Here is a 222,463-nt window from a genome sequence, read left to right on the forward strand (position 1 = left end):
AAGTGCTGCCGCATCTCGACGGCCGCTCGCTGGCGCCTTTCCTGGACGCGACGGAGCCGGACGCCTGGCGCGACGCGGCCCATTGGGAGTTCGATTTCCGCTCGATCGCGGATGGTGATGCCGAACGGTATTTTGGCATCGGTCAACGCCAGTGCAATCTCGCCGTCATCCGTACGGAAAAGTACAAATATGTGCATTTCGGCGGTGGCCTGCCGCCCTTGCTCTTCGACCTCGAGAAAGACGCCGGCGAGGTGACCAGCGTCGCGGACGACCCAGCCTATCGGCCGGCGCGGCTGGAACTTGCCGAAAAGCTCCTTGCCTGGCGGGCCGAGCATCTCGACCAGTCGCTGGCGCTCGCCGAATTGACGCATGACGGCGTTACCGGCCATGTCGCGGGCCTGCCTTTTGCGTCGACATGAGAAAGCCCGCGCCGTTGCCGGCGCGGGCTTACCTGTCGACTGAGATGCAGCTTACCGCATGATCATGCGCTGTTTGTCGCGGTTTTGCGCATAGCTGCCCTTGTCATAGGCGGCCTGCGCCTCGAGCTGCTCCTTGGTGAAGTTCGTGTAGAGATAGCGCTTGCCGTTCTTGTCGGTCATGAATTTCAGGTTGTCCATACCGACTGCCACCTCCTTCTCGCCGACGCCGAGGAAGCCGCCGACGTCGATGATGACTGCGTCGACCTTCTTGTCGCCGCTCAGCACGACGTCGCCGATCTCGCCGACATTGGCATCATTGGCGCCGTAAACGGTTGTTCCAACCAGATCCTCGGCCCGGATTTCGCCTATCGGCATTTCAGTCAGCGTCGACTTGTCGATCGAGCCGGTCTTGGTCTGGTCGGCCGCGGAATTAGCCGTGGGCGCCGGCGCCGGGGCATTTTGAGCCGTTTTACTGGCTTGGTCAGTGTTGCTGGTCGTCGCGGTGTTGCTGGCCGTCACGGTAGGCGTGACGGTGGCAGGCGCAGTAGCCGCGGCATCGTTCGACGCAGTGGTTGCCGGGGCCGGATCATAGGCCTTGCGGTTGAAGTCCGGCTGTGCCTGCAGCTCTTCCTTGGTCGTTTGCGCGACCAGCCAGCGATCGCCGTTCCTCTCGGCCCACTGCGCCTTGTCGAAATCATAGGCGACGTTCTTTTCGCCGATGCCGAGGAAGCCGCCGACACCGATGATCAGCGATTGCGCCTTGGCTTCCTTGTTGATGACGATGTCGTTCACGTCACCGATGTTTTGGGCGTCGTCGCCGGTGCCGTTATAGACGGTCTCGCCGATGATATTGGTGGCGAGATTGCCCTCGGCGCGCTTCACTGGCTCAGCCGGCGCGGCAGGCGCCGGGGTTGTATTTTGCGCGCTGGTGGAAGGGGCGGCAGGCGCCGCATTATCCGCCGAAGCTGGTGGCGGAGGCGGATCGTAAGGCCTCCGGTCGAAATCCGGCTGAGCCGTCAACTCATCCTTCGTCGTTTGCGCTATCAGCCAACGGTCGCCATTTCTTTCGGCCCATTGCATCTTTTTGTAGTCGAAAGCGACGTTCTTGGTTCCTATGCCAAGAAAACCGCCGACGCCGATGACGACGGATTTTACCTCGCCGCGCTCGTCGAAGACGACGTCGCTGATGTTGCCGATATTCTGGGCATCGTCGCCGGTGCCATTATAGACGGATTCGCCGATGATGTTGGTGGCAAGGCTGCCCTCGGCACGTATCGCCGGAGCGGTATCCTGGGCGGCGGGTGGTTGCGCCGGCGCCGGGGTCGTCGCCGATTGCGCAAATGCACCCGTCGCAATCAATGTTGCGACTGCTGTCGTGGTTAAAAGGGTGCGGATCATCTTAGTGTCTCCTCGTCGGTGATTTCGTGCACGCCCTGCCCGCCTGGCGTCACTGCGGGCGCAGCGTCTTCTGCATGTTCACAACGTTGTGACCACACTGTTGTTCCGAAAAAAGCCGCGGTGCACCCTGTGCGATGTCAATGGTTCTCGGATTCGCCGCGCTGGTCGAACGGAACATTTTCTCGGCCGCCCCGTTCCACTCCCGGCTGGGGCCCCGCCCCGGCCCGATAGGTGCTGGAAAATGGAACGGCCATGCGGTTTGCAGCGGTGCTGAACAAGGACGGGGGCACCCTGCGCACCATCGATCTTGAGGCCTTCGCCAGCCGGATGCGCGGCACGCTTGAGACTGCCGGCCACTCGATCGATATCGAAATCGTCGCCGGCAAGGATATCGTCGCCACGCTGGACGGCGTAGCTTCCAGGCGCGGCATCGACGTCGTGCTGGCGGGCGGCGGCGACGGCACCATTTCGGCCGCGGCAGCCCGTTTGATGAACGGGGAGAAGGCGCTGGCAATTCTGCCGGCTGGCACAATGAACCTTTTTGCGCGCGGCCTCGGTATTCCGCAGACCCTCGATGCGGCACTGAAATCGTTTGCGGACGGCGAGGTGATGGCGATTGACATTGCAACAGCCAACGGCCGGCCTTTCGTGCATCAATTCTCGATCGGCATGCACGCCAGGATGGTGCAACTGCGCCAGAAGATGGAATTCGGCTCGCGGCTGGGGAAGATGCGTGCCTCGGTGCGAGCCGCTTGGGCAACGATCAACAATCCACCGGCGATGAACGTAACGCTGACGGTCGGTGAGGCCGAGATCAGAACCCGGATCACCGGTATCGGCATCACCAACAATCTGTTCGGCGAGGGCCACCTGCCCTATGCCGACAATCCGGCAGGCGGCGTGCTGGGCATCTATGTCACCGTGGCACGGCGGCGCGGCGAATTGATCAGGTTCCTCTTTGACGTCGCCCGTGGGAAATGGCGCGGCAACGAGCATGTCGAAATCCATCAGGCAAACCGCGCCGTTTTGAAAATCCATTCGACGAACAGGAAAGTTCAGGCCGTCATGGACGGCGAACTGGTAAAGCTCGATCGCGAGACGACCGTCGAAATCCATCCGCGCGCGTTGAATGTTCTCGTCCCGGCGCGCGCCGCCGAGGCAAAGGTTGCCTGACGTGAGGTAGCGTGATGTGGGGTTGCGTGATGCGGGTTGGCACGAGAGATGGAGAGAGTCTAGCCGCTGGGTGTGTTGCCCTGCTCGGTCTTAGGCGTCTCGATCATCCAGCCGTAGATTTCGGCGACGCCCCAGGCGATAAAAGCCAGCAACAGCGCGGCGATCAGGATACGAAGGACATGCTGACCCCGCCGCCCTTGACGGGCTTTGTTTTCAGGAACGATTTTTGGCATGGTCTGGCTCCATATTTGGCGCCGGCAGGCGTAGCTAGCAGGGCATTGGCTGGTAACGGCTCCCCGCTGCGAAAGTTCCGGCTCGACAAGGCGGCAAACGGGCCGGTTGGCCTGATCAATCAGCGGGGCCGGCCACTGGGGGCGTAGTGGACGACAATAGCCAGACAAAGCCGGCCCTGCCGGTCGATATTCGCCATGTGGTGGGCGCTGCGGACCGCCTTGCCGTGCTGCACGGCCTCGACGCGCTGGATACGGCTGCCGACCCTGATTTCGACCGTATCAGCGGTCTTGCCGCTTCGGCGATGCAAACGCCTGTCGCACTGATCACGCTGGTCGATGCCGAGCGGCAGTGGTTCAAGTCCTGTATCGGCCTCAACGAGACCGAAACCGCAACCGAGACATCGTTCTGCGCCTATACCATCGCAGCCGGCGACGTGCCGATGGTGGTGGCCGACGCGGCGACGGATCCGCGGTTCAAAGCCAATCCGCTGGTCACCGGCGAGCATCATATCCGCTTTTACGCCGGCGTGCCGATCGTAGTCGACGGCGCACTGATCGGCACGCTCTGCGTGCTCGACCGGAAGCCGCACGCACGTCCCTCTTCTGTCCAGATCGACCAACTGTCGGCGCTAGCTGGCCTCGCCGCGAGCCTGTTCACGCTGAAGGATGCAACCCGCAGCGCAGCGATTGCCGAGGCCGCACTGGCTCGAGAGGAAAAGCGGCGCGCTATTGCGCTCGATGCAGCTTCGCTCGCCAGTTGGGCATGGGATATCCGCAGCGACATGATCGACTGCGATGTCCTGCTGTCCGAATTGTTCAACTTGCCCAAGTCGAACAGGCTGAGAGCGCGCGACATCCTGACCGCCATCGACCCGCGCGACGTTCATCAGACCGAAACACGCTTTCGCGACGCGCTGACCGGCAGCGACGATTATTTTGGCGAATACCGTGTCAAAGGCCTCGATCCGCCGCGATGGATCGCAACGCGCGGCCGCGTCATAGAGCGCGACGGCGAGGGCAAGCCGACGCTGATCTTCGGCGTCAACTACGACATCACCGAACGCAAGCTTGGCGAAGAACGTCAACGGCTGTTGCTGCGCGAGCTCAATCACCGCGTCAAGAACACTTTGGCAACCGTACAGGCGCTGGCGACGCAGACCGTTCGCCATGCCCGTCAGCCAAGCGAATTCCTTGAAGCTTTCAGCGCCAGGCTGCAGGCGCTGGGCGTTGCGCACAGCCTGCTGTCGGACCGCGAGTGGCGCGGCATCGGCATTCGGGAGTTGGTGGAGATCGAAGTAAAGCCGTTTCAAACCGCTGGACAATCGCGCATGGCGATCTCCGGCACCGATGTCCTGCTCTCACCCGACCAGGCAGTCGGACTCGGCCTGATCCTGCATGAACTGGCAAGTAACGCACTACAACATGGGGCGCTCTCGGTTTCTTCCGGAAAGGTCGATCTCAATTGGAAGGTGCAAGGCAGGAAGGGTGCACGACGTCTGTTGCTGGCTTGGCGTGAAAGCGGCGGCCCGCGGGTTGCGCCGCCCGAACGCCATGGCTTCGGCTCGATCCTGATCCGCCGCAGCCTGGCCAAGGTCATTTCCAGCGAGGTGACCCATGAATTCCGGCCCGACGGCGTAATCGCGGAAATATCGATGCCGCTCGACGATTTGTGACGCGAGGATTTTTCGACCGGGCGCCAGAATCGTTTGGGCCGAACTATCCGCTTCCGAACTATTTCCCTTTGCCGGTATCCGGATCGTCGGAGTCGGGCTTCACGTTCTCGCGGTAGATGGCGTAGGCTGCGAGTGCTATCGCCGGGCCGAGAATGGCGCCCAATCCGCCCTTCGCCACGCCACCTTTGCCCTTGAGCAGCGCCGGCAGCACGGCGAGTGCTGCGGCGATGCCGACCGCCTTCATGTCGGCGTTGCGTCGCTTCGCCCGGCGTCTGGCGCGCGAGCCGGCCGACATCCGGTAGACGAGCAGGATGAGACCGGCGATTGCCAGAAAGCCGATCCCGAAGCTCAACGACGCTGCCATCGGTCCATAGCGGGCCGCCGTCCAGATATAGGCTGCCCCGACTAGGAAGCCGAGGCCGCACAGCGCCGCGAGTGCTGCGACCGAATAGACCATCGCAGCGACGCGCGCGCGTTGTATCGCCGCAATGGTTTCGCCCGAGGCGAGGCCCGAGATCAGCGATGCAAGCATTCCCATGCGTGCAGAACTAGCGGCGCGCGAGGAGTGCGAAGAGGAACCCGACGCCTGCGGCGATCGCCAGCGAAGTCACAGGCTTTTCGCGCATATGGGCTATCAGCTGCGCCTCGATGTCTTTGGCGTTGCTGCGCAGGCTGTCGAAGGCTGCTTCGCCCTGGGTTCGCAACTGCTCGACGCCCTCGGCGGCGGCGCGCCGCGCAGCCCCGTAGCCATGTTCGCCAGTTTTGGCCAACAGCTTGGTAAGTTGGTCGATGTCGGCCTTCAGTTGTGCGATGTCGGCCTCAATATCGGAATTCGTGCGGGCTTCGTTCGCGGCCTTTCCTGCGGCAGTCGCCATTGCTTCACTCTCCTTGCTTTTGCTCGGTCGAAAACGCCCAACAGACCCCAAGGTTCCGGCACGAACCTCTTCTAACCCTATCTCCGGCAGCGCTCGTTGCAAATGCCTTGCAAGGGCCGCGGCCGACGCATCCGCCGGCATGTCTTTTTTAAATGACAGCATGCCAAATAGCGATCATGACTTCCCCGGTTTGAAGATAGAGACGCATTTAAGGAGATATTGCTGCGTGGGCCCATCGCTTGACGGTTTGCGGATTCTTATCCTGGAAGATGAGTTCCTGATTGCCATGGATATCGAGCAGCTTTGTCGCGACTACGGCGCGCTCGATGTGGTCATCGCCCGTGATCTGACTGAGATCGAACAGCAAGACGTTGCCGCGCAGTTCGACGTGGCCATCGTCGACCTCATGCTGAGCGGCGTTTCGACGCTTCAATTTGCTTCACGGCTGCGTGAAGCTGGCATCCCGTTCGTCTTCGCCTCGGGCCAGTCGGATATGGACGAGATCAAGAAATCCTTTCCCGGCGTCAGACTGGTCACCAAGCCCTATTCGGGAGACGATCTCGTCGAGGCAGTGGCAGCGGCCTGCAGGCGCTGAGGGCGCGGAGCGGCTCGAACACGCCCACGCTTCACGCTGCCGTCGACCCCGTTACCTGAGCCGAAATTGCGTCCGGGCCATACTCGTCTTCACCGGAGATCTTCAAGATTTCCTGCAGCCGCGTGCGGGCGCGGCTGACGCGGCTCTTGATCGTTCCGACGGCGCAGCCGCAGATCTCGGCCGCTTCCTCGTAGGAAAAGCCCGATGCGCCGATGAGGATAATGGCTTCGCGCTGGTCTTCGGGCAGCAACTCGAGCGCGCCGCGAAAGTCTTCGAGGTCAAGCTGGCCGTGCTGGGCCGGATGAACGGCAAGTCTGGCCGTCATGACGCCATCGCTGTCCTGCACCTCGCGGCCGCGCTTGCGCATCTGCGAATAGAATTCGTTGCGCAAGATCGTGAACAGCCATGCCTTCAGATTGGTGCCGGGCTGGAAGCTTTCATGCTTGTCCCAGGCCTTGACTAATGTTTCCTGCACCAGGTCGTCGGCCTTGTCGGCATTTTGCGTCAGCGACACGGCAAAAGCCCGCAGGCTCGGGATCGAGCCGAGCAAGTCGGTCTTGAAGCCCTGGGAGACGGCCGCCATGCCTCAGTCCTTCTTCTGTACAGGTTCGGCCTTTTCCAACTGGCTGAGCAGTTGTGCGAAGCGATCCGGCACATTGTCGGAGACCAGCTCGTCGTAATATTGTTTGAGTTTGCGGCCGATTTCCGAGTTCGGCCCAAGCGGGTCGCGGGAAGCAGCCCGGCGCCCGTTGCCAACGCCAGCCGTGGTAGCTTTCGTCATGTTCTTCATTTCGCCCTTTGTCCCAGCCTTAAGCCGCCCTTCAACACATAACGCAAGGCAAGCGGCAGCCTCGTCTGGTTGCCCAACCCCGCCCTAAACGCCAGCCCGCATACTTAGTTCCGCATGACCGGAACTTTTTCGCACAACCCGCGTTTTTAACTTTGGGCTTGCGAACCGTTTTTAGCTGTAACATGTAATCACGTCATATGAGGGAGACGTCCGATATGAGCCTATCAGCAACCATCGCTCCGCACCTGCCGTTCCTGCGCCGCTTCTCGCGCGCGGTATCCGGATCGCAGGAGAGCGGCGACGCGTTGGTCGCCGCAATGCTCGAGGCCATCATTGCCGATGTCGATATCTTTCCGGACGCATCGAACGACCGCATCGCACTCTACAAGGTCTTTGCCAAGCTCTTCACCTCGGTGGCCATTCGCGTTCCGCAGGAGCATGCCCAATCGGCATGGGAGCAGCGCGCCGCGGCCAATCTGAATGCAATCGCGCCTCGTCCCCGCCAAGCCTTTCTGCTGGTCGCCGTCGAAGGCTTCAGCGAAGACGAGGCGGCGGAGATTCTCGACGTCGACGAACAGGAATTCTCAGAACTTCTCGCTCAGGCGAGCAACGAGATCTCCCGTCAGGTGGCAACCGACGTGCTGATCATCGAGGATGAGCCGCTGATCGCCATGGATATCGAGGAAATGGTCGAAAGCCTCGGCCACCGCGTCGTCGGAACAGCGCGCACCCACGCGGAGGCGGTGGCGATGTTCGGCAAGGCGCGGCCAAAGATGGTGCTTGCCGATATTCAGCTCGCCGACGGCAGTTCGGGCATCGCGGCCGTCAATGAAATCCTGTCGTCCACCTCGGTGCCGGTGATCTTCATCACCGCCTTTCCCGAGCGGTTGCTCACCGGCGAGCGGCCGGAACCGGCTTTCCTCGTCACCAAGCCATTCAACCCGGATATGGTCAAGGCTCTTATCAGCCAGGCCCTGTTCTTTGACCGGCACGCGAAGGCCGCGGCATAAAACAGCTGGCGACCGAGTTGCGGCCGCCAGGGTGTGGGATAGCCACTCCCCTTGGACCGGATGGGGGCGTGACGCCGACTTAACACACGACAGCCAACTGCTGCCGAACCTGACGAGAACCTTTTCGCACACACCGCAGCAATTCGGGCCGTAACGATTTTCAGCATCGTCTTTTTCGGGAAATGGTGGAACAAACGGAGGCGAATCACGTTTTCACCGCAGCATTGGAAGGAGATGGATCATGCTTTACTGGGCGCTCGTATTTCTCGTCGTGGCGATCATCGCCGGTGCGCTTGGTTTCGGCGGCATCGCTGGCACTTCGGCCGGCATAGCGCAGATATTGTTCTTCATCTTTCTCGCCTTCCTGATCATATCGCTTATTGCCGGCCTGATCAGACGGGCGTGAATGCCAAGCGGCCATTCAAGCGAACACTGGAAGCCGCACCCCTCAAACGGTTTCCAGCCACCGCCGGGCAGTGTCCTCCAACGGGATGCCGCTCGGCGGACCGCTTTTTAGGGCTCGATCCGAAGCTCCTCCTTTTGGAACCCATTTTTCCGTGAGCCGTTCAGCCCGACGTGGGTTGAGCAAATTACCGATGCGTTCCAGAGTCGGAAAAATGAAAGACCGCGGCCAGAGGGATGAGATCATCGCTCTGCATCCCGCCGAAAGCGGAATGCAGCTTGGCCGAGCCCTTCTCCACGCCTTGCACAATGCCGGGATTTCCGTTCTATACCAGGATCGCGAGATGAAGACGGTGTGGGCGCGCAACATGCGCGCACCATGGACCTCTGATGCCTCCGACAACAACGGCATCTTGCCGCCGGCGCAGGCAGAGCGTATCGGCGCCGCCAAGCACGACGTCATCGTCTCCGGCAATCCTCAACATCTCGAACTCAGCGTGCCGGCCGATGATGGCGCCCGCTGGTTTCAGGTATGGATCGACGCCGACCGCAGCGAGACCGGCGCGGTGCAGGGCGTCGTGACCACCATGGTCGAAACAACCGAGCAGAAACGCCGGGAGCAGACGCTGAAGGCGCTGCTGCGCGAGGTCAGTCACCGCTCCAAGAACCTTTTGGCCATCATCCAGAGCATCGCCACCCAGACGGGGCGTTATTCCGGCAGCATTGACGATTTCCTGACGCGTTTCCGGGGCCGATTGCAGTCGCTGGCCTCCTCGCAGGACCTAGTTACGTCATCCAACTGGCGGGGAGCGGCGCTGCGCGAGCTGGTTTCCGGTCAGGTCGGAAGGTACGGCGCGGACCCCATGCACAGCCTGCGTTTCCGCGGCGCAAATCCATATCTCAATCCCAATGCTGCCTTGCACATCGGCTTGGCCATGCATGAGCTCGCCGTCAATTCGGTCAGCTATGGCGCGCTGTCGCGCAGCGATGGTTTCGTCGAGGTGACGGCCGATCTGACGGCCGCTTCCGCTGGCGAGCCTGCGCTGTCGCTGACATGGGCCGAAGTGATCGGAGCCAACGACAATCAACGCAGCGAGAAGCGTTTTGGCAGCGTCGCACTTGAACGCGTCGTGCCCACTTCGTTGAATGGAACGGCGACACTTGAGATCACCGGGAACCGCCTCGAATACCGTCTTGTCGTTCCTCACGGCAATTTCGAGACGGATTGAACGAACGGCGGCCGCAGGAAGAAGGCTGGCTGCATCACCCCGCCTTAACCGACTGTTCACCATAAAGTCCGATCCTGTCCGAACGTGCCGATTCAGCGGACATTGATTGAGTTTGGCACAATATGAAAGGAATGGGCCTTGACGGCTGCCGACTTGAACAGACTGGAACAGGCCGCTCGCGTCTCGATGGGCGGTTTTCAGGATCCCGACGTGTCCGCAGCGCCCGCGCCTCGTGCTTTGCCCCTTCGCTTCGCCGCCTTTGCGCTTATGGCCGCGATCGTCCTGACCGCCGCGTCCCAGTTGATCTGATCGAGCTCGCCTCTGCTTGATTCCTTTGAAACCGCGGCCGAGTGCACGGCGGCGCGCCCCCGTTCGCGGTCATCGACCGGCAGGGCCAAGCCCAACATGTCGGCGCCAAATGTCTTGCCGTCGATCCTGCGCTCGAGGACGGCTATGACAGGATTGTCTGGAATGTGCATCCCGACGCCACGCTCGATGCGTCCTTGGAGATTTCCGAGTTCGTGGTAGCATCGAACGGCGCACGTCCGAAAAGACTATCTTAATCAACAATGAAATCGTGCGCGCAGAGGCCGCACTTTCATGCTAGATGGCGGCTGGAGCTTGTTAAAGTGAGGACAAAGTGAGGATGACTCCATGCGGAAGATGATTATTGCCATGGTTGCCGTGGTTGCGGTCAGCGGCTGCACCACCACGGAAGAGAACGTGGGTATCGGCACTGTGGGCGGCGCGCTTATTGGTGGCGCTGTCGGCGGCGGCAAGGGCGCTTTGATCGGCGCTGGCGCTGGTGCGATTGGCGGTCTGCTGGTTCGCCGCCTGCAAAATGGCTACTGCCAATACAGAGATCGTCACGGCCGGATCTACACAGCTCGCTGCAACTAGTTTCGAGTTCCAGGCGAACAGCAAACGCGGAGGCAGACCACCTGTCTCCGCGTTTGCACTTCCAAAGCGCTGTCGCGATGCGGCTCACGAGACGGCGTTTCAAGCCGGCAGCGGAACCTTGATTTCCACGTTCAAGCCGTTTTCGTGAAAATCGCGCCTGATTGTGCCACGCAACTCGCGTGTGACGTTGAGATCGATCAGTCTGGTGCCGAAACCGCTCTTCGCCGGTGTCTCGAGCTTCCTCTGCCCGGCCTCGCGCCAGTTGAGAGCCAATGTCCGGGCTCCGCCGCGGCCTTCGAGCGACCAGTCGACCTTGAGCGCACCGACTGAATTGCCGGTTTCGCCATGCTTCAGCGCATTCGTCGCCAGTTCGTGAAAGACGAGGCCGAGTGCCTGCGTCGTCTTTTCGTCGAGAAGAACCTCCGGTCCCGACAACAGCCCTTCAGGAAGCTCGCTTCCGAACACCTGGCCAAGCTCGATGCGCAGCAGGTCGCCGAGATCGGCTTTCTGCCAGCGTGAGCGCGTCAGCATGTCCTGGGAAGCCGCCATCGCCTGCAGCCGAGCCGAAAATGATGCCGAGAACTCTTGGACGTCGGCGGTGTGCGATGCTGTCTGGCGCGCGATTGCCAGCACCCGCGTGATCGAGTTCTTGATGCGATGCTTCATCTCCTGCAGCATCAGGTCTTTTTCCAGCAGGCTCTTTTCGGTCGTTTCGTGAAGCAGCGAGACCGCCTCATAGGCCCGCTCCTGATAGCGGGCCACCAGCGCGATGGCGCCCGCAAGCAGTAGCCCGAACAATCCGAGCATCACCGGAATGGCACGCGAGGAAGGTTGCGAGAAAGCACTTGTCGGCCTGAACAGGACGACCCACGGCCGACCGGCAACGGTGATCTTGCGGGTGATCAGCAGCCTGTCGCCAAGGGCTGAAACAGGCGGCGTTTCCGACTGGAACAGCAGGTTGTCACTGTTCACAGCGCCGTCATAGATTTCGGTGTTGACCGGCAACAGAGGTGCCCGGCTGAGCGCAGCCTGGAACAGGTCCCGGGAGCGGAAGGCCGCATAGAGGAAGCCGGCAGTCGAAGATCTCGATGCGTTGACGGCGTCCGGCGCGGTTTCGACATTGAGCCGGACGAAGACGAGGAATCCGGTGAAGGTCTGCGCGGCACCCGTATCCTTGCCGAGCTGCACGAGCCCGCTGGCGTGCAGCTGGTCGTCGACCATCGCCTTTTCGATCGCCTCGCGCCGCACCGGCCCGGTGAACATATCATAACCGATGCTGGATTTATTGGACGGGTCCAGCGGCTCGAACAGCACGATGGGCGTACGCCACGGCAAGTTCGTGTCGGGATAGATCGGATGGCTTGCGCCGTGATCGTGCAGGATATCGCGCTCGACCGCCGCCTCGTTTTCAGTTTTCGCCAGGCGGAGGAAGCCGATGCCGCGCAGGCCGGCGAAATTATTGTCGATGTCGAGCGCGTTGAAGAAAGCCTTGAACTCGCCTTGCGAGATACCGCCATTGCGCGCATCGAACAATGCCCGGGTTGAGCGCAGCAGCGACAGGTCCAGGTCGATGCGGCTTTCGATCCGGTTAAGCGCGTCGTCCGCCGTCGCCTCGAATTTTATACGGGCGGCTTCCTGGGTGGCAAAATAGGCAAAACCCGCCATCGTCAGGCTGATCAGCGCGACGGCGATGAAAGCTACGGTCGGAAAGAGTTTCTTCAATTGCCGATACGTCCCGTGGACGGTTCGGCATCTTTATGGGCAACTCCCGACGCCAACACAATGGCGAGGCCAAAGCATGGTGACTGCTGGCACATTTTGGCGACTTGTGATTAGCCGGCTAATTCTCGTTCAGGCCGCGATCTTCAGGGCGCCCGGCCCTGGGATGGCGCCGGGCGGGCACTTGCCGAGGATGATCATACCGAGCACCTCGTCCTGGGTGACATCGGTCGTGCGCGCCGTGCCGACAACCCGACCGTTCTTCATGACGCAGACGCGGTCGGCAAGCTCGAACACGTCATGGATGTCATGGCTGATCAGGAAGATGCCGATGCCGTCGGCCTTGAGCTGCCTGACCAGTTCGCCGACCTGTGCCGTCTCCTGCGGCCCGAGTGCCGCTGTCGGCTCGTCCATGATCAGGATGCGGGCGTTGAACAGGATGGCGCGGGCGATCGCAACCGACTGCCGCTGGCCGCCCGAAAGCTTTACCACCGGCTCCTTGAAGCGTTGGAAGCGCGGATTGAGCCTGCCCATCACCTTGCGCGCCTCAGCCTCCATGGCGACGTCGTCGAGCGTACCCCAGCCGGTCATCAGCTCACGGCCGAGAAACAGGTTGGCAGCCGCGTCGACATTGTCGGCCAGCGCCAGCGTCTGGTAGATCGTCTCGATACCGTACTTCTTGGCGTCGCGGGGATTGGAGATCGAAGCCTCCTCGCCGTTGACGAAAATCTGGCCCGCATCGCGCTTGTAGGCGCCGGACAGGATTTTTATCAACGTCGATTTGCCGGCACCGTTATGGCCGAGCAAAGCCATCACCTCGCCCGGAAAAAGATCGACCGAGGCATCGTCGACGGCGCGAATGCCGCCGAAGGCGATCGAGATGTTGCGCATGTCGATCAGCGGCGTGCCCGTGGGAGCGGTCCTGTCTGCCATGCTCGTTCTCCTCACTAGACCCGTTTGCGATAGACGGTATCGAGCCACACCGCGACCACCAGCACGGCGCCGACAACGATGCTCTGCAGCGGCGAATCGATGCCGAGCAGCACCATGCCGGATTGCAGCGACTGCATCAAAAGCGCGCCGAGCATGGCGCCGAGCACCGTGCCGGAGCCGCCGGCGAGCGACGTGCCGCCGATCACGGCCGCCGCGATGACCAGCAGCTCGTCCAGGGTCCCCAGCGCATTAGTCGACGCGTTGAGGCGCGCCGATGCGATCGCCGCACTGATCGCGGCCAGCACGCCCATGATCATGAACACCTTCATGGTGACCCAGCGTGTGTTGATGCCGGCGAGTTCGGCCGCTTCCGGATTGCCGCCTATGGCAAAGACATAGCGGCCGAAACGGGTGCGTCTGGTGATGAAGGTCATGACGATGCCCGCGGCCACGGCCATCAGCACAGGTATGGCGATGCCGTGGGCGATGAACAACCCGCCCTCGGGAACGGTGATGCCGTTCTGCTGGGCATATTGGCGTACGATGCCGACCGGCCAAGGATAGGAATTGGCGATCCACACGGCGCCGAGGATGGCGGCGCAGGCTATCACGCCGAGCAAGCTTTCCGCCCAGACAGGGCGCAGCGGAAAGTTGAAGCGCTTGCGCTGCGAGCGGCCGTTGAAGAGCATGAAGGCAACGGCCGCGCAGGCGAGGACACCGACGATCCAGCTCCAGGTGGCGCCGATCGAGCCCCGTGGTCCGCCGCCCATCAGCTGGAAGGTCCTGTCCAGCGGCGCAACGGTGCGCCCGCTGGTGATCAGCCACGCCATGCCGCGCCAGACCAGCAATCCGCCGAGCGTCACGATAAAGGCAGGAACCTGGAGATAGGCGATGATGAAACCCTGAAACGCTCCGATAGCCAGGCCGAGCACCAGGCCGGCGGCCAGTGCGATGACCCACAGCCAGGGGCTGCCAAGCTGAAATCCCATGATGCGGACGAGGAATTCGGCCTGCGCCACGCCCATCACCATGCCGATCACGCCTTCCACGGAGCCGACGGAAAGATCGATGTTGCGCATCACGATGACCAGCACCATGCCGGTCACCATGATCGCCACCGACGAGGTCTGCACCGAAAGGTTCCAGAGATTGCGCGGCGTCAGGAAGAGCCCGCCCGACAGTATGTGGATCCCGACCCAGATGACCAGCAGCGCGCCGACCATGCCGAGCATGCGCGTGTCGAGTTCGGTTGCCTTGAGAAATCGGGCAACGACGCCGAGCTCCGATTCCCGCGCCCGGTCTGCCGTCGAGCTGTCGACCGGCGTGTTGGAAGTCGTGTCGGTCATGATGTTTCTCCCGCCGGGTTGCCGTCTGCCGCGGATGCCGGAAGCAGCCTAGAAGTTATCCGCCGGAAGCGGAAAAACAATTCTTTCTTGAAAAAACGCCGCGGCAAGCGGCCGCGGCGTTCGGACTTCTCGGAAACTCGGATCAGTTGCAGACCGGAACAGCGCCCGCCGCCACGCCCGCGCAGACCTCTTCTTTCTTGATCCAGCCGGCGTCGATGACGACGTTGAGGTTGTCCTTGGTGATGGCGACCGGGGTCAGGAACAGGGACTTTACGGTGTTGCCGCCGGGCGTGGTGAAATCCTTCACGCCGGCAATGTCGGTCATCTGCTTGCCGTCGGCCAATTGTGAGGCGATCTCGGCGGCGTTCTTGCCGAGCTCGCGCGCGTCCTTCCACACCGAGACCGTCTGTGTGCCGAGCGCGATGCGATTCAGCGCGGCGTGGTCGCCGTCCTGGCCCGAGACCGGAACCGATCCAGCCAACCCTTGCGCCGTCAGTGCGGCGACGACGCCGCCGGCAGTGCCGTCGTTAGCGGCGACCACCGCATCGACCTTGTTGTCGTTCGCGGTCAGGAACTGTTCCATGTTCTTCTGGGCGTTGGCCGGCAGCCAGCCGTCGGTATAGGCCTCGCCGACATTCCTGATCTTGCCGCTGTCGATGGCGTCCTTCAGCACTTCCATCGAACCGGCAAAAAGGAAATCGGCATTCGGATCGGCGCCCGAGCCCTTGATGAAGACATAGTTGCCTTCCGGCTTCACCTTGAACACGTCGCGGGCCTGCATGCGGCCGACTTCCTTGTTGTCGAAGGTCAGGTAAAAGACGTCCTTGTTCTCGATCAGCCGGTCGTAGCCGACAACCGGAATACCTTCGTCCAGCGCCTTCTGCACGGCCGGCCCTATCGCCGAGGCGTCCTGCGCCAGGATGATCAGTGCGTTGGCGCCCTGCGAGATCAGGCTCTCGACGTCGGTGAGCTGCTTGCCGGGGTTGGACTGTGCGTCGGCGGAAATATACTTGTCGCCTGCGGCCTCGATGGCCGCCTTCATTGCGGCTTCGTCGGTCTTCCAGCGCTCTTCCTGGAAGTTCGACCAGGAAACGCCGATGACCTTGTCCTTAGCCTGCGCCACCGACGCAAGCGCCAGCGTCATGGCGACACCCGCCAGAATGGCGGTCGTGAATTTCTTCATCATATCCTCCCTGCGCCGCGTACGGCGTGACCAATTGGCCCCAAAGGCCAGCTTAGAGGCGCTAATTTTTTCGAGCCTCGAAAAAATACTGGCCCGATCTCCCGCTGCTGTCAACATCGATTCTGATGGATTTTGATGTTGCTGCGAGTTTTTCGAGCTTCGGAATAAACGATGACAGCGCCACCTGCATCTGACACTATTTGCCTCATCTGACACTATTTGTCGGCATTACCGACGGCTTCCGGTTCATGAGCGGCCGCGGCAAACCGGGAGGAAAGCAAAACGATGTCGGTCGGAATCCGCCATGACGATTTGCGCCGGCGCAACCGGGCGATGGTGATCTCGGCCGTGCGCCGGGCCGGCCAGCCATCGCGTACGGAGATCGCCGCAACCACCGGCCTCAGCCATTCGACCATATCGGCGATCTCCTCCGACCTGATACGGGAAGGCATCCTCGCCGAGAGCAAGGCAAGCGAACCCGTTTCGTTGAAACGCGGTCGTCCGCAGGTCGGCCTCGCCCTCAATCCGGAAGCGGCGGCGGTGCTGACCGTGGTGTTGTCGCTGAATTTCCTGTCGGCCGCCATCATCGACTATGCGGGGCAGGTGGTCGCCGAGGAACAGCGCCGGCTGGACACGCTGACCATGCCGCGCGACGAACTGATCCGCGAATGCATGGCCATCGTCCGGCGCCGGCTGGACGATCCAGATCTTGACGTCCGCAGTGTCGCCCGCATCGCCCTGGCGATTCAGGGAATTACCGACTCCCCTGCACGCGCCATGCTGTGGTCGCCGATCACGCCGCAGACGGACATCGCCTTTGCCGACATGCTGGAAGATGAATTCGGCATCCCGGCCACGGTGGAGAACGACTGCAATATGATGGCGGTGGCTTTGCGCTGGCGCGATCCGGATCGCTATCGCGACGACTTCATCGCCATCCTGCTTTCGCACGGCATCGGCATGGGGCTGGTGTTGAAGGGCGAGCTGTTCACCGGCACGCATTCCTCGGGCGGCGAGTTTGGCCACATGATCCATCGTCCGGGCGGCGCGCTCTGCCGTTGCGGGCGGCGCGGCTGCATCGAGGCCTATGCCGGCAATTACGCCATCTGGCGCAACGCCACGCAGATGAGCGAAGACAGCCAACCGGTCGCCGACGTCAGCGACGCCGACATGCGCGCGCTGGCGGTTCGGGCGCGCGAGAAGGACGGGCCGGAACGCGAAGCCTACCGCAAGGCCGGCGAAGCGCTGGGTTTCGGTCTCGGCTCGCTGTTCGCGCTGATCGATCCGGCACCGGTCGCAATGGTCGGCGCCAGTGCCGCCGCCTTTGATCTGATCGAGCCGGCCTTGCGGAAGGCCATCGCCCAGACCGCCGGCGGCCAGCATTCGGGCTCGATCTCCTTCGATACCGAGCCGAACGAATTGCCGCTGATCCGCGAAGGCTGTGCAATGCGGGCGTTAAGCTTCGTCGACCAGCAGATTTTCGCGCCGGGCGCGCAAATGAGGCCCGGCGTCAGAAAGAACGTAGCCTGACTGGGCGGGTCAATCTTCCCTGATCGCGTAGCCGGCACCGCGGATGGTGCGGATGACATCAGGCATGCGGCCGTTGTTGACGGCTTTGCGCAGCCGCCCGACATGCACGTCGACGGTGCGTTCGTCGATATAGATCGTCTCGCCCCAGACATTATCGAGTAACTGGCTGCGCGAGAAGACGCGGCCCGGATGCCGCATCATGAATTCGAGCAGCCGGAATTCGGTCGGCCCGAGCCGGATCTCGGTCTTCTTGCGATACACCCTGTGCGATTCGCGATCGAGCACGATGTCGCCGACCTTCAGCACGCTGGACAGCACTTCCGGCTTGGCGCGGCGCAGCAGCGCCTTGACCCTGGCCATGAATTCCGGTGTCGAAAACGGTTTGACCAGATAGTCGTCGGCGCCGGTCGAAAGACCGCGTACCCGGTCGCTCTCCTCGCCGCGCGCGGTCAGCATGATGATCGGCAGCCGTTCGGTTTCGGGGCGCACCCGCAACCGGCGGCAGAGCTCGATGCCGGAAACCGCTGGTATCATCCAGTCGAGCACCAGAAGATCGGGCACATTCTCCTGCAAACGGATCTCGGCTTCGTCGCCGCGTGTCACCACCTCGACCTGGTAGCCTTCGGATTCGAGATTGTAGCGGAGCAGCACACCCAACGGCTCCTCGTCCTCCACCACCATTATGCGTGGTGCGATCATCGGCTGGGCACCCCCATCATGTCGCCGGTGCGGACATTGTCGTTTCGTCTTGCTTCGGACGATTGACCGGCAATTGCTCGCCGGTCAGCACATAATACGCATTTTCGGCGATGTTGGTGACATGGTCGCCGATCCGCTCCAGATTCTTGGCGCAGAACAGCAGATGCGTGCAAGCGGTGATGTTGCGCGGGTCTTCCATCATGTAGGTCAACAGTTCGCGGAACACCGACGTATATTTGACGTCGATGCGCTCGTCGGCGGCGCGTAGCTTGGCCAACGCGGCCGCATCGCCTGCAGCATACTCCTCGATGACGCCCTGCACCTGGATGAGCACCAGCTGCGCCATCGCATCGATGGAATGCGATAGGTCGCGCGGTGTGACGCTAAGGCCGACCGCACTCACACGCTTGGCGATATTCTTGGCAAGGTCGCCGATGCGTTCGAGATCGCCGGCCATGCGGATCGCCCCGACGACATGGCGCAGATCGTGGGCCATCGGCTGGCGCTTGGCGATCAGGGTGATGGCGCGGTCGTCCAGTTCGCGTTGACGCGCATCCATGATGGCATCGTCGGAAACGACGCGTTGCGCCAGCACGTTGTCAGAATTCAACAGGGCCTTGGTCGCCCCGCCGACCATCGAACCGGCGAGGTCGGCCATGTCGCGGATCAGCTTGCTGATCTGCTCGAGATCCTCGTCGAAAGAAGCGACTGTGTGTTCGCCCATGGTCCTGTCCTTATATGCATGATCGGAACGGCTCAGCCGAAGCGGCCGGTGATGTAATCCTGCGTGCGCTTCTCGCGGGGCGACGTAAAGATCTTCTCGGTCCGGTCGAACTCGACCAGTTCACCCAGATACATGAAGGCGGTCTGGCGCGACACGCGCGCCGCCTGCTGCATGTTGTGGGTGACGATGACGATCGTGTAATCGGCTTGCAACTCGTCTATCAGCTCCTCGATCTTGGCGGTCGACAGCGGGTCGAGTGCCGAAGCCGGCTCATCGAGCAGAATGACTTCCGGCTTCACCGCCACGGTGCGGGCAATGCAAAGCCGCTGCTGCTGGCCGCCTGACAGGCTCAAGCCGCTGGCGTTGAGCTTGTCCTTGACCTCGCCCCACAGCGCGGCCCGCTTCAACGCTTGTTCGACGCGGCCGTCCATTTCGGACTTGCCGAGATTCTCATAGAGCCTGACCCCGAAGGCGATGTTCTCGTAGATCGACATAGGGAACGGCGTCGGCTTCTGGAACACCATGCCGATCTTGGTCCTCAGGAGATTGAGATCCTGCGAGCGGTCGAGAATGTTCTTGCCGTCGAGCAGCACCTGGCCCTCGGCTGTCTGCTTCGGGTAGAGTTCGTAGATGCGGTTGAACACACGCAGCAGCGTCGATTTCCCGCAGCCCGAAGGGCCGATGAAGGCAGTGACGCTGCGCTCGGGCAGCGACAAGGTGATGTCCTTCAACGCCTTGCTCTGGCCGTAGTAGAAGTTGAGGTTCTTGACCTCGATCTTCGTCTTCTCGGCGACCGTTTCGGTCATCGTCATGTCCGGGGACAACATCTGTGTCATCTGTCCTCTCTGCGTCCGGTAAGGCTGCGGGCGAGGATGCTCAAGCCCAGAACCGTCAGGGTGATTATGAGTGCGCCGGTCCACGCCAGTTGCTGCCATTCCTCGTAAGGGCTGAGAGCGAACTGGAAGATGGTCACCGGCAGGCTGGCCATCGGCGCGTTGATATTGCTGCTCCAGAACTGGTTGTTGAGCGCGGTGAAGAGCAGCGGCGCCGTCTCGCCGGAAATGCGTGCTATCGCCAGCAATATGCCGGTGACGATGCCGGACAATGCGGCGCGGTAGGCGACCGAACGGATCACCACCCAACGCGGCGCGCCGATCGCGGCACCGGCTTCACGCAACGCGTTCGGCACCAGGTTGAGCATGTCTTCAGTGGTGCGCACGACCACCGGAATGACCAGGATGGCAAGCGCAACGGCGCCGGCTATGGCCGAGAAATGCCCCATTGGCCGCACCATCAACTCATAGACGAACAAGCCGATGATGATCGAGGGCGCCGACAACAGGATGTCGTTGATGAAGCGCACGACGGTGGTGATGCGCGAGAAACGCCCATATTCGGCCATGTAGGTTCCCGCCAGCACGCCGATCGGCGTGCCGACGACAACGGCGATGATCGTCATCAGCAGGCTGCCCGCGATTGCATTGAGCAGGCCGCCGGCCTCGCCTGGCGGTGGCGTCATCTCGGTGAAGACCGCGAACGAAAGCCCGGCTGTGCCCTTATAGACCAGTGCACCGAGAATGAGCGCCAGCCAGGCAAGCCCGATGCCGGCGGCGACGACGCAAAGCGCCATCATCACCGAATTCCTGGCTTTGCGGCGGCTGTGGAGCGATGAGGATGTCGACATCGGTCAGGCTCCCGTACGGGCGTCGATCCGCATCAGCATATAGCGGGCGGCGGCAAGGATCAGGAAAGTGATGACGAACAGGATCAGGCCGAGCGAAACCAGAGAGGAGGTGTAGAGATCGCCGTCGGCCTCGGTGAATTCATTGGCGATGGTCGCCGAGATCGTCGTGCCCGGCGCGAACAGAGAGGCGCTGATGCGGTGAGCGTTGCCAATGACGAAGGTCACCGCCATGGTTTCGCCGAGCGCGCGGCCGAGGCCAAGCATGACGCCGCCCATGATACCGATGCGGGTATAGGGAATGACCACGCGCCGGGTCACTTCCCAGGTCGTGCAACCGATGCCGTAGGCCGATTCCTTCAGCACCGCCGGCACCGTATCGAAGACGTCCTTGGTGATCGAGGTGATGAAGGGCAGTACCATGATGGCGAGGATCAGCGCCGAGGTTAGAAGGCCGATGCCGTAAGGAGGGCCGGCGAAAAGGCTGGATAGTCCCGGCACGCCGTGGAAGATGTTGATGATGAAGGGCTGTATCGTCGTCTGCAGGAACGGCGCGAACACGAACAGGCCCCAGATGCCGTAGATGATCGAGGGAATGCCGGCCAACAGCTCGACCGCTATGCCGATCGGGCGCCTGAGCGGGCGCGGGCAGAGTTCGGTGAGAAACACGGCAATGCCGATGCCGATCGGAACCGCGATCAGGATGGCGATGGCCGCCGTGACCAGGGTGCCGTAGATCGGCGCCAGCGCGCCAAATTTTTCCGTAACCGGATTCCAGCTCTCAGTCGTCAGGAAAGAGAACCCGAAGGACGACAGGGCCTGCCATGAGCCGGCAAACAGCGAGATTGCGACACCACCGAGGATGACCAGCACAAGAATTGCGGAAGCGCGGGTGAGTCCGCGGAATATGGCGTCTGTGAGCGCGAAGCGCCGCACCGTAGCTTCCCTGGCCCGGGCTGCAGATGATAGCATGGCATCGGAAGCGATGGTCATTGGGTCCTCGCGATTGAAGGCAACAGGGAGGGCGCCGTCGACGCCCTCCCTGGAGGAGATTACATAGCCGAGTAGAGCGGCTTGCCGTCGCTGCCGACGACTTCCTTGGCCCACATGGCCTTGACGCTCTCGACCACCTTGTCGGGCATCGGAACGTAGTCCAGCTCGCCGGCCATCTCGTCGCCCTTGTCGTATGCCCAGGCGAAGAATTTGAGCGCTTCGCCGGTGGTCGCGGCATCGTCCGGCTTCTTGTACAGGAGGATCCACGTTGCCGCCGTCATCGGCCAGGACTCGGCGCCCGGCTCGTTGGCGAGGATGACGCCATAGCCCGGCTGCGAGCTCCAGTCGGCATTGGCCGCTGCCGCCGAGAATGCCGCCGCGGTGGGTTCGACCTTCTTGCCGTCCTTGTTGATCATGTCGGTGTGGGTGAGCTTGTTCTGCTTGGCATAGGCGTATTCGACATAGCCGATCGCGCCGCCGGTCTGGGAGACGTTGTTGGCAACGCCCTCATTGCCCTTGGCGCCGATGCCCACGGGCCATTCCACGGCCTTGTCGACGCCGACCTTTTCTTTCCAGTCCGCGCTGACGTCGCCGAGGTAGTATGTGAAGTTGAACGTCGTGCCCGACCCATCAGAACGGTGAACGACCGCGATCGCCTGCGAAGGCAGCTTGACGTCGGGATTGAGCTTCTTGATCGCCTCGTCATCCCAGCTCGTGATCTTGCCGAGGAAGATGTCGGCCAGCGTCGGGCCGTCGAGAACCAACTCGCCCGGCCTGATGCCTTCGAGGTTGACGACGGGAACGATGCCGCCCATCACCATCGGGAACTGAGCCAATCCGGACGATTCAAGCTCTTCGCCTTTCAGCGGCGCATCAGAAGCGCCGAAGGTAACGGTCTTGGCTTTGATCTGCTTGATGCCGCCGCCGGAACCGATCGACTGATAGTTAAGCCCAATGCCGGTGTCTTTCTTGTAGGTGTCGGCCCACTTCGCATAGATCGGGTAGGGGAAGGTGGCGCCGGCGCCAGAGATGTCCGCGGCGAGCGCGGCGGACAGGGTGAGGGTAGTCGTCGCCGCAGCCATTGCAATCGCAACGGCCGCCGAGCGGATGAAATGTCTCATGTGGCCTGCTCCTGTTCGGAATATGGTCTCTCGGCGCCATTCCTCCGGCGCCCGCTGAGGCCAATAGCCCCCGATTATTACAGTCGCATGACAGTTTCATGTCGCTCCGGTAACGTCGTCCAGCCGGGTTAAGAAGGAACGGCCGCGGGCTTTGTCGGCATGGGCCGCGGTTTGCCGCTGGAATCAGCAGCTTGCGTGAATTCCGGCCGGCTTTGTCCGCTCGACGATAGCAGCCACTGACCTTGAGAAGAAAAAAGCCGGACGGGAGCGCGTTGCATGCAGCCAGAACGTGTCATGGCCGCGCCATCGCCGAAACAGGTCCGTTGGGGTAAATCTGACCCTGTTTCTTGCCGGCGGTCGCTGCTCCCGCCCGTAACTGGAGGAGCGGAACTTCGAATATCCCATTGTCGCGACTGAGCGCGCCATTGGGTATGGTGCGATCGCACCATGGCCTTACGCTGGAAGCGGTGACGAATCGCAAGGTTTTAACTCGCCTCGCGCTGGACCTCCATCCGCGCCCGACCCGGCGCTCGATCTTTCGAGCGGGGCCTTCGACTGGAAGTGCGACGATTTCTACTTCACCTTACCTACTCCCTCTGCACTATTCCGCCGGTTGTCGGTTGGGCCGAAGCAGCGTTATAAGCTTGCAGGGGTGTTGCTGATGTTTCGACGGATTCTGCCTGTCTTCCTGTGCCTGGCGCTGCTTCTGGGAACCGGCTGCGCGCGCAGCTATGACGGCACCGTGATCATTCCCAAGCCGCTCGATGTTCGCCGTTTCTGGGACCGGCCTTCTCCGCAGGCGCAAGCCGAACAGTCGCAGCTGGAGACCGATGTCTTTCCTGTGGCGCCTCAAACGCCGAAAAGGCCGGCGGTGCGCCGGAGCGCAGCTTCCGTTGCAGCGCCACGAAGGAAGGTCGCCAATCCGCCCATGCTGTCATCGGAGCCGGCGAAGCCGCTCACCTGCAGGAATGTCAGCCAGCCCGGCAAACGGGCCCGCATGGTCTGCGAATAACCAACCGGCCGTCGGTCGATGCGTGCGGCTGTAGGCCTTGAAGCGGCTATCCGGCCAGCCGTTCGCCGTCTCGGGACATCGCCTGCCTTGGTCAGTCCGCCGGGAAAAAGGCCGGCCCGACCACTCTCACCGGCCGCGCGCCGATCGCTCTTTCGACCGACTGATGCTGGGCAGCCCCTGGTACCTCGGCAACCGGCGTTTTTTCCCCTGCGAGAGCGGTACCGGCGGTTTGGATCCCGGATTCAGGAATTTCCGCGACGATGCCAAAATCCGGCTTTGCCGTCGGCAACGGAATGATGGCGTTGCTCATGTTGGCCGGTGTCACGGTTCGTGCCCTGAGTTCGGCGACGCGCTGGTAATAGCGCTTGACATCGCAGGCCTTGAAGTTCGCGTCGTCGCGGTACCTGAAGGCGGTCGCAAGCTCCACATAGGGCTTTTGCGTCTCGAGCGCGATCATCTCTTCGGTCTCGCGGGTGGCATCGCTCAGCGTATAGAGTTCGACGCCGGCATCGTCGCAGATATAGCGGCACTGATCGACCGTTTCCTTCAGATCGTCGTTCTTGGCGAACTGCGATTTTGGCGCGGGGAAGAAATATCCGTCCGACAAGCGAACGCAAAACAGCATCCGATTGCCACCCATTATTGCGCCTGCGGACTGAGGTTTTGGTGCTGTGCGCTGCTGTGCCTGCGGCTGGTTCTGCTGCGCCTGCTGCTTCTTGGCAGCGGGGGCGGCGCAGCCTAGCGCGACGAACCTGGCCTTCAGGCCGGAGGTGTCCCTGCCCGAATTCGACAGTCTGGCGATCTGCCGTTGCACCTCCGCCTTGCTGCTTACGAGGTCGGCGCAGGGGTTGAAGAAGAACCCGGCCGTTTTCGCCGTGCATCGGCGCTGTCTCTCCAGCCTTTGAATCGCGGCGAGTTGCCGGCGTAGTTGGGCAAGCTCGGGGCTGGTCCCGGCGCCACGCCCCGCCGAAAGCAATTGGCTCCTGATCGCGCCGCAGCTATCCGCATAGGAGGAGGACGTGCCGAGCGCAACGGCTATTGCCGACACCAGCATCAGAATCGTGAGAAGCCAGAAGCGTGTCATTGGAGCGACCATTGTCCTTGTTGCGCCGAGAATAGGATTTCTTTGTCGACTATGGTTAAGTACTGGCTAAATCAGTTTTACCTAATTGAAGTAGACCGCACCGCCACCAGAGACTTTAGTTCTAGTGTATTATATCCGCTGGCGTAAATTCAATATTACATTTTTATTTCAAGATTGAGACGAACCGGCAGCAACGCCGGCGAACTCGCGCCACGGCGAAGTTTGAAGCACCCGGCCGGTTCCGCACCGCGATCAATCCGGCGTTACCGGCCGGCCGTTGCTGAAACCTTAGCCCCAAGTTCGGCGTTGAGCGGCCAAAGGAGGAGACCGCAAAATGTCGATTCATTTCACTGTCGCGGGCCTGACCAGGAATCTGTTCCATTCACTTGGGCTGGACCATGAACGCACACCGAGGCCGCTCGACCACGAGCAGAGGCTTTTGCTGGAGTGCTATCTCGCCGGCCAGATTCCGGAATCGGCCTGGAGCGACTATGTCTTCGAAATGCCGGAACTGGCGCGACATGTCGAGGCCAGACGAAGCCGCCACTAAAGCGCATCGCGGTCGATGGGGCCTCATGCGACGCGCTTAGGTTCTTGTTTCATGCATGTCGTTGTCGCAAAACCGCTGCACACTTTTGCTCGACATGCGCTAGATCCCGAAAAGTGGAATCCGGTTGTCGGAAAAGATCAAGGCGAAGCCTGCACTCGCGTTGCAGGCTGTTTTTGTTTGGGCGAGTTGAATTGCAGAGTGAACACCTTGCCCGGGATGCCTTCAGCCAGCGCCGGTGAAAGGCTCAACGGCAGGCAGTGGTCCACGGCCGCAATCGCCGCATCGACAAAAGCTTGCCGCGCCTTCTCGTCGCCGGCCACGCGGATGGCAGTCGGCTTGGGCCGGCCGATCAGCGTGCCATTGCGCCTGAAGCTGAAGCTCAGGGTGACGGTGGAATTCCCGGCATTCGCTGGCGGGGTCCAGCACGCCTGGATGGCAGCCCCGACCTCGGGCATGGTGTTGAGCGTCGCTGCATTCGATTGACCGGCTGTGCCCGCCAGCATGGCGCCTGCAATCACCACCATTCCAGCAATGCTTTTCATGACAGGGCCTCTGTCCTTGAACCGCCCTCGAGGACTTGACTAACTTCGATGGTAGGGCCGACATCGGCGATGACAAGGTGCCAGCAACGCGCTTCATCAGCCATGCAGGCGTCGGGAAGCGCCGTCGACCGCAACTTCGGCAGGGCTGCAACAAGCAAAAGGCCGGCGAGCAGCCGACCTTTGCTTTCCATCCGCGCCAGTACATCCGTGGTCGCGGGCTGGAGGTGGATACAGTAGAAAGGGTTTCGGTTAACGAAACCTTAAGCTCCCCACATCGTGCAAACAGGGGAGAGTAAAAAGAATTACCCCAGATCGTTACCGGCTCCTGCAGAACGTACGGACGATCGCCGGCCTGCACGTGCCTCAGGCGTTGGCCTGCGACCGCACATAGGCGATATAGCCGCGCACATCGCCGGCCGGCTCGGCATAGGCCTTGCCGAGCTTCTTCTCGATCGCCGTCATATAGTCTTTTGCCCATTGGGGCAGCGCATAGTCGATGACGGCGAGGAACTCGAGCGTCGCCGCCAGACGGATGTCGGCGATCGACGGGTTCTTGCCGCCGATGAACGGCTTGCCGTTCCTGAAGAAGCTGTGAAAGACCTCCAGCGGCTCGGCAATTGCGGCCGCCGCGGCCTTCTGGGCTTCCGATTTTCTGTCGGGATGAGCGTCGCTGTGGCCGACCTCGCCGGCATATTGCGGGAAATTCAGTGCTGGATAGGTGGCGCGCGCCACATAGGGGTAGAGCGTGCCGATCAGGTAGAACATGGCACTGTCGATCATTGCCCGCTTGGCGGGTTCCTTAGGGTACAATTTTTCCAGCCGGTGCTTGTTGGCGAGGTACTGCATGATGGCGCAGCTTTCCCACAAGACACCTCTCGGCAGGCCCTTGTCCTCGATCATCGGGGTCAGGTGGGCCGGGTTTCGCGCCATATATTCAGGCGAGCGCGTGTGGCCCCATACGTCGGTCTCGGAATGGTCGAGCCCGGCCGCGCGCGCAAACACCCGTACGCTCATATTGTTGACGCTCGGCTTCAGCATGCTGAGCATCAGCGCGGGTTTTTTCGCTGATTTCGCTACGGCCTTCCGCGCGGACTTCGCGGATGCCTTGGCTGCAGGTTTTGCGGCGGCTTTCGTTGCCGACTTGGCGGACGCTTTCGACGCCTTGGCAGCAGGCTTTGTCGCGGCCTTGGCAGCTGGTTTCGGAGCGGCCTTGGCGGCCGGCTTCTTCGCACTCTTCGTTGTCGTCTTTGCCATTGTGTCCTCCCTTTGTTTGGCCTGTCGTCAGTATGGATCTTTCGGAGCGCGGTCTTCCGACAAGGTCGCGCGGGAGCGCTCGACAAGCGCCTGGATCGCGTCGGCGAGATGCACCTCGGCTATTGCGTAGTCGCCGCGCGCGACGCGGATCTTGTGCGCCTGCATCAACACGTCGGCATGGGTGAAGCCCGCCGGCGGCTCGAAACGGTAGGAGGCGAGCTCGATCAGCAGGCCGAGCGGATCCTCGAAGTAGATCGAGTCCATGAAGCCGCGATCCTTGACGCCGCTGTGCTTGATGGCGCGCTCGTCGAGCCGGCCGACCGCCTGCAAAAAGGTGACGCGCGACACCGCGAAAGCGATGTGATGGACGCAGCCCGTATCGGTTGGCGTGCGCCGCTTGACCGGCGTGCGGCTCTCGTCGGTGAAGACGGTGATCAGCCGGCCGTCGCCCGGATCGAAATAAAGATGGCTTTCGCTGGCTTTGTCGAGGTTGGGCTGCTCGAAGATGAAAGGCATGCCGAGCACGCCTTCCCAGAAATCGATGGAGCTCTGGCGATCGGCGCCGACCAGCGTGATGTGATGGACGCCTTGTGATTGCAGCTTCTGCATCTGACTCCTCCCGGCCACGCCGTCTTGCCGCCGAACGGAAGTTCGGATGCCCAGTCGCGCTTGGATCAGCGCCCGGCATGTGACCGCGCCCGGCCTCGCTCGCCTGCGCTCCGCATTCCGCATCCTGCAGGAGTGCGGCCGGAGCTTTGATGAACGGATGCTAATTCAATCCGAGGCGTTGCGCCAGAAGCGCTGAGTTTCAAGAACTCCACGCAGGCGCCAAGAGCGGCACCGGGATCGCGGACGCCTTCGCCGAGCTCGCCGAAACGATCCGTCGCCGGCAGCTGTAATGGTGCGGCAGCCCGCAGGTCGCTGGGTTTCCCGAGCGGCCGGTTTGGCGACGGCAGGTCAAAGGGGCCTCGTTGACGCATGCCGCGCCTGGTTCGGATTACGGGCATCCGCGGCCCTTAGATGAAAATCACATATTCTTCATCGGCACGTCGGGATCGACATGTCCCCCATCGGCAGTGATCTTCAGCCGTGAGAGGTAGTGCTCCCATCCCCTTCGGTGGCTGTCACGCTCCTTTGCGTTCGGCAGTCCGCTGTGCGTGAAGCGGATCAGTGTCCCCGCATCCCTCGCGATCAGGTCGATCTCGACATGGCTGGAGCCGGGCGGCACGGTCTCGTTGTCTTCCCAGCCAAAACTGTAGGCAAGACGGTGGACCGGGATCACCTCGGTGAACTCACCGCGGGCCATATGGCGACCACCGACATTGACGAGGAACAGACCGCCCGGCGATGCATCCAAATTCGCTTCGGTCCCGATCCATCGCACGATCTGGTCCGGATCCGTCAAAAGCGCGAACACGGTCGCTTGTGGCGCGGCGACCTCAATCTCTGTGTAAACCGATTCCGCCATCGCTCACTCCAGGTCACATCCGCATCGAATACCGTGCATGATTGAAGCGAATGTGGGGAGTTGCAAGAAGATGTTCGAGGCGTAAGCATAAGCCTGTGCCGAGTGACCTTCTGCCGATGCTTCTCGCAAACTCGCTTTCATTCCTTCTGGACGACGCCGCGCATATTGGCGACGGTGGGCGACTTCTATTGCAGCTCTCAACGCATTTGATGGAAGACGGCCTGCCGATCATCGCCGGCGCGCTGGCGCAGGATGCTCCCGACCCGATCATTTCACGCCGCATCTGGCTCTGGCGAGCGCCTGGGAATGAAGTGGTCGAGGCTTTGGGCATAGGCGCCGACCGCCAGAATGCCGATCCCCGGCTCGTGCTGCGGGAGTGGCTTGGCACGACGCGGGCGATGGTGTTCGACGAGCGAGCGGGCGGTGTCGCACCGACTTTGGTGTGGGCGTTCGATCATACTCCGGATGAGGCGCAGTCAGAGCTGCTGCGGCAAATCTCCCGGTTTGCTGCGGCTCCGATGACCGCACTCGCAGAACGGTCCGCGAAACGCGCATTGCTCGAAGCATATTTGGGAAAGCGCAGTGCAGCACATGTGCTCAACGGTCATTCTCGTCGAGTAAAGGGAGAGACGATACGGGCTGCGCTTCTGTGCGCGGACCTTCGAGGTTTCACCGATCTATCCGAGGTTCATGATGCAGACGAGATCGTATTGGTACTTGATGCCTGGTTCGATTGCGTCGCGGGCGCGGTGCACGCATTTGGTGGTGAGGTTCTCAAGTTTATAGGTGATGGCGTCCTCGCGATTTTCCCGATTGGCGAGCGCGATGCAAATGCCGCATGTGACGCTGCGGTACGCGCCGTGAAGGCCACGCGCGCCGGGATAGATCATCTCAACCAAACTCGGCGCCGCAATGGCGGCCCTGAGCTCGGATATGGCATTGGCCTGCATGTCGGCGAGATACTCTGGGGGAACATCGGCACTGCCGGCAGGTTGGACTTCACCGCGATCGGCAAGGCTGTAAATCTTGTCAGCCGCATCGAAGGGCTGTGCAAGCCGTTGGGACGGACGGTGCTCGCGTCGACAGTGTTCGAGGCAGAAACTACCGAGCCGATGATCGCCATGGGCAGTCATCCGCTCGGAGGAATAGCAGGCGCGCAAACACTTTTCGGCTTGCCGGAATAGATCGAATGGTTGAGCCCGCCGTGGATGTGTCGTTCGCAGCATATCTTGGTATCGTGCGAAGCCATGACTGAGAGAAATTCGAACGGCAAAGAAGCTACGATACTGCAACTGGAGTATGGCGCGTTTAGAGCCCAGCCATGCCGTCGGCATGCTTGCCGATCGCGTCGCCGGGGCCGTGGATAGTGCGCTGAGTCAAATCAGCCGGACAGCTTCAAACGGACGGAAGCCCGAATCCTCGCCAATCAGGCATCGGACATGCGGCGGGCAGCGTCACGGAACGGATAGTCGACACGGACGACGCCATCTTGTTTCCTGAGGACCCAATACTCACATATGTCGCCCCCGTTTCGGGGCCGGGATACTTGAGCTATATTTCAGGGAAGGAGAACAACATGGGTGGCGTTAAGGTGGCAATGAGGCGCTTCCCCGCTGCCGCTATCGCTGGCCCCGAGCCGTGCCATCGGATGAAAGCTGCATCCTTGCCGGTAATGTCCTTCACCGATTTCAACAGGGTTCATGGACCGCTCGAAGCGCCCGATAATGGTCGCAGGTAGGCGATAGCAGCGGCCGGACAATGCTCTTGTGAAGCTGAGGCCGTAGCGTTGGTTTCCCGCTAAACAACGCTACCAGACATTTAAGTACGACCGCGTAGGATCGATGGTCTTGCGAATTTTTGGATTCGGCAACGCGACAGCTACTCCCAGAGGGATATTCCCTCTTGCGTTAAGGCTCGTTGCACAGCCGCTCGCTCCTCCAACCGACGTGCATGAGAGGTCCAAGCGGGGTAGGTATTTCGCATGTCTACGGCCATGCGATTTCCCCACCTGTAGAATACGAGCAAATACGGATCAACTATTGAATAGGACTCTCCTACGGCCCAATCTCGATCCGTCAACTTGGATTCTATAAGCGCAAACGCGGAAGCCAAGTGCTCCTTTCCTTTATGAACCAAGGGCTCGTACATCGATTGATCCGGTAAGAAAAAGTCGGCGCGCCAGATCATTCGGACGGCGACCGCGTGAACCGCACTCGATAGCCAGTTAAACCATTCGATGGAACGGATGATGTTTTCTGCATTCGCTCCCAGGAGCCGCGCGTCTGGATTCGTCAGGCCCAGGTGAAATAAGATTGCCGGCGCTTCAGTGAGAGTGAAATTGTCGGCAATGAGAACAGGGATTCGCCCTTTCGGGTTTAAGCGGTGAAATTCGTCGGTCTTGGCTTCGGGATGACCTGGCGACATCAACGCCAGCGAATAGGGCCTTCCAATCTCCTCCATGACGATGTGAGGTGCAAAAGAGCAAGAGCCTGGCGCAGCATGAAGTGTGTAATGCATCAATTCCTCCGAAAACCGCATCTTACCTGTTTCAATCTGTACTAAGTTGCCAACGACGTCTTGCTGTTGTTTAGCGTACTTCCAACGCTACGGCCTCAAGCTCTTCCGCAGCCGCCATGAAGCGGTCGATCTCGGCCTGTGCAAGTTGCTTGGATGGTTTGGTTCTGGCCATTTTGCGATCTCCGTTAAGTGGATCGCCGCACCGGCGCAAATGAGGACCATATTCCTAATTCGACCGCAAGAGTTATTCTGCCAGATGGTCCTGATCGATCTTGGCAATTACCCCCTCAAGAGCCTGGACTGCGCGCCTCGATATCTCAACATGAGCAGCCGTGGTATCGACTTTTCCCTTGCCTGGCTGAACAGTCCAAATGCCCGTTTTCCCTGCTTCGGCATTGGTGATGAACCGGCGCTCCTCTTCGAGCTGCTGGCTAAGTTCTTCGCGGAAAGCCTTCCACTGGTCTTTCGTTGCGGCCATCGGGTCTCCTTCCTCGCTGCCTTTCGGCTGAAAGTGACGCAGCTCTGCCGGGCGCGCAAGCGCCCCTCAACGGTTTGCCGCCTCCCCGCGAAGGGAGTTAGACCAAGTGTGAGGACGACTCCGTTCTTGTTAGGTAACGATCGACGAAGCTGGGCTCTGCGTCGCCATACACAAATTTCTTCGCTGTGGAGATGGTGGAGATGTTCGTGGCGTCTACCACGCGCCTATCGGGCATCTTAGCGATGTTTTCTGCGATTGACCGCGCGTTTGTTGCGAAAAAGGCGTGACCAGGGGAGATGGGGAGATTTATGAGACATTTCGGACGGTAGAGGTCTCCAATGCGTTCAAGTGGGTCGTCGCCGAGCATGAGAGGCCGACTTGAATTGCTGACGTCGCGTACTGTCCACCAGAAGGAAAGCAGGCGCTCAATTGGCCGGCTCTCGCCGATCATCTTGGACAAGGTTTCCATGCCAGAATTGGCCAATGCACTAGGTGCGTGATTCTGAGCCCATTCGAGTAGGTTTCGTTCGGGTGCGGACCCTTTTGCAGCGTCGAAGTCTGCATCGGGTTCCGAAAGTATTTTTTGCTGCATCTCTTCAATGCGCTTTGATATCGACGCGACAACATGAGGGACACGCAGCAGCGCCGCGTTCAGATAGATCGCCCACCAGTATCGTTCTTCAATGGAGAGCGATTTTGCCCCTCGAACGACCATCTTCTCGAGGATGGGTGCTGCTTTGTCGTCTACGAAACCGAAAACCCGTTCTTCCACAAGGTGGACCTTGTCCGCGGGGACGTGCTCCAAAGCGTAAAGACCTGGGACGTATCCGGTGGCAGCAGGAGCTACCCCCTTTCTAGTCAGTTTTCCATTGTGCTTGATTCTGCCCCATTGTGTCACATAGCCAGCAGTGTCGGCCCACCGCCGGAGGTGAAACTGCGGCACATAGTGATGGTCCCCATCCTTGCTCAACGGTTTTGCTCAACTGCTTGCCAAGCGGCGCGGCTCACGGCGCTCTAGGCACCTCAAAAATGGATCCTACGAATGGCTTGTTTGACCGTTATTTGACGGTTTTACCTGCCGGCCCGCTAAGTAGTTGAAACGATTGGTACGCCCAAGGGGAATCGAACCCCTGTTCCCGCCGTGAGAGGGCGGTGTCCTGACCGCTAGACGATGGGCGCGTTCAAGAACCGGCGATATAGGCTGACGGCTGGGAAAAAGCAACTAGGCTTAAGGCTGCCTGTCGCGCCGGTGAAATATCCGCTGCAAGCCTAGCGTTTTGGCTCGATCAGGTCCCAGAGATTTCCATGGAGATCGGCGAAAACCGCGACCGTGCCATAGGCTTCATGGCGCGGCGCCTCGCGGAACTCGACGCCCTTTTGGAACATCAGCGCATAGTCACGGGCAAACTCGTCGGTTTCGAGGAACAAAAAAACCCGCCCGCCGGTCTGGTTGCCGACGGCGTGCCTTTGCGCATCGCCGGATGCCTCGGCGAGAAGCAGCCGCGCGCCCTGCCCGTTGCCCGGCGTGATCGTGACCCAGCGTTTGCCGCCGCCGAGATCGACATCTTCGGTGAGGACAAAACCCAGCCGGTCGACATACCAGGAGATCGCCTCGTCATAATTTGCGACGACGAGCGCGACCGTGGCAATGCTGCGGTGTTCGGCAAAACCGGTCATTTGTTCCTGATCGAAAAGCGGCCGACGATGCGGCGCTCAGTGGTGTCGTAGACGAAAATGGCGCGGCTGCCGTCGGCCAACTCGGCGTCGATCGACAGGCGATTGCCCGAGAGCGATTGGCTGACCACCCTGGCGCCGACCGGCAGCACGATGTCGCCACTGACCGGCTCGCCTGCCGACACCTGGATGTCGCTCGTCAACGGCGGGGCGGCAGGCGGTGCATTGCGCGCTTTGTAGACAAGCGCCGCGATCACCACCATAAGGGCGAGGAACAGCAGGCCGAGATTGATGGCGACGAAGCGGACGAGCTTCCTCCGCACCTTTTCGACCTCGGGGTCGAGCGGCTTTTCCTCGTCTTCGTCGGCAAGCGGCCGGGCCATGGCAGCAGATTCCGGAACTGTTTTCGATGAGCGCTCATAACGAAGAGGTCAGACAATTAATAGGGGCCAGACAGATCGTGCTGGAGGCCGGCGCCGATGCGGCCGGCCAACGGCTCGACCAATGGCTGGCGGCCAGGCTCGGCCCCGACATGTCGCGCAGCCGGGTGCAGATGCTGATAAAGCAGGGCGCGGTCAGGATCGGCGGCAGGCCAGCCAGCGAGACGAAGCGCAAGATGGCACAAGGTGACAGCGTGTCGGTCGACATGCCGGAGCCGGAACCGGCGGAGCCGCAAGGCGAAGATATTGCGCTGGATGTCCTCTACGAGGACAGCGAGCTGATCGTCATCAACAAGCCGGCCGGGTTGGTCGTGCATCCCGGCGCCGGCAACTGGACCGGCACGCTGGTCAACGCGCTGATCCATCATTGCGGCAACAGCCTGTCGGGCATCGGCGGGGTGAGACGGCCGGGCATCGTCCATCGCCTCGACAAGGAGACCAGTGGCGTCATGGTCGTCGCCAAGACCGATCGCGCCCACAAGGCGTTGTCGGAGGCCTTTGCCGACCACGGCCTGACCGGCGATCTCGAGCGCGCCTATCTGGCGTTGGTCTGGGGCATACCGGCAAGGCCGACGGGGATGGTCGACGCGCCGCTCGGCCGCGCCGCCGACCGGGTACGCCGCGCCGTGGTGCCGCAAGGCCGCGACGATGCCCGCCACGCCATAACGCATTTCACCGTCATTGAGCGCTTTGGCGAGCAGCAGCAGGAATTCGCCACGGCGAGCCTGGTCGAATGCCGGCTGGAAACCGGTCGCACCCACCAGATACGCGTCCACATGGCCCATATCGGCCATCCGGTGATTGGCGACCCCGAATACGGCCAGGCTTTCCGCACCAAGGCCAACCGGTTGCCTGCGCCGCTAACCAGCAAAGTGAAAGCATTTCCGCGACAAGCGTTGCACGCCCGCCTCCTTGCATTTCGGCATCCGGATACCCATTTAACGATGAGGTTCGAAGCACCGATACCGTGGGACATGGAGAACCTCGTCGACGGCTTCCGCAAGCTTTGAACCAACCACCTGAAAACCTGACCGGCGTTGTTCACTTCAGCGTGACACACTGTTTCGTGTTGAACAAATGCCTGTCTTTCTGGTTTTGTTCCTATATATGTCGGTTGGCGCGAATGTGCCTTTGGCATTCGCGCCACATGCCTGCCGCGTTTCGGGGGCATCACTCCAATAGAGAGGGGGCGCTATAATGGCCCAGTCACTACCCAGTATCGTTTCCGGCGAAGGCGGCCTCAGCCGCTACCTGGAAGAAATCCGCCGTTTTCCGATGCTTCAGCCGCAGGAAGAGTACATGCTCGCCAAGCGCTACGCCGAGCATGAGGACACCACGGCTGCGCACAAGCTCGTCACCAGCCACCTTCGGCTCGTCGCCAAGATCGCCATGGGCTATCGCGGCTACGGCCTGCCGATCGGCGAGGTGATCTCGGAAGGCAATGTCGGCCTGATGCAGGCCGTCAAGAAATTCGAACCGGAGCGCGGCTTCCGTCTCGCCACCTATGCGATGTGGTGGATCAAGGCCTCGATCCAGGAATACATCCTGCGCTCGTGGAGCCTGGTCAAGATGGGCACCACCGCCAACCAGAAGCGCCTGTTCTTCAACCTGCGCAAGGTGAAGGGCAAGATCCAGGCGCTCGACGAAGGCGATTTGAAGCCCGACCAGATTACCGAGATCGCCACCCGGCTGAACGTCTCGGAAGCGGAAGTCGTGTCGATGAACCGCCGTCTGTCGGGCGATGCCTCGCTCAATGCGCCCATCCGGGCCAGCGAAGGCGAATCCGGCGAATGGCAGGACTGGCTGGTCGACGATCACGAAAGCCAGGAAGAGATGCTGATCGAGCAGGACGAGCTGGAAAACCGGCGCGGCATGCTGTCGGGCGCTCTTGCCGTGCTCAACGACCGCGAACGCCGCATCTTCGAGGCGCGCCGCCTCGCCGATGAGCCGTTGACGCTGGAAGAGCTGTCGGCCGAGTTCGATATCAGCCGCGAGCGCGTGCGCCAGATCGAGGTGCGCGCCTTCGAGAAGGTGCAGGACGCGGTCAAGGCCGCAGCCAAGCGCCAGATGCAGGCGCTGCGCACCATCGAGGCGCAGCCGGCGGCGTAAAGCCTTCCGATAGAAACAAATAACGGCCGGTAGAAACAAATAACGGCGGCGTCAGGTAACTGGCGCCGCCGTTATTTTAGAAGGTTGCCAGTTCCGCGGCGCCTTCGCGGATGTCCGATCCACTGCCATAAACTGCTCAGTAGCCTCGCCATCGTGTCCGCAGACGATCCCATCGATAGCGGCATTATCGCAATTTTCCCCAAGCTCTGGAAACCGCAACGCTGCAAGCTGTGGCGGCAATGTTCCGGCGCCGACACGGGCTTCCGTCGCAAAATTCCACAAGGCGGCGCTTGCGGCAGGCGGGCGACAACGGGCCGCCGGGGCCGCGCCGGGCAGTTGAACTCGTCTGTTCGGAAACGAAAGGCGATATGACGATGACGATTTCTCCGTTTCTGACCGCTCTCGGATCCGAAGGTCCCCCAGCCGACCGAGCGAAAGACATGGACCTGTATGGATGGCTAATTGGAAGCTGGGAAATGGACACGGTCCACTACCTCGATGACGGGACAATCCAGAAATGGGATGGCGAATGCCATTTTGGCTGGGTGCTCGAAGGCCGCGCGATTCAGGACGTTTGGATCAGGCCCAAGCGCCCTGCGCCGTCGACGATGTATGGCACAACCTTGCGCATCTTCGATCCTGGGATCGATGGCTGGCATATCATATGGAACGACCCGCTCAACCGGGATCACTCGCGCCAGATCGGCCGGGCCGAGGGTAAGGACATTGTCCAGCTCGGCAATGACTCGCGCGGTCTGAAAACTCGATGGCGTTTCACTGAGATCACTGCAACAGCTTCCATTGGATTGGCGAGGAAAGATCTTCCGAGAGCGATCCTTGGCAAATCACGTATGAACATTTAGCCCGCCGAACAAAACCCTGACGCTGGACTAAACACTTAGCTGGCGTCTGCGCCGCTCCTCATCCGGCTGCCGCCACCTTCTCCCGTATGGCGACCTATCGGATTCACACATCGCAAAAATCGAATCAGGATCAATAACTTAATCAATAACTTAGATAACCATCTCGGAACGATGAGCGGGCGCCGAGTTTGAAATGGCATTTGTAGTGCCAGCGACCCATCTCCTCAGAGGCAATCGAGCGGAAATTTCAGATAGCGCCGCCCGTTGGATTCCGGTTCCGGCAGGCGTCCGCCATTCATATTGACCTGCAGCGCGTGCAGGATCAGCCGCGGCATCGGCAACGTCCTGTCGCGGGCTTGGCGGAGCGCGACGAAGTCGGCTTCCGTCTTGCAGCCGGCAACATGGATGTTGCCGCCTTTCTGTTCCGCGACCGTGCTTTCCCAGCGCGCTTCGCGGTCACCCGGCTGGTAGTCGTGACCGACGAACAGACGTGTCTCGTCCGGCAGTGCCAGGATGTCCTCGATCGAACGCCAGAGCCGCTCGGCGCTGCCGCCGGGAAAGTCTGCCCTTGCGGTGCCGCTGTCCGGCATGAACAGCGTGTCGTGGATGAAGGCGGCGTCGCCGATGACGTAAGTAATCGAGGCCAGGGTGTGGCCCGGCGAAAACAGCACTCTTGCCGGAAGGCCGCCGACCGAAAAAGTCGCGCCGTCGGCGAACAGCCTGTCCCATTGCGAACCGTCGGCGGGGAATTCCGGCCAGTTGTAGATCACCTTCCACAATTTCTGGACGTCGATGATCCTCTCGCCGATTGCCGTCGGCGCTCCGGTTCTCCCCCTCAGATAATGGACGGCGGACAAATGGTCGGCATGCGGATGCGTGTCGAGGATCCACTCGACCTCCAGCCCGCTTTCCCTGACGAAGTCGAGCAGGGCGTCGGCGTTTTTCGTTGCCGTTGCACCGGACCTTTCGTCGAAGTCGAGCACCGGATCGATGATGGCGCATTTGCGGGTCGCCATGTCGGCGACCACATACTGGACGGACCCGCTCGGCTTGTCATAGAAGCCGGTGACCTGCGACCTAGCCGATAATGCGTCCAATCCCAGCCCCCTTGATCTCTCACCGTGGCAGGAATGATTTTCTCAGCCACGGCAAATGAAAGGCATGGTTGTCCGTCAACCAGGCGTCGTCAAGCACCCCGTGCTCACACGGCTAGGAAAACCAAAAATTTCTCCGTGCCGCCTCTGCCTGCTCAGGCGGAAGGCTGCTTGGTTTTCCTGAGATATGGCAGGATTGTCTCGTAGGCGCCGAAGCGCTTGATGGCATCCTCATTCGAGACAGCAGCGGTGATGATGACGTCCTCGCCCTGCTTCCAGTTCGCCGGCGTCGCCACCTGGTGCTTGGCGGTCAGTTGCATGGAATCGATGGCGCGCAGGATTTCGTCGAAGTTGCGGCCCGTCGTCATCGGATAGGTGAGGACCAGCTTGATCTTCTTGTCGGGCCCGATGACGTAGACCGAACGCACCGTGGCATTGTCGGCGGGCGTGCGGCCCTCCGAGCTCTCGCCGGCACCCGCCGGCAGCATCTCGTAAAGCTTGGCGACCTTGAGATCCTTGTCGCCGATCAGCGGGTAGTTCACCGAATGGCCGGTCGCCGTCTTGATGTCGTTCTGCCACTTTCCATGGCTTTCGACGGGATCGACCGAGATGCCGATGATCTTAACGTTGCGCTTCCTGAACTCGCCTTCGAGCCCGGCCATCGTGCCGAGTTCGGTTGTGCAAACCGGCGTAAAGTTCTTCGGATGGCTGAACAATACCGCCCAGCCGTCGCCGATCCATTCATGGAAGCTGATCGGTCCTTGCGTGGTCTCAGCGGTGAAGTCCGGCGCGATATCGTTGATGCGGAGGCTCATGACATGTCCCTACCTTGTGAGTGCAGATCGCAGCCGGCGTTGACCGGCGCTGCTTTTGCCTTTCTACCACTCCGGCGTCATCCTTCAAACGGCTGTTGCGCCGGCATCGAGGCCGGCGGCGAAATATTTTCATTGCTTCTCGGCAAATGCAGCAGGAATTTTCGCTGCGCTGGCTCAGGCCTTGCTCACTGCTAACGTCGTCGTCAGGTCTTCCATGCGCTGGGCCAACGCGCCGAGCGCCCCGGTCAGCACGGAATCGTTCTTGTCGGCCTTGGTCAGTGCGTCGTCGCGCGTCTTGCGCAGCGTCAGCACTTCGCTTTCCATGCCCTTGACCCGCTTTTGCAGTTCTGAAAGCTCGTCCATGACCATGATGCCGGCCATCACGGTCAGCCTCTGGTCGCCGATCTCGCCAAAAGAATCCTTCAGATGCGAGACATAGCGGTCGAAGCGCTCGGCAAGATCGATCAGATGCTCTTCCTGGCCCTCGTCGCAGGCCATCCGATACTGCTTGCCGTCGATGGAAACCGTGACTTGTGCCATTGGCCTACCTGTCCAGTACCGCGCGGATGGTCTCCATGGCTGTCACCAGCCTTCGCGACACTTCCTTGTTGGCATCTTCCAGCCGTTCGGCGCGGGCCTCGGAATTGTCGAGTTCCTGCGCCAGCCGCGAGCGGTCGGCGTTCATCCGCTGCACTTCGGCCTCGGCTTCCGAATAGTCCCGCTCGTGCTCGAGCTTGGCCGCGACGGCGTTTTCCAGCCCTTCGATGGCCTTACCCAGCCTGGCAATGACTTCCTTGAGGGTCGTTTCCCCGGTCATGGCTTTCGTCCTGCGCCCTGCCCATCACCGAATCATCCACGTTCAGAACGCGTTATCCCTGAAACATTACGCGCCGTGTGAACCGCACGTCAATAAAGCGATCGCGACTGTCCCCTGCTAACGCTAATGTAAGTGGTGCATGGCCATCACAAGACCGGCAAAAGCACACCGATTTGTTGACTAAAAGGCCGCGCCTGCTATGTGTCGCGCACCCTTTTCAAGGGCTTTCCCAAGGCCCAAACCCCCATTTTGGAGGAAGCATGACCTCGCGCGAACAACATGACCGGATGGCCAATGCGATCCGTTTTCTCGCCATGGACGCCGTCGAGAAGGCAAACTCCGGCCACCCCGGGCTGCCCATGGGCTGTGCCGACATCGCCACCGTGTTGTTCACCCGCTTTCTCAAATACGATCCGAAGAACCCGCATTGGCCGGATCGCGACCGCTTTATCCTGTCGGCCGGCCACGGCTCGATGCTGCTTTACTCGCTGCTCTATCTGACCGGCTACGAAGACATCACCATCGACCAGATCAAGCAGTTCCGCCAATTGGGGTCGAGGACCGCGGGCCACCCGGAATACGGCCATGCCGCCGGCATCGAGACGACGACGGGCCCACTCGGCCAGGGCCTTGCCAATTCGGTCGGTTTCGCGCTCGGCGAGCGCATCATGAATGCCGCTTTCGGCAACGATCTCGTCGACCACTACACCTATGTGCTGGCCGGTGACGGCTGCCTGATGGAAGGCGTGTCCCAGGAAGCCATCGCGCTTGCCGGACATCTGAAGCTGAACAAGCTGATCGTCTTCTGGGACAACAACAACATCTCCATCGACGGCCCAGTGTCGCTGGCCGACAACACCGATCAGGTCGCCCGCTTCCAGGCGTCCGGCTGGAACGCCAGCCATATCGACGGCCAGGACCCGGAAGCGATCGCCTATGCCATTGAAGCGGCCCGCCACTCCGACAAGCCGACGATGATTGCCTGCAAGACGACGATCGGCTTCGGCGCGCCGACCAAGGCCGGTACCAACAAGGCGCATGGCTCGCCGCTCGGCGCCGAGGAAATCGCCGGCGCCAGAAAATTCTTCGGCTGGGATTATCCGCCGTTCGAGGTTCCGGCCGATATCCTCGACGCATGGCGTACCGCCGGCCGGGCCGGCGTCAAGGCGCGCACCGACTGGGAAAGCCGCCTTGCCAAGGCCGACACCAAATTGCGCGGCGAATTCGAACGCCGCATCGGTGGCACGCTGCCGGCCAACTTCGATGCTGTCATTGGCGATTACAAGAAGAAGCTCGCCGCCGACAAGCCGAAGGTCGCCACCCGCAAATCGTCGGAAATGGCGCTGGAGGTCATCAACGGCGCCGTGCCCGAAACCATCGGCGGCTCGGCCGATTTGACCGGCTCCAACAACACCAAGACCAGCCAGACCAAGAACATCACTGCCGACGATTACGGCCAGCGCTATGTCCACTACGGCATTCGCGAGCACGGCATGGCGGCCGCGCTCAACGGGCTGACGCTGCATGGCGGCATTGTCGCCTATGGCGGCACCTTCATGTGCTTTTCCGATTATGCCCGTCCGGCGATGCGGCTTGCCTCGTTGATGGGCATCCGCTCGATCTTCGTCATGACCCATGATTCCATCGGCCTTGGCGAAGACGGCCCGACCCATCAGCCGGTCGAGCATCTGGCAGCACTTCGCGCCATCCCGAACCACAATGTCTTCCGCCCGGCCGACGCGGTGGAAACCGCGGAATGCTGGCAGCTGGCCATTGAATCGGAAAAGACGCCTTCGACTTTGGCGCTGACCCGGCAGAACCTGCCGACGGTACGCAACGACTTCGTTGCGGAAAACCTCTCCAGCCGCGGCGCCTATGAACTTGCCGCCGCAAGTGGCGAGGCGGCGGTGACAATCTTCGCTTCGGGCTCCGAGGTCGAGATCGCCCTGGCCGCGCGCGAGGCGCTGGAAAAGCACGGCCATGCTACCCGCGTCGTCTCGGTGCCGTGCTTCGAATTGTTCGACAAGCAGAGCGCCGACTATCGCAGCAGGATGATCGGCAATGCGCCGCTCAAGATTGCCATCGAAGCCGGCATCCGTCAGGGCTGGGATTATTTCATCGGCACCGAAGGCATCTTTATCGGTATGACCGGCTTCGGCGCCTCCGGCACGATCGAACAGCTCTATCCGCATTTCGGCATCACCGCCGAAGCAACGGTGAAGGCGGCGGAAGCCCGTCTGCACGGCAAATGAAATTAAGCCCCGATCCGCAAAGGCTGGCATAGCGGTTTTGCCGGCCGGCGGAGCACTAATCGATTTAAATCCGAGCCTCGGCGGCTGGATTCTTTGCCCGTCCGCCGTTATGAAGCTGCGGACTTGATCTTCGGCCCCCAACTCCCAGGGAGAGAACAATGACCGTCAGAGTTGCCATCAATGGATTCGGCCGCATCGGCCGCAACATCCTGCGCGCCATCCACGAATCCGGCCGCAAGGATATCGACGTCGTCGCCGTCAACGATCTCGGCCCGGTCGAGACCAACGCGCATCTGCTGCGCTTCGACAGCGTGCATGGCCGCTTTCCGCATGAGGTGACGGTTGACGGCGATCAGATCATCGTCGGCAAGGAAAAATTCAAGGTCACCGCGATCAAGGATCCGACGCAACTGCCGTGGAAGGAACTCGGCATCGACATCGCGCTCGAATGCACCGGCATCTTCACCGCCCGCGACAAGGCCGCCGCCCATCTGACCGCCGGTGCCAAGCGCGTTCTCGTCTCCGCTCCGGCGGAGGGGGCCGACCTGACCGTCGTCTATGGCATCAATCACGACAAGCTGACCAAGGACCACATCGTCATCTCGAACGCCTCCTGCACCACCAACTGCTTGGCGCCGCTGGCGGCCGTGCTGAATGAGGCCGTCGGCATCGAGAAGGGCATGATGACGACGATCCACTCCTATACTGGCGACCAGCCGACGCTGGACACCATGCACAAGGACCTCTACCGCGCCCGCGCCGCCGCGCTTTCGCAGATTCCGACCTCGACCGGTGCCGCCAAGGCCATCGGCCTGGTACTGCCCGAGCTCAAGGGCAAGCTCGACGGCATCTCCATCCGCGTGCCGACCCCGAACGTCTCGCTGGTCGATTTCAAGTTCATCGCCAAGCGGTCGACCACCGTCCAGGAAATCAACGACGCGGTAATCGCCGCTTCGAACGGCAAGCTGAAGGACATCCTTGCCGTCACTCGTCATCCCAATGTTTCTATCGACTTCAACCACGATCCGCACTCCTCGATCGTGGCGCTCGACCAGACGAAGGTCATGGACGGCAATTTCGTTTCGGTGCTGGCCTGGTACGACAATGAGTGGGGCTTCTCCAACCGCATGGGCGACACCGCTGTCGCCTTCGGCAAGACCATCGCCTGATCGCAGAACCATCTTCTCGACTTGGACAACGCCCGGCTCAGTCCGGGCGTTTTTCGTTGCAGCACGCCCCCCCGAGGCAGCCTCCGCTGCTCGGAGGTGCCAAAACATTCGACTATCGGCAGCGTAGGGCGAAAAGCCGCGCTGCTGCCTTGCAGCGGCCATGTCTTCGCCCCACTCTCCCGTGATGCCGGAGCATATCGACTAGGGGCGACCAACGAATGGAGCATGGTATCTATCTGGTGACGCTCGTTGGCGCAGCACTTGTCGTTGCCGCCGCGTTTTCGAGCCTGATCGCCTTCCGTTTCGGCGCCCCCCTCCTGCTGCTGTTTCTCTGCATCGGCCTTGCCACCGGAACCGACGGTCTCGGAATCCATTTCGACAATGCCCGATTTGCCTATTTTGCCGGCTCATTGGCGCTGGCGGTGATCCTTTTCGATTCCGGCTTCGGCACGCCGCTCAATGCCTTGCGGCAGGCGGCCGGGCCGGCGCTGTCGCTGGCGACCTTCGGCGTCCTTTTGACCACTGGCCTGTTCGGCGCCGCCGCCTATTATTTGCTCGACCTGACATGGCTGGAATCCTTCCTGCTCGGTGCCGCCGTCGCCTCGACCGACGCCGCGGCGGTGTTCTTCCTGCTGCGCGCCGGCGAGATCAATTTGCGCGAGCGCGTGCGTTCGACGCTCGAGGTGGAATCCGGCACCAATGACCCGATCGCCATCTTCCTGACCATCACGCTGGTCGAGGTCATCGCCGCCAACACCCACCCCGAGGCCAAGGTGCTGGTTACCGATCTTGCCGTCGGTTTCCTTGTCAACATGGGGCTCGGTGCGGTCATCGGTATTCTCGGCGGCATGGCCATCGTGCGCCTTGTCGATCGCCTCAATCTAGATCACGGCCTGCTGCCGATCTTCGTGCTGACGCTGTCGCTGATGGTGTTTGCCGCCGCCGGCGCCGTCGGCGGCTCCGGCTTCCTGGCGGTCTATCTCGCGGGCCTGATCGCCGGCAATTCCGATATCCGGGCTGTCACCATCCTCAAGCGCTTTCAGGACGGGATGTCGTGGTTGGCGCAGATCATCATGTTCCTGATCCTCGGCCTGTTCGCGACGCCTTCGCAATTTCCGGCGATCCTGGTGCCGGCGGTGCTGCTCGGACTGTTCCTGATATTTGTCGCACGGCCAGTCGCCGTCTGGCTATGCCTGGTGCCGTTCCGTCTGCCACGCCCGGAAGTCGCCTTTGTCTCATGGGTTGGCCTGCGTGGCGCCGTGTCGATCCTGCTTGCTATCACGCCGCTGCTCGGCGGTCTTGAGAACGGCCGCCTCATCTTCAACACCGCCTTCATCATCGTGCTGGTCTCTCTGGTCATCCAGGGATGGACCGTCGGGCCGCTGGCGCGCCGCCTCGGCCTTATCGTGCCGGCCCGCCTGGGACCGCTCGACAAGGTCGAATTGGAACTGCCGGGCTCCGCCCATCATGAGCTTCTTGCCTACCGTGTGGCACCCGGCAGCCCGGTGGCGCGGGGCGAACGCATTCCGCGCTGGGCGCGGCCGTCGCTTGTGCTGCGAGACGGACGCTCGATGCGCTTCCAGGATATGGGCCGGCTGGCGGCTGGCGATCATGTCTACATCTTCGTGCCGGACCGCTATCCGCGCCTGCTCGACAAGCTGTTCGCCAGCCGTGCCGTGGTCGATCCCGAGGATGCGGATTTCTTCGGCGCCTTTGCCGTCGATCCGTCACGCTCCGCCGAGGAACTGGAGACCGCCTACGCGCCGGGCCTGACCGAAGCGGAACGCAAGCTCACCATTGGCGATCTGGTCACGGCGCGGCTCGGCGGCCACGCCGAATATGCCGACCGCGTGCTGCTCGGTCCGATCGAGCTGATCGTCCGCGACGTCGACGACAAGGGCAGGATCACCGGCCTTGGCCTATCCTTCGAGCCGACCGCGCCGGTGGCACGCGTTCCGGTGTTCCTCAGCGCCGGCGAAATCCGCGACCGTATCGCCGCCTTCATCCGCAACCGGCGCAAGCCGGCCGAAGCGCGAGCGGTCGAGGCGGTGGCCGAAATGGAACCGGTTCCGCAGCCCGTGGTGGAAAAGACAACTGGCGAAGGCTGACCGCGTCGACCCGAGCCGCGGAGCCCTGCCGCGAGGCTGAAGAATGGTTCGGCAACTGGCGTGGCGAGTCCATGTGGTCCGACATCGCCGGAAATCATCCCGATCGGCCGGCTGCGAGGGCATCTGGCCGAACAGTCGCCAATTCTCCGTGGCTGTACGGCGCGCCATAGGGGGCAGCTTAATTGTTGCGGGCCGCAACGAACTGCGCCGCTTGTTTCAGAAGCGCGGCTTGTTCGCCATAGGGCTCGAGCAGCGCATGAGCTTGGTCGACGAGGCCATGGAGCTGGTCCCGCGCCCAGTCCGGTCCGTGCAGCGCGACCAGCGTCGCCTTGCCGGCCGCGGCATCCTTGCCGGTTGCCTTGCCCATCTGATGCGCGTCGGCGGTCAGGTCGAGCAGATCGTCGGCAAGCTGAAAGGCAAGCCCGATCGCCGAGCCGAATTCGGCCAGCCTTTCGCGGTCGCGCGACGGCGCGCCGGCAAGGATGGCGCCCGCTTCGCAGGCAAAGCGGATCAGCGCACCGGTTTTCATCGCCTGAAGCCGGATGATGCCAGCCTCGTCCGGCCGGCTTTGTTCGGCCTCGAGATCGAGCATCTGGCCGCCGACCATGCTGCCGGCCCCTGCGGCGCGGGCCAGCGCCAGCACCAGCGCTGCCCTGCGCTCGGCCGGCAGCATTGTCGCCTCGTCGGCAAGGATGTCGAAGGCAAGCGTCAGCAAGGCGTCGCCGGCAAGAATGGCGGTCGCTTCATCGAAAGCCCTGTGCACGGTCGGCTGGCCACGGCGCAAATCATCATCGTCCATGGCCGGCAGATCGTCATGGATGAGCGAATAGCAGTGCACGCATTCGAGCGCCGCCGCGACGCGCAGCGCCGGCTCGACGTCGGCTGAAAACAGTGCAGAACTTTCCATGACCAGGAAGGGGCGCAGTCGTTTGCCGCCGTTCAGCACGCCATGTCGCATCGCGGCCATCAGGCGTTCCGGCCGCGCGATCTCGCCTGAAAGCGTGCGCCCGTCGAGCAACCGCCTCAGCAGCGCCTCGAGTGGAACTGCCCGGGCAATAAGTGCAGCCTCGAACGCCATTTGGTCGTCTTTCGTCATGGTCGGGAGCGGTAGCCGACACTCAGACATTGCGCAAGAAGCCAAGCGCCATTATGCCGGGGGCAGGGAGTAGCGCGGATTGGGTGGCTTGGCGGAACCGATCGTCGATCACGAAACCGAAGGGTTGGACATGGCGAGACCGAGACGCGGCAGCCGCATCGGTCTTCAACGCTGGGTCCGGCGCGGCATCGCTGTCGCCATCGTGCTGGCGCTGATGCCGGTGGTGCTGACCTTTCTGTACCTGCCGTCATTCGTGCACCCGGTTTCGACATTGATGCTGAAGGACCTGGCGACGTTTTCCGGCTACGATCGGCGCTGGGTTTCTATCGACGATGTGGCGCCGGTGCTGGCATATTCGGTCATCATGTCGGAGGACGGGCAGTTCTGTTTCCATCGCGGCGTCGATCTAGGCGAGTTGCGCGGCGTCGTCGACGATGCGCTCGCCGGCGAGATGACGCGTGGCGCCTCGACCATCACCATGCAGACGGTAAAGAACCTTTATCTATGGTCGCGGCCGTTGGGCTCGGTCCGTAAGGTCGTCGAACTGCCGCTGGCCGTCTATTTCGATGCGGTGCTGTCGAAACGGCGGATCATGGAGATCTACCTCAACATCGCCGAATGGGGACCGGGCATCTACGGCATCGAGGCCGCCGCCCAACATCATTTCGGCGTCTCGGCAAAACAGCTGTCGCGCCGACAGGCAGCGCTGCTTGCCGTCACCTTGCCGAACCCGATCGTGCGCAATCCGGCGAAGCCCGGGCCGGGACTGAGGCGGCTTGCCGCGTTGATCGAACGGCGCGCGGGCCGCGCCGGCGCCTATGTCGGCTGCCTGCGATAGTGTCAAAAAAAAACACCGCGACGCTGGCCAAAACGCCATCGGGCGTGTATAGGCAGCCGACTTTCTCAGATTCCGGCCCCTGACGTGGCCCTTTCACGAGGGCCGCCGGGGCGTTTTGACCATGTAGTGGAGCATATCCATGGCCGTTCCGAAACGAAAAACCTCTCCGTCGAAGCGCGGCATGCGCCGTTCCGCCGACGCACTGAAGGCCCCGACCTATGTCGAGGACAAGAACTCCGGCGAGATGCGCCGTCCGCACCATATCGACCTGAAGACCGGCATGTATCGCGGTCGCCAGGTGCTGGAGCCGAAGGAAAGCTGAGACAGCTTTCGACGGTTTATTATTGCAAAAGACCGGCCACTGGCCGGTCTTTTTGCGTTCGTCGACAACTGATCGTGTCGACCGGGGCTGACATTGTTGTTTCACGCCGTCTTTGTCCGTGTTTATGGGCCGCACGAAAATTCTTGACGGCGAACGCCGGGCGCACTCTACAAAGATCAGTCCAACCGGAGCCGCCACATGTTCGGTGCCATTCCGCTGCTGATCGTGCCTTTCATTCTCTACAATCTCGGGCTTCTGGGAATATTCGGCAGCGGCGACGACCCGTGGGCGACCGAAATGTTTTCGGTCCGGATGATGTCGGGCGGGGTGTTCTCGATGACCCTCGGCGATCTCATCGTGCTGATCGCATTGATCTTCTTGTTCGTCGAAGTGGTGAAGTCGACGCGAACGACAAATGCCTCGATCATGGACCACCTTTTGTCGACCTTCGTCTTTGTGGCCTATCTGGTCGAATTCCTGCTGGTGAAGGGCGCCGCCCATTCCGTTTTCTTCACACTGATGGTCATAGCACTGATCGACGTGCTGGCCGGCTTTTCGGTGTCGATGCGGTCGGCCAGCCGCGACATCAACATGAATTAAGGATTCCGGCTCAGCCCGGGTCGGCGGTGAAGCCAGCCGCCTCGATGCCAGCGATGGCTGCCGTTTCATCATTGTCCGACGTATCGCCGGAAATGCCGACGGCGCCGATGATCGTGCCAGCCTTATCGCGGATCAGCACGCCGCCGACGACCGGCAGGACGCGTCCGCCCGACACGTCGGAGACGCCGGCTATCAGATGCGGGCGCTCCTTGGCGAAAGCCTCCACCCGGCGCGAGCCCATGCCGATAGCGAGCGCGCCATAGGCCTTGCCGGCCGACATTTGCGGACGCAGGAACGAGGCGCCGTCCTGACGCTGGAACGAGACCAGATGGGCGCCGGCATCGAGCACCGAGACGCCAAGCGGCCTGAGCTTGAGCTCGGCACCCTTGGCAAAGGCGGCGGCGATGATCTCAAGGGCTTTGTCGAGCGTCAGTGCGGTCATGGCCGCCTCCTAAACGCGCCAGTTATCAACCGGCAGAACAGATCGCGGTGAAAACTGTTCCGCGTACGAAACGAAGCAATGCGATCCAAGGAGCGCCGGCTTATTTCTTCTTGGCGCGGGACTTCTTCACCGGCGCCGGAGGCGCATTGGCCAGGTCTTCCGCTTCCTTGGCGAGGCGCAGCGCCCGCAGCTTGTTGGTTTTGGCCTGGCGAGCGTCGCTCTCGGCGACATATTCCGCCATGGCCTTCTGGCGCACCGTGGCTGCCTCTTCCTGTTTCTTGAAACGCAAATCGGCCCGCGCACGGGCAGTGTCCTTAGAGTTCTCGACCAAGAGCGTTATCCAATCCGGTAAATTATCTTCAGTCCCTTGATAGCAGAGCCAGCCCGCAATTGGGAAAATAAGTTGGTCATGGCGCCGGATCGCACCCGACTCGCTCCGCATTGCGGGCGATCACCGCATCGTATGCGGCCTGCAAGGTCGCGCGCACGGTGGGTCCAGATGGGGCGGGAGACGCACCTAGATGCTCGTGGCGCAACTCGTTCATGAACTTATCCCACATCGGCGGGCCGCCTTTTTCCAGAAGCTCGGCACGGATAGAGAGCTCTTCGCTGACCGGGAGCCAGACGCGGCCCCAGGCGCCGAGATGCGCCAGGATCGGCACCAGCGTAATAGCCATTTCGGTCAGGCTGTAGATCGCCTTCTGCTTGTGGGAGGGATCGTCCGCCTTGGTCAGCATGCTGAGCTCCATCAGCCGTTTCAGCCGGTCGGCGAGGATGTTGGAGGCGATGCCCTCCATCGAGCCATTGAGCAGCTCGCGAAAGTGGCGTCTGCCGCCGAAGATGATGTCGCGAAGGATGATCAGGCTCCACCGATCGCCGAACACTTCGAGCGACAGATTGATCGGACATCCGGACCGGCGATCGATGTTCATGCGAATCTCCAAAAACCGGTTGCATTATCGTATCGGTTTTAATATCGTGCAACCGATTGCAAATTGCAATCAGATTCGCGACCCGAGGAGGAAAGCCATGAGAAACGCCGAACACCCCGAAATCGTATCCCAGACGTTCGGCGATCCGGCACATCCGGCGGTATTGTTGATCATGGGCGCCATGGCTTCCATGCTCTGGTGGCCGGAAGCGTTTTGCCGGAAGCTGGCCGGCGAGGGTCGCTTCGTGGTCCGCTATGACAATCGCGATACCGGCCGTTCGACGAAATACGCGCCGGGCGAGCCGCCTTATACATTCGACGACATGGCGGACGATGCCATCCGCGTCCTTGACGACCAGGGAATCCGAAAGGCGCACGTGGTCGGCATGTCGATGGGCGGCGTGATTGCGCAGCTCGTTGCGTTGAAATACCCGTCGCGTGTCACTTCGCTTACGGTGATCAGCAGCTCGCCCTTGGGCATTGATACGTCGCATCTGCCCGGAACCACCGAGGCCTACAGGAAACATTCGGACGAAGGCGCGAAGGTCGACTGGTCTGACCGTGGCCAGGCGGTCGATTTCATCGTCAAGGACGCGTATGCGCTCACCGGCACCGCACGCTCATTCGACGAGCAGCGCACGCGGGCTTTCGTCGAACAGGATTACGACCGGTCCGGCGGCTTTCTAAGCGCCACCAATCATTTCATGCTCAAGAGCGGCGAAGATGGGAGCGGCGAAGATCGGAGCGGCCAGCACTGGACGGGGCGGCTGCACGAGATGAAGATCCCGCTCCTCGTTATCCACGGCACCGACGATCCGATCTTTCCAGTCGAGCATGGCGCCGCTCTTGCCGACGCGGTCGCCGGCGCAAGGCTGGTCCGGATCGAGAGCGGCGGCCACGAGCTGCATCCCGACGACTGGGCCGCGATCATCGATGCCATCGTCACCCACAGCCAAGCCAAATAGTACCAAGCCTGACCTCAACACCGAATTTCCGCGAGACGAACCACCCAAGGAACGACAACCAATGTCCCTGACTATGCATCTTCATCCACTGGCCTCCTTCTGCTGGAAGCCGCTGATCGCGCTCTATGAGAACGGCACGCCATTCACATCCGTTGTCGTCGATCTCGGCAATGAACAGTCGCGCGCGGCGTTTCTGAAATTGTGGCCGCTCGGCAAGATGCCGGTACTGCGTGATGAAGCGCTGGATCGGACCGTGCCGGAATCGACAATCGTCATCGAATATCTCAACGCGTATTATCCTGGGCCGGCCGAACTGATCCCCGCCGATGTCGATCTCGCTCGCCAGACCCGGCTCGCCGACCGCTTCTATGACTTCTACGTCCAGGAACCGATGCAGAAGATCGTCGGCGACCGGCTGCGGCCGGAGGGCAAGACCGATCCGTTCGGCGTCGAGCAGGCGCGCGCCCAGCTGCGCAGCTCCTACGCCGTCATCGAACAGGACATGCAGTCGAGGACATGGGCGGTGGGCGGGAGCTTCACCATGGCCGACTGCGCCGCCGCCCCCGCGCTGTTCTACGCTAACAAGGTCGAGCCGTTCGGCGACAAATATCCTGCGGTGAGGCGCTATCACGACCGGCTGCTGCGGCGCCCGTCGGTTGCCCGTGTGATCGAGGAAGCGCAGCCCTATTTCAAGCTCTTCCCCTACAACAACGGCTAGAGAGTGGTTCATCGTTTCACGGAAACGCCGAACCGCTCGATCCTTTTGTTTTTTGCGCAATTCCGGACGGAAAACCGTTTCACACTTTTCCTGGAATTGCTCCAGGCCCGAGGCTGCACGAGCTGCCCGACGCGCGGACGACGCCTCTCAGCTTCCGGGTGAACCGAGCTGCTCTGCATCCCAGAACTGGTCGAGCCAGATGTTGAGCTTTAGGAAGCCGGCATTGCTGACCGTATAGACGCGCCTGGTGCCTTCCGGCTTGGCGTTGACCAGCCCGGCATCAAGCAGCACCTTCAGATGCTGCGAAACGGCCGGGCGGGACACCGGCAAGCCAGAGGCCAGTTCGTTGACGGTCTTCGGTCCGCGCCGGAGCTCTTCCAAGAGATAGCGCCGGTTGGGATCGGCAATCGCCATGAAGGCGTCGGAAAGCATCATGCCTTATTTGTGGGGCAAAGCGTCTCGAATCTCAACCGTCGGTTTCAGCTTTTCTGCGCGGGTCGAGCCGCAACGCTTCCGGCGTCACCGAGCGGTCGGCCGGCTGGGTCTTGAAGGCATCGCGGCCTTCGATTGGCACCGGCGCGCGACGGCTGATGCGCAGCAGCGTATAGGCGGCCAGGCAGAGATGCGCCAACGCAGTAGCCAGGAACAGCCCCTCGGGACGCATCCAGCCCATCAGGCCGGCGGCCAGCAGCGGGCCGATCATCGTGCCGAAGCCATAAAGCAGCAGCAGGCCGCCCGACACTTTGACGAAGTCTTCCGATCGGGCATGGTCGTTGGCATGCGCCACCGCGATCGAATAGAGCGTGTAGGCGAAGGCGCCGTAGGCGGCGGTGCAGACGATAACGAAGACGCCGGAGCGCGGTTCGAACAGGAAGATGGCGATGGCGAACAGCGCAGCGCCGAAAGCCGCGCCCGCCAGCACGAAACGACGGTCCGTCGTGTCGGAGAGCCGCCCGGCCGGAAGCTGCATGGCGGCGCCGGCGATGACCACCAGGCTCATCATGAGCGCGATCTCGGCCGTCGAGATGCCGATGCGAGCTCCATAAACGGCACCAAGCGTGCCCCAGGCGCCGTTGGCGATGCCGATCAGCACGCAGGCGATCGCCGACACCGGCGAATTGACGTAGAGCCCTTTGACGTCAAGCGACACGTCCTGCAGCGGCTTGGGGTGCGACGCCGTCGAGACCGCCGTCGGGATCAGTGATAGGCAAAACAGAATGCCGGTGATCATGAATAGCGACGCCGATTTCACATCGCCGCCGGCAACGATCATCTGACCGCCCATGATCGAGGCATAGGTGACCATCATGTAGAGGCCGAAGACGGTGCCGCGGTTTTCGTTGGTGGCCTTCTCGTTCAGCCAGCTTTCGATGACCATGAAAGCACCGGCCATGGTGAAGCCGGTGAAGGCGCGCAGCAGGATCCAGGTATATTCATCAATGATCAGGCCGGTGAGCAGTGCGACGATCGCTCCCGATGCGGCAAAGGCGCCGAAAGCCCTGACATGACCGGCGCGGCGCACGATGCGTGGCGCAAAGAAGCAGCCGGTGACGAAGCCGCCGGCCCAAGCCGTGCCCATCAGGCCGAGCGATGCGGTCGAGAAGCCCTCCACCTGGCCGCGCAGCGGCAACAGCAGCCCGTGCAGCCCGGATGCCGCCAGCAGGAACGCGGTGCCGCGCAGCAGCGAGAGGATCGGTCTGTAGCTTGCGAACATTGTTCAATCCGGCTGGGGTTCGGGGCACAGGTCTGGAGACAGCGGCATTCGGGCTTTTCGGCGGCGTGCCCGAGCTTTTGGAATTGCCCGCAGTACTATCCGCGGCGAAACAGCGCCTCTGCCGCCGACTTGGTGGAGCCCTTGGTCATGAGCTCGGCTTCCAGCCGGGCGATCTCGCCGCGCAGGATGCCGATCCGCTCGGACAATTCATCGACAGAAAGCAGCGACAGATCCTGCCCGATCTCGTGCGGGCGCGCTTTCTTCTTGGGTTCGTCGTCGAAGACCGCCATCGTCGCTCCTCCGTGATTGCCCATTTGCCTGATTTGCCAATGAGCATACATAGGGCAGGGGTATGGATGCAAATGGCCGGCAATAGCTGGCGCTAGAAACCGGCGAAACACGACGGGAAAATTCATGGCGAACGCACAGAAAATTCCGACCAGGATGATGGCGATCGCCATCTCGGAGCCGGGCGGGCCGCGGGTGCTGAAACCGGAAACCCGCGACGTGCCGGTACCCGGCCCTGGCGAGATCCTGATCCGGGTGCGTGCCGCCGGCGTCAACCGGCCCGACGTGCAGCAGCGCAAGGGCGCCTATCCGCCGCCGCCGGGTGCGTCGGATCTGCCGGGCCTGGAAGCGGCGGGCGAAGTCGCCGCCCTCGGCGACGAGATATCGCGCTGGCGCGTCGGCGACCGGGTCTGCGCGCTGACGGCGGGCGGCGGCTATGCCGAATATGTCAAGGTTCATGCCGGCAGCGTGCTGCCGCTGCCCGCCGGCTTTACCTACACCGAAGCGGCGGCGCTGCCGGAAAACTACTTCACTGTTTGGCACAATGTCTTCGAGCGCGGCGGCCTGAAGAGCGGCGAGACGCTGCTCGTGCATGGCGGCTCATCGGGTATCGGAACGACGGCGATCCAGCTTGCTGCCGCTTTCGGCGCTTATGTCGTCACCACCGCCGGCAGCAAGGAGAAATGCGACGCCTGCCTCAAGCTCGGCGCCGACCGGACGGTCAACTACCGCGAGGAGGACTTCGTCGCCGCGGTCAAGGAGGCAACCGGCGGCAAGGGCGCCAACGTGATCCTCGACATGGTCGGCGGCGATTATGTCGCGCGAAACTACGAGGCTGCGGCCGTGGAGGGCCGCATCGTCCAGATCGCGACGCAGGGCGGAGCGGTGGCGAGCGCCGATTTCTTCAAAGTCATGGCCAAGCGGCTCGTGCACACGGGTTCGCTGCTCAGGCCACGCACGGTGGAGTTCAAGGCGGCGGTCGCGGCTGCGCTGGAGGCGCAGGTTTGGCCGCTGCTCGGCACGCGCAAGGTTGCACCGGTGATGGACACGATCTTCCCGCTCAAGGAAGCCTGGCGGGCGCATGAGCGGATGGAGGAGGGTGAGCACATTGGCAAGATTGTGCTCGATGTCGCCTGACGGCCGGTAAACAGGCTGAACGAAGGCTTAATGGTGCAATGCAACAAACGCATTGCCGCCATGCAAAAGCGTCTGTTCAATTTTTCATCGCCGATGCCTATTTACGCGGCATCGAAACGATGGAGGACTACCATGAACCCGATCCGCGCTTTCCGTAACTGGCGCATGTACAACGAAACCGTGCGCGAACTGAACCGGCTGAACGCTCGTCAGCTCAATGATCTCGGCATCAACCGCGGCGACATAGAGAGAATCGCCCGCCAAGGGCTTTGATCTCGAGCACGATCCTGTCCGAAGACCGGGCGCTGCTTTTCCGCAACGCCGAGCCGCGGTTCGGGATCAAGCCTTAGAAGCCAGAGCCGTAGCAGACGGATTTCCGTCGCCGGTTCCGAGCCCGCCCGACCTTGGTCTGGCGGGCTTTGTCTTTTTGAAGCTTTCGACTGCATGGCTTCATGTGCCGACCCTTCGCGGTCTGCTGGTCGCGCCGCCATGCCGTCCTTGACGCGCGCCTGCCAAAAACATTGCGAAATGGCGAGTGAGCAGTTATATAGACCGCGATTTTCCCATTTTGGTGGCTGTAAACCACCGCCCGCGCGGGAACGCGGGCGAACGAGAAGGATTTTTGTAATGGCCAATACGCTGCTGATGCCAAAAGCGACCGCCGTCTGGCTGGTTGACAACACAGCGCTTTCCTTCGAGCAGATCGCGCAGTTCTGCGGACTGCATCCGCTTGAGGTCAAGGCGATCGCCGACGGCGAATCTGCGCAAGGCATCAAGGGTATGGACCCGATCATGACCGGCCAGCTCACTCGCGACGAGATCGCGCGCGCCGAGAAGGACCCGAACCACCGGCTGAAGCTCTCCGACCCCAAGGTGCGGGTGCCGGAATCCAAGCGCAAGGGTCCGCGCTACACTCCGCTGTCCAAGCGCCAGGACCGGCCCAACGCCATCCTCTGGCTGGTGCGCAACCATCCCGAGCTCAAGGATGCGCAGATTTCCCGCCTTGTCGGCACGACGAAGTCGACGATCGACCAGATCCGCGACAGAAAACACTGGAACTCCGCCAATCTCCAGCCGATGGATCCAGTGACGCTCGGCCTGACGTCGCAGATCGACCTCGACATGGAAATCAACCGCGCCTCGCGCGGCCGCGAGCAGGCGCAGCCGGTCGGCGATACGCTGCTGCCGGCCGCCTTGACCGAACGGCTGGTGCCGGCGCCGGAAAAGCCAAAGGACGAGGATCGCGAACTCGACGCCAACGCCGTCTTCGCCAAGCTCTCGGCGCTGAAGTCGAAGGACAAGGATACGGGCGAAGAGGAATAGAGGTCTCGCATCCAAAACAAAAAGCCCGCTTTCAAGCGGGCTTTTTTTTCGATCTTCCGTGTCAGCTTCGCGCCGCCCGGTCCGGTGCCATGCCGTAGTCCTCGCTGCGTTCCACCGCGCGGTAGAAATCGGCGAGCTGCTTGCCGCGCTCCGGCTTGAAGGTGCGGCCGGCGATGACCACGGAGGCGATGCGGTCGATGCGGAAGGCGCGGAAATCGCCGCGCATCTCGCACCAGGCGACCAAGGTCCACACCTTGCCCCAGAACCACAGGCCGAGTGGGCGGATGTCGCGCGCGGTGCTGCGGCCGGCCTCATCCGAATAGTCGATGGTCAGCACCTGACGTTTCTCGATGGACCGCTCAATCAGGTCGATGGCTTCGCGGGCGGCGTCGCTTACCACCCACATCGGCGTGTGGATCTCGGTGCGGGCGATGCGGTCCTTTTCGGCGTCGGGCAGCACGGCGCCGATCTTGACCAGCGCCTCGTCGGCGGCTCGCGCCATGGCCGCGCCGCCAAAGGCGCGCACCATGCGGGCGCCGGCGACCAGCGCGACGATCTCGTCACGCGTGAACATCAGCGGCGGAAGGTCGAAACCCTCCCTCATCATGTAGCCGACACCGGCCTCGCCGTCGATCGGCACGCCGGTCGACTGCAGGTCGGCGATGTCGCGATAGATGGTCCGCTCGGAAACCTCGAGCCACGTGCCCAGCTTCTGGGCGGTGACCAGACGGCCACCGCGCAGGTGCTGCACGATCTGGAAGAGCCTGTCGGCGCGGCGCATCGTATGGTCCCTCGGCGTCTATTGCTCTAGCCCTTCGCGCTTGCGCTGCGCGGCGACGGAGGCCGCGCCGAAGGACAGTTTCCTCGTTGTCGGCGTGCTTGCGTCGAGCACCCGCCAGAACGGCGCAATGTCGCCCAGCGCCATGCCACGCTCAAGATCCTCGTTGGCGGCCTCGGCGACGGTACGCAGATGATAGCCGATGGTGACCGGACATGTCACCTCGGCACCGTGCTCGATGGCGAGCGCGGTGCGCAAAGCCCGGATATCCATATCCATGCCTTCGGGGATGGCGCAGATGAATGCATCGACCTGGCGAGCTGTGGGAACCAGCATCGGCTGGCCTTCGACGACATCAGCGATGGTGCGTGGCGACGGTGTTATGCCGTTGATGCCAGGCGTGTTCAGCCTGTCGGTCCAGCTTTTCATCGATCGTCCTCTCGGCCGTCCGTCTCTGACGGCCATCCCACTATGGCACGAGCCTCCTGACACCATACTGTCAGGAGGCTTCAGCATGCCTGTTTATCGCCGGGCCGCATCCAAACGCCGGGCAGAAAGATTGCCTCAATTGCCGCCATTGTGGCGGTCGCCATACATGTCCGGCCAGCCAATATCCTTGCGGATGTCCGCCGGCAGGGTGTTCATGAAACGCTGGGTGCGGATCTCATTGCGCATCGTCCGGATCTTGTCGACATAGTGCTGCACGCTACGCAGAATGGTAAAACCGTTCATGGCTGGTCTCCTCTCTTTCGATGCAGGCACTATCGCACACCCCTACTGACAGCAGTCTGTCAGGAGGGTGCGGCTCTCGCGACCGGCGTTCCGATTTGTCCACCGAAGTGATCGAACAGTGCTGAAAAGAGGCGTGCCGCGGTGGAAAGACCGCGATCGTGGCGCCGCTTTGACAGCCAGCCGCGATGCTGATCAAAGGCTGCATGTCGAAACTTCTCGCGCTCGTCATCATCGCCATGATGGTCATCCAGCTCATCAAGCCGCTCGGCTGGCCGGGGCTGAAGCGGCGCAGCGATTTCTGGAAGCTGGCGCTGTTGGCTATGGCGGCGATTTCGGTTACGGCGGTGCTCGGGCACTGGACGTAATGCATGTCGCGCAAAAGGTGTGCAGCGGTTTTGCGCCGACGACATGCATAAAACAAAGAACCTAAAGCGCCGCCGCATGAGGCCAATCGAACGCGACGCGCTTTAGTGCCGGCAGCCGCTACGCGACGCCCGGTTCGTTGGCGAGCACCAAGCCGGCCAGATGTTCCGCCCAGGCGCGGTAGCCGGCTTCCGAAGCATGAAATCCATCCGACGCAAAGCCGGCCTCGGCGTCAGTGATCGGCAGGCGGGGCGCCGGTATGGCGCCGCGCTCGAGGCAAAGGCGCTCGCCCATCCGGTTCATCTCGCCGGCGCGGATCTCGAGGATCTTGCCGAGCAGCGGCGGCATTGCCGGCGCCCGGGTGAACTCCAGCACCGGCGACCACACCACGCGCGCCTCCGGCCATTTGGCGCGCAGCGCGTAGAGCAGGCCGCCAAAATCGCGCTTGAAGCGCGGTACCGAATGAAAATTCTTGGTGTCGTTGGTGCCGATGGCGAGCACGATATGCGTCCACGGATCGGCCGACAGATTGGGCAGCACATGATCGCGGATCTGGCCAGAGGTTGCCGAGTTGAAGCCGGCTGCCCGCCAGCGCACGGTGCGGCCGGTGCGTTGCGCAATTAGAACGGCCAGTTGCGCGGCCAATCCGTTTTCGGAATTGCCGATGCCGACTGAGGCGGCGGAGGAATCGCCGAGCACCAGCAGCGAGATTGCCGGCGCCTGGCCTGATATCTCGTGCATGACCGGACCTTGTGCCGGCAGTATGCGGGTGGTGCGGCGACGCACGCCAAGTCCTTGCCAGACATAGACCGGAAAGGCGAGCCAGGTGAGAAGGGTCGGAAAGCGCCGCATGGCAAATCCCTTTTAGGGCACAGCGAACAGCACTTAGCGCATGTTGCACTGAAGGTGAACGACCTTGCAGCGACAGCCTGTCGCCTCAATGGCAGCAGTCATGCGTCCCGGATTGGTCTTCATACTCGTCATGCAGCCGCACCCAGTCGGCGAGGCTATGATGCGGCCCGGTTTCGTTGCGGCCTTTCGGCGTCAGGTCGAGATAGTGATAGGCGCCGATCAGCGGATCGCCGCCTCTGGAGCGCGAGATGAAAGTCAGGAAGATGTCGCCTTTCTCGTCGCGATAGAACACGCTGGTGCCGGGAAGGTCCTTCGATCTCCGCGCGCGCCGCTCGAAATTGTAGGTCGTGTCGCCGGCCGCGATCTGCTTGTCGGTGAATGACACCTGCATATCGAAGTTGAAGTCCGAGGCGTAGGACGACACCCAGTCGAATTTCCAGCCCATGCGCTGCTTGTAGGGCAGAAGCTCGGCCAGCGGCGCCCGCGCCACCACGACAAGCGAAACATCGTGGTGCCTGAGATGCTGGTTGGCGCCGTCGATGTGGTCGGCAAGGAACGAGCAGCCCTCGCAACGATAATCGGCGCCCGGCCCGAACATGAAATGGTAGACGATCAACTGGCTGTTGCCGCCAAACAGGTCGGGCAGTTTCTTTGGCCCTTGCTCGGTCTCGAAGACGTAGTCCTTGCGGATCTTCAGCCATGGCAATTCGCGGCGTTCGGCGGCGACGCGGTCGCGAAAGCGCGTCAATTCCTTTTCGCGCGCCAGATGCGCCTTGTGCGCCTGGAACCAGTCTTCCTGCGAAACGGTCTTGTTGTTTGGCATAGGTCTGCTCCTCTTTTCACGGAGGACGTTCGGCAGCGAGGAATGCCGACACCGAGCTGCATTTCAGTTGCAAGAAAATTGCAGCCCTTGCTGCTTTCAAGCAAAACCCGGGCACGTGGCCCGGGTCGGGAGAAACGCAAGATGGATTCGGTTAAGCGGCTTGCTCCAGCGACGGCTGCCATTGTCCAAGCGCTGCCAGATGGTTCATGTGGGCGCGATGGGCGAAGGCGGCCTGCGCGGCGGCGACGTTCGCCGCCTTGCCGCTCCAGGCCTTCTGCGGAGCGGCCTGCAAGGCGCGGCCGTAGGAGAAGGTCAGCTTCCACGGATGCGGGCCGATGGCGTTGATGGCGTTGAGGTTGGCGGTCGCTTGCTCGTCCGATTGTCCGCCCGAAAGGAAGGCGATGCCTCCGATCGCGGCTGGCACCGTCTCGCGGAACAGTTTTATCGTCCTTTCGGCGACCTCGTCGGGGCTGGTGACCTTGCCCGATTTCTTGCCGGCGAGAACCATGTTTGGCTTCAGGATGGTGCCTTCGAGGACGACGCGGGCCGCATAGAGCTCGGTGTATAGCTTTGTCAGTGTCGCCTTGCTGATCTCGTAGCAAGTGTCGATGTCATGAGCGCCGTCCATCAGCACCTCCGGCTCGACGATCGGCACGATGCCGGCTTCCTGGCAAAGCGCGGCGTAACGGGCGAGCGCATGGGCATTCGAGCCGATCGAGGTGGCGGAAGGCACCCCCTTGGCAACATCGATGTCGATTACCGCGCGCCATTTGGCAAAGCGGGCGCCAAGCTTGTAATAGTCGGCGAGGCGTTCGCGCAGGCCGTCCAGGCCTTCGGTGATGGTATCGCCGGGAAATCTTGCCAGAGGCTTGGCGCCGGCGTCGACCTTGATGCCGGGAATGGCGCCTGATGCCTTGATGATGTCGACCAGCGGCGTGCCGTCGGCGGCCTTCTGGTGGATGGTCTCGTCATAGAGGATAACGCCGGAAATGTACTTGGTCATTGCATCGCTGGCGCGGAACATCATCTCGCGATAGTCGCGGCGGCTGTCGGCGGTCGACTCGACGCCGATGACGTCGAAGCGCTTCTTGATAGTGCCGGAGCTCTCGTCGGCAGCCAGCAGGCCCTTGCCGTTGGCCACCATCGCGGCGGCAATGTCCTCGAGACGTTCGCTCATCGTGCTTCTCCTGAAAGAATTGACCCGTACCCAGCAGACCACCAGAGCAACGCAGGTTCAAGTCGAACCCTTTCGTCGGAGAAGCGCGAATCGATTGAAAATCGCGAGCGCACTGCTTCGCGCTGTTATTAACGCCGCGCTCAGCGCTTCAAGACGTCGACGCCGGGCAAGGGCTTGCCTTCCATCCATTCGAGGAAAGCGCCGCCGGCCGTCGAGACATAGGTGAACTCATCCCTGACGCCGGCATGGTTGAGGGCGGCCACCGTATCGCCGCCGCCGGCCACCGAGACCAGCCTGCCGGCCTTGGTGCGCGCTGCCGCGTGCCTGGCCGTCGCCACCGTCGCATGGTCGAACGGCTCGATCTCGAAGGCGCCGAGCGGCCCGTTCCAGACCAACGTCGAGGCACGGTCGATCCATTCGGCAATGGTTTTCACGGTTTTCGCGCCGACATCGAGGATCATGCCGTCGGCTGGTACGTCTGCAATGGCGACGGTCTCGCTTGCGGCACCGGCCTTGAACTCCCTGGCAACAACGGCGTCGGCGGGCAGGATGATGGCGCAGCCGGCCTCGGCCGCCTCGATCATGATCTGCTTGGCGGTGGTCGCGAGATCGTGCTCGCACAAGGATTTCCCGACGTCGGTGCCGCGTGCCGCGAGAAACGTGTTGGCCATGCCGCCGCCGATGACCAGCGCGTCGACCTTCTTCACCAGGTTCATCAACAAGTCGATCTTGGTCGAGACCTTGGCCCCGCCGACAATGGCGACAACCGGGCGGACGGGATTGCCGAGGCCCTTTTCCAGCGCATCGAGCTCGGCCTGCATGGTGCGCCCGGCGAAGGCCGGCAGCACGTGCGCCAGCCCTTCCGTCGACGAATGGGCGCGGTGCGCAGCGGAGAAGGCGTCGTTGACGAAGATGTCGCCGTTGGCGGCGAGCTTTTCGGTGAAGGCCGGGTCGTTCTTCTCCTCGGCTTTGTAGAAGCGGGTGTTCTCGAGCAGCAGCACATCGCCGCTTTCCATGGCGGCGACGGCGCTCGCGGCCTTGTCGCCGATGCAGTCGGTGGCAAAGCCAACCGGACGGCCGAGCACGTCCGCCGTCGCCTTGGCGATCGGCTCGAGCGAGAATTCCGGCGCCGGTCCATCTTTGGGACGACCGAAATGTGCAAGCAGGATGACCTTGGCGCCCTTGCCGGACAGCTCGGCGATGGTCGGTACAATGCGCTCGATGCGGGTGGCGTCGGTGACCTTGCCCTCAGTGACGGGAACGTTGAGGTCGACACGCACCAGCACACGCTTGCCGCTGATATTGCCGATGTCGTCCAGTGTCTTGAAGTCGGCCATGCTGATCCCTTTCGCGAAAAATCGCGGGGACCTTACCCCGCATCAACGACGATGCAAGACCTGCCTGACGGTTCTGCTTAAGGGTTCACGGAAAATGTGATCGCGTGTCGAAGATGAAGCGCCCAGCGGGAGCGAGATGGGCAGCAACGGCGCGAAACGCGCCGACATATGGCTTTACCGGTTGCGCACCACAATGCATGCGCCGCCGACGCTGTGCAGCTTCTGGCAAATATCGTCGGCCTTGGCTTTGGTGTCGGCGCCGATCCGCACCGCATAGATGCCGCGCCTGCCGATCGGTGTGCGCACCCGGCTGACCACCGGATTGCGACCGCTGAGCAAGGCTGGAAACCGCCGTTTCACATTGCTCCACTGATTGAGCGCCGCGGCGCGGCGGAAATTGCCGGCCACCTGCACGCCCCATGGCTTGATGTTGATCGACGACATCGGCACGGTTCTGGACATGATCACCGGCAGCGTGCGGCAGGCGGCAGCGAAGCTCGCCTTCTTGTCGAGCGGCCGGATGACGCCGGCATACGCGGCATCGGTGAACCTGTCGGCCGGCTCGCCCATGACGTCCAAAACGTAGCTTTCGGTCTCCATCGGCAAGAAGCCGCCGGAATTCAGCCAGCGCGTCACCCGGCTCTCGCCGGCATTGTATGCGGCTGCGGCGAGGCCCAGATTGCCAAAGCCGGTCTTCATTTCGGCGAGGTATTTTGCCGAGGCCGGGATAGCCTGCTCGATATCGAACGAATTGGCGAGCCCGCGCATCTTGGCGGTACCCGGCATGAATTGGGCGATACCCTCCGCACCGACGGGGCTGACCGCATTGGGATCGAAGCGACTCTCCTTCCAGATCAGCCGGGCAAAGAAATCCCGGGGCAGGCCGTTCTGGTCGGCATGCGTCTCGATAAGATCGCAAACTCGATCGATCAGCTTCTGCTTGGCGGGCCGCGGCGGATCGGCCTGGACGGCTGTCGCCCAGCCCAGCCAGCAAATGACAACCAGCGTCGCCCCAAGCAAACGCCGCATCGAACTACTCCGCCGCGGCTTTGCCGTGTTGGCCAAACCGCCGTTCGATGTAGTCGGAAACCATTTTCTCGAAATCCGCGGCGATCGACGGGCCGCGCAGGGTCGCCGCCTTCTTGCCGTCGACGAACACCGGGGCGGTCGGCGTCTCACCGGTTCCGGGCAGCGAAATGCCGATATCGGCATGTTTGGATTCACCCGGACCGTTGACGATGCAACCCATCACCGCGACCTTGAGGTTCTCGACGCCGGGATATTGTTCGCGCCACACCGGCATGTTCTTGCGCAGGTCGGCCTGGATGTTCTGGGCAAGCTCCTGGAACACGGTCGAGGTCGTGCGGCCGCAGCCCGGGCAGGCGGCGACGATCGGCACGAACTGCCGGAAGCCCATGGTCTGCAACAGCTCCTGCGACACCTGCACTTCGCGTGTGCGGTCGCCGTTCGGCTCCGGCGTCAGCGAGATGCGGATGGTGTCGCCGATGCCTTGCTGGAGCAGGATGCCCATCGCAGCCGATGATGCGACAATGCCTTTCGAGCCCATGCCGGCCTCTGTCAGGCCGAGGTGCAGCGCATGGTTGGAACGGGTGGCGAGCTCGGTGTAGACGGCGATCAGATCCTGCACGCCGCTGACCTTGGCCGAGAGGATGATTTTCTCGCGCGCAAGGCCAATCTCTTCGGCCATTTCGGCCGACAGGATCGCCGACTGCACGATCGCTTCGCGCGTCACTTCCTGCGCGGTCAGCGGAAAGCCTTGGGCCTGGTTGTCATCCATCAGCCGGGTCAGCAGCTCCTGGTCGAGCGAACCCCAGTTGACGCCGATGCGCACCGGCTTGTCGTATCGGATCGCCATCTCGACGATCGCCGCGAACTGCCGATCCCTCTTGTCCTTGAAACCGACATTGCCGGGGTTGATGCGGTACTTGGCCAAGGCCTCAGCGCAGGCCGGATGATCGGCCAGGAGCTTGTGGCCGATGTAATGGAAATCGCCGACCAGCGGCACGTCGATCCCGAGCCGCTCCAGTCGCTCGCGGATGGCCGGCACAGCGGCAGCGCTTTCGTCGCGATCGACCGTTATGCGCACGATCTCGGAGCCGGCGCGATGCAGTGCCGCCACTTGCGCCACCGTCTGGTCGACATCGGCCGTGTCGGTGTTGGTCATCGACTGGACGACGACTGGGGCGCCGCCGCCGACCATCACGCCGCCGACGTCGACACCGACCGACCTGCGGCGCGGGAAGGGTGAGGAAAAATATCCGGTCATGCCGGCTGCCTTTAATCTTGAAGGTCCGGGCATGAGGTGGAGGAGCAAAGATGGCTTGTCAATGGCGACTGGCGCGCAGACCTAGCAAATCGGAAATGACAAGACGGCAGCTTGCCGCAAATCCATAAGCGTTTCCGGCAGCATAGAGACATGCCACCGGAAAGAAATCGCGCGCCAGGCGGCGCAGCTAGTCCTGGATGGGCGTCAGTGCGTCGTCGGTTTCGCCTTCAGTTTTTCAATCTCGTCCTTGAGCGCCAGCTTGCGCCGCTTGAGATTCACGATTTCGAGGTCGTCTACCGACGGATGGGTCATCGCATCGTCGATTTCGCGTTCGATGTCGCCGTGTTTCCGCTGCAGCTCATCAAGATGGGATGCAAGAGACATGATTGGTTCTCCCTTTCATGGTTTCCTCGGATTGCAGCCGTCATGGCACGTCCACCGCAGGCTCGCTTCTGTGACGGCATAATGACAGTGTGCCACCATCGCGCACCGATGTCGAATGCTGCGTGGTAGCATTCCACGACAATATGAAATGTGGTATGGGCTGCGCGCCGGTGCAAGAAGACCCCCGGTCCCGCCCAATCAGGCCCATAGTTTGGGCGCCGCAGACGTGCAGACGGTAAAAATGTCCGATCAGGAACAGGCAGATATCCGCCTCGAATATTCCCGGCTGAAGCAGGAACACGCCGATTTCGACGCGGCCATCAATGCGATGATCGCCATGAATTGCGACCCGCTGCAGATCCAGCGCATGAAGAAAAAGAAGCTTTTCCTGAAGGACAGGCTGATGGCGCTGGAAGACAAGATCATTCCAGACATTATCGCTTGAATGGACGCCGGCGCTGGCCTGCTGAAAAGGCGGCCTATGCCGCGATCGAAAGCCGCGCGGCGCGCTCGAGCAACAGCTCTATCAGGTCATCGGTCTTTTCGGTCGAGGTATCGATGGGAACCACCAGGCACATCGTCGCCTCGACCCTGCCCGGCGCCGAAAAGACCGGCGCGGCCAGGCATTTCGTGTAGGCATCGACAAGGCCGGAGGTGACGCAGTAGCCGGCCGACTTGGCCACCGCGATATCGGCTATGAAATCGTCGAGCTGCAACCTGCGGCCGTCCGGCAGTACGAGGTCGTCTTCCGAGACCATATCCTCGATCGCTGCCCTGTCGAAGCCGGCGAGGAGCAGCCGCCCGGAAGCTGTCCAGGGAAGCGGTATTTGCAGACCCGTCGCCGAGCTGATCCTGAATGGCCTGGTTCCCGGGCTTGAATGGACGATGGTGTAGCGGCCGCTTTGCAGCATGCACAGCTCCGAGGTCTCGCCGGACTCGCGTGACAGATGGTCGACTTCCTGCCGCCCTCGCCTGAGCAGGTCGTTGCCCCGCACATAGTCCATTCCGTAGAGATAGAGCTTCTTTCCAAAATAGACCCGATTGCCGTCTCCGGCCATCTCCAGCAGGCCTGCGTCGACCAGCGAGCGCACCAGCGTATAGGTCGTCGACCGCGGTGCGTTCACCCCTCTGGCAAGATCGCCAATGCCGATCGCGCGCTGGGTCGCGTGGAGAAACTCCAGAATCTGGAGGACCCGGTTGAGGCCCTTCTCCCGCGAGCCCGAATTCTTGTCTTCGTCCAGACCGGCGTCCGGTCGAGCGGCCAAGGCATTGCCTTCTTGCATTATCGATTCCTGATGTTAATCTGTCTTGTACAGAGTACAGGCGTCCCTTGTAAGGGACAATGACGTCAGTTGCAACCGATGCCTGCGCTGCTGGTCCAACGGGGAACACAACACGAAGGAGGTCGCCGTGAACGACACATCCAAAAGGCGTGAATTTCTGAAACTGGGAATGGCCGGGCTTGCAACGGCCGGAGTGATGAGTGCCGCCACTGCGGTCGATGTCCAGAAAGCTGCGGCCCAGGCAGCGCCTGACAGCCTGCTGCGCACCGTTCTCGAGCGCGGCAAGGTGATCGTCGGCACCGGCAGCACCAACGCGCCCTGGCACTTCGAGAACGATGCCGGCGAACTGGTGGGCATGGACATAACCATGGGTCGCATTCTCGCCAAGGGGCTTTTCGACGATCCGACCAAAGTCGAATTCGTCATGCAGGATCCGGCTCAGCGCATTCCGAACGTGACCACCAACAAGGTCGACATCACCATCCAGTTCATGACCATGACCGCCCAGCGCTCGCAGCTGATCCACTTCTCCAGGCCCTACTATGTCGAAGGCATCGCCTTGCTGACCCTTCCGAACGCCGAGAATAAGACCTTCGACAAGCTGCTTGCCGCCGGTTCGGCGACCCGGATTTCCATCCTGCAAAACGTCGATGCCGAGGCAAACGTGCGCATCGTCCTGCCGGAGGCGCAGGTGATGCAGATAGACACGCAGGCCAACGTGCTGCAGGCACTGGAATCGAAGCGATCCGACGCCGCCGCCGTCGATCTGTCGACGGTCCGCTGGCTCGCCTCGCGCAATCCGGACAAATACTTCGATGCCGGCAAGAGTTGGTTCTCGATGCTTTATGGTGCCGCACTGCGGCAGGGCGACCTCGACTGGCTGACCTTCGTCAACCAGACCTTCACCATCGCCATGTTCGGCCATGAAACGGCACTCTACGACGCTGCGTTCAAGGATTATTTCGGACAGGAGCCGCCGGCCCGCCATCCTGGATTCCCGGTTATCTGATCCATCAGGCGGAAGGATGCCTCCGGCGCCCTTCCGCCTCGTTCCCGGACTGTCGGCACTAAGCAGGACGCATGGGCTATACCCTCAACTTCAACCTGATCTGGCGGCATTTCGACAAGCTCTGGGGGGGGCTGCTGCTCAGCCTTGAGCTGGCTGTCATCTCCATCGCGATCGGCATCGTCATCGGGCTGCTTCTGGCGGTCTGGTACGTGTCGGCCGGGCGAGCGGTGCGGACCGTCATCGCGGGCTATGTCGAGTTCATCCGCAACGTGCCGCTGATCCTGCTCGTCTACCTGGTCTTCTACGGCCTGCCGACCGTGGTCGATATCGCCTACAGCGCGCAAACCTCGTTCATTGCCACGCTGTCGCTCTACAGCGGCGCCTATCTGGTCGAGGTATTTCGCTCGGGGCTCGAGGCGGTGCCGCGCGGACAGCTCGACGCCGGCAAGGCAATCGGCCTGACACCATGGCAAAGGCTGCTCCATGTGCGCCTGCCGACGATGCTGCGCATAACGCTGCCGGCGCTTTCCAACACTTTCATATCGCTCTTCAAGGACACGTCGGTGGCGTCGGTCATTTCGGTACCCGAGCTCACCTATGGCGCCCAGTGGATCAACTTCAACACGTTCCGCATTGTCGAGGTCTATCTGGTGGTGACTGCGATGTACCTGTTGACCGGCTACGCGCTGCTTTTCGCGCTGCGGCTGGTCGAGCGCCGGTTCAAGGCGGCGCGCTGACATGCTGAGCCAGATCATCTACGCCTTGCCGTTCCTCGCCCAAGGCTTTGCCGTAACCTTGTGGGTGTCGCTGCTGGTCGTAGTGTTATCGCTTATCGCCGGCGTGCTGATGGGTGTCGGCCTCGTCTATGGTCCGGCTCCGCTGCGCTGGGCAGTGCGCATCTTCAGTGACACCATACGCGGCATTCCGATCCTGGTGCTGATCTTCTTCGTCTATTACGGCCTGCCCGCGGTGGGACTGCATCTTGAGTCCTTTTGGGCGGCCGTACTCGCCCTCACCCTCTTCAAGACCGCACAAGTCGTCGAGTATCTCAGGGGCGCCGTCGGCTCGATTCCCAAGGGTCAGTCCGAGGCGGCGATGGCGATCGGGCTGACCTTCCGCCAGCGGCTGGCCTACGTCATTTTTCCGCAAGCGTTCAGGCGCTTCCTGCCGCCCTGGATCAACGGCGTCACCGACGCGGTGAAAGGCAGCGCGCTGGTCTCGCTGCTCGGCATCACCGACCTGATGCAAGCGATCAACCAGGTCATCGGCCGCACCTATGAGGCGATGCCGCTCTACCTCCTCGGCGCGCTCGTCTACTTCGCTGTCAACTACGCCCTCTCCTTGGCCAGCCGGCGGCTGGAGCGGCGTTTCTCCTTCATCCGGGAATAACAAGATGTCCAAAGCCTCGCACGCAAATCCGGCGCTTCTCGATATCTCCGAGGTCTCCAAAGCCTTTGGATCGGTCGAGGTCCTGCGCTCTGTAAGCCTCAAGGTGACACGCGGCGAGGTGGTGACAGTCATCGGGCCATCCGGCAGCGGCAAGACCACGCTGCTGCGCTGCGTCAACTTCCTGGAGAGCTATGATAACGGCTCGATCCGTATCGACGGTAAAGAGGTCGGCTACCGCGAGGCGGGAACACGCCAGCGACGCAGCGAGCGCGACCTGGCGGCGATGCGCGCCGAGACCGGAATGGTGTTCCAGAGCTTCAATCTGTTTCCGCATTTGACTGCGGCCGGCAACATCATGCTCGGCCTGCGCAAGGTGCGCGGCAAGAGCAATGCCGAGGCCCGCACCATTGCCGAGCACTGGCTCGGCCGGGTCGGGCTCGCCCACAAGGCCGACAGTCTGCCGGCCGAGCTTTCCGGCGGCCAGCAGCAGCGCGTCGGCATCGCCCGCGCTGTGGCGATGGAGCCGAAGATCCTGCTCCTCGACGAAATAACCTCGGCGCTCGACCCCGAACTGGTTGGCGAGGTGCTCGAGGTCGTACGCAGCCTCGCCGAAGACGGCATGACGATGCTGATGGTCACGCACGAGATGGCTTTTGCACGCGATGCATCGAGCCGCATCGTTTTCATGGCGGATGGCGGCGTCAGTGCCGTCGGACCTCCCGCCGAGATTCTGGCTGCGGACTTCGACAATGAACGCCTTCGCAGCTTCCTGGCGCGGTTTCGCGCCTCGCATTTTTGACACCGGACGGCGAAAGCTGTCGCAAGGAGCTTTTATGACGCCTTACATCCGGCTCGCGGAATTGGGCCTGACGCTGCCCGAGCCGCCGAAGCCCATCGCCAACTTCGTCACCTATGCCGAGAGCGGACGGCTGATCTTCCTCTCCGGCCAGGGGCCGTTGCGCGCTGATGGCGCGCTCTGCACCGGCAAGGTTGGCGAGGATGTCTCCGTGGAGGAGGCCTATGGGCATGCCCGTCTCACCGGCCTGAACCTGCTCGCCGTCATGCATGCCGCGGCCGGCGACCTCGGCCGCATCGTGCGCGTCGTCAAGCTGCTTGGCTTTGTCAATGCAACGCCGACATTCAGCGAGCACCCCAAGGTGGTGAATGGCTGTTCCGATCTTTTCGCGGCCGTCTTTGATACGCTTGGCGGACACGCCCGTTCCGCGATCGGTGTCGGCTCGCTGCCGGGCAACATCACAGTTGAAATCGAGGCGGTCGTCGAGATCGCCGCCTGAAAACAGGATCTACAGAGATGACGACCTATTCCGCTGACCGTTCCAATACGACAATCCGCGAACGGCTCGGCCTTCGCCCGATCATTAATGTTTCCGGAACGATGACGGCGCTCGGCGCTTCGATCATCGTGCCGGAAGCGATTGCCGCAATGTCGGAAATCGCCTCGCAATGGGTCGAGATGGACGATCTGCAGCGCGCCGCAAGCACGGTGATTGCACGCCTCACCGGCGGCGAGGCCGGCTTTATCACCGCATGCTGCGCCAGCGGCATAACCATGGCGATTGCCGGCGCGATGACCGGAACCAGCCTTCTTGCGATCGAGCGGCTGCCGGACGACACCGTGGGCCTCAAATCGGAGGTCATCGTCCAGCTTGGCCACATCGTCAATTATGGCGCGCCGATCGACCAGTCGATCCGGCTTGCCGGAGCCAAGGCAGTGCCCGCCGGCACGGTCAGCGTTACGCAGGACTATCATGTAGGCGAGGCGATCCAGGACCGGACGGCGGCAGCCCTCTACGTCGTCGCGCACCACACCGTGCAATACGGCATGCTCTCGCTCGAAGAGTTCTGCGAGATCTGCCACGCCAAGGGCGTGCCGGTGATCGTCGACGCCGCCTCGGAATACGATTTGCGCGGCTTTCTGGCGCGCGGCGCCGACATTGTCGTCTATAGCGGGCACAAATTTCTCTCAGGGCCGACAAGCGGCGTCGTTGCCGGCCGCAAGGATCTGGTGCGGGCCGCCTATCTCCAGAACCGCGGCGTTGCGCGGGCCATGAAGGTCGGCAAGGAGAGCATTGCCGGCACCATGGCGGCCCTGGAAGCCTGGGAACGGCGCGACCATGCCGGCATCCGCCAGCGGGAAGAAGCCGCACTGCATCTGTGGCAAACCGCATTGCAGGGCCTGCCCGGCATCGCAGCAAACATCATTCCCGATCCGACCGGAAATCCTCTCGAGCGCCTGCAGGTGTTTGTTGCGCCCGAAAGCCGGTTCACCGCCGCCGGGCTGGCCTCGGCACTGGCGGCGGGTTCGCCCCCCATTATCGTTCGCAACCACGAGGTCGAGCGCGGCCACTTCTTCCTTGATCCGTGCAATCTGCACCCCGGCGAGGCGGAGATCGTCGCCGAGCGCCTGCGGGCGGTGTTGAGCGCTGCTGAGCGGCCCGCGGATGCGATGAAGTCCGCTCGCAAGCAGTCTGCCGGGGCTTTGCGCTGGCCGGATTAGGTAGCGATGGCGCCATTCGCCCGAGTGCGGGAAGCTCCTATCCTTGCGGCTCCCCTCGATTTCCGCTAATGCGCGCGTTTGCCGCCGGGGAGCAGAAGCTTGGACAATCACCGCGCCGACGTCGCCATCATCATGGGCAGCCAGTCCGACTGGGCGACGATGCGCCACGCCGCCGAAACGCTTGAAGCGCTTGGCATCCCGCACAAGCGGCTGATCGTCTCGGCCCACCGTACTCCCGACCGGCTCTATGACTTCGCCAAGGGCGCCAAGGCCGCCGGCTACAAGGTGATCATCGCCGGTGCCGGCGGTGCGGCGCATCTGCCCGGCATGACGGCGGCGATGACGCCACTGCCGGTGTTCGGCGTGCCGGTGGAATCGAAGACGCTGTCCGGCCAGGATTCGCTGCTATCCATCGTGCAGATGCCGGCCGGCATTCCGGTCGGCACTTTGGCCATCGGCAAGGCCGGCGCTGCCAACGCTGCCCTTCTGGCTGCCGCGGTGCTGGCACTGAGCGACGAAAAGCTTGCCGCCCGGCTGGATAGTTGGCGCGCCGCACAGACCGCCAAGGTGGCCGCCGAGCCCGTGGACACGCCGTGAGCCTGCCCGCCGGATCGACCATCGGCATCATTGGCGGCGGCCAGCTCGGCCGCATGCTGGCGATGGCCGCGGCCCGCCTCGGCTACCGCATCGTCGTGCTGGAGCCGCAGCCAGACTGCCCGGCGGCACAGGTCGCCAACCGGCAGATCGTCGCCGCCTACGACGACGCGGCCGCGCTCGGCGAGCTGGCTGCGGCCAGTGCCGTCGTTACTTACGAATTCGAGAACGTTCCGGTTGCGGCCGCCGCGGCACTTGCCACCACGGTCCCGGTCTATCCGCCGGCACGCGCACTGGAAGTGGCTCAGGACCGGCTGGCGGAAAAGAAATTCCTCAACGGCATCGGCATACCGACCGCGGATTTCAGCCCCGTCGACAATGACGAGGAACTGACGGCCGCGCTGAAAAAGTTCAACGGCAGCGGCATATTGAAGACGCGCCGGATGGGCTATGACGGCAAGGGCCAGCGTGTCTTCCGCAACATGGAAACAGGCGGCTTTGCCGGCACTTGCGAGGCGATGGGCAACGTGCCGTTGATCCTGGAATCATTCGTCGCCTTCGAGCGCGAGATTTCGGTGATCGCCGCGCGCGGCATCGACGGTTCGCTCGCCGCCTACGATCCGGCCTGGAATGTCCATCGCAACGGTATTCTTCACAGTTCGACGCTGCCGGCCGGGGTGAAGTCCGACACGGCGGCTGCGGCTCAAACGGCGGCGGCCGAGATACTTGCAGCGCTCGACTATGTCGGCGTCATCGGCGTCGAATTCTTTGTCCTGGCCGACGGTTCGCTGCTGGCCAACGAGATTGCGCCGCGCGTCCACAATTCCGGCCACTGGACGGAGGCCGCCTGCACCATCTCGCAATTCGAGCAGCACATCCGCGCCGTCGCCGGCCTGCCGCTGGGAAATCCCGCACGGCAGTTCGACTGCGTCATGGAAAACCTGATCGGCGACGACATCCGGCGCGTTCCTGAACTTCTCGCCGAGCCCGATCTGATGCTGCACCTCTATGGCAAGGCCGAGGCGCGGCCCGGCCGCAAGATGGGCCATTTCACGCGCGTGAGCCGCCGCAGCTAGAGCATGATCCCGAAAAGTGGAATCCGGTTTTCGGGAACGATCATGCTCAAACAAAAGTTAGAACCTACGCTTACTGGATGTCGCCGCTCTCGTCCTCGTCGGGGCTGGCGCAGCTCACATCGCCTTCCGCGCAGGTCGAATCGGCGGTGAGCTGTTTGGTGCGGTCGTCGGTCAGCCGCGTCAGGCATTCCGATATCAGCATCGGATAGATCGAGCCGCCTTCGCTGTCCGCGGCGGAATAGCTGCATTCCGCGTCGCGAAAGGCGATCCACGCGCGCTGCGCCGTCTGCAACAGCTTCCTGGCTTTTGCATCGCTTGCGCTGATGAGCTCTTGGTAGGCCTTGTTGAGTTTGGCGTCGGCGGATTTGTAGTCCGCGTCGGCGCAGATGTTCATCATCTGCTGGCTGTCGTCGTTGCGGTCGCATTCCTGCGCATGGGCAACAGAACCTGCCGCAAGGACGGCAAGACAGGCGGACACAAGAATTCGGCGCATGATGATCTCCAATTCGCAACCGCATCATTCCAGCCGTCTCAAGCCCGCGCAATGCCGCAAGGCGCCGTTGGCGGGTATTTCGATGATACGAAACGGTCCGTATCGTTTAGGCAACGCGCTTGCGGTTGACACGGGCAAGGCTCCTCGTCTATGAGCCACGCACAGTTCAAAGGCGCGTCTGTGGGCGCGCCTTAATAGTTCGGCCCGGGACCGGGCCCAGACCGACGGGCAAGACCATGAAGATCAAGAATTCGCTCAAGGCGTTGAAGGCGCGTCACCGCGACAACCAGCTGGTTCGTCGCAAGGGCCGCGTCTACATCATCAACAAGACCGCTCCGCGCTACAAGGCGCGCCAGGGTTGAGTTTTTGACCGGAGGCTGCGCGCCTCCGTGCGCATGATACGCCTCTCACGCTAAATTCAGTTTGACGATCCGGCGTCGGGGGCTAGATTCCCGCGATGCGGATTCTTTTTGCATTTTTCACGGCTTTCTTCGTTTCCAGCGCTGTCTCGCTGCCGGCGTGGGCTGAAGATCCGACAGCAAATCGGCCGACAGCACCTCCGGTTGTGATGACGAAACAGGCGCGGCTCGATCAGCTGTTTGCCGATCTCAAGCGCGAACGCAACGAAAAGGCGGCCGAGCGCATCGCCGGGCGCATCGGCAGCGAGTGGTCCCAGTCGGGCAGTGCCTCGATCGACCTGATGATGCAATGGTCGCAAAAGGCGACTGAAAACCAGAAATTCGATGTTGCGCTCGATTTCCTCGATCAGGTGGTAACCCTGCAGCCGACCTATGCGGAAGGCTGGAACCGGCGCGCCACGGTTCATTTCATGATGAAGAACTACGGGAAGTCGATGTCGGACATCGACCGTACCCTGCAGCTCGAACCACGCCATTTCGGCGCGCTTTCCGGCCTGGCCCAGATCATGGCCGAAACCGGCCACAAGCAGTCGGCGCTCGAGGCCTGGCAGCGCGTTCTCGGCATCTATCCGATGATGCGCAGCGCCCAGGACCAGGTCGCCGCACTTTCCGAAGAGCTTGCCGGCGAAGGCATTTGAGACCAGTAAGGGAATAGGGGAGTAAGGCAGTATGTGAGTGGTGTAGATGCACTCCGGAACACATCCCCTACTCCCCTACTCCCCTACTCCCCTACTCCCCTACTCCCCTATCGGCCCGATCTATGCCGCTTGCTTCCGTGACGAGTTTCTCCACAAGGGCGGCGGCCGGCATCTCCCGCAGCTTCGCAACGCCCTGCCCGGCCCAAATAGGCAAGAAGTCAGCCCGCTTGCTTTCATCCTTTGCCATTGAAAGCGGCATGACCAGACTCGCCTGTAGCGGAAACGCCAGCGCAGCATCTTCCTCACCAGCCATTTCCATCACAAACCGGTTGCGCACCACGCGCGCTGGGCGGCCAGTGAAGCAGCGAGTCACCGACGTGCTCTCGTCGTTGGCCGAGCGCAATGCTACGCGATAGACTGGCTGCACATTGGCTTCAGGACAGGCCAGGAAAGCCGTGCCGATCTGCACACCAGATGCACCAAGTGCAAAGCTGGCAGCAATGCCGCGACCGTCGAAGATACCGCCGGCAGCAATTACAGGCACCCGCACGGCATCAACAATCTGTGGTACGAGGGCCATAGTGCCGGCTGTGCCGATAGCAGGGTCGCCAGTGAATGTGCCGCGATGCCCACCCGCCTCGTATCCCTGCGCGATAATGGCGTCCACCCCTCCTGCCTCAAGCTGGCGCGCTTCCGAGACGGTGGTAGCCGAACACAAGACAGTACAGCCGGCCGCTTTCAACTGCTGCACAATTGCGGTGTCGGGTAGGCCGAAGTGGAAGCTGACCACCTTCGGGCGCAGCTCGAGCACAATTTCGAGACGCTCACGATCGAAGGTGGGGAAGGGCTCGCCCGGCTCGGGTACCGGTCCGAGGCCGACCTCCTCATAGCGGCCGCGAAGGCGGTCGCGCATACTTTGGGCTGCCGCATCATCGCGTGCCGGCGGCGGGTGCGCAAAGAAGTTGACGTTGATCGGACGATTGGTGGCGTGCTGCGTCGCCGTGAGCTGCTCGCGGATAGCCTCCGCAGGCAGAATACCGCATCCGAGCGAGCCTAGTGCCCCGGCATTGCTGACTGCCGCCGCGAGTTCCGGTGTGGTGATGCCGCTCATCGGCGCCTGGATTATCGGGTGTTCAATGCCGAGGAGTTCCAGAAGATCAGTGCGCATCCACATTGGATCACCCTCCTCTTTCTCCCAGGAGAGATTACCTTAACTGACTTCCAGCTCAAGTCGGATAGGGCCTTCGAACCGCTTCACGGCCGGCCACAGGCTGATGCAAGCTGGCGGAGTTCGGCGTCGATCCTAACCCGACTGCGGTCGACGCGCCGGGCTGGCGCCGCGTTTACGACGCGCCATGCAGCCGGCCCATCCGGCAGCCGCAGCCGACATTAGCGGCCGACTTCCGATCCGACATAGGCGATGCGCAGCATATTGGTCGAGCCCGGCGTCCTCAGCGGCACGCCGGCCGTGATGATGACGCGGTCGCCGGGCTTGCCGAAGCCTTCGTCCAAAGCGATGCGGCAGGCGCGATCGACCATGTCGTCGAGGTCGATGGCATCGGGAGAAACGACGCAATGCGTGCCCCACAGCAGCGACAGCCGCCGCGCCGTGTTGAGGATCGGCGACAGCGCCACGATCGGCACTTGCGGCCGCTCGCGCGCGGCGCGCAAGCCGGTTGTGCCGGACGCGGTATAGGTGATGATCGCCGACAGCTTAAGCGTCTCGGCTATTTCGCGGGCGGCGAGCGAGATGGCGTCGGCTCCCGTCGCTTCCGGTTCCGAGCGCTGCGCGTTGATGATGCCGGCATAGGTCGGGTCGGTTTCGACCTTGGTGGCGATCCGGTTCATCATCGCCACCGCCTCGACCGGATAGGCGCCGGCGGCGGACTCCGCCGAAAGCATTATCGCGTCGGCGCCTTCAAACACGGCGATCGAAACGTCCGACACCTCGGCGCGTGTCGGCACCGGCGCGGTGATCATCGATTCCAGCATCTGCGTGGCGACCACCACCGGCTTGCCGGCACGGCGCGCGGCGCGAGTGATCTGCTTCTGGATGCCAGGCACGGCTTCGAGCGGCATCTCGACGCCGAGATCGCCGCGGGCAACCATCAGCGCATCCGAAAGTTCAATGATCTCGGCCAGCCGGGCGACGGCCTGCGGCTTTTCGATCTTGGCCATGATCAGCGCCCGGCCGCGTGCGATCTTGCGTGCTTCGGCCAGGTCCTCGGGCCGCTGCACGAAGGACAGTGCCACCCAGTCGACGCCGGTCGCCAGAACCGCGTCGAGATCCCGGCGGTCCTTTTCCGTCAGCGCTCCGACCGGCAGGTCGGTGTCGGGCAGGCTGACGCCCTTCTTGTCGGAAATGATCGTGCCGGCGACGACGGTGCAGACGATCGCCTTGCCGTTGCTGCTGACCGCCTTGAGCTCGAGCTTGCCGTCGTCGATCAGCAGGCGATGACCAGCCTCGACCGAACGCAGGATTTCGGGATGCGGCAGGTAGACCCTCGTCGAATTGCCGGGTTCGGGATTGTCGTCGAGCGTGAAGGTCTGACCGACGGTCAGCACCTCTTTGCCGTTGGCGAACTTGCCGACGCGCAGCTTTGGCCCTTGCAGGTCTGCGAGAACGCCGATCGGCCGGCCGACCGCCTCCTCGACGGCACGAATACGGCCGACGAGCGTACGCATCAATTCATGGTCGGTGTGGCTCATATTGATGCGGAACACGTCGGCGCCGGCTTCGAACAGCTTCTTCAGCATCTCCTCGGACGAGGAGGCCGGACCGATGGTGGCGAGGATCTTGACCTTGCGGCTGCGTCTCATTGACTGTTTGTTCCCGGGGCGGCTGGAGCGCCATCCGTTGCGGGCTCGTCAGTCAGCTGGACCATCCAGCTTGCCTGCTCGCCCGTGTCATATTCCTGGAATCCGGCGCGCTGAAAGCCCCGGGCGACGCAATCGGTAACGCCGGCGATCTTGAACTCTTTTTCGGCCACGCACATGTTGATCGGGCCATCCCAGCGTCCGCCGCGCTCGGCGTCTTCTGCATAAAGATAGTAAAACCTTGATGACAACGGTCCCTCGATCAGCGTCTTGCAGCTCGACCCTTCGATGTGCCACCAGCCTTCGGTGATCCAGCCAGCTTTGGCGCGATAGCCGATGCCGACACCGACCAGGTTCTGCGTGGCGTTGCAGACCCGGAAATCGGCCCGTGCCGGCGAGGCCGAAATCACCGCAAAAAGGCCCATGGCCGGTATCAGGAGCGGCATGGCCAAGGCATGGCGCACACGCAGCCTGCCGGCGAAACCCATCCTGAAACCCCTCAAGAACCACATTTGCATCTCTCAACGCCCCTTTTCGGAAAAGTCCGTACGCATGTCAACGCGCCGATCTATCCAATTCCAATCGATTTAGAAGGCTCTGGCGCGCTTACGGTCGCCCCTGCTCAGTTTTTTGGCAGAAACCGTGGCCAAACAACGGCATTGCGCGAGCGTTCTCTTCGTGGAATGACGGTACCACCCTCCCCGGAAGCCAGCGAACAGACCTTTCCCGCCAATGACCCGATCCACAGTTTTCGCGCCTTTCGACATCGTCGAAGGCGATCGCAAGCGCGGCATGGTGCTTTTGGCCGATCACGCCCGCCGCGACCTGCCGGAGGAGTATGGCAGCCTCGGCCTGCCCGCGGCGGAGTTCGACCGCCACATCGCCTACGACATCGGCGTCGAGACTGTAACCCGCGAACTCGCAAGTCTGCTCGGCGTTCTGGCGGTGCTTGCCAATTTTTCGCGACTGCTGATCGACCCCAATCGCGGCGAGGACGATCCAACGCTGATTCGCCAGCTCTATGACGGCACCGTCATCCCGGGAAATTATCCCATGGCGCCGGAGGAACGCGAAAGACGGCTGGATCGCTTTTACCGCCCCTATCATGACGCCGTCGGCGCCATGATCGCCTCGGTGGCGCAAGCGTCAGCGCAGGCGCCCTTCATTTTTTCGGTGCATTCCTTCACACCGACCATGCAGGGCTTCGTGCGGCCGTGGCATGTCGGCATATTATGGGATCTCGACGATCGCGTTGCGCGGCCGCTGATCGACATGCTCGCCGAGGACAAGAGCCTCGTCGTCGGCGACAACGAACCCTATGACGGCGCACTGCGCGGCGATACCATGTTCAGGCACGCTATCGTCAACGGCTTTGCCCATGCGCTTATCGAGATCCGCCAGGACCTGATCGCCGACCGGAAGGGTGCGCTCGCCTGGGCCGAACGGCTGGCGCCGATCGTTGACGCGATAGATCGACGTGCCGATATACATGCAGTGAAAATATTCGGCTCGCGCACCGGGCCGGCATGATGGAGGCCAAGGAGGCCAACAAGCCATGACCGAACTCAGCGACGTACAAAAGCGCGATTTCGAAGCCGCTGCCTTCCGCCGGCTGGTCGCGCATCTGCGCGAGCGTTCCGACGTGCAGAACATCGACCTGATGAACCTCGCCGGCTTCTGCCGCAACTGCCTGTCCAACTGGTACCGCGATGCGGCGCAAGCCGAGGGTGTCGAACTCAGCAAGGACCAGTCGCGCGAGATCATCTACGGCATGGCCTATGCCGAGTGGCAGGCACTGAACCAGATCGAGGCCTCCGATGCCAAGAAGGCCGAGTTCGAGGCAAGACGCCCCAGGGACCACTAGAGCAATTCCAGGAAAAGTGTGAACGGTTTTCCGTCCGGAATTGCGTCAAGACAAAAGGATGGAACGGTTCGGCGTTTCCGTGAAACGATGAACCGTTCCAGGGTCACAATCCATCGCACTGAACGACCTTCACGAATGGTTTTTGCCCCAAATGGGAGGACTGCCGTGCCTAAGATCGACGTCGCCGACGTACCCGGACGCAAGGGCTCATCCTATCCACCTCCGTTCGATGCACCCTGTGCCGAACGCGTGCGGCAGCGGCTGGGCAACGCCGGCGGGCTCACCGACTTCGGCATCAATCTCATGCGCCTGCCGCCGGGCAACTGGTCGAGCCAGCGCCACTGGCATTCGCACGAAGACGAGTTCGTCTACGTGCTCGAAGGCGAGCTGACGCTCGTCGAAGATGCCGGCGAGACGGTGCTGCGCGCGGGTGATTGCGCGGCCTTTCCGAAAGGCTCCGGCAACGGCCATCACATGATCAACAAATCGGGCGCAGTTGCGATCTATCTCGAAGTTGGTTCGCGTTGGCCCGCCGACGTAACCACCTGCTCCGACATCGACATGATGAGCACCAACGCCGACGGCCGGTTTGTGCACAAGGATGGCGCGCCTTATCCCGAGCCGTAGAGATTTTGGAGTGGACCACCGAGGTGGTTGGCCGACACGAGAGGACGTAGCGTCCACCGGCGCCTTGTGGCGCCGTCTGGTCCAAGCACTTTCGGCGAAGAGCGCTTGACTGTGAATTGAATCGATCTAATTTGCCGCGCAAAGCCATTTCCGGACCGGATTCTACCCGATGGACGCGCAGAAAATCACGCAAATCGCGATTCGTGGGCGCTGGGCCGTGGCCGGCATCTTCCTCGCCAACGGCTTCCTGACCGGCAGCTGGGCGCCGCAGATCCCGGTGTTCCTGACCCGGCTGGACATCAGCAAATTCACGCTCGGCCTGCTGATCCTGTTGTTCGGCGCCGGCGCCGTCACCGCCATGACCTGGTGCGGCCATCTGATCTCGAAGCATGGCTCGCGCACCGTGCTGCGCTGGTTCGGACTTGCCGGCAGCTTCGGTCTTTTGATGGTGGCTCTGGCCCCCAATGTGCCCCTGGCGGCCATCGCCATGTTCATCTTCGGCGGTTCGATCGGCGGCATGGACGTCGCCATGAATGCCAATGCGGTGGCGGTGGAACGGCGGCTGTCCCGCGCCATCATGTCGTCCTCGCACGGTTTCTGGAGCCTTGGCGGTTTCGCAGGCGGCGCTTTGGGCGGTTTCGCCATCCAGAACTATGGTCATCTCGCGCATGCGACGATGGTGACGGCGCTTGCCTTTGCTGTCATCGCGGTAGCGATCCGCTACCTGATCGCCGAGGACAAGCATCCGGTCGCCGAGCATCACAAATTCGCCCTGCCGGCAAACCCGCTTGTCTATCTGGTCGGGCTGATGGCGCTGCTGACGATGATCTCCGAAGGCGCGGTGCTCGACTGGGCAGCGCTGTATCTCAGGCAGGAGCTCGGCGCCGATCTTGCTATCGCAGGCCTGGCCTATGCCGCCTTTTCCGGCGTCATGGCCGTCATGCGCTTTCTCGGCGATGGCGTCCGCAACCGTTTCGGTGCCGTTACGACGCTGCGCGCGTCGGCGCTTGCCGCTGCAGCCGGCATGCTGGTGGCCGGGCTGGCTCCCTCGCCGTGGCTGGCCATTGCCGCCTTTGCCTTTTGCGGCCTGGGTATTGCCAATATGGTGCCGATCATCTTTTCGGCCGGCGGCAACCAGGAGCGCATGGCGCCCGGCACCGGCATGAGCGTCGTCACCACAATGGGTTACTCAGGCATCCTGGTGGCGCCTTCGGCGATCGGCTTCATCGCCGAACACTCGAGCTTCGGCCCGATCTTCGTCGCTCTGTCCGGGTTGCTGATAGTCGTGCTGTTGATGGCCGGGCTCGCTCACCGCGCCGAATTTGCTGCCGAGCCTGCACCGGCTGAATAGCGCTTGAACTGTTCGTAGAGGAAATCCGCGACGCGGCGGATGCGGACGCTGGTACGCACGTCGCGGTGCATGGCCAGCCACACCGGCAGCGTCGGCAGCGGGAGGTCCGGCAGCACGATTTCCACCAGTGCATCGCGCTCGGCCAGCGGCTGCTGGCCAAAGCCGATGCCGTTTCCCGCCCGCAGTGCCTCCCACAAAACTATGTGGTTGTCGGTCCTGAAGCGAAAGGCATTGCGGTTGAGCGGAACCCCGAATTGAGCGAAGCCGCGAATGATTTCATCGCTGCGATCGAAGCCGACCAGATCGTGCTCGGCAAGATCGCGGGCCTCGCGCGGACGGCCACGCCGGTCGAGATAGGATTTTGCCGCGCAGGCGCGGAGCGGAATGTCGGTCACCTTGCGCGCGACCAGTTCATTCTGCGCCGGCTTGACCATGCGGATGGCAATGTCGGCGTCGCGACGCAGCAGATTCTCGGCCTGGTTCGAAGCGACGATCTCAACCTCGATGCCGGGTTCCTCGACGGCAAGCCGCGCCGTCATCTCGGGTAGCACATAGGCCGCCACCACCTCGCTGGCGGCAATGCGCACCGTGCCCTCGATCGCTTCGACCGATCCCAGGGCCAGCAGCGAAAATGCGCTCGCCTGCTCGCTCACCGCGCGGCCCCGTTCAAAAAGCGTGCTGCCCGCTTCCGTGAGCGCATAGCCGCGCCGCCCGCGCCGGAACAAGGTGACGCCGAGCGCCTGCTCCAGCTCGGCGATGTGGCGGCCGAGTGTCGGCTGGCTTGCGGCAAGCTTTCGCGCGGCGGCCGACAGGCTCCCGGTCTCCGCCACCGTGACGAAACTCTTGATCAGGTTCCAGTCTATATCCATTCAAAATTGAATATCAGACCACCAGCTTTCGTCAATTTCCATTCGTTTGCGAGGAGATCATATTGGGTCATACGCAAACATGGAGACAAACAATGACCAAGATGGCAATTCTCGGCGCCAATGGCCGGCTCGGCCGCACGGTGGCCAAGGCCTTCATTAATGCCGGCTACGATGTCCGTGCCGTCACCCGCAGCGGCAAGGTGCCGGCGGAACTCAAAGGCGCCACGGCGATCGCCGGCGACGCGCTCGACCGTGCTGCGCTGATCCGCGCGACCGAAGGCGTCGATATCATTTTCAACGGCCTCAACCCGCTCTACACCGACTGGAGCAAATGCCTGCCGATGGCCGAGAATGTGATGGCTGCCTGCCGGGCGAATGGCGCACTGCATCTCTTCCCGGGCACCGTCTACAATTACGGCTCGCCGATGCCGGCGGTGATCGCCGAGGACACGCCGTTTCGTCCGACGACGGAAAAGGGCCGCATCCGCGTTGCCATGGAAGACCTGTTTCGCCGCGAGGCCGACGCGGGTCGGGTGCGCACCATCCTGCTGCGCGCCGGTGACTTCTTCGGCGGCACCGGCAGCGGATCGTGGTTCGATCTGGTCGTTGCCGCCAAGATGACCAAGGGCGTCTATACCGCCCCAGGGCCGGTCGATCTCGTGCATGAATGGGCCTATCTGCCCGACCTGGCCAAGGCTTTCGTCGGACTGGCCGACAAGCTCGACAAGCTCGGCTCCTACGAGGCGCTGAACTTTCCCGGCCATGCGGTGACCGATCTCGAGATCAAGGCGGCCGCTGAGAAGGCGCTCGGGCGCACGTTGAAACTGACGTCGATGCCGTGGTGGGTGCTGCGTGCCGGCAGCCCGTTTGTGGCGATGTGGCGCGAGATCGTTTCGATGTCCTATCTCCGCTTCGAGCCGCACCGGCTGGTTTCAGGCGGGCTTGAAGGCATTATCGGTGCGATCCCCCACACGCCGCTGGAAAATGCAGTGTCGGAAGCGCTTGAAGACATCGGTATCGCCACGGTGAAGGCAGCGCAGAAGCAATCTGAAAAAAGGCGGATGGCCTGACGGTCATCCGCCGCTTGTCGGGGACCAATGATTGCGGTCAGATCCGGCCCATCAACAGCAGCACCAGGACAACGATCAGGATGACGCCGACGATGCCGGATGGTCCGTAACCCCAGGACCGCGAATGCGGCCACGCCGGAACCGCGCCAATCAGGATAAGAATAAGGATAATGATGAGAATGGTGCTTATCGTCATCAGAAAATCCTCGCTTTGAGGTTGCAATGACGGAACAATGCAGAAGGCCGCCCATGGTTCCCGGGCGGCCTTTGCTTGATCAGGACGGCGATTCAGCCTCTATTCGGCGGCCTTCGGGAAGGCGATCGCCGGTTCGGCGCCCAGATCGGCCTCCAGGCCTTCCGAGGAGATCTCGGCCTTGCCGCGCCCGAACAGGCGACTGAACCAGCCCCGACGCGCACTGGGTTTTACTTTGGCGCGGGTGAACACCATCAGCATTGACGGCGTCACCACCAGCGTCAGCACGGTGGCGAAGGACAGGCCGAAGACGATCGCCGACGACAGCGAAATCCACCATTGCGTCGACGGCGCGTTGATCGTCGTCTCGTGATGGAAGATTTCGAGGCCGAGGCCGAAAGCGATCGGCAGCACGCCGAGGATCGCCGACACCGCCGTCAGCACCACCGGGCGGGCACGTTCGCGGCAGGTCTGCAGAACGGCTTCGTATTTGTCCCAGCCCTCTTCGCGCAACCGGTCATAGGTGTCGATCAGCACGATGTTGTTGTTCACCACCACGCCGGCCAGCGCGATGACACCGATGCCCGACATGACGATGCCGAATGCCTCTCCCGTCAGCAGCAGCCCTAGGAACACGCCGATCGTCGCCATGACCACGCAGGACAGCACCAGCCAGACGCTGGTGAACTTGTTGAACTGCGCCAGAAGCACAATGAAGATCAGGAAGATCGCGGCACCGAAGGCTTTGCTGAGGAAGGCCCCGGCCTCCGCGCTGTCCTCATTGGAACCGGCAAGCTTCCAGCGAATGCCGCTGCCGAGGTTCATGTCGGCGACAGCTTTGGTGACCTCCTGCTGGACGGCAGCCACCTGGGCGCCGGCAGCGACGTTGGCCTGGACGACCACCGTTCGCGCGCCGTCGATGCGATTGAGGATACCGACCGTCGGCTCCGGCTTGCGTACGACGAAGTTCGAGATCGGCACCGAGCCTTGCGCGGTCTGAACCCTGAGTTCGTCGAGCGTCGACAGCGTGCGCCGATCCTCGGGCAGGCGCAGTCTGATGTCGACGGCATCGTCGGCGCCGGCGGGGCGGTACTCGCTGAGCTTCAGCCCGTTGGTCACCAGTTGGACCACCGTTCCGACCGCGGTCGGGCTGATGCCGTACTGCGCCGCCTTGGCGCGATCGACCTCGAGCGCCCAATCGACGCCGGGCGGCGCCAGGCCATCGGAAATATCGATGACGCCGGGCACCTTGGCAATGCGCGCGGCGACGGCGCGGGCCTTGTCGTCAAGACCCTTCGGATCGACGGCCGAAAGCCTGATCTGGATCGGCTTGCCGGTAGGCGGGCCGGCTTCCGGCACGCGAACCTCGACGTCGACACCGGGAATGCCGGCCATCACGCCGCGCAGTTCGTCGAGGATTGAGTTCGCCGATTTGCGCTCGCGCCAGTCGACGAATTCGTACTGGATCACGCCGACCACGTCTTCCGGAACGTCCTGGCCGCCGCCCTGCGTCTTGCCGACACGGGTATAGACAGACTTCACGCCCGGCCAGCCGAGCAGCCGATTTTCCGCCGTCTTGGTGGCCGCGTCCATTTCGGCAAGCGAAAGATTGCCGCGGGCGTGGACATAGAGCAGGCCGTAGTCAGGCTCGACATTCGGGAAGAATTCGACGCCGGCGCCGAATTTCGAATAGGCGTAGCCCACGCCAAACAACAGCGCGACGGTAAGGACAAGCACGGTGATGGGATAATGCACCGCCTGCTTGACCACGGCCATGTACCAGCCGTCGCGATTGTCGTCGGGGTGATGAGCCGGCGCCTTGGCAAATATGGCGCCCAGCGTCGGCGCGAAGACCAGCGCATAGAGCATCGAGGCCGAGAGTGTCACGATCAACGTGATCGGCATGTATTTCATGAAATCGCCGATGATGCCCGGCCAGAACAACAGCGGCGAGAAGGCGGCAATGCGCGTCATCGTCGCGGCGATGACCGGGCCGGCCATGCGCTTGGCCGCAAGCGCGAACGCCTGTTCCTTCGGCATGCCCTCGCTCATGCGTCGCTCGGCGAATTCGGTGACGATGATAGCGTCGTCGACCAGCATGCCGACCGCCAGGATGAGGCTGAACAGCACGATCATGTTGATCGTGTAGCCCATCATCGCCAGCAACAGGATGCCGATCAGGAAGGATGAGGGGATGGCCAATCCGATCAGTAGCGAGGCACGGCCAGACAGCGCGTAGAGAATGACGATGAACACCAGGATGACGGCGATCATCACGTGGTTCTGAAGGTCGCCGAGTAACTGGTTCACGAAGACGGACTTGTCTTGCGTGTAGGTGACGTGCATGCCCTCCGGCATCGTCTCGATGAAGGCGTCGGACACCTCCCTGACCTTGCCAATCGTATCGATCAGGTTGGAGCCGATGCGCTTCTTCACCTCGATGGCAATCGCCGGCTTGCCGTCCAGGCGGGTAACCGTCTCGGCGTCCTTGAAGGTCGAGCGGATGGTGGCGATATCCTTGGCCTGCACCACCGCGTTGGGGCCGGCGACGACCGGAAGCGCCGCCACATCTTCTGGTGTCTCGATAAGCGAGGGCACCTTGACTGCGTATTTGCCCTCGGATCCTTCGATGTTGCCGGCGGCGACAAGACTGTTGGAAGCGCCGACCGCACCGATCAACTGGTCGAGCTGCAGCCCGTAGGACGAAAGTTTCATCGGATCGATGACCACTTCGACGAGGTCGTCGCGCGCACCCTGCAATGAGCCCTCGAGCACGCCAGGCACTTCCTCGATGCGGTCGCGCAGCTCGCGCGCCGCCGCCGTCAGCACGCGCTCGGGCACCTCGCCCGACAGCGTCACGACCAGGACGGGGAACTCGGAGATGTTGACCTCGGAGACCACGGGCTCCTCAGCCGCTTGCGGCAGGTCGGCCTTGCCGTCCTGCACCTTGCTGCGCGTGTCCTGCAGCGCAGTGGCGAGATCCGTCTGTGGCTGGAATTCGACCAGCACATAACCGCCGCCCTGGAAGGCGGCCGAGCGCATCTCCTTGAGGCCCTTCAGGCTCTTCAGCTTGGCTTCCATCGGCCGCAGCAGGAGGCGTTCGGAGTCTTCCGGCGAGATGCCCTGATAGATCAGGCTGACATACATCATCGGAATCGGAACGTCGGGTTCCGCTTCCTTCGGCGTCGACTGGTAGGCGACCGCACCGGCAAGGATGAGAAAGACCAGGACCGCAATGGTCAGCCGGGCATTGCTGATTGCAAGTTTGACGATGTCCATGATTACTGCGTCCCGGTCGTCGCTTCGCCCAACAGCTTTTGAATGGTCGCCTGGTCGGCCTCGACCGGCTTGACCACTTCGCCTTCCTTCACCAGCTCCTGGCCAGCGACGATGATGCGGGCGTCGGCCGGAATGCCGCCGAGCACCAGGCCGGTCGGCGTGTCGTCGACCAGGTCGATCGGGAAGAACACGACCTTGTCATCCTTGTCGACGGCGCGGATGCCGAGGTCGCCCTTGTCGCCGAGCGTCACCACCGATCGCGGCAGCATCACGGCGTCGGTCGGCTGGGCGCTGAGCGCAATTTCTGCCGTCATGCCGGCCGGTACGGACCCATCGGCATTGGGGATAGCGACTTCAACCCGGAAGGTACGGGTTGCCGAAGATGCATCCCGGCTGATGTAGCGCACCGTACCCTTGACGGTCTGGCCACTGACCAGGCGCACATTGGCTTCGTCACCGATCTTCAGATAGCCGAGATCGCGCTCGCTGACTTCGCCGCGGGCGATCACCGGATCGAGCTTCAGAATGGTCGCCACCTCGCCGCCCTGCATGACGGAACTGCCAAGCTCCACCGGCACCCGGTCGATGACACCGTCGAAGGGCGCCTTCACCTCGTTGCGGTCGAGTTCGGCTTGCGCGGCGTCCAGTTGCGACTTGGCCAGCGTCAGGTTGGAACGGGCCGTATCGAGCTGCAGCGTCGGCAGATTGCCGGTTTTCATCAACCGCAGGGCCGCAGCCAGCTCGGCCTCACGTTGCACGACAAGCTGCTTGGCGTTGTCGACCGCCGAGATTTTTTCCTCGGCGGCAAGCATCAGGATCAGGTCGCCGGTCTTGACGTGCTGACCCTGCTTGACCGGCAGCTTGTCGATGACGCCGGCGACGCGTGTCGCCAGGACCGCGCGCTTGTCGGCTTCGGTCAGTCCGGAAATGCGGATAGCGCGCGCATAGATGCGCCGCGGCGGGGTTATGATCGCGACCGTCCGCAAGGCCGCTTTGGGCTGTTCTGCCTCGGCAGTCCCCGGCTTGGCAGCCCCCTGTTCGCCAGTTTGGGGCTTGCCTGAGTCGGCGGCCTTGGGCTGCTCGACCTCTCCTGCCTTGGGCTTGTTGTCGGCGGACGCGCTGCCGACGGACGAGAATTCGCCTGTCGCCATCCAGCCGGCGAACCCGATGAGCACAACAATGGCTGCAAGCTTGTGAAACCTGAATTTCGGCATCGTCATTTTTTCCAGTGCGCGGGGTTCGGCCAGGCCGCATCTTCTACTTGGGGCGCGTCGCCGATATGGGTGCGCGCGAGGCCGTATTCAAATTGCCGTGATCGGCGAAGCGCGCTTCTACCTTAAAGTTGCGTCGCAATATAGTCAGAAAAGTTGATGGATTGTTGCTTTGTCCGCAAAGATGCGGCTGCAGCATCGGCTGTTGATCGCCAAAACAGCGGTATGGCAGCAAGTGTCAGGATGATTGGACAGATTGCGATGTCATCTGCTTTGCGGGGGAGCCAGAACAATTCCAGGAAAAGTGTGAAACGGTTTTCCGTCCGGAATTGCGTCAAAAAAGATAGAGCGGTTCGGCGTTTCCGTGAAACGGTAAATCGTTCTAGGCCGGACGGCGGGCGGCCTCGGGCTGCTTGCGCGCCGCAAGAAACTCCTTGACCCGCCGGCCCGGCGCCGGCCCGCGCACCGGCTTCAAGCCGTCGTCGAGCTCGCCGGACAGATCGATCGTCGGCCGCTTGCCGACGGCGTCGTAATTTTCTTCCAGCCAATCACTGGCTGCGGTGCGGCCGAGGTCACGCAGATAGGCAAGGAACGCCCATTCGGCATTGACCTTGGACGATGCCGACAGATCCTTGAACGCTTCGTCGGCATCGATGCGGTGCATGCGGATGTCGCGATATTCGCCGTGCGGCAATCGGCCGGCGGCGATCAGTTCCTTGACGAAGGCGATCGAGCGGAATTCGCGCAACAGCCCGGCATTGAAGGTGATCTCGTCGATGCGGTTCTGGATCTCATTGGCGCTCTTCGGCGTCCCTTCGCGGACCACCGGATTGATCTGCACCAAAAGCACGTCCTCAGTGGCCGCCGTCTTGAAGAACGGGAACAGTGCCGGGTTGCCGCCATAGCCGCCATCCCAATAGGGCACGCCCTTGATCTCGACGGCGCGGAACAATTGCGGCAGGCAGGCCGACGCCATTACCGTGTCGAGGTCGATCTCGCCGTCCGAGAAGACACGCAACTGGCCGGTCTCGACATTGGTCGCGGAAATGAACAGTTCCATCGACTTGCAGGCGCGCACATTGTCGAAATCGATCTCACGTTCGACCACATCGCGCAGCGGATTGATGGCGAGCGGATTGGCGACATAGGGCGAAAATACCCGCGACATCGTATCGAACAGGAAATAGCCGGGCGTGTTCTCGATCGACCAATTGCCCCAGGCGACGTCCCACGGCATGCGCTGCACTGGGCTGAAGCGGCCCTTTGCCGCCACCGCACGCCAGAAATCATCAAGTTTCCGCCGTGCGCCCTCGACGCCGCCGCGAACGAAGCCGTCGGCCAGCGCGACGGCATTCATGGCGCCGGCGCTGGTGCCCGAAACCGCCGTTATATCGAGGCGCCCGTCCTCGAGCAGCCGATCGAGCACGCCCCAGGAAAACGCCCCGTGCGAACCCCCGCCTTGCAGCGCGATGTTGATCTTCTTTGGCTCCTCCGCCTTGCCGTTTTTCGGCATGGCGTGACCCTTGACCGCTGGACGGCTCACTGAGCGGTCCAGCCGCCATCGACAGAGATGTGCGTGCCGTTGATCTGCGCTGCCGCATCCGAGCACAGGAACACTGCCGCCGCCGCAACCTGCTCGACGGTGACGAACTCCTTGGTCGGCTGCTTTTCGAGCATGACCTCGCGGACCACAGTCTCGCGGTCCATCTTGTTGGCCTTCATCTGGTCGGGGATCTGCGCCTCGACCAGCGGCGTCAGCACATAGCCGGGACAAATGGCATTGCAGGTGATCTTGTCGCGCGCCAGTTCCAGGGCGACCGTCTTGGTCAGGCCCATAATGCCGTGCTTGGCCGAGACATAGGCCGACTTGAACGGCGAGGCCACCAGCCCATGGGCCGAGGCGACGTTGACGATCCGGCCGCCACCGGCCTGTTTCATCAACGGGATGGCGGCGGCGATGGTGTGGAAGGCCGATGACAGGTTGATGGCGATGATCGCATCCCACTTCTCGATCGGGAAGCTTTCCACCGGCGCGACATGCTGGATGCCGGCATTGTTGACCAGGATGTCGACCGAGCCGAATGTCTCGGCTGCCTTCATGACCAGAGCCCGGCACTCGGCCGGCTTCGACATGTCAGCCTTGACATAGGCGGTCTGGACCTTGTGGTGTTTCGCAATTGCGTCGGCGATGGCGTGGTCGTCGGCGGTGTCGGAAAAGGAATTGACGACGATGTTGCAGCCTTCGGCCGCGAGCGCGTGGGCAATGGCCAGGCCGATGCCCGAGGTGGAACCGGTGACGATGGCGGTTTTTCTGGCGGTCAAGGCGGCTTATTCCTTTCGAGGCGGGCTCCCGCGGAACCATGCTGCACTGCAGCATATAGGCTCTCTGCCACCCAAGAACAGCGGATGTGTGGAGCAATGACATGAAATTTTTGTCATGAGGACCTCTCTCACCTTGACGAGAGAGTGTCTGGCACCGGCTGTAGCGGGGCCGGTTTCCGCAAAGCATGCGGGGGAAAATCCTTAGGCGACGAGGTCCGGCACCGGCCCGATATAGCGCGACTGCGGCCGGATCAGCCGTCCGCTCGTCTGCTGCTCGCGGGCGTGGGCGATCCAGCCGGCGACGCGCCCGGCAGCAAAGACATTGGTGAACGCCTCTTTCGGAAAGCCCGCGGCCTCCAGCAGAAGTGCTGTGAAGAACTCGACATTGGTCTGGAGCGAGCGCGACGGCTTGGCGATGCGAAGCACTTCAAGCGCCGCTTGCTCCACGCTTTCGGCAAACGCCAGCCGGTGGCCGGCTTCGCCCTCGGCGCCGAGTTGCCGCACCACCGCTTTCAGCACGTCGGCACGCGGATCGCGCACACGGTAGATGCGATGCCCGAAGCCCATGATGCGGCGGCCGCGCGCGATCTCGTCGCGCAGCCAGATGGCGGCGTCGCCATGCGCCTCTATCGCATCCAGCATCTCGATCACCGGACCTGGCGCGCCGCCATGCAGCGGCCCCTTGAGCGCTCCGAGTCCGGCCAGCACCGCCGAAGTAAGCCCCGCCTGCGTCGAGGCGACCACGCGCGTGGCGAAGGTCGATGCGTTGAGGCCATGGTCGCAAACCGTCACAAGATAGGTATCGAGCGCTTTCGCCAACTTCGGCGAGGCCGCCATGCCGGTCAGCATCCGCAGCATGTCGGCGGCATGATCGGCCTTGCGATCAGGCGCAATTGGGCTTTCGCCGCGCTGCAAGCGCAGCAAGGCCGGCGTCAGCACGGCAGGTGCCGCAACCAGCCTGAGCGCGTCCGGCAATTTGTCGCCGTCCGGCAGTAGGGCAATGCCGGCGCGCATCGCGCTGTAGATATCGAGGGATGCGAGAAACGGCAGCAAGGGTTCGATCCGCTCGAACACTTCACTGCGCGCCCGGCCGATCGCTTTCGCCAGCTCCTTTTCGCCGGGAAGATCGTCGAAAGAGCCGTCGAACAGCAGCCGAACCACGTCGGCGTATTTCCAGCGGCCTGGCAGTTCCGGCAACGAATGGCCCCGGATGGTCAGGCGGCCGCCAAGACCGTCGACATCGGAGAGCACCGTTTCTGCCACCACCACATCATCGAGCCCATTCGCCATTGGTTTTCTCCTTGACCCTTTCCGGGTCGTAGATAAGGGTTGGCGGCTGGACCATCAATCTTGATCAACCGAATCAACGTGCCAGGTTTACATGACTGAGTGGCTGACGCGGGACGAAGCCCTGGAGCGCCTCAAGGTGCGCGCCCAGACGCTCTATGCCTATGTCAGCCGCGGACGCATCGGCATGCGGCCGGATCGGGCCGACCCACGCCGCAGCCAGTATCGCGCCGACGACATCGCGGCGCTGGCGAGCCGCCGGGCGCGCGGCCGAAATCCCCAGGCAATCGCCGAAAGTGCAATTGCCTGGGGTGAGCCGGCGATCGCCACCACGATCTCGACCGTTTTGCACGGCCGCCTCGTCTATCGTGGCCAGGATGCGGTTGCACTCTGCGAGACTGCCACGCTGGAGCAGACGGCAAACCTGCTTTGGGCATCTGACGCACCAGTGTCGTTCGTGTCGGCGAGCCGCCATGGCAACGGCGCAACTGGCCGGCCGGCTGCCTTCGCGGAATTGGCCGCGTTGGCGGCCAAGGGCCGGCCTTCGCTCGGCCGCAGGGCGGCTTCGCTCAACCACGATGCGGCCGGCGCCATCGCCGCTCTGGCCCAGGCGCTCGGCGCGGTTCGCGGAATCGGTGCCGTGCACGAACGACTGGCGCAGGGCTGGTCCCTCGATGCAGCCGGCGCAGACTTGATCCGCCGCTCGCTGGTGCTGTTGGCCGATCACGAACTGAACGCATCGACCTTCGCCGCGCGGGTCGCCGCGTCCACCGGTGCACCTGTTTCGGCCTGCCTGCTTGCTGGCCTCGCCACGCTCTCCGGTCCGCGCCATGGCGGCGCCGCGGAGGCGGTCATGATGCTGGCGGAGGATGCGCAGAGATTGGGGCCGGATGCGGCTGTCGGACGCTGGCTCGGTCACGACAGGCCACTGCCCGGATTTGGCCATCCGCTTTATCCCGACGGCGATCCGCGTGCGGAACCGTTGCTGGCCGCGATCGATGTCGATGATGGGCTGTTACGGCTTTGCGATGCGGCCTTTGCGGCAACGGGCATGCGCCCGAACGTCGATTTCGCCTTGGCCGCGCTGACGCGCAGCCTCCGTTTGCCGTCCGATGCGCCGTTTCGCTTGTTTGCGCTCGGCCGCAGCATCGGCTGGGCCGCGCATGCCGTGGAGCAGGTGACAAGCAGCGGCCTGATCAGACCACGCGCCCGCTACCAGGGACCGCTGCCGGAGTTCCATTAGCTGGCGACGCAATCGCGGGCCCTTTTTTTGGGTGCTGGCGGATTAAGCTTTAGATGGAATGGTCATCCGGCTCATGAAAAGTCGGAGAGCCCGCTGCGCGGCCAGGGCTGGCGGCTCGGACGGATGCCATTCCCGGAAATGACCATCGATCGCCATGCGTGCCAACCCATAAACGAGTGCACGCGCGGCAAGCACAAGATGATCAAAGTCGGTGCCGGGAGCAAGCCGACCCTGTTGTTGCGCTTGCGTCAGCAAGTCGATCATCGTCCGCCGAATAGCCTCATTCTGATCACGAAGGCTGTCCGACCCTTCAAAATCAATCAGGGTTCGGGAACTGATGATCTGGAAATGCGTGGGGTTGCTAATTGCCCATTCCAGATAGCCTTGTCCGATTGCTTCGAAGGCCTCAATGGGATCTGCGCTGTCGATTTTCGACCGCGCCTTGGCAACGGCCTTTGTCAGCCGATCCATGGCCTGTTCGGCGACCGCGGTGAGCAGCGCTGTTTTCGATCGAAAATGCCGGAATGGCGCGCCGGGCGAAACGCCGGCACGTTTTGCGGCCTCGCGTACGGACACATGCTCGGCTCCCCGCTCCTCGATGATCTCCACGGTTGCCGTGATCAAGGCCTCGACGAGATTGCCGTGATGGTATCGCTTGGCATCTCCGGCTTCGTCGGAATCAGTTGTCTTGGTCATCTCAGTCAAATAGCACGAGAGCGGAATGTAATCACTGATTATTTCCCTTGTGTTCGAGCGCTGCGTATGTAATCAATGTTTACATCGCAACGGAGGTTACCATGTTTCGCATCACCGCAACGACTGCCCTCGCTTTCTCCTTATTGTCGCTCGTATCTGCCGAGGCCGAGGATCGGCCCACCCTGGAAGTCGTCTGGCCGACGGCGGGTTCAGTTGTCGAACTGGGCAATTCTCCTGAGAAGGCGATAGGCGTTGTCGTCAGGAGCAACTTCAGGCTGCTCACTGCGGGTGAGTGCGGGGAAATCAAGCAATGCGGCCACGTGCATATGAAGATCGATCCCAACGGAGACACCTGCAACATCCCCGGCAAGCCGTACAACAGCATGAACAGCGACTTTGGCGGTGATCTTATCAAGGCCCGTTTCGGCCATTGCCCGGATGCCGCCGGCAGACACGTGATCGGCGTGCTTCTTGCCGATGATCATCACCGGCCCATTCTAGTAGACGGCAAACCTGTTACCGCTCTGGTGACGGTGACCACGAAATAGGGCATGCCACGAAATAGAGCGTGCCACAAAATAGAGCGTGGATGACATCTTCACGTTCGAGGCGAAGATGTTTTCTGACACAGGCCTGCTGAGGGAAATTTTGGGCCGGCGCTTCGCCGGCCGGCAGTCACGACATCGTGTCGAGCTTGCGCTGCATCGCGGCGATCTGCTCCTTCAGCTCCTGAAGATCGTCCGGTTTTTCCGGTGTTTCTTTCCTGGCCTGTTCGGCCGGTGCTGCTGCCGGCGCAGACCCCGCAGGCGGGAACGGCGTGAACAGCCGCATGGCGTTCTGGAACATTTCCATGTTACGCCGAGTCTGCTCCTCCAGCACCTTGATCGGCGTCGCGATCTTCATCATGTCCATCGGCGACTTGCCGAGGGCATCTTTCATCTGCTCGCGAAAGCGTTCCTGCTCCTTCGAGAAGGCCAGCATCGACTGTTCGAGAAAGCTTGGCACGATCATCTGCATCTGGTCGCCGTAGTAGGCGATGAGCTGACGCAGGAACGGGATCGGCAGCATGTTCTGCCCGTCCTTGTTCTCCAGCTCGAAGATGATCTGGGTCAGCACCGGATGCGTGATGTCGTCGCCGGTCTTGGCGTCCTGGACAGTAAAGTCCTCGCCTTTTTTGACCATTTCTGCGAGATCCTCGAGCGTCACATAGGTGCTGGTGCCCGTATTGTAGAGACGGCGATTGGCATATTTCTTGATAACAATAGGTTCGTCTTTCGCGGCCATCTGCATCCTCCCCGGACACCGGCCAGCTTAAGTAAGCCGCCGGTAACGATTGCGCCTTGTTAAAGGATATGCGCAAAAGCGTCATGAATCCAAGCTGTTTGTGCAGTGCGGGAACATTTTATGCTGCGCAGCACGGATGGGCCGTCATCGCAGCGACGCGCGGCCTGCTTGCCGCGGAGGAACGCCATGCCCATTTCGGGTTTGACTCGGGTTGTGGAAAGGGCAAGAAAAGTCCCCGACGGCACCCGAAATCGCTCCCCGAAAGTCTGGAGAAGAACATGTCCGCTTCCAACGCCATCGTTGTCGCCAGTGCGGCGCGCACGCCTGTCGGCTCCTTCAACGGCGCCTTCGCCAACACGCCAGCTCATGAACTGGGTGCCGTCGCCGTCAGGGAAGCGCTTGCCCGCGCCGGCGTCGACGGCAAGGAGGTGGACGAGGTCATTCTCGGCCAGATCCTGACTGCGGCTCAAGGGCAGAACCCGGCGCGGCAGGCGGCCATGGCCGCCGGCGTGCCGCAGGAGGCGACCTCCTGGGGTCTGAACCAGCTCTGCGGCTCCGGCCTGCGCGCCATCGCGCTCGGCATGCAGCAGATCGCCCAGGGCGATGCAAAAATCATCGTTGCCGGCGGCCAGGAATCGATGTCGATGGCTCCGCATGCGCAGCATCTGCGCGGTGGCGTCAAGATGGGCGATTTCAAGCTGATCGACACCATGATCAAGGACGGCCTGACCGATGCCTTCTATGGTTATCATATGGGCAACACGGCGGAGAACGTCGCCCGCCAGTTCCAAATCACCCGCGACGACCAGGACCAGTTCGCACTGGCTTCCCAGAACAAGGCCGAGGCTGCGCAGAAAGGCGGAAAATTCAACGACGAGATCGTTGCCTTCACAGTCAAGGGCAGGAAGGGCGACACGATAGTCGACCAGGACGAGTACATCCGCCATGGCGCGACGATCGACGCCATGACCAAGCTCAAGCCCGCCTTCGACAAAGACGGCACGGTGACAGCAGCCAATGCTTCCGGCATCAATGACGGCGCCGCCGCCGTGGTGCTGATGACCGAAGCGGAAGCCGCAAGGCGCGGCATCACGCCGCTGGTGCGTATCGTTTCCTGGGCGACCGCCGGCGTTGACCCGCAGATCATGGGGACGGGACCGATCCCCTCCTCGCGCAAGGCGCTGGCCAAGGCCGGCTGGTCGGTCGGCGACCTCGATCTGGTCGAAGCCAACGAGGCCTTCGCCGCGCAGGCCTGCGCCGTCAACAAGGACATGGGCTGGGACCCGTCCATCGTCAACGTCAATGGCGGCGCCATCGCCATCGGCCATCCGGTCGGCGCCTCGGGCGCCCGCATCTTCAACACGCTGGTCTACGAAATGCGTCGCAGAAGTGCCAAGAAAGGTCTTGCCACGCTGTGCATCGGCGGCGGCATGGGCGTTGCCATGTGCGTGGAAGCATTGTGATGAGATAAGCGATACGAATAGGATACTGGCGCAAAGCGAGTAGGGAATAGAGGGCAAAACCTACCGCTTCAACGCTCAGTCATCTGCATTTCCCGGGAGGACACATGACAAAGGTTGCAATCGTCACAGGCGGGTCGCGCGGCATCGGCGCGGCGATATCGGTCGCCTTGAAAAGCGCCGGCTATTCGGTTGCCGCAAACTACGCCGGCAATGAGGAAGCGGCAGCAAAGTTCAAGGCAGCGACCGGCATCCCGGTCTACAAATGGTCGGTTGCCGACTACGAGGCCTGCGCTGCCGGCATCAAACAGGTAGAGGCCGATCTCGGTCCCGTATCGGTGCTGGTCAACAATGCAGGCATCACGCGCGACGCGATGTTCCACAAGATGACGCGCGAGCAATGGAAAGAGGTCCTCGACACCAACCTTTCCGGCGTCTTCAACATGACGCATCCGTTGTGGGGCGGCATGCGCGACCGCAAATTCGGCCGCGTCATCACCATCTCCTCGATCAATGGCCAGAAAGGGCAGGTCGGCCAGGTCAATTATTCGGCCTCGAAGGCCGGCGATATCGGCTTCACCAAGGCGTTGGCCCAGGAAGGCGCGCGCGCCGGCATCACCGTCAACGTCATCTGCCCCGGCTACATCGCCACCGAGATGGTCAAAGCGATGGACGGGAAGGTGCTCAACGAGCGTGTCCTTCCGCAGATCCCGGTCGGCCGTCTCGGCGAGCCGGAGGAGATCGCGCGCTGCGTCGTCTTCCTCGCTTCCGACGATGCCGGGTTCATCACCGGCTCGACCATATCAGCCAATGGCGGGCAGTACATCGCCTGACCGTTTATCTTTACGTTGAGATAGATACGCGCTTGGACGAACGGGCCTGCAAAACGGCCCGTTTCTATAGCGGTCTTCCCGTTGCAAGATCTCCCCCCAATCCGGCACGCAAAGGTTAACGGCCGCTGCGCAGCCTGTGCAAAAACTGCCCGGCAGCCTGTGGATTCTCGGTGGAAAAGCTGTTCACAACACAACATGTTGCGGTGAACAAACCAAGAAACTTTGCCTATCGCTGATTCGTCGCCGATTCGTTCCGGCTTTGAGCGGAACGTTAACGGCGAGAGCCGAAAACACCCTCGAAATGATTAAAGCGCATTAGGAAACATCAATAATTTCATAATGTTGGGCGAAGCAGATTGGCCGGCCACGATCATTCACCGGCAAAGGTTAACGGTGGTGCTCGTTTGAATGCCGCCTGCATGAATCGGGCCAGTTTCTGTGATTCAGCATGTGGTGAGACTCGCCGGCAGAAATCCCAGATGTAGCCGTGAACAAAACCTGAATCAGCGCGAGTCAGTGATTCGTCGCTGATTCGTTCCAGACTCGTTCCAACTGTTAATCGGGAACAGATTTCTGGCTTCGAACCGACCAATCAGCCTGCCCTCGGCACATTCCGCTTTCGCTTCGCGCCCGAAATCCCTATGTGTCGCCTGTCATACGCGGCCAATATGGGCGCGCTCCCGACAATGCGAGGCAGAGAGCCTTATTTCCAGGCCGATGAACATCCATCCGAAACACACTGAACCGCTGATCCTGTCGGGTCGAGACGTAACGGCCGTGCTCGGCCCGACCAATACCGGCAAGACCCATCTCGCCATCGAACGCATGGTGGCGCATGAGAGCGGCGTCATCGGCCTACCGCTCAGGCTGCTTGCCCGCGAGGTCTATACGCGCGTCTGCGAGAAGGTCGGCGTCCATAAGGTTGCGCTCATCACCGGCGAGGAAAAGATCCAGCCGGCGGGCGCGAAATACTCGGTCTGCACGGTGGAAGCGATGCCGCGCGAGACCGACGCCGCCTTCGTTGCCATCGACGAGGTCCAGCTCGCTGGCGATCTCGAACGCGGCCACATCTTCACCGATCGCATCCTGCATCTGCGCGGCCGCCAGGAGACGCTGCTGCTGGGTGCGGCCACCATGCACGGCATTCTGCAGCGCCTGCTGCGGGGCGTGTCGGTGGTGACCCGGCCACGGCTGTCGCATCTTGCCTATGCCGGCTCGAAGAAGCTGACCCGCCTGCCGCGGCGCACCGCGATCGTCGCCTTCTCGGCCGACGAGGTCTATGCCATCGCCGAGCTGATCCGCCGCCAGCAGGGCGGTGCCGCCGTCGTGCTCGGCGCGCTCAGCCCGCGCACCCGCAACGCCCAGGTGGCGCTGTTCCAGTCGGGCGATGTCGACTACCTCGTCGCCACCGACGCCATCGGCATGGGCCTCAACCTCGACCTCGACCACGTCGCTTTCGCCCAGAATCGCAAATTCGACGGCTACCAGTACCGCAACCTGACCGCGGCCGAGCTCGGCCAGATTGCCGGCCGTGCCGGCCGGCATCTGCGCGACGGCACCTTCGGCGTCACCGGCCAGGTCGATCCGCTGGATGAGGAATTGGTCAAGAAGATCGAGGCGCATGATTTCGATCCGGTGAAAGTGCTGCAGTGGCGTACCGCGCATTTCGATTTCGCCAACCTCGATGCGCTGAAGCGCTCGATCGAGACCAACGCCCCGGTCGAAGGCCTGACGCGCGCACTGCCGGCCGTGGACGCGCAGGCGCTCGAGCATCTGTCGCGCGACGAGGACATCCGGGCACTCACCACCGACGCCAGGCGGGTGGCGCTGCTGTGGGAAGCCTGCGCGCTGCCCGACTACAGGAAGATCGCGCCGGCCCAGCACGCCGACTTGATCGCCTCCATCTACATGGACCTTGCCAGGCACGGCCATGTCGACGAGAACTACATGGCCGAGCAGGTGCGCCGGGCCGACACCACTGAAGGCGATATCGACACGCTATCGCACAGGATTGCCCAGATCCGCACATGGACCTTCGTTTCCAACCGGCCCGGCTGGCTGGCCGATCGGGCACACTGGCAGGAAAAGACGCGCGAAATCGAAGACAGACTGTCGGATGCGCTGCATGAGCGGTTGACGAAACGTTTTGTAGACCGCAGGACTTCCGTCCTCATGCGGCGCCTTAGAGAAAACACGATGCCTGAAGCCGAAATCAGCCCAACCGGAACCGTCCTCGTCGAAGGCCATCACGTCGGCGAGTTGCAGGGTTTCCGCTTCACCGCCGACCAGAGCGCCGGCGGCGAGGACGCCAAGGCGGTGCGGGCGGCGGCGCAGAAGGCGCTTGCCGCCGAGTTCGAGGCGCGTGCCGAACGCTTCGGCGCCTCGGCCAATGGCGACATCGCGCTGGGTTCGGATGGCACGCTGCGCTGGATCGGCGCGCCGATCGGCACGCTGGTCGCTGGCGAAGACGCTTTGAAGCCGCGTCTCGTTCTGCTCGCCGACGAGCAACTCACCGGCCCGGCCCGCGACAAGGTTGCGGCGCGCGCCGAGCGCTTCGTCAATTTCCAGATCGAATCCCTGCTGAAGCCGCTGGTCGATCTCAAGAATGCCGAGCAGATCACCGGCATCGGCCGCGGCATCGCTTTCCAGCTCGTCGAGCATTTCGGCCTCATCAACCGTCGCGACATCGCCGACGAGATGAAGTCGCTCGACCAGGAGGGCCGCGCGGCGCTTCGCCGTCTCGGCGTGCGCTTCGGCGCCTACCATGTCTTCGTGCCGGCGCTGATCAAGCCGGCGCCGGCCGGGTTGATAACGATGCTGTGGGCGCTGAGAAACGACGGCAAGGACAAGCCCGGCTTCGGCGATGTCGTTCACGCACTGGCCTCCGGCCGCACCTCGGTGGTCATCGATCCAACCTTCGACAAGACCTTCTACAAGCTGGCGGGCTACCGCAATCTTGGCCGGCGTGCTGTACGCGTCGATATTCTCGAACGGCTGGCCGACCTGATCCGGCCGGCGACCAACTGGAAGCCGGGCCTCGGACCTCGCCCCGACGGCGCCTATGACGGTCAGTCCTTCATGGTGACGCCGCCGATGATGTCGATCCTCGGCGCCACCGCCGACGACATGGAAGAAATCCTGAAGGGGCTCGGCTATCGCGCCGATGCCAAGCCGGCGGCCGAGGTCAAGGCGCGGCTCGAAGCACAGGACAATGCCGCGCGTGAAGCGGCCGCTGCAAAGCAGGCGGCGGAAGAGGCAACGCGAGCCGAGCAGGCGAGGATGGCGGAAGCAGCTGCCGCGGCAGAGCCGCCGGCGGAGGTTTCGGCGGAGGCTTCGGAGCCTGTGTCGGATGCGGCTCCTGTTGCGGAGGCGGCCGAAGCCGTGACCGAAGCGGCGGCAGAGCCTGTCGCGGAAGACCAGCCGGAAGCTCCAGCCCCTGAAGCTGCGGCAGAAGTCACGCAAGAGACCCAGCCCGCCGCCGAAGCGGCTGCAGAACCAGCGGCTGAGCCAAGGACGGAACTTGGGGCGGAAACTGAGGCTACGGCACCGGCAGAGCCGCCGGTTTCCGACACTATGGAAGCATCGCCGGCCGAACCTGCAGCAACGGCGGAAGCCGTCGCCGGCGAAGCTGCCCCAGAAGCCGAGGAGCCAAAACCTGTGCTGTTGTGGCGGCAGGGTCGTTTCGACCAGCGCCCGCGTCATCGCCAGCATGACAACCGCCCCCGGGACAATCATCGGGACAGTCGCCCGCGCAATGGTCAAGCTGCGCCGGACGGCCGCAGCGATGCGCCGGTAGATGCCGGCGGGCAACCGACGCCGGGCGACCGGCCCGCCCGTCAAGGGCGCCACGATCAGCGCGACGGCGCCGGCAAGCCACGCTTCGACCGCAGCAAGTTCAAGCCCAAGCCGCAAGGCGAGGCGGCAGAGCAGCGCGCCGGCAAGCCGCAAGGCGAACGCCTCGACCGGCGCGAAAACCGGCCCGACTGGAAGGCTGGACGGCAGGACGGCAAAGGCGGCGCCCAAGGCGCAAAGCCCGCCTTCCAGCCAAAGCCGCGTGAGGAACGCCCGGTCCGCTTCGATCCGGACTCGCCCTTCGCCAAGCTCGCCGCGTTGCGCGACCAGCTGAAGAAGTAAGCTGTTCGTCCGATGGTCACTGATGCCCGCCAGCGCATCGACAAGTGGCTGTTCTTCTCGCGCGCGGTAAAATCACGCACGCTGGCAGCCAAGCTGGTCGTCACCGGACGCGTCCGCATCAATCGCGACAAAGCAGCGCAGGCATCCGATACGGTCCGGCCGGGTGACGTTTTGACCATCACGCTCGAGCGGCGGATCTTCGTCTGGAAAGTCCTTGGCACCGGCGCACGGCGCGGCCCGGCCGAAGAAGCCCGCCTGCTTTACGAGGACATGTCGCCGCCCCCCGCGCCCAAGGGCGAGGCGCTTCCGGATGCGGTGCCGCCGTTGCGCGAGGCCGGCAGCGGTCGCCCGACGAAGAAGGAACGCCGCCAGACCGACCACCTGCTCGGCGACGATTGAGCAAGGTCGAACTTCCGCTTTGCCGGGCCTCTGGAATTCCATTCCGGAAACCCCGGCACCGCTGGCAAGGGCTGCCCTTGCCAGCGGCGGACAAAGGCGTTACCTCACCAAAAAAGCCCAACAAAATGGGACGTCCCGGAGCCGACCAATGACCTATGTCGTGACCGACAATTGCATAAAATGCAAATACATGGACTGCATCGAGGTCTGTCCGGTCGACTGTTTCTACGAAGGTGAGAACATGCTCGTCATCCACCCGGACGAGTGCATCGACTGCGGCGTCTGCGAACCGGAATGCCCGGCCGACGCGATCAAGCCCGACACCGAGTCGGGCCTCGACAAATGGCTGCAGATCAACACCGAATATGCCGATAAATGGCCCAACATCACCGCCAAGAAGGAGCCCCCGGCCGACGCCAAATCCTTCGACGGGGAAGCTGGCAAATTCGAGAAATATTTCTCCCCGGAGCCCGGCGAAGGCGATTAACGAGAGCGCTGATTGCGGCAGCCTGACGCGGCGTAACAGACGTGATACATTAACTGCCTTGACAGGCGGCGATGGCGCATGGCCTTCGCGCGTGCAGCAAAACCTTGATTCTTCCGACTTTTTGTGTTATATCAGCCCAACATGCCGGTGACACAACGTCGATTTATGGCGCAAACGCCCCAAATCACTGAAAGGTGAATTTCTCAATCCGGACCAGAGCGATCTGGGGCAGGCGGTCGCAATGTTGCGATTTGCCGGTCCTGGCCTTCCGGTGAGTTCATCGTTGTGTGGCTAAGGACCGGTCACCCCGGTCGCACGAGTTCGGGCCGGCACGATGCCGGTACCACAACAAGGAGTTCAGGGCGTAATGGCAACGATCACCCCGCAGAAGAAGTCCACCGCAGCGCGCCACGGTTTCAAGACCGGCGAGTACATCGTCTATCCGGCGCATGGTGTCGGCCAGATCGTCTCGATCGATGAGCAGGAAGTCGCGGGCCACAAGCTGGAACTGTTCGTCATCGACTTCCAGAAGGACAAGATGCGCCTCAAGGTGCCAGTCGCCAAGGCGACCTCGATCGGCATGCGCAAGCTGTCGGAAGAGGATTATGTCGAGCGCGCGCTGAAGGTCGTGCAGGGCCGGGCCCGCGTCAAGCGCACCATGTGGTCGCGCCGCGCCCAGGAATATGATGCCAAGATCAACTCCGGCGATCTGATCTCGATCTCGGAAGTGGTGCGCGACCTCTATCGCGCTGACAACCAGCCGGAGCAGTCCTATTCCGAGCGCCAGCTCTACGAGGCGGCCCTCGACCGCATGGCCCGCGAGATCGCGGCCGTCAACCGCATGTCGGAGACCGAAGCGGTGCGCCTTATCGAGGTGAACCTCAACAAGGGCCCGAAGCGCGGCGCCAAGGCCGACAACGAGGAAGCCGAGCAGGAAGAGGCCGCCTGAGCCTTTTCGCCTTCGAATTCCGAAAAGCCCGGCCTCGCGCCGGGTTTTTATTTTTGGGATCGGCGAATGCATATCTAACCTTCGACACCGCCCTCCCTTTCCGCCTCCTGCTTCAGCGTGGCGATGAACCGCTTGGTCCGCTGGCGCTCCGGGTTGCTGAACAGCACCGCGGCCGGCCCTTGTTCGACGATGTTGCCGGCATCGAGGAACACCACTTCCCGCGCGATCTTGGAGGCGAGCCTCAGATCATGCGTCGCCATCACCATGGTCGTGCCCTCGCTGGCGAGCTTGCCGAGCACGTCGACCACCTCTTGCGCCAGTTCCGGATCGAGTGCCGAGGTCGGTTCGTCGCAGAGCAGCACTTTCGGCGACGGCGCCAGCGCCCGGGCAATCGCCACGCGCTGCTGCTGGCCGCCTGACAGCGTCGCCGGCCAGGCGTCGGCCTTGTGCGCCATGCCGACCTTTTCGAGCAGGGCGAGCGCCCGTTCGCGCGCCCTTTCCTTGGGCCATTTAAGCACCGTCACCAGCCCCTCCATGATGTTCTCGATCGCGGTGCGATGCGGAAACAGCTGGAAATTCTGGAACACCATGCCGGTCTGCAGCCGCAGCCGCTGGATATCCCTGGTCGAGACCCTGCCGCCGGGGTGGAATTCGAGTGCATCGTCGCCGATCCGCACCGTGCCTGAAGTCGGCAGTTCGAGCAGGTTGATGCAGCGCAAAAGCGTACTTTTCCCGCCGCCCGATGGCCCGACAAGCGCGGTGACGCTGCCTTCCTCGATAGTGACGGTCACACCCTTCAGCACCAAACTGTCGCCGAAACGCTTTTCGATGTTGGTGAGGCCGATCACGCACGCGCCTCCAGGAAGCCACCATAGCGGTTAAGCCGCGTTTCCAATCGGGCCTGCAAGGCCGACAGCACGGAGCTCATGACCAGGTAGAGAGCCGCTGCCTCGACATAGAGGATCAGCGGCTCATAAGTGGTGGCGACAATGCGCTGCGCCGCCTGGAACATCTCGGGCACGGTAATGGCGGCGGCGAGCGATGTATCCTTGACCAGTGAGATGAAGGTGTTGGACAGCGGCGGCACGGCGACGCGCCCCGCCTGTGGAAGAATGGTGCGCCGCATTGCCTGGGCCCAGGTCATGCCGATCGTATAGGCCGCTTCCCACTGGCCCTTCGGCACCGAACCAATGACGGCGCGGATGATTTCCGACGAATATGCGCCGATGTTCAAGGTAAAGCCGATCAGTGCTGCCGGAAAAGCGTCGAGCAGGATGCCGACCGATGGCAGGCCGTAGAAGATAAGGAACAGTTGCACGAGAAGCGGCGTGCCGCGGAAGATCCAGACATAGAAGCGGACCACGGCGACCAGCGGTTTGGGACCGAACAGCCGGACAAGCGCCACGACCAGGCCGAGGACAAGACCGAATGCAAACGACAGCAGCGTCAACGGCACGGTGAAGATCAGTGCAGCCCACAGCAGCGTAGGCAGGGATTCCAGCATCAATTGCAGCCAGTGCGGCACGAAGCCTCCTCCTTGCCAGATTGCCGTCGCTCATATCACGCGAAAGCGGCGGGCCGTCAAAGACAGCTCGCCGCGACATGAACGACGCGGGCCGGCATTCGGCCCACGCGAGAAAAGCCGTTTACTTCGAAACGTCCTGGCCGAAATAGGTATCGGCGATTTTCTGGTAGGTACCGTCGGCCTTGATGTCGGCCAGCGCCTTATTGATGGCGGCCACCAGTTCCGGATCGCCCTTGCGCGCGATGACGCCGGAATAGTCGGCGTTTTCTTCCTGCGCGGCAATCTTCACATTGGCGTCGGGCTTGTGCTTCTTGAAGTCGAGGAAGGACAGGCTGTCGTTGATGGTGGCGTCGGCGCGGCCGGTGAGAAGAAGCTGGATCGACTGGTCGAAGCCGTCGGTGCCGACGAGCTCGGCGCCATTGGTTTCAGCCAGCTTGCCGAAATTCGAGGTCAGCGACTGCGCCGCCTTCTTGCCCTTGAGATCGGCGAAACCCTTGATGTCGGTGTTGTCGCCGCGCACGATCAGCACCGCCTTGGAGGCGATGTAAGGATCGGAGAAATCATATTTGGCCTTGCGCGCCTCGGTGATGCCGACCTCGTTGATGACGGCATCGTAGCGGTTGGCGTCGAGACCGGCGATCAGCCCGTCCCATTTGCCTTCGAGGAACTGGGCTTTGACGCCGAGGCGCTCGGCGATGGCCCGGGCGATCTCGACGTCGAAGCCGACCAGCGCGCCGGAAGCATCATGATAGGTGAAGGGCGCATAGGTTCCTTCCGTGCCGACCTTGAAGACGCCGGACTGCTTGATCTGGTCGAGATTGGCGCCGGCATGACCGGCGGCGATTGCCAGAACCTGCAGCGTTCCGGCGATAATGAGCGATTTGAGCCATTTCATTTTTCTGTGATCCCGTCCTTGGCCGATGTCCGGCGTCGTTGCGAGTGCCGGAAAATGACAGATGCGCGATGCCACAATAAGAAACTAAATTTCAAAAATCTCGCGCCCTTGAAATCCCATTCTCAACCAACACCTCCCGGCGGCACCCGGCTGAGTCAAGGCCGATGGCGAATCGCCTGGAACAGCGCAATCGGCATGACAGTCCGGGGGAACATTCCCCCGCATCGCACGTTCTTGGCTGTTGTAGGGCGCGGCGCCGCCATTTCAACCATCGGCGCCAACTCACGATTCAGCGATTGCACCGCAACGCCTGAAGCAGGAGCGCGGCATGATGCAAGACAGTGCAGGACGGACCATGGTTCGCGCGGCGATGAAAGCCCCTTACCTGGAGCGCGACGAAGAGCATCTCCTGGCGCTGCGCTGGAAGGAGAACAATGACCAGCACGCGCTGCACCGCATCACCGTCGCCCATATGCGGCTGGTTATTTCCATGGCGTCGCGGTTCCGCCACTACGGCCTTCCCCTGGGCGACCTGATCCAGGAAGGCCATGTCGGGCTGCTGGAGGCCGCGGCCCGTTTCGAGCCCGAGCGCGAGGTGCGGTTCTCGACCTATGCGACATGGTGGATCCGCGCCTCGATGCAGGATTATATCCTGCGCAACTGGTCGATCGTGCGCGGCGGCACCAGCTCCGCGCAAAAGGCGCTGTTCTTCAACCTGCGGCGCCTGCGCGCCCGCCTGGCAAACGGCGCCGAGCAGACGTCGAATGCCACGCTTTACCGCGAAGTGTCGGCGGCTCTCGGCGTTTCCGAGGCCGATGTGGCGATGATGGATTCCCGCCTTTCGGCACCCGACAGCTCGCTCAACACGCCGCTTGCCGACGATGCGGGCGCAACCGAGCGGATGGAGTTCCTGGTTTCGGATGACCCGCTGCCCGACGAGGTCGTCGGCGACACGATCGATGTCGAACGCCGCTCTGTCTGGCTGAAGACGGCGCTCGGCGCGCTCAATGCGCGAGAACTCAGGATTATCGAGGAGCGCCGGCTGAGCGACGAGGGCGCGACGCTCGAAGCGCTCGGCGAGACGCTCGGCATCTCCAAGGAACGTGTCCGGCAGATCGAGGCGCGCGCCATGGAAAAGCTCAAGGCGGCGCTGGTGAAGCAGAACCCGGAATTTCTCGCCTGAATCGCGTCGGCTGCTATTTGTCGGTGACGATCTTGACCTTGTCGCCGGCCGAAACGGCGGCACCCGGCGACAGCGCGTTGAGCACCCTGAACAAATCCAGCTTGCGGTCGACGCCGACCATCTGTGCGGCCAGGGAGCCCATTGTCTGGCCGGGCTGCACCGTGACGATGCGGATACGCAGCGGCTTCAACGCCGCCTTCTCGGCAGCACTCAGGATGCGAAACGAGCCGCTGACCGAGCGCGCCACCGTGCTCAGCGAGGTGCTGGCCGAAGGCGCCGCGGTCAGCAAGCGGTAGACCTGGCCGCCGGCGCGGATCACCGCAATATCGAATTGCCAGCCATCGGCGCCGGCATGCGCGGTTGCCGCTTCGTTGCCGTTGATCGTTTCCTGGCGCACGCTGCTGTCGTCGAGGCCGGCAACCCAGCCGCTGCGGATGTAGTCGGTCAGCGAGCGGCCCTTGTCGATCGAAACGCCGTCGAAGCGGATCGCGATGTCGCCCGGGCCTGTCGCCGTCACCGCCGCTGCCGAATTGTCGATGATGAAGCCGTTGGGCACCGAGAACGACACGCCGAGGCCAGGATGCAGGAAAGTTTCGCCGCGCACATAGCCTTCCTCCGGTGTGTCGCCGTAAAGCAGCCCGTCTACGCCGGAAAGGAATGAATCGCGATCGCGCGACCCGACACCGGGCGCGCCGAACTGGCGGGCGTGGCGCTGCGCGAGGTCGATACGCTGCGGCGTGTTGGGGTGCGTCGCCAGGAAGTCGAGGCTGGCGTCGGTGGCGCCGCTGATCGAGCGGAAATCGGTATAGGCCGACATCGACTGCAAGAAGCGGCCGGCAGCGTAGGGATCGAAACCGGCTTCGCCGATCGATTTGATGCCGATGGCGTCGGCCTCCAGCTCCTGATTGCGCGAGAACTGGGCCAGCCTCAGCTTGCCGCGGATCAGCGCCGCCTTGGCCGTCGGGTTGTCGCCGAGCACATCCGAAACGACCTTGGTCGCCAACCCCTCTTCGGCTTCCAGCTGCTGCCGCTGCAGGCCGTGATTGGCCGTAACATGGCCCATTTCATGCGCAATGACGGCGGCAAGCTCGGCTGAATCGTTGGCCAAGGCAAGCAGGCCCCGGGTGATGTAGAGATAGCCGCCCGGCAGCGCGAAGGCATTGACGTTGGGCGAGTTGAGGATGGTGATGCGGTAGGTCTGGGTCGGGTTGGCCGACACTACGGTCAGTCTGCCGACGATCTTGGCCACCATGCGCTCGAGCTTGGGGTCGGAATATTCTCCGCCATAGGTGGCGAGGATGCGCGGGTGCTGCGCCTTCGCCAGTTGGGCGAGCTTGCCGTTGGCGGCGACGTTGTCGACCGTGATCGGCTTGTCTGAGGGCTGAAAGCCTGATTCCTGCACGTCGGGAGGCGTGAACATCTGGCAGCTTGCCAGCGCCACGGCAAGACCGGCCAGCGCCAGAAAGCGCGCCAGCGGTTTCACCCTCCGATTGTCGATGCCGGTCGGCAGATCGGCTTCCTTTCAAGTCCTGGCACGTGACCGCGAAAATCGGGCGCGATTTCCGGAAAGCATCACGCGCAAAATCAAGTGCTACGGCGTCCGACAGATACGAGGCAGCAAGGGCAAATCACGGTCTAAGCCGGACCAGCTCCTGGCGGACCTAGCCACACTACCTCGACCATGGCAAGCAAGCGCCGCTTCGCCTTCCGCCGGTTTGACCATAAATTATGTCCGCTTCCGGGCAACATCTCGTGATCCAGCCGCAAACGGACCCGAGCCGATATAGCGTCGGAATGCCTCCGGTCCAGCCCCGACGAAAAAATCGGCCGCGGTGCCCGTCGCGGCAACCGTGCCACCATCCAGGAAAACCATGTTTTGCCCGATACGGCGCGCATCGTCCGGCTGGTGCGTGACGAATAGCACCGTCATGCGCTGCTCCGAATGGACGTCGGCGACCAGGTCGAGCATGTCGTCGCGCAGTGCCGGTCCGAGCGAAGCGAACGGCTCGTCGAGCAACAACACCGGCCGGTCGCGCACCAGGACCCGAGCGAGCGCGACGCGCTGCCGCTCACCGCCGGAGAGTTCGCGCGGCAGCCGGCTTTCCTTGCCGGCAAGGCCGACGCGCTTCAGCGCTGCGGCGATTGCGGCGCGGTCAGCCTCGCTCAGCATGAGCGAAGGCGAGCGGCCGAGCCCGACATTCTGCTCGAGGGACAGATGGGCAAACAGGTTGTTTTCCTGGAACACCATCGATACCGGCCGCGCTGATGGCGGCGCAGTGCTGACGTCGGCGCCGCCGATGAGCACGCGGCCTGACCGCGGCGCTTCGAAACCGGCCACCAGATTGAGCAGCGTCGACTTTCCCGAACCGCTCGGCCCCATGATGGCGGTGATTTCCGACGCCGGGAAATCGACATCGAATATAAGCGGCGTTTCACCATAGCTGAACGAGACATTATCGAGCCGCACGGCCGCGCCTTTTTCGACCGAAATCGACCGTTCCGGGCTGATCGGCATCATGATTTCTCCCTCCTTCCCAGCCAGTCCGCGGTCAGCACAAGCGCCAGGCAGACAAGGCCGAGCAGCAGCGCCAGGCCGGCCGCATCCTCGGTGCGGTAGCTGCCCATGCGCGCCAGCAACAGATAGGGCAATGTCTGCACGGAATCGCTGCCGAACAGCGCAATGACGCCGAGATCACCGAGCGACAGCGCCATGGCGAAGGCGAAGCCGGTGGCGAGCGGCCGCCGCAGCGACGGCCAGTCGACCAGACGCAACCGGTTCCAGCCCGAGATGCCAAGCTGTGCACAGAGCCGTTCGTGGCGTTCGCTCGCCGCGTCATAGGCGGGGCGGATGGCGCGGATGGCGAACGGCATCGCCATCACCGCATTGACCACAACCACCATGACAGGGGCGATCGCAAAGACATCGCTGACGCTGCGCAGGAGCAGGAACCAGCCGGCACCGATGACGATGGGCGGCACCACCAGGACGAACCCCGCACCGGTGTCGGCCAGGTGTTCGAGCAGCGTCCGCCTGCCGGTCCGCCGGGTGAGCGCCAGCGCCCGGCGCGCCATAACCAGCGACAGCGACAACGCCAAGGAGAGCAGCGCCGATAGGAGGGAGAGCACGGCACTGGTCGCCGTCGCTTGCCGCACCGCGCTCTCGCCGGCCAGGCGGCCGAGATCGGCGCCAAGCCCGGCCGACAGCGTAGCCGCCATCGGTCCGGCGACAAACAGCAGTGCCAGCCCGATCACCAGTGCGTTCAGCACGGTCTCGGCCGCACCGGCTGAAAAATACCGGCGCGGGGCTACCGGCAGATTGGCGTCGCCGGTCATATTGGCGCCAAGCCGCGTTAGTGCCAGCACGACGACGAAGGTCAGGGCAATCTGCAACAAGGTCAGCGTCACCGCCCGCGCCGGGTCGAAGTCGAAACGCAGCGCCTGGTATATGGCAACCTCCAGCGTCGTCGCGCGCGGCCCGCCGCCGAGCGTAAGCACGATGGTGAAGGAGGTGATGCACAGCATGAAAACGAGCCCGGCAACGCCCGGCAGGGCCGCACGCAACGCCGGCCATTCGATCAGCCGGAAGGCCGGCGCAGCACCCATGCCAAGCTGGCTCGCCAGCCGCCATTGGTTAGCCGGCACCGTCTGCAACGCTTCCAGGAACAGTCGCGTTGCCAGCGGCAGGTTGAAAAAGACGTGGGCGACGAGAATACCCGATAGGCCATAGATGCCGGGCCAGTTCTGGCCGCCAATCGCACCGAGCAAGCCGGCGAAATACCCGGCGCGGCCATAGAGTGCCAAGACACCGAGTGCGGCAACAATGGCCGGCAGCGCCAGCGGCACGGCGAAAAGCTGCAGGACAAAGCCTCGCCCGAAAAACTGTGGATGCCGCGACAGCGCGCGCGCGACGAACAGCGCCGGTGCGACGGAGAGCAGGGTCGACAACAGAGCCTGCCAGAGCGTGAAGCGGGCAACACGGAGGAGATAGGAATCAAAGGCGGAGGCGGCGCCCGACAGGTCGCGCATGGCTTCGACGACGAGCCCGGCGAATGCCCCGCCGATCAGCAGCGCGATGGCGGCGAGCGCGACGATACCGGCAGCGACGCGGGTATCCGATGATGGCGCGCGTTGCACGCTAGACCACCAGATTCGAGATTCTTAGCGAGGATTGCGTTCCTTCGCGCGCCCCTCTGTCCTGCCGGACATCTCCCCCACATGGGGAGAGATTGGCAGGTTCAGCGCTCCGCTCATTCCGGCAATGTCGGAGATTGGCGAAAGCCGGCATGACGGCCAATTTCCCTCCTTGTGGGGGAGATGTCCGGCAGGACAGAGGGGGGCGCCGTAGGGCGATCATCTTTCAATCCGAGCTACTTGCTCATCACCGCCAGCCACTCGTCGACCCAGGCCTTGCGATTTGCGGCGACCTCTTCCGAGCTGAACAGCAAGGTTTTGGTCGGTTTGACGAGCTTGTCGAACGCCGGATTGAGCGGCTTGTCGGTCTTGCCGGCCGGGAACATCCAGTTGGTTTCGGGAATGAGATCCTGGAATTTCGGCCCGGTCATGAAGGCGATGAACTTTTCCGCCAGCGGGTTCTTCGCGCCCTTGGTGGTGATCCCAGCGACCTCGATCTGCAGATATTCGCCTTCCTCGAAGGACGCCGCCTGGTAGCGCGAGGTGTTTTCGGCAACCATGTGGTAGGCTGGCGAAGTGGTATAGGACAGCACCATCGGCGCCTCACCCTTGGTGAACAGGCCGTAGGCCTCGCTCCAGCCCGGCGTCACCGTCAGCACCTTTGCCTTGAGTTTGGCCCAGGCTTCCGGAGCCTTGTCGCCATAGACCGACTTGACCCACAACAGCAGGCCAAGGCCCGGCGTCGAGGTGCGCGGATCCTGGATGACGATCTTGTCGCCGGCATCGCCCTCGACCAATTCCCTGAGGCTCTTCGGCGGGCTCTTCAGTTTTTCGCTATCGTAGACGATAGCGAAATAGCCATAGTCGAACGGCACGAAGATATCGTCGCTCCAGCCACCCGGCACACTGACGTCCGTCACGGCGCCATGCGGCGAAAACAGGCCGGTTGCCTTGGCGTCCGCCGTCAAATTGATATCGAGGCCAAGCACGATATCGGCCTTGGTCGCGGCCCCTTCCAGCTTCACACGGTTGAGCAGTGCCACGCCGTCGGCGACCGAGACGAATTCGACGACGCAGGTGCACTCGGCCTCGAAGGCCTTCTTCACCGCCGGTCCCGGACCCCAATCGGCGGTGAAGCTTTCATAGGTATAGACGGTCAGCTTATCCTGTGCCGATGCCTGCCCCGGTAGGGCAAGCGCGGATGCCGCAAGCAGGATAATCGAGGCAAGAGAGTGGAAAAAACTGCGCATCGGCGCCTCCTTCGTTCGCGTTGAAAGGAATTGAGGCGTCGGGCTGTCCGAAACGTCTAATCCCTCCGCCGGTACAAACCGGATCAGGTTCAGCGGGTTGGCAGTCTTGCCTCTCAGCCGGTCCGCGAAGATCGCGTCCGGCACCCCGTTAGAGCGTTTCGACACATAGGCCCGGCCGAAGTGCTGCGCAAGCGGAAGTTTGCCGGGCATCCAAAGCGCGGCGTCCTGTTTCATCTGCCGTTTCATCTTCCGTTTCCGGGGCAGGGCTGGTAAGGGCCACGAGATATGAGCACATTCACCATCCTGCTTGGCGGCGATCTCATCCGCACGCCGCTGCTCGACCGCCAGGTCGAAGGCTCCCGCGTCATCGCTGCCGATGCCGGTATCGGCCATGCCCTTATGCTGGGCCTGATGCCGGAACTCTGGGTCGGCGATTTCGATTCCGTGCCTGCCGATTTGCCGGAGGATCTGGCCGCTGTGCCACGGCAGGTGTTTCCCGCCGAAAAGGACAAGACCGACGGTGAACTCGCTATCGCCGCCGCGCTCGAACGCGGTGCGACCAGCCTTGTGCTCGCAGGCGCCTTCGGCGGCAAACGCACCGACCACATCTTCCTGCATTTGGCGCTCAGCGTCCGGCTGGCGGAAGGCGGAACGGAAGTGCTTTTGACCAGCGGCGCACAGGAAGGCATTCCTTTGCTGCCTGGAAAGACTGGCTTCGATTATGTCGACGGTACGCTGTTTTCGGTGCTCGGCTTTTCGGATCTCGCCGGCCTGACAGTCACCGGCGCCAAATGGCCGCTCGCCCATGTCGAGGTTGCCTTCGGCTCGTCGCTGACCATTTCCAACGAGGTCAAGGGCCGGCTGGAAATCGCGCTGGCCAGCGGCCGCGCGCTGCTGCTCGCGCATCCTTTTCCCCTACCTGAAAGCTGACATGGCGCCGCCGCTTCTCAATCTCGACGGGATAAAGCTGACCTTTGGCGGCGCGCCGCTGCTCGACGGTGCCGCCCTGACGGCGTCAGCTGGCGACAAGATCGCCCTGGTCGGGCGCAACGGCTCTGGCAAGTCGACGCTCCTCAAGATCGCTGCCGGGCTGATCGAACCGCAGGACGGCGAAGTCTTCCGCCAGCCTTCGGCGACGGTGCGCTATTTGCCGCAAATGCCCGACATGGACGGTTTTGCGACCGTTCGCGCCTATGTCGAGGCGGGGCTCGGGCCCGCCGATGATCCCTACCGCGCCACCTATCTGATAGAGCATCTCGGCCTGACCGGCGAGGAACGGCCGAACGACCTCTCCGGGGGCGAGGCGCGGCGCGCGGCACTCGCCCGCGTCATGGCGCCCGAGCCCGACATTCTTCTCCTCGATGAACCGACCAATCATCTTGACCTTTCGGTTATCGAATGGCTGGAGGAGGAGCTTGCCCGCACCTCCTCGGCCCTGGTCGTCATCTCGCATGACCGCCGTTTTCTCGAACGCGTGTCACGCGCCACAATTTGGCTCGACCGCGGCCAGACCCGCCGTCTCGATAAGGGCTTTGCCTATTTCGAGGAATGGCGCGACACGGTGTTGGAGGAGGAAGAGCGCGAGCAGCACAAGCTCGGCCGCCAGATCGTGCGCGAGGAGCACTGGCTGCGCTATGGCGTGACGGCAAGGCGCAAGCGCAACATGCGCCGGCTCGGTGAGTTGCAGACCATGCGCCAGCGCTTTCGCGGTCATCGTGGCGCCGAGGGTGCGGCGACGATGACAGCCAGCGACGCCGCCGAATCCGGCAAGCTGGTGATTGAGGCCAAGAACATCGAGAAGAGCTTTGGCGATCTGACCCTGGTCAAGGGATTCTCGACACGCATCCAGCGCGGCGATCGCGTCGGTCTGGTCGGGCCGAACGGCGCCGGCAAGACGACGCTATTGAAGATGCTGACCGGCGAATTGAAGCCGGACGCAGGCACGGTGCGGCTCGGCACCAACCTGGAGATCGCCACGCTCGACCAGAAGCGCGAGGCCGTCGATCCGCAGGAGACACTGGCGCAGTATCTCACCGACGGACGCGGCGAGAACCTTGTCATCAATGGCGAGCAGCGCCACGTCGTGTCCTACATGAAGGACTTCCTGTTCAAGCCGGAACAGGCGCGCACGCCGGTGCGCGAGCTTTCGGGCGGCGAGCGGGCACGGCTGATCCTCGCCCGCGTTTTGGCGCGGCCGGCAAACCTGCTTGTGCTCGACGAGCCGACCAACGATCTCGACATGGAGACGCTGGAGCTGCTGCAGGAACTGGTCGCCGGCTTTGCCGGCACGGTGATCCTGGTCAGCCACGATCGCGATTTCCTCGACCGCACGGTGACCAGCATCATCGCGCCGGATGGCGACGGCCGCTGGATCGAATATGCCGGCGGCTATTCCGATATGCTGGCGCAGCGCGGCGGCACCAGGCTGGACGACCGCAAGGCGCGGCCGAAGGCAGAGACCGGCGAGGCGACGGCGGCAAGCAGGAGCGAAGCGGCCGCTAGCAGGGGCCTGGCCAAGAAACTGTCGTTCAAGCAGAAATTCGCGCTGGAAACCTTACCCAAGAAGATCGAGGCGGTGTCGGCCTCGATCTCGCGGCTGGAGAACAACATCGCCGATCCGGCCTATTATGAGCGCGACCCGGCGTCGTTCCAGAAGACGATTGCCGCGCTCGACAAGGAGCGCGCCACGCTGGAAGCGCTCGAAGAGGAATGGCTGGAACTCGAGATGCTGCGCGAAGAGATGGAGGGGTGAGAGGTTGAATGCACGCTCATATGCGCCTACATTATGCGCATAAATGGGAGCGGCTCCATGCCTCGATCGAATCCAAAAACCCAAAGAAAGTCGGTTAATACATCGATCGACTCCGGATTGATCGAGGACGCCAAGGCGTTGGGCATCAATATATCCCGCGCTGCAGAAGAGGGTATCGCCAAGGCGATTTCGGCCGAAAAAACCCGGCGATGGCAGGAGGAAAACAAGGAAGCGATCGAGAGTTCCAATGACTATGTCAGGCGCAACGGCTTGCCTCTGGCCAAGCACCGGCTGTTTTGATGGCGCGTTATGATTTCTACCAGACTGCCGAAGGCGACGGTTATCTTCTCGATCTCCAGTCCGACCTTCTGGGACGGCTCGACACCAAGGTAGTCGTCCCGCTGATGCCAGCCAATAAGGCTCCAGTGCCGGGCCGCCGGCTAAATCCTATCTTCACCATCAACGGTAAGGACCATGTCATGGTCACTCAATTCATGTCAGCCTTGATGACATCTGAATTGCCCATTGCCGAAGGAAATCTTTCTCGCCATCACGACGACATCGTGAGCGCAATCGACATGTTGTTCCAAGGCTTCTGAGCCAAAGAGGGGTTGGGCTGGTGAGCCGGCCTCAACCCGCCGTCTTGGTTTGCCAGGCCTTCAGCGCCTCGTCGAACACCTTCTCGCCCGGAATGCCCTTTTCCATCGTGAGCAGCGCCCGCCGCCCGGTCTTGTAGACGACCGGCACGTCGATCCAGTCCTGGCCCCTGAGCAAGGTCAGATTGGCGTCTTCATCTGCCTTGGTATCGTTGAGCGCAACCAGGAAGAAACCGTCGGCGATCTTGGCCGGGATGCCGATCAGCGGGCTGCCGGCATCCTGCTCGGAGCCCTTCATGGCGACACGCAGGATGTTGTCGACGCCGCCGCCCTCGAAGCCGTCAGGCGTCAGGAAGATCATCTCGATGATATGGCTGGCCGGCAGTGTCTGGTCGGTGTTGCGACGGATCGTCATGCGCAACTGGATATCCTTGCCTGGAATGGTCGCCTCGGCGCGGATCGCCGGCTCGGGCGGCAGGTCGCCGCCGGGCGATTCCTGCACCAGTGACCAGACGATATTGCCGGGCTCGGCCGAGCCTTGAGCGGTGCTGGTGCGCTCCTCGTAGAAGATCGCTTTCTGGCCGACGGCCAGCGCGGCTTCCGGCGGAACTACCGTCGGTGCCGCTGCCGCCACGGGCGGTGTGGCGGCCGCTGCAGGCGCTGGCGGGACAGCTGCAGCATCGGCCGGCGCTGCCGCCCCGTTGGCGGGCGGCGTTGCGGGAGTTGGTGCAGCGGACCCGTCGACTGCTGGAGCATTGGCCGTGGCTTGCGCGTCTGCGGGCGCGGCCGGTGCCGGCGCGGCGGGTACCGGGCTGGTCGGCGTTTGTGCGGCCGACGGCGGCGTGGTCAGCGCGGCGACGGATTCGCCTTCGCCGAGGCCCGCCTGCCCGGCCGCGGGGCCGGGATCGACCTCGTGGCCTTCGGGCGTCAGGCGCTGCGTGAACTTCGCGCCTTCGCCGGCCTCCGTCGGAGGCGCGGCGGCCGGGACGGCCGCATCGGCCACCGGCTTGGCCGGGGCTGGCTTTACCAGCGGTTCGGTGGCGACGGTTTTGGTCCCGTCGAGGCCGAGCATGCTGCCGAACGCATCCTTGTTCAGCCACATGCCGTAACCGCCACCGGCAATGACCAGCAAGGCGACGGCAGCGGCAATCACACCGCCATAGCTGCGCCTGCGCTCGGCAGGATGGAGCCGCTGGAACCTGTCCTCCGCGGGGTCGCCGTCGTTGGAAAAGTCATCGCCCCGAAAAACCCCGTCTTGGTCATCGGCTGTCGGAAGATCCATGTCGGACGGCGGCGAACCAGCGCGCTCCTGAGAAAGAGCGACGGGCTGCGGCTTTTGCCAGTTCGACGCCGGCTTGGCGGGCGTGGGCTGCCATGCCGGCCCAGTCTGTGCCGGCCCGGTCTTTGCCGGCTCGGTCTTGGCCGGCTCGGTTTTGGCCGGCTGGCGGACATGGCTGGGCTGGTTCTTGTTGCGGTCGATGGAGGAGAAGATGTCCTCCAGCTCCGCCAGCGGATCGGATGCCGGCGCCGGTTTGCCATACTCTCGCTCAATGCTTGCGATGGCATCTTCGAGTGCACGCTTCTGCCTGGCGACGTCCGACGGCGCAAGCGGTGGATCGCGTTCGGCAATCTTCTTTGCAATCGTCGAACGGGCCTTGTCGTAGACCCTGGCGCGCACCTCCGCCGACGGCTCGCCGAGATTGTCGAGCGTCTTTTTCAGAACAGAAACAAAATCTACCATGCTTCAGTCGACCTGCATTTTGTTTCTGGGCCGGCCCCCGCAAATCAGCCGCAATGCCCGGAAAGGCTGAGAAACTAGTCTTGAAACGGATCGGTCACAAGTATCGTGTCGTCCCGTTCAGGGCTGGTGGAAAGGAGTGCGACCGGCGCGCCGATCAGCTCTTCGATGTAGCGGACGTACTTCACCGCCTGGGCCGGCAGGTCGTTCCAGCTGCGCGCGCCGGCGGTGGTGCCTTTCCACCCCTCCAGCGTCTCGTAGACCGGTTCGACGCGCGCCTGCGCGCCCTGGCTGGCCGGCAGGTAATCGATCGCCTCGCCGTCGAGGCGGTAGCCGGTGCAGACCTTGATCTCGTCCAGCCCATCGAGCACATCGAGCTTGGTCAGCGCAATGCCCTTGATGCCGTTGACGGCGACAGCCTGGCGGACCAGCACGGCATCGAACCAGCCGCAGCGGCGCTTGCGGCCGGTGACGACGCCGAATTCATGGCCGCGCGTGCCCAGGAACTCGCCGATCTCGTTCTTCTGTTCGGTTGGAAACGGGCCTTCGCCAACGCGCGTCGTGTAGGCCTTGGTGATGCCGAGCACATAGCCGATGGCGCCCGGGCCGACGCCGGATCCAGCGGCGGCCTGGCCGGCAACCGTATTGGAGGAGGTAACGAACGGATAGGTGCCATGGTCGATGTCGAGCAGCGTGCCTTGCGCGCCTTCGAACAGGATGCGCTCGCCGGCGCGGCGCTTGTCATCGAGGATTTTCCAGACCCGGTCCATATAGGGCAGAATCTCGTCGGCGACCGAGATCAGCTCGCTCATGATCGCCTCATGCGTGACCTCGGCATGGCCGAGCCCACGGCGCAGCGCATTGTGGTGCGTCAGCAGCCTGTCGACCTTCAAGGGCAGCGTTTCCAAATCCGCCAAATCCATCACCCTGACCGCGCGTCGGCCCACCTTGTCTTCGTAGGCCGGACCGATGCCGCGACGGGTCGTGCCAATCTTCGTTCCGGAATTGGAAGCGGCGTCCTCGCGAAATCCGTCCAACTCCCGGTGCAGCGACAGGATAAGCGCGGTGTTTTCGGCTATTTTCAGGCGGTCCGGCGTCACCTCGACGCCCTGCGCCTTCAATTTCGCCACCTCCGCGACGAAAGCGTGCGGATCGAAGACGACGCCATTGCCGATGATCGACAGCTTGCCTTGCCGCACCACGCCGGACGGCAGCAGCGACAGCTTGTAGACCTTGCCATCGACGACCAGCGTATGGCCGGCATTGTGGCCGCCCTGGAAGCGCACGACAACGTCGGCGCGCTCGGACAACCAGTCGACGATCTTGCCTTTGCCCTCATCGCCCCATTGCGAGCCGACGACCACCACATTGGCCATGCTTCTTTTCCCTTGAGATGCCGCGCCAGGCAGCTTGAAACGGTTCGAAACGACAGGCCTCTATAGCGTCAAGACCGGGCGAGCGCGACCATTCTTTGCCGCCCAAAACGCTCCGAGGCACAACAATTTTCGCCTTTGACATCATTTACTTGCGCGAGCTGCCGCAATAGGCCCGCATCGACCGCGCATTTCTCTCCGCCTGGCCGGGACTTCACGATGCATCGAGCCGCCTATCTGTTCCTGCTGTTCACCACCTTGCTGTGGGGCGGCAACTCCGTGGCGGGGAAGCTGGCGGTCGGTCATATCTCGCCGATGACACTTGTCTTCCTGCGTTGGCTGCTGGCGGTTCTGATCTTGCTGCCGATCGGCTGGGCAACGCTGCGCCAAGATTGGCCGGTGGTGCGCAGGCACTGGTTGCTGCTTGGCGGGCTCGGCGCTTGCGGCTTCGCCTTCTTCAACACGATCTTCTACACGGCGCTCAACTACACCACGGCGATCAACGTCTCGATCGAGCAGGCGGCGATCCCGATCGTCATCATCATCGCCAATTTTGTGCTCTTTCGCCTGCGCGTCAATGGCGTGCAGGTCATCGGCGTCGTGCTGACCATCGCCGGTGTCGCGGTGACGGCGAGCCATGGCGATCCACGCCAGCTTCTCAGGCTGGATCTCAACTTCGGCGACGCCATCATGCTGGTCGCCGTGCTTTGCTACTCGTTCTATTCGGTGGGGTTGCGGCTGAAGCCAGTCATCCGCTGGCAGAGCCTGATGCTGGCGCTGTCGGTTGCCGCACTCATCACATCGCTGCCTTTCTTCCTGTGGGAGATTGCCGCCGGCAAGGTCATCGTCCCCGATGCACGCGGCTGGGCGGTCGCGTTCTATACCGCCATCGGTGCCTCGGTCATATCGCAGATCTTCTATATCAGGGGCAACGAGCTGATCGGCGCCAACCGGGCCGGCCTGTTCATCAACCTGGTGCCGATCTTCGGTACGCTGCTGTCGGTGCTGATCGTCGGCGAGACATTCCAGCTCTATCAGGCGCTGGCGCTCGCGCTGGTGCTCGGCGGCATCGGCCTCGCCGAATACAGCGGCCGGAAGACGGCGATATCCGCCGCTGAATGAAGTCGCTTGCCGCGACGTTTCACTGCGGTCCATCAACGACCGTGGAAGCGCCCCGCGTGCTGCTGCACACGGGGCGACCGAATTTCAGGCCACGCCGACGTCGAAGTGCAGCCGCTTGGCCGAGTCGATCGACTTGTGCGAGCGCACCTGCGCCAACACCTTTTCCGGGAACGGCGCATCGAGATAGAGCAATGCGATGGCATCGCCGCCCGGCCGGTTGCGGCCGAGCTGGAAATTGGCGATGTTGACGCCGTTCTCGCCGCAGACCGTGCCGAGCAGGCCGATGATCCCAGGCGCATCGGCATTCGTCGTGTAGAGCATGTGCTGGCCGACCTCGGCGTCGAGATTGATGCCCTTGATCTGGATGAAGCGCGGTTTGCCATCCGAGAAGCAGGTGCCGGCGATCGAGCGTGTCCTATGCTCGGTCTTGACCGTGAGCTTGATATAGCCGTCGAACACGCCGGATTTGTCGCGCTTGACCTCGGCGACGATGATGCCGCGCTCCTTCACCATGATCGGCGCCGACACCATGTTGACGTCGGAGACCTGCGGCCGGATCAGCCCGGCAAGGGTGGCGCTGATCAGCGCGCGCGTGTTCATCGTCGCGGTCGAGCCGTCGAACAGTATCTCGACCTCCTTGATTGGATCCTCGGTGACCTGGCCGACAAAGGCGCCGAGCACTTCGGCAAGCTTGACGAAAGGTTTCAGCCGCGGCGCCTCTTCGGCGGTGATCGACGGCATGTTGATGGCGTTGGAAACGGCGCCCTTGATCAGATAGTCGGACATCTGCTCGGCGACATGAAGGGCGACATTCTCCTGCGCTTCGGTGGTCGACGCGCCGAGATGCGGCGTCGCCACGACATTCTCCATGCCGAACAGTTCATTATACTCCGCCGGTTCGACCTCGAACACGTCGATGCCGGCGCCTGCCACCTTGCCGCTTTTCAGTGCCGCGATCAGGTCGGCCTCGACGACCAGCCCGCCACGCGCGCAATTGATGATGCGCACACCGGTCTTCATTTTGGCGATCGCCGCGGCATCGATGATGTTGCGCGTCTTGTCGGTGAGCGGTGTGTGCAGCGTGATGAAGTCGGCGCGGGCGAACAGCTCGTCGAGCTCGACCTTTTCGACGCCGAGCTCCTCGGCGCGGCTGTCCGACAGGAACGGATCGAAGGCGATGACATGCATCTTCAGGCCGACGCCGCGCGTAGCGACGATCGAGCCAATATTGCCGCAGCCGATGATGCCCAGCGTCTTGCCGGTGATCTCGACACCCATGAAGCGGTTCTTTTCCCATTTGCCGGCATGGGTCGAGGCGTTGGCCTCCGGTATCTGGCGGGCCAGCGCGAAGATCATGGCGATCGCATGCTCGGCAGTGGTGATCGAATTGCCGAAGGGCGTGTTCATCACGATGATGCCCTTGCGGCTCGCCGCCGGTATGTCGACATTGTCGACGCCGATGCCGGCGCGGCCCACGACCTTCAGCCTGGTCGCGGCGTTGATCAGCTTCTCCGTGACCTTTGTCGCCGAGCGGATGGCCAGCCCATCATACTGGTCGATCACCTCGAGCAGTTTTTCCTTATCCTTGCCGAGATCCGGCAAATAGTCGACGTCGATGCCGCGATCCCTGAAGATCTGCACGGCGGTGGTGGAAAGTTTATCCGAGACGAGAACGCGAGGCATTGGCTTGGTCCTTTGCGATTGGCGTCCCTCCTTGAGGGGAGGGTCGGCGCGAAGCGCCGGGGTGGGGTCGGTGCGGCCGGATGCGGCCGAATCTTTCTGGATGGTGGATCGTTGAGCTCGTGTCGTTGAGCGGGTGGAGGCGACCCCACCCGGCCCTTCGGGCCACCCTCCCCTCGAGGGGGAGGGATCAGGCCGCCGCTTTGAGCGACGCCTTTTGCGCGGCAAAGGCCCAGTCCAGCCAAGGCAGCAGCGCCTCGAGGTCGGAGGCCTCGACCGTCGCGCCGCACCAGATGCGCAGGCCGGGCGGAGCGTCGCGATAGGCGCCGATGTCATAGGCGACGCCTTCCTTGTCGAGCACCGAGACAATTGCCTTGGCGAACGCGGCCTGTCCGTCGGCGTCGAGTGCCGCGACATCCGGATCGGTGAAGGAAAGGCATACCGATGTGTTCGAGCGCGTCGCCGGGTCGGCTGCAAGATGGCCGAGCCAGGAAGATTTCCGGACAAAGCCATCGAGCACGGCGGCATTGGCGTCGGCACGGGCGATCAGCGCATCGAGGCCGCCGATCGACTTCGCCCAATGCAGCGCATCGAGATAGTCCTCGACGCACAGCATCGACGGCGTGTTGATAGTCTCGCCCTTGAAGATGCCCTCGATCAGCTTACCGCCGGAAGTGAGGCGGAAGATCTTCGGCAGTGGCCAGGCCGGCTTGTAGCTTTCCAGGCGTTCGACGGCGCGCGGGCTGAGGATCAGCATGCCATGCGCGCCCTCACCGCCCAGCACCTTCTGCCAGGAGAAGGTGACGACGTCGAGTTTCTGAAAATCGAGCTTTTGCGCAAAGGCCGCCGAAGTGGCGTCGCAAATGGTCAGGCCCTTGCGGGTGGCCGGGATGAAATCGCCGTTCGGCACGCGCACGCCCGACGTCGTGCCGTTCCAGGTGAAGACCACGTCGCGGTCGAAGTCTATTTTGGTCAGGTCGGGCAGTGCCCCGTAGTCGGCCTCTAACCTGCGCACATCGGCAAGCCTCAGCTGCTTGACCACATCGGTGACCCAGCCGGAGCCGAAGCTCTCCCAGGCGACCATGTCGACGCCGCGTTCGCCGAGCAGCGACCACAGCGCCATTTCGACCGCGCCGGTGTCCGAGGCCGGCACGATGCCGATGCGATAGTCTGCCGGAACCTGGAGGATTTCCCGCGTCAGCTCGATCGCTTGTTCGAGCTTGGTCTTGCCGATCTTGGCACGGTGCGAGCGCCCGAGCGCGGCATTTTTGAGCGCCTCGACCGACCAGCCGGGGCGTTTTGCACAGGGACCTGAGGAAAAATTGGGATTTGCCGGACGGAATCCGGGCTTCGTATGCGTCGTCATCGTGGTCTATCCTTCCAGATAGTGGCCCCTCGTTGGGGAGGGGTGGCCCACGAACGGCGATATGCGTTCAGGCTTTCGGCGTCAAGGGGAAAGTTTTTGTCGCTGTCAGGATATTGCCAGCGCCCGGGGCAAAAATGCGAACGGCGAGCCTACGACCCGCCATTGTTAACGCCTCGGCTTCGATCGAGCCTACCAGAGGTCGTAGCGTAGTCCGACTTTGACTTGATGATTGTTGATTCCTTTGCGGATCGGAAAAGAAGTCAGGCTCTCCGCAGTCACATATTCGGCGTCTGGCGCGGAAAAATACTGATAGCCCAGATCGACTGAGACGTTCTTGGACACTTGGTAGGCAAGGCCGGCATTCAGCGTGTAGGCGAAGGAGTATTGGGTCTTGTCGTCACGCAGGACGAAATCGTCGGCGGGGTTGGCGTTGTCGATGAAGTAGCTCGCCGAGAGGCGACGCTTGCTCTGGACGACACCGATACCAGCGCCGAGATAAGGTGTGATTCCGACATAGGTGCCAAGGTCGACATAGCCATTGAATATGCCTGAGAAGGCATAGTTCTTCAGGGTCGCCGATGCCACCGTCGTTCCGTCGTTATAGCCGACGTCGATCTTGTTGCCGGGAAGATAGCCGACATTGAGATCGGCCCGCAGATAGTCGTTGAAATGGTAGCCAAAGCCTATGCTGGCGAAGATGGGATCTTCCTTTTCGTCGAAGCTCGCGGGCGTGAAGGCGAAATCCTCATCCTTGAAGCTCTTCTGCACCAGATAGGAGACATCGCCGCGCAGATACCATCCCGAGCCAACCTCGACCGGTACATAGTCGGGCGCCTGGTCGACATAGACCGGCGGATCGTAATCGGCGCCAAGCGCCGGCGTGAGCGGCATCAGGACGACTGCTGCAAGCGCCAGCACTACAGGCGATTTGAATGTCATGGTCCCCGGCTCCCGACTTGGCGCATTCGCGATCGCGCGCGCCGTTTCAGAGAGCATTGTTAACCATAGTGGTTAAGTGCGGGTTAAGGATAACAAGGCGTTAGCAATTGATTTGATCCGTTTTCGCTCCTCGAGCTGGACGGTATTACAGAGCAACGCAGCATCTTTAGGCAGCCAAACGAAACCGCCCGGCAGAAGCCGGGCGGTCGACGAATTCTTCGATTTCGAAGCGACTACTTGGTGTAGACGGGCTCGGGTTCCGGAACATAGGGCTCCGGGGGCGGAGCACAGTCCGACCTGCCGAACTGGTAGCGCAGGCCGCCGCGCACTTCGTGCACGTTGATGCCTCGGTCATAACCTGGGCCGACATTGCTATCCGAAGCATATTCGAACATCTTGCCGCCGTTGATGTGGCTGAAGCGGTAGCCGACATCGAGCTTTACGCGGTCGGTCAGGCAGTAGGATGCGCCCGCCATCGCAGCATATGCAAAACGCCAGCCCTTACCGCCATGATGCTCGAACTCGCCGTCGTCATCGACGTTGTGCAGTTCATCCCACTTGACCCAGGCGCCGCCGATGCCCGCTCCGACATAAGGTGTGACGCCATGCCAGGTGCCGATATCGACATAGGCGTTGGCCAAGAGCAGCAGCGCCGAATAGGACGAGGTGTCGACGGATGTGCAAGGGGTTTGTAATACGCCGCAGAAGCCGTTGGTCGAGCCGCGGAATTTGGATTTGCTCATCCAGTCCAAGGTGAGATCGGTACGGAAATGCTCGTCGATCTGGTAACCAACACCGGCGCCGGCCGAGAAGGCGCCATCCAGCTTGCCTGTATCGAACTTGCCGGGATTCTGGGGCGCTACACCGTAGGTGATATAGTCGCCACCGCGAAACTTCGACCAGTGATAGTCGATATCGCCGCGGATATACCAGCCGCCATACTCGGCCGGCGGCTCGTAGGCGATCGGTGGCGGCGCCTCCTCGACCACCGGCGGCTCGACGAAATCGGCGGCGAATGCCGGCCCGACGCCGGCAAACAGCGCGGCCAGGAGAGCCATTCTTGCTGTGTTGAACATGCTTATCACCCCTGAGAACCCTCGAACGGCGAACGCGCCCGAAATATGATTGACCTCAGTTGTGGATAATGAATCGGAAAGGTTAAAAGGCGTTTAACCGTATCGATTAACCACGAATCTCTAAAATCCGAGGATTCTGGCGGCCGTTGCTGTTGCAGGACTGACAGGCGATCCAACAAAAAGCCCGCCGGCAAGGCGGGCTTTTTGAACTGATATTGGAGGGAGATCAGGCGGCGCTGCGCGTTTCCGAAATGACCTCGACGATGTCGTTGACCACGGACTCGACAAGCTGCGGGTCGTCGCCCTCCGCCATGACACGGATGAGCGGCTCCGTGCCGGATGGCCGGATGACCAAGCGCCCGGCCTTGCCGAGGCGATGGCGCGCATCTTCGATCGCTGCCTTGACCGGCGCCTCCTCCAGCGGCTTGCCGCCGGAAATATGCACGTTCTTCAACAGCTGCGGCACCGGCTCGAACTTCTTCGACAATTCGCTGACCGGCCGGTTCTGCCGCTTGATGCAGGCGAGCACCTGGAGCGCCGAGACGAGGCCGTCGCCGGTGGTCGAGAAATCGGACAGCACGATGTGGCCCGACTGTTCGCCGCCGACATTGAGCCCATGGGCACGCATGTGCTCGACGACATAGCGGTCGCCGACCTTGGTGCGATGCAACTGCAGGTTCATGTCGCCGAGGAAGCGTTCGAGGCCGAGATTGGACATCACCGTCGAGACGACCCCGCCGCCGGCCAGCCGCCCGCTCTGGTGCCAGGATTCGGCGATCAGCGCCATGATCTGGTCGCCATCGACGATCGCGCCGTTCTCGTCGACAATGACGACGCGGTCGGCATCGCCGTCGAGCGCTATGCCGATATCGGCGCGCACCTCGTGCACCTTCTTTTGCAGGCCGGCCGGATGGGTCGAGCCGCATTCCTTGTTGATGTTGAAGCCGTTGGGCTCGACATTGATGGCAACGACCTCGGCGCCGAGTTCCCATAGCGCGTCGGGCGCCACCTTGTAGGCGGCGCCATTGGCGCAATCGACGACGATGCGCAGGCCCGACAGCGACATCGAGCGCGGCAGCGTGCGCTTGGCGAATTCAATATAGCGGTCATGCACGCCGTCGACGCGTTTGGCGCGGCCGAGCCCATCAGAATCGGCAAGCGCCAGTTCGATATCCTTGTCGAGCATCCCCTCGATACGCTCCTCGATCTCATCGGACAGCTTGTAGCCATCGGGGCCGAACAGCTTGATGCCATTGTCGTAATAGGGGTTGTGCGAGGCAGAGATCATCACCCCTATATCAGCGCGCAGCGAGCGCACCAGCATTGCAACCGCTGGCGTCGGGATCGGGCCGAGCAGGAAGACATCCATGCCGGCGGCGCACAGGCCCGACACCATCGCGTTCTCGATCATGTAGCCGGAAAGCCTGGTATCCTTGCCGAGCACGACGCGGTGGCGGTGGCTGCCGCGCTGGAACGAGAGGCCGGCGGCCATGCCGACCCTCATGGCGACCTCCGCCGTCATTGGAAACTTGTTGGCGCGCCCACGAATACCGTCCGTACCGAAATAATGTCCTGCCATGCTAGCCAGCTTCCCGATGGTTCTTTCCGAGCATCTCATGCCATAAAATCGGCCGAGCTCTGTCATCACATTGTATGATTATGGACGACCAATCCTTAGAAAATTGTTGTCTTGTGTGTTTTGCGTCACGCTAATGTGTTGATTTTCAAGTTTCGAGCCCTTGTTGCGGCAGCAGCATCAGAAACGTCAACCTCAAACCTCATCTGGATCCTTTGGTTTGTGACAGTGTGGCCTTGAACCCGAATCCGCATCGCGCTGCTTCAGACAGAGATAGGCTCAGGTCCGTCGCACCCGCCGATTTGACTGGCTGTCATGCGACGCAGTGTACTCGCTGGGAACGAGCCATATGCGCGCTCTCCGTGCAATGCACCCGGACGAACTTGGCTGGGAAACAGTCCCGGCAACGAATTCATCACCTTAAAGAAAAGAATGCACTTCTAAATTGTCTCTACGCTACTTAGCATCTGGCGCAACCAGCCGTTGAGCGCTATTGCTGCACTGGGACATATCATGAACCGCCATAGGGAGAAAACGCATGCTCATCCATCGACTTGCCACTTTGACGGGCCTTGCCGTCGCGACCTTATTCCTGGCGGCGCCTGCCAATGCGCTGACCATGGCCGAGTGCAGCACCAAGTATAACGCGGCCAAGGATGCGGGAACGCTTGGCGGGCAGAACTGGAACCAGTTCCGCAAGGCCCAATGCGGCACCGATGCCACCGCCGCTACGACCGATCCCGCCCCAGCCAAAGCCACGGCCAAGGCCGCCGACACCACCAAGGCAGCCGCCGGCGACGATGCGGCGCCTGGGCTGACGGCGAAGGAGTGCAGCACCAAGTACCAGGCGGCAAAAGCCGCCGGCACGCTGAACGGCATGAAGTGGAACGATTTCCGCAAGACCCAGTGCGCCGCCGACGCGACGGCAGCCGCACAACCCGCCGCCACGACCAAGGCTGCGGCAGCCACCGCCGACGACGCTGCGCCGGGCCTGACGGCCAAGGAATGCAGCACCAAATACCAGGCCGCCAAGGCTGCCGGCACGCTCAACGGCATGAAATGGAACGATTTCCGCAAGAGTGAATGCGCCGCCGGCGCAACTGCAGCGGCACAACCTGCCGCGGCACCTGCCAAGGCGACGACAGCTGCCGCGACCGATACCGGCAAAGGCCTCAGCATGGCTGATTGCAGCGCCAAATATCAGGCCGCCAAGTCCGGCAATACTTTGAACGGCATGAAGTGGAACGACTTCCGCAAGAGCCAATGCGGCGCCGGCGCAGCCGACGACGACGACACCCTGCCGGCTCCCGATGCGAAGTACACCGGCGATCCGCAAGCGCCGACCATCACCGCCCCCCAGGGCGTGAAATTCCCGACGGCGATCTCCAAGAAATACGCTACCGAGACCCCGGCCAAGGGCCGCATGCACACCTGCCTCGACCTGTATTACGCCAACAAGGACGCCAACACGCTGGGCGGCCTCAGGTGGATCCAGAAGGGCGGCGGCTTCTACAGCCTCTGCAACGCCAAGCTGAAGAGCTGACCAGCGCCATCATCCGACGACATGAGCCCGCGAGCCGCAAGGTTCGCGGGCTTTTTTGTTGCTGCATGCTGCCGCGCGTTCCGAAGAGGCGGCATCCGCGCGCAGTCGGCCGCCGCTCTAGCGATCTCCCCCCTCGTGGGGGAGATGTCCGGCAGGACCCGGCAGGACAGAGAGGGGCGCTGTCCCGCCGACATCGATGGTCGGCAGCACGCGCCACGTTTGGTCGAAGGAGCCTGAAACAAAAAACCCGCCTCGGCGGGCGGGTCGTTGGAGCCAATTGGCACCATACGCAAATTAGTAGCATAGCTGCCGGGACAAAGCAAGAACAAAATGTGGCGCCGTCGGCAAAAAACTGCGAATTTCCTTCACCGGCGCGCCTTGTCGATCTTCCCGAAGTCGTCAACGAGGACGATAGAAGGCCGCGTTCCTTCGCGCCCCTCTCTGTCCTGCCGGACATCTCCCCCGCGAGGGGGGAGATTGGCCGTCATCGTCACTTTCGCCAATTTCCAGCGATGCAGGAAGGGTCGCATTCCCCAAAGAAAAACGCCGCGGTCAGAGCCGCGGCGTTTCGAAGTCGATCTCTCCTGGGCCGGAGCCTAGCTTGACGGCTGGGGTTCCATACCGCCTTCGGGCTCGGGGCCCTTCTTGCGGCGGCCGGACTTCGGCACGGCCGAGCCGCGGCTCGGCGGTGTGTCGTCGCCGAGGTCGCGTGCGGGCTTATTGCCGGCGATCAGCTGCTTGATCTCCTCGCCGGACAGCGTCTCGTATTCGAGCAGGCCTTGCGCCAGCGCGATCCATTCCTTCTTCTTCTTGGTCAGGATGGACCTTGCCGTCGAATAGGCCTCGTCGATCAGCCGGCGCACTTCGGCGTCGATGATCTGCGCCGTCTCTTCCGAGATATTCTGCGTGCGCGCCACCGAATGGCCGAGGAACACCTCCTCCTGGTTGTCGCCATAGGCGACATGGCCGAGCTTGTCGGAGAAGCCCCAGCGCGTCACCATGGCGCGCGCCAGCTTGGTCGCCTGCTCGATATCGGAAGAGGCGCCTGAGGTGATGTTCTCCTTGCCGAACTTGAACTCCTCGGCGACACGGCCGCCCATCATGATGGCGAGGCGCGAGATCATGTATTTGTAGCTCATCGAATAGCGGTCGCCTTCCGGCAGCTGCATGACCATGCCGAGTGCCCGGCCGCGCGGGATGATGGTCGCCTTGTGCAGCGGATCGGCCGACGGCACATTGAGCGCCAGGATGGCGTGGCCGGCCTCGTGATAGGCTGTCAGCTCCTTCTCAGCCTGCGTCATCGCCGACGAGCGGCGCTCGGCGCCCATCATGATCTTGTCCTTGGCGTCCTCGAATTCGGCCATGGTGACGAGGCGTTTGTTGCGCCGCGCCGCCATCAGGGCGGACTCGTTGACCAGGTTCATCAGGTCGGCGCCGGAAAAGCCCGGCGTGCCGCGTGCGATCACCTTGAGGTCGACATTGGGCGCCAGCGGCACGTTGCGCACATGCACCTTCAGGATCTTCTCGCGGCCGACGATGTCGGGATTCGGCACCACCACCTGGCGATCGAAGCGGCCCGGCCTGAGCAGCGCCGGATCGAGCACGTCGGGCCGGTTGGTGGCGGCGATCAGGATGATGCTTTCGTTGGATTCGAAGCCATCCATCTCGACCAGCAGCTGGTTCAGCGTCTGCTCGCGCTCGTCATTGCCGCCGCCGAGGCCGGCACCGCGATGGCGGCCGACGGCGTCGATTTCGTCGATGAAGATGATGCAAGGGGCGTTCTTCTTGGCCTGGTCGAACATGTCGCGGACGCGGCTTGCGCCGACGCCGACGAACATCTCGACGAAGTCCGAGCCGGAAATGGTGAAGAACGGCACGTTGGCTTCACCGGCGACCGAGCGGGCGAGCAGCGTCTTGCCGGTTCCGGGAGGACCGACGAGCAGCACGCCGCGCGGGATCTTGCCGCCGAGCCGCTGGAATTTCTGCGGGTCGCGCAGGAACTCGACGATCTCTTCCAGATCTTCCTTGGCTTCGTCGACGCCGGCGACGTCCTGGAAGGTGACGCGGCCATGCGCTTCGGTCAACAGCTTCGCCTTCGACTTGCCGAAGCCCATGGCGCGGCCGGAACCGGACTGCATCTGGCGCATGAAGAATATCCAGACGCCGAGGATGAGGATCATCGGCAGCCAGGAGATCAGGGTGCCGAACAGCGAATTGGAGCCGTCGGATTCAGGACGCGCATTAATGGTGACGTTCTTGTCCTGCAACCGCGAAACCAGCGACGGGTCCCCAGGCGAATAGGTCTGGAAGCCGTTGGAGCTGTCCGTGTAGTTGCCGGAGATACGGGCGCCGGCGATGGTCACCGACTTGATCCGTCCCGCCGCGACCTCCTGTAGGAACTGCGAATAGGGGACATCGCTCGAGGCTCCACGCGTCTGCGGCGTCTGGAAAAGATTGAAGAGAGCGATGAGCAGGACCGCTATGATCGCCCAGAGCGCGAGGTTGCGATAATTTGGATTCATCAATTGTCCCGTTGGCGCCCGCTGGGCGGACGCACGTCGTGAGAGGAAACTTGGCCCTAACATAGGGAGAGCGTCTCCCCTTGCCAAGCATAACAGCAGGTCTCGGTTAAGCTTTCGCCCGTGGTAGGCCGGCACTGTGGCCGCCGAATGGCGCGGCTGGAACCGGCGCCGCGCCAAGCAACGCGGCGACGGCATCGGCCGGCGCCAGATCGAAGGACGGCAGGAAACGGGCGAAGGGCGCGACTGCCGGATATGCGGCGACCGCCGCCGGCATCGGGCTTTCCTCAGGCAAACCCGGGCCTTGCCCAGGCAGACCAAGGCACTCGCCATCCCGCCATAGCGCTGGTTCGGCGGCCAAGGCGGCACGCACAAGGCTTGCCGGCGTGCCATGCCCGGCAATTGCCCGCTTTGCGGCAAGAGCCACCCCGAGCGGGGCAACCAACAGCGGCGCGATCAACAATGCACCTGAACTGTCGCTCAATGTGATCCGTCTGCGGCCGTCCCAAAGGGCATTGTCGGAAACCGCAACAGCGGGCGGCAGATCGCGCAACTCACGATGCAGAAAGATGCCGGTACGCCGGGCATCGACCACGCTCCGCGACAATGTGGCACAAAGCGGCCCGGCCCGGAGCCGGCCGAAAAGGGCTTCGCCGCGGGCCTGGTCGGGAAGGAAGGCGGTACCGCCGGTCGCCGCCAGCAGGATGCGCAGCGCATAAATAGCCGCCCGGCGGTCGGCGACCGTCGCAAAATCCTGATCGAGGCGGACGAGGCCGGCGGCCGGCCTGGAGGCCAAGCCGCGGATCAGCATGGCCGCGCGCTGTCCTAACTGCTCACGCTCGACCGCCGCCTTTCTGGCCAGCGCCATCGTTTCAGCCATGCGAAGCGCATCGTCGCCTTCAACAAGTGCTGCGCGGACGCGCGGGCGCTCGAAAGCAGTGTCGGCATTGGTCGGGTCCTCGACCCAAGCGACCTGTTCGCGCCGGAGGAATTCGCGCAGCGCCGCACGCCGCACGCCGAGCAGCGGCCGCACGATCCAGTACCGCCAGTCGTAGAGGGTTGCCGGCGCCATGCCGGCAAGGCCCCGCGGCCTCTCCTCACTTGGCACCTCGTCACGCGCTTGCCGCATCAGCACGGTCTCGGCCTGGTCGTCGGCGGTGTGGCCGGTCAGGATCAGCCCGACGCCTGCCGCTTCGGCGGCCTCGGCGAGCAGCCGGTATCGGGCTTCGCGCGCGGCGGCGGGCAGGCCGGTCGCTGGTTTGTGCCCCGACCAGACGACGATGCGATGGGCAATGCCGCGCGCCGCGCACAGCCTGGCCACGGCTTGCGCTTCCGCTGCCGCTTGCGGCCGCAATTGGTGATCGATCGTCACCGCCAGCAATTTCGTTGCCGGTGCGGTACGGTCGAGATGGGCTTTGAGGAGGAGGAGGAGAAGGGCGGTCGAGTCGCTGCCGCCGGACACGGCCACAACAGCGCCGTTGGAAAAGTCGATCCGCGAAAAATCCGAAAGATCAGGCTCGGTGTCGAGCGTCATGCATGTCGCCCAAAAGTGGGCCCGGTTTTGGGGCAACGACGTGCAACAGAAAAACTAGCACGCCGCGAGTGCCCTTTCCTGCTTGACCCGCTCCTTGAGCGCGCCGGAAATATCGGGGTAGCGCTTGCCGATCTCGCTGAAGGTGGCACAGGCCACGTCGCGCTGCTTCAGCCCGACCAGTGAGACGCCGAGCTTCAGCAGCATGTCTGGCGCTTTCTTGGCCTTGGGATAGTCCTTGCTGGCTGCGAGGAAAGTCTCGGCCGCATCGCGGTATTTCTGCTGGCCGAGCAGCGATTCACCGAGCCAGTAATGCGCGTCCGCCGCTTTGGCGTCCCGGGGAAACCGAGCGATATGGTCGCGGAAGCCCTGTTCGGCGGTGCTGTAGTCGCCCGACAGGATGAACTGGTAAGAGTTGCGGTAAAGCTCCTCCGGGTCGTTGGTCGAGGGGAGTGCCGCGACCACCGTATCGTCGGATTTGCCGGCCTTGTTGCCGGCTGCGTTGGCGCCGTTGGCTGGGGCCGTATTCTGCTCCGGCGCGTTCGCCTGCGCATTGCCATCGGCTTCGACGACATTGCCGTTTTTGTCGACGGTGATGGTGCCGAACGTCTTGGGCGGCGCGCCGGGGATCAGCTTGCCGGGATCGCCGTTGGGCGATTCGACGATGACGTCCTCGACGCTCTTGTCGCCGGCTGGCGGCGTGTCGGCAGCGGCCGGAGCCTGCGTTGCAGGCGCCTCCGCCACGTTACTGTCGCCGTTGGGGTTGTCGCTGTTGGGCGCCGCCTCGGACTTCTTCTGCTCGGCCGGCTGCTGCGCGCCTTGCGGACCGCCTTCCAACTGCTGGAAGCGGAATTCGTTGTCTTCCTGCTGCTTGCGGATCTGCTCCTGCATCTGCAGGACCTGGAAGTTGAGTTCCTCGATCTTGCCGTTCATCTGCCGGAGCTGTTCCTCCAGCGCCGGAGTGCCGGTGCCATCCTGTTGCGCGAGTTGAACCTGATCCGGCTTTTTCTTTTCACCGAAAATGCCGGGCAGTTTGATCGTCGGCAGATGGAAGGAAAAGCCGCTTTCCGATGACTGCTCGGTGCCGCTTGCCCCGTCAGCAAGTGCCGCGATACTTGATACGAGCAGCAGCGCAAGCGTGCCGCTCAAGACCGATCTGAAATGCATGTGCCTCTCGCCGTGAAACCGTTGTTGCGCGCCTCTCACTCGAAGTAGACCAGCCAACTGGGACTAGCCAGACGCTCTCGGCTCTTAACAGGACGTGAGACTTCGGCCAAATTTTGTTTGGAGCGGGCAGATATGAAAAAGGCGGCCCTTTGGCCGCCTTTCGCACCAAGTGTTGCATTTATGCCGATCAGGAGCCGGCGCCGCCCAGGGTGGTTACGGCGCGGCGGTTCTGCGACCAGCAGGAGATGTCGTCGCAAACCGCGACCGGACGCTCCTTGCCATAGGAAATGGTCTTCAGGCGCTGCGCCGAAACGCCCTTGGCGACCAGGAAGTCGCGGGTGGCGGCAGCACGGCGGGCGCCGAGCGCCAGATTGTATTCGCGCGTGCCGCGCTCGTCGGCATGGCCTTCGATGACGATGGCATACTGCTTGTACTGGTTCAGCCACTGTGCCTGGCGCGCCAGCGTCGTCTGCGCATCGGCGCGGATCGACGACGAATCGGTGTCGAAGAAGATGCGGTCGCCGATGTTGACGGTAAAGTCCTGGGCTGACCCGGGCGTTGCCGCACCAGCGCCGTTGAGGCCGAGATCGGCGGCGCTGTTTGGCGTCTTCTTCGAGGCGCAACCGGTGATCGCGAGCATCGCGACCAGCGCGATCATGACCGGGTTTGTGGTAAGTGCTGCGATACGGCCCATGCCGCCTCTCCTTCGCAATTCGAGTGATTTCATTGATCGTCCAGTAACCACGTTTGGGTTAACCGGCGCTCAAGAAACACGGTTAAAATTTGGTTTCGGCTGCCGTCCACAACCGTTCTGCCGAGGGCTACTCAAGGGCGACAATGAGCGCGGACCGTAGGCGGAAATGCGGCCAAAACATGAAAAAGAGGGAATTGAAGAATTGAAGGGTTGAGGAATTGAGGAAAGAGATCACCTCAGCTTCTCTCTGAGATTGACCAGCATTCCGTAGATGCGGGCATAGGATTGCAACCAGTCGTCGCGTTGCACCTGTGTGATATACTCGAGGTCGAACGCATACGAAATCCACGTCTCCACTTCACTGCATGACCCTATGGCCATCGAAATGAAGCGTGCGAATTCGGGCTTGGAGCGGGTCTGTTTGGCAAAACCCTCAGCCAAATTGGCGCAGATCGCCTTGCTGGAACGACGTAGTTGATCGGCGAGCGCGTATTGCTCCATTTTCGGAAAAGCAAGCGTGGCTCTGTGTACCCCAAGGGAAACCGCATAGGCGCGCTTATAGACTTCCAAATCCCTCGCGTGCTCGATGTAGGCCCCTGGCTTCTCCATTCTTCAGTTCTTCAACTCGTCAGTTCGTCAATTCCTCAGTTCCTCTATTCGAGCAGCGGCGACCAGGCCGGATCCGAGGCGAAGTTCGCTGTCGGGATCGACTGTTCGTTGCGGCCGGTGAGGTCGACCGACACAAGTTTTGGTCCGCCATTGGAATCGCGGAAGAACATCACCACCCGGCCGTTGGGTGCCCAGGTCGGCCCTTCCTGCTGAAAGCCGGTGGACAGGATGCGCTCACCCGAACCGTCGGTGCGCATGACGCCGATCTGGAATTCGCCGCCGGTCTGCTTGGTGAAGGCGATGAGATCGCCGCGCGGCGACCACACCGGCGTCGAATAGACGCCGTCGCCGAACGAGATGCGGGTCTGGCCCGAGCCGTCGGCGCCCATCACATAGATCTGCGCCCGGCCGCCGCGGTCCGAGGTGAACACCACCTTGCTGCCGTCGGGCGAGTAGGACGGTGAGGTATCGATGGCGGTCGAATTGGTAAGCCTGGTCGTCGAGCGGCTTCTCAGGTCCATGGCGAAGATGTTGGAATTTCCGTCGTCGCGCAGAAGGCTCATGATTACTTTCTGGCCGTCCGGCGAAAAGCGCGGCGCAAACGTCATGCCGGGGAAATTGCCGACCAGCTCGCGCTGCCCCGTCTCGATCTGCAGCAGGTACACCCGCGGCTGACCGCTCTCGTAGGACATATAGGTGATTTCCTGCCGGTTCGGCGAGAAGCGCGGCGTCAGCACGATCGACTTGCCGTTCGAGAGATAGCGGACGTTGGCGCCGTCCTGGTCCATGATGGCAAGCCGCTTCTTGCGCGCATTCTTGGCACCGGACTCGTCGATGAAGACGACGCGCGTGTCGAAATAGCCCTTCTCGCCGGTCAGCCGTTCGTAGATGGCGTCGGCGATGATGTGGGCGACGCGCCTGGTATTGGCGTCGTTGGCGAAGAACTGTTCGCCCGACATCTGCTGGCCGGCAAAGGTGTCCCACAGCCGGTACTGGGCGCGGACACGGCCGTCAGCCTCCTTGCCGACACTGCCGGTAACCAGCGCCTGCGCATTGATCACCTTCCAGTCTTCGAAGCGCGGCGTCGCATCAGGGTTCGAGATCTTTTCGATGAAGGCGCTTTTGTCGATCGGCGCGAACAGGCCGGAGCGTTTCAGGTCGGCACTGACGATGTCGGAAATCTCGGCGCCGAGCGCATCGCCGCCCTGGAAATCGGTGATGGCGATCGGCAACGGCTCGACATTGCCCTTGTTGACGTTGAGCTCAACGAGCGCTCGCGCCGGCAGGGTGGCAGCAACGGTCATGCCCAGCGCCATCGCTGCGATCGCCAGGAGCGGCTTGAGAATGGATTTCATGTCTTCTCGCTTCTCTTCAAGGATTCTATGGGGGCGCCGGCCTAGAGGCCCAGCATCTCCCTCGGATCGAAAGTGACCTGGATGTCGGACCAGATGTCCTGCTTGCCTGCGGGAACCTGCAAGCCAGCCATGTCGCATTTCTGAACCGCGCGAACGGCACTTTCGTCAAACGGGCGGTTTCCGCTCGACTTTTCGACAGTAGGCCGGCCATCCAGCTTGCCCGACGCGTCAAGATTGAAGCGGACCACGGCGACGAGATCCTCCGCGCCTTCCACTCCGACTGGCAGGGTCCAGCATCCTTGAAGCTGATTTTCCAGGGTTCCCATCTCCGATTTGGAGAGCTTCTGGCCCTGATCCTTGTCGCCGCCGAGCGAAGACTGTTGGGTCGAGCGCTTGGCGCCGCCACCGGCCGGCTTCCGCTTGTCGAGCAGAGCCGAAATCTCGTCGGCGTTGAATTGCTTGTCGTCCGATTTCGGCTTGGATGAGGCTTCCTTGACCGGCTTGTCGGCATCCTTGCGCTCCGGCGCCTTGGCGCTTTCGGCCTGGACCGGCTGCGGCTTCGGCCGAGCCTCAGGCGCGGGGGCCGAGTCGGGAAGCTGCGCCTCCTCGGTTGGCGGTTCCTTGGCAATCGCCTCGGCGACGGCGTCCGGCTTGACCTCGGGCTGTGGATCGATCGCGGCGGTCTTGTCCTGCGGCGGCGTGGGCGTCGGCTCCTTGGCCGGCGTCGGCTTGGGCTCGGTCTGCTTGACCGGTTCTGGCTTGACCTCTTCCTTCGGCTGCGGCACCGGCGCTACCTCCGTAGCGGGAATTGGCTTCGGCTCTTCCTTCGGCTTCGGCACGTCCTCGGGCTTGGGCTTTTCGACCGGCGTCGGCGCGGGTGGCGGGGCCGCCGTCATGTCGACTGGCTGGGGCTTGGGCTCAGGTGTCGGCGGCTTGTCGGTGTCGACGCTGTTATCGCCGACTTTCTGGGCGTCGGGAACGATGTCGGGACGCTGCGTCGGCACCGGCGCCGGCTTGTCGTGCATCACAGCCTTCTTGTCGCCTTGCAGGATCTGTGCCGTCGCTTCCATCGGCACGATCTCGACCGACACCGATTCCGCATCAGACGCGGGCATCGCGGGCGGCGAGGACAACGTGAACAGGCCGAAGGCCAGCGCCACCGTATGCAAGATCACCGATGTGGTGAGGCCGGTCCGCATGTTCTTGTCTACTGATCCTGTTCCTGCAGTGACAGGAGACTCATGTTCTTGTAGCCAGCGGCTTGGACATAGCCCATGACCTTCAGAGCCGCTCCATAATTGGTTGCCTTGTCGGCGCGAACGAAAATGCGCTCGTCATAGCCGGTCTTCGAAATCGCCTGCAGCTTTGCCACCAGTTCCTCGATCGGGATCTCGGTTTCCTGAATGAAAATCTGGCCGGCGGCATTGATTGATAGGGTAATCGGTTGCGTGTCGGCCGCAATCGGCTTGGCCTGAGTTTCCGGCAGATCGACCGGAACGCCGACCGTCAGCAACGGCGCCGCGACCATGAAGATGATCAGCAGCACCAGCATCACGTCGACCATCGGCGTGACGTTGATCTCCGATATCAGGGCGTGATGGCGGCCGCGCCGCCTGTGGCCGCGCCCGCCGCGTCCTCCGCCACCTGCGCTTACGGACATTCCCATGATCGTTCCTCAGGCCTTCTGCACGACTTTTTCATCGATTTGGCGCGAGAGTATGGCGGAGAACTCATCCGCGAACCCTTCCATGCGCACCGCGATCTTGCTCGCGTCGGACGACAGCTTGTTGTAGGCGATGACGGCAGGGATGGCGGCGAGCAGGCCGATGGCCGTCGCCAGCAGCGCCTCGGCGATGCCGGGCGCGACCACCGACAGGCTGGTGTTCTTCGACGCGGCGATCGCCTGGAACGAGGTCATGATGCCGATAACCGTGCCGAACAGGCCGATAAAGGGCGCCGCCGAGCCGGTGGTGGCGAGAAAGCCGAGCCGCCCTTCCAGCTTTTCCATCTCGCGGGTCAGCGCCAGATCCATGGCCTTGTCGATGCGGGTCTGCAGGCCGAGCGGCGATTTCGCGCCCTTCTCGAAGCTCTTCTTCCATTCGCGCATGGCGGCGACGAAGATCGCGCTCATGCCGGTCGTCTTGCGGTCGGCGAGCGTGCGGTAAAGTTCTTCCAGCGACTGTCCCGACCAGAACACCTGTTCGAAGCGGTTGAGCGCCAGCCGCATGCGGGCATAGGCGACGAGCTTGTCGACGATGATCGCCCAGGTCCAGATCGAGGCGCAGAGCAAGCCGATCATGACCAGCTTGACCACCCAACCGGCCTGCATGAACAAGGCCCAAATCGATAAATGCGCGCCCGGTTCGGCGAGAGCGATGTTTTCCATGTTACGTCCTTAAAGATTTTCCGGGCGTGGCTGGCGGCTGGCCCATGGGCATCCCTTGTGGTCCGTTCGCGTTAGGCTGGCGGAATAACCCCAAATGCACCGTTGGCGGCCTTTTCGGGGCAAATATTGGTGAAAGGAAGGCGCTTGGATTCTTCCAATCTTAACCAATCCCTTCATGGACCGTTATGGTTAAGGATGGGTTAGGACGTACAGCGCGGCGCATTGCCGCGCCCTGATAGGTCGCCCGGCGATTCTGGCGTGGACCGGAAGTTCCGGGATCGTCCGCCTCTGAATCTTTATTTGCGCGTTCTTGGCATGAAAGCTGCGATCCAGTCCTTGGGAAAGCGCCGCGGCCGTCCGTTGTCGCCGACGATCGCCGCTTCGACCCGCGCCTCGACCAGCACTTCGCTGCCGCGCTTCAATTGCTGCGCCATGACGATCCGCGCACCGGAAATCTCGTCGGTGCGCGTATCGATGGTCAGGATGTCGTCCATGCGGGCCGAACCGCGGAAATCGATTTCCATGCGCCGCACCACCCAGACTATTTTCTCGCCATGTTTGCCCTCGGCAAGCTCGGTGTGGTGGACGCCGGCCAAGCGCAGATAATCGGAACGGCCGCGCTCGAAGAACTCGAGATAGCGCGCGTGGTAGACGACGCCGGAAAAATCGGTGTCTGCATAATAGACCCGCGCCATCAATCGATGGCCGAATTCCGTCAGCGCGCCGGAAAGCCCGGCGGACAATGCCGATTCACGGTGATCGTCCATTGCTGTCCTTTTGGCCCGACGGGCCCTGTTTTAAGCAACACCTGTTTTGCGCATAGACCGGCGATGATCAAGACCTGGAGGGCGGGGCCGGGAACTGCCAGCACCGAAGCCATAAGCAGCGGAACTTACGGCTCTTCCTGGAATAGGCTGATCTGCTGCTGCGCCAGGTCCTTCGGCGCGTCGAGGCCGAGATGCCGCCAGGCATTGGCCGCCAGCACGCGGCCGCGCGGAGTGCGCATGATAAAGCCTTGCTGGATCAGAAAGGGTTCGATGATGTCCTCGATGGCATCGCGCGGCTCGGAAAGCCCAGCGGCGATGGTTTCGATGCCGACCGGCCCGCCGCCGAAATTCCGGGCGATCATCGACAAATAGCGGCGGTCGAGCGCGTCGAGGCCGAGCCCGTCGACCTCCAGCCGCGTCAGCGCCTCGTCGGCGATCTTGCGGTCGACATGGCCGTCGCCCGCAACGCTGGCGAAGTCGCGCACCCGGCGCAACAGCCGGCCCGCGATGCGCGGCGTGCCGCGCGCCCGCCGGGCGATCTCCAAAGCACCGTCGTCACCGAGCGGCATGGCAAGGATGCGGGCGCCGCGCCGCACGATCTGCTCGAGTTCCTCGACGGAATAGAAATTGAGCCGCACCGGAATGCCGAAGCGGTCGCGCAGCGGGTTGGTCAACAGGCCGAGCCGGGTGGTGGCGGCGACTAGCGTGAAGCGGGCCAGGTCGATCTTGACCGAGCGCGCCGCAGGCCCCTCGCCGATGATCAGGTCGAGCTGGAAATCCTCCATCGCCGGATAGAGGATTTCCTCGACCGCCGGGTTGAGCCGGTGGATCTCGTCGATGAACAGCACGTCGCGGTCTTCGAGGTTGGTGAGCAGCGCCGCGAGATCCCCGGCCTTGGCGATGACCGGACCCGAGGTCGAGCGGAAATTGACGCCGAGCTCGCGCGCCATGATCTGCGCCAGCGTCGTCTTGCCGAGGCCGGGCGGGCCGACGAACAGCACATGATCGAGCGCTTCGCTGCGGCCCTTGGCGGCCTCGATGAACACTTTGAGATTGGCCCGCACCGCCGCCTGGCCGACGAAGTCGCCGAGCGTCTGCGGCCGCAAGGTCTGCTCGGCGTCCTCGCCGCGTTTGTCGGGAGCAATGAGGCGTGGCGAAAGGCTCATGCGCATACCGCTCGAAGGAAAAAGTTCGTATCGACACGGATTAACGTCACCCGGCACCCTCTCGTTCGGCGTCTTGCTGCTCGCCAACAACCTGGCGGCCCACTGCATCCCTTACCACCGCGTCGATCTGTTCCAGCGTAGCGGGCCCGTTAGGTGGATCACCCAGAAATCCAGCGAGGTCGGCAAATTCGAGATTGCGCGGCGTTCCTATCAGGAGACCATCCACGACCGTCCAGGCAACAGTATCGCCTGACTTGAGCGACAACTCGTTCCGGACTTTCTTTGGAATCGTAAGCTGCCCCCTGGAGGTCAAGCCCGCATATCCGACCATGCTCTTGTTCCTAGTCGGAATTTATTTGTCGGGCAACATCTCACCGTGCCAGCTCCTTCAGCCCGAAGCGGATCAGCTTCGACGCGTCCGCTTCCTCGCCGGCCGTCTTCAACGCCGCCGCCACTGCGTTGGCGGCAGTGTCGCGAGAATAGCCGAGATTGACCAGCGCCGAGACTGCGTCGGTGATCGGCGCCGAAGCAACGCCTTCGCCGAGCTCCTGCTTCAGGCCGATGGTGCCGGAGGCAGCACCTGCATAGGCCGGCGCCTTGTTCTTCAACTCGGTGACGATGCGCTCCGCCACCTTCTTGCCGACGCCCGGCGCGCGGCTGACCATGGCGATATCGCGCAACGCAATCGCATTGGCGAGGTCGGCCGGCGCCAGCGTCGACAGGATTGCCAGCGCCACCTTGGCGCCGACGCCCTGCACATTGTTCATCAACAACCGGAACCATTCGCGCTCCAGCACCGACTGGAACCCATAGAGCCGCAGCATATCCTCGCGCACATAGGTCTCGATGAACAATATCACCGCCTCGCCGGGCGGCGGCAATGCGGCAAGCGTGCGCGCCGAGCAATAGGCGACATAGCCGACGCCATGCACGTCGACGATGCAGAAATCCTCGTCGATCTCGTCCAGCGTGCCTTTTAGCTTGCCGATCATTTGAGCTTGCCGATCATGCCGGGTGGGTTTCCGGAGAGATGATATCGAGGTCCGGGAAATAGCTGCGATAGCGCGCGGCATCGCGCGTCAGCAGGCGATGCCCAGCGACAACCGCATGGGCTCCAATAAAGAAATCCGGCAGCGTTCGTTCGCGGAGGCCGCCGGCGCGGCGATAGCGGGAGTGCGTGACACCAGCAAGGAAGGCCGCTTCCCACGGCAGGAATTCGCGATCCATCTTGAGCATGTCGACTGCTTGGCGAAGGGCCTGTTCGGTCGCGATCAACGGCGCGAGTTCGGACCAGACGATTGCATTGATTACGAGTGCGCCGTCGCGCCGGCATGCGGTAATTGCTGATGCCGACCATTTCGTCTCCCGTCCGGCAGGACCCCAAACGTCGATCAGGACGTTTGTGTCAATCAATGTCGAGGTCTTCACGCGGGCCCCTCAGCCATTCCACATATTCGTCCGCCGTCATGCCCCCCAGATCCAGCGTACCAGCCATACGGCCGAGCATCTGGCTGAATCTGCGCGAGGCTTCCTCCTTCGACATGTTTTCGTCGACCGCAATGACACGAGCACCGTCCTCGGTGGGGACGAACTCCACCTCCGAGCCCGGGCCGATACCCAGATGATCCCGTATTTCCTTCGGGATGGTCACTTGGCCCTTGGTGGTAACGCGCATGGTAATACCTCGTTGGTATTACTTATTGTTCACTGGAGAACAAGTCAAGAACAAACTTATTCGGCCAGCATCGCCATCCTGTAGGCGATGCTCTGCCTGTGATGCGCGTGACAGATGGCGATGGCCAGCGCATCGGCGGCGTCGTCGGTGTCGAAAGTCGCCTTCGGCATCAGCACCTTGACCATCATATGGATCTGCTTCTTGTCGCCATGGCCGACACCGATCACCGCCTTCTTGACGGCGTTGGGCGCATATTCGGCAACGGCAAGGCCGGCGCGCGCCGGCACCAGCATGGCGATGCCGCGTGCCTGGCCGAGTTTCAGCGTCGCCGCGGCATCCTTGTTGACGAAGGTCTGCTCCACCGCCGCCTCGTGCGGCATCGTGGCATGCAGGATCTCGGCAAGCCCGTCATGCAATTGGCAAAGACGCACCGCCAGCGCCGCCTTGTCGTCGGACCGTACTGTGCCGGAAGCGACGAAGCGCAGCGAATTGCCAAGGCTTTCGACGATGCCCCAGCCGGTGCGCCTAAGCCCCGGATCGATGCCGATGATGCGAATCGCTTCCCCCATCCGCCAAGTCTACCTTCGGCGGGCAGCGATGCCAGCGAAATGTGAACAAACCAGAAACGGGGCTCGTGATGTCCACAAAGCCTCTGAGACCGTTTCGAAAGGTCGCTCCGGCGAGTCATATGGTGGTGGTTTCGAGAACCGGAGCGCAGCGGACATTTGGGTCCGTGAGCCCACGCGTGATCCCGAGGGGATCATGCGCAATCAAAGTGCTGCAGCGTCCTTTGCGCGTCCAAAAGGACGCGGCGCTGCAGGTAAGCGGAGAAAACGCCGCCAGATGGCCGCTGGAGTAGAGTTTCCAAACGGTCTCTCAGCCGCGGGCGAAAGCCGTGTTGAGCAACGTGATCTGGTCGGAGACCGGATTGAGGCGACGGCTCGACTGAGGCACCTCGGCGAGGCCGCCATAGATCTCCTCGTCCATGCGGCGCACCAGCGCCTGCAGGCGCAGCGAGCGGTTGACGAGGTCGACGAAATCCGTCGGCAGCTCGGCCCAGCCGGGCGCCTCGTCATGCGCGGAGGCGGTGTCGAGACGCACCTTGGATTTTTCGGAAGCCACCTGATCGCGGGTCATCTCGCCGGAATTCGCCGCCCGCTGCAAAAGCAGCCACGAGGCGACCTGCATCAGCCTGGTGGTCAGCCGCATCGACTCGGCCGCATAAAGCGTCGCCGCCAGCCTCGACAGCTTCTTGGCCTCGGCGCGGCCCTTGCCGTCGAGATATTCGGCCGCCTGCTCGACCAAGCCCATGCCTTCCTGATAGAGCGGCTTGAAGGATTGGGAGAAAACCCGGCGCTCCGCCAGCTTGATGGTGTTCGCGCTCGCCTTCGAAGGCTCGTTCATCGCTGCGCCCCTGCACTTGCCTGACAGCCGGCCGATTCGGCTCTTGGCCGCCATATCCGGCAGCCTAAACGACTGAAGCTTGAAAATGCGCTTCGCTGCCGGCGAAGGCAAGCACATGTTTAACAAACAGTTAACGGCCGCATTTGGCCCAAGGGGCTCCATGCCGGCGAACAAAAAAAGAGCCGCGGATAAGGCGGCTCTCAGGAGTTTAACAGGGAGGCGTCAAACAAAGTGGCTCCAACCACTCGGTAAGAATCCAGATCACTGGATGGACATAGTAAACGCCTGTAAAGCTTAACAAAGCCTTAACGCAGGGCATATTTTTCGATCAAGCGCCCAGCATCTGTGCCGTAACAGCACAGATGGCCGGCTAAGCCGCCGCTCTCACCACCGGCTGGAAAGTGGGGGCGACGCGCTTGCGCCACGGTTCCTCCAGATCGTGACCGACATACCGAAACAGATCCGCTCGCCGCGCGACATCGTTCCGAAACAGGCGCCGCGCTAAACGCCCGCTCCTCGCAACGAGGCGGAGCAAAATTGCGCTCCGGCAATCATCAAAATTTCTCAAGGAGCGAACAATGGACTGGTACTCGGCCGTTAAATTTCTGCACATCGTCTCGGCGATCCTCTGGGTCGGCGGCGGCTTCACCCTGATGCTGCTTGCGGTACGCGCCGACCGCGCTGGAAACGTCGAAGGCATGTTGCAGGCGATGCGCGCCACTGGCGAGCTCGGTAACCGGTTCTTCGCGCCGATGTCGATGCTGACATTGCTCTTCGGCCTCATCATGTGCGGCTTCTGGGTCGGCTTTTCCGATTTGTGGGTGCTGATCGGCCTTGCCGGTTATGCGACGACCTTCTGCATCGGCATGTTCGTCTTCAAGCCGACTGCCGACCGCATGGCAGGCATGATCGCCAAGGATGGCGTGACGCCGGCGGTGCTTGCCCAGGGCCAGCGCGTCCTCAATGCCGCGCGCTTCGACTATTCGGTGATGCTGATGATCATCGCGGACATGGTGCTGAAGCCGACACTGCACGACATCACCATTCTTGGCTGCATGGCGTTCGTGCTGGCAACCGGCGCTGCTCTCGCGCTTGGCAGGACGCGGCCGCTGCTGCCGAGTGCCGCCTGAGGTTTAAGGAATCCGGCGGCGGCCGCCTGGGGCCGCCGTCTTACAGAAGGCCGGCGATGCCGTCCCACAGAAGCTTGACCGCGACGACCGCCACGGTCGCATAGGTGAAGGGATAGAACAGCTCCGGCCGCATCCGCCGCACCAGCCAGGCGCCGGCGATTGTCGACAGCGGCGCCAGCGGCATCAGCACCGCCGACGCGGTCAAATTGGTGGTGTCGAACTGGCCGAGCGCGAAATAGGGGATGAGCTTCAGTGCATTGGTGACGGCGAAGAAGATCGCCGCGGTGCCGGACAGCACCTTCGGATCCAGCCTGATCGGCAACGCATAGACCTGAAAAGGCGGGCCGCCGACATGGGCGACGAAGCTGGTGAACCCGGCAACGGTACCCCAGAAGCCGGCGGCAACGCGGTTGGGCTCCGCCGCGTGGCCGGCACCGTGGCGGAGTTCCAAATAGAGCCAGCGCAGCACGAAGATCAGGGCGACCGCGCCGACGATCAGCCGGACCATCTCTTCGGTTACAAGTGCCGCCGTCAGCCAGCCAAGGGCAATGCCGATCACGGCACCCGGCATCATGTCGGCCAGCATCTTGCGGTCGAAGATACCCCACCATGTCCACACCGAGACAATGTCCATCAGGCACAGAATTGGCAGAAGAATTGCGGCAGCCTGAACCGGCGGCATGGTCAGCGCCATCAATGGCACGCCGACAAAGCCGACGGCGCCGCCGAAGCCGCCTTTCGACAGGCCGACGAGGATGACGGCCGGCATGGCCGCGGCATAGAACCAGGGATCGATGAGCAGGCCTGACATGGGGAAAGGAGGCTGGAGGGAAAGTTGAACTCTGGAATAGACCAGAAATGGCCAGACCGCGACCGCAAATACGTGGGCCACGCCACCGGAGCCCGTCACATATTTGGCATGTCGAGCGGCGGCGGGCGTCTCCGGATCGGCTGCGCCTTGATGATGGCGGTGCTGGTTTCGGCCTTGTCGGCGATGCGGTCGAGAATCCCGTCGAGCTCGCCGATCGAGCGGACGAACAGCCGGGCGACGAAGCAGTCATCGCCCGTCACCTTGTCGCATTCGCCGAATTCCGGGATTTCCTCGATCAGCTTCTGGACGATGTGCAGCTTACCGGGCAACGGCCGGATGCGAACGATCGCCTGCAAGGCGTAGCCGAGCGCCTGCGGATCGATGTCGATGGTGAATGCGCGAATGACGCCGCGATCCTCAAGCCGCCGAAGCCGCTCCGAAACGCTTGGCGACGACAACCCGACCTGCAGCGCCAGTTCCTTCAGCGAGGTCCGTGAATCCCTGACCAGGATATCGAGGAGCTTTCTATCGAGCTCGTCCAGCATTTTACAATTCCAAGAAAAAGCCGATGTTTACCTAATTAAATTAGGTTCGTTCTGCATATCACCAGCTACAAGTCATGGAAAGGCCCATATCTGCCGTGGGATTATAGAATCTCAACGGGTTTCGGGAGCATCCATGGACAACACGGTACGCGGCACGATCGAAATGACTGCGGCGATGGCGATCCTCGGCACGATCGGCTGGTTCGTCGTCCTGTCCGGCCAACCCATCATGGACGTGGTGTTCTGGCGCTGCGCCTTCGGTGCGGTAACGCTGCTGGTTATCTGCACGGCGCTGGGACTGCTGCGCGGCAGGCTGTCGCTTCGCATTGTCGCGATCGCGGCTCTCGGCGGTGCTGCCATCGTTATCAACTGGCTGCTGCTGTTCAGCGCGTTTTCCCGCGCGTCGATCTCGATCGCCACGGCTGTCTACAATACGCAACCCTTCATGCTGGTCGGTTTTGGCGCGCTCTTCTTCTCCGAACGGCTGACGGTGACCAAGCTGACCTGGCTCGGCATCGCCTTCGCCGGCATGCTGCTGATCGTGCAGGCCGCGCCCGATGCAGGCGATCATGGTACGGATTACTTTACCGGCATTGCGATGGCGCTGGCCGCGGCTTTCTTCTGGGCCGTTGCGGCTATCGTCACCAAGAAGCTCAAAGGCACGCCGCCGCACCTGATCGCCCTGATCCAGGTCTGCGTCGGCGTTCTCATGCTGGCACCTTTCGCCAATCTCACCCACCTTCCCGCCGATGCGCGGAGCTGGGTCATGCTGGCGACGCTCGGCATCGTCCATACCGGCCTGATGTACATCCTCATGTACGGCGCCATCCAGAAACTGCCGACGCATCTGCAGGGGTCGCTGTCCTTCATCTATCCAGTCGTCGCCATCCTCGTCGACGTCGTCGCCTTCGGCCACCGGCTGCATCCGGCGCAGATCGCCGGCGCCGCCGCCATCCTGGTCGCCGCCGCCGGCATGAACCTCGGCTGGTCGCTTTGGAAATCGAAAGTGCCTGCGGAGAGCCCGCAAGCGACCAGGCGAGGAGAATTTCGGCCAACGGTAGTCATGCGCCGAGCCCCGATAGATCTAGCCGGCAATCGTGATCCCCCTGCCGCCTGTTCAATCCCCGCACTTTGCTCTATGCCGCAATGCAACCATCTTCGCCCGGCATAGGCGATAACCGGGACCGAACACCAATGAATGACGCAACGCCCCCCAACCGCTGCCGTATCGTGTTGATCGCGCCGCCGAACGTGCCGGCCGAGCGCATCGCCGCAGCCTTCGACGGCGGTGACGTCGCCTCGCTGATCCTGCCGGAAAACGGCATGGACGAGGCCGCCTTCCAGGCCTTTGCCGAGCAGATCGTGCCGGTGGCGCAAGCGGCCGGCATTGCCGTCATCATTGCTGGCGACACCCGCATCGCCGGCCGCGTCCAGGCCGACGGCATCCATGTCGAGGTCGGCAAGGACGAGCTCGCCGAAACGATCGAACACTTCCAGGCCAGGATGATGGTCGGCACCGGCGGCGCCAAGACCCGCGACGACGCGCTGGAACTTGGCGAGGTCAGGCCCGATTATATTTTCTTCGGTCGCTTCGGCTACGACAACAAGCCGGAGCCGCATCCCCGCAACCTGTCGCTCGGGCAATGGTGGGCGGACGTGATCCAGATCCCTTGCATCGTCATGGCCGGATCCGATCTTGCCTCGGTGGAAGCTGTCGCCGCCACCGGTGCCGAATTCGTGGCGCTTTCCAGCGCGGTTTTCGCCGGCGACGTCGATCCGAAGACGGCGGTTGCCACCGCCAACGCGCTGCTCGACGAAACCGCACCGCCCTTCGAGGACTGACGTGCTCTCTCGGACGATCCTTTTCAGCGCTTTTCTCGCAACGGCCGTAACCCAGGCGATAGCGGCGGAACCCGTTCCGCTGCCGCAGCCGAGGCCGGATTCCAGCGAGCCTGCCGACAAGCCGTTTCTCCCACCATTGCCGCAGCCCGCCACCACGGCCCCTTTGCCGTCGGCCGATACCATCAACCCCGACCGCTTCGGCGCAAAACCGTCCGACGCCGCCTACGGCGCCTTTCAGCGCGGCCTCTACAAGACGGCCTACAACCTTGCGATTTCCCGTGCTCAAAACGGCGATCCGGCGGCACAGACGCTGGTGGCCGAGATATTGTCGCGCGGCCTCGGCGTGCCGGTCGACGCGGCAGGGGCGGCGAAGTGGTATGCGCTTGCCGCCGAGCAGGGCATCCCGGAATCGCAATTCCAGTATGCGCTGATGCTGCTCGATGGCCGCTACGTCAAAAAGGACGAGAAGGAGGCCTATGCGCTGATGCAGGCCGCCGCCGAAGCCGGCAACCGCCTGGCGCAGTTTAATTTTGCCCAGCTGATGGTCGAACAGGAGCCCGGCGATGCCGGTATTGCCAAAGCCGTATCCTATTACGAGCGCGCCGCCGCGACCGGGCTTGCCGACGCACAATATGCGATGGCACAGGTCTACGCCAATGGCGCCGGCGGCAAGCCGCGCGACGATGTCCGCGCCCGCGGCCTGCTGGCACAGGCTGCGCGGCAGAACTACGACACGGCGCAGATCGATCTCGCCACCTGGATGATCGAGGGGCGCGGCGGCGCCCGCGACCTGAAATCGGGCTTTAACTGGATGAAGCAGGCCGCAGAAGGCGGCAACGTCGCCGCCCAGAACCGTCTCGCCAAGCTCTACATGAACGGCATCGGCACCGATCCGGATCTGATCCTCGCCGGCGCCTGGTATGTTGTCGCCCGCCGCGCTGGGCTCATCGACCAAGAGATGGATGATTTCCTGCAGGGCCTGACCGACGAGCAGACGCAGCAGGCGCTGCAACGGGCCAATCGCCTGCCCTGACTGTGATCTCGCGACTCATTGCACCCGGACTCGCAAGCGCGAGGCTCATTGCGTATGATCGAGCACGACCTTGCCGAAGGGCGAGCCGTGTTCAAGGTACCGAAAGGCTTCGGCGGCCTGGGTCCACGGTACGACCCGGTCGATCACCGGTCTCAATCGGTTGACGACAATGGCGCGGTTCATCGCCTCGAAGGATTCGCGTGAGCCCACCGGTATGCCTCGCGCCCTGACCTGCCGGCGGAAGATGTCGAGCGGGTTGATGGCGCCGTCACTGCCGCCGAGATAGCCGATGACGTTGATCTGGGCGCCGCGCGCCGCTGCCCTCAGCGATTGTGTAAAACTCTGCGGTCCGCCAACCTCGATGATATGGTCGGCGCCGCGCCCATCCGTCAATCCCAACACGGCCGATGCCCAGTCGGGGACGCTGCGATAGTTCACGCCATCATGCGCGCCCAGTTGCTTTGCCCGTGCAAGTTTCTCGTCGCTGCTCGACGTCACGATGACGCGCGCCCCGGCAGCGGCGGCGAATTGCATCGCAAACAAGGAAACGCCGCCGGTGCCGAGACAAAGTACGGTGTCGCCGGGCTCGACGCTGCCCTCTGTAAACAGCGCGTGCCATGCCGTCACGCCGGCGCAGGGCAGCGTCGCCGCCTCGAAGTCGCTCAGATTGGCCGGCGCCAGCACCGCCGCCTGTTCATCGAGCCGAGCAAATTCGCTGAGCAGCCCGTCGATCGGGCCGCCACGTTGATAGGAGGGCTCGGCCATCGCGAAACTGCCGCCGACCCAGCGCTGCCAGAACGTGCCGCAGACCCGGTCGCCGATCTGGAACCTGCTGACCTCGGCGCCGACGGCTACGACTTCGCCGACGCCGTCCGACAGCGGCACCAGCGGCAATGCAAACTTCGTGTGATAGCTGCCGCGGACGATCTCGGCATCGCGGTAGTTCAGCGCCGTCGCCTTCACCTTCACAATCATCTCTTGGCGCCCTGGTTCAGGCATCGGCCGCTCGACCATTCTGAGATTCTCGAGGCCGCCCGGGCTCTGCAATTCGATCGCTTTCATCGTGTTCCTTCTCTGCTGGTGCTGCCGGAGGAAAATCGCTTGCCATCCATCGGATTTCAAATTCATAATGTTCAGCATAATTATGCCTCTCTGACATGTTCAGGTGTCTCGTGCTCGAAGAACTGAAAACACTGGCCCTCTTTGCCGAGGAGGGTTCGATTCAGAAGGTGGCTCGACGCCTGCCGTTGACGCAGCCGGCCGTCACCCGCCAGATCCAGCGGCTGGAGGAGATGCTCGGCACGGAATTGCTCGACCGCCGGCTAAAGCCGTCGCGACTGACCCCGGCCGGCGTAGAGGTGCTGGCACGCGGCAAGGACATTCTCGCCGCCGTCGACGCGCTGCGATCATTCGCCAGGGGCAACGAGCCGGAGGGTCTGCTGCGGCTCGGCCTCGCCCATGGACTTTGCGACAAAGCCGTGGCCGCCGCCATTGCTGATGCCGTGGCGCGGTTTCCGAAGGTTTCGCTGCGTCTGAAGAGCGGTTGGAGCCTTGAGCTGGCCGACCAGCACAAGCGCGGACAGCTCGACCTCGCCTTCATCCTGGACGGCGGCAATTCCAAAACTGGCGACGGCGTTGTCGGAACCGAGCCCCTCGCCATCATCGCCGCCGAAAACACCGGCCGGCAAGCCGACGTCAAGACCATGCCCTGGGTTCTCAGTCCTGAACCTTGCGACGCGCGCCGGCGGCTGGCGGCTGCCCTTGCCGAGGGCGGCCACAGGTTGATGGTCGGCGCCGAGATTCAGGACAGCGCGCTGCAGATCGACTGGGTTCGTCGAGGCCAAGGCCTTGGCCTGCTGCCCAAGCGGCTGCTGCAGGAAAAGCTGCCGGAGGGCATTGCCCTGGTCGACGCTCCCGGCCTCGAGCTGTCGCTGCGAATTGTCGTCTTGCGTTCGCCGCACCTGCATCTTTTAACAGAGGTAGCCGACGCCATGAGCGCGGCCGTAACCGCCATCGTCAGGACGGACTGAGGCTGCCGCGCCGCGCTGCCGGGCGAGCTTCGTTCCCGCTTCATCGGAAGGCGCTCCTTGCCTCTGCTAGCGATTTGTGGTCTTGGAGGCGCCAAATTGCCCTTTGCGGCGATCATCTCATTTCCGGATCACCTCACCATGGCCAAGATCAATGGCAACGAAATCCGTCCCGGCAACGTCATCGAGCATGATGGCGGCCTTTGGGTGGCGGTCAGGACCAACACCGTCAAGCCCGGCAAGGGCGGCGCCTACAACCAGGTCGAACTCAAGAACCTGATCAACGGCACCAAGCTCAACGAGCGCTTCCGTTCGGCCGAGACGGTCGAGCAGATCCGGCTCGATCTGAAGGATTTTTCCTTCCTCTACGAGCAGGGCGACGCGCTGGTGTTCATGGACACCGAAAGCTACGAGCAGCTCGAATTGCAAAAGGAGTTCGTCGGCGATCGCGCCGCCTTCCTGCAGGACGGCATGATGGTGACGGTCCAGCTCTATGACGAAAGGCCGATCGGCATTTCGCTGCCCGACCAGGTGACGCTGACCATCACCGAGGCCGACCCGGTGGTGAGGGGCCAGACGGCAGCCTCGTCCTACAAGCCGGCGATACTCGAAAACGGCATCCGTGTGCTGGTGCCGCCGTTCATCGGCTCGGGCGAGCGTATCATCGTCGATACCAACGAAATCACTTACGTACGCCGCGCCGACTAAGGCGTGATCCCGAAAAGTGGCAGACTTTTTGGATAGGATCACGCGTCAAAGCAGATAGGCGCAGCGACAGGAAGAAGAGCAATGGCGCGTTCCGCGATCCTCAATGTCATGGTCCAGGCCGCAATGAAGGCCGGCCGCTCGCTGTCGCGCGACTTCGGCGAAGTGCAGAACCTGCAGGTCTCGATGAAGGGGCCGGGCGACTATGTCAGCCAGGCCGACCGCAAGGCCGAAGACATCGTCTTTGCCGAACTGTCCAAGGCGCGGCCCGGCTACGCCTTCCTGATGGAGGAACGCGGCGTGATCGAGGGCGACGACGGCCAGCACCGCTGGATCGTCGATCCGCTCGACGGCACCACCAATTTCCTGCACGGCATCCCGCTGTTCGCGATCTCGATCGCGCTGGAGCGCCAAGGCCAGATCGTCGCCGGCGTCATCTACAATCCGGCGATGGACGAGCTCTACACCGCCGAGCGTGGCGGCGGCGCCTTCATGAACGATCGACGGTTGCGCGTCGCCGGCCGCACCAAGCTGGTCGATGCGGTGATCGGCTGCGGCGTGCCGCATCTCGGGCGTGGCCAGCACGGCAATTTCCTTGTCGAGTTGCGCAATGTCATGGCCGAGGTCTCGGGCGTGCGCAGCCTCGGCTCCGCCTCGCTCGATCTCGCCTACGTCGCCGCCGGCCGCATGGACGGTTTTTGGGAAATCGGCCTGTCGGCCTGGGATATTGCCGCCGGCATGTTGCTGATCCGCGAGGCGGGCGGCTTCGTCTCCGATTTTGCCGGCGGCCAGGACATGCTGACCGCCGGTTCGGTCGTTGCCGGCAACGAACTCATGCAACGCGCGCTGTTGAAGACGGTGAAGAAGCCGCTCCCAGCGCGCTGATGTAGTCGCGCCGCGCTGAAGCGCCGCAGTCGCAAAACCGCAACCAAAGCTTGAAATACTGTCCCGCGGCCGCCCAGATAAGGCGACGCAGGATCATCGATGACGAACAGCCGGCCCACATCCCAGAGCGAATTATCCCAGCTCGACATCCCCTTCATGGGGCGCTGGCATTACTCGCGCGCCGAGATCATCGCCGACGGTATCGTCCACGCCGTGGGCATCGTGCTGGCGATCGCTGCCGGCTCGACGTTGCTGGCACTGGCCGCCTATCGAACCGGCCCCGGCGAATATGTCGCCGCCGCCTTCTATGTGGTCTCGCTGCTCACCGTGCTGTCGGTTTCGCTGGCCTATAATCTGTGGCCGGTATCGTCGCCGGCGAAATGGATATTGCGGCGCTTCGACCATGCGGCGATCTACCTGCTGATCGCTGCGACCTACACGCCGTTCCTTGCCCAGCTCGGCGGCTCGCCGCTGGCTGTTTCGATGATCGTCCTGGTCTGGATCGCCGCGACGGTCGGCATCGCCATCAAGGTCTTTCTCCCCGGCCGTTTCGACCGGCTGGCAATCGTGTTCTATCTCGCCATCGGCTGGAGCGGCATCGTTCTGGTGGAGCCGCTCCTACGGACGCTGCCGGCGACATCGATCGCCCTCATCGTTGCCGGCGGCATCGTCTATTCCTGTGGCGTGATCTTCTTCGCCTGGAAAGGCCTGCGCTTCCACAATGCGCTGTGGCACGGCTTTGTCGTCACCGGCGCCGGCCTGCATCTGGCCGCCATGGTCGACTGCCTGGTCATCAACCGGCTTTGACCTCCGGTCGCGGACAGTGGCAATATTGCCAAGCGCCATTCAATTTCGTCACAATTCCGTTTAGAGTCGCAAACACAATGTGATCGGCGGCGATGGCATCGGAAACGGGGCACGGATGACTTTACTCAGATCCTTCGGCATGGGCAGGCGCTCCGACGTTCTGATCTACGACCCGCACAAATTGTCGAGCCCGCAGGTCTTTCTGCTGACCATGGTGATCTTTCTGTTCATCGTGGCCTTTATCGCCGCCATCCTGACCCGCCAGATCTCGACCGCCTTCGTCACCAATCCCGGCCTCAACGGCCTGATCATCGGCGTGCTGGCGGTCGGCATCCTGCTGGCCTTCGTCCAGGTCGGCCGGTTGTTCCGCGAGGTGCGCTGGGTCAATTCGTTCCGCGCCGGTTCCGAAACCACCGAACCCGTGCTGCTGGCGCCGATGAAGGCGATGATCGGCCGCTCCTCGACGATTGCCTTCTCGACCAGTTCGATGCGCACCATGCTGGATTCGATCGCCACCCGCCTCGACGAAAGCCGCGACACCTCGCGCTACCTTGTCGGGCTGCTGGTGTTCCTCGGCCTGCTCGGCACCTTCTGGGGCCTGCTCAACACGATCGGCTCGATCCGCGAAACCATCGAGTCGCTCGATCCCGGCACCGGCGACGCAGCGGCCGTGCTCGAATCCCTGAAGCAGGGGCTTTCCGCCCCTTTGGCCGGCATGGGCACCGCTTTCTCGTCGTCTCTGTTCGGCCTGTCCGGCTCGCTGGTGCTCGGCTTCCTCGACCTGCAGGCCGGCCGCGCCCAGACGCGCTTCTATACCGAGCTCGAGAACTGGCTGTCCTCGGTCACCGACCTGTCCTCCGACATCGTCGTTGCCGACGCGGCCAAGAGCGAACCCTCCGATGAAATCCGTCTGTTGTCGGAAAAGCTGCGCACCCTGCAGGAGAATGGCGGCGGCTCCAATCCGCGCGTCGCCACCGCCATGGCCAATCTCGCCGACGGCATTTCTGGCCTGGTCAAGAACATGCGCTCGGAACAGCAGATCATGCGCGACTGGGTCGAGGCCCAGTCCGACGAGCAGAAGGCGATGCGCAACACCCTGGAGAAGATCGCCGACGCCTTGAAGAAACCTGGAGTGCATTGACGTGGCGTTGGCACGAGGCCGGCGCTCCGACCGCCGCATCGATTACTGGCCTGGCTTCGTCGATGCGCTGTCGACGCTGCTGTTGGCGATCATGTTCCTGCTCACGGTTTTCGTGCTGGCGCAGTTCCTGCTCGGCCGCGAGATCTCCGGCAAGGACACGGTGCTCAACCGCCTCAACTCCCAGATCAATGAGTTGACCCAGCTTCTGGCGCTGGAGCGCTCGACGACGCAGGACAAGGAGGACACCCTTGCCAATTTGCAGGCCTCGCTGTCTGCATCGGAGGCGGAAAAGAGCCGGCTCGAACAATTGCTGGCGCAAGGCGCTGGCGCCGGCGACGCCGCCAACCAGCGCGCAACGGCACTTTCCGGCGAGCTCGACAGCCAGCGCCAGATCAGTCAACAGGCACTGAGCCAGGTTGAAATCCTCAACCAGCAGATCGCGGCGCTACGCAGGCAAATCGGAGCGCTCGAAGAAGCGCTCAACGTGTCCGAAACGCGCGATCGCGAGTCCAACACCAAGATTGCCGATCTCGGCCGCCGCCTCAACGTCGCGCTGGCGCAACGCGTGCAGGAACTGAACCGCTACCGCTCCGATTTCTTCGGCCGCTTACGTGAAATTCTCGCCGACCGCGAGAACATCCGCATCGTCGGCGACCGCTTCGTCTTCCAGTCGGAAGTGCTTTTCCCGACCGGCTCCGAAGTGATCAACGATGCCGGCAAGGTCGAAATGAAGAAGCTCGCCGATGCCATCATCGAATTGCAGAAGGAGATCCCGCCGGAGATCAACTGGGTGCTGCGCGTCGACGGCCACACCGACAACAAGCCGCTCTCCGGCACCGGCCGCTACCGCGACAATTGGGAATTGTCGACGGCGCGCTCGACGTCGGTGGTCAAGTTCCTGATCGAGAACGGCGTCCCGGCCAACCGGCTGGTCGCCGCCGGCTTCGGCGAATTCCAGCCGCTCGACCCCGCCGATACCGAAGAGGCGCGCAACAAGAACCGCCGCATCGAGCTGAAGCTGACCGAGCGGTGATCTGCAAGCCTTTGGCTCGTTACATGCACCGGATCGAGCCGGCTCAAGTCGGCGGCATCTAGGGCACTGGTGCGGCAGCGGCAAGAGCTGAAAAAATTACCTTTTTTTAATTACACTTTGCCACCACCACCTTTTAGCCTTGGTCATGGGCCGAGAACCGCCGGCGGTGGAACCGCTCATCGCGACGCGACGGAACCTGACGGCCCGCGGCCGGAAGGCGGGCCCCTCCCAACCACCGCCTTCCCCAGTAAAGGAGACGCAACCATGCGCTTCTTCGCTCCCAGGAACCTCAGGACTGCTACGCTCGCCACACTTCTCCTCGCCGTTCCGTTTGCTGGCGCTTACGCCGGCCCGCGTGTGACGGCCTTGATCAATCAGATCCAGAGCGTGGAGACGGGTATCCAGGGCGCCATCCGGGCGAACAAGCTCGAGCCGGGCGAGGCGCGTGACTTGCGCACGCAGGTCGCTCAACTCGATCGGGCCGCCCAGAGGGCCGCGCGCGATGGAACGATGCCGAGCACGCAATATCAGCAGTTGCTGGCGCAGCTCGACGATGTCAGCCAAAAGCTACGCGCTGATACCGGCAGTGCCTTCCTCATCGGCAACGGCGGCGATGGCGGATACTATCCTAACGGCTACGGCCCAAACTATCCAGGCGGCTGAGATCGGCCGCAGCGCCCGGCGCTGTGGCAATTGATTTTGCGTATGATCCTTTTCCAGTTTTCGGTTCAGGGATCATGCGCTAGCCCAACGCCAGCGCAATCAGCGCCAGCATTGCCGGCACTGTCTGGATGAACAGGATTTTACGGCCCACCGTCGCCGCGCCGTAGAGACCGGCGACGGCGACGCAGAGCAGGAAGAAGACTTTGAACTGGAAACCGGCTTCGCCGAGGTAAAGCCCCCAGATCAGCCCGGCTGCGAGAAAACCGTTGTAAAGTCCCTGATTGGCCGCAAGCACTTTCGAGGCACTGGCGAATTCCGGCGTCAGCTTGAATACCATGTGGCCGCGCGGCGTGTCCCACAGCACCGTCTCCAGATAGACGATGCAGAGGTGGATCACGGCCACCAGCCCGACCAGCACATTGGCGATCATATCTCGTCTCCCCCATTGCGGTCTGCCGCCGCCGACGACATTGATCACGCACGCCACGCTTCCGCAAGATGCCGTTCGGCCGTTGCGGCCGGCAGTCAATGCATCGGTCGCAGACGGTCTTCAGGGGTTGCCAACACTTTTGCGTTGGTATCTTTTCCCGCCGTCAAATCAGCGGAACCCACCATGTCCTTTCAAAAACTCGACGACCTCGGCCACAAGCTCGAAGCGCTGGAACATGCCCTCGCCATTCTCGGCGCCGACGAGGCGACCCATATGGCGGTCGGCGGCGGCGAGAAGCGCGCCGAGGCGATGTCGGCGCTTGCCGGCATGCACCACACCCAGGCGACTGCGCCGGAGATTGCCGACTGGATCGCGGCGGCCGAGCAGGAGGCGTTGAACGAAGAGCAGCAGGCCGCGGTCAGGGAATTCCGCCGGCAGTACACCAACCTGACCTGCCTGCCGGTCGAGTTCGTCGAGCGCCAGACGACTGTACGCATGCGCTCCGAGCAGCTCTGGCGCGACCTGCGCGCCAAGAACGACTGGGCCGGCTTCCTGCCGGCACTCGAAGGCGTCGTGGCGCTGGTCCGCGAGGAGGCGACACTTCGCGCCGAGGTGCTCGGGCTCGAGCCTTACGACGCGCTGATGGAGCAATATGACCCGGGCAATCGCACCGCCGACATCACGCCGGTGTTTGCCGAGTTGAAGGCCTTCCTGAAAGGCTTCGTACCGGAGGCACTGGCCGTGCAGGAAGAGCGGCTGGCGAAACATCCGCTAAAGCCGCTTTCCGGCAGCTACCCCTTGGACAAGCAGCGCGAGCTTGGCCTCGCCATGATGGCGGCAGTCGGCTTCGACCTCACCCACGGCTCGCTGTCGGTTTCGCACCATCCCTTCTGCGGCGGCGTGCCGAGCGACGTGCGCATCACCACCCGCTACAAGACCTCGGATTTCCTGTCGGCGTTGATGGGCGTGCTGCACGAGACCGGCCATGCGCTGTACGAGCAGAACCTGCCGAAGGCGTGGGCACACTGGCCGCTCGGCAGAGCGCGCGGCATGGCGGTGCATGAAAGCCAGAGCCTGTTCGTCGAAAAGCAGATCGGCCGCAATCCAGAATTCTGGCGCTGGGCGCTGCCGGTGGTCGAAAGGCACCTCGGCGAGAGCTGGACGATCGACGACATCCTGCCGCATGTGCACCGGGTCGAGCGCGGCCTGATCCGCGTCGATGCCGACGAGGTCACCTATCCGCTGCACATCATCCTGCGCTACGAGCTGGAGCAGGAGCTTGTCTCGGGGCGGCTTGAGGCAGCCGACCTGCCCGAGGCCTGGGATGCCAAGATGCGCGATTATCTCGGCCTGTCGACATCAGACAATCCGGCTGATGGTCCGATGCAGGACGTCCACTGGCCGGGCGCCGCCTTTGGCTATTTCCCTTCCTATACGCTGGGCGCCATGATGGCGGCGCAGCAATGGGCGGCACTGACCAGAGATCATCCTTCAGCCGACGAAGACCTCGCCAAGGGAGATTTCGCCGCGATCAACGACTGGCGCCGCAAAAGGATCTGGTCGCAAGGCTCGCGCTGGTCGACGCCGGAACTGCTCGAACGCGCCACGGGCGAAAAGCTCAATGCCGTGCATTTCACCGATCATCTGAAGAAGCGGTACGGTAACTGAGTCGCTTCGTCTGTTCCTGGTTCTTGCTGCGGTGACTGCAGAAATCCGCGAAACTGGCCTTTACTTTGGCAGGAAAGCCTCTGAAAAAGGAGTTCTTCCAAGTTGGGCGAGCGTAGATGTCTGCCTGTTACAGTTTTCGTAGGATGAAGTCTTTCTGGCCCCGCTTGGTATTTTTCATCTTGTTGATCGGCCTGAGTTCTCCGGCCATGTCCGACGACATGGTTCTCAAGGGCCCCGCGGAAAGCTGGGTAATGCAGGTTGATATTCCGGCTGCCGATCCCACCCGATCGGATCAAATCAAGAATGGCGTTTCATGGCTGCTCTCGGACGACCAGATCAAGCATCGCGCCGGCGGCTATGTCGAGTACTCGCGCACAGTCTATAAAATCGTTGACCGTCCCGGGCTGGATCGGGGCGCGAGTATCGATCTGCAATTCGATCCGTCCCGGCACAAGGTCACGCTCAACCATCTTCACATCATCCGCGACGGCGCCGTTTTGGACCGGCTGGAAGACGTCGAATTCGACATCTTCCGCAGGGAAAGAGATGCCGAGAAAGGCGTCTTCGACGGCTGGCTGACAGCACATGTCAACATCGATGACGTGCGCGCCGGCGACATCGTTGATTACGGATCGACCTATGAGATAACGCCGCTCGTTGGCAAGGATCTCTTCTTCAAGAATTTCTCCACCGAATGGGAAGAGCCGGTAGCGCTTATCCGCACGAGCATCATTTGGCCTTCGGGCCAGCCGCTCGAGACCAAGACAAGGGGGACCCAACTCAAGCCTTCGATCTCGTCGACAGGGCCGGACACGACCTATCTGTGGGAAATTCCAAACCCGAAACCGGTCAATGTCGAGGACAACCTGCCCGTGACATATCCAGGCTGGGGCTCTATCGATGTCGCATCGACCGCGAATTGGCAAAGTGTGGTCGATGCTGTTGCGCCCTATTACAAGCCAGCGACCGTTTTTCCCTCGGCTTTTGCCGCAAAGCTCGACGACATCGCACTGCGGCATCCAGTGCCCGAAGACCGGATGGTCGAGGCAATGCGGTTGGTGCAGGACCAGATCCGCTATGTAAGCCTGTCGATGGGTGCCGGTTCCTACATTCCGCGTGATCCCGCGACCGTCATCCTGAGCGGGTTTGGTGACTGCAAGGACAAGGCACTGCTGCTGGTTTCTTCGCTTGTGCGGCTTGGCATTGCTGCCGAGGTTGCCCTGGCCGATCTCGACGAAGGGCGGGCCCTGGACCAGCATCTGCCGGCGCTTCGCGATTTCGACCATGCCATCGTCAAGGCGAGGATCGGAACAAAGACATATTGGCTGGATGCTACCGACTATCTTCAGGGCGGCAAGGCGCCCAATCTCGCACAGTCGGACTACGGCTTCGCGCTGCCGCTTTCCAGCACCGGCGGATTGGAGAAGATGCCGAGTCCTGTGCTTACCAGCCCATCGATCCAGATCGCCGAGGACTTCGATTTTCCGCGGAAACCGGGCGATCCCCTCGTGCTGACGGTCTTCTCGACATATCAGGACGCCGATGCCGATTGGATGCGCGGCAATTTGGCCAGCCGGTCGCTGAGCGAGGTGTCGGACGCCTACCTGAAATACTACAACAAGCAATATCCGGGCATCCAAACCGTCGCCAAGCCGGAAATCGTGGATCGCCGCGACGACAACATAGTGAGCGTGAAGGAAAGTTATCGCTTGCCGGCAGAGGCGCTGGCGGCCAACGATCTGGCAAAGAATTTCCCGATCCGCGCGGCCGATCTCGGCAACAACTCTCTTCCAACCCCGACAATCGTCGACCGAACCGGGCCAGTCTCCATCGGCCCCCAGTTCTACCGGCGTCACAAGATAACGGTGCGCAACCTCAAGGCGAGGTTTTCCGGCGAGTCGATGAAAAACGTCGTGACGCCCTATCTGTCTCTCAAGGCGTCCTGGTCCAACACGCCCACCGAATTTCAAGTCGAATGGAACTTTCAGAGCCTGGCAACTGAAGTGCCGGCCAAGGCGATTGCCGACTATCTGAAAACCGTCGATGACGTCGCGGACGAAATCCGGTGGCAGTACGATTTTACCTATGAAGAGCCGCCTGCCGATGTGCAGCTCAGCGATCCGGCAAAGGAGCAGCGACAGACCGTCGCCAGCATGCTTTTGTTGTCGTTGCTTGTCGGCGTTCCCCTGTTCATCGCCTATCGACGCGGCAAACGCCGAGCTTTCGGTAGCTGAAGAATCCCAGCGGTCGCTGGGGGACCTACTCGGCCGCGCCCCTGAAGGCATTCGCCCCGGTTTCGAACTGCAGCTTGGCCAGCCGCGCATAGATGCCGCCCTTGGCGACCAGGCTCTGATGCGTGCCTTCCTCGACGATGCGGCCGCCATCCATGACCAGGATGCGATCGGCCTTCAGCACGGTTGCCAGCCGATGGGCGATGACGATCGTGGTACGCCCCTGCATCAGCCGGTCGAGCGCCGTCTGCACCAGCGTCTCGCTTTCGGCATCGAGTGCCGAGGTCGCCTCGTCGAGCAGAAGGATCGGCGCATCGCGCAAAATGGCGCGGGCGATCGCCACGCGCTGGCGCTGGCCGCCCGACAGCGTCACCCCGCGCTCGCCGACCTGGCTGTCATAGCCCTTTTCGAGTTTCAGGATGAACTCGTCGGCAAGCGCGTCTTTCGCCGCCGCCTCGATCTCGGCCTGGCTGGCGCCAGGCCGGCCAAAGCCGATATTGTCGCGCGCGCTTGCGGCAAAGATGGTGACATCCTGCGGCACGATGGCTATGCGCGCGCGGATCGCGGCCGGATCGGCCTCGCGCAGATCGACTCCGTCGATGACGATCCTGCCGGCTTCCGGATCGTAGAAGCGCAGAAGCAGCGAAAACACGGTGCTCTTGCCGGCGCCGGATGGTCCGACGATCGCCACCGTCTCGCCGGGTTTGACCTGAAAGCTGAGGCCATGGACGGCGGCGCGGTCGGGCCGGGCCGGATAGGAGAAGGAGACATCGTCGAAGCTGATCGCGCCTCTCGCCTTTGCCGGCAGCGGCTTCGGATCGGCGGGCGCCTGGATCGCGGGTTTCTCGGCCAGGATCTCGGTCAGCCGTTCGGCAGCGCCTGCTGCCTGGGACAGTTCGCCCCAGACCTCCGACAAGGCGCCGAGCGCGCCAGCAGCGAACACCGAATAGAGCAGGAATTGGCCAAGCGTACCTGGCGACAGCGTGCCGTCGAGCACGTCGCGCGAACCGAACCACAGCACCGCCACCACCGAGGAAAAGATCATGAAGATGGCGAAGAAGGTGAGAAAGGAGCGGGCAAAGATCGAGGCCCGCGCCGCTTCGAACGCTGCTTCCACGGCGGATGAAAAATACCCGGTGACAAGCTTCTCGTTGGTGAAGGCCTGCAGGGTGCGGACCGCGCCGATCTGCTCGCTGGCATAGGCGGTGGCATTGGCCAGAGTATCCTGCGCCAGCCGTGACTTGCGCCGCACCGAGCGGCCGAAGGCGACCAGCGGCAGCACGATTAACGGAATGGCCGCGATGACCAGGCCGGACAGTTTTGGGCTGGTGAAGACCATCATCGCCACGGCGCCAAGGCCGAGGATGACGTTGCGCAAAGCCACCGAGGCGGTAGCACCCACGGCCGATTTGACCTGTGTCGTGTCGGCGGCGAGCCGCGAGACGATCTCGCCCGACTGGGCCGTGTCGAAGAAGGAGGGCGACAGCGTCGTGACGTGGGCAAAGACATCGCGGCGGATATCGGCAACGACGCGCTCGCCCAGCGTGATGACGAAATAGTAGCGGCTGGCAGACGCCGCCGCCAGCACGGCGGCCATCACCACCAGCATGGCGAAATATTCGGCAATGAAGCTGGAATCGGAAGCGGAAAAGCCGTGATCGATCATCCGCCGCACGGCCAGTGGCAGCGCCAGCGTCGTCGCCGCCGCGACGGCCAGCGAGATGATCGCGCCGATGACCATTTTGCGGTAATGGGTGATGTAGGGAAACAGGCGCTGCAGCGGCCTCAGCGAGCGCCTGCGCTCGTCTGCATCGCCGCTGATGTTCGCCATGACCGTGTCCTTTGGCCTTTTGAGGTTTGCGCCATCAATATGCGCTTGCCGCGGCCTTGTGATTCAATTCCGGCTGATGTATAGGCTCGCCGACCGTTTTAGAAGCCGTGGCTCCTCAATAGCTGCGGCTTCGAGTTTTAAAAAGGGGCGCATCGACGCAGGCTTCAGCCCGTCGGCAGCACCCGGCAAGCCAGGAACAGAACCATGAAGACCGACATCCATCCCGACTACCACACCATCAAGGTCGTCATGACCGACGGCACCGAATACATGACCCGTTCGACCTGGGGCAAGGAAGGCGATACGATGAACCTCGATATCGACCCGACGACCCATCCGGCCTGGACCGGCGGCCAGCAGACCCTGCTCGACCGCGGCGGCCGCCTGTCGAAGTTCAAGAAGCGCTTCGAAGGTTTTGGCCTGTAAGGTCGAAGAACGCTCAAGCCGCATTGGCTGCCTGCAGATAAAAAACCCGCCCTTGTGGCGGGTTTTTTATTCAGCGGATCGTCGCGCGAACGAAATCGCCCTTGATGACGATCGAGGGTTTGGCGCCGGCGGTGTTGGGAAGCGAACTGTCGACGAAGGACGCCAATGCTGTCACCGAATAGCTGATCGGAACCTGCTGGCCGAAGGACAGCGTGGCATCCAGCGCCTTGCCGGCAATCGCGATGTTTTCGTCCTGCCGGATGCTGCCATAGAAGAGATTGACCTTCAGCGCCTCGCCCTTGAGATCGATGCTCGAAGCATGCCCGTCGAGTGAAACATCGGCGGCCTTGCCGGCGATGGCGATAGTAGAGAAATTCCCCGCCGTGTTGGCTTGCAGCGCCGCTTGGTCGATCGACACGGAACTCTCGGGTTGGATGTTGGCGTTGATCTCGACCACGCAGTCCGAAGGATCCAGCCACGAGGAGGGAGCAACATCGATGCGTAGCGTCGAGGCCACCAGCTTCATGTCGCTGGCGGAACGGCAGTCACTGGCGAACCAACTCGAATACCAGCTCGCAAACCAGCCTTCACGGCGGCCGCTGATCGTCGCGTGGTAGGGTGCCGCGGACGAAGTGGTGAGCTTGACGGAACTGGCTTCGCCGGTGATGACGACGGCGCTCACCCCGACGAGATCGAGCGTCTTGGAGGCCTCACCGGTCGCCGGCGATGCCAGGGCAACGCCGGCAAAAGGCAGCAAGACGAGAATTGCGGATTTCATCATTGTCTCCGATCATGTTGGGCGGTCGCGACTGGACCGTGGCGTTGTCGAGATGATCTGAAACGTCGATTTCCGCGACCTTGATCGCGATCCGGGACGACCGCGAACGCAATCCGGGTCATTGTCGGCCGCTGCCCGCTTTGGAACCACGCTTGCGATCATGATCTTCATTCCCCTGCCATTCGTCGTTGCCCTGTTGCTGGTCATCCTGCTCGTGCAGATGGTCCGCCGAAACGAGGCCGATCTGCGTGAAAACATCGCCTTCATGCTGCTGATCGCCGCCTATGCCTTGCAGTCGGTGCTGATCGGCATTCGCTGGGGTTATGATGTCAGGGCAATCATGCCGTTCCAGTCGGTCCTGGCGACACTGATCGCACCCCTTGCCTGGATAGCCTTCAGCGGTTTGACAAAGGAACCGTCCGCGCATCGCCTGGCATCACTCTGGCCGCATTTGCTGCCGGCCTGCCTGGTTGTCCTGCTCCTGATCTTCTGGCGCGAGCCGGTCGGGCCGGTGATCATCCTCGTTTTCCTGTCCTATGGCGCCGCCCTTCTTTGGCTAGCGCTGGCCGGTCCGGATGTTCTTGTCGAATCGCGTCTCGACGGCGTCTTGCGGTCCTACCGATCGCTGTTGGTGACGGCGCTGGCGATCCTTGCATCGCCGGTCACCGACATCATCATCAGCTTCGACCTCGAATGGACAGGTGGCACTCATTCCGGCGCGGTGATTGCCGCCGCCAACGTCCTAGCGCTGATGCTGCTCGGCAGCGCGGCCGCTGTTGCCAGCGAAACCGCTGCTTCCGACGAAGAGGAAGAGGATGTGTCGCACGCCCAAACCACGCCACGGGTGACCAGCGAAGATTCCGCGGTCGCGGCGGCGGTCGACGCGCTGATGACATCGAAATATCTCTACAAGGATGTCGATCTCAACCTCGGGCGCATCGCCAGGCGGCTCGGCCTCCCCGCACGGCAAGTGTCATCGGCGGTCAATCGCGTCCACGGATCGAGCGTATCCCAATACGTCAACGGCAGGAGGATCGATGAGGCCCGCCGCTTGCTCGCGGCGACCGACGAACCGATCACCCGCATCATGCTCGACGCCGGTTTCCTCAGCAAATCGAACTTCAACCGTGAGTTCCTGCGCATCACCGGCCTGAGCCCGAAGGCATGGCGGCGGAAGTATCGGCCGCCGAAGGGCACGATGCCGGCCATCTCCTTGCCAGGCAAGGGAAAATGAATGCGCGCGGCGCCGGTCAAGCGCCGAGCAACTCTCGCAGAGCCATCCGCTTGTAGGCCGCAACCAGCCTGTCACCCTCTTGCCGGTCGACCGAAATCGCAAGCCGCATTGCGGCCTCGCCCATCTGCCAGATGAGAAATGCCGTGGTTTCCAGCGCTTCCGGATCGGCGGACGGCCGCAACCGCTTCAGCACCGTGGTGAGGAATTCGGCGTTGGCCCGGCTGTCGGCAAGCTCAAGCTCGCGCAATGCTTTGTCGGCCTGTGTCCCCGACCAGATGTCGCGCATCACCGGCTCGGCCAGGAATAACCGGTAGTAGATATCCACCAGCTCCGAAAACGCCTGGCGCAAGCCGTCGGCGTCACTGACGTCGGCGAGTGCCGCCGCGATGCAGGCCTGGCTTTCGGCGGTGTAGCGTTCGGCCAGCGCCCAAATGATTGCCCGCTTGTCCGGGAAGAACTGGTAGAGCGAGCCGATCGACACGCCAGCCCTCTCGGCCACCTCGCCCATGCGCATCGCATCGCTGCCTTGCTCGGCGATCAGCGCCGACGCTGCGGCCAGCATGCGCTCGACCCGCTCGCGGCTACGCTGCTGGCTCGGCGTTCGGCGCGGCGATGCGATCTGGCCATCCTGTGAATCCGATACGGCAGAGCCTTCCATCACTGTCTCCAGGCGAACAATCAACCAATTGGCTTGACTCGCAAAATACGAGGGTTTATCACGTTTGGCAAATGTGAGGATTGCTCACATTTGCAAACTGAGGAAAATCGACATGAACCCTACTGTAACGAAACCAACTTTGATCCTCGGCGGCACCGGCAAGACCGGCCGCCGTCTCGCCGAGCGGCTGACGGCGCGGGGCCTGCCGGTGCAGATCGGCTCGCGCTCGGGTACGCCGCCCTTCGACTGGGAAAATAGCACGACCTGGGAGCCCGCGCTTGATGGTGTCGGCGCCGTCTACATCAGCTACTATCCTGATCTTGCGGTGCCCGGCGCGGCCGACACCGTCGGCGCCTTCTCTCGTCTTGCCGTGGAGTGTGGTGTGCGCCGGCTGGTACTGCTGTCGGGGCGCGGCGAAACGGAAGCACAGCGCGCCGAAGAGATGCTCAAAGCTTCAGGCGCCGATTGGACGATCCTGCGCTGCGCCTGGTTTTCCCAGAACTTCAGCGAAGGCTTCCTCGTCGAATCTTTGCAGGAGGGCGAGGTGGCGTTGCCGGTCGGCAGTGTGGGCGAACCATTTGTGGATGCCGACGATATCGCGGAGGCCGCCTTTACCGTACTAACCCGGCAAGGACATGTCGGAGAGCTCTATGAGCTGACCGGGCCGCGGCTGCTGAGCTTTGCCGACGCGGTCGCCGAGATCGGCAGGGCCGCAGGCCGCGACATCCGTTTCAAGCGGGTTTCCCATGCCGAGTTCACCGCCGCCATAGCCGAGCACGAGTTGCCGGCCGAGTTCGCCTGGCTGCTCAACGAGCTGTTCACCGAAGTGCTCGACGGCCGCAACGAAACGCTGACCGACGGCGTCCAGCGCGTGCTCGGCCGCGCCCCAAAAGACTTTTCCACCTACGCAACCGAAACCGCCGCCACGGGCATCTGGAGGAACTGACATGATCATGAAACTGCTTCCCACCCTCACCTTCGTCGCTGCCATTGGCTCAGGCGTTGTCGGCGGCGTTTTCTTCGCCTTCTCCAACTTTATCATGCCGGCGCTCGCCCGCTTGCCTGCCGGAGGCGGCATCGCCGCCATGAATTCGATCAACATCACCGTGATTACGCCGGCATTCATGACCGCGCTATTCGGCACCGGGCTGGTCTGTCTTGTGCTTGCCGCCGGCGCTCTTATCGGCTGGAGCCAGCCGGGCGCGTTCTGGCTTCTCGCCGGCGCCCTGATCTATCTCGTCGGCAACCCGATCGTGACGATGATGTTCAACGTGCCGCTCAACAACGCCCTGGCCGCCGTCGATCCGGCAAGCGCCAACGGCGCCGCGGTATGGGCCACTTATCTCAAGGACTGGGTGATGTGGAACCATGTCCGCACCATCACCGCCATCGTGGCGCTGGGCTGCTTTATCTTCGCGTGGCGGTGAATGCCGGGGCAAGAAGACCCTCAGGCAGGGTCCTTCGACTTATGACCCTTGCGATCGGCATGGCCGAGATCGCGATCCGGATCGATGACGTCGCGAACCAGTTGCTTGAGCTTTGCGGCGTCGGGAAAACCGCCGTCACGTTTGCGGTCCCAGACCAGCGTGTCATTGCAGGAAATGGTGAAGATGCCGCCGGTACCGGGCACCAGCGTCACTTCGCCGAGATCGGTGCCGAAAGTGGACAGCAGCTCCTGCGCCATCCAGCCGGCCCTGAGCAGCCACAGGCACTGCGTGCAATAGGTGATGCGGACTGTAGGCAGCGCGTGTTGGGTCATGCCGCGCTGAGCTTCGCCAAGGTCTCCTCGTCGACCTCGAAATTGGCGTAGACGCTCTGCACGTCGTCGTCATCTTCAAGCGTCGCGACCAGCTTCATCAGCGATTGTGCCCGCTCCTCGTCAACCGCGATATTGGTCTGCGGCTTCCAGATCGGCTTCACCGATTCAGCCTCGCCGAGCGCGCCTTCCAGCGCCTTCGACACCTCGCCGAGATTCTCGAAGGCGCAGTAGATCGTGTGGCCTTCCTCGTCCGACTGGACGTCGTCGGCGCCGGCCTCGATCGCCGCGTCCATCACCTTTTCGGCGCTGCCGGCCGATGCCGGATAGTAGATCTCACCGACGCGGTCCCACATGAACGACACCGAGCCGGTCTCGCCCATCGCCCCGCCGGCCTTGGTGAAGGCAGCGCGCACATTCGACGCCGAGCGGTTGCGGTTATCGGTCAGCGCCTCGACGATCAGCGCGACGCCGCCCGGCCCATAACCCTCGTAGCGCACGGCCTCGTAGGTCTCGGCATCGCCCATCGACGCCTTGTTGATGGCGCGCTGGATGTTGTCCTTCGGCATCGACACCGCCTTGGCGTTCTGCACCGCAAGGCGCAGGCGAGGGTTCATCGATGGATCGGGCGTGCCGCTCTTGGCGGCGACGGTGATTTCGCGCGCCAGCTTGGAAAACATTTTCGATCGCACCGCATCCTGACGGCCCTTGCGGTGCATGATGTTCTTGAACTGTGAATGGCCAGCCATGGCACCCCTGTCGTCTTCTCGGCTAGAGCATCCGCGGCCTGGTGAACCACCCGGCGCCTTGCAAAGTGCTCGAATTCAAAATCTCAGAACGTCCTGCTGCGTCCGGACGGACGTACGGCGCTCTATGTCGGAATGGCCGGCTTATAGATAAATCGGCTCAATTCGTCCAGCCGCGCCGTGGCAGACGACACGCAAGGGCTTGAGACCCGAAAAGGCAGGCTTCGGCGGCCGTTCACCCCTCCAGATCGGACTTCAGCCGGTCGAGAATGCTGATCGCGTGCGTGGCATATTGGCTGATCCAGCGGTCGTGGATGTGCTTGATCGGCAGCGCGTTGAGATGGTTCCAACGCTCGCGGCCCTCGCGCCGCGCCACGACCATGTCGGCCTCCTCCAGCACTTTCAGATGCAGCATGATCGTGCAGCGGTCCATGTCGGGGAAGGCATCGCACAACATGCCGGTGGTCTGCGGCGCATCCTTCAGCCGGTCCAGCAACTCACGCCGGCGCGGATGCGCCAGCGCCTTGAAAACATTGTCGTCCCGCGAATGGCTTGACATGTTATGTTTCTATAACATATCGTTGAGCCATTCAAGGAAGGAGCTGTGGATATGTCTCTTGGATTCAGGGTTTCGGGCCGCATCGGCAAACCTGTCGCCGAAGTCTTCGACGCGGTCGTCAATCCGAAGAAGCTTAGCGGCTATTTCACTACGATCGGCGGCGCCAGCGCGCCGCTGGTGGCTGGTGCCGGTGTTGTCTGGTGGGGCAACGTCCCCGTCGAGGTCGACGAAGTGATCAAGGACAGCCGCATCGTGCTGCACTGGGACGCCTCCGATGCCGACGGCAAGCCAGCCTACAAGACCCGCATCGAGATGAATTTCGAACCGCTCGATGATGGCGGCACCTTTGTCACCATCGCCGAGACCGGCTGGCGCGAGGACGCGGTCGGCCTGAAGAAGTCCTATCTCAATTGCGAGGGCTGGTCGCAGATGCTGGCCTGCATGAAGGCCTATGTCGAATACGGCATCAATCTGCGCGACGGCTATTACCGCAGCGAGATGAAGGGCGAGCCGGCCAACGAGAACAACATCTGAAAAACCACCAAGATGACGGAGGCCTGCGATGAAGCAAGTGACGCCATTTCTGATGTTCGAGGGCAAGGCCGAAGAGGCAATGACCTTCTATTGCGAGACGATCCCCGACAGCAGCGTCCTTGACGTCACACGTTACGGCTCCGGCGAAGACGGCCCGGAAGGGACGGTCAAGCTGGCGCGCGTGTCCATAAGCGGTCTGGAAGTGATGGTCTACAACAGCCCCGTGCACCATGCCTTCACATTCACGCCGTCGGTCTCGCTGTATGTGGATTGCTCCACGGAGGCAGAGCTGAACGGCATTGTCGAGGCCCTGGCCAAGGACGGCAAATTTCTGATGCCGCTGGACAATTATGGTTTCAGCCGCCGGTTTGCATGGCTCAACGACAGGTTCGGAGTCTCCTGGCAAATCAATTTGGCATAGCGGGTTCTGGACCGAACCGGCCAATCGAACCTGAACACGGGAATGGAGCCAGCAAATGACCGCGAAGATCAGCGGCGGCATCAACATCGCCATGAAAGTGCCGCCACATCAATACCAGGCAACGATCGCCTTCTATCGCGACGTCATCGGCCTGAAGCCATTCACGGCCAAGGCGCCCGCTATCGGCTTTGAACTCGGTCCCAATCGCCTGTGGATCGACGAGGCGCCGATGCTTAGTCAGGCCGAGGTCTGGCTGGAACTGTTCACCGATGATTTTCCAGGCGCGGCGGACCATCTCGCCAAGGCCGGCGTCGTGCGCTGCGACGCCATCGAGGCACTGGGTGAAGGCTTTCGCGGCGGCTGGATCACCAACCCGGCCAACATCATTCACCTCGTGCGCGAACCCGATGCTTGGTGAACCGGGGCGGCGCCGTGGAAAGGAGGACGCTATGGAAATCCGTGAAACACCGACCGCCGAAGCCGGCATGCTGATAAGGCGGCCGGTCGCCGACGTGTTCGAAGCTATCGTTGATCCGGCGATCACGACAAAATTCTGGTTCCACGGCAGCGACAGGCTGGACAGCGGCAAGGAAATCCATTGGGAATGGCGCAGTATGGCGCCTCGACGACGGTAACGGTCAGCGAGATCGTGCCGAACGAGAAGATCGTCATGCAATGGAGCGATCCACCGACCACGGTGGTGTGGACTTTTACCGAGATGCCCGGCGGCACGACCTTTGTCGAGGTCCGCAATTTTGGCTTTGCCGGTAGCGGCGACGAGCAGATCAAGCAGGCGATCGACTCGACGGGCGGCTTTGCGCTGGTGCTCGCCGGCGCCAAGGCGTGGCTCGAGCAAGGCTTGACGCTTGGCCTGACCGGCGACCGCCATCCGAAGGGTTTGCCGGCGCAGTAAGGTCTTCGGGTGCCAAAAGCCATTCCGCAGCGATCCCTCCGTCCCGCCAACCTCTCAAAGGTTCTGCATGGCCGCGACGATCGAGACCGAGCCCTAGTTCTCTGCGCTGCCGGTTCGCTCCGCTGGACTCAGTGCCCGCCGCCCTTGGCCTTCTTCCGCCGTCGCGCCAGCATGTTGAGTCCTTCGACCAGTGCCGAAAAGCCCATGGCGGCGTAGATATAGCCTTTCGGCACGTGGTAACCCATGCCGTCGGCGATCAGCGTCATGCCGATCATCAGCAGGAACCCTAGCGCCAGCATGACGATGCTGGGGTTCCTGGCGATGAAATCGGCCAGCGGCCCGGCCGCCAGCATCATCACGCTCACCGCCACGATCACCGCGATGTACATGATCGCGATTTCGTCGGTCATGCCGACGGCGGTGATGATCGAGTCGATCGAGAAGACGAGGTCGAGCAGCAATATCTGGAAAATGGCGCCGGCCAGCGACAGCTGCAGTGTTTCGCCCATCATCGTGTCCTGGTGATCATCGAGATCGACCGTGTGGTGGATCTCCTTGGTCGCCTTCCAGACGAGGAACAGGCCGCCGGCAATCAGGATCAGGTCGCGCCATGAAAAGCCGTGGCCGAAGGCGGTGAATATCGGCATCGTCAACTGGACGATGATCGAGATGGTGGCCAGCAGGATCAGCCGCATCACCAGCGCGGCGGAGATGCCGAGCCGCCGGGCGCGGGCTCGCTGCGCTACCGGCAATTTGTTGGTCAAAATCGAGATGAAGATCAGATTGTCGATGCCGAGCACGACCTCCAGCACGATCAGCGTCAGCAGCGCGACCCATGCCGTCGGGTCGGAGACAAAGGCGAAATGCGGCGCCAGGAATTCGACTAGCTGCATGGAGGTCGTCCCCTCTACGATCTAGAGCAGTTTCGCCGGCAATTGGGTATTGCAAGCGTCCATATCAATGTCACGACCAGAAGGATGGAGCCGTTTCCTCCAGCCGCGGGCCGCGGCGAAACGGCGCGATCCGTTCAGTCAGGCCGCTACGGTCGGAAATGTCGACGCCGACGCCGCACAATGTCGCCGGTCCGGTCGACGCCTCGAAACGGCCTTTCGGCACCTTGGACAAAAACCGGTTGAGCGGCTCCTCCTTGTCCATGCCGAGCGAGGAATCGTAATCGCCGCACATGCCGGCATCGGAAATATAACCGGTGCCGCCATTGAGGATCTGGTGATCGCCGGTCGGCTGATGCGTGTGGGTGCCGACAACAAGGCTGGCACGGCCGTCGACGAAATGGGCGAAGCACATTTTTTCCGAGGTCGCCTCGGCATGGAAATCGATGACGGTCGCATCGGCCTGCTCGCCAAGCGGACAAGCGGCAAGTTCGCGCTCGCCGGCCTGGAATGGATCGTCGAGCTCGGGATGCATGAACACCCGGCCCATGATGTTGGCGACCAGCACGCGCGCGCCGTTCCTGGCGATGTAGACGCCCGAGCCGCGCCCCGGCGTGCCTTTCGGGAAATTGGACGGACGCAGGAAGCGTTCCTCGCGCGGCGCGAAAATCAGCGCATCGCGTTGGTCCCAGACATGGTTGCCGGTGGTGACGACATCGGCGCCGGCCGAGATCGTCTCGCGAAAAATCTCCTCGGTGATGCCGAAGCCGCCGGCGGCGTTCTCGCCATTGACGATGACGAAGTCGAGTTTGAAATCCGAGATCAGGCCGGGCAGTTGTTCCCACACCGCCGTACGTCCTGTCTTGCCGACCATGTCGCCGAGGAAGAGAAGTCTCATATAAGCGTGATCCCGAACCGAAGGTCAGCGAAGCAAAAAGCTGCATGACTTTCGAAAAAGACCATGCGTCCAGGAACTTATCTACAATTTCGGCGCGAACAGGCGCAACCCGCTCTCGGTGAGTATTTCCGGAATGATCACGTCATGCGGCTCGTCCGGCACCTGGGCCACCTCCTGGCAGTCGAAGGCAATGCCGATCAGCCGCAGCTGCTGCCCCTTGTCGGCCAGCCGCGCGATCGCCCGGTCGTAATAGCCGGCGCCGTAACCGATGCGGTGGCCGCGCGCATCGAAGGCGGCAAGCGGCACCAGCATCACCTGCGGATCGAGTACCTCGGCTTCCTCATGCGGCCCGACGGTGCCGAAGCCCATGTCGATCATTGGCGCGCCGCGCACCAGTTCGCGAAAAACGATGGTGGTCTTGTCGAGAATGGCCGGCAGGCAGAGCCTCGCGCCCTTCTCGCGCAAGGCAAACATCAGCGGCCGGACGTCGACTTCCGAGCGCATCGGCCAGAAGCCTGAGACGATCTGGCCCGGCTCGACGGTGATCTGGTCGCGCGCCGTCTCGGCCATTTCGAGTGCTGCCTCCACACGCCAGAACGGATCGAGCGCATCGCGGCGCCCGAGGGCTTGGTTGCGAAGATTTTTTTTCAGGTCTTTTGAGGAGGTCATGGAGCCAGGATAGAAAAAGTCGGATCTGGACGGGGTTTTGGGAGCGACGTTTCCTACCGCATGGCCCACTGAAATGTGAGTGACGATCCACACAACCGGTGGAGAGAGCGATCCCGGGAACCTACAAAGTAGGTGGGCGCCGTATGAGAAAACCCACGGGTCTTCCCAGGGACAGCTCCCTAGGGATCATTAAGGCCCCGGGGAAAATGTTCTCCTGCCGGGAAGCGCAGACCGTCCCCGCCAATATAGGCAGACGGCAGGCCCAGCGCCAGAGAGACGACACGCTTCGAGTCTTAAATCGACGCAGAACCCCTCAACGAGGTCAGCGCCGGCAAAATCCCCGCTTCGCCAGCAGCGCCTTGCACACCGAAGGCCGCGTCCTTAGGGTCGCGCGATGAACCCGGGAGCAAAAATGCGTTTCGAAGGCACGGCAGCCTATGTTGCCGACAAGGATCTGATGGTGGCGGTCAACGCGGCGATCGCGCTGGAGCGGCCGTTGCTGGTCAAGGGCGAGCCCGGCACCGGCAAGACCGAACTTGCCCGCCAGGTGGCGGCAGCGCTCGGTCTGGATCTGATCGAATGGCACGTCAAATCGACCACGCGGGCGCAGCAGGGTCTCTATGAATACGATGCCGTCTCGCGGCTGCGCGACAGCCAGCTCGGCGACGAGCGCTTCAACGACATTCGCAATTACATCAAGCGCGGCAAATTATGGAATGCCTTTGCCGCCGGCAAGAAAGTCGTGCTTCTGATCGACGAGATCGACAAGGCCGATATCGAGTTCCCCAACGATCTGTTGCAGGAATTGGATAGGATGGAGTTCTTCGTCTACGAGACCGGCGAGACCATCCGCGCCACCGTCCGGCCGATCGTCATCATCACCTCCAACAACGAGAAGGAATTGCCGGACGCCTTCCTGCGCCGCTGCTTCTTCCACTACATCCGCTTCCCCGACGTCGACACTTTGCACAAAATCGTCGACGTGCATTATCCCGGCATCAAGCAGAAACTGGTGCGAGCGGCATTGACCCAGTTCTATGAGATCCGCGACGTGCCCGGCCTGAAGAAGAAGCCGTCGACCTCCGAGGCACTCGACTGGATCCGCCTGCTGGTCGCCGACGACATCGCGCCCGAGGACCTGCGCGCCGACCCGAAGAATGCGTTGCCGAAACTGCATGGCGCGTTGCTGAAGAACGAACAGGACGTGCATCTGTTCGAGCGCCTGGCCTTCATGGCGAGACGGCAGGGGTGAGGGGCTGGTCAGTCGGAAGCCGACGAAAGCCCTCGGACAGCGGTTTCCCGTCGCTGGACCGTTGCCCTTGGTCAGGGACGGAGGCAGCTTCGGGTTGCCGAGTTCAGAGGGAAATGAAATGACCGAGATCACCGTCCGCCCATTGGCGCAATCCGACCATGCCGATTGGCGGCGTCTGTGGACCGCCTATCTCACCTTCTACGAAACCAAGTTGCCGGAAGCGGTTTACGCCGTCACCTGGAAGCGGCTGTTCACGGCGGGCGAGTTCGAGCCGAAAGGCTTCATCGCCACCCTCGACGGCAAGGCCGTCGGCCTGACGCACTATCTCTACCATCGCTCCTGCTGGTCGGAGATAAACAACTGCTATCTGCAGGACCTGTTTGCCGACCCCGATGTGCGCGGCAAGGGCGTCGGCGCCGCCCTGATCGAAGCGGTCAGGCAGGAAGCCGGCAAGATCGGCGTCAAGAACGTCTACTGGATGACGCACGAGACCAACACCACCGCACGCAAGCTCTACGACCATGTGGCGCGCAGGACCGGCTTCATCGAGTATGATCTGCTGTAGACCGTGAGATGTTCATCCCCTTCTTCCTCGAACTGAAGGCAGCGCGGGTTCCGGTCTCGCTCCGCGAATATCTGTCGCTGCTGGAGGGGCTGGAGGCCGGGCTGGTCGACTATGATGTTGAGGGCTTTTACTATCTCGCCCGCGCCGCTCTGGTGAAGGACGAGCGCCACATCGACCGCTTCGACCAGGTCTTTTCGCACATCTTCAAAGGTGTCGAGGCGCGGGCTGGCGAAAACCCGGTCGATGTCGCAAACATCCCGGAGGAATGGCTGCGGAGGCTCGCCGAAAAGCACCTGACCGATGAGGAGAAGAAGCTGGTCGAGGCGCTGGGCGGCTTCGAAAAGCTGATGGCGAGGCTGAAGAAGCGGCTGGAGGAGCAAAAGGGCCGACATCAGGGCGGTTCGAAATGGATCGGCACCGGCGGCACCTCGCCCTTCGGCGCCTATGGCTACAATCCCGAAGGCGTGCGCATCGGCCAGCACGAAAGCCGCAACCGCCGCGCGGTAAAAGTCTGGGACAAACGCGAGTTCAGGAACTTCGACGATGCCGTCGAGCTCGGCACCCGCAACATCAAGGTCGCGCTGAAGCGCTTGCGCCGCTGGGTGCGCGAAGGCGCCGAAGAGGAATTCGACCTGCCAGGGACCATCCACGCCACCGCCGAGCACGGATATCTCGACGTTAAGACACAACCCGAACGTCGCAATGCGGTCAAGCTGCTGATGTTCTTCGATGTCGGCGGCTCGATGGACGACCACATCAGGAGCGTCGAGGAGCTATTTTCGGCTGCCCGCGCCGAATTCCGCCAGCTCGAATATTTCTATTTCCACAACTGCCTCTACGAGGGCGTGTGGAAGGACAATCGCCGCCGCCATGCCGAGGTGATTCCGACCTTCGATCTCCTGCATAAATATGGCCCCGACTACAAGGTGATCGTCGTCGGCGACGCCTCGATGAGCCCCTACGAGATCGCCCATCCCGGCGGCTCGGTCGAGCACTGGAACAAGGAGGCCGGCGCCGTCTGGCTTGGGCGGTTGCTGCAGCAATGGCCAAATGCCATATGGCTCAACCCGGAAGCCGAGAAGAACTGGGGTTTTACCCATTCGATTGCCATGATCCGCGATATTTTTGACGGCCGCATGTTTCCACTGACGCTCGCCGGCCTCGAAGCCGCGACGAAGCAACTTTCAAGGAAGCACTGAATGGATCCACGCAAAACAGGAAGGTCGACCTGTTTCCTTTGCCTGCAATGCGGTGTCCAGTTCGCGGCGACAGCGACGCCGCCGCGACATTGCCCGATCTGCGAGGACGAGCGGCAATATGTGCGTTGGGAGGGCCAGGCCTGGACCACGCCGGAAGAGCTCGCCGCCGGCCATCGGCTCGCGATGAGAGACGACGCCGGCGTGCTCGCCTTCGGCATCGAGCCGCGCTTCGCCATCGGCCAGCGGGCATTGCTGGCGCAAACGCCGCACGGCAATGTGCTGTGGGACTGCATTTCGATGGTCAGCGACGAGGCGGTGGCCGAGATCAACCGCCGGGGCGGCCTCGCCGCGATCGCCATTTCGCACTGCCATTATTATTCGGCAATGGTCGAGTGGAGCGAGGCGTTTGGCGGCGTGCCGATTTATCTGCACGCCGATGATTGTCAGTGGATCATGCGGCCGCATCCGGCGATCATCAGCTGGCAAGGCGAGACGCGCGCCATAAACCCGTCGCTGACGCTCATCCGCTGCGGCGGCCACTTTGCCGGTGGCCAGGTGCTGCACTGGAAGCGCGACGGCGGCAATGCCATCCTGGCCGGCGACATCGTGCAGGTGACGCCGACTCGCCGCCATCTCAGCTTCATGTACAGCTACCCGAACTACATCCCGCTCAACGCTTCGAAAGTGCTCGGCATCAAGGCCGCGCTGGAGCCTTTCGCGTTCGACCATATCTATGGCGCGTGGTGGAACCAGAACGTCATCGGAGATGCAAAGGCGGCATTTTCAGCATCGGTTGCGCGCTATCTCGCCGCCATCGCCTGAGGAATTCTTCGCGACAGGATAGAAATACGGGCAAACGCGGTAACAAATCCCTATTTCAGGCGAAGTTGGGAAGGCAACCCAAATAGCGACCTAAGCTAAGAGGAGAAAATGGACAGCCACACCTACCCCGTTACCCGCACCGACGCCGAATGGCGCGCCCGGCTGACGCCTGAGCAATATGCGGTGATGCGCAACCACGGCACCGAGCGGCCGGGAAGCTGCGCCCTGCTGCACGAGAAGCGCGCCGGCACCTTCTCCTGCGTCGGCTGCGACCAACCCTTGTTTGAATCCAAGCTGAAATTCGAGAGCGGCACAGGCTGGCCGAGCTTCAACGATCCGGTGCCGGGCTCGGTCGAGACCACCGTCGACCGCAGCTACGGCATGGTCCGCGCCGAATGCCATTGCGCCCGCTGCGGCAGCCATCTCGGCCACGTCTTCGAGGACGGCCCGCCGCCGACCGGTCTGCGCTATTGCATCAACGGCGTGGCGCTCAAATTCGAGCCGGCCGCCTGATCGTCAGGCCACGACCACCAGGATCAGCCACAACGTGGCGCCAAGCGTCATCAGCGAGGCCTTGGCGCCACTTGATTTTCCGGCAGTTCGCCAAACGGCAAAAGTCAGGAAGATGTTGTAGGGCACCGGCGCGAAATGCACCGCCAGAACCAGCGCAAGCGGCAGCTTCAGCCCGAGCAGAATGAGCGCCACCACCGACGACGCGACGTTGATCGCTGTGCCGACAACAACCAGGTCGCGCCAGAACAGCCGATCGAGCGGCACGCCGCCGAGCCAGCGTGAGCGGAAGAAGGCGGCAACGCGCGACATGATCGTCATCGATCCACCGGCTCCCTCGCTCTGCTCACCAGCGCAACCCTTCCACAAGGATTGCGTCTGGAAACCCTGCTTTATTCCTGACCCAGAACTTCGGCAATCGCGCGCTCGAAACGCGAGGCTTCCGTCACCAGCCAGTCGGTCATCGCCGGCCAATTGTCTTCGGCAAAACAATTCACCCGCCACATCGAATTGATGCCGAGGCCGTCGCAACTTTGTTCTGGCCTGAGCTTCAGCCTGTCTTCGATGGCCGGCTGGAACGGCTTCAGCCGCGACCAGGCTTGCGTGGCACCGAACTTCTCGTTGCGGCCGAAGAAGACGCCGACATGATTCTGCGCAGGCGCGACGTACATGGAAAGGACCAATGCGAAGTCGGGCAGCCCACGCTGCCAGAACCACGGTCCACGCCTCGCCAGCAGAGCCCTTTCATCCGGATGCCGTTCCGCGAACAGCGTCCAGAAGCTGCGTTGGCGGAATTCAGAGGCGCGGCGGGCGCCAAAATCGAATTCGCTCATGGTTCGAACCGTCGAGGGGCGCCGCAACCGGCGCCCAAGGCTGTTATCGGCCTACACCATTCCAAGCGCGGCCTTGTACAGATCGAGGATGGACTCCTCTTCCTGCCGCTCGGCCTGGTCCTTCTTGCGCAGCCGGATGATCGACCGCATCGCCTTAGTGTCGAAGCCGGTGCCCTTGGCCTCGGCGAACACTTCCTTGATGTCGTCGGCAATCGTCTTCTTCTCTTCCTCGAGCCGCTCGATGCGTTCGATGAAGGCGCGCAGCTGGCCGGCGGCAACAGTCTGGCTGGTTTCGGTGATGTCGTCGGCCATATTCTTCACTCCGCGTCGTTTCTCGCCGCGACTCACGGGGACCCGAGCGGCGAATTGCAGCGGTTCGATGCCCGACCGGGCGCGGCGGGTCAAGGTGCTATCGATGCGGCATGAAGGGGCTGCTGCCAGGCGCCGACAAGGCTCTCTGATGCCGGCCTATTTCACCCGAACGCGATCAGCAGATCCTTGGCATCGATCTGGTCGCCGGCCTTGACCAGCACCTCGGCTATGGTGCCGTCGCGTTCGGCATGCAACGCCGTTTCCATCTTCATCGCTTCGATCGACAGCAGCACGTCGCCGGCCTTCACCGCCTGGCCGGCAGCGACCACAAGCGCCGAGACGACGCCAGGCATCGGCGCGCCGACATGCGCCTCATTGCCCGGCTCCGCCTTGCGCCGTGCCTTGGCAGCGGAGGCGCCATGCGCCCGGTCCGGCACCTTCACCCGGCGCGGCTGGCCGTTGAGCTCGAAGAACACGGTGACCATGCCCTTTTCGTCGACATCGCCCATGGCAAGGCAGCGCACCACCAGCGTCTTGCCTTTTTCGATGTCGACGAAAATCTCGTCTTCCGGCTTCATGCCGTAGAAATAGGTCGGCGTCGGCAGCACGCTGACCGGCCCGTAGGTCTCCTGCGCGGCGGCGAAATCCGAAAACACCTTCGGATACATCAGCCACGACGCGAACTCGAACTCACTGAGCTTGCGCTCGAGCTTTTCCTCGACCTCCCTGCGGCTGGCCGTGAGGTCCGCCGCCTTGAGCAGCGAACCCGGCCGCACCGTGATCGGCTTTTCGCCCTTCAGCACCTTCTTCTGCAATGGCTTTGGCCAGCCGCCCGGCGACTGGCCGAGGTCGCCGCGCAACATCGACACCACAGAATCCGGGAAGGCGATGTCCCGCGCCGGATTCTCGACGTCGGCGACGGTCAGGTCCTGGCTGACCATCATCAGCGCCATGTCGCCGACGACCTTGGACGACGGCGTCACCTTGACGATATCGCCGAACATCAGATTGACGTCGTGATAGGTCTGCGCCACTTCGTGCCAGCGCGTCTCCAGCCCAAGCGAGCGCGCCTGTTCCTTGAGGTTGGTGAACTGCCCGCCAGGCATTTCGTGCAGATAGACCTCCGATGCTGGCCCCTTCAGGTCGCTTTCGAAGGCGGCGTACTGGTTGCGCACCGCCTCCCAGTAGAACGAGATATTCCTGATCCATTGCGGGTCGAGGCCCGGATCGCGCTCGGTGCCCTTCAGCGCCTCGACGATCGAACCCAGGCATGGCTGCGAGGTGTTGCCAGATAGCGAATCCATCGCCGCGTCGATGCCGTCGACACCGCTCTCCACCGCTGCCAGCACGGTGGCCGCCGACAGGCCGGATGTGTCGTGCGTGTGGAAGTGGATCGGCAGGTCTGTCGCCTCGCGCAGTGCCTTGAACAGCACGCGGGCAGCACTCGGCTTTAGAAGCCCCGCCATGTCCTTGACGGCAATGATATGGGCGCCCGCCGCCTGCAATTCGCTGGCCAGGCCGACATAGTATTTCAGATCGTATTTCGCCCGCGCCGGATCGAGTATGTCGCCGGTATAGCAGATCGCCGCTTCGATCAGCTTGCCCTCGGCGCCGACCGCATCCATGGCCACACGCATGTTCTCGACCCAGTTCAGGCAGTCGAAGACGCGGAACAGGTCGATGCCGCCAGCAGCGGCCTGGTGGACGAAATGCTGGACGACATTGTCGGGATAGTTAGTATAGCCAACGCCGTTGGCGCCACGCAGAAGCATCTGCAGCAGAAGATTGGGTGCTGCCTCGCGCACCAGCGACAGCCGCTCCCATGGATCTTCGGTGAGGAAGCGCATGGCGACGTCGAATGTTGCGCCGCCCCAGCATTCGAGTGACAAAAGCTGCGGCAGAGCGCGCGCATAGGTGCCGGCGATGCCGGCGATGTCATAGGTGCGCACACGCGTCGCGAGCAAGGATTGATGCCCGTCGCGCATTGTCGTGTCGGTGACCAGCACCTCTTTTTGCTCGCGCATCCACGCCGCGAATTTCTCCGGCCCGAGCACGTCGAGCTTCTGCTTGCTGCCGTCAGGCACATTGCCGTTGAGATATGGCACCACCGGTGGCGCCGCATCTGCTTTTGGCTGCGGCCGGCCGCGCGTCTCGGGATGGCCATTGACCGAAACGTCGGCAAGATAGTTGAGCAGCTTGGTCGCGCGGTCCTGCCGCTTCACGCTGGCGAACAGTTCCGGCGTCGTGTCGATGAACTTGGTGGTGTAGGAATTGTCGGCGAAGCTCCGGTGATTGATGATCGCCTCGAGAAAGGTGAGATTGGTCGCCACGCCCCGGATTCGGAATTCGCGCAACGCCCGGTTCATGCGGGCGATGGTCTCGGCCGGCGTCGGCGCCCACGCCGTCACCTTTTCCAGCAATGGATCGTAGAAGCGGGTGATGACCGCGCCCGAATAGGCGGTGCCCCCATCAAGGCGGATGCCGAAGCCGGTGGCGCCGCGATAGGCGGTGATGCGGCCATAGTCGGGGATGAAATTATGCTCGGGGTCTTCAGTGGTGATGCGGCACTGCAGCGCGTGCCCGTTGAGCCTGATGTCCTTCTGCGTCGGCACGCCCGATTCCGCCGTGCCGATGGCAAAGCCGTCGAGTATGTGGATCTGTGCTTTGACGATGTCGATGCCGGTCACTTGTTCGGTGACGGTGTGCTCGACCTGGATGCGCGGATTGACCTCGATGAAATAGAATTTTCCGGTATCGGCATCCTGCAGGAACTCGACCGTGCCGGCGCCGATATAGCTGGTTTCGCGCGCGATCCTCAGCGCATAGGCGCAAAGCTCCTCGCGCTGCGACATTTCGAGATAGGGAGCCGGCGCCCGCTCGACCACTTTCTGGTTGCGGCGCTGGATCGAACAATCGCGCTCGAACAGATGCACCGCATTGCCATGCGTGTCGCCCAGCACCTGCACCTCGACATGGCGGGCGCGCTCGATCAGCTTCTCGAGATAGACCTCGTCCTTGCCGAAAGCCGCCTTCGCCTCACGCTTGCCTTCCATCACCTCGCGGGCGAGATCGGCCTCGGAGCGGATGGCGCGCATGCCGCGGCCGCCGCCGCCCCAGGACGCCTTGAGCATCACCGGGTAGCCGATCGTCCTGGCGAGTTCCTTCACCGCCGCCATGTCGTCCGGCAAGGGATCGGTGGCGGGAATTACCGGCACACCGACTTCGATTGCGAGATTGCGGGCGGCGACCTTGTTGCCCAGCCTGCGCATCGTATCCGGCTTTGGCCCGATGAAGATGATGCCGGCCGTGGCGCAGGCCTCGGCGAATTCCGGGCTCTCCGACAGCAGGCCGTAGCCTGGATGGATGGCATCGGCGCCCGAAAGCCTGGCGACGCGGATAACCTCCTCGATCGACAGATAGCTTTCGATCGGCCCCATATCCCTGGTCAGGTGCGGCCCGCGCCCGACCTGGTAGCTTTCGTCGGCCTTGAAGCGATGCAGGGAGTATTTGTCTTCCTCCGCCCAGATCGCCACGGTTTTGAGGCCGAGTTCATTAGCCGCGCGGAAGACGCGGATGGCAATTTCGGAGCGGTTGGCGACAAGGATCTTCGAGATTGCCAAGGACAGGGCTCCGGACACGGGGAAGGGAACTGCCGGACATGATTAGCGCGAAAATGCTGCAGTGCAAACAAAATCGGGCAGCGGCTAAACCGATTTAAATCAACTCGATACCGTCAAAACGGAAATGCCCGGCGCAAGCGCCGGGCATCTCCAAAATTATCGTCGTCGACAGGCTTACATCTTCTGGATGTAGGTGTACTTGCCGTCGTCGCCCTTCTTCCACTCGTACATGACGTAGCCGGGCAACGTCGGATCGCCCTTCGCGTCATAGGAGAGGTCGCCCAGAACGGTCTTGAACGGACCCTTCTCATGCAGCGCCTTGGCAACTTCCTGCGGGTCGTTCGACTTGGCAACGGTGGCTGCTTCGGCGATCGCCTGCATGGCGGCGTAGGAGTAAAGCGTGTAGGCCTCCGGTTCGAAGCCCTGCGCGCGGAACTTCTCGACGAGTTCCTTGTTCGTCGGGATCAGACGCGGATCCGGGCCGAACGTGTTCAGCGTGCCCGCAACTGCGTCGCCAGCGATCGAGGCCAGCTCGTTCGACACGATGCCGTCGCCGGAAACCAGCGTCGCCTTGAGGCCCTGGTCAGCCGCCTGGCGGATGATCAGGCCGGCTTCGGTGTGCAGGCCACCCCAATAGATGATGGAAACGCCGGCTTCCTTCATCTTGGCGATCAGCGCCGAGAAGTCCTTGTCGCCGACATTGACGCCTTCGTACATGACTTCCGTCAGGCCGGCTGCGTTCATCGCCTTCTTGGTCTCATCGGCAAGGCCCTGGCCGTAGGTCGTCTTGTCGTGGATGACCGCGATCTTGGCATCCTTGAAGTTCGCCGCGAGATAGGCGCCGGCGATGCTGCCCTGCTGGTCGTCACGTCCGCAGGTGCGGAACGTGTTCCACATGCCGCGTTCGGTGAACTTCGGATTGGTCGCGGCCGGCGTGATCTCGAGGATGCCGTTTTCCGCGTAGACTTCCGACGCCGGGATCGAGACGCCCGAGTTGAAGTGGCCAACCACGAACTTGACGCCGTCGCCGACGAACTTGTTGGCGACCGAGATGCCCTGCTTCGGATCGGAGACGTCGTCGCCGACCGAGAGCTTGATCTGCTCGCCATTGATGCCACCGGCCGCATTGATGTCGGCGACGGCCTGTTCGGCACCCTTCTGCAGCTGCGCGCCGAAGGCGGCATTCGGACCGGTGATCGGACCGGCGACGCCAACCAGGACGTCAGCCCACGCGCTGCCGCTGAACGCGATCAGCGCGGTCAGGGCGACGGCGGACAAAAGTGATTTTTTCATGTAAAACGCTCCCATTTACGGAGTGGGCGTTGGATGATGCTTTCATGCGATGCCCACTTTTACTCGCAGAAAACGTACTTTGCCGATTTTCAGGCACTTGTCACGCCGATTCATCCCCGAAACGGCGTTAATCATGAACGTCAACCTTTCGGCTTCCAGCTCAAAACCGATGCTCTTTCATAGAGCCAATTATACTGTGTCACCATCTGGTTTGTGCGCGTGTATTGATAGCCGATGAAGCCCAATATCATCAGTACGATCGTATCCACGATATAGTAATGCAGCGAGAACATCGTGCCGCCGAACAGCGCGTGATGAATGAACCTTACGCCAATGCCAAGGCCGAGCATGTAGGCGAACAATTGGAGGAAGCTGCGCCATGTCTGGGCGCTGGCCTTGCCGGTCATCCATGCCGCCCAGCCGCCGAGCAGGCAGGTGACGAAGAAGAACTGCCAGATCGAGGGTTCCTCGTAGAGAATGCCCTGCATGATGAAGTCTCCTGAACTCAGTGGTGGCCGCCTTCGAGATAGGCGGCGCGCACTTCCGGATTGGCGAGCAGCTCCTTGCCGGTGCCGCTCATCGTCACATTGCCGTTGACCATGACATAGCCGCGCGTCGCGAGCTTCAGCGCGCCGAAGGCGTTCTGCTCGACCAGGAACACTGTCAGCCCTTGGGTCCGGTTCAACTCGCGGATGGCGTCGAAGATCTGCTTCACGATCAGCGGCGCCAGGCCGAGCGACGGCTCGTCGAGCAGGAGCAGCTTCGGCCGTGCCATCAGCGCACGCCCGATCGACAGCATCTGCTGTTCGCCGCCCGACAGGGTGCCGCCGCGCTGGGCGATGCGTTCCTTCAGGCGCGGAAACAGCGTGAACACCTTCTCGACGTCCTCGTCGTAATGCTTGAGGCCGTCGAGGCTGGCGCCCATCTGCAGGTTTTCCATCACCGTCATGCGCGGGAAGATGCGCCGGCCCTCCGGCGACTGGGCGATCCGCATGCGCGCGATCTCATGCGTTGGCATCTGGGTAATATCGGTGCCGGCGAAGGTGATCGTGCCCGCCCGGGCCCGCGGAGCACCAAAAATGGTCATCATCAGCGTCGACTTGCCGGCGCCGTTGGCGCCGATCAGCGCCACGATCTCGCCCTGCCTGACGGTGACGTCGACACCGTTCAGCGCCCTGATGTTGCCGTAGTAGGTCTGGACGCCTTTGATATCGAGCAGCGTTGTGCCGGCCATCACTTGCGCCCTCCGCGCTTGCCCGCAGGTGCGGCAGCAGTCTTGCCGGCAACTGTTTTCGCAGTTTTCCCGGAAGCGTGGCTCGTTTCCACTTTCCCGGCGTCGACGCGGCGCGAAAATTCCGTCTCCTTGCCGGCGGCGAGAAGCTTGGCCTGACCAACCCAGTCCTCACGGGCGATGCGTCCGTCGAAGGCGAGATAGGCCTCGACGGCCGCGACGTCGGCTTTCTTCCATGCCGCGATCTGGTCGAAATGGAAGATGCCGTGCTGGTTAAGCTTCTTCTCGTTGACCGTGCCGATGCCCTTGATGCGGGTCAGATTGTCGGCCTCGCCGCCACGTGGCGCTGTGAGCCGGTTCGAAACGCCCGCGACCTTCGACTTGGCCGGCGCCTTAGCCGTGGAGGGTTTCGCGGTCGGCTTAGCTGCAGCGGGTTCCGCCTTGGCCGGGGGAGCGGCGGCTTGCGCTGCTGCCTTGCTTGCCGCGGCACTCGACTTTGCATCGAACTGCCCGGCTTTCGAGGCGCCTTTCGACACGGTCACGCGCTCGCCCTCGCTGTGGCCGATCGTATCGGTCACCGGTCCGGCGAGATACGAAGACGATGTGCCTGGGCCGTGCGCGGAATCGGGACCGGTGTCCAATTGCTCGATGACGTCCTCGTCGCCGACTTCGGTCAGTACCGTCTCGACTTCCTCGTCTTCGACGCCGAGATAGGCAGCGATGACGCGCGGGTCCGTGCGTACCGAATGCGGGCTGCCGTCCGATATCTTGCGCCCGTATTCGAGCACCACGACGTGGTCGGAAATCTGCATGACCACCGCCATGTCGTGCTCGATCAGCAGGATCGAGGTGCCGGTGTTGTCTTTGATGTCCATCAGCAGCGCGTTGAGCGCCATTGATTCTTTCGGATTGAGGCCGGCAGCCGGCTCGTCGAGGCAGAGCAACTCCGGACCCGTGCACATCGCCCGCGCGATCTCGAGGCGTCGTTGCGCGCCATAGGGCAGGTCGCCGGCCGGGTCGTCGGCACGGTCGACGAGATCGGCCTTCTCCAGCCAGTGCCTGGCCAGTTCGACCGACTCGGCCGATGCCTTCCGGTAGCCGCTGAAGCCGAACAGGCCGAGCACGGTGTAGCCGGACGCCTTCATCAGCTTGTTGTGCTGGGCTACCAGCAGGTTCTCGAGCAGCGTCATGCCCGAGAACAGGCGGATGTTCTGAAAGGTGCGCGCCACCTTGGCGCGTGCCGGGATTTCATGGTTCGGCAGGCGTTCGAGCAGATAGCTCGAGCCGTCGCGCCTATTGAGCGTGAGCATGCCTTCCGACGGTTTGTAGAAACCGGTGATGCAATTGAACACCGTGGTCTTGCCGGCGCCGTTCGGTCCGATCAGCGCGGTGATCTCGCCGCGCTTGGCCTGGAAGGAGAGATCGCCGATGGCGACCAGACCGCCGAATTTCATCGACAGATGGTCGACCTGCAGGATGGCATCGTTCATGGGAGATGGGTTCGTATCACTCATCAGCCGTGGCCTTCCTTGGTGAAGGAGCCGGATACGGCCTTGCTCTTCTTGAGGAAGGCTGTCGGTTCACGGCTGCCGACGAAGCCGCGCGGCTTCCACAGCATGACGATGACCATGGCCATGCCGAATAAAAGCATGCGGTAGAGTTCCGGGGTGAAGTCGGGGCCGAAGACCTGCTTCAGGAAATCGAGTTCGCGCAGCACCTCCGTGCCGCCGATCATCACCATGGCGGCGACGGCGATGCCAACCAGCGAACCCATGCCGCCAAGCACGACCATAGCCAGAATGATGGCCGACTCCAGGAAGATGAAGGATTCGGGGCTGACGAAACCTTGCCGTGCCGCGAAGAACGAGCCGGCGAAGCCGCCGAACATGGCGCCGGTGGCAAAGGCAGTGAGCTTGGTGGTGGTGGTGTTGATGCCGAGCGAGCGGCAGGCGATCTCATCCTCGCGCAGCGCTTCCCAGGCGCGGCCGACAGGCATGCGCCTTAGCCTTATCGTGACGAAGGCGGTGAGCAGGCAGAGCCCCAGGATCAGATAGTAGAGGAATATCTTGTAGTAGGCGCTCGATGTGGCGATATCCAACACCTTGGCGATATAATTCGGATCCGAAACGTTGAACGTCATCAGGCCGAAAAAGGTGACCTTGGGGATGCCGGAGATGCCGGCCGAGCCGTTCGTAACCTCGCGCCAATTGATCAGCACGAGACGAATGATCTCGCCGAAGGCAAGCGTCACGATCGCCAGATAATCGCCGCGCAGACGCAGCACCGGAAACCCGAGCAATACCCCCCAGAAGGCGGCCATGGCGCCGGCGGCGGGCAGCAGGATCCAGAACGACAGGCCAAAATGCGTGCCGAGCAGCGCATAGGCATAGGCGCCGACCGCGTAGAAGGCGACGTAGCCGAGATCGAGCAGGCCGGCGAGGCCGACGACGATGTTCAGCCCCCAGGCCAGCATCACATAGATCAGGATCTGGATGCCGAAATTGTCGACCCATTTCAGTGAACCCTGGAACCCGCCGGCCATCGACCCTGCGTACACGGCAAGCACCGCCACGACGATGATCGGGTAGAGCGCCAGTGCGGTTATGCCCAACGCCGAGAAATGGGCGAGGATGAAGGTGCGGAAATAGAACAGCACCGAGGCCAGCGCATAGATGATCGCCAGCGCCCGCGCGAAGCGCGCATAACCGGCGAGACCCGGCCCCAGCAAACCATCGAGCGAGCCGGCCAGCAGCGCCAGCACAGCCACTACGACGACGGCAGCAATGAAATACGGCAACCGGAAGAACCGCGTCGCCACGCTTTCCGGCAACAGCCCGGTGGCGATGTCGGCAATCTTCTGGTTGGCCAGGAAGGGCTGGCCGTAGGCAACGTAGAGAAAGCGGCCGAGCATGGTGGCGATCACCACGGCGGCGAGCAGGCCCCAGCGCTGTACGAGGATCAGCTCGTTGGAGATGTTCTGATCGGTCCGCAGGCCGATGAACAGCACGAACAGGCCGAGCGCGATGGCACCAGCATAAAGCGCCTCGCGCGTGGCGCGTTGCACTGGGGTGGCGACGACGCCGCGCTCCGGAGATACAGTGACCGCCATGACCTCAGACCTTTTCGACTTCTGGCCGGCCCAATATGCCGGAAGGCAGGAAGATCAGGACGATCGCCAGGATGGAGAAGGCGGCGACGTCCTTGTAGTCGATCGAGAAATAAGCCGACCACATGCTTTCGATGAAGCCGATCATCAGCCCGCCGAGCACGGCGCCGGGCAGCGAGCCGATGCCGCCGAGCACCGCCGCGGTGAACGCCTTCACGCCGGGCGTGAAACCGTCGGAGAAGGCGATGACGCCGTAATACATCAGGAACAGCGTGCCGGCGACGGCAGCAAGGGCCGCACCCATGACGAAGGTGATCGAGATGGTGCGGTCGACGTCGATGCCAAGCAACGCCGCCATCTTGCGGTCCTGCTCGCATGCCCTTTGCGCCCGGCCCAGTGAGGTCTTGTTGACCAAATACCAGAACAGCGCCAGCAGCAGCGCGGTGACGATGACGATGATGATCTGCTTCAGCGATACGCTGATGCCCTCGATGTTGTAGACCGTGGACACCATCGGCGGGATCGGCTTGTTGCGCGGCCCTTGCGTCACCTGGACGAAGTTCGACAGGGCGATCGACATGCCGATCGCGGTGATCAGCGGGGCCAGCCGGAACGAACCGCGCAAAGGCCGGTAGGCCACCTTCTCGATCGTCCAATTATACAGGCTGGTCAGCAGCATCGCGACGATCATCATGATCAGCAGCGCGATCACCACCGGCAAGGAATAGAACAATGCGCCGAGAATGAGGAAAACGATGAGGGCGGTGAATGCCCCGACCATGAAGATGTCGCCATGGGCAAAATTGATCATGCCGATGATGCCGTAGACCATCGTATAGCCGATCGCTATCAGCCCATAGATCGATCCCAGCGTCAGCCCATTGATAAGCTGCTGGACAAAATACTGCATGCTGTCGTGGCTCCCCTGGAATGTCGCCCATGCAGACGCATTCCTTTTCGTATTTCCCCTAGTCGTAAAGTTTCGAGCCCGGATTGCAACGTGATTTTTCGATGGCTATGCGTGTTTTCGCCGCACGCCGTCCGATTGCCCGTTTTATTCCCGTCCGGCCCCTGGACCATCGCGGACCCTACCATTGGCCTAACGCAATGTCTTTGACGATTCAACCGCACCATGCGCCTCGTTTCGAAGAAATCGCCGTCAAAATAAGTTGATGAGCGGGATCGTTGCGTCGTTGATCGCAATCCGTTTACGCTCTCTTTCTTCCCCTGCGTCAGCGTTTTTTCTATTTGACGACGAAGCCGTGCGCGAACGGGTCGCGGTCGTCGATGAAGATCGTGTTCAATCCGGTCATCCGTGCCCAGCCGCCGATCGACGGAATGATCGCCGGCTTGCCGGCGACGGTGACCTCTTTTTCCACCCTGCCCTTGAACAGCGAGCCGATGATCGATTCATGGACGAAGTCGTCGCCAACCCCAAGCTTGCCCTTGGCGTGAAGCTGCGCCATCCGCGCCGAGGTGCCGGTGCCGCAGGGCGAGCGGTCGATCGCCTTGTCGCCGTAGAAGACGGCGTTGCGGGCATCGGCTTGCGGGTTGGTCGGCGCACCGGTCCACAATATGTGCGACAGCTTGTCGATGCCGGGATTCTCCGGGTGGACGAAGGAATATTTCTCGTTGAGCCGCTGCCGCACCACCGGGCTCCAGGCGATCAGCTCGCCCGCCGAATGGTCGGCCATGTCGCGATAGTTCGTTTGCGGTTCGACGATGGCGTAGAAATTGCCGCCATAGGCGACATCGACGCTGATCTCGCCGAGCCCGGGGCATTCGACCGTCAGTCCCTCGGCATAGAGGAAGGACGGCACATTGGTGATGCGCACCTCCTCGACATAGTCGCCGACCTGCTTGTACTCGGCGACGACCAGGCCCGCCGGCGTATCCAGCCTGAGCACGCCCGGCGTCTTCGGCTTGATCAGCCCATGTTCGACGGCAAAGGTCACAGTGCCGATTGTGCCGTGGCCGCACATCGGCAGACAGCCGGAGGTTTCGATGAACAGGATGGCGATGTCGCAATCCTCGCGCGTCGGCGGATAGAGGATCGAGCCGGACATCACGTCATGGCCGCGCGGCTCGAACATCAGCCCGGTGCGGATCCAGTCATATTCGGCCAGGAAATGCGCTCGCCGCTCCATCATCGTCGAGCCGTTGAGCAGCGGTCCGCCGCCGGCGACCAGCCGCACCGGATTGCCGCAGGTGTGGCCGTCTATGCAGAAGAAGGAATTCTTGGCCATGCCGGCTCCCAACTGAATGTCTTCGATCTCAAAACCGTTGCGGACTGAACGGACCGAGATCGAGCGATGGACCCTGCCCGAGAACGAGCTCACGGATCAAGCGTCCGGTCGCCGCGGCCTGGGTCAGGCCGAGATGACCATGGCCGAAGCCATACACCACCGACGGCGTTTTTTGCGACCGCCCGATCACCGACAACGAATCCGGCAGCGACGGCCGGAACCCCATCCATTCGCGGCCATTGGCCGGATCCAGCCCTGGCAGGAATTTTTGCGCCTTTTCGAGCAGTGCTTTCGAGCGCGCATAATTGGGCGGCCTTTCGAGGCCGCCGAGCTCGACCGCGCCACCGACGCGAAGGCCGGTCTCGAGCGGCGTGATGACAAAGCCATGCCCGGAGAAGATCAATTGCCGCTTTACGTCGAACGCAGTCTTCGGCAGCGTCGTGTTGTAGCCACGCTCGGTCTCCAGCGGGATGCCGTCGCCGAGATGTCTTGCCAGCAGATGCGACCAGGCCCCGGCAGCGATGACGACATGCTTTGCCCGACGCGTCGTACCGTCGGCCATGGTCAGGATCGCGTCGCCCTGTCCCGCCTCGATACGCTCGATCCGGGCCTTTTCGAACCCCGCGCCCAACCTCTCGGCATAGGCCCATAAGGCCTTTCCAAGCAGCTTGGGGTCGGCGACGGTCTTCCACCCCGGCACGAACGTGCCCCTGGCGAAGCGCGGCGACAGGCCGGGCTGCAAGGCGGCGAGAGCGCTGCCTTCGACATGGTTGAAGCCGATGCCGAAGCGCTGCCTTGCCGCCCAGCCGGGCAGCGACGCCTTGAACTCGGCCTCGCTTTCGTAGAGTTCGAGCGAGCCGTCCTCGTGCAGCATCGGCCGTGTGCCGGAACGGTCGAGCAAGCCCATCCATTCCGCCTCGGCGAGCTTCATCATCCCAGCCTGCGCGGCAAGGCCGGCTTCATAGCGGTCGCTTCGGCCGGCCCGCCAGAAGCGGACCAGCCAGGGCAACAGCTTCGGCAGATAGGCGGGCGGAATGCTGAGCGGGCCTAGCGGGTCGGCGAGCCATTTCGGCAACTGCCTGATCATGCCCTTGTGAGCCAGCGGCAGCACATCGGAGAACGCCAAGGCAGCGGCATTGCCGGAGCTGGTTTCCTCGCAGATCCCCGTCCGATCGAAAATCGTGACGTTTCGCCCCGCCTCGGCCAGAAAGCCGGCGGCGCAGATGCCGATAATGCCGCCACCAATGATGGCAACATCGAGCGTAGCATTATCATTCATTGCCATGCGCCGCGCTGCACATCTGCAAATACCCTCGAAGGGACTGGATCAGAATGCCGGCAGCTCTGGCCGCACCGCCAGCGCGTCCCTGACGGTCTTTTCGACAGCCTTGCGCCGCTCGCCCGCCAACGGCTGACGCGGCATGCGCACCCGGTCATTGGTATCGATGGCGAAGACCTCCGCGAGCTTGATGTTCTGCACCAGATAGGTCGAGACGTCGAGGTCGAGCAGCGGCCGGAACCAGCGGTAGATTTTCAACGCCTCCTCGCGGCGGCCCTGTCTCATCAATTGATAGATGGCGACTGTCTCGCGCGGGAACGCGGTGACCAGGCCCGCCACCCAGCCAATGGCGCCGACCGACAGCGCCTCGAAGGCAAGATTGTCGACGCCGGTGAACAGGTCATAGCGGTCGCCGAGGCGGTTGATGATCTCGGTCGAGCGGCGGATGTCGTCGGAGGACTCCTTGATGGCAACGAAGCGCTGGTCCTTCGCCAGTTCCTCCATCTGGTCGACAGTGACGTCGACGCGGTAGGCAAGCCGGTTGGAATAGATCATCACCGGCAGGTCGCCGGCCGCGGCGACGGCGCTGAGTGCCGCGACCGTCTCCTCGGTATTGGTATGGTAGATCGGGCTCGGCACCACCATCAAACCGTTGGCGCCTTCTTTTGCGGCGCGGCGCGCGATCGTCGCCGCCTCGCGTGTGCCGGCTTCGTTGACCGTCAACAGCACCGGTTTGTTGCCGGCGATCTTCTGCGCGGTCTTCAGCACCTCGATCTTTTCGTCATGCGACAGCATCGGTCCTTCGCCAAGCGAGCCACAGACGATGATGCCGTCGCAGCCGGCCTCCATCTGCAGCGCAAAGCAGCGCTCCATCTCGGCATGGTCGAGGCGATCATCCTCGGTGAATTTGGTCGTAACGGCGGGGAAAACTCCGGCCCACATGTCGGTCGCTCCATCTGATATATCAGTCGTATATTTCTTAAGACGCCGGCTGTCAACGTTGAATCTGATATGATATATCAAAAATATATCAGGAGACGCCGCATTGGTATATGACAACCCAGGCTCCGAGCCGGCGACTGCGAAGGCCTACCGCAGGCTCGAGCATATGATCGTGACGCTCGAATTGGCGCCCGCGAGCTTCATCACCGAGGGGGCGCTGATCGACAGGCTCGGCCTCGGCCGCACCCCGGTGCGCGAAGCGATCCAGCGGCTGGCCTGGGAGGGGCTGCTCGAGGTCCGGCCGCGTGCCGGCATTGCCATTGCCCCGCTTCACCCTGGCGACTGGCTGCGCGTCCTCGACGCCCGCCGCGGCGTCGAGGTCGTGCTTGCCCGCTCGGCCGCCCGCTTCGTCACCCGCGAGGCCGCCGACCTGTTTCATGACGCAGCGCTGGCCATGCAAAAGGCCGTGATTTCGGAAAATGTTCTTTGCTTCATCCAAGCCGACAAGGCGCTTGATGAGGCGCTGGCGCTGGCTGCAGACAACCCGTTCGCGGCGCGCCTGGCGGCGCCCTTGCAAACCCACAGCCGCCGCTTCTGGTTCCGCTACAAGGCCGATACCGGCTTGGCCGAATCCGCCGAGCACCATGTCGCATTGATCCGCTCGATCCTCGCCGGCGACGAAGAGGCCGCGGCCAAGGACGCCAAGCGGCTGATGGCGTTGCTGCGCGGCCACGCTGAGGCAGCTGCTACGCGCTGACGCCGCCCGCTCCCTCATGAGTTTTGGCCGGGCAGGGCGTCCACGCTTTCCCAATTTTCGCCGGCTGCGACAATGCAGCTTCTGCCGGCGACGTCGGTCACGATGACCGTCCAGCTTCCGCTATCGGCGACAAAAACTTCCATGACCGCCTCCTGACCGATCAGTCCGAGAGCAAACTGTCTTTCCTGGAAATTCTCGGCCAGGTGGGCGACGAGGTCGCCATGTTCAACGCAGTATTGATATTGGGCGCTTGCGGCATTCGTACCCACCGCGAATAAGCCAGCAAAAGCTACGGTCTTCACCCATCCTAACAGCGATTTGCGTGCCATAGGGCACCTCCTTTGCCATCACGATCCGGCAAAGGGAGGTGATTGACGGCCTCATTTTGCCGGAGCGATCCAGGCCGGTTCCGACGTCATCATCGCGTCGCTCCTTTCCGTGTTCCGGTCTGCCGCCAGCGGGAACGATTCTGGATGTTCTCGCTATGTTCCATATATGGTATCGCTAACGAAAAATAGCAAGCCGTGCGCGCCTCAAGTGGGCGCGGGGAGATCCGTTTCAAGGTCGCCGAGAACAGGGCCGCAGCCCGGCTGTCGTGCCGAGGCTGCGGCCAGGTGAATAGGAAAGGCCTACTTCAGGTACCGGGCAGCGCCGCTATCGTCATCGCGCTCTCCCAGCCTTCGCCGACTGAAATCACGCAGCTTTGACCTTTTGTATCGCTGGCGAGGATGGTCCAGGTGCCCTTGTCGGAAACGAAGACTTCAAGCACCACATTCGGATTGACGACGCCAACCGCGCTCGGGTTTTCATGAAACTTCTCGCCGAGCGCCTTGACCATATCGGCGCGTGCCGCGCATTGCTCGGCAGCCATTGCCGGGATGGCGGAAAGCGCCGCCGTTGCCGCGCAAGCTATGATCGCCATGAGACGTGTCATCTGACATCTCCTTTGCGCCGGACGATATCCCCCGGAGCCGTCACCAGCGCCGTTGGTTGATCTGCCAGCTCCTCCTTCGCGGCAGGACTGCAACCTAAGAGGATTGCTGCCTTCTTGGTTCCATCACATTCGTGTTCATGCCGATGAAGACGGCGACAAAAAAGGCACGGGCTCCAAGCCCGGGCCTTTTCTTGCTTTCTGCGATTTGGATCAGTTCATCGTCGGGATGACGAACTCGGCGCCGTCCTTCACACCGGCCCGCGCGCCCGCAGCCGAAGCGAGGACGCGCAGACAGGAAACCGTCCGGCTAATTCATCGTCGGGATGACGAACTCGGCGCCGTCCTTCACGCCGGACGGCCAGCGCGACGTCACAGTCTTGGTCTTGGTGTAGAAGCGGAACGCGTCCGGCCCGTGCTGGTTGAGGTCGCCGAACGAGGACGCCTTCCAGCCGCCAAACGTATAGTAGGCGATCGGCACCGGGATCGGCACGTTGATGCCGACCATGCCGACCTGGACTCGTGAGGCGAAGTCCCGCGCCGCATCGCCGTCGCGGGTGAAGATGGCGACGCCATTGCCCATCTCGTGCTCGTTGGCAAGCTTGATGGCGTTTTCGTAAGTCGGCGCGCGCACCACCGACAGCACCGGCCCAAAGATCTCTTCCTTGTAAATGCGCATGTCGGCAGTCACGTTGTCGAACAGGCAGCCGCCCATATAGTAGCCGTTCTCGTAGCCCTGCATGGAAAAGCCGCGGCCATCGACCACCAGCTTGGCGCCTTCCTTGACGCCGGTGTCGACATAGGATTTGACCCGCTCCAGCGCCTGCGCCGTGACCAGAGGGCCGAAATCGGCGGAAGAATCCGTCGACGGACCGACCTTCAGGCTCTCGACGCGCGGCACCAGTTTTTCCATTAGCCGGTTGGCGGTGTCGTTGCCGACCGGGACGGCCACCGAGATCGCCATGCAGCGCTCGCCGGCCGAGCCGTAGCCGGCGCCGATCAGCGCGTCGACGGTCTGGTCCATGTCGGCATCGGGCATGATGATCATGTGGTTCTTGGCGCCGCCGAAGCACTGCACGCGCTTGCCGGCCGCGCAGCCGCGCGAATAGATGTACTGGGCGATCGGTGTCGAGCCGACGAAACCGATAGCCTTGATGTCGGGATCGTCGAGGATGGCGTCGACCACTTCCTTGTCGCCGTTGACGACATTGAGGATGCCCGCCGGCAGGCCGGCCTCGATGAACAGTTCGGCAATCCGCATCGGCACGCCCGGATCGCGCTCCGACGGCTTGAGGATGTAGGCATTGCCGCAGGCGATGGCCGGCGCGATCTTCCATAACGGGATCATCGCTGGAAAATTGAACGGCGTGATGCCGGCGACGACGCCGAGCGGCTGGCGCATCGAATAGACGTCGATGCCGGGGCCGGCGCCATCGGTGAACTCGCCCTTCATCATATGCGGCGCACCGATGCAGACCTCGACCACTTCGAGGCCACGCTGGATGTCGCCCTTGGCGTCGGCGATGGTCTTGCCGTGTTCGCGCGCCAACATCTCGGCCAGCGCGTCATACTCCTTGGCGACCAGCTCGAGGAACCGCATCAGGACGCGTACGCGCCGCTGAGGATTGGTCGCCGCCCAGCCGGGCTGTGCCGCCTTGGCGTTTTCGACCGCTGCGCGCAATTCCGCCTGCGAAGCCAACGCCACCGTGCCACGCACCGTGCCGTCCATCGGCTGCATGACGTCCTGCTTGCGGCCGCTGGTCCCGGCGACACGCTTGCCGCCAATGAAATGACCGTATTCGATCATGGTTTCTCTCCTTGGTTCGTGATGAGGCATTGTCCGCCTTTGCGGGAGCGATGGCAACGCGAGTGAAAACGCAACCGTTGTGCAGAAAATAGATAGCGGCGCGCGATTGTGCATCAAATGGCGCAAATGGTAGGGAGTGTACTCCTATCGCTTGGATTGCTGAGTTGAGTTTCTTCACACCCCCCTCTGTCCTGCCGGACATCTCCCCCGCAAGGGGGGAGATTGGCGACTTCGGCCTTACCGCCCTTTTTGCGACGTTGGAGATTGGCGAAAGCCGACCGGACATCCGATCTCCCCCCTTGCGGGGGAGATGGCCGGCAGGCCAGAGGGGGGTGGGCGGGAACACGGCGCTCTCTATCGAAACGGACCATCCCCATGAACTGGGATGACGTTCGCATCTTCCTTGCCGTGGCGCGCGCCGGCCAGATCCTCGGCGCCGCCAGGCGGTTGGAGCTCAATCACGCGACCGTCTCGCGCCGCATTGCCGCCCTCGAGGATGCATTCAGGACAAAACTGTTTCGCCGGCTTACCACCGGCAGCGAGCTGACGCCGGCAGGCGAACGTTTCCTCGAAATCGCCGAACGCATGGAGGGCGACATGATCGCCGCGCGCTCGACCGTTTCAGGCGAAGGCGACGACGTTTCGGGCACCGTGCGCATCGGCGCGCCGGACGGTTTTGGCGTCGCCTTCCTGGCCAGGCGCCTCGGCGCGCTGACCGCTCTGCACCGCGAGCTCACCATCCAGCTGGTGCCGGTACCGCGCTCCTTCTCTTTGTCCCGGCGCGAGGCCGACATTGCCATCACCGTCGAACGGCCGACGGAAGGCCGGCTGGTGGCGGGAAAGCTGGTCGACTACACGCTCGGCCTGTTCGCGTCGCGGGCCTACGCCGACACGCATGGCCTGCCCGGAAGCGCCGCCGAGCTGGGCCAGCACACGCTGATCGGCTACGTGCCGGACCTGATCGTCAGTCCCTCGCTCGACTACGCGGCCGAATTCAGCGCCGACTGGCGCACCAGCTTCGCCATTTCCTCGGCGCTCGGCCAGGCCGAAGCGGTGCGTTCCGGCGCCGGCATCGGCATACTGCACACCTTCGTTGCCCACTCGATGCCGGAGTTGGTGCCTCTCGATATCGTCGCACCCATCCGCCGCGCCTACTGGCTGGTCTATCATGAATCGGTCAGGCCGCTGCGCCGCGTTCAGATCGTCGCGAGCTTCATCACCAAGGCCGTCGAACGGGATCGGGGATTGTTCGCGTGAGATCTATCGGCCGCTGGCTGTCTTAGCTGCTGGGGGTCTTACTTGGCATATCGTCCCGGCCCGAGATCGCCGACGTCGATGTCTGGCACCCGGCTGGAGATGATGTCGGCCAGAACCTTGGCCGAGCCGCAGGCCATGGTCCAGCCGAGCGTGCCGTGGCCGGTGTTGAGATAGAGATTGGAGAAATCGGTGCGCCCGATCAGCGGCGGCCCGTCCGGCGTCATCGGCCGCAGCCCGCACCAGAAGGTGGCCGACCGCATGTCGCCGCCGCCGGCGAAAAGGTCGCCGACCGAATGTTCGAGCGTGCGGCGCCGCGATTCGTGCAGCCGCATGTCGAAGCCGGAGATTTCCGCCGTGCCGCCGACCCGGATACGGTCGCCGAGGCGGGTGATCGCCACCTTGTAGCTCTCGTCCATCACCGTCGAGACCGGCGCGGCGGCGGCGTCCTTGATCGGCAGGGTGATCGAATAGCCCTTGACAGGGTAGACCGGGATGGGCCGCTTCAGCATGCGCATGAACCGCGCCGAATAGCTGCCCATCGCCATCACATAGGCGTCAGCGACCATCCAGCCCTTGCTGGTGCTGATGTTGGTGATGCGATCGCGCTTCTTGACGACGCGCCGTATCTCCGTGTCGTATTCGAAGGTGACGCCGCGTGCCGCGCAAAGCTCCGCAAGCCTGTCGGTGAACATCTTGCAGTCGCCGGTTTCGTCGCCGGGCAACCGCAGGCCACCGACGAATTTCTCGCGCACGCCAGCCAGCGCGGGCTCGGCAGCAATGCAGCCGTCGGGGTCGAGGACCTCATAAGGGACGCCATAGGTCTTCAGCACCTCGACGTCGCCGCCGACGCCATCGAGCTGCTTTTGCGTTCGGAAAAGCTGCAGCGTACCCTTGGCGCGCTCGTCATAGGCGATGCCGGTCGCCTCGCGCAGCGCCTTCAGCGTGTCGCGGCTGTATTCGGCCAGCGGCACCATGCGCGCCTTGTTCAGCGCGTAGCGTTCAGCCGTGCAATTGCGCAGCATCTTGACCAGCCATATCCACATATGCGGATCGAGCGCCGGCCGCACCACCAGCGGACCATGCTTCATCAACAGCCATTTGACGGCCTTCAGCGGAACGCCGGGCCCGGCCCAGGGCGAGGCATAGCCGGGCGAGATCTCGCCGGCATTGGCAAAGCTGGTTTCCAGCGCCGGGCCTTTCTGGCGGTCGATCACCGTCACCTGATGGCCGGCCTCGGCAAGAAAATAGGCGGTGGTGACCCCGATCACACCGCCGCCCAGCACGAAGATCTTCATCGCTTAGTTCTCCGCAACGGCGTCTCGTCAGGGTTCGGGTCCGGGATCATCGCCGCCTTCTGTCTGCCGGATTCTGCGGCGTCCGCCAAGTGCCGATGCTGAGGGAAACGACATGCGTGAGGACAACAAGCTTGCGTCCTAGCCATTCACATAGCGCCGGTGGAAGCGGTGGCCGAGGCTGGTCAAGACCTCATAGCCGATGGTGCCGGCCTGGCCGGCTACCTGGTCCACGGTCTGCGACGACGGCCCGATCAGTTCGACGAGGTCGCCGGCCTTCAGCTTGCCGGGCGGCAATGCGGAAATGTCGAGGATGATCGAATCCATCGAAACCCGGCCGATGAAGGGCAGCCGCACATTTTCGAACCAGGCAGCGGAAGCGGCGCGTCGATGCCAGCCATCGCCGTAGCCGAGCGAAATCGTCGCCGCGGCAAGCGGGGCCTTGGTGTGGAAAGTGTGGCCGTAGCCGACACCGGCGCCGGCCTCCAGCATCCGCGTCTGGATGACCTTGGCTTGCAATTGCACCACCGGCAGCATCGGGTTGTCCTTCGCCGGCGTCGGATTGATGCCATAGAGAGCGGCACCCGGACGAACGAGGTCGTAGTGATAGCGCTGCCCGAGAAAAATGCCTGATGAATTGGCAAGTGACGCCGGCGCTCCCGGCAGCATCCGGCGCAGCCGTTCGAATTCCAGCCGTTGCTGCTCGTTGGCCGGTTGCTCGGGTTCGTCGGCGCAGGCGAGATGGCTCATCACGAAGGTCAGTTCGACACCATCGAAAGCCTGCGGATCCTGCGCGATGGCTTTCACCTCCTCGGGCGCCATGCCGAGCCGCGACATGCCGCTGTCGACCTGGACGGCGGCAGGCAATTTATGGCCCACCCGCCCGGCCATCTCGCGCCATGCCGCAAGTTGGCTGGCGCTGTTGACGACAGTGCAAAGCCCCGCCGCAACCGCTTCCCGTTCCGCACCTGGCGGAATGCCGTTCAGCACGTAGATGGCCGGGTCTGAGCCGAGCGCCTTGCGCAGCAAGACGCCGCCGGCCAAATGCGCGACGAAGAAAATATCACAGCCTTCAGCCATCAGCGCCGCCGCCACCGGCGCCGCGCCAATCCCGTAACCGTCGGCCTTGACCACTCCGGCACAGCTGACGCCGCCCAGACGCGCCTTCAGCCGCCGGTAATTCTCACGGACGGCGCCAAGATCGACGGTCAGGATCGCCCCCGCCGCCGCTTCGCTGATCGGCTCACTCGGGGCGCCGGCCTGCGGTAGAGAGACGGTCTGCGGAAGGGATTTGCTGGAGATGTCGGTCATGCCGACCTGTTTTAGCGGAAGGCCGGCGGCTACGCCACCAGGTGCCGGAACGCTGCCACCACGTCTTCGTAGACCTTGCGCTTGAACGGCACGATCAGACCGGGCAGTTCCAGCATCGGCCGCCACGCCCACCGGTCGAACTCGGCCTTGTGGCCACCCGGCGGCGGATTGATTTCGATCTCGCTTTCGTCACCGTGGAAGCGGAAGGCAAACCATTTCTGCGTTTGGCCGCGATATCGTCCCTTGAAGGCGACGCCGACCAGATGGGCCGGCAGGTCGTATTTGATCCAGTGCGGCGCCTCGGCCAGCAGCGACACCGAGCGCATGCCGGTCTCTTCGTAAAGCTCGCGCTCCGCCGCGGGCAGCGGCTCCTCGCCATCGTCTATGCCGCCCTGTGGCATCTGCCAGAGCTGCGTGGTTCCAGCGAATTCGCTGTCCGGCTCGGCAATGCGATGGCCGACCCAGACCATGCCATCGCCATTGAGGACCATCACCCCTACGCAGGGCCGGTAGGGCAGTGTCTCGGCGTCAACGAGCTTGTTCTTTGCCATGTCAGCCTTTTTCCGGATCTATGGCCACCGCCGAAATCGGCACGATCTCGATGCCGCGCTTCTTGGCCTCGGTCACCCAGGACGACACGGTATCGACTGTCAGGTCGAAGGCCGAGCCGATGCCGACGGCAAAGCCTTTCGCCCGTGCCGTCGCTTCCAGCCCATCCAGTTTCTTCAATATGGCGCCGCGGTCCTGCACCGCGTCGATCGCCGTATCGCCGCCGACGAACGGCACGCCGTCCTTCAGCGCCAATTCGGATGCCAGGCTGCGCGCCGACGAACCGTCGTCGACATAGGCCAGACCACGCTTGCCAAGCTCGGCCATCAACGGCCCCATCGCCGTCGCGTCGGCCGAAAAGCGGGCGCCCATATAGTTCATGACGCCGGTGTAGTTGGTCGTTCGCGACAGCGCCCAGCGTAAATTCTTCAAATTCTCGTCCGGCGCCGCTGCCACGGTCAGCGTGTTACGGCCGGGGTTGACGTTCGGATAGTCGAACGGCTCGAGCGGCACCTGCATGATGACCTCATGGCCGCCTTGCCGCGCCACCTGCATCCAGCGGCCGATGCTGTTGCCTTGCGGCGCGAAGGCCAGCGTCACTTCCGCCGGCAGCTTGGCGATGGCTGCCTGCGTGCCGGTCTGCGACACGGCAAGCCCGCCGATGACGAGCGCCACGCGTGCACCGCGTGCGCCGGACCACGGCCGCGCATAGACATCGAACGGGCGCCGGCCGTCGGCGGCGCGGATCGGCAGCGGACCGGTCTCGCTGGCCTCGATCAGCGCCTTGTCGGGAATGTGCGCGATCCTGAGGTTCTGGCCGATCGTCGAAGGGTCGCGGATGACAATGGCCGCCTTGGGCGGACCGTCGCCCTCTTCGGTCTGGACATGGATGATCTGCGGACCGCCCATCTTCCCGCTTGTCGTTTGTTCGCCCGTCTTCTGTTCGCTTGCGTTGCTTGGCGCTTCCGTTGCGGGCGTCGCCTTGGCCGGCGCCGCGGCGGGATCCGCCGCTGCCGGCATCTTCGGCGTCGAAACGGCGACTTCTTGCGGCTTGCGGAACGGCTTGTCGCGCAAGGCGATCGCGCCGGAAACGCCGACCACGGCCAGCACGACGAGCGCGGCCGCGACTGCACCGGCGCTGATCCTGCTGCCTGGGCGCGGCGCCCGGATCGCCTGTCCGAGAGGTCGTTCTATGTCCTTGCCGATATCAGCCAAGCCCGCACCCCCGGCGCGCATCTCCGAAGTGAAACCTCCGGAGGCGCAAATCCAAAATGTCGGCGCGTCCCCTCGCTTCACTGGACGCGCAGCATGCCGGCCGCGGCCCCGAATCAAACTGCCGGAGCCTCGCGGCCCCGGCAGCATCGCATCGCTTCGCTCAGGCAGCCAGACCTGTTTGGCCCGGCTTGCCTGCCCTTATTGGTTCAACACGGCCTTCTGCGGATTCGGTGGGAACGCCGGATCGGTCTTCTGGCCGCGCAGCAGCTGCTCGGCATAGATGAGCTGCAAATCGTCCTTCGGTTCCGGCGGCACATAGGCTGCCGAGCCCGAACCGGTCGTGCCTTCGTCGGCGCCCTTGATATGGCCCTTGAGGTCCGATTCGCCGCGCGTCAGGTCCCTGCCCTGCAGTTCCGCCGGCAGCGGCTGGTCGACCTTGATATCGGGCGTGATGCCCTTGCCCTGGATCGACTTGCCGGACGGTGTGTAATAGAGCGCCGTCGTCAACCGCAGCGCCCCGTTCTCGCCAAGCGGAATGATGGTCTGCACCGAACCCTTGCCGAAGGACTGCGTGCCGACCACCGTGGCGCGGCGCAGATCCTGCAGCGCGCCGGCGACGATTTCCGAGGCACTGGCCGAGCCGCCATTGACGAGCACGATCAGCGGCTTGCCGCCGACGTCGTCGCCGGCCCGCGCGTCGAAGCGGGTGACGTCCTTCGGATCGCGGCCGCGCGTCGAGACGATCTCGCCACGGTCGAGGAAGGCATCCGACACACTCACCGCCTGGTCGAGCAAACCGCCCGGATTGAGGCGCAGGTCGAGCACATAGCCCTTGAGCTTGTCGTTCGGCACCTGCTTCTTGATGGTGTCGATGGCATTCTCGAGGTCGTCATAGGTCTTTTCGGTAAAGGAGGTGATCTTCATGTAGCCGATGTCGTTTTCGACCCGGAACTTCACCGCCTTGACCTTGATGATGTCGCGCACGACCGTCAGTTCGATCGGCTTGTCGGCGCCCTGGCGCAGGATGGTGAGCTTGATCGGTGTGTTGACCAGCCCGCGCATCTTCTCGACGGCGTCGTTGAGCGTCAGGCCGCGAACCTCCTCGCCATCGATCTTGGCGATATAGTCGCCGGCGAGCACGCCTGCCTTGGCGGCCGGCGTATCGTCGATCGGCGTGATCACCTTGACCAGGTCGTTCTCCATGGTGACCTCGATGCCGAGGCCGCCGAACTCGCCCTTGGTCTGCACGCGCATGTCCTGCGCTTCTTCGGCATTCATGTAGGAGGAGTGCGGGTCGAGCGAGGACAGCATGCCGTTAATGGCATTTTCAACCAGCGATTTGTCGTCGGGCGGCGTCACATAATTCGCCCGCACCCGTTCGAAGATATCGCCGAAGATCGCCAGTTGCTTATAGGTCTCGGAGCCCGCAGCCTTCGCCGTCGAGCCGGGCGCGCCATAGACCAGGCTCATCGCCGATGCACCCATCAGCGCACCGGCAAACAGAAGCGACAGTTTCCGCATCATTCACGTCCTTCCAGAAAAACGGTCCGCCCACCATGGGGCCGGATCGACGGGTTTTCCATCCTTGCGGAACTCGACATAGAGCTCCGGCGTGGCATTTCCATTCTTCGATGCCGAGGTGCTCGCCACCCGGGCCTCTCCCATCGCGCCGACCGGCTCACCTGCGAGCACCGACTGGCCAGACGCGACGCTGATTCTGCTCATCCCCGCTAGGACGACATGATAGCCGTCACCCGCATTCAGGATCAAGAGTTGACCGTAAGAGCGGAAAGGCCCCGCATAAAGCACGTTTCCATCCGCCGGCGCTGTGACGATGGCTCCCGATTGTGTCGCAACCATGTCACCGAGCATCACCGCGCCGTTACCGTCGTTGGCCCCGAAGCGCCGCTTGATCCTGCCGGTGACCGGCAGCGCGATCTGCCCTTGAAGCGCGGAAAACGGCGCAGCAGCGGTGAGCCTGTTGCTCTCTGGCACCGGCAGCGAGGCCAGTTCCGTTGGCGCCGGGGCCGATGCCGGGCCCTTGTCGGCGTCCACCGTCTTTTGCTCGGCTGCCTTGGCCGCATCCGCCGCCTTGCGGGCCCTGTCGGCCTCGAGCGATGCGATCAGCTCTTTCAGGCTGCCGGCCTTGGCCGCCAGCGTCGCGGACCGTTGCTTTTCGGCGGCCAGCGCGGTTTGCGTATCGGCGGCGAGCTTCTGCTTGGCTTCGAGCAGCATGCCGAGCCGCTTTTTTTCCGCCGCCTGCTCGCCGACCGCTGCCGTCAGCCGCGCTCGCTCGGCCTCGATCGAGGCCGTCACCCGCGACTGCTCTTTGAGATCGGCCAGCAACATGTCGGTCTGCTGGCGCAGTTCCGGCACCACGGCACCGAGCAGGATGGCGCTGCGCACCGACGACAATGCGTCCTCCGGCTTGACCAGGATCGCCGGCGGCGGATTGAGCCCCATGCGCTGCAGCGCGCCGAGCACTTCGGCCAGAACGTCACGTCTGGCGGCCAGTGAGGCGCGTATCTTCTGCTCCTGCGCCTTCAGCCCTTCCAGCTTGCCGCCAATGTCCTCGATGTCCTGGCCGAGCTTCTGCTCGGTCATCGCCGACTGGATCAGTGCCGCGGTGATCGAGGCATGGTCCTTCTTGACCGCCGCTATGTCGGCGGCGAGCTTGGCCAGCCGCTCGGACGACAGCGTGATCTCTTTCGATACCTTTTCGTATTCGGCGCGGCTCTGGTCCGGGTCCGGCGCCAGGTCGAGCGTGTTCTCAGCCCGCGCGATCCCGAGCGAAACCGCGATCACCGCCGCTGCGATGCCGTAGCGCACGCGCCAGGAGCCCGTTCGTGATTTCCAGTCTTCAGACATTGAAGCCCAACTCTATGCGCGGCTTCGTTAACGAACCATCAACCATGTTCGAGCCCGGCCGCCATCCGCAAACCCCTATGAGCCCAAACTGTCGATGAGCATTGGGGCAGAAATCCGGGCGGCTGGCGTCAATTCGCTGATCGAACCGGCTTCATGAACGATGGTAGGGGTGGCCGGAAAGGATCGTGGCCGCCCTGTAAAGCTGCTCGCCCAGCATGACGCGGACCAGCTGATGCGGCCAGGTCAGCGCGCCGAGCGACACCGTCAGATCAGCCAAGTCACGCAGCGACTGGTCATGGCCGTCGGCGCCGCCAATGGCGATCACCAGCGCCTTGCGCCCGCCATCGCGCAGCAAGCTTATGCGGCCGGCGAAATCCTCGGAGGAAAGGTTCTTGCCGCGCTCATCCAGCAGCATCAGCGCCGTGCCCGGTTGCAAGTGCGTCTGCAGCTTCTGGCCTTCCTCGCGCCGGCGCTCATTGGCCGTCTGCGCGCGGCCTTCGGCAATCTCGGCGATCCCGGCGAATTCGAGGCCTACGGCAGGGCCGCTCTTGGCGAAACGCTCGAAATAGCGGTCGGCCAACTGCTTCTCGGGGCCGGCTTTCATTCGGCCCACGGCATGAACGGTAATCTTCATCCCTGCCTCGGAGAGCCGCTGATGCGTGTCGCACAACGACATGCATCAAGACGAATACGGCTCAGTGGAGGGTCTCTTCCTCAAGATCCGGCGCCTGCCACATCTTTTCGAGATTGTAGAAGTCGCGGACCTCGGGACGGAAGACATGGACGATGATGTCGCCCGAATCGATCAGGACCCAGTCGGCGCCAGCCAGCCCCTCGACGCGCGCCGTGCCGAGCCCGGCATCCTTGAGCGCCTTGAGGAGATGATCGGCGACAGCCGAGACATGACGGTGCGATCGGCCCGACGCGACGACCATGTAGTCGCCGAGGCTCGATTTCCCCTGAATGTCGATTGAGACGATGTTTTCAGCCTTGGAGTCTTCCAGACTGGCAAGGACTGTCTTGATGGCGCGGGACACGGCGTCGCTTACGCTGATCCCGGCCGGCGAAGGCACGATGTCGGCCTTCTTCCGCAGTGCTGTTCTCAGTGTATTTCCTTTCGCAGCAAGAACAACCAAATCACCTTTCAAATCAGGTGACACTGCTTAGATAGGCAGAGTTAGGTTGCAGTTTCAAGACACCGCTCGCAAGCAGAGGCCCGGTAACGGCCGAATATGCGGCTTTTCCGGGCCAGAAATTCGGAACCGCCTCGCCCCGCAGCGGTTATCGGCTCATCCACGAACCGGAATCCCGACATGCCGATCGATCCTCAGAACGCCCTCCTCACCGTGCAATCCGGCCTGGCGCAACTCAGCACGCTGATCGTCTCCTACTCGCTTTCGGCGGTCGGCGCCGTCATCCTGCTGGTCATCGGCTACATCGTCGCCGGCCTCGCCGAGCGTTCGATCTATGCCGGCCTCGGCCACGTTCACGGCTTCGACGAAACGCTCCGCCATTTCTTCTCGCAGGTCGTCCGCTACGCCATCCTCGGGCTTGTCGTGATCATGGTTCTCGGCCAGTTCGGCGTGCAGACGGCTTCGATCATTGCCGCCATCGGTGCCGCCGGCCTGGCCATCGGTCTGGCGCTGCAAGGCACGCTGCAGAACATTGCCGCTGGCATCATGCTGCTGGCGCTGCGGCCGTTCCGCATCGGCGAATATGTCGAGGTCGGCGCCATATCCGGTACCGTCGAGGAGATCGGGCTGTTTGCAACAACGCTGAGGACGGTCGAAGGTGTCTACGTGCTTGCACCTAACTCGACCCTGTGGAACCAGCCGGTCCGCAATTTCACCCGCAATGGTGTGCGCCGCGGCGACATCACGCTCAGCATCGGCTCGTGGAACGACATCGATTTCGCGCAAAAGACCATGCTCGGTGTCGCCGCCGCCGACCGGCGCGTCAGGCGGCAGCCGGCGCCGATCGCCTTTGTCGCGACTGTCGGGGACAGCACCGTCGCCATCACCTTGCGCTACTGGACGGCGGCTGCCGATTTCTTCGCCGCCCAGATCGACCTCACCAAGAGTGTCAAGCAGGCGTTCGATGCCGAAGGCCTTTCAATTCCGGCGCCGGCGCCGCAAGCGCCGCAGCCGGAGGCCTCAGCCACGCAGCAATAGAGCATTTGAAGCCAGCCCGCAGATGGCCCTCAAAGCTCTCCGCGCCCGCGCTGATCTTCGGGCGCGAAGGCGAGATCGACAGGCAACGGCGCCTGCGCCGTCATCGGCGCGAAACTGCCGGTCTCGGTGGCGGGCACGGGCCGCACCATGCCGACGCGCCAGAGAACGAACAAGCAGTAGGCGGCGGCAATGACGATTGCCACATAGATGAAGGCCTGCGTGCCATAGATGGCGGAAAGCCCGGTCACAATGCCGGGCACGACGAAGCCGGACAGCGACCAGGCAAACAAGAGCGAGCTCGACAGCGCCACCATGTCGTCCTTGCCGGCGCGGTCGCCAGCATGGGCGCTGGCCAGCGAATAGATCGATTCCGAGGCGCCGTCCCAGACCACGTAGATGACGAGCAGCGTCGCCAGAGCGCCACCGTCGAAACCCAGTGCAAACAGGCCCGCCGCGGCGGCAAGCGCCGACGCCGCGATCAGCACAAAGCGCCGGTCGGTGCGGTCGGAAATCCAGCCGAGGGGAATCTGCAGGATCAGCGTGCCGACCGGCATTGCCGAAAGCAGCAAGGCGACGTCGGCCTGGCTGTAGCCTCTGGCGGTGGCATGGATTGGCGCAAAACCCGAAATCGTCATCGACAGGCCGCCGACGGCAAGCATGCCGGCAACGCCGACCGGCGAGATTCGCCAGGCGCGGCCGAGCGCCACCGACGCCGCTTGCGGCGCCGGTGGCTGCGCGAGCCGCGTCAGCCCGACGGGAAGGATCGACAGCGCGGTGAAGGCAATGCCGATCAGCGGCGCATCGGCCGCGCGGATATCGATCAACGCCAGCGTCGAATAGCCGACGCCGAGTCCGGCGACATAGGCAACGTAGAAGATAGCCATGACCCGGCCGCGGATGGCGTTTGCGACGACATCGTTCAGCCAGCTCTGCGCGACAATGAACAGGCCGCATATGGCAAAGCCGTAGAGCGCCCGTGCAGCGATCCATGGCAATGGGTGCGGCCCGGCGCCGACCGCGGCGTTGGACAGCACGATCAGCGCCGACAGTACCATGAACACGCGGGCATGGCCGACACGCCGCACCAGCGGCCCGGTCAGGATGCAGCCAGCGAGGCCGCCAGCCGAAAGGCCGGTGACGATCAGCCCCGCCCAAGTCGGATCGAAGCCCTCGGCGCCGAGCCGGACTGGGATATAGGCGAACATGAGCCCATTGCCGACGGCGATCAGCGCCATCGACAAGAGGATGCTGGCAATAGCGATCGAGGGCGCCGGCTGCCCTAGACCGTTCTTGTCCTGGTCGCGCTCGAGAATCGTCATGACCGAGGATCGCCCATCAAGCAGGTCAAGGCAGCGGCAAATGCGACATGGCTGGACTTGCCTTCCGCCCGCTCAGCCCTTTGCCACATTGCGGATCGCGCTCGACGACAGCGACGAACGCGGGCCGTGGATGAAGGTCCAGGCCGGCGCGTTCATGCGGGCGAGCCGCGGTGCGTCGCCTTCGTCGACGCGGGCATAGTCGAAAGTCTTGGCGACCACGGACGACAGGAACGACAGCGTCGCACCTGGCCGGTCGACCACCGCGATCGGGAACGTCATCACGATACGGCGCCAGCGCTGCCAGCGGTGGAAGTCGCGAAGCGAATCGGCCCCCATGATCCAGACGAAATCGACGCCGGGGTTACGCGCCTTGACCAACGCCAGCGTGTCGGCGGTGAAGCGGACGTGGTGGGCCGCCTCGAAGGCGGTGACCTTGATCTTCGGGTTCTTGGCGATCTTTTCAGACAGCTGCAGCCGCTCGGCCAGCGGCGCAAGTTCACCAGCGTTCTTGAGCGGATTGCCGGGCGTCACCATCCACCACAGCTGGTCGAGAGCAAGGCGTCTGAGCGCGATCTCGGCGACCAGCGCATGCCCGGCGTGCGGCGGATTGAACGAACCGCCAAACAGCCCGACCGCCACGCCTTTCCCGGCATGCGGCATCTTGAGGTAACGGGAGGATATGGCATGTTCGGACAAGGCAAGCATGCGTCAGGCACCCCCCTCTGCCCTGCCGGGCATCTCCCCCTCAAGGGGGGAGATTGTCAGCTTCAATGACAGCTTGAATTCTGCCCGCCCGGCAATTGGCGAAATCGCGAACGAGAGCTGATCTCCCCCCTTGAGGGGGAGATGTCCGGCAGGACAGAGGGGGGTGGCTGGGCGCAAGGCTTCAGGTTCTTTGAACACAAAGCTTCAAGGCCTCACCTGTCCCGACCCGCGTACACGATATTTGAACGACGTCAGTTGCTCGACGCCGACCGGTCCGCGGGCATGCATCTTGCCGGTGGCGATGCCGATTTCGGCGCCCATGCCGAATTCGCCGCCATCGGCAAACTGGGTCGAGGCGTTGTGCAGAAGGATCGCCGAATCGACCTCGTTGAAGAACCGGTCGACCGCTGTGGCGTCCTCGGCGACGATCGCCTCGGTGTGATGCGAGGAGAACGTCTCGATATGCTCGATCGCGCCGCCAATGCCGTCGACCAGCTTCACAGCGATGATCGCGTCGAGATATTCGGTCACCCAGTCTGCATCGGTCGCGGGCTGGGCATCGGCATAAAGCCTCAGCACCTCGGCATCGGCATGGATTTCGCATCCTGCCGCCCGTAGGGCCTCGAGGATCGGCACCAGGTGCGTGACGGCGACGGCACTGTCGACCAGCAGCGTCTCGGCAGCGCCGCACACCCCGGTGCGCCGCATCTTGGCATTGACCGCGATCTTGACCGCCATGTCGAGATCAGCCGATCGGTCGATATAGAGATGGCAGATGCCCTCGAGATGGGCGAAGACCGGCACCCGCGCCTCCTTCTGCACACGCTCGACCAGGCTGCGGCCGCCGCGCGGAATGATGACCTCGAGATTGCCGGAAAGCCCTTTCAGCATTTCGCCGACGGCGGCGCGATCGGTGGTCGGCACCAATTGTATGGCATCCTCCGGCAGCCCGGCTGCCTTCAGCCCCTCGACCAGGCAGGCATGGATCGCGGCGGAAGAATTCGCTGAATCCGAGCCGCCGCGCAGGATCACCGGATTGCCCGCCTTGAGGCAGAGCGCACCGGCATCGGCGGTCACGTTCGGCCGGCTCTCATAGATGACGCCGATGACGCCTAGCGGCGTGCGCACCCGTTCGATGTGCAACCCGTTCGGCCGGTCCCATCCAGCAATGATTTCGCCGATTGGGTCGCGCAACTCGGCGATCTCGCTGATGCCGTCTGCCATGGCGCGGATGCGGACGGGATCGAGCTTCAGCCGATCCATCGACGCTGCCGATAGGCCAGCCTCCTCGCCATTTCTGATGTCGATTGCGTTGGCGTCGAGGATATCCTGCTCATGCCGAAGGATCGCCTGAGCCATGCCGACCAGCGCCTTGTGCTTGCGCTCGGCCGCTGCGATGGCCAGCGGTCGGGCCGCGGCATGCGCGCGGCGGCCGATATCGGCCATCAGCGCGACGGTGTCATCCCGGGATTTTTCATGCAGCGTCAGCATGGCTCATCCTCCGCTATGTAACCTGGTCACCGACTACTTGCTCACCACCGGCATGGCTCACCACAAGGTCGTCGCGGTGGATCATCGCCGAACGCGCCTCGTAGCCGAGCACGGTTTCGATCTCGGTCGTCTTCAGCCCAGCGATCCTTACGGCATCGGCGGCATCATAGGCAACCAGCCCGCGCGCTATCTCGCGGCCCTCGGGCGACAGGATCGCCACCGTGTCGCCACGCGCAAAATTGCCGCTGACCAATTTGACGCCGGCCGGCAGCAGCGACTTGCCGGAGAGCAGCGCGCCGATGGCGCCGGCATCGACGGTCAGCCGGCCAGCCGGTTCGAGCTGCCCGGCGATCCAGGTCTTGTAACCTTTGACCGGGCTGCTGCTCGGCCGGAAGAAGGTGGCGCGCTCGCCGCGCTCGATTGCCAGCAGCGGCGACAGCCGCGTGCCTGATGTGATGATCATGGCGGTGCCGGCGGCGGTTGCAATCTTGCCGGCATCGAGCTTGGTGCGCATGCCGCCGCGCGACAATTCCGAAGCGGCGGCACCCGCCATCGCCTCGATGTCGGGGGTGATGCGGTCGACGATCGGAATGAACCGAGCGTGCGGGTCACGCGCAGGCGGTGCCGTGTAGAGCCCGTCAATGTCGGAGAGCAGCACCAAAAGGTCGGCGCCCATCATGGTGGCGACGCGCGCCGCCAGCCGGTCGTTATCGCCATAACGGATTTCGGAGGTGGCCACCGTATCGTTCTCGTTGATGACCGGCACCGCCTTCATCTTGAGCAGCGTCGAGATCGTCGCCCGCGCGTTGAGATAACGGCGGCGCTCTTCCGTGTCGCCGAGCGTCAACAGGATCTGTCCCGATTTCAAACCATTCTTGCCGAGCGCATCCGACCAGGCGCCGGCCAAGGCGATCTGCCCGACGGCGGCCGCCGCCTGGCTCTCCTCGAGCTTCAGCGCCCGCTTGCCGAGACCGAGGATGGTGCGGCCAAGTGCAATCGCACCGGAAGACACAACGAGAATTTCGGCGCCGCCATTGGCCAGCACGGCGATGTCGTCGGCAAGCGAGGCCAGCCAGTCGCGCTTCAGGCCCGTCGTGCGGTCGACAAGCAGCGCCGAGCCGATCTTGACGGCAATGCGCCGATAATTTTTCAGCGATTGCGCGGCCATGGCTATGCGTTCCAGCGCGTCTCGACCGGCGCAGCGACAGCTTCGCGCGCCTCCGCCACCACAGCCATCAGCGCGCGCAACACCGCCTCGACGCCCTCGCCGGTGACCGCCGAAAGCAGCATCGGCGCGCGGCCGGCGGCGCGTTTCAGCGAGGCGGCCTTCTTTTTGCGTGCGTCGGCATCGAGTATGTCGACCTGCGAGAGAGCGACGATCTCGACCTTGTCGGTCAGCCCGTTGCCATAGGCGTCGAGTTCGGCGCGCACGGTCTTGTAGGCCTTGCCCGGATTTTCTTCCTGCGCCGAGACGAGGTGCAGAAGGACGCGCGTGCGTTCGACATGGCCGAGAAAGCGGTCACCGATGCCGACGCCTTCATGCGCGCCTTCGATCAGGCCGGGAATGTCGGCAATGACGAATTCGCGCCCGTCGATGCGGGCCACGCCAAGGCCTGGATGCAGCGTGGTGAAGGGATAGTCGGCGATCTTCGGCTTGGCCGCGGTGACGGCCGCCAGGAAGGTCGACTTGCCGGCATTGGGCAGCCCGACCAGGCCGGCATCGGCGATCAGCTTCAGCCTGAGCCAGATATTGAGCTCTTCGCCCGGCAGTCCGGGGTTGGCGCGGCGCGGCGCCTGGTTGGTCGAGGTCTTGAAATGCTGGTTGCCGAAGCCGCCATTGCCGCCCTTGGCCAACAGGAAGCGCTGGCCGACGACCGTCAGATCGCAGATCAGCGTCTCATTGTCCTCGGCAAAGACCTGTGTTCCGGCCGGCACTTTCAGCGTCACGTCGGCACCCTTGGCGCCGGTCATGTTGCGGCCCATGCCGTGCGTCCCGGTCTTGGCCTTGAAATGCTGCTGGTAGCGATAGTCGATCAGCGTGTTTAGTCCGTCGACCGCCTCCACCCAGACATCGCCGCCGCGGCCGCCGTCGCCGCCGTCCGGGCCGCCGAACTCGATGAACTTTTCGCGCCGGAACGACACCGAACCGGCGCCGCCGTCGCCGGAGCGGATGTAGACCTTGGCTTGATCGAGAAATTTCATCGGATTGTATGGTTTCTGCTATTGGCTTTGCGGGATTGCTCTAAAGCAAGGCGGGTCGAAGGGCGAGGGCCGTTTTTGCTACTGTAACGTCGCGCGTATCTCTGGACGCGTAGCATTTGGTTGACCCTTGCCGAAAATCGATCTTCGGCTTTCCAAGCGCGAGATGTCGGAATGAAGCTGGTAACTTACAATATCCACTACGGCATGGGCCTCGACGGCCGCTATGATGTCGGTCGCATCGCCGATGCGGTGCGCGGCGCCGACGTGATCGCGCTGCAGGAGGTCACCCGCGGCAACCCGAAGAATGGCGGCCGCGACATGGTGGCCGAGCTCGGCGAGGCGCTGCCCGACTATTTTGCCGTCTACGGCAGCAATTTCGAAGCCGACGCCGGATCGCGCCTGGAGAACGGCCGCGCCATCACGACCACCTTCCAGCTCGGCAACATGGTGCTGTCGAGAACGCCGATCCATCTGTCGCGCAATCTCCTTTTGCCGCGCAGCCGCAGTTTCGAGGCGATGAACTTCCAGCGCGGCGCGCTGGAGGCGCTGATCGAAACGCCGCTTGGCTTCGTCCGCTTCTATTCCACTCATCTCGACCATCGCAGCCCGGTCGAACGCCTGAGCCAGATCCGCTTTCTGCGCGAACGCCTGTTGAACTACCCGCTCGAGGGCGGTGGGCTCTCCGGCGTCGCCGAGATCGGCTTACCGGACTTGCCTTGTCCCGAAGCCTTCGTCGTCATGGGCGACTTCAACATGCTCGCCGGATCGCCGGAACACGTCGAACTCGCCGGCCAGCCTGACCATGAATTCGGCATGCCGGTGACCGCCGACCTCGCCGTCGATGCCGCCGCGCGCCTCGGCGCGGCCGGCGCCGATCTCGTCACCTGGGTCGACCCCAAGCGGCCGGGCGATGCCAGCCGCCACAAGCGCATCGACTACATCTTCACCAGCGCCTCGCTTACCAAATCGCTGAGGCGCCTGTGGGTCGACCGGCAAGCGGCCGGTTCGGATCACTTGCCGGTCTGGGTCGAGATGGCGTGAGCCGCATCCATCAAAAATGCACCCAATTCCTGAGGCTGGTCCAGGTCTTGCGATCGAGGCGGTAGCGCTCGACCGGCACCTGGCCGGCAACGATCGAATTCAGCATGCCCTGGCCGGCATACTGGAAGCCGCATTTGTGGATGACCCGGCGCGAGGCCGGATTGATCACCCGCGTCGAGGCGTGCAGCACCTGGATCGTGGTTCTCTGGAAGGCAAGGTCGACCAGTGCGTGCGCTGCCTCCGTCGCGTAGCCGCGTTTCCAGTACTGCTCGCCGATCCAATAGCCGAGCTCCAGCCCGCGATCCGTGGTGTTGAGCCCGGCACAGCCGACGAAGGTCTCGGTGCCGGCCAGCGTCAACGCATAGGCGATTCCGGCCCGGCGCGATGCCGTCATAGCCAGGAAAGCGCGTGCCTCGGCCTCGCCATAGGGATGCGGCATGCGGGCCAGCATTTCCGCGACATGGCGGTTATCGGCGAGCGCCACCAATTGCTCGATGTCGCTTTCACGCGGGGCCCGCATGACCAGCCGCTCGGTGACCAGGACCGGGCAATCTATCGCGTAACTTTCGTCGTCTGTCGCTTCCGCTTCGGCAACCATGTCAGTCCTCCAGGCAAGAAAAAGGGGAGATGGAAACCCATCTCCCCTGATCCATTTCCTGGCTTGGCCAGACACCGGTCCCGAGATGGGTGCCGGTGTTCTCTTGCGGAACCGGCTACTCCGCTGCCTTCGTCATCGGGTTCACCGATACGTAGGTTCGGCCATTGGCTTTTTTGTTGAAGGTGACTGCGCCAGCTTCCAGCGCAAACAGCGTGTGGTCCGTGCCAATGCCGACATTGGTGCCGGGATGCCACGTCGTGCCACGCTGACGAATGATGATGTTGCCCGGAATCACGGCTTCGCCGCCGAACTTCTTCACGCCGAGCCGCTTGGAATGGGAGTCGCGACCATTGCGCGACGATCCGCCAGCTTTCTTGTGTGCCATCTAACTACTCCGATGCGCCGCAAGGCGCCTAAACGATCTTATGAACGCGTTCGCGTTCCGTTTCAAGTCCGATCCGGCGACGATTGCGCCGGTTCGTTCTACTTCTTCGCCAATTCCTTGGCCTGCTCGCGCCAGTCCTTGATCTGGTCGGCGCTGAACGGCATGTGCTCGTCGATCTTGGCGACATCCTTGTCGGACAGCTTGGCGATCTGGGCGAAGGTGGTGATGCCCTGTTCGTTGAGCTGGCCGGCGGCAACCGGGCCGATGCCCTTGATCACCGTCAGGTCATCCGGCTCGCCCTTCGGCGCCTTGAACAACGGTGCGGCGGCTTCACTTGCCTCGGCCTTGCCTTCCTTCTTCGGCGCAGCCTCTGCCTTGGCTGCGGCCTTCGGCGCAGCTTCAGCCTTCGCCTCGATCTTGGCGGCAACTTCGGCCTTCGCTTCGGTCTTGGCGGCGGTCTTCTTCGCCGGCTTGGCGCCACCCAGCAGGATCTCGGCGATCCTGACAGTGGTCAAAAGCTGGCGATGGCCGATCTTGCGGCGCGAATTCTGCCGGCGACGCTTCTTGAAGGCGATGACCGTGCGGTTCTTGCCCTGCTCGACGACTTCGGCGGTGACCATCGCACCATCGACGAACGGCGCGCCGAACGTGACGTTCTCGCCTTCGCCATGCGCGAGCACATTGCCGATTTCGACGATGTCGCCGACATTGGCTTCGAGTTTTTCGATCTTCAGGAGATCGTTGGCGGCAACGCGATACTGCTTGCCGCCCGTTTTGATGACTGCGAACATTTTTTGCCTTTCGCTGTTCGGTCGGCCTTGATGAACCGCCTGAGGCGGTTCGGCCGTCTTTTTGTCAGTCTGCGGGTTCAAAAAAACAAGCGGCGCGGAAGATCCCTCCACGCCGATTGCGCGCTGTCCCTAACCGAAGGTTCGGCTTGAGTCAAGGCAAGCGCCGCGGGCAAGCTGCGAATGGGCTGAGCCCAGTCCGGCAAACATGGAACATCGGGCACCGCAGCTTTGAACGCAGCACGGACGGGAACCTGCGGCGCCGGGGCAGATTGGCCCTTGTAACCTGCCTGTCCAGCCGTTATCTAGTGCGCCGCGCCGGCAACGGCGGACCATGACCGCGGAGAGGTGGCAGAGTGGTCGAATGCACCGCACTCGAAATGCGGCATGGGTGCAAGCCCATCGGGGGTTCGAATCCCTCCCTCTCCGCCAGTGATACTAACTTCATTTTTTGATTTGGCCTGCCGAACTCAGCCATAAATGCTCGTGAAGCCGCGGAGCTCAATTGCAGCCCGGCGTTAACCCTTGGCCCGCTAGGTCGTTGACCAGCGAGCGGTGTTGCGGAAGGTTGTCGGTTCGCAATGTGGGTCAAGCGAGCGTCAGCTGGATCGTGTATTTGGTGATCGACCCGTCGCGAACCTACCCACGACCTCATCGATCACATGGAACGGAGCAGGAAACCACTTCCGTGGTCGCACTGGATGGCGGCTGGGTTCTGTTGCGAGCAGTTTCTGATCAAAACGCGGTGACTTGTGTCTGGGGCGTCAAGTCCACCAAAAATCAGCGAGCGATGCACTAACTGCTGGAGTGCGCCCCGCCTTCGACGTATAAATGGCGCTACATTCCGGGAGGAAGAGCCATGAATGCAGTGCCTCAATGGCGGCTCGCAGGCGACTGGTTCGACATCTGCAGCTGCGACATCCCTTGCCCTTGCGAGTTCGCCCAGCGGCCGACCGGCAATCACTGCCAGGGCGTGCTCGCCTGGCATGTACGCGAGGGTCAGTATGGCGACGTGAAGCTCGACGGCCTGTCGCTGGTGGCGCTCGGCGAGTTCGAAGGCAATCTATGGGCCGGCGAGGCAAAGGCCGTGATGGGCATGTACCTCGACGAGAAGGCGAACGAGCGGCAACGTGAAGCCCTGCAGGCGATCTTCGGCGGGCAGGCTGGCGGCTGGCCGGCGGGTTTTGCCGCCAACATCGGCGAGATGCGTGGCATGGAGTTCGTGCCGATCACTTTCGAGGTGGCGGGCGACCTTGCCACCTGGCGGGTCGAGATTCCTGGCCTCGTCGTCGGGCATGCGGAAGCGCTTTCAGGTCCCACAACACCACCCGGCAAGCGGGTGCAGACGATCAACCCGCCGGGCTCGGAGGTCGGCCCGGGCCAGGTTGCCACCTGGGGGCGTTCGGTCGAGGTGAGCACCAAAGGCTTCGGGCTCGACTGGACGGGCACGGCGCGCTCGAGCAAACACATTCCGTTCGACTGGACCGGCCCGAACTAGGGACGTGCCGATGCCTGACGCGTTCCCCGGGAAATCGTCGCGGCTCCGGAATTTGCGTGGCATGCCGCTCGGCCTTCTCGCATCGCTCGTCGTGCTAACAGCGGCGGCGTGGGCGCTGACCCTCAGCATGGATATGCCTATGGGCATTGCGGTGCGCGGCGGGATGGAGGGTATGGAAGGCATGGCCGGCATGGCGATGGCCGGAATTGCCGCCGACGGCTGGTCACTCGCCGGCGCCGCCGCCTTTCTTGCTGTATGGACGGTGATGATGGCTGCCATGATGCTGCCGGCGGCCGCGCCCATGATCTTTATGTTCGCGGCGGCGCAGGCCATGCGCGAACAGCACGTTGCCATCCCGACGTGGATATTCGTCGCGGGTTACATGCTCGTCTGGGCGGCGGCGGGCCTTCTCGTGTATGTCCTGGTCCAGTTCGGAAGCGAGTTTGCGACCAGCCTCGATCCGCCTCAGCGTTCGAAATGGGCGCCGCTCGCGCTCGGTATCACGCTTGGCGTCGCCGGACTCTACCAATTCACGACCCTCAAGCACATTTGCCTCAGCCATTGCCGTTCGCCGCTCGCTTTCGTTGCGCAGCATTGGCGCGACGGGCGGGTTGGCGCACTCGAGATGGGGCTGCGGCACGGGCTCTATTGCTTTGGTTGCTGCTGGGCGCTGTTTGCCGTGCTGGTCGCGGTGGGCATCATGAGCGTCGCCTGGATGCTGCTGTTGACGCTGGTCGTCTTCGTCGAGAAGCTGCTGCAGCGCGGCCGCCGCTTCGAAGTTGCTTTGGGCATTGCGCTGATGGCCCTCGGGATCGCTGTATCGTTCGGCGCGATCGAGATGCCTTGGATGAGCGGCTAGCCCCCAGCCGGGTGGTGAAATTCCAAACATATCGGTCCTTAAGGATAACGGCGGGTCGTTGTGTTTGGCGAACCGATACTAGCAGCTGGCAGCCCTCTGATCGGGTCGGTGATGGCTCAAGATGGCGGGCTATGCAGCCTTCCCCCGCAATTGGCTCACACTCAGCCACACCGCCGAAACCAGGAAGTAGAGGGCGCCTACTGCGGCATAGCCGGCCACGTTGGTGATGGATGGCGGCATCGGCATCCGCGCCTGCGCGATGAAAAACGTGCCTGCCAGTGCTGATTGCCCTCCGCTCAGGATCATCGCCCACTGCGCGCCAGAGCTCTTCCAACGGCGGACCGCGGTGCCGAGCTGAAGCAGGCCAGACAGGATCGCCCATAGGCCGAACACCCCAAGCACCCAATTCATGCTCATCTTCAGCGCAACAACGACCGCGAGCGTTGTCGCCGCGCTGACCACGACGTTGATGGTCTGGGTGCGATTCTGTCCCAATCCTCCGCTGCGCGATGCGTCGACAAAATTGGCGAGGGCATCCCATGCAGGATAAGCCACGAGCAAAACCGCCGCCACCACCCCGGAATTCTGTCCCACTGTAAAGGCAGCCGCCACCCAGACAGCCGAGACCGCCGTCCGTGCGAAGTAATAGAGCTTGAGCCATTGTTCCTGGCTGGCGCGGGAAAGATCGCTACTGTGAACCGTCATTGGATGTCCTTTCGACTAGTAGGTAGGTCTCTCGACGAACGTCGCAGAGCCGTTACGGCGATGGTTATTTGAGGTCTTAGGATTGTATCTGGAGGGAACGCGGAGCGAGCCGCTCCAGGAGCGGGCGTGTCACGACGGCGAATATCTTCGGATCGCCATAGGCCCGTGCCGAAAGCATCGCGCCGTGGACAGTCGCCATGAACGCTTCAGCCTCGGCACGAGGGGCACCCATCAGTTGGAATCGGCCGAGCCGCGCACCGCGCTCCAGCACGGATGTCAGCCAAGCCGACAGGGAGCGGAAATGCGCCCGGACCTCAAGGCCAACTTCCTCGGGCAGCACGGGGAGCTCGCTTGCCAACAGCGCGCAGATACAAAACGGAGCGCTGGCATCCGCGATGCAGACTTCCCAATAGCCAGCGTAGTCCTGAAGCTGTTCGAGCGGATCGGAGACCTGAAGTTCGAGATTCGCCATCCCCGCTTCAGCTTCTTCCCGATACCGCGCAACCAGCGTTCGGACCAGATCGACCTTGCTTGGGAAATGGTGATGGATGCTCGCCTTACGAATCCCGACCACATCAGCGATGTCGGCATAACTGAAACCGTTGTAGCCGCCAGCGACGATCAGAGAACGCGCACAAGCCAGGATGTCGTCGGAGGTAGTAGACACGTTGCCCATGCCCCTACCTACCTTCTGGTAGGATGGCAGTCAAGCCCTCTTGCAACGCAACGACCAAAGCGAGAGCAGTAGCGTGGAATTGGGTGGCTATGGCGCAGACGTCATTCGATGTTCCTTGTGTCTCGGCCGCGATCAATTCAAAAAAGCGTCCGGTGTTTGTCGATCGAAGTAGCCGTCCCACTTCGACGAGAAGGCAACACCCTCCGGCCGACCGGACCACGGCTAATCGCCGCGCGGATCTGGGCGTTTGCACCGACCGCGCTATCTCCCCATCGTTAGCCCTTGCTCTATCGCTGGTTGAGATCGGGAGGTTTCCATGGATCGGCGACTATTTTTGACAGGAATGTTTGGCATTGCCGGGGCCGCGGCCCTTGCAAGCACAGTTCGGCCAATCAACGCAGTGGCCGGCGTTCCAACTGCCAGAAACGGCATTCTCGATGAACTCGAGGCGCCGGACGTCGAGACCTTCGACGACGATACTCAAGCAGAGTTGCAACCAGTCTATCATCGCCGGTGGCACCGGCCGCGCCGGCGCCGCCGGCGTGCTTGGAGAAGGGTCTGTCGCGTTTACTGGCGGAATGGCTATCGGCGCAGGCGGTGCTTCCGCAGGCGCGTCTGGGTCTGGTTTCGATTCTAGCAATTGGCCGGCTTGAACCCTGGCCATCGCGGCCGGGGTTTTCGCCTCAGGCGACCGTTAGCGCCCTTAGAGAGTTTGTCTGACGGCGCCGGAGGAGGCTGACGGTGTTTGCAGGTTTCAGAGCCACCAGCTTGCGACTGGACTATACGACCATTTTCGCAAGGGTCGGTGGCACCGGTCCGCCGCTGCTGCTTCTTCACGGTTTTCCAGAGACGCATCTGATGTGGAGGGATATCGCCGCAGCCTTGGCGCCCCGCTTCACGGTGGTCGCCGCCGACCTTCGAGGCTATGGCCAAAGCGGATGCCCGGTTTCCTCTGCCGATCATAGCCAATACGCCAAGCGCGCCATGGCCGGCGACATGGTTCAAGCCATGAAGCAACTGGGGTTTGAGCGGTTCATGGTTGCCGGGCATGATCGCGGCGGGCGGGTTGCCTATCGCCTGGCGCTCGACCATCCCGACAAAGTGCTCAAAATCGCCGTCCTCGACATCGTCCCCACCGCCGCAACATGGGATCGGGCGGATGCCAGACTGGCGCTCGGCTTCTGGCCCTGGAGCCTGCTTGCCCAGCCGGAGCCCCTGCCGGAACGTCTGATCGGCGCGGCTCCCGATGCAGTCGTCGACGATGCAATAACGCAATGGGGATCGTCGACGAAAATGGTCTCCAAAGAGGTCAGGGACGCCTATGTTGATGCGCTTCGCGATCCCGCGCATATTCATGCGATCTGCGAAGAGTATCGCGCCGCTGCGACGATCGATCGTGAACATGACGCGCTGAACCAGGCAAACGGTCGTCGCATCGAGTGCCCGCTAATGGCGCTATGGAGTGGCGAAGGCGCCCTGGAGAACTGGTATGCGCAAGAAGGCGGGCCGCTGGCTATCTGGAGGAAATGGGCTGACAGAGTGGAAGGACGCGCTGTCCAAGGCGGGCACTTTTTCCCAGAAGAGCACCCCGACACGATAGCAGCGGTTCTCTCGGAATTCTTCGAGGACAAATAGGACGGTCAGGACAGAGGGTTGTAGAGGTCACATGCTTCAGTTACGCGGAACCTCGGGAGTGCTTAGCGGCCCGAGGTCGAGAATCCTCCGATATTCGTCTGTCCGGCATCAACGTGCTTGATAAGAGAATGAAGCCGATCTCCACGGCCACGCCTGTGATATGCAGCCTGATGTTTGTCGGAAGTTGTGCATCGCCTTTGCCTGCATCCTTTGATGCTGCGAAATACGACAAGATGAGTTGCGTCGAGCTCAACGTGGCGATCGGCACGGTCGCTGACGAGATGTCGGCAACAGCCATCGCTCGCGGCAAAGTCGTCCACACCAACATTCCGGACTGGCTGTGGGGAGGGCAGCGTGTCGCCTCGACCGTCGCTGCCCGCCAGAGCGCGAAGATCGAGCGCTTGCGGCAGCAGGAGGCTGCGATTGCGGCGGCGAGACGAAGCAGGTGCTGATTGCGTCACTGAAGTGGGTCTTCAGCCCGCCACACCGGACTGATGCGCAGCGATCGCGCCGAGGAATATCTCGCCGAAATCCTTGAGCTTGGCGGCGCCGACGCCGTTGACCGCGGCGAAGGCGTCCAGATCACGCGGGCAGCGTTCTGCCATATCGATCAGCGTACGATCCGAAAAGATCACGAAGGCCGGCACTTGGCGTTCCCGGGCAAGACGCAGCCGGACCGCCTTGAGCGCGGCCAGCAGCGCCGAATCCAGACCTTCCGTGCCTGCTGCGGTATCCACAGGACGTATCTTGCCTCGCGATGACTGGCGCGCGTCCACGCGATACCGGAATGAAGCCTCGCCCCGGGCGAGTTCACGGCCTTTCTCGGCGACGGCGAGGCCGCCATGGCCGGCTGAGTCCAATGTCAGGAACCCTCCCGCGACGAGTTGGCGAAGCAGCGACAGCAAGAGACTCTTCTTATGCGCCACACCGGTGCCGAAGCTGGCAAGCCTGTGGTGGTTCCTGGCCAGGACCTTCTCGGTCTCATGGCCGAGCAGGACATCGACAACGTGGGCAGCGCCAAAGCGCTCGCCGGTCTGTGTGATCGCTGCCAGGATGATCCGCGCCTCGGCGTCGCCATCCGCATGCGGCGCCTGGTCGAGGCAGTTGTCGCAATTGCCGCAAGGCGAAGCACTTTCGCCGAAATAGCCAAGCAGGATCTGGCGGCGGCACTGCGCCGTCTCGCAATAGCCGATCAACGTATCGAGCCGGCCATGCGCGCGCCTCTTGTGCTCCGCCGGTGCGCCCTCGTCGTCGATGAAAAGCCGGCGCATACGGATGTCGCCGAGACCGAAGAGCATATGCGCCTCGGCCGCCCGCCCGTCGCGGCCCGCCCGCCCGATTTCCTGATAGTAGGCTTCCAAGCTGCCCGGCAGGTCGGTGTGGAAGACATAGGCGACGTCCGGCTTGTCGATCCCCATGCCGAAGGCGATGGTCGCCACCATCACCACCCCGGACAAGGTCATGAAAGCGTTTTGATTCGCTTCACGCGCGTCCTTGCTCATGCCGGCATGATAGGCGAGCGCGCGTACGCCGTTCCGCTCGAGGAACGCCGCCATCTCGTCGGTCTTTTTGCGCGACAGGCAATAGACGATCCCGCTTCGGCCGGCATGGCGCTGCACGAAATTCAGCAATTGGCGCTTGCTGTCCTGCTTGGGCTCGATGCTTAGCTTGATGTTCGGTCGGTCGAAGCCGAGCACCACGGTATCGATGCGCCCGTCGAACAGTTGCGCGGCAATGTCGGTGCGCGTCGTCTCGTCCGCAGTCGCCGTCAGCGCAATGATCGGCACATCGGGGAAGATGCCGCGCAGCCGCGACAATTCTTCGTATTCGCGCCGGAACGCCGGTCCCCATTGCGAGATGCAATGTGCCTCGTCGATGGCGATCAGCCGGACATCGAGCTTGGTCAACGCCTCGAGCATCCGCGGGGTCATCAGCCGCTCCGGCGCAAGATAGAGCAGCCGTGTCTGCCCTGCCGCGACGCGGCGCCATGCAGCGACATTGGCATCGCGGTCGAGCGAGGAATTGATCGTATCGGCCGCCACACCGGCAAGGCGCAATGCGGCGACCTGGTCCTGCATCAGCGCTACCAGCGGCGAAACGACAATGGTGAGCCCGCCCAGCACCAGCGCCGGGACCTGGTAGCAGAGCGATTTGCCCGCACCCGTCGGCATGACGGCCAGTACATGATGCCCGGCCAGCAGCGCCTCCATCACGGCCGCCTGGCCGAGACGAAAATCATCGAAGCCGAAGACATCCTTCAGGACGCGCCGCTTGGAATCCTCTGCCGGGATGCTCGCCGCAATCTGCATTACAGAACTTTCGCGGATACGACCTGCCGAAATTCCCCGGCGAATCGCCGGGTGATTGCCTGGACAGCAGATTCGAACATTTATCGACCCCTCTGGTCCTGTCCTCGGCACCGCCTGAAGCGAACTTCTCTCTCATTGGCCGATATCAGACCGTCGTTCCAGCCCCTATTCGCCTTGGCTGTGAATATCGCGCCGCCTCGGAGCGGTTAATCCTATCTTCACCATCATTCGGCAGGTTCAGGTTCTGCGGTGATGTTTTGAGTACCGCGGCGCCACAAGCGCCCAGGCAACACGCCCGCGTCTCTCCGGAGGCGCGGGTTTTTCGTTCCGAGAACTGACAGCCTGATCTTCGGGCCCGCAGCTCAGTCGAGGAAATCGGCGCGGGGCGGCGTAAAGTTGTCGACCAGTCGTCCCGCCTCCAGTGCCTTGACGCCATGGACCAGGTTGGAAGGAACGATGAAGCTGCTTCCGGTTTCCAAGATCTCGGTCCTGCCGTCGATGGTGACCTCGAAGCGGCCTTCGGCGACGTAGCTCGCCTGGACATGCGGATGCGAATGCAGCGCGCCGACGCCGCCCTTGTCGAAGGCGAACTCGACCATCATCAGTTCGTCCGTGTGCAGGAGCACGCGCCTGCGGTTGCCATCCGGCGTCGGCGTCCACGCACCCTCGCCGGCATGCGAGAAGATCTTGGTTCCGGTCATCGCCAAACTCTCATCTTTTGTTGTTCATCGCGCCAGCCAGCCACCGTCCACCGGCATCACCGCGCCGTGCATATAGTTCGACGCCGGCGCCAGCAGGAAGACGGCTGCGTCGCCGATGTCTTCCGGCGCGCCCCAGCGCCCGGCCGGAATGCGCGCCAGGATCGAAGCGCTGCGGTCGGGATCGGCACGCAGCGCCTCGGTGTTGTTGGTCTCGATATAGCCTGGCGCAATGCCGTTGACGTTGATGCCCTTTGCCGCCCATTCGCAGGCGAGCAGTCGGGTGATGCCGAGCACGCCATGTTTGGAGGCGGTGTAGGAGGCGACGCGGATGCCACCCTGAAAACTCAGCACCGAAGCGATGTTGACGATCTTGCCACGCCGTCCCGGGTCGGCAAGCACGCGCCTGGCAAAACTCTGGCTGAGGAAGAACACCGTCTTGAGGTTGACGCCGATGACGTCGTCCCAGTCGGCTTCGGTCAAGTCGACCGCATCGGCACGCCGGATGATGCCGGCATTGTTGACCAGGCCGTCGAGCGGCCCCGTATCGTCCCAGACGCGGTCAAGCATCGCCTGGGCGGCGGCATCATCGCCAAGGTCGCAGCGGACCGCCTCGAAGCGTCCGCCGGCCGCCGCAATCTTCTCCGCCGTCTCGTCCATCGCCGAGCGACCGACGCCGACGACCGCGCCGCCGGCACGCGCGATCGACACGGCGATGCCCTGGCCGATGCCGGTATTGGCGCCGGTGACGAGGATACGCTTGCCGGCAAGGCTGAAGGCCGAGAGGTCGCTCACTTGAGCTCCTCCATCGCCACCAGGTCGACATCGGTATAGTCGACATTGTCGCCGGCCATCGCCCAGATGAAGGCGTAGTTCGAGGTGCCGGCGCCCGAATGGATCGACCATCCCGGCGACAGCACCGCCTCCTCGTTGCGCACGACGAGATGACGCGTTTCGTCCGGTTCGCCCATGAAGTGAAACACCCGCGCCGTCTCCGGCAGGTCGAAATAGAGATAGGCCTCCATGCGCCGGTCATGCACATGGCACGGCATGGTGTTCCAGACCGAACCGGGGGCAAGCTGGGTCATGCCGACGACCAGCTGACAGGTCTTCACGCCGTCGGCATGGATG

The 222,463-nt window shown here is 62.7% G+C and carries 235 protein-coding genes, 2 tRNA genes, 1 other RNA gene, 2 pseudogenes and 1 riboswitch (2 of these 241 cut by a window edge); of the genes and pseudogenes, 95 read left to right on the forward strand and 145 right to left on the reverse strand.

The annotated features are described in order from the left end of the window. Positions 1-419: the 3' end of an alkaline phosphatase family protein gene (locus tag NKH71_RS06715; RefSeq protein WP_023720911.1), read on the forward strand. 1,150 nt of this gene lie to the left of the window's left edge; 419 of the gene's 1,569 nt are visible here — the last part of the coding sequence; the start codon falls outside the window, past its left edge; it ends in the stop codon at positions 417-419. A gap of 51 nt (positions 420-470) precedes the next feature. On the opposite strand, the gene NKH71_RS06720 is transcribed toward NKH71_RS06715, so the two are convergent. Next, on the reverse strand, positions 471-1,817 hold the full coding sequence (locus NKH71_RS06720) for a PRC-barrel domain-containing protein (protein ID WP_352480849.1): 1,347 nt from the start codon (positions 1,815-1,817) through the stop codon (positions 471-473). A 252-nt stretch (positions 1,818-2,069) separates the two neighbouring features. On the opposite strand from NKH71_RS06720, the gene NKH71_RS06725 reads away from it, so the two are divergent. Further along, entirely contained in the window at positions 2,070-2,990 is a 921-nt protein-coding gene (locus tag NKH71_RS06725; RefSeq protein WP_352547166.1) for a diacylglycerol/lipid kinase family protein, read from the forward strand. Positions 2,991-3,049: 59 nt separating this feature from the next. Here NKH71_RS06725 and NKH71_RS06730 read toward each other — a convergent pair whose 3' ends face one another. Beyond that, on the reverse strand, positions 3,050-3,223 hold the full coding sequence (locus tag NKH71_RS06730; RefSeq protein WP_023720914.1) for a hypothetical protein: 174 nt from the start codon (positions 3,221-3,223) through the stop codon (positions 3,050-3,052). 146 nt (positions 3,224-3,369) lie between these two features. Here NKH71_RS06730 and NKH71_RS06735 point away from each other — a divergent pair, with 146 nt between their 5' ends. Continuing rightward, positions 3,370-4,896, forward strand: a complete 1,527-nt coding sequence (locus NKH71_RS06735; protein ID WP_352788837.1) for a sensor histidine kinase — start codon at positions 3,370-3,372, stop codon at positions 4,894-4,896. Between the two features lie 58 nt (positions 4,897-4,954). Here the strand turns inward: NKH71_RS06735 and NKH71_RS06740 are convergent, their stop codons facing one another. After that, the gene (locus NKH71_RS06740) at positions 4,955-5,434 is read right to left on the reverse strand and encodes a hypothetical protein (protein WP_023720916.1); all 480 of its coding nucleotides are present in this window, start codon (positions 5,432-5,434) and stop codon (positions 4,955-4,957) included. Between the two features lie 10 nt (positions 5,435-5,444). Next, a complete protein-coding gene (locus tag NKH71_RS06745; protein WP_023720917.1) occupies positions 5,445-5,771 on the reverse strand; it encodes an ElaB/YgaM/YqjD family protein in 327 nt (108 codons plus the stop codon). 226 nt (positions 5,772-5,997) lie between these two features. On the opposite strand from NKH71_RS06745, the gene NKH71_RS06750 reads away from it, so the two are divergent. Beyond that, on the forward strand, positions 5,998-6,366 hold the full coding sequence (locus tag NKH71_RS06750) for a response regulator (protein ID WP_352480853.1): 369 nt from the start codon (positions 5,998-6,000) through the stop codon (positions 6,364-6,366). A 31-nt stretch (positions 6,367-6,397) separates the two neighbouring features. Here NKH71_RS06750 and NKH71_RS06755 read toward each other — a convergent pair whose 3' ends face one another. Further along, on the reverse strand, positions 6,398-6,949 hold the full coding sequence (locus NKH71_RS06755; protein ID WP_023678544.1) for a sigma-70 family RNA polymerase sigma factor: 552 nt from the start codon (positions 6,947-6,949) through the stop codon (positions 6,398-6,400). Between the two features lie 3 nt (positions 6,950-6,952). Next, positions 6,953-7,156: a NepR family anti-sigma factor gene (locus NKH71_RS06760; RefSeq protein WP_023720919.1), complete on the reverse strand. Its 204-nt coding sequence runs from the start codon at positions 7,154-7,156 to the stop codon at positions 6,953-6,955. A gap of 215 nt (positions 7,157-7,371) precedes the next feature. Between NKH71_RS06760 and NKH71_RS06765 the strand changes: the two genes are divergently transcribed. The 5 genes from NKH71_RS06765 (at position 7,372) to NKH71_RS06785 (ending at position 10,697) form a co-directional block, all read left to right on the forward strand. Next, positions 7,372-8,166, forward strand: coding sequence for a response regulator (locus NKH71_RS06765; RefSeq protein ID WP_023678542.1), 795 nt, complete (start codon positions 7,372-7,374; stop codon positions 8,164-8,166). Between the two features lie 241 nt (positions 8,167-8,407). Then, entirely contained in the window at positions 8,408-8,572 is a 165-nt protein-coding gene (locus NKH71_RS06770) for a DUF1328 domain-containing protein (RefSeq protein ID WP_023678541.1), read from the forward strand. Between the two features lie 190 nt (positions 8,573-8,762). Next, complete coding sequence (locus tag NKH71_RS06775; RefSeq protein ID WP_352515608.1) at positions 8,763-9,797, forward strand: sensor histidine kinase; 1,035 nt, start codon at positions 8,763-8,765, stop codon at positions 9,795-9,797. Between the two features lie 138 nt (positions 9,798-9,935). Further along, positions 9,936-10,106, forward strand: coding sequence for a hypothetical protein (locus tag NKH71_RS06780; protein WP_352494195.1), 171 nt, complete (start codon positions 9,936-9,938; stop codon positions 10,104-10,106). A gap of 345 nt (positions 10,107-10,451) precedes the next feature. Further along, positions 10,452-10,697, forward strand: a complete 246-nt coding sequence (locus tag NKH71_RS06785) for a YMGG-like glycine zipper-containing protein (RefSeq protein ID WP_006328050.1) — start codon at positions 10,452-10,454, stop codon at positions 10,695-10,697. Positions 10,698-10,796: 99 nt separating this feature from the next. Here the strand turns inward: NKH71_RS06785 and NKH71_RS06790 are convergent, their stop codons facing one another. From NKH71_RS06790 to xylF, 4 genes are all read right to left on the reverse strand, one after another. Continuing rightward, positions 10,797-12,419 (reverse strand): CHASE domain-containing protein, encoded by a 1,623-nt coding sequence (locus NKH71_RS06790; RefSeq protein ID WP_352547163.1) that lies wholly within the window; start codon positions 12,417-12,419, stop codon positions 10,797-10,799. A 129-nt stretch (positions 12,420-12,548) separates the two neighbouring features. Then, positions 12,549-13,349 carry an ATP-binding cassette domain-containing protein gene (locus NKH71_RS06795; RefSeq protein ID WP_023720922.1) on the reverse strand — a complete coding sequence of 267 codons (801 nt, stop codon included), beginning with the start codon at positions 13,347-13,349 and terminating at the stop codon, positions 12,549-12,551. 14 nt (positions 13,350-13,363) lie between these two features. Beyond that, positions 13,364-14,695 carry a sugar ABC transporter permease gene (locus tag NKH71_RS06800; RefSeq protein ID WP_352641765.1) on the reverse strand — a complete coding sequence of 444 codons (1,332 nt, stop codon included), beginning with the start codon at positions 14,693-14,695 and terminating at the stop codon, positions 13,364-13,366. A 142-nt stretch (positions 14,696-14,837) separates the two neighbouring features. Then, positions 14,838-15,878, reverse strand: coding sequence for a D-xylose ABC transporter substrate-binding protein (gene xylF, locus NKH71_RS06805; protein WP_352641763.1), 1,041 nt, complete (start codon positions 15,876-15,878; stop codon positions 14,838-14,840). A gap of 285 nt (positions 15,879-16,163) precedes the next feature. On the opposite strand from xylF, the gene NKH71_RS06810 reads away from it, so the two are divergent. Continuing rightward, the gene (locus NKH71_RS06810) at positions 16,164-17,408 is read left to right on the forward strand and encodes an ROK family protein (RefSeq protein WP_023720925.1); all 1,245 of its coding nucleotides are present in this window, start codon (positions 16,164-16,166) and stop codon (positions 17,406-17,408) included. 9 nt (positions 17,409-17,417) lie between these two features. Here the strand turns inward: NKH71_RS06810 and phoB are convergent, their stop codons facing one another. The 6 genes from phoB to pstS are packed head-to-tail and all read right to left on the reverse strand — an operon-like array spanning position 17,418 to position 22,626. Then, entirely contained in the window at positions 17,418-18,107 is a 690-nt protein-coding gene (phoB, locus tag NKH71_RS06815; RefSeq protein WP_031194536.1) for a phosphate regulon transcriptional regulator PhoB, read from the reverse strand. 16 nt (positions 18,108-18,123) lie between these two features. Continuing rightward, positions 18,124-18,831: a phosphate signaling complex protein PhoU gene (gene phoU / locus NKH71_RS06820; protein ID WP_023720927.1), complete on the reverse strand. Its 708-nt coding sequence runs from the start codon at positions 18,829-18,831 to the stop codon at positions 18,124-18,126. Between the two features lie 32 nt (positions 18,832-18,863). After that, complete coding sequence (gene pstB / locus NKH71_RS06825; RefSeq protein ID WP_023720928.1) at positions 18,864-19,667, reverse strand: phosphate ABC transporter ATP-binding protein PstB; 804 nt, start codon at positions 19,665-19,667, stop codon at positions 18,864-18,866. After that, complete coding sequence (gene pstA, locus NKH71_RS06830) at positions 19,664-20,515, reverse strand: phosphate ABC transporter permease PstA (protein ID WP_023720929.1); 852 nt, start codon at positions 20,513-20,515, stop codon at positions 19,664-19,666. Before pstA ends, pstB begins: the two co-directional genes overlap by 4 nt. A gap of 3 nt (positions 20,516-20,518) precedes the next feature. Continuing rightward, positions 20,519-21,505 (reverse strand): phosphate ABC transporter permease subunit PstC, encoded by a 987-nt coding sequence (pstC, locus tag NKH71_RS06835; RefSeq protein WP_502896305.1) that lies wholly within the window; start codon positions 21,503-21,505, stop codon positions 20,519-20,521. A 59-nt stretch (positions 21,506-21,564) separates the two neighbouring features. Then, positions 21,565-22,626, reverse strand: coding sequence for a phosphate ABC transporter substrate-binding protein PstS (gene pstS / locus NKH71_RS06840; RefSeq protein WP_352641758.1), 1,062 nt, complete (start codon positions 22,624-22,626; stop codon positions 21,565-21,567). 661 nt (positions 22,627-23,287) lie between these two features. Here pstS and NKH71_RS06845 point away from each other — a divergent pair. After that, positions 23,288-23,638 carry a hypothetical protein gene (locus NKH71_RS06845; RefSeq protein WP_023720932.1) on the forward strand — a complete coding sequence of 117 codons (351 nt, stop codon included), beginning with the start codon at positions 23,288-23,290 and terminating at the stop codon, positions 23,636-23,638. Positions 23,639-23,729: 91 nt separating this feature from the next. Here the strand turns inward: NKH71_RS06845 and NKH71_RS06850 are convergent, their stop codons facing one another. Further along, positions 23,730-24,722, reverse strand: a complete 993-nt coding sequence (locus NKH71_RS06850; protein WP_352894693.1) for a DUF2865 domain-containing protein — start codon at positions 24,720-24,722, stop codon at positions 23,730-23,732. A gap of 334 nt (positions 24,723-25,056) precedes the next feature. Here NKH71_RS06850 and NKH71_RS06855 point away from each other — a divergent pair, with 334 nt between their 5' ends. Continuing rightward, on the forward strand, positions 25,057-25,272 hold the full coding sequence (locus NKH71_RS06855; protein ID WP_023720934.1) for a hypothetical protein: 216 nt from the start codon (positions 25,057-25,059) through the stop codon (positions 25,270-25,272). A gap of 137 nt (positions 25,273-25,409) precedes the next feature. On the opposite strand, the gene tolA (NKH71_RS06860) is transcribed toward NKH71_RS06855, so the two are convergent. The 4 genes from tolA (NKH71_RS06860) to NKH71_RS06875 all read right to left on the reverse strand — a co-directional run bounded on the left by tolA (NKH71_RS06860) (position 25,410) and on the right by NKH71_RS06875 (position 28,536). Beyond that, positions 25,410-25,796, reverse strand: coding sequence for a cell envelope integrity protein TolA (gene tolA, locus NKH71_RS06860; protein ID WP_352855459.1), 387 nt, complete (start codon positions 25,794-25,796; stop codon positions 25,410-25,412). A gap of 381 nt (positions 25,797-26,177) precedes the next feature. Next, the gene (locus NKH71_RS06865) at positions 26,178-27,068 is read right to left on the reverse strand and encodes a glutathione S-transferase family protein (RefSeq protein WP_352894694.1); all 891 of its coding nucleotides are present in this window, start codon (positions 27,066-27,068) and stop codon (positions 26,178-26,180) included. Between the two features lie 27 nt (positions 27,069-27,095). Further along, positions 27,096-27,677: a VOC family protein gene (locus NKH71_RS06870; RefSeq protein ID WP_023720938.1), complete on the reverse strand. Its 582-nt coding sequence runs from the start codon at positions 27,675-27,677 to the stop codon at positions 27,096-27,098. 418 nt (positions 27,678-28,095) lie between these two features. Continuing rightward, positions 28,096-28,536, reverse strand: coding sequence for an SRPBCC family protein (locus tag NKH71_RS06875; RefSeq protein WP_023678521.1), 441 nt, complete (start codon positions 28,534-28,536; stop codon positions 28,096-28,098). Between the two features lie 116 nt (positions 28,537-28,652). On the opposite strand from NKH71_RS06875, the gene NKH71_RS06880 reads away from it, so the two are divergent. Next, complete coding sequence (locus NKH71_RS06880) at positions 28,653-29,720, forward strand: adenylate/guanylate cyclase domain-containing protein (protein WP_023720940.1); 1,068 nt, start codon at positions 28,653-28,655, stop codon at positions 29,718-29,720. Between the two features lie 694 nt (positions 29,721-30,414). Here the strand turns inward: NKH71_RS06880 and NKH71_RS06885 are convergent. The 6 genes from NKH71_RS06885 to NKH71_RS06910 all read right to left on the reverse strand — a co-directional run bounded on the left by NKH71_RS06885 (position 30,415) and on the right by NKH71_RS06910 (position 33,588). Further along, positions 30,415-31,053 carry a glutathione S-transferase family protein gene (locus NKH71_RS06885; RefSeq protein WP_352588326.1) on the reverse strand — a complete coding sequence of 213 codons (639 nt, stop codon included), beginning with the start codon at positions 31,051-31,053 and terminating at the stop codon, positions 30,415-30,417. Between the two features lie 244 nt (positions 31,054-31,297). Further along, complete coding sequence (locus NKH71_RS06890; protein ID WP_352494188.1) at positions 31,298-31,531, reverse strand: hypothetical protein; 234 nt, start codon at positions 31,529-31,531, stop codon at positions 31,298-31,300. A 97-nt stretch (positions 31,532-31,628) separates the two neighbouring features. Further along, complete coding sequence (locus tag NKH71_RS06895) at positions 31,629-32,474, reverse strand: DUF4238 domain-containing protein (protein ID WP_352588427.1); 846 nt, start codon at positions 32,472-32,474, stop codon at positions 31,629-31,631. 161 nt (positions 32,475-32,635) lie between these two features. Continuing rightward, a tRNA-Glu gene (locus NKH71_RS06900) sits at positions 32,636-32,710 on the reverse strand. 90 nt (positions 32,711-32,800) lie between these two features. Further along, positions 32,801-33,208, reverse strand: coding sequence for a VOC family protein (locus NKH71_RS06905; RefSeq protein WP_352494186.1), 408 nt, complete (start codon positions 33,206-33,208; stop codon positions 32,801-32,803). After that, positions 33,205-33,588 carry a fimbrial protein gene (locus tag NKH71_RS06910; RefSeq protein ID WP_352788795.1) on the reverse strand — a complete coding sequence of 128 codons (384 nt, stop codon included), beginning with the start codon at positions 33,586-33,588 and terminating at the stop codon, positions 33,205-33,207. The genes NKH71_RS06905 and NKH71_RS06910 overlap by 4 nt, the downstream gene beginning before the upstream one ends. Positions 33,589-33,614: 26 nt before the next feature. Here NKH71_RS06910 and NKH71_RS06915 point away from each other — a divergent pair, with 26 nt between their 5' ends. The 3 genes from NKH71_RS06915 (at position 33,615) to NKH71_RS06925 (ending at position 36,617) form a co-directional block, all read left to right on the forward strand. After that, positions 33,615-34,655, forward strand: coding sequence for an RluA family pseudouridine synthase (locus tag NKH71_RS06915; RefSeq protein WP_023720953.1), 1,041 nt, complete (start codon positions 33,615-33,617; stop codon positions 34,653-34,655). A 187-nt stretch (positions 34,656-34,842) separates the two neighbouring features. Further along, the gene (rpoH, locus tag NKH71_RS06920) at positions 34,843-35,754 is read left to right on the forward strand and encodes an RNA polymerase sigma factor RpoH (RefSeq protein ID WP_023720954.1); all 912 of its coding nucleotides are present in this window, start codon (positions 34,843-34,845) and stop codon (positions 35,752-35,754) included. Between the two features lie 368 nt (positions 35,755-36,122). After that, a complete protein-coding gene (locus NKH71_RS06925) occupies positions 36,123-36,617 on the forward strand; it encodes a hypothetical protein (RefSeq protein WP_352894695.1) in 495 nt (164 codons plus the stop codon). A gap of 224 nt (positions 36,618-36,841) precedes the next feature. Here NKH71_RS06925 and NKH71_RS06930 read toward each other — a convergent pair whose 3' ends face one another. From NKH71_RS06930 to NKH71_RS06945, 4 genes are all read right to left on the reverse strand, one after another. Next, positions 36,842-37,714 carry an MBL fold metallo-hydrolase gene (locus NKH71_RS06930; RefSeq protein ID WP_023720957.1) on the reverse strand — a complete coding sequence of 291 codons (873 nt, stop codon included), beginning with the start codon at positions 37,712-37,714 and terminating at the stop codon, positions 36,842-36,844. A 152-nt stretch (positions 37,715-37,866) separates the two neighbouring features. Then, a complete protein-coding gene (locus NKH71_RS06935; RefSeq protein WP_023720958.1) occupies positions 37,867-38,526 on the reverse strand; it encodes a peroxiredoxin in 660 nt (219 codons plus the stop codon). A gap of 174 nt (positions 38,527-38,700) precedes the next feature. After that, positions 38,701-39,066, reverse strand: a complete 366-nt coding sequence (locus NKH71_RS06940) for a cell division protein ZapA (protein WP_023720959.1) — start codon at positions 39,064-39,066, stop codon at positions 38,701-38,703. Between the two features lie 4 nt (positions 39,067-39,070). Beyond that, a complete protein-coding gene (locus NKH71_RS06945; protein WP_006200774.1) occupies positions 39,071-39,343 on the reverse strand; it encodes a DUF4164 domain-containing protein in 273 nt (90 codons plus the stop codon). 260 nt (positions 39,344-39,603) lie between these two features. Between NKH71_RS06945 and tkt the strand changes: the two genes are divergently transcribed. From tkt to NKH71_RS06960, 3 genes are all read left to right on the forward strand, one after another. Beyond that, positions 39,604-41,595: a transketolase gene (gene tkt / locus NKH71_RS06950; RefSeq protein WP_352480874.1), complete on the forward strand. Its 1,992-nt coding sequence runs from the start codon at positions 39,604-39,606 to the stop codon at positions 41,593-41,595. Between the two features lie 158 nt (positions 41,596-41,753). Beyond that, entirely contained in the window at positions 41,754-42,764 is a 1,011-nt protein-coding gene (gene gap / locus NKH71_RS06955) for a type I glyceraldehyde-3-phosphate dehydrogenase (protein WP_023720961.1), read from the forward strand. Positions 42,765-42,982: 218 nt separating this feature from the next. Next, the gene (locus NKH71_RS06960) at positions 42,983-44,872 is read left to right on the forward strand and encodes a potassium/proton antiporter (RefSeq protein ID WP_023720962.1); all 1,890 of its coding nucleotides are present in this window, start codon (positions 42,983-42,985) and stop codon (positions 44,870-44,872) included. Between the two features lie 178 nt (positions 44,873-45,050). Here NKH71_RS06960 and NKH71_RS06965 read toward each other — a convergent pair whose 3' ends face one another. Continuing rightward, on the reverse strand, positions 45,051-45,968 hold the full coding sequence (locus tag NKH71_RS06965; protein WP_352640176.1) for a polyprenyl synthetase family protein: 918 nt from the start codon (positions 45,966-45,968) through the stop codon (positions 45,051-45,053). A 79-nt stretch (positions 45,969-46,047) separates the two neighbouring features. Here NKH71_RS06965 and NKH71_RS06970 point away from each other — a divergent pair, with 79 nt between their 5' ends. From NKH71_RS06970 to NKH71_RS06980, 3 genes are all read left to right on the forward strand, one after another. Continuing rightward, entirely contained in the window at positions 46,048-46,806 is a 759-nt protein-coding gene (locus tag NKH71_RS06970) for a transglycosylase domain-containing protein (protein WP_031194544.1), read from the forward strand. A gap of 139 nt (positions 46,807-46,945) precedes the next feature. Further along, positions 46,946-47,128 carry a 50S ribosomal protein L32 gene (gene rpmF / locus NKH71_RS06975; protein WP_006203806.1) on the forward strand — a complete coding sequence of 61 codons (183 nt, stop codon included), beginning with the start codon at positions 46,946-46,948 and terminating at the stop codon, positions 47,126-47,128. A 198-nt stretch (positions 47,129-47,326) separates the two neighbouring features. Beyond that, on the forward strand, positions 47,327-47,728 hold the full coding sequence (locus tag NKH71_RS06980) for a hypothetical protein (protein ID WP_023720966.1): 402 nt from the start codon (positions 47,327-47,329) through the stop codon (positions 47,726-47,728). A gap of 10 nt (positions 47,729-47,738) precedes the next feature. On the opposite strand, the gene NKH71_RS06985 is transcribed toward NKH71_RS06980, so the two are convergent. From NKH71_RS06985 to NKH71_RS06995, 3 genes are all read right to left on the reverse strand, one after another. Further along, positions 47,739-48,170 (reverse strand): GlcG/HbpS family heme-binding protein, encoded by a 432-nt coding sequence (locus NKH71_RS06985; protein ID WP_023720967.1) that lies wholly within the window; start codon positions 48,168-48,170, stop codon positions 47,739-47,741. Positions 48,171-48,270: 100 nt separating this feature from the next. Continuing rightward, positions 48,271-48,501, reverse strand: coding sequence for a hypothetical protein (locus NKH71_RS06990; protein WP_023720968.1), 231 nt, complete (start codon positions 48,499-48,501; stop codon positions 48,271-48,273). Positions 48,502-48,577: 76 nt separating this feature from the next. Continuing rightward, entirely contained in the window at positions 48,578-49,102 is a 525-nt protein-coding gene (locus NKH71_RS06995; protein WP_023720969.1) for a winged helix-turn-helix transcriptional regulator, read from the reverse strand. A 97-nt stretch (positions 49,103-49,199) separates the two neighbouring features. On the opposite strand from NKH71_RS06995, the gene NKH71_RS07000 reads away from it, so the two are divergent. Both NKH71_RS07000 and NKH71_RS07005 read left to right on the forward strand, forming a co-directional pair. Further along, positions 49,200-50,066 carry an alpha/beta fold hydrolase gene (locus NKH71_RS07000; RefSeq protein WP_352480878.1) on the forward strand — a complete coding sequence of 289 codons (867 nt, stop codon included), beginning with the start codon at positions 49,200-49,202 and terminating at the stop codon, positions 50,064-50,066. A gap of 61 nt (positions 50,067-50,127) precedes the next feature. Continuing rightward, a complete protein-coding gene (locus tag NKH71_RS07005) occupies positions 50,128-50,784 on the forward strand; it encodes a glutathione S-transferase family protein (RefSeq protein WP_352480879.1) in 657 nt (218 codons plus the stop codon). A 147-nt stretch (positions 50,785-50,931) separates the two neighbouring features. On the opposite strand, the gene NKH71_RS07010 is transcribed toward NKH71_RS07005, so the two are convergent. The 3 genes from NKH71_RS07010 to NKH71_RS07020 all read right to left on the reverse strand — a co-directional run bounded on the left by NKH71_RS07010 (position 50,932) and on the right by NKH71_RS07020 (position 52,788). Next, positions 50,932-51,219, reverse strand: coding sequence for an ArsR/SmtB family transcription factor (locus tag NKH71_RS07010; RefSeq protein WP_023720972.1), 288 nt, complete (start codon positions 51,217-51,219; stop codon positions 50,932-50,934). Between the two features lie 31 nt (positions 51,220-51,250). Next, positions 51,251-52,498, reverse strand: coding sequence for an MFS transporter (locus NKH71_RS07015; protein WP_352480880.1), 1,248 nt, complete (start codon positions 52,496-52,498; stop codon positions 51,251-51,253). A 95-nt stretch (positions 52,499-52,593) separates the two neighbouring features. After that, on the reverse strand, positions 52,594-52,788 hold the full coding sequence (locus NKH71_RS07020; RefSeq protein ID WP_023720974.1) for a DUF1192 domain-containing protein: 195 nt from the start codon (positions 52,786-52,788) through the stop codon (positions 52,594-52,596). Positions 52,789-52,912: 124 nt separating this feature from the next. On the opposite strand from NKH71_RS07020, the gene NKH71_RS07025 reads away from it, so the two are divergent. The 3 genes from NKH71_RS07025 to NKH71_RS07035 all read left to right on the forward strand — a co-directional run bounded on the left by NKH71_RS07025 (position 52,913) and on the right by NKH71_RS07035 (position 55,246). Beyond that, positions 52,913-53,923 (forward strand): NAD(P)H-quinone oxidoreductase, encoded by a 1,011-nt coding sequence (locus NKH71_RS07025; protein ID WP_352788792.1) that lies wholly within the window; start codon positions 52,913-52,915, stop codon positions 53,921-53,923. A gap of 132 nt (positions 53,924-54,055) precedes the next feature. Beyond that, positions 54,056-54,196, forward strand: coding sequence for a DUF1127 domain-containing protein (locus NKH71_RS07030; RefSeq protein WP_023720976.1), 141 nt, complete (start codon positions 54,056-54,058; stop codon positions 54,194-54,196). A gap of 354 nt (positions 54,197-54,550) precedes the next feature. After that, the gene (locus NKH71_RS07035) at positions 54,551-55,246 is read left to right on the forward strand and encodes a DUF1013 domain-containing protein (RefSeq protein WP_352480882.1); all 696 of its coding nucleotides are present in this window, start codon (positions 54,551-54,553) and stop codon (positions 55,244-55,246) included. Between the two features lie 61 nt (positions 55,247-55,307). On the opposite strand, the gene NKH71_RS07040 is transcribed toward NKH71_RS07035, so the two are convergent. The 3 genes from NKH71_RS07040 to NKH71_RS07050 form a co-directional block, all read right to left on the reverse strand. Further along, positions 55,308-56,027, reverse strand: a complete 720-nt coding sequence (locus NKH71_RS07040; RefSeq protein WP_023678491.1) for a helix-turn-helix transcriptional regulator — start codon at positions 56,025-56,027, stop codon at positions 55,308-55,310. 18 nt (positions 56,028-56,045) lie between these two features. Continuing rightward, positions 56,046-56,453: a hypothetical protein gene (locus NKH71_RS07045; protein ID WP_023720978.1), complete on the reverse strand. Its 408-nt coding sequence runs from the start codon at positions 56,451-56,453 to the stop codon at positions 56,046-56,048. A gap of 135 nt (positions 56,454-56,588) precedes the next feature. Beyond that, complete coding sequence (locus NKH71_RS07050) at positions 56,589-56,756, reverse strand: hypothetical protein (protein ID WP_352788789.1); 168 nt, start codon at positions 56,754-56,756, stop codon at positions 56,589-56,591. Positions 56,757-56,959: 203 nt separating this feature from the next. On the opposite strand from NKH71_RS07050, the gene NKH71_RS07055 reads away from it, so the two are divergent. After that, positions 56,960-57,121, forward strand: a complete 162-nt coding sequence (locus NKH71_RS07055; RefSeq protein WP_352480883.1) for a hypothetical protein — start codon at positions 56,960-56,962, stop codon at positions 57,119-57,121. Between the two features lie 118 nt (positions 57,122-57,239). Here the strand turns inward: NKH71_RS07055 and NKH71_RS07060 are convergent, their stop codons facing one another. The 7 genes from NKH71_RS07060 to NKH71_RS07090 form a co-directional block, all read right to left on the reverse strand. Further along, entirely contained in the window at positions 57,240-57,971 is a 732-nt protein-coding gene (locus NKH71_RS07060; RefSeq protein ID WP_352788788.1) for an SGNH/GDSL hydrolase family protein, read from the reverse strand. Positions 57,972-58,056: 85 nt separating this feature from the next. Next, on the reverse strand, positions 58,057-58,794 hold the full coding sequence (locus NKH71_RS07065; protein ID WP_023720981.1) for a DUF899 domain-containing protein: 738 nt from the start codon (positions 58,792-58,794) through the stop codon (positions 58,057-58,059). A 151-nt stretch (positions 58,795-58,945) separates the two neighbouring features. Beyond that, positions 58,946-59,971 (reverse strand): class I fructose-bisphosphate aldolase, encoded by a 1,026-nt coding sequence (locus NKH71_RS07070; protein WP_352480884.1) that lies wholly within the window; start codon positions 59,969-59,971, stop codon positions 58,946-58,948. Between the two features lie 140 nt (positions 59,972-60,111). Next, a complete protein-coding gene (locus tag NKH71_RS07075; RefSeq protein WP_352894697.1) occupies positions 60,112-61,308 on the reverse strand; it encodes a phosphoglycerate kinase in 1,197 nt (398 codons plus the stop codon). A gap of 174 nt (positions 61,309-61,482) precedes the next feature. Further along, positions 61,483-62,337, reverse strand: coding sequence for a lytic transglycosylase domain-containing protein (locus tag NKH71_RS07080; RefSeq protein ID WP_023720984.1), 855 nt, complete (start codon positions 62,335-62,337; stop codon positions 61,483-61,485). Between the two features lie 4 nt (positions 62,338-62,341). Beyond that, positions 62,342-63,595, reverse strand: coding sequence for a flavodoxin-dependent (E)-4-hydroxy-3-methylbut-2-enyl-diphosphate synthase (gene ispG / locus NKH71_RS07085; protein WP_352480886.1), 1,254 nt, complete (start codon positions 63,593-63,595; stop codon positions 62,342-62,344). 204 nt (positions 63,596-63,799) lie between these two features. Further along, positions 63,800-63,979: a YdcH family protein gene (locus NKH71_RS07090; RefSeq protein ID WP_023678481.1), complete on the reverse strand. Its 180-nt coding sequence runs from the start codon at positions 63,977-63,979 to the stop codon at positions 63,800-63,802. Between the two features lie 241 nt (positions 63,980-64,220). Between NKH71_RS07090 and NKH71_RS07095 the strand changes: the two genes are divergently transcribed. Next, entirely contained in the window at positions 64,221-64,424 is a 204-nt protein-coding gene (locus NKH71_RS07095) for a YdcH family protein (protein WP_023678480.1), read from the forward strand. A 34-nt stretch (positions 64,425-64,458) separates the two neighbouring features. Here NKH71_RS07095 and NKH71_RS07100 read toward each other — a convergent pair whose 3' ends face one another. Then, entirely contained in the window at positions 64,459-65,262 is an 804-nt protein-coding gene (locus tag NKH71_RS07100) for an IclR family transcriptional regulator (RefSeq protein WP_023720986.1), read from the reverse strand. A gap of 127 nt (positions 65,263-65,389) precedes the next feature. On the opposite strand from NKH71_RS07100, the gene NKH71_RS07105 reads away from it, so the two are divergent. The 8 genes from NKH71_RS07105 to NKH71_RS07140 all read left to right on the forward strand — a co-directional run bounded on the left by NKH71_RS07105 (position 65,390) and on the right by NKH71_RS07140 (position 71,848). Then, positions 65,390-66,271 carry a transporter substrate-binding protein gene (locus NKH71_RS07105; protein ID WP_031194546.1) on the forward strand — a complete coding sequence of 294 codons (882 nt, stop codon included), beginning with the start codon at positions 65,390-65,392 and terminating at the stop codon, positions 66,269-66,271. A gap of 71 nt (positions 66,272-66,342) precedes the next feature. Beyond that, entirely contained in the window at positions 66,343-67,008 is a 666-nt protein-coding gene (locus NKH71_RS07110) for an amino acid ABC transporter permease (protein WP_023720988.1), read from the forward strand. Position 67,009: 1 nt separating this feature from the next. Next, complete coding sequence (locus NKH71_RS07115) at positions 67,010-67,660, forward strand: amino acid ABC transporter permease (RefSeq protein WP_023720989.1); 651 nt, start codon at positions 67,010-67,012, stop codon at positions 67,658-67,660. Between the two features lie 4 nt (positions 67,661-67,664). Next, entirely contained in the window at positions 67,665-68,459 is a 795-nt protein-coding gene (locus NKH71_RS07120) for an amino acid ABC transporter ATP-binding protein (protein WP_023720990.1), read from the forward strand. 34 nt (positions 68,460-68,493) lie between these two features. After that, positions 68,494-68,955, forward strand: coding sequence for a RidA family protein (locus tag NKH71_RS07125; protein ID WP_023678474.1), 462 nt, complete (start codon positions 68,494-68,496; stop codon positions 68,953-68,955). Between the two features lie 17 nt (positions 68,956-68,972). Beyond that, a complete protein-coding gene (locus NKH71_RS07130; RefSeq protein WP_352788783.1) occupies positions 68,973-70,178 on the forward strand; it encodes an aminotransferase class V-fold PLP-dependent enzyme in 1,206 nt (401 codons plus the stop codon). A gap of 99 nt (positions 70,179-70,277) precedes the next feature. After that, complete coding sequence (purE, locus tag NKH71_RS07135) at positions 70,278-70,775, forward strand: 5-(carboxyamino)imidazole ribonucleotide mutase (RefSeq protein WP_352788780.1); 498 nt, start codon at positions 70,278-70,280, stop codon at positions 70,773-70,775. Then, positions 70,772-71,848 (forward strand): 5-(carboxyamino)imidazole ribonucleotide synthase, encoded by a 1,077-nt coding sequence (locus tag NKH71_RS07140; protein WP_352640164.1) that lies wholly within the window; start codon positions 70,772-70,774, stop codon positions 71,846-71,848. The genes purE and NKH71_RS07140 overlap by 4 nt, the downstream gene beginning before the upstream one ends. Before the next feature lie 70 nt (positions 71,849-71,918). Here NKH71_RS07140 and NKH71_RS07145 read toward each other — a convergent pair whose 3' ends face one another. Further along, positions 71,919-72,341 (reverse strand): lysozyme inhibitor LprI family protein, encoded by a 423-nt coding sequence (locus NKH71_RS07145; protein WP_023720994.1) that lies wholly within the window; start codon positions 72,339-72,341, stop codon positions 71,919-71,921. 236 nt (positions 72,342-72,577) lie between these two features. Between NKH71_RS07145 and ykgO the strand changes: the two genes are divergently transcribed. Beyond that, complete coding sequence (ykgO, locus tag NKH71_RS07150; RefSeq protein ID WP_006327841.1) at positions 72,578-72,703, forward strand: type B 50S ribosomal protein L36; 126 nt, start codon at positions 72,578-72,580, stop codon at positions 72,701-72,703. 95 nt (positions 72,704-72,798) lie between these two features. Further along, positions 72,799-73,398 (forward strand): tetratricopeptide repeat protein, encoded by a 600-nt coding sequence (locus NKH71_RS07155; RefSeq protein WP_023720995.1) that lies wholly within the window; start codon positions 72,799-72,801, stop codon positions 73,396-73,398. Between the two features lie 91 nt (positions 73,399-73,489). Here NKH71_RS07155 and NKH71_RS07160 read toward each other — a convergent pair whose 3' ends face one another. The 3 genes from NKH71_RS07160 to NKH71_RS07170 all read right to left on the reverse strand — a co-directional run bounded on the left by NKH71_RS07160 (position 73,490) and on the right by NKH71_RS07170 (position 76,661). Continuing rightward, positions 73,490-74,572 (reverse strand): NAD(P)H-dependent flavin oxidoreductase, encoded by a 1,083-nt coding sequence (locus NKH71_RS07160; RefSeq protein WP_352788774.1) that lies wholly within the window; start codon positions 74,570-74,572, stop codon positions 73,490-73,492. A 215-nt stretch (positions 74,573-74,787) separates the two neighbouring features. Next, positions 74,788-76,218, reverse strand: coding sequence for a pyruvate kinase (gene pyk, locus NKH71_RS07165; protein WP_352494178.1), 1,431 nt, complete (start codon positions 76,216-76,218; stop codon positions 74,788-74,790). Beyond that, complete coding sequence (locus NKH71_RS07170) at positions 76,215-76,661, reverse strand: DUF1036 domain-containing protein (protein ID WP_473505739.1); 447 nt, start codon at positions 76,659-76,661, stop codon at positions 76,215-76,217. Before NKH71_RS07170 ends, pyk begins: the two co-directional genes overlap by 4 nt. A gap of 286 nt (positions 76,662-76,947) precedes the next feature. Between NKH71_RS07170 and NKH71_RS07175 the strand changes: the two genes are divergently transcribed. The 4 genes from NKH71_RS07175 (at position 76,948) to NKH71_RS07190 (ending at position 80,057) form a co-directional block, all read left to right on the forward strand. After that, positions 76,948-77,745, forward strand: a complete 798-nt coding sequence (locus NKH71_RS07175) for an N-formylglutamate amidohydrolase (protein ID WP_352894699.1) — start codon at positions 76,948-76,950, stop codon at positions 77,743-77,745. Between the two features lie 25 nt (positions 77,746-77,770). Further along, complete coding sequence (locus NKH71_RS07180; protein WP_023721000.1) at positions 77,771-78,079, forward strand: DUF1244 domain-containing protein; 309 nt, start codon at positions 77,771-77,773, stop codon at positions 78,077-78,079. A 165-nt stretch (positions 78,080-78,244) separates the two neighbouring features. Further along, a complete protein-coding gene (locus NKH71_RS07185; protein WP_352480892.1) occupies positions 78,245-78,706 on the forward strand; it encodes a cupin domain-containing protein in 462 nt (153 codons plus the stop codon). Positions 78,707-78,875: 169 nt separating this feature from the next. Then, complete coding sequence (locus tag NKH71_RS07190; protein ID WP_352640162.1) at positions 78,876-80,057, forward strand: MFS transporter; 1,182 nt, start codon at positions 78,876-78,878, stop codon at positions 80,055-80,057. Here the strand turns inward: NKH71_RS07190 and NKH71_RS07195 are convergent. Next, positions 80,015-80,926 carry a LysR family transcriptional regulator gene (locus tag NKH71_RS07195; protein ID WP_352640161.1) on the reverse strand — a complete coding sequence of 304 codons (912 nt, stop codon included), beginning with the start codon at positions 80,924-80,926 and terminating at the stop codon, positions 80,015-80,017. The genes NKH71_RS07190 and NKH71_RS07195 overlap by 43 nt on opposite strands. A 92-nt stretch (positions 80,927-81,018) precedes the next feature. On the opposite strand from NKH71_RS07195, the gene NKH71_RS07200 reads away from it, so the two are divergent. Continuing rightward, positions 81,019-81,996: an SDR family oxidoreductase gene (locus NKH71_RS07200; protein WP_352894700.1), complete on the forward strand. Its 978-nt coding sequence runs from the start codon at positions 81,019-81,021 to the stop codon at positions 81,994-81,996. A gap of 37 nt (positions 81,997-82,033) precedes the next feature. On the opposite strand, the gene NKH71_RS07205 is transcribed toward NKH71_RS07200, so the two are convergent. The 6 genes from NKH71_RS07205 to NKH71_RS07230 form a co-directional block, all read right to left on the reverse strand. Beyond that, positions 82,034-82,192, reverse strand: coding sequence for a DUF3309 family protein (locus NKH71_RS07205; protein WP_023678456.1), 159 nt, complete (start codon positions 82,190-82,192; stop codon positions 82,034-82,036). Positions 82,193-82,291: 99 nt separating this feature from the next. Next, positions 82,292-85,468 carry an efflux RND transporter permease subunit gene (locus NKH71_RS07210; RefSeq protein WP_352855436.1) on the reverse strand — a complete coding sequence of 1,059 codons (3,177 nt, stop codon included), beginning with the start codon at positions 85,466-85,468 and terminating at the stop codon, positions 82,292-82,294. A gap of 2 nt (positions 85,469-85,470) precedes the next feature. Continuing rightward, the gene (locus NKH71_RS07215; protein ID WP_023721006.1) at positions 85,471-86,682 is read right to left on the reverse strand and encodes an efflux RND transporter periplasmic adaptor subunit; all 1,212 of its coding nucleotides are present in this window, start codon (positions 86,680-86,682) and stop codon (positions 85,471-85,473) included. A 379-nt stretch (positions 86,683-87,061) separates the two neighbouring features. After that, on the reverse strand, positions 87,062-88,192 hold the full coding sequence (locus NKH71_RS07220; RefSeq protein ID WP_023721007.1) for a patatin-like phospholipase family protein: 1,131 nt from the start codon (positions 88,190-88,192) through the stop codon (positions 87,062-87,064). Between the two features lie 26 nt (positions 88,193-88,218). Beyond that, complete coding sequence (locus NKH71_RS07225; RefSeq protein WP_023721008.1) at positions 88,219-89,001, reverse strand: 3-hydroxybutyrate dehydrogenase; 783 nt, start codon at positions 88,999-89,001, stop codon at positions 88,219-88,221. 201 nt (positions 89,002-89,202) lie between these two features. After that, positions 89,203-90,291: a citrate synthase/methylcitrate synthase gene (locus NKH71_RS07230; protein WP_352894701.1), complete on the reverse strand. Its 1,089-nt coding sequence runs from the start codon at positions 90,289-90,291 to the stop codon at positions 89,203-89,205. Positions 90,292-90,382: 91 nt separating this feature from the next. Between NKH71_RS07230 and NKH71_RS07235 the strand changes: the two genes are divergently transcribed. Beyond that, positions 90,383-91,531, forward strand: a complete 1,149-nt coding sequence (locus NKH71_RS07235; protein ID WP_023721010.1) for a citrate synthase — start codon at positions 90,383-90,385, stop codon at positions 91,529-91,531. A 42-nt stretch (positions 91,532-91,573) separates the two neighbouring features. On the opposite strand, the gene NKH71_RS07240 is transcribed toward NKH71_RS07235, so the two are convergent. Further along, the gene (locus tag NKH71_RS07240) at positions 91,574-92,227 is read right to left on the reverse strand and encodes a TetR/AcrR family transcriptional regulator (protein ID WP_352494173.1); all 654 of its coding nucleotides are present in this window, start codon (positions 92,225-92,227) and stop codon (positions 91,574-91,576) included. Positions 92,228-92,328: 101 nt separating this feature from the next. On the opposite strand from NKH71_RS07240, the gene NKH71_RS07245 reads away from it, so the two are divergent. Further along, a complete protein-coding gene (locus NKH71_RS07245) occupies positions 92,329-92,775 on the forward strand; it encodes a hypothetical protein (protein ID WP_023721012.1) in 447 nt (148 codons plus the stop codon). 127 nt (positions 92,776-92,902) lie between these two features. Here the strand turns inward: NKH71_RS07245 and phaR are convergent, their stop codons facing one another. Next, positions 92,903-93,511, reverse strand: a complete 609-nt coding sequence (gene phaR / locus NKH71_RS07250; protein WP_023721013.1) for a polyhydroxyalkanoate synthesis repressor PhaR — start codon at positions 93,509-93,511, stop codon at positions 92,903-92,905. A 278-nt stretch (positions 93,512-93,789) separates the two neighbouring features. Here phaR and NKH71_RS07255 point away from each other — a divergent pair, with 278 nt between their 5' ends. From NKH71_RS07255 to NKH71_RS07280, 6 genes are all read left to right on the forward strand, one after another. Beyond that, positions 93,790-94,974: an acetyl-CoA C-acetyltransferase gene (locus tag NKH71_RS07255; RefSeq protein ID WP_352480897.1), complete on the forward strand. Its 1,185-nt coding sequence runs from the start codon at positions 93,790-93,792 to the stop codon at positions 94,972-94,974. 104 nt (positions 94,975-95,078) lie between these two features. Further along, the gene (gene phbB / locus NKH71_RS07260) at positions 95,079-95,804 is read left to right on the forward strand and encodes an acetoacetyl-CoA reductase (RefSeq protein WP_352588271.1); all 726 of its coding nucleotides are present in this window, start codon (positions 95,079-95,081) and stop codon (positions 95,802-95,804) included. Between the two features lie 717 nt (positions 95,805-96,521). After that, positions 96,522-99,938 (forward strand): helicase-related protein, encoded by a 3,417-nt coding sequence (locus NKH71_RS07265; RefSeq protein ID WP_352894703.1) that lies wholly within the window; start codon positions 96,522-96,524, stop codon positions 99,936-99,938. 12 nt (positions 99,939-99,950) lie between these two features. Continuing rightward, the gene (locus NKH71_RS07270; RefSeq protein ID WP_023721017.1) at positions 99,951-100,337 is read left to right on the forward strand and encodes an RNA-binding S4 domain-containing protein; all 387 of its coding nucleotides are present in this window, start codon (positions 99,951-99,953) and stop codon (positions 100,335-100,337) included. Between the two features lie 148 nt (positions 100,338-100,485). Beyond that, a complete protein-coding gene (fdxA, locus tag NKH71_RS07275; protein WP_023721018.1) occupies positions 100,486-100,824 on the forward strand; it encodes a ferredoxin FdxA in 339 nt (112 codons plus the stop codon). Between the two features lie 367 nt (positions 100,825-101,191). Beyond that, positions 101,192-101,773, forward strand: a complete 582-nt coding sequence (locus tag NKH71_RS07280; RefSeq protein WP_006327799.1) for a CarD family transcriptional regulator — start codon at positions 101,192-101,194, stop codon at positions 101,771-101,773. Positions 101,774-101,847: 74 nt separating this feature from the next. Here NKH71_RS07280 and NKH71_RS07285 read toward each other — a convergent pair whose 3' ends face one another. From NKH71_RS07285 to NKH71_RS07295, 3 genes are all read right to left on the reverse strand, one after another. After that, positions 101,848-102,621, reverse strand: a complete 774-nt coding sequence (locus NKH71_RS07285; protein WP_352894704.1) for an amino acid ABC transporter ATP-binding protein — start codon at positions 102,619-102,621, stop codon at positions 101,848-101,850. Beyond that, the gene (locus tag NKH71_RS07290; protein ID WP_352788754.1) at positions 102,618-103,298 is read right to left on the reverse strand and encodes an ABC transporter permease subunit; all 681 of its coding nucleotides are present in this window, start codon (positions 103,296-103,298) and stop codon (positions 102,618-102,620) included. Before NKH71_RS07290 ends, NKH71_RS07285 begins: the two co-directional genes overlap by 4 nt. Positions 103,299-103,419: 121 nt before the next feature. Next, positions 103,420-104,193, reverse strand: a complete 774-nt coding sequence (locus NKH71_RS07295; protein ID WP_352894706.1) for an amino acid ABC transporter substrate-binding protein — start codon at positions 104,191-104,193, stop codon at positions 103,420-103,422. A gap of 328 nt (positions 104,194-104,521) precedes the next feature. On the opposite strand from NKH71_RS07295, the gene NKH71_RS07300 reads away from it, so the two are divergent. Continuing rightward, on the forward strand, positions 104,522-105,376 hold the full coding sequence (locus tag NKH71_RS07300) for an RNA polymerase factor sigma-32 (RefSeq protein ID WP_352788751.1): 855 nt from the start codon (positions 104,522-104,524) through the stop codon (positions 105,374-105,376). A 13-nt stretch (positions 105,377-105,389) separates the two neighbouring features. On the opposite strand, the gene NKH71_RS07305 is transcribed toward NKH71_RS07300, so the two are convergent. From NKH71_RS07305 to thiB, 4 genes are all read right to left on the reverse strand, one after another. After that, entirely contained in the window at positions 105,390-106,859 is a 1,470-nt protein-coding gene (locus NKH71_RS07305) for a M48 family metalloprotease (protein ID WP_023721023.1), read from the reverse strand. Between the two features lie 243 nt (positions 106,860-107,102). Continuing rightward, a complete protein-coding gene (gene thiQ / locus NKH71_RS07310; protein WP_023721024.1) occupies positions 107,103-107,894 on the reverse strand; it encodes a thiamine ABC transporter ATP-binding protein in 792 nt (263 codons plus the stop codon). Continuing rightward, positions 107,891-109,510 (reverse strand): thiamine/thiamine pyrophosphate ABC transporter permease, encoded by a 1,620-nt coding sequence (gene thiP, locus NKH71_RS07315; protein WP_352480902.1) that lies wholly within the window; start codon positions 109,508-109,510, stop codon positions 107,891-107,893. Before thiP ends, thiQ begins: the two co-directional genes overlap by 4 nt. Before the next feature lie 233 nt (positions 109,511-109,743). Then, complete coding sequence (gene thiB, locus NKH71_RS07320; RefSeq protein WP_352788743.1) at positions 109,744-110,757, reverse strand: thiamine ABC transporter substrate binding subunit; 1,014 nt, start codon at positions 110,755-110,757, stop codon at positions 109,744-109,746. Between the two features lie 43 nt (positions 110,758-110,800). After that, a riboswitch (TPP riboswitch) is annotated at positions 110,801-110,915 on the reverse strand. Positions 110,916-111,042: 127 nt separating this feature from the next. Between thiB and NKH71_RS07325 the strand changes: the two genes are divergently transcribed. From NKH71_RS07325 to NKH71_RS07340, 4 genes are all read left to right on the forward strand, one after another. Then, entirely contained in the window at positions 111,043-111,687 is a 645-nt protein-coding gene (locus NKH71_RS07325) for a thiamine diphosphokinase (RefSeq protein ID WP_023721026.1), read from the forward strand. A 1-nt stretch (position 111,688) separates the two neighbouring features. Further along, the gene (locus tag NKH71_RS07330) at positions 111,689-113,509 is read left to right on the forward strand and encodes an ABC-F family ATP-binding cassette domain-containing protein (RefSeq protein ID WP_352788741.1); all 1,821 of its coding nucleotides are present in this window, start codon (positions 111,689-111,691) and stop codon (positions 113,507-113,509) included. Between the two features lie 117 nt (positions 113,510-113,626). After that, the gene (locus NKH71_RS07335) at positions 113,627-113,809 is read left to right on the forward strand and encodes a type II toxin-antitoxin system CcdA family antitoxin (protein ID WP_502900341.1); all 183 of its coding nucleotides are present in this window, start codon (positions 113,627-113,629) and stop codon (positions 113,807-113,809) included. Continuing rightward, positions 113,809-114,108: a CcdB family protein gene (locus NKH71_RS07340; RefSeq protein ID WP_352480906.1), complete on the forward strand. Its 300-nt coding sequence runs from the start codon at positions 113,809-113,811 to the stop codon at positions 114,106-114,108. The genes NKH71_RS07335 and NKH71_RS07340 overlap by 1 nt, the downstream gene beginning before the upstream one ends. A gap of 31 nt (positions 114,109-114,139) precedes the next feature. Here NKH71_RS07340 and NKH71_RS07345 read toward each other — a convergent pair whose 3' ends face one another. Together NKH71_RS07345 and NKH71_RS07350 are read right to left on the reverse strand one after the other, a co-directional pair. Further along, the gene (locus NKH71_RS07345; protein ID WP_352894707.1) at positions 114,140-115,846 is read right to left on the reverse strand and encodes a hypothetical protein; all 1,707 of its coding nucleotides are present in this window, start codon (positions 115,844-115,846) and stop codon (positions 114,140-114,142) included. Between the two features lie 74 nt (positions 115,847-115,920). Then, positions 115,921-117,219, reverse strand: coding sequence for an adenylosuccinate synthase (locus tag NKH71_RS07350; RefSeq protein ID WP_023680654.1), 1,299 nt, complete (start codon positions 117,217-117,219; stop codon positions 115,921-115,923). A gap of 216 nt (positions 117,220-117,435) precedes the next feature. Here NKH71_RS07350 and NKH71_RS07355 point away from each other — a divergent pair, with 216 nt between their 5' ends. After that, positions 117,436-118,338, forward strand: coding sequence for a DMT family transporter (locus NKH71_RS07355; protein ID WP_352547151.1), 903 nt, complete (start codon positions 117,436-117,438; stop codon positions 118,336-118,338). Positions 118,339-118,422: 84 nt separating this feature from the next. Here NKH71_RS07355 and serA read toward each other — a convergent pair whose 3' ends face one another. The 5 genes from serA to glmM all read right to left on the reverse strand — a co-directional run bounded on the left by serA (position 118,423) and on the right by glmM (position 124,978). Continuing rightward, on the reverse strand, positions 118,423-120,021 hold the full coding sequence (gene serA, locus NKH71_RS07360; RefSeq protein ID WP_352480909.1) for a phosphoglycerate dehydrogenase: 1,599 nt from the start codon (positions 120,019-120,021) through the stop codon (positions 118,423-118,425). Between the two features lie 187 nt (positions 120,022-120,208). Beyond that, a complete protein-coding gene (locus tag NKH71_RS07365; protein WP_023719598.1) occupies positions 120,209-121,384 on the reverse strand; it encodes a phosphoserine transaminase in 1,176 nt (391 codons plus the stop codon). 189 nt (positions 121,385-121,573) lie between these two features. Beyond that, the gene (locus NKH71_RS07370; RefSeq protein ID WP_352787890.1) at positions 121,574-122,323 is read right to left on the reverse strand and encodes an outer membrane beta-barrel protein; all 750 of its coding nucleotides are present in this window, start codon (positions 122,321-122,323) and stop codon (positions 121,574-121,576) included. Between the two features lie 233 nt (positions 122,324-122,556). Beyond that, positions 122,557-123,399: an outer membrane protein gene (locus NKH71_RS07375; protein WP_352640148.1), complete on the reverse strand. Its 843-nt coding sequence runs from the start codon at positions 123,397-123,399 to the stop codon at positions 122,557-122,559. Between the two features lie 226 nt (positions 123,400-123,625). Next, positions 123,626-124,978 carry a phosphoglucosamine mutase gene (gene glmM / locus NKH71_RS07380; RefSeq protein ID WP_352494163.1) on the reverse strand — a complete coding sequence of 451 codons (1,353 nt, stop codon included), beginning with the start codon at positions 124,976-124,978 and terminating at the stop codon, positions 123,626-123,628. 874 nt (positions 124,979-125,852) lie between these two features. Here glmM and NKH71_RS07385 point away from each other — a divergent pair. After that, a complete protein-coding gene (locus tag NKH71_RS07385) occupies positions 125,853-126,518 on the forward strand; it encodes a hypothetical protein (protein WP_502896311.1) in 666 nt (221 codons plus the stop codon). A 596-nt stretch (positions 126,519-127,114) separates the two neighbouring features. Here the strand turns inward: NKH71_RS07385 and ftsH are convergent. The 11 genes from ftsH to ruvB all read right to left on the reverse strand — a co-directional run bounded on the left by ftsH (position 127,115) and on the right by ruvB (position 138,712). Next, the gene (ftsH, locus tag NKH71_RS07390; protein WP_023677989.1) at positions 127,115-129,040 is read right to left on the reverse strand and encodes an ATP-dependent zinc metalloprotease FtsH; all 1,926 of its coding nucleotides are present in this window, start codon (positions 129,038-129,040) and stop codon (positions 127,115-127,117) included. Between the two features lie 106 nt (positions 129,041-129,146). Continuing rightward, positions 129,147-130,571 carry a tRNA lysidine(34) synthetase TilS gene (tilS, locus tag NKH71_RS07395; RefSeq protein WP_352787893.1) on the reverse strand — a complete coding sequence of 475 codons (1,425 nt, stop codon included), beginning with the start codon at positions 130,569-130,571 and terminating at the stop codon, positions 129,147-129,149. A gap of 54 nt (positions 130,572-130,625) precedes the next feature. After that, positions 130,626-131,735, reverse strand: a complete 1,110-nt coding sequence (ybgF, locus tag NKH71_RS07400; protein ID WP_023719604.1) for a tol-pal system protein YbgF — start codon at positions 131,733-131,735, stop codon at positions 130,626-130,628. A gap of 187 nt (positions 131,736-131,922) precedes the next feature. Beyond that, on the reverse strand, positions 131,923-132,429 hold the full coding sequence (gene pal / locus NKH71_RS07405) for a peptidoglycan-associated lipoprotein Pal (RefSeq protein ID WP_352480915.1): 507 nt from the start codon (positions 132,427-132,429) through the stop codon (positions 131,923-131,925). Between the two features lie 231 nt (positions 132,430-132,660). Continuing rightward, a complete protein-coding gene (locus NKH71_RS07410) occupies positions 132,661-133,038 on the reverse strand; it encodes a four helix bundle protein (protein WP_352480916.1) in 378 nt (125 codons plus the stop codon). Between the two features lie 44 nt (positions 133,039-133,082). Beyond that, positions 133,083-134,354 (reverse strand): Tol-Pal system beta propeller repeat protein TolB, encoded by a 1,272-nt coding sequence (tolB, locus tag NKH71_RS07415; RefSeq protein WP_502900346.1) that lies wholly within the window; start codon positions 134,352-134,354, stop codon positions 133,083-133,085. 80 nt (positions 134,355-134,434) lie between these two features. Next, positions 134,435-135,592, reverse strand: a complete 1,158-nt coding sequence (gene tolA, locus NKH71_RS07420; protein WP_352494161.1) for a cell envelope integrity protein TolA — start codon at positions 135,590-135,592, stop codon at positions 134,435-134,437. A gap of 8 nt (positions 135,593-135,600) precedes the next feature. Continuing rightward, entirely contained in the window at positions 135,601-136,059 is a 459-nt protein-coding gene (locus NKH71_RS07425) for an ExbD/TolR family protein (protein ID WP_352494160.1), read from the reverse strand. A gap of 9 nt (positions 136,060-136,068) precedes the next feature. Further along, entirely contained in the window at positions 136,069-136,779 is a 711-nt protein-coding gene (tolQ, locus tag NKH71_RS07430) for a protein TolQ (RefSeq protein ID WP_023719609.1), read from the reverse strand. Between the two features lie 296 nt (positions 136,780-137,075). Continuing rightward, the gene (ybgC, locus tag NKH71_RS07435; RefSeq protein WP_023719610.1) at positions 137,076-137,546 is read right to left on the reverse strand and encodes a tol-pal system-associated acyl-CoA thioesterase; all 471 of its coding nucleotides are present in this window, start codon (positions 137,544-137,546) and stop codon (positions 137,076-137,078) included. A gap of 125 nt (positions 137,547-137,671) precedes the next feature. Next, entirely contained in the window at positions 137,672-138,712 is a 1,041-nt protein-coding gene (gene ruvB, locus NKH71_RS07440; protein WP_023719611.1) for a Holliday junction branch migration DNA helicase RuvB, read from the reverse strand. Here ruvB and NKH71_RS33405 point away from each other — a divergent pair. Then, complete coding sequence (locus tag NKH71_RS33405; RefSeq protein WP_348633225.1) at positions 138,711-138,965, forward strand: hypothetical protein; 255 nt, start codon at positions 138,711-138,713, stop codon at positions 138,963-138,965. The two genes, ruvB and NKH71_RS33405, sit on opposite strands and share 2 nt — an antisense overlap. Positions 138,966-138,968: 3 nt before the next feature. On the opposite strand, the pseudogene NKH71_RS33410 reads toward NKH71_RS33405, so the two are convergent. From NKH71_RS33410 to rcdA, 6 genes and pseudogenes are all read right to left on the reverse strand, one after another. Beyond that, positions 138,969-139,043: pseudogene (locus tag NKH71_RS33410) on the reverse strand (AbrB/MazE/SpoVT family DNA-binding domain-containing protein); the annotation flags it as partial. A gap of 40 nt (positions 139,044-139,083) precedes the next feature. Next, positions 139,084-139,704 (reverse strand): Holliday junction branch migration protein RuvA, encoded by a 621-nt coding sequence (gene ruvA, locus NKH71_RS07450; protein WP_023719613.1) that lies wholly within the window; start codon positions 139,702-139,704, stop codon positions 139,084-139,086. Between the two features lie 13 nt (positions 139,705-139,717). Further along, on the reverse strand, positions 139,718-140,140 hold the full coding sequence (locus NKH71_RS07455; RefSeq protein WP_023719614.1) for a type II toxin-antitoxin system VapC family toxin: 423 nt from the start codon (positions 140,138-140,140) through the stop codon (positions 139,718-139,720). Next, positions 140,118-140,387, reverse strand: a complete 270-nt coding sequence (locus tag NKH71_RS07460) for an AbrB/MazE/SpoVT family DNA-binding domain-containing protein (protein ID WP_023719615.1) — start codon at positions 140,385-140,387, stop codon at positions 140,118-140,120. Before NKH71_RS07460 ends, NKH71_RS07455 begins: the two co-directional genes overlap by 23 nt. 56 nt (positions 140,388-140,443) lie before the next feature. Beyond that, positions 140,444-140,956 carry a crossover junction endodeoxyribonuclease RuvC gene (ruvC, locus tag NKH71_RS07465; RefSeq protein WP_352480921.1) on the reverse strand — a complete coding sequence of 171 codons (513 nt, stop codon included), beginning with the start codon at positions 140,954-140,956 and terminating at the stop codon, positions 140,444-140,446. A 307-nt stretch (positions 140,957-141,263) separates the two neighbouring features. Further along, entirely contained in the window at positions 141,264-141,791 is a 528-nt protein-coding gene (gene rcdA, locus NKH71_RS07470; RefSeq protein ID WP_023719617.1) for a protease adaptor protein RcdA, read from the reverse strand. Positions 141,792-142,369: 578 nt separating this feature from the next. Here rcdA and NKH71_RS07475 point away from each other — a divergent pair. Then, on the forward strand, positions 142,370-142,921 hold the full coding sequence (locus NKH71_RS07475; RefSeq protein ID WP_023719618.1) for a DUF2269 family protein: 552 nt from the start codon (positions 142,370-142,372) through the stop codon (positions 142,919-142,921). 40 nt (positions 142,922-142,961) lie between these two features. Here NKH71_RS07475 and NKH71_RS07480 read toward each other — a convergent pair whose 3' ends face one another. Both NKH71_RS07480 and NKH71_RS07485 read right to left on the reverse strand, forming a co-directional pair. Continuing rightward, complete coding sequence (locus NKH71_RS07480; RefSeq protein ID WP_352894710.1) at positions 142,962-143,732, reverse strand: sulfite exporter TauE/SafE family protein; 771 nt, start codon at positions 143,730-143,732, stop codon at positions 142,962-142,964. Positions 143,733-143,827: 95 nt separating this feature from the next. Then, entirely contained in the window at positions 143,828-144,277 is a 450-nt protein-coding gene (locus NKH71_RS07485; RefSeq protein WP_023719620.1) for an Lrp/AsnC family transcriptional regulator, read from the reverse strand. Positions 144,278-144,410: 133 nt separating this feature from the next. Between NKH71_RS07485 and NKH71_RS07490 the strand changes: the two genes are divergently transcribed. From NKH71_RS07490 to NKH71_RS07500, 3 genes are read left to right on the forward strand one after another with little or no spacing between them, the layout of a single operon-like run. Beyond that, positions 144,411-145,448 carry a DMT family transporter gene (locus NKH71_RS07490; protein ID WP_352787901.1) on the forward strand — a complete coding sequence of 346 codons (1,038 nt, stop codon included), beginning with the start codon at positions 144,411-144,413 and terminating at the stop codon, positions 145,446-145,448. A 23-nt stretch (positions 145,449-145,471) separates the two neighbouring features. Next, positions 145,472-146,119, forward strand: coding sequence for a thiamine phosphate synthase (locus NKH71_RS07495; RefSeq protein ID WP_352787903.1), 648 nt, complete (start codon positions 145,472-145,474; stop codon positions 146,117-146,119). 1 nt (position 146,120) lies between these two features. Continuing rightward, the gene (locus NKH71_RS07500) at positions 146,121-147,152 is read left to right on the forward strand and encodes a tetratricopeptide repeat protein (protein WP_023719623.1); all 1,032 of its coding nucleotides are present in this window, start codon (positions 146,121-146,123) and stop codon (positions 147,150-147,152) included. Between the two features lie 45 nt (positions 147,153-147,197). On the opposite strand, the gene NKH71_RS07505 is transcribed toward NKH71_RS07500, so the two are convergent. Further along, the gene (locus tag NKH71_RS07505) at positions 147,198-148,214 is read right to left on the reverse strand and encodes a zinc-dependent alcohol dehydrogenase family protein (RefSeq protein WP_023719624.1); all 1,017 of its coding nucleotides are present in this window, start codon (positions 148,212-148,214) and stop codon (positions 147,198-147,200) included. 95 nt (positions 148,215-148,309) lie between these two features. Between NKH71_RS07505 and NKH71_RS07510 the strand changes: the two genes are divergently transcribed. The 7 genes from NKH71_RS07510 (at position 148,310) to NKH71_RS07540 (ending at position 154,413) form a co-directional block, all read left to right on the forward strand. Then, complete coding sequence (locus tag NKH71_RS07510; RefSeq protein ID WP_352480922.1) at positions 148,310-149,182, forward strand: LysR family transcriptional regulator; 873 nt, start codon at positions 148,310-148,312, stop codon at positions 149,180-149,182. 138 nt (positions 149,183-149,320) lie between these two features. Further along, complete coding sequence (efp, locus tag NKH71_RS07515; protein WP_023678016.1) at positions 149,321-149,887, forward strand: elongation factor P; 567 nt, start codon at positions 149,321-149,323, stop codon at positions 149,885-149,887. A gap of 81 nt (positions 149,888-149,968) precedes the next feature. Continuing rightward, positions 149,969-150,769: an inositol monophosphatase family protein gene (locus NKH71_RS07520; RefSeq protein WP_023719626.1), complete on the forward strand. Its 801-nt coding sequence runs from the start codon at positions 149,969-149,971 to the stop codon at positions 150,767-150,769. 99 nt (positions 150,770-150,868) lie between these two features. Then, entirely contained in the window at positions 150,869-151,576 is a 708-nt protein-coding gene (gene trhA, locus NKH71_RS07525; RefSeq protein ID WP_023719627.1) for a PAQR family membrane homeostasis protein TrhA, read from the forward strand. 115 nt (positions 151,577-151,691) lie between these two features. Next, on the forward strand, positions 151,692-152,717 hold the full coding sequence (locus NKH71_RS07530; protein ID WP_023719628.1) for a MotA/TolQ/ExbB proton channel family protein: 1,026 nt from the start codon (positions 151,692-151,694) through the stop codon (positions 152,715-152,717). A 1-nt stretch (position 152,718) separates the two neighbouring features. Continuing rightward, positions 152,719-153,750 carry a peptidoglycan -binding protein gene (locus NKH71_RS07535; protein WP_352480924.1) on the forward strand — a complete coding sequence of 344 codons (1,032 nt, stop codon included), beginning with the start codon at positions 152,719-152,721 and terminating at the stop codon, positions 153,748-153,750. A 264-nt stretch (positions 153,751-154,014) separates the two neighbouring features. Then, positions 154,015-154,413: a hypothetical protein gene (locus tag NKH71_RS07540; protein ID WP_352480925.1), complete on the forward strand. Its 399-nt coding sequence runs from the start codon at positions 154,015-154,017 to the stop codon at positions 154,411-154,413. Positions 154,414-154,492: 79 nt separating this feature from the next. On the opposite strand, the gene NKH71_RS07545 is transcribed toward NKH71_RS07540, so the two are convergent. Next, positions 154,493-154,843 (reverse strand): DUF1304 domain-containing protein, encoded by a 351-nt coding sequence (locus tag NKH71_RS07545; RefSeq protein ID WP_352480926.1) that lies wholly within the window; start codon positions 154,841-154,843, stop codon positions 154,493-154,495. A gap of 183 nt (positions 154,844-155,026) precedes the next feature. Here NKH71_RS07545 and NKH71_RS07550 point away from each other — a divergent pair, with 183 nt between their 5' ends. Continuing rightward, positions 155,027-156,511 (forward strand): carboxypeptidase M32, encoded by a 1,485-nt coding sequence (locus NKH71_RS07550; protein WP_352480927.1) that lies wholly within the window; start codon positions 155,027-155,029, stop codon positions 156,509-156,511. 206 nt (positions 156,512-156,717) lie between these two features. Beyond that, entirely contained in the window at positions 156,718-158,745 is a 2,028-nt protein-coding gene (locus NKH71_RS07555; RefSeq protein ID WP_352494150.1) for a DUF3857 domain-containing protein, read from the forward strand. Positions 158,746-158,770: 25 nt separating this feature from the next. Here NKH71_RS07555 and NKH71_RS07560 read toward each other — a convergent pair whose 3' ends face one another. After that, complete coding sequence (locus tag NKH71_RS07560; protein ID WP_352480929.1) at positions 158,771-160,573, reverse strand: ABC transporter transmembrane domain-containing protein; 1,803 nt, start codon at positions 160,571-160,573, stop codon at positions 158,771-158,773. Between the two features lie 204 nt (positions 160,574-160,777). Here NKH71_RS07560 and rpmE point away from each other — a divergent pair, with 204 nt between their 5' ends. Then, a complete protein-coding gene (gene rpmE, locus NKH71_RS07565) occupies positions 160,778-160,999 on the forward strand; it encodes a 50S ribosomal protein L31 (RefSeq protein WP_006327661.1) in 222 nt (73 codons plus the stop codon). A gap of 70 nt (positions 161,000-161,069) precedes the next feature. Here the strand turns inward: rpmE and NKH71_RS07570 are convergent, their stop codons facing one another. Further along, the gene (locus NKH71_RS07570) at positions 161,070-161,777 is read right to left on the reverse strand and encodes a hypothetical protein (RefSeq protein ID WP_352787915.1); all 708 of its coding nucleotides are present in this window, start codon (positions 161,775-161,777) and stop codon (positions 161,070-161,072) included. 160 nt (positions 161,778-161,937) lie between these two features. Between NKH71_RS07570 and NKH71_RS07575 the strand changes: the two genes are divergently transcribed. Beyond that, positions 161,938-163,011: a helix-turn-helix domain-containing protein gene (locus NKH71_RS07575; protein WP_352480931.1), complete on the forward strand. Its 1,074-nt coding sequence runs from the start codon at positions 161,938-161,940 to the stop codon at positions 163,009-163,011. A 16-nt stretch (positions 163,012-163,027) separates the two neighbouring features. Here the strand turns inward: NKH71_RS07575 and NKH71_RS07580 are convergent, their stop codons facing one another. Then, complete coding sequence (locus NKH71_RS07580) at positions 163,028-163,669, reverse strand: TetR/AcrR family transcriptional regulator (RefSeq protein WP_352480932.1); 642 nt, start codon at positions 163,667-163,669, stop codon at positions 163,028-163,030. Between the two features lie 112 nt (positions 163,670-163,781). On the opposite strand from NKH71_RS07580, the gene NKH71_RS07585 reads away from it, so the two are divergent. Together NKH71_RS07585 and NKH71_RS07590 are read left to right on the forward strand one after the other, a co-directional pair. Beyond that, positions 163,782-164,615, forward strand: coding sequence for a Rossmann-fold NAD(P)-binding domain-containing protein (locus NKH71_RS07585; RefSeq protein ID WP_352640132.1), 834 nt, complete (start codon positions 163,782-163,784; stop codon positions 164,613-164,615). A 1-nt stretch (position 164,616) separates the two neighbouring features. After that, complete coding sequence (locus tag NKH71_RS07590; protein WP_352480934.1) at positions 164,617-165,096, forward strand: anthrone oxygenase family protein; 480 nt, start codon at positions 164,617-164,619, stop codon at positions 165,094-165,096. Positions 165,097-165,116: 20 nt separating this feature from the next. Here the strand turns inward: NKH71_RS07590 and NKH71_RS07595 are convergent, their stop codons facing one another. The 3 genes from NKH71_RS07595 to NKH71_RS07605 form a co-directional block, all read right to left on the reverse strand. Further along, positions 165,117-165,428 carry an Rdx family protein gene (locus NKH71_RS07595; RefSeq protein ID WP_023719638.1) on the reverse strand — a complete coding sequence of 104 codons (312 nt, stop codon included), beginning with the start codon at positions 165,426-165,428 and terminating at the stop codon, positions 165,117-165,119. After that, complete coding sequence (locus NKH71_RS07600) at positions 165,425-166,174, reverse strand: YebC/PmpR family DNA-binding transcriptional regulator (protein ID WP_023678028.1); 750 nt, start codon at positions 166,172-166,174, stop codon at positions 165,425-165,427. Before NKH71_RS07600 ends, NKH71_RS07595 begins: the two co-directional genes overlap by 4 nt. A gap of 232 nt (positions 166,175-166,406) precedes the next feature. Beyond that, positions 166,407-166,730, reverse strand: coding sequence for an ArsR/SmtB family transcription factor (locus NKH71_RS07605; RefSeq protein WP_023719639.1), 324 nt, complete (start codon positions 166,728-166,730; stop codon positions 166,407-166,409). Positions 166,731-166,781: 51 nt separating this feature from the next. Here NKH71_RS07605 and NKH71_RS07610 point away from each other — a divergent pair, with 51 nt between their 5' ends. The 4 genes and pseudogenes from NKH71_RS07610 (at position 166,782) to NKH71_RS07625 (ending at position 168,598) form a co-directional block, all read left to right on the forward strand. Next, entirely contained in the window at positions 166,782-167,264 is a 483-nt protein-coding gene (locus NKH71_RS07610) for an SRPBCC domain-containing protein (RefSeq protein ID WP_352787918.1), read from the forward strand. Between the two features lie 28 nt (positions 167,265-167,292). After that, on the forward strand, positions 167,293-167,685 hold the full coding sequence (locus tag NKH71_RS07615) for a VOC family protein (protein WP_352640129.1): 393 nt from the start codon (positions 167,293-167,295) through the stop codon (positions 167,683-167,685). A 55-nt stretch (positions 167,686-167,740) separates the two neighbouring features. Beyond that, a complete protein-coding gene (locus NKH71_RS07620) occupies positions 167,741-168,103 on the forward strand; it encodes a hypothetical protein (RefSeq protein ID WP_352640128.1) in 363 nt (120 codons plus the stop codon). A 31-nt stretch (positions 168,104-168,134) separates the two neighbouring features. Then, positions 168,135-168,598: pseudogene (locus NKH71_RS07625) on the forward strand (SRPBCC family protein). A 128-nt stretch (positions 168,599-168,726) separates the two neighbouring features. On the opposite strand, the gene NKH71_RS07630 reads toward NKH71_RS07625, so the two are convergent. From NKH71_RS07630 to ssrS, 4 genes are all read right to left on the reverse strand, one after another. Beyond that, positions 168,727-169,491, reverse strand: coding sequence for a TerC family protein (locus tag NKH71_RS07630; protein WP_352494148.1), 765 nt, complete (start codon positions 169,489-169,491; stop codon positions 168,727-168,729). Positions 169,492-169,561: 70 nt separating this feature from the next. After that, a complete protein-coding gene (locus NKH71_RS07635) occupies positions 169,562-170,386 on the reverse strand; it encodes a TIGR00282 family metallophosphoesterase (RefSeq protein WP_352787920.1) in 825 nt (274 codons plus the stop codon). Between the two features lie 81 nt (positions 170,387-170,467). Beyond that, positions 170,468-171,055 carry a 5-formyltetrahydrofolate cyclo-ligase gene (locus NKH71_RS07640; RefSeq protein WP_352787922.1) on the reverse strand — a complete coding sequence of 196 codons (588 nt, stop codon included), beginning with the start codon at positions 171,053-171,055 and terminating at the stop codon, positions 170,468-170,470. An 80-nt stretch (positions 171,056-171,135) separates the two neighbouring features. Further along, positions 171,136-171,291, reverse strand: a non-coding RNA gene (gene ssrS, locus NKH71_RS07645) — 6S RNA. Positions 171,292-171,467: 176 nt separating this feature from the next. Here ssrS and NKH71_RS07650 point away from each other — a divergent pair. The 5 genes from NKH71_RS07650 to msrB all read left to right on the forward strand — a co-directional run bounded on the left by NKH71_RS07650 (position 171,468) and on the right by msrB (position 175,406). Continuing rightward, positions 171,468-172,307: an AAA family ATPase gene (locus NKH71_RS07650; protein WP_023719646.1), complete on the forward strand. Its 840-nt coding sequence runs from the start codon at positions 171,468-171,470 to the stop codon at positions 172,305-172,307. 118 nt (positions 172,308-172,425) lie between these two features. Continuing rightward, entirely contained in the window at positions 172,426-172,872 is a 447-nt protein-coding gene (locus tag NKH71_RS07655) for a GNAT family N-acetyltransferase (protein ID WP_023719647.1), read from the forward strand. Between the two features lie 8 nt (positions 172,873-172,880). Next, a complete protein-coding gene (locus tag NKH71_RS07660) occupies positions 172,881-174,071 on the forward strand; it encodes a vWA domain-containing protein (protein WP_023719648.1) in 1,191 nt (396 codons plus the stop codon). Continuing rightward, positions 174,072-174,893: an MBL fold metallo-hydrolase gene (locus NKH71_RS07665; RefSeq protein ID WP_352480939.1), complete on the forward strand. Its 822-nt coding sequence runs from the start codon at positions 174,072-174,074 to the stop codon at positions 174,891-174,893. It begins immediately after the preceding gene. Between the two features lie 108 nt (positions 174,894-175,001). Next, on the forward strand, positions 175,002-175,406 hold the full coding sequence (msrB, locus tag NKH71_RS07670; RefSeq protein ID WP_352494146.1) for a peptide-methionine (R)-S-oxide reductase MsrB: 405 nt from the start codon (positions 175,002-175,004) through the stop codon (positions 175,404-175,406). 3 nt (positions 175,407-175,409) lie between these two features. Here the strand turns inward: msrB and NKH71_RS07675 are convergent, their stop codons facing one another. The 13 genes from NKH71_RS07675 to NKH71_RS07735 form a co-directional block, all read right to left on the reverse strand. Then, complete coding sequence (locus NKH71_RS07675; RefSeq protein WP_023719651.1) at positions 175,410-175,724, reverse strand: hypothetical protein; 315 nt, start codon at positions 175,722-175,724, stop codon at positions 175,410-175,412. A gap of 71 nt (positions 175,725-175,795) precedes the next feature. Beyond that, positions 175,796-176,236 (reverse strand): hypothetical protein, encoded by a 441-nt coding sequence (locus tag NKH71_RS07680; protein ID WP_023719652.1) that lies wholly within the window; start codon positions 176,234-176,236, stop codon positions 175,796-175,798. A 51-nt stretch (positions 176,237-176,287) separates the two neighbouring features. Then, a complete protein-coding gene (locus tag NKH71_RS07685; protein WP_023719653.1) occupies positions 176,288-176,548 on the reverse strand; it encodes a DUF2312 domain-containing protein in 261 nt (86 codons plus the stop codon). 161 nt (positions 176,549-176,709) lie between these two features. Next, positions 176,710-180,168, reverse strand: a complete 3,459-nt coding sequence (gene pyc / locus NKH71_RS07690) for a pyruvate carboxylase (RefSeq protein ID WP_352894714.1) — start codon at positions 180,166-180,168, stop codon at positions 176,710-176,712. Between the two features lie 174 nt (positions 180,169-180,342). Next, positions 180,343-181,461, reverse strand: a complete 1,119-nt coding sequence (locus NKH71_RS07695; protein WP_023719655.1) for a branched-chain amino acid ABC transporter substrate-binding protein — start codon at positions 181,459-181,461, stop codon at positions 180,343-180,345. 140 nt (positions 181,462-181,601) lie between these two features. Then, on the reverse strand, positions 181,602-181,949 hold the full coding sequence (locus NKH71_RS07700) for a DUF6867 family protein (RefSeq protein WP_023719656.1): 348 nt from the start codon (positions 181,947-181,949) through the stop codon (positions 181,602-181,604). 17 nt (positions 181,950-181,966) lie between these two features. Next, a complete protein-coding gene (locus NKH71_RS07705) occupies positions 181,967-182,695 on the reverse strand; it encodes an ABC transporter ATP-binding protein (protein ID WP_023719657.1) in 729 nt (242 codons plus the stop codon). Beyond that, positions 182,695-184,206, reverse strand: coding sequence for an ATP-binding cassette domain-containing protein (locus NKH71_RS07710; protein WP_023719658.1), 1,512 nt, complete (start codon positions 184,204-184,206; stop codon positions 182,695-182,697). Before NKH71_RS07710 ends, NKH71_RS07705 begins: the two co-directional genes overlap by 1 nt. Continuing rightward, complete coding sequence (gene livM, locus NKH71_RS07715; protein ID WP_352480943.1) at positions 184,206-185,801, reverse strand: high-affinity branched-chain amino acid ABC transporter permease LivM; 1,596 nt, start codon at positions 185,799-185,801, stop codon at positions 184,206-184,208. Before livM ends, NKH71_RS07710 begins: the two co-directional genes overlap by 1 nt. 4 nt (positions 185,802-185,805) lie before the next feature. After that, entirely contained in the window at positions 185,806-186,708 is a 903-nt protein-coding gene (locus NKH71_RS07720; protein ID WP_023719660.1) for a branched-chain amino acid ABC transporter permease, read from the reverse strand. Between the two features lie 334 nt (positions 186,709-187,042). Continuing rightward, the gene (locus NKH71_RS07725) at positions 187,043-188,044 is read right to left on the reverse strand and encodes a 4-hydroxyproline epimerase (protein ID WP_023719661.1); all 1,002 of its coding nucleotides are present in this window, start codon (positions 188,042-188,044) and stop codon (positions 187,043-187,045) included. A 28-nt stretch (positions 188,045-188,072) separates the two neighbouring features. Continuing rightward, positions 188,073-189,323, reverse strand: a complete 1,251-nt coding sequence (locus tag NKH71_RS07730) for an NAD(P)/FAD-dependent oxidoreductase (protein ID WP_352494144.1) — start codon at positions 189,321-189,323, stop codon at positions 188,073-188,075. Positions 189,324-189,371: 48 nt separating this feature from the next. Next, positions 189,372-190,265 carry a dihydrodipicolinate synthase family protein gene (locus tag NKH71_RS07735; protein WP_352494143.1) on the reverse strand — a complete coding sequence of 298 codons (894 nt, stop codon included), beginning with the start codon at positions 190,263-190,265 and terminating at the stop codon, positions 189,372-189,374. 103 nt (positions 190,266-190,368) lie between these two features. Here NKH71_RS07735 and NKH71_RS07740 point away from each other — a divergent pair, with 103 nt between their 5' ends. Further along, positions 190,369-191,022, forward strand: coding sequence for a GntR family transcriptional regulator (locus NKH71_RS07740; RefSeq protein ID WP_023719664.1), 654 nt, complete (start codon positions 190,369-190,371; stop codon positions 191,020-191,022). Positions 191,023-191,036: 14 nt separating this feature from the next. Here NKH71_RS07740 and NKH71_RS07745 read toward each other — a convergent pair whose 3' ends face one another. The 3 genes from NKH71_RS07745 to NKH71_RS07755 all read right to left on the reverse strand — a co-directional run bounded on the left by NKH71_RS07745 (position 191,037) and on the right by NKH71_RS07755 (position 193,760). After that, complete coding sequence (locus NKH71_RS07745) at positions 191,037-191,351, reverse strand: hypothetical protein (protein WP_023719665.1); 315 nt, start codon at positions 191,349-191,351, stop codon at positions 191,037-191,039. A gap of 305 nt (positions 191,352-191,656) precedes the next feature. Next, complete coding sequence (locus NKH71_RS07750; RefSeq protein WP_023719666.1) at positions 191,657-191,956, reverse strand: hypothetical protein; 300 nt, start codon at positions 191,954-191,956, stop codon at positions 191,657-191,659. Between the two features lie 307 nt (positions 191,957-192,263). Then, entirely contained in the window at positions 192,264-193,760 is a 1,497-nt protein-coding gene (locus NKH71_RS07755; protein WP_352588226.1) for a CoA-acylating methylmalonate-semialdehyde dehydrogenase, read from the reverse strand. Between the two features lie 375 nt (positions 193,761-194,135). Between NKH71_RS07755 and NKH71_RS07760 the strand changes: the two genes are divergently transcribed. After that, complete coding sequence (locus NKH71_RS07760) at positions 194,136-195,017, forward strand: LysR family transcriptional regulator (RefSeq protein WP_352480948.1); 882 nt, start codon at positions 194,136-194,138, stop codon at positions 195,015-195,017. A 38-nt stretch (positions 195,018-195,055) separates the two neighbouring features. Here NKH71_RS07760 and NKH71_RS07765 read toward each other — a convergent pair whose 3' ends face one another. The 8 genes from NKH71_RS07765 to rsfS all read right to left on the reverse strand — a co-directional run bounded on the left by NKH71_RS07765 (position 195,056) and on the right by rsfS (position 203,325). Next, on the reverse strand, positions 195,056-196,312 hold the full coding sequence (locus NKH71_RS07765; RefSeq protein WP_352494141.1) for a D-amino acid dehydrogenase: 1,257 nt from the start codon (positions 196,310-196,312) through the stop codon (positions 195,056-195,058). Between the two features lie 138 nt (positions 196,313-196,450). Further along, positions 196,451-197,620 (reverse strand): alanine racemase, encoded by a 1,170-nt coding sequence (gene alr, locus NKH71_RS07770; RefSeq protein ID WP_352787932.1) that lies wholly within the window; start codon positions 197,618-197,620, stop codon positions 196,451-196,453. Between the two features lie 29 nt (positions 197,621-197,649). Beyond that, positions 197,650-198,171 carry an RNA pyrophosphohydrolase gene (locus NKH71_RS07775; RefSeq protein ID WP_352480951.1) on the reverse strand — a complete coding sequence of 174 codons (522 nt, stop codon included), beginning with the start codon at positions 198,169-198,171 and terminating at the stop codon, positions 197,650-197,652. A 1-nt stretch (position 198,172) separates the two neighbouring features. After that, positions 198,173-199,384, reverse strand: coding sequence for a divergent polysaccharide deacetylase family protein (locus tag NKH71_RS07780; protein WP_352494139.1), 1,212 nt, complete (start codon positions 199,382-199,384; stop codon positions 198,173-198,175). A 198-nt stretch (positions 199,385-199,582) separates the two neighbouring features. Continuing rightward, positions 199,583-200,908 carry a S41 family peptidase gene (locus tag NKH71_RS07785; protein WP_352494138.1) on the reverse strand — a complete coding sequence of 442 codons (1,326 nt, stop codon included), beginning with the start codon at positions 200,906-200,908 and terminating at the stop codon, positions 199,583-199,585. Further along, positions 200,909-202,252 (reverse strand): murein hydrolase activator EnvC family protein, encoded by a 1,344-nt coding sequence (locus NKH71_RS07790; protein WP_352815013.1) that lies wholly within the window; start codon positions 202,250-202,252, stop codon positions 200,909-200,911. A 151-nt stretch (positions 202,253-202,403) separates the two neighbouring features. Next, entirely contained in the window at positions 202,404-202,886 is a 483-nt protein-coding gene (gene rlmH / locus NKH71_RS07795) for a 23S rRNA (pseudouridine(1915)-N(3))-methyltransferase RlmH (protein ID WP_023719675.1), read from the reverse strand. A 61-nt stretch (positions 202,887-202,947) separates the two neighbouring features. Further along, positions 202,948-203,325, reverse strand: a complete 378-nt coding sequence (gene rsfS / locus NKH71_RS07800) for a ribosome silencing factor (RefSeq protein ID WP_352815011.1) — start codon at positions 203,323-203,325, stop codon at positions 202,948-202,950. Between the two features lie 240 nt (positions 203,326-203,565). On the opposite strand from rsfS, the gene NKH71_RS07805 reads away from it, so the two are divergent. Further along, positions 203,566-204,423: a mechanosensitive ion channel family protein gene (locus NKH71_RS07805; RefSeq protein WP_023719676.1), complete on the forward strand. Its 858-nt coding sequence runs from the start codon at positions 203,566-203,568 to the stop codon at positions 204,421-204,423. Between the two features lie 29 nt (positions 204,424-204,452). On the opposite strand, the gene NKH71_RS07810 is transcribed toward NKH71_RS07805, so the two are convergent. The 5 genes from NKH71_RS07810 to obgE form a co-directional block, all read right to left on the reverse strand. Further along, positions 204,453-205,742: an MFS transporter gene (locus tag NKH71_RS07810; RefSeq protein ID WP_023719677.1), complete on the reverse strand. Its 1,290-nt coding sequence runs from the start codon at positions 205,740-205,742 to the stop codon at positions 204,453-204,455. Positions 205,743-205,814: 72 nt separating this feature from the next. After that, positions 205,815-206,402 (reverse strand): nicotinate-nucleotide adenylyltransferase, encoded by a 588-nt coding sequence (locus NKH71_RS07815; protein WP_031194203.1) that lies wholly within the window; start codon positions 206,400-206,402, stop codon positions 205,815-205,817. Between the two features lie 249 nt (positions 206,403-206,651). Further along, complete coding sequence (locus NKH71_RS07820; protein WP_352815009.1) at positions 206,652-207,938, reverse strand: glutamate-5-semialdehyde dehydrogenase; 1,287 nt, start codon at positions 207,936-207,938, stop codon at positions 206,652-206,654. A 13-nt stretch (positions 207,939-207,951) separates the two neighbouring features. After that, positions 207,952-209,106 carry a glutamate 5-kinase gene (gene proB, locus NKH71_RS07825; RefSeq protein ID WP_023719680.1) on the reverse strand — a complete coding sequence of 385 codons (1,155 nt, stop codon included), beginning with the start codon at positions 209,104-209,106 and terminating at the stop codon, positions 207,952-207,954. A gap of 2 nt (positions 209,107-209,108) precedes the next feature. After that, the gene (gene obgE / locus NKH71_RS07830) at positions 209,109-210,140 is read right to left on the reverse strand and encodes a GTPase ObgE (protein WP_023719681.1); all 1,032 of its coding nucleotides are present in this window, start codon (positions 210,138-210,140) and stop codon (positions 209,109-209,111) included. Positions 210,141-210,311: 171 nt separating this feature from the next. Between obgE and NKH71_RS07835 the strand changes: the two genes are divergently transcribed. After that, a complete protein-coding gene (locus NKH71_RS07835; protein WP_352894717.1) occupies positions 210,312-211,181 on the forward strand; it encodes an endonuclease/exonuclease/phosphatase family protein in 870 nt (289 codons plus the stop codon). Positions 211,182-211,191: 10 nt separating this feature from the next. Here NKH71_RS07835 and NKH71_RS07840 read toward each other — a convergent pair whose 3' ends face one another. From NKH71_RS07840 to NKH71_RS07850, 3 genes are all read right to left on the reverse strand, one after another. Then, positions 211,192-211,779, reverse strand: coding sequence for a GNAT family N-acetyltransferase (locus tag NKH71_RS07840; protein WP_352787938.1), 588 nt, complete (start codon positions 211,777-211,779; stop codon positions 211,192-211,194). Between the two features lie 115 nt (positions 211,780-211,894). Next, on the reverse strand, positions 211,895-212,164 hold the full coding sequence (gene rpmA, locus NKH71_RS07845) for a 50S ribosomal protein L27 (protein WP_023678077.1): 270 nt from the start codon (positions 212,162-212,164) through the stop codon (positions 211,895-211,897). Between the two features lie 98 nt (positions 212,165-212,262). Continuing rightward, positions 212,263-212,955 carry a 50S ribosomal protein L21 gene (locus tag NKH71_RS07850; RefSeq protein WP_352787941.1) on the reverse strand — a complete coding sequence of 231 codons (693 nt, stop codon included), beginning with the start codon at positions 212,953-212,955 and terminating at the stop codon, positions 212,263-212,265. Positions 212,956-213,294: 339 nt separating this feature from the next. Here NKH71_RS07850 and NKH71_RS07855 point away from each other — a divergent pair. The 3 genes from NKH71_RS07855 to NKH71_RS07865 all read left to right on the forward strand — a co-directional run bounded on the left by NKH71_RS07855 (position 213,295) and on the right by NKH71_RS07865 (position 215,309). After that, a tRNA-Ser gene (locus tag NKH71_RS07855) sits at positions 213,295-213,384 on the forward strand. Between the two features lie 427 nt (positions 213,385-213,811). Next, a complete protein-coding gene (locus NKH71_RS07860; RefSeq protein ID WP_023719685.1) occupies positions 213,812-214,450 on the forward strand; it encodes a DUF1326 domain-containing protein in 639 nt (212 codons plus the stop codon). Between the two features lie 10 nt (positions 214,451-214,460). Continuing rightward, the gene (locus tag NKH71_RS07865) at positions 214,461-215,309 is read left to right on the forward strand and encodes a DUF2182 domain-containing protein (RefSeq protein ID WP_352787943.1); all 849 of its coding nucleotides are present in this window, start codon (positions 214,461-214,463) and stop codon (positions 215,307-215,309) included. 129 nt (positions 215,310-215,438) lie between these two features. On the opposite strand, the gene NKH71_RS07870 is transcribed toward NKH71_RS07865, so the two are convergent. Both NKH71_RS07870 and NKH71_RS07875 read right to left on the reverse strand, forming a co-directional pair. Next, positions 215,439-216,014 (reverse strand): DUF308 domain-containing protein, encoded by a 576-nt coding sequence (locus NKH71_RS07870; RefSeq protein ID WP_352894718.1) that lies wholly within the window; start codon positions 216,012-216,014, stop codon positions 215,439-215,441. Between the two features lie 76 nt (positions 216,015-216,090). Then, positions 216,091-216,690 (reverse strand): TetR/AcrR family transcriptional regulator, encoded by a 600-nt coding sequence (locus NKH71_RS07875; RefSeq protein WP_352494133.1) that lies wholly within the window; start codon positions 216,688-216,690, stop codon positions 216,091-216,093. 741 nt (positions 216,691-217,431) lie between these two features. On the opposite strand from NKH71_RS07875, the gene NKH71_RS07880 reads away from it, so the two are divergent. Together NKH71_RS07880 and NKH71_RS07885 are read left to right on the forward strand one after the other, a co-directional pair. Further along, the gene (locus tag NKH71_RS07880; RefSeq protein ID WP_023719689.1) at positions 217,432-218,325 is read left to right on the forward strand and encodes an alpha/beta fold hydrolase; all 894 of its coding nucleotides are present in this window, start codon (positions 217,432-217,434) and stop codon (positions 218,323-218,325) included. Between the two features lie 197 nt (positions 218,326-218,522). Further along, positions 218,523-218,777, forward strand: a complete 255-nt coding sequence (locus NKH71_RS07885; protein ID WP_245278615.1) for a hypothetical protein — start codon at positions 218,523-218,525, stop codon at positions 218,775-218,777. Positions 218,778-218,798: 21 nt separating this feature from the next. On the opposite strand, the gene recQ is transcribed toward NKH71_RS07885, so the two are convergent. The 4 genes from recQ to kduI form a co-directional block, all read right to left on the reverse strand. Continuing rightward, positions 218,799-220,634, reverse strand: a complete 1,836-nt coding sequence (gene recQ / locus NKH71_RS07890) for a DNA helicase RecQ (protein ID WP_352787946.1) — start codon at positions 220,632-220,634, stop codon at positions 218,799-218,801. A 362-nt stretch (positions 220,635-220,996) separates the two neighbouring features. Beyond that, entirely contained in the window at positions 220,997-221,335 is a 339-nt protein-coding gene (locus NKH71_RS07895) for a cupin domain-containing protein (protein WP_023719692.1), read from the reverse strand. 24 nt (positions 221,336-221,359) lie between these two features. Continuing rightward, entirely contained in the window at positions 221,360-222,127 is a 768-nt protein-coding gene (gene kduD, locus NKH71_RS07900) for a 2-dehydro-3-deoxy-D-gluconate 5-dehydrogenase KduD (RefSeq protein ID WP_352480961.1), read from the reverse strand. After that, positions 222,124-222,463 carry the end of a 5-dehydro-4-deoxy-D-glucuronate isomerase gene (kduI, locus tag NKH71_RS07905; protein WP_023719694.1) on the reverse strand. Its footprint extends 518 nt past the window's final position, so only the last 340 of its 858 coding nucleotides appear in the window; its start codon lies off the right edge, out of view; the stop codon is at positions 222,124-222,126. The genes kduD and kduI overlap by 4 nt, the downstream gene beginning before the upstream one ends.

Source organism: Mesorhizobium sp. M0983 (assembly GCF_040318975.1).
Taxonomy (GTDB): domain Bacteria; phylum Pseudomonadota; class Alphaproteobacteria; order Rhizobiales; family Rhizobiaceae; genus Mesorhizobium.

Coding starts and splice junctions, on each gene's coding strand:
- NKH71_RS06720 (WP_352480849.1), bottom strand. CDS start 1,817: ATGATCCGCACCCTTTTAACCACGACAGCAGTCGCAACATTGATTGCG.
- NKH71_RS06725 (WP_352547166.1), top strand. CDS start 2,070: ATGCGGTTTGCAGCGGTGCTGAACAAGGACGGGGGCACCCTGCGCACC.
- NKH71_RS06730 (WP_023720914.1), bottom strand. CDS start 3,223: ATGCCAAAAATCGTTCCTGAAAACAAAGCCCGTCAAGGGCGGCGGGGT.
- NKH71_RS06740 (WP_023720916.1), bottom strand. CDS start 5,434: ATGGGAATGCTTGCATCGCTGATCTCGGGCCTCGCCTCGGGCGAAACC.
- NKH71_RS06745 (WP_023720917.1), bottom strand. CDS start 5,771: ATGGCGACTGCCGCAGGAAAGGCCGCGAACGAAGCCCGCACGAATTCC.
- NKH71_RS06755 (WP_023678544.1), bottom strand. CDS start 6,949: ATGGCGGCCGTCTCCCAGGGCTTCAAGACCGACTTGCTCGGCTCGATC.
- NKH71_RS06760 (WP_023720919.1), bottom strand. CDS start 7,156: ATGAAGAACATGACGAAAGCTACCACGGCTGGCGTTGGCAACGGGCGC.
- NKH71_RS06765 (WP_023678542.1), top strand. CDS start 7,372: ATGAGCCTATCAGCAACCATCGCTCCGCACCTGCCGTTCCTGCGCCGC.
- NKH71_RS06770 (WP_023678541.1), top strand. CDS start 8,408: ATGCTTTACTGGGCGCTCGTATTTCTCGTCGTGGCGATCATCGCCGGT.
- NKH71_RS06775 (WP_352515608.1), top strand. CDS start 8,763: ATGCGTTCCAGAGTCGGAAAAATGAAAGACCGCGGCCAGAGGGATGAG.
- NKH71_RS06785 (WP_006328050.1), top strand. CDS start 10,452: ATGCGGAAGATGATTATTGCCATGGTTGCCGTGGTTGCGGTCAGCGGC.
- NKH71_RS06795 (WP_023720922.1), bottom strand. CDS start 13,349: ATGGCAGACAGGACCGCTCCCACGGGCACGCCGCTGATCGACATGCGC.
- NKH71_RS06800 (WP_352641765.1), bottom strand. CDS start 14,695: ATGACCGACACGACTTCCAACACGCCGGTCGACAGCTCGACGGCAGAC.
- xylF (WP_352641763.1), bottom strand. CDS start 15,878: ATGAAGAAATTCACGACCGCCATTCTGGCGGGTGTCGCCATGACGCTG.
- NKH71_RS06810 (WP_023720925.1), top strand. CDS start 16,164: ATGTCGGTCGGAATCCGCCATGACGATTTGCGCCGGCGCAACCGGGCG.
- phoB (WP_031194536.1), bottom strand. CDS start 18,107: ATGATCGCACCACGCATAATGGTGGTGGAGGACGAGGAGCCGTTGGGT.
- phoU (WP_023720927.1), bottom strand. CDS start 18,831: ATGGGCGAACACACAGTCGCTTCTTTCGACGAGGATCTCGAGCAGATC.
- pstB (WP_023720928.1), bottom strand. CDS start 19,667: ATGACACAGATGTTGTCCCCGGACATGACGATGACCGAAACGGTCGCC.
- pstA (WP_023720929.1), bottom strand. CDS start 20,515: ATGTCGACATCCTCATCGCTCCACAGCCGCCGCAAAGCCAGGAATTCG.
- pstC (WP_502896305.1), bottom strand. CDS start 21,505: ATGACCATCGCTTCCGATGCCATGCTATCATCTGCAGCCCGGGCCAGG.
- pstS (WP_352641758.1), bottom strand. CDS start 22,626: ATGAGACATTTCATCCGCTCGGCGGCCGTTGCGATTGCAATGGCTGCG.
- NKH71_RS06845 (WP_023720932.1), top strand. CDS start 23,288: ATGTTTCGACGGATTCTGCCTGTCTTCCTGTGCCTGGCGCTGCTTCTG.
- NKH71_RS06850 (WP_352894693.1), bottom strand. CDS start 24,722: ATGACACGCTTCTGGCTTCTCACGATTCTGATGCTGGTGTCGGCAATA.
- NKH71_RS06855 (WP_023720934.1), top strand. CDS start 25,057: ATGTCGATTCATTTCACTGTCGCGGGCCTGACCAGGAATCTGTTCCAT.
- tolA (WP_352855459.1), bottom strand. CDS start 25,796: ATGGTGGTGATTGCAGGCGCCATGCTGGCGGGCACAGCCGGTCAATCG.
- NKH71_RS06865 (WP_352894694.1), bottom strand. CDS start 27,068: ATGGCAAAGACGACAACGAAGAGTGCGAAGAAGCCGGCCGCCAAGGCC.
- NKH71_RS06870 (WP_023720938.1), bottom strand. CDS start 27,677: ATGCAGAAGCTGCAATCACAAGGCGTCCATCACATCACGCTGGTCGGC.
- NKH71_RS06875 (WP_023678521.1), bottom strand. CDS start 28,536: ATGGCGGAATCGGTTTACACAGAGATTGAGGTCGCCGCGCCACAAGCG.
- NKH71_RS06880 (WP_023720940.1), top strand. CDS start 28,653: ATGCTTCTCGCAAACTCGCTTTCATTCCTTCTGGACGACGCCGCGCAT.
- NKH71_RS06885 (WP_352588326.1), bottom strand. CDS start 31,053: ATGCATTACACACTTCATGCTGCGCCAGGCTCTTGCTCTTTTGCACCT.
- NKH71_RS06890 (WP_352494188.1), bottom strand. CDS start 31,531: ATGGCCGCAACGAAAGACCAGTGGAAGGCTTTCCGCGAAGAACTTAGC.
- NKH71_RS06905 (WP_352494186.1), bottom strand. CDS start 33,208: ATGACCGGTTTTGCCGAACACCGCAGCATTGCCACGGTCGCGCTCGTC.
- NKH71_RS06910 (WP_352788795.1), bottom strand. CDS start 33,588: ATGGCCCGGCCGCTTGCCGACGAAGACGAGGAAAAGCCGCTCGACCCC.
- NKH71_RS06915 (WP_023720953.1), top strand. CDS start 33,615: ATGAGCGCTCATAACGAAGAGGTCAGACAATTAATAGGGGCCAGACAG.
- rpoH (WP_023720954.1), top strand. CDS start 34,843: ATGGCCCAGTCACTACCCAGTATCGTTTCCGGCGAAGGCGGCCTCAGC.
- NKH71_RS06925 (WP_352894695.1), top strand. CDS start 36,123: ATGACGATGACGATTTCTCCGTTTCTGACCGCTCTCGGATCCGAAGGT.
- NKH71_RS06935 (WP_023720958.1), bottom strand. CDS start 38,526: ATGAGCCTCCGCATCAACGATATCGCGCCGGACTTCACCGCTGAGACC.
- NKH71_RS06940 (WP_023720959.1), bottom strand. CDS start 39,066: ATGGCACAAGTCACGGTTTCCATCGACGGCAAGCAGTATCGGATGGCC.
- NKH71_RS06945 (WP_006200774.1), bottom strand. CDS start 39,343: ATGACCGGGGAAACGACCCTCAAGGAAGTCATTGCCAGGCTGGGTAAG.
- tkt (WP_352480874.1), top strand. CDS start 39,604: ATGACCTCGCGCGAACAACATGACCGGATGGCCAATGCGATCCGTTTT.
- gap (WP_023720961.1), top strand. CDS start 41,754: ATGACCGTCAGAGTTGCCATCAATGGATTCGGCCGCATCGGCCGCAAC.
- NKH71_RS06960 (WP_023720962.1), top strand. CDS start 42,983: ATGGAGCATGGTATCTATCTGGTGACGCTCGTTGGCGCAGCACTTGTC.
- NKH71_RS06965 (WP_352640176.1), bottom strand. CDS start 45,968: ATGACGAAAGACGACCAAATGGCGTTCGAGGCTGCACTTATTGCCCGG.
- rpmF (WP_006203806.1), top strand. CDS start 46,946: ATGGCCGTTCCGAAACGAAAAACCTCTCCGTCGAAGCGCGGCATGCGC.
- NKH71_RS06980 (WP_023720966.1), top strand. CDS start 47,327: ATGTTCGGTGCCATTCCGCTGCTGATCGTGCCTTTCATTCTCTACAAT.
- NKH71_RS06985 (WP_023720967.1), bottom strand. CDS start 48,170: ATGACCGCACTGACGCTCGACAAAGCCCTTGAGATCATCGCCGCCGCC.
- NKH71_RS06995 (WP_023720969.1), bottom strand. CDS start 49,102: ATGAACATCGATCGCCGGTCCGGATGTCCGATCAATCTGTCGCTCGAA.
- NKH71_RS07000 (WP_352480878.1), top strand. CDS start 49,200: ATGAGAAACGCCGAACACCCCGAAATCGTATCCCAGACGTTCGGCGAT.
- NKH71_RS07005 (WP_352480879.1), top strand. CDS start 50,128: ATGTCCCTGACTATGCATCTTCATCCACTGGCCTCCTTCTGCTGGAAG.
- NKH71_RS07010 (WP_023720972.1), bottom strand. CDS start 51,219: ATGATGCTTTCCGACGCCTTCATGGCGATTGCCGATCCCAACCGGCGC.
- NKH71_RS07015 (WP_352480880.1), bottom strand. CDS start 52,498: ATGTTCGCAAGCTACAGACCGATCCTCTCGCTGCTGCGCGGCACCGCG.
- NKH71_RS07020 (WP_023720974.1), bottom strand. CDS start 52,788: ATGGCGGTCTTCGACGACGAACCCAAGAAGAAAGCGCGCCCGCACGAG.
- NKH71_RS07025 (WP_352788792.1), top strand. CDS start 52,913: ATGGCGAACGCACAGAAAATTCCGACCAGGATGATGGCGATCGCCATC.
- NKH71_RS07030 (WP_023720976.1), top strand. CDS start 54,056: ATGAACCCGATCCGCGCTTTCCGTAACTGGCGCATGTACAACGAAACC.
- NKH71_RS07035 (WP_352480882.1), top strand. CDS start 54,551: ATGGCCAATACGCTGCTGATGCCAAAAGCGACCGCCGTCTGGCTGGTT.
- NKH71_RS07040 (WP_023678491.1), bottom strand. CDS start 56,027: ATGCGCCGCGCCGACAGGCTCTTCCAGATCGTGCAGCACCTGCGCGGT.
- NKH71_RS07045 (WP_023720978.1), bottom strand. CDS start 56,453: ATGAAAAGCTGGACCGACAGGCTGAACACGCCTGGCATCAACGGCATA.
- NKH71_RS07050 (WP_352788789.1), bottom strand. CDS start 56,756: ATGAACGGTTTTACCATTCTGCGTAGCGTGCAGCACTATGTCGACAAG.
- NKH71_RS07055 (WP_352480883.1), top strand. CDS start 56,960: ATGTCGAAACTTCTCGCGCTCGTCATCATCGCCATGATGGTCATCCAG.
- NKH71_RS07060 (WP_352788788.1), bottom strand. CDS start 57,971: ATGCGGCGCTTTCCGACCCTTCTCACCTGGCTCGCCTTTCCGGTCTAT.
- NKH71_RS07065 (WP_023720981.1), bottom strand. CDS start 58,794: ATGCCAAACAACAAGACCGTTTCGCAGGAAGACTGGTTCCAGGCGCAC.
- NKH71_RS07070 (WP_352480884.1), bottom strand. CDS start 59,971: ATGAGCGAACGTCTCGAGGACATTGCCGCCGCGATGGTGGCCAACGGC.
- NKH71_RS07075 (WP_352894697.1), bottom strand. CDS start 61,308: ATGGCCGACTTCAAGACACTGGACGACATCGGCAATATCAGCGGCAAG.
- NKH71_RS07080 (WP_023720984.1), bottom strand. CDS start 62,337: ATGCGGCGTTTGCTTGGGGCGACGCTGGTTGTCATTTGCTGGCTGGGC.
- ispG (WP_352480886.1), bottom strand. CDS start 63,595: ATGACCGGATATTTTTCCTCACCCTTCCCGCGCCGCAGGTCGGTCGGT.
- NKH71_RS07090 (WP_023678481.1), bottom strand. CDS start 63,979: ATGTCTCTTGCATCCCATCTTGATGAGCTGCAGCGGAAACACGGCGAC.
- NKH71_RS07095 (WP_023678480.1), top strand. CDS start 64,221: ATGTCCGATCAGGAACAGGCAGATATCCGCCTCGAATATTCCCGGCTG.
- NKH71_RS07100 (WP_023720986.1), bottom strand. CDS start 65,262: ATGCAAGAAGGCAATGCCTTGGCCGCTCGACCGGACGCCGGTCTGGAC.
- NKH71_RS07110 (WP_023720988.1), top strand. CDS start 66,343: ATGGGCTATACCCTCAACTTCAACCTGATCTGGCGGCATTTCGACAAG.
- NKH71_RS07115 (WP_023720989.1), top strand. CDS start 67,010: ATGCTGAGCCAGATCATCTACGCCTTGCCGTTCCTCGCCCAAGGCTTT.
- NKH71_RS07120 (WP_023720990.1), top strand. CDS start 67,665: ATGTCCAAAGCCTCGCACGCAAATCCGGCGCTTCTCGATATCTCCGAG.
- NKH71_RS07125 (WP_023678474.1), top strand. CDS start 68,494: ATGACGCCTTACATCCGGCTCGCGGAATTGGGCCTGACGCTGCCCGAG.
- NKH71_RS07130 (WP_352788783.1), top strand. CDS start 68,973: ATGACGACCTATTCCGCTGACCGTTCCAATACGACAATCCGCGAACGG.
- NKH71_RS07145 (WP_023720994.1), bottom strand. CDS start 72,341: ATGCGCCGAATTCTTGTGTCCGCCTGTCTTGCCGTCCTTGCGGCAGGT.
- ykgO (WP_006327841.1), top strand. CDS start 72,578: ATGAAGATCAAGAATTCGCTCAAGGCGTTGAAGGCGCGTCACCGCGAC.
- NKH71_RS07155 (WP_023720995.1), top strand. CDS start 72,799: ATGCGGATTCTTTTTGCATTTTTCACGGCTTTCTTCGTTTCCAGCGCT.
- NKH71_RS07160 (WP_352788774.1), bottom strand. CDS start 74,572: ATGTGGATGCGCACTGATCTTCTGGAACTCCTCGGCATTGAACACCCG.
- pyk (WP_352494178.1), bottom strand. CDS start 76,218: ATGAGACGCAGCCGCAAGGTCAAGATCCTCGCCACCATCGGTCCGGCC.
- NKH71_RS07170 (WP_473505739.1), bottom strand. CDS start 76,661: ATGCCGCTCCTGATACCGGCCATGGGCCTTTTTGCGGTGATTTCGGCC.
- NKH71_RS07175 (WP_352894699.1), top strand. CDS start 76,948: ATGACCCGATCCACAGTTTTCGCGCCTTTCGACATCGTCGAAGGCGAT.
- NKH71_RS07180 (WP_023721000.1), top strand. CDS start 77,771: ATGACCGAACTCAGCGACGTACAAAAGCGCGATTTCGAAGCCGCTGCC.
- NKH71_RS07190 (WP_352640162.1), top strand. CDS start 78,876: ATGGACGCGCAGAAAATCACGCAAATCGCGATTCGTGGGCGCTGGGCC.
- NKH71_RS07195 (WP_352640161.1), bottom strand. CDS start 80,926: ATGGATATAGACTGGAACCTGATCAAGAGTTTCGTCACGGTGGCGGAG.
- NKH71_RS07200 (WP_352894700.1), top strand. CDS start 81,019: ATGACCAAGATGGCAATTCTCGGCGCCAATGGCCGGCTCGGCCGCACG.
- NKH71_RS07205 (WP_023678456.1), bottom strand. CDS start 82,192: ATGACGATAAGCACCATTCTCATCATTATCCTTATTCTTATCCTGATT.
- NKH71_RS07210 (WP_352855436.1), bottom strand. CDS start 85,468: ATGGACATCGTCAAACTTGCAATCAGCAATGCCCGGCTGACCATTGCG.
- NKH71_RS07215 (WP_023721006.1), bottom strand. CDS start 86,682: ATGCCGAAATTCAGGTTTCACAAGCTTGCAGCCATTGTTGTGCTCATC.
- NKH71_RS07220 (WP_023721007.1), bottom strand. CDS start 88,192: ATGCCGAAAAACGGCAAGGCGGAGGAGCCAAAGAAGATCAACATCGCG.
- NKH71_RS07230 (WP_352894701.1), bottom strand. CDS start 90,291: ATGGCGAATGGGCTCGATGATGTGGTGGTGGCAGAAACGGTGCTCTCC.
- NKH71_RS07235 (WP_023721010.1), top strand. CDS start 90,383: ATGACTGAGTGGCTGACGCGGGACGAAGCCCTGGAGCGCCTCAAGGTG.
- NKH71_RS07240 (WP_352494173.1), bottom strand. CDS start 92,227: ATGACCAAGACAACTGATTCCGACGAAGCCGGAGATGCCAAGCGATAC.
- NKH71_RS07245 (WP_023721012.1), top strand. CDS start 92,329: ATGTTTCGCATCACCGCAACGACTGCCCTCGCTTTCTCCTTATTGTCG.
- phaR (WP_023721013.1), bottom strand. CDS start 93,511: ATGGCCGCGAAAGACGAACCTATTGTTATCAAGAAATATGCCAATCGC.
- NKH71_RS07255 (WP_352480897.1), top strand. CDS start 93,790: ATGTCCGCTTCCAACGCCATCGTTGTCGCCAGTGCGGCGCGCACGCCT.
- phbB (WP_352588271.1), top strand. CDS start 95,079: ATGACAAAGGTTGCAATCGTCACAGGCGGGTCGCGCGGCATCGGCGCG.
- NKH71_RS07265 (WP_352894703.1), top strand. CDS start 96,522: ATGAACATCCATCCGAAACACACTGAACCGCTGATCCTGTCGGGTCGA.
- NKH71_RS07270 (WP_023721017.1), top strand. CDS start 99,951: ATGGTCACTGATGCCCGCCAGCGCATCGACAAGTGGCTGTTCTTCTCG.
- fdxA (WP_023721018.1), top strand. CDS start 100,486: ATGACCTATGTCGTGACCGACAATTGCATAAAATGCAAATACATGGAC.
- NKH71_RS07280 (WP_006327799.1), top strand. CDS start 101,192: ATGGCAACGATCACCCCGCAGAAGAAGTCCACCGCAGCGCGCCACGGT.
- NKH71_RS07295 (WP_352894706.1), bottom strand. CDS start 104,193: ATGAAATGGCTCAAATCGCTCATTATCGCCGGAACGCTGCAGGTTCTG.
- NKH71_RS07300 (WP_352788751.1), top strand. CDS start 104,522: ATGATGCAAGACAGTGCAGGACGGACCATGGTTCGCGCGGCGATGAAA.
- thiQ (WP_023721024.1), bottom strand. CDS start 107,894: ATGATGCCGATCAGCCCGGAACGGTCGATTTCGGTCGAAAAAGGCGCG.
- thiB (WP_352788743.1), bottom strand. CDS start 110,757: ATGCGCAGTTTTTTCCACTCTCTTGCCTCGATTATCCTGCTTGCGGCA.
- NKH71_RS07325 (WP_023721026.1), top strand. CDS start 111,043: ATGAGCACATTCACCATCCTGCTTGGCGGCGATCTCATCCGCACGCCG.
- NKH71_RS07330 (WP_352788741.1), top strand. CDS start 111,689: ATGGCGCCGCCGCTTCTCAATCTCGACGGGATAAAGCTGACCTTTGGC.
- NKH71_RS07340 (WP_352480906.1), top strand. CDS start 113,809: ATGGCGCGTTATGATTTCTACCAGACTGCCGAAGGCGACGGTTATCTT.
- NKH71_RS07345 (WP_352894707.1), bottom strand. CDS start 115,846: ATGGTAGATTTTGTTTCTGTTCTGAAAAAGACGCTCGACAATCTCGGC.
- NKH71_RS07350 (WP_023680654.1), bottom strand. CDS start 117,219: ATGGCCAATGTGGTGGTCGTCGGCTCGCAATGGGGCGATGAGGGCAAA.
- NKH71_RS07355 (WP_352547151.1), top strand. CDS start 117,436: ATGCATCGAGCCGCCTATCTGTTCCTGCTGTTCACCACCTTGCTGTGG.
- serA (WP_352480909.1), bottom strand. CDS start 120,021: ATGCCTCGCGTTCTCGTCTCGGATAAACTTTCCACCACCGCCGTGCAG.
- NKH71_RS07365 (WP_023719598.1), bottom strand. CDS start 121,384: ATGACGACGCATACGAAGCCCGGATTCCGTCCGGCAAATCCCAATTTT.
- NKH71_RS07370 (WP_352787890.1), bottom strand. CDS start 122,323: ATGACATTCAAATCGCCTGTAGTGCTGGCGCTTGCAGCAGTCGTCCTG.
- NKH71_RS07375 (WP_352640148.1), bottom strand. CDS start 123,399: ATGTTCAACACAGCAAGAATGGCTCTCCTGGCCGCGCTGTTTGCCGGC.
- glmM (WP_352494163.1), bottom strand. CDS start 124,978: ATGGCAGGACATTATTTCGGTACGGACGGTATTCGTGGGCGCGCCAAC.
- NKH71_RS07385 (WP_502896311.1), top strand. CDS start 125,853: ATGAAGTGGAACGATTTCCGCAAGACCCAGTGCGCCGCCGACGCGACG.
- ftsH (WP_023677989.1), bottom strand. CDS start 129,040: ATGAATCCAAATTATCGCAACCTCGCGCTCTGGGCGATCATAGCGGTC.
- tilS (WP_352787893.1), bottom strand. CDS start 130,571: ATGACGCTCGACACCGAGCCTGATCTTTCGGATTTTTCGCGGATCGAC.
- ybgF (WP_023719604.1), bottom strand. CDS start 131,735: ATGCATTTCAGATCGGTCTTGAGCGGCACGCTTGCGCTGCTGCTCGTA.
- pal (WP_352480915.1), bottom strand. CDS start 132,429: ATGGGCCGTATCGCAGCACTTACCACAAACCCGGTCATGATCGCGCTG.
- NKH71_RS07410 (WP_352480916.1), bottom strand. CDS start 133,038: ATGGAGAAGCCAGGGGCCTACATCGAGCACGCGAGGGATTTGGAAGTC.
- tolB (WP_502900346.1), bottom strand. CDS start 134,354: ATGGCGCTGGGCATGACCGTTGCTGCCACCCTGCCGGCGCGAGCGCTC.
- tolA (WP_352494161.1), bottom strand. CDS start 135,592: ATGCGGACCGGCCTCACCACATCGGTGATCTTGCATACGGTGGCGCTG.
- NKH71_RS07425 (WP_352494160.1), bottom strand. CDS start 136,059: ATGGGAATGTCCGTAAGCGCAGGTGGCGGAGGACGCGGCGGGCGCGGC.
- tolQ (WP_023719609.1), bottom strand. CDS start 136,779: ATGGAAAACATCGCTCTCGCCGAACCGGGCGCGCATTTATCGATTTGG.
- ybgC (WP_023719610.1), bottom strand. CDS start 137,546: ATGGACGATCACCGTGAATCGGCATTGTCCGCCGGGCTTTCCGGCGCG.
- NKH71_RS33405 (WP_348633225.1), top strand. CDS start 138,711: ATGCGCATACCGCTCGAAGGAAAAAGTTCGTATCGACACGGATTAACG.
- ruvB (WP_023719611.1), bottom strand. CDS start 138,712: ATGAGCCTTTCGCCACGCCTCATTGCTCCCGACAAACGCGGCGAGGAC.
- ruvA (WP_023719613.1), bottom strand. CDS start 139,704: ATGATCGGCAAGCTAAAAGGCACGCTGGACGAGATCGACGAGGATTTC.
- NKH71_RS07460 (WP_023719615.1), bottom strand. CDS start 140,387: ATGCGCGTTACCACCAAGGGCCAAGTGACCATCCCGAAGGAAATACGG.
- ruvC (WP_352480921.1), bottom strand. CDS start 140,956: ATGGGGGAAGCGATTCGCATCATCGGCATCGATCCGGGGCTTAGGCGC.
- rcdA (WP_023719617.1), bottom strand. CDS start 141,791: ATGAACGAGCCTTCGAAGGCGAGCGCGAACACCATCAAGCTGGCGGAG.
- NKH71_RS07475 (WP_023719618.1), top strand. CDS start 142,370: ATGGACTGGTACTCGGCCGTTAAATTTCTGCACATCGTCTCGGCGATC.
- NKH71_RS07480 (WP_352894710.1), bottom strand. CDS start 143,732: ATGTCAGGCCTGCTCATCGATCCCTGGTTCTATGCCGCGGCCATGCCG.
- NKH71_RS07485 (WP_023719620.1), bottom strand. CDS start 144,277: ATGCTGGACGAGCTCGATAGAAAGCTCCTCGATATCCTGGTCAGGGAT.
- NKH71_RS07490 (WP_352787901.1), top strand. CDS start 144,411: ATGGACAACACGGTACGCGGCACGATCGAAATGACTGCGGCGATGGCG.
- NKH71_RS07495 (WP_352787903.1), top strand. CDS start 145,472: ATGAATGACGCAACGCCCCCCAACCGCTGCCGTATCGTGTTGATCGCG.
- NKH71_RS07505 (WP_023719624.1), bottom strand. CDS start 148,214: ATGAAAGCGATCGAATTGCAGAGCCCGGGCGGCCTCGAGAATCTCAGA.
- NKH71_RS07510 (WP_352480922.1), top strand. CDS start 148,310: ATGTTCAGGTGTCTCGTGCTCGAAGAACTGAAAACACTGGCCCTCTTT.
- efp (WP_023678016.1), top strand. CDS start 149,321: ATGGCCAAGATCAATGGCAACGAAATCCGTCCCGGCAACGTCATCGAG.
- NKH71_RS07520 (WP_023719626.1), top strand. CDS start 149,969: ATGGCGCGTTCCGCGATCCTCAATGTCATGGTCCAGGCCGCAATGAAG.
- trhA (WP_023719627.1), top strand. CDS start 150,869: ATGACGAACAGCCGGCCCACATCCCAGAGCGAATTATCCCAGCTCGAC.
- NKH71_RS07530 (WP_023719628.1), top strand. CDS start 151,692: ATGACTTTACTCAGATCCTTCGGCATGGGCAGGCGCTCCGACGTTCTG.
- NKH71_RS07540 (WP_352480925.1), top strand. CDS start 154,015: ATGCGCTTCTTCGCTCCCAGGAACCTCAGGACTGCTACGCTCGCCACA.
- NKH71_RS07545 (WP_352480926.1), bottom strand. CDS start 154,843: ATGATCGCCAATGTGCTGGTCGGGCTGGTGGCCGTGATCCACCTCTGC.
- NKH71_RS07550 (WP_352480927.1), top strand. CDS start 155,027: ATGTCCTTTCAAAAACTCGACGACCTCGGCCACAAGCTCGAAGCGCTG.
- NKH71_RS07555 (WP_352494150.1), top strand. CDS start 156,718: ATGTCCGACGACATGGTTCTCAAGGGCCCCGCGGAAAGCTGGGTAATG.
- NKH71_RS07560 (WP_352480929.1), bottom strand. CDS start 160,573: ATGGCGAACATCAGCGGCGATGCAGACGAGCGCAGGCGCTCGCTGAGG.
- rpmE (WP_006327661.1), top strand. CDS start 160,778: ATGAAGACCGACATCCATCCCGACTACCACACCATCAAGGTCGTCATG.
- NKH71_RS07570 (WP_352787915.1), bottom strand. CDS start 161,777: ATGAAATCCGCAATTCTCGTCTTGCTGCCTTTTGCCGGCGTTGCCCTG.
- NKH71_RS07575 (WP_352480931.1), top strand. CDS start 161,938: ATGATCTTCATTCCCCTGCCATTCGTCGTTGCCCTGTTGCTGGTCATC.
- NKH71_RS07580 (WP_352480932.1), bottom strand. CDS start 163,669: ATGGAAGGCTCTGCCGTATCGGATTCACAGGATGGCCAGATCGCATCG.
- NKH71_RS07585 (WP_352640132.1), top strand. CDS start 163,782: ATGAACCCTACTGTAACGAAACCAACTTTGATCCTCGGCGGCACCGGC.
- NKH71_RS07590 (WP_352480934.1), top strand. CDS start 164,617: ATGATCATGAAACTGCTTCCCACCCTCACCTTCGTCGCTGCCATTGGC.
- NKH71_RS07595 (WP_023719638.1), bottom strand. CDS start 165,428: ATGACCCAACACGCGCTGCCTACAGTCCGCATCACCTATTGCACGCAG.
- NKH71_RS07600 (WP_023678028.1), bottom strand. CDS start 166,174: ATGGCTGGCCATTCACAGTTCAAGAACATCATGCACCGCAAGGGCCGT.
- NKH71_RS07605 (WP_023719639.1), bottom strand. CDS start 166,730: ATGTCAAGCCATTCGCGGGACGACAATGTTTTCAAGGCGCTGGCGCAT.
- NKH71_RS07610 (WP_352787918.1), top strand. CDS start 166,782: ATGTCTCTTGGATTCAGGGTTTCGGGCCGCATCGGCAAACCTGTCGCC.
- NKH71_RS07615 (WP_352640129.1), top strand. CDS start 167,293: ATGAAGCAAGTGACGCCATTTCTGATGTTCGAGGGCAAGGCCGAAGAG.
- NKH71_RS07620 (WP_352640128.1), top strand. CDS start 167,741: ATGACCGCGAAGATCAGCGGCGGCATCAACATCGCCATGAAAGTGCCG.
- NKH71_RS07630 (WP_352494148.1), bottom strand. CDS start 169,491: ATGCAGCTAGTCGAATTCCTGGCGCCGCATTTCGCCTTTGTCTCCGAC.
- NKH71_RS07635 (WP_352787920.1), bottom strand. CDS start 170,386: ATGAGACTTCTCTTCCTCGGCGACATGGTCGGCAAGACAGGACGTACG.
- NKH71_RS07640 (WP_352787922.1), bottom strand. CDS start 171,055: ATGACCTCCTCAAAAGACCTGAAAAAAAATCTTCGCAACCAAGCCCTC.
- NKH71_RS07650 (WP_023719646.1), top strand. CDS start 171,468: ATGCGTTTCGAAGGCACGGCAGCCTATGTTGCCGACAAGGATCTGATG.
- NKH71_RS07655 (WP_023719647.1), top strand. CDS start 172,426: ATGACCGAGATCACCGTCCGCCCATTGGCGCAATCCGACCATGCCGAT.
- NKH71_RS07660 (WP_023719648.1), top strand. CDS start 172,881: ATGTTCATCCCCTTCTTCCTCGAACTGAAGGCAGCGCGGGTTCCGGTC.
- NKH71_RS07665 (WP_352480939.1), top strand. CDS start 174,072: ATGGATCCACGCAAAACAGGAAGGTCGACCTGTTTCCTTTGCCTGCAA.
- msrB (WP_352494146.1), top strand. CDS start 175,002: ATGGACAGCCACACCTACCCCGTTACCCGCACCGACGCCGAATGGCGC.
- NKH71_RS07675 (WP_023719651.1), bottom strand. CDS start 175,724: ATGACGATCATGTCGCGCGTTGCCGCCTTCTTCCGCTCACGCTGGCTC.
- NKH71_RS07680 (WP_023719652.1), bottom strand. CDS start 176,236: ATGAGCGAATTCGATTTTGGCGCCCGCCGCGCCTCTGAATTCCGCCAA.
- NKH71_RS07685 (WP_023719653.1), bottom strand. CDS start 176,548: ATGGCCGACGACATCACCGAAACCAGCCAGACTGTTGCCGCCGGCCAG.
- NKH71_RS07695 (WP_023719655.1), bottom strand. CDS start 181,461: ATGAAAAAATCACTTTTGTCCGCCGTCGCCCTGACCGCGCTGATCGCG.
- NKH71_RS07700 (WP_023719656.1), bottom strand. CDS start 181,949: ATGCAGGGCATTCTCTACGAGGAACCCTCGATCTGGCAGTTCTTCTTC.
- NKH71_RS07705 (WP_023719657.1), bottom strand. CDS start 182,695: ATGGCCGGCACAACGCTGCTCGATATCAAAGGCGTCCAGACCTACTAC.
- NKH71_RS07710 (WP_023719658.1), bottom strand. CDS start 184,206: ATGAGTGATACGAACCCATCTCCCATGAACGATGCCATCCTGCAGGTC.
- livM (WP_352480943.1), bottom strand. CDS start 185,801: ATGGCGGTCACTGTATCTCCGGAGCGCGGCGTCGTCGCCACCCCAGTG.
- NKH71_RS07720 (WP_023719660.1), bottom strand. CDS start 186,708: ATGCAGTATTTTGTCCAGCAGCTTATCAATGGGCTGACGCTGGGATCG.
- NKH71_RS07725 (WP_023719661.1), bottom strand. CDS start 188,044: ATGGCCAAGAATTCCTTCTTCTGCATAGACGGCCACACCTGCGGCAAT.
- NKH71_RS07730 (WP_352494144.1), bottom strand. CDS start 189,323: ATGAATGATAATGCTACGCTCGATGTTGCCATCATTGGTGGCGGCATT.
- NKH71_RS07735 (WP_352494143.1), bottom strand. CDS start 190,265: ATGTGGGCCGGAGTTTTCCCCGCCGTTACGACCAAATTCACCGAGGAT.
- NKH71_RS07745 (WP_023719665.1), bottom strand. CDS start 191,351: ATGGCACGCAAATCGCTGTTAGGATGGGTGAAGACCGTAGCTTTTGCT.
- NKH71_RS07750 (WP_023719666.1), bottom strand. CDS start 191,956: ATGACACGTCTCATGGCGATCATAGCTTGCGCGGCAACGGCGGCGCTT.
- NKH71_RS07755 (WP_352588226.1), bottom strand. CDS start 193,760: ATGATCGAATACGGTCATTTCATTGGCGGCAAGCGTGTCGCCGGGACC.
- NKH71_RS07760 (WP_352480948.1), top strand. CDS start 194,136: ATGAACTGGGATGACGTTCGCATCTTCCTTGCCGTGGCGCGCGCCGGC.
- NKH71_RS07765 (WP_352494141.1), bottom strand. CDS start 196,312: ATGAAGATCTTCGTGCTGGGCGGCGGTGTGATCGGGGTCACCACCGCC.
- alr (WP_352787932.1), bottom strand. CDS start 197,620: ATGACCGACATCTCCAGCAAATCCCTTCCGCAGACCGTCTCTCTACCG.
- NKH71_RS07775 (WP_352480951.1), bottom strand. CDS start 198,171: ATGGCAAAGAACAAGCTCGTTGACGCCGAGACACTGCCCTACCGGCCC.
- NKH71_RS07785 (WP_352494138.1), bottom strand. CDS start 200,908: ATGATGCGGAAACTGTCGCTTCTGTTTGCCGGTGCGCTGATGGGTGCA.
- NKH71_RS07790 (WP_352815013.1), bottom strand. CDS start 202,252: ATGTCTGAAGACTGGAAATCACGAACGGGCTCCTGGCGCGTGCGCTAC.
- rlmH (WP_023719675.1), bottom strand. CDS start 202,886: ATGAAGATTACCGTTCATGCCGTGGGCCGAATGAAAGCCGGCCCCGAG.
- NKH71_RS07805 (WP_023719676.1), top strand. CDS start 203,566: ATGCCGATCGATCCTCAGAACGCCCTCCTCACCGTGCAATCCGGCCTG.
- NKH71_RS07810 (WP_023719677.1), bottom strand. CDS start 205,742: ATGACGATTCTCGAGCGCGACCAGGACAAGAACGGTCTAGGGCAGCCG.
- NKH71_RS07815 (WP_031194203.1), bottom strand. CDS start 206,402: ATGCCGCATGCCGGGAAAGGCGTGGCGGTCGGGCTGTTTGGCGGTTCG.
- NKH71_RS07820 (WP_352815009.1), bottom strand. CDS start 207,938: ATGCTGACGCTGCATGAAAAATCCCGGGATGACACCGTCGCGCTGATG.
- proB (WP_023719680.1), bottom strand. CDS start 209,106: ATGGCCGCGCAATCGCTGAAAAATTATCGGCGCATTGCCGTCAAGATC.
- obgE (WP_023719681.1), bottom strand. CDS start 210,140: ATGAAATTTCTCGATCAAGCCAAGGTCTACATCCGCTCCGGCGACGGC.
- NKH71_RS07835 (WP_352894717.1), top strand. CDS start 210,312: ATGAAGCTGGTAACTTACAATATCCACTACGGCATGGGCCTCGACGGC.
- NKH71_RS07840 (WP_352787938.1), bottom strand. CDS start 211,779: ATGGTTGCCGAAGCGGAAGCGACAGACGACGAAAGTTACGCGATAGAT.
- rpmA (WP_023678077.1), bottom strand. CDS start 212,164: ATGGCACACAAGAAAGCTGGCGGATCGTCGCGCAATGGTCGCGACTCC.
- NKH71_RS07850 (WP_352787941.1), bottom strand. CDS start 212,955: ATGTTCGCAGTCATCAAAACGGGCGGCAAGCAGTATCGCGTTGCCGCC.
- NKH71_RS07860 (WP_023719685.1), top strand. CDS start 213,812: ATGAATGCAGTGCCTCAATGGCGGCTCGCAGGCGACTGGTTCGACATC.
- NKH71_RS07865 (WP_352787943.1), top strand. CDS start 214,461: ATGCCTGACGCGTTCCCCGGGAAATCGTCGCGGCTCCGGAATTTGCGT.
- NKH71_RS07870 (WP_352894718.1), bottom strand. CDS start 216,014: ATGACGGTTCACAGTAGCGATCTTTCCCGCGCCAGCCAGGAACAATGG.
- NKH71_RS07875 (WP_352494133.1), bottom strand. CDS start 216,690: ATGGGCAACGTGTCTACTACCTCCGACGACATCCTGGCTTGTGCGCGT.
- recQ (WP_352787946.1), bottom strand. CDS start 220,634: ATGCAGATTGCGGCGAGCATCCCGGCAGAGGATTCCAAGCGGCGCGTC.
- NKH71_RS07895 (WP_023719692.1), bottom strand. CDS start 221,335: ATGACCGGAACCAAGATCTTCTCGCATGCCGGCGAGGGTGCGTGGACG.